Genomic DNA, 230,686 nt, shown 5'->3' with positions numbered 1-230,686 from the left:
ATTATGGCACCTTAGAGTATAATATCGACTTATCTAGAAGAAGAGTGGAAACTGTCAAAAAAGCACTTGCTACCTTGGGCATTAAAGAAGACAGACTTCAGTTTGTATGGCACGGAGAAAGTGAACCAATCACTACCAATAGAACCGTAATGGGTAGAGCCATAAACCGAAGGGTTGAGTTCACCATTATAAGTATGTAGAGAGGAAACCTATTTGGTTTGACTAATCTTATTCTCACGAACGTGAGAAATGTAATTCTTCAAGGCGTTTTCTTTTACCTCTTTGGTTAAGCCTTCACTATAAAGGATTTCGTTTACTAATAACTGCATAAGTTGTTTTATTCTAACTGAAGGGTAAAGCTCATGAGACGCTTCAGCATGTTCTAACGAAAGAATCAATTCAGTGTTTTTAAAATTTTCGATAGCCTTATTATACAACTGCAAACCTGCTAGTTCTCTTAAACCTATACGATTATTAATCGAAGAAGCTTGCTCACTACTTCTATACGAAGCCACGGCTGCCATTGATTGATTGATCATGGATCGCTCACTATAGCCACTAAGCGCATTTTCTATATCTTGCTTGTTCGCAATAAAGCCTCTTGAACCTAGGGTAGATTCAAAAATAAATTTCGATTCACCATTCTCAACCAACAAATAAACATGGTCTGAAAGCTCAATGGCAGTAAAATCAAAATTGAAATGAGAAAGTACAAGTGAGTACAGAATCGTGCCAGATAAGCAACCGTAATTTCCAGTAGAAAGAGTTTCAGAAAAATCAGAGAAAAGGCTATATCTGCGAAGTACTTTTCTATTTGTTTTCAGGAATACTTTGCGCAAAAAAACATCGTCATCTGACTCCTTTTCTCTTATAACCTCTAGGCTTTCAATAAGCTGACTAAGGTTTTTATACGCATCTTCTCTTTGTTCTGGCTCAATATCGGCAAGAAATAGATCTGCTTTACTTAGCGTCTGTGCTAAAACATTTTGCTGAATAGGAGCTTGAGCATACAGGTTGACATGGAGAAACCCCAATACTATTATCAACCATATATACCTTCTTTTTCTCATTATCTAGGCGCAAAGTTATCAATCTATAAAACAATTGTTAACATTAAGGTAACATTAGCATAACATAAAAGCAAATTACGTAACATATAATTTATGTCTGGTTAATTTTCAATGATTAGCTTGGCTATAAGATCAATGCTCTGTTCCTGTAAATAGGGTTGCGGATTCCACTTAAATTCCACTTATTCGGGCTTTCAGCAAAACTCATTCACTTATGGCGAAGGCTCCTGTTAAACTTGTAAAAAGCATAAGATCATATCGTCAAATCCACAAAACACTCGGTTTGTTCATCGTGGTCTTTTTAATTATAAGTTCAATTACGGGCCTTATTTTAGGCTGGAAAAAGAATATTGATATTCTACAACCCCCTACTCAAACAGGAGAAACTCTAGACATTTCAGGATGGCAGCCTGTTCACCGTTTAGCTGAAGTCTCCATTCAGGCGGTAGACAGTTTAGGATTGAACGCCTCAAATTTTGACAGAATTGAATACAGACCTACCAAAGGAATTGCGAAAGTAATTTTTGACACTGGAAGCTGGGAAGTTCAAGTAGACGCCAAAACACTAGAAGTTTATTCTGTAGCCAAAAGAAACTCTGATTGGATCGAGCAAATTCATGACGGCAGCATAATTTCTGAATTATTTAAGCTCATTTCTATGAATGTTCTGGGAATTGGTTTATTAATCCTATCCGTTTCAGGCATATGGTTATGGTATGGCCCTAGAAAGATTCGACAGTTAAAATCATAAGCTTCAAGATTATTTAACCTTCATTTTCATAACATCAAAGCTACTTCTTAGTTAATTATTTACTTTTGTAGTATAAAAAACTAAGGTTGTATGAAACGCTTTTTTAAAATTCTTCTAGGAATATTTCTAGTCATCTTTTTGTTGTTGCTACTCATTCCTGTATTTTTCAAAGATAAAATCCGGGATAAAATTGTTTCTGAATTCGACAAAAACACCGAAGCCACTTTATTCTTTGATGTTGATAAATTTGGGCTCTCGCTGATTAAAAATTTTCCTGATTTCACAGTAAGCTTAGGCGATTTTGGCATTATTGGCAAAGGCGTTTTTGAAGGCGATACTTTGGCAAGCGTAGAAAATCTAGAGGCACAAATCAACTTAAAAGAAGTGCTTTTTGGCGATGCCATTACCATCAAAGGAGTAAACCTAGAAACTCCAGACATTACCATCATCGTTTTAGAAGATGGAACAGCCAACTACGATATAATGAAAGCTTCTGCTGAAGTAAGCGAAACTGCAGAAACAGAGTCTGAGAATTCAATGAGCTTCGGAATCAATAGCTTTTCAATTTCAAATGGTGCGTTTATTTACTTCGACCAGTCGACACAAGTTTTTACGCAACTCAACGGAATTAACATTTCTGGTAAAGGCGATTTTGCTGAAGATATTTTTGATTTGATTTCTGAAGGAAAAGTAGATGAGGCCACATTTACTTATGATGGAACAGAATATGTAACCAACAAGTCTATCACAATGGACTTAGTTATGAGCATGGATTTACCAAACATGAAGTTCACGTTTAAAGAGAATGAGTTTTTAATTAACGAATTTCCTTTGGCCGCCAATGGCTCATTTACCATGTTCGATGATGCTTACGGAATGGATCTTTCATTCAGTTCTCCTTCATCAGAATTCAAAAAAATATTCTCCCTAATTCCGGGAGCATACACTGAAAGTTTTGACGATGTAAAAGCCGCAGGAAATGTGTCGTTCAGTGGAATGGTAAAGGGAAGGTATTCAGAAACAGAAATGCCAGCTTTCAATCTTACTCTTAACATTGATGACGCCTCTGTTCAGTACCCCGATTTACCCGAGGCAATTAACAACATCCAACTTACTTTAAATGTAGATAACCCCGATGGAGTAATAGAAAATACGGTTATCGACTTAAAGAAAATGCATGTTGATTTTGGGAAAAATCCTTTTGACGCAAGACTGAAAGTGGCCAATCTTAAAGATTACCCTATCGATGCGGACATGAAAGGAACTTTAAATCTTAAAGACCTCAATAGTATGCTACCGATTGAAGGGCTCATCTTAGATGGAATTTTGACCTTAAATGCAAAAGCCAACGGTAAATATGATAGCATACAATCTATTATTCCTACGCTAGATATTACTATGAACTTGAAAGACGGTTTAATCCAGTCTACCGAGTTCCCTATTCCACTAGAGAAAATCAATGTGATGGCAGAAGTTCTTAACCCAACAGGTAAAATGAATGACACCAAAATCAATGTTTCCAATATGGACTTTATGATGGATGGGCAGCCATTTCAGGCCAAATTGATGCTACAAAACCCAGACAATTTTGAATGGGATGCTACCGCGAAAGGAACAATCGACCTTGAGAAAATCTTCAAAATTTACCCAATGGAAGGTGTTCAAGCCTCTGGAATTATTACTGCCGATTTAAGCTCAAAAGGCCGCATGAGCGATATTGAGAACGAGCGTTATCAGAACTTAGATACCAAAGGAGCTTTGAACGTTAAGAACCTAGTGTATACCGATGAAGCCATGGGCAAAACATTCAAAGTAGCTTCTGCCAATACCACTTTCGATAAAAGCAGCATTAACCTAAACGAGCTAAGCGGCTCGGCTGGAGAAACCAATTTTAACGCCACAGGTAAAATTGAAAATTACTTGGGCTTTGCCTTAAATGAAGGAAAGCTTAAAGGTAATCTGAATGCTACAGCCGATGTACTTAATGTTAACGAATGGATGACCGAATCAGAAGATGAGGCGGTTGACGAAAATGGCGAGCCAATGGAAGTAGTTAGAATTCCAGAAAACGTGGAGTTCAACATGAACGCTTCAGTAAATAAAGTGATGTACAATAAGCTTGAGCTTAAAGAGGTAAAAAGTGGTTTGGTAGTAAAGGATGGAAAAGTAGCCCTTGACAACGCCAATATGAAAACCCTCAACGGTACCGTAGGTTTACAAGGTTCTTATGACAGTAAGCCCGAAAAACCACTCTTTGCATTTGGGTTCAAAGTAAAGGAGATTTCAATCCCACAATCGTTTCAGAGCATTGAGATGATCCAGAAATTAGCCCCTATAGCAGAAAGAACGCAAGGACTTTTATCTACTGATTTTTCAATGGCAGGAGCTTTGGGCGCAGACATGATGCCTGATTATAGCACCCTGACTGGTAGCGGTGTATTGCAATTATTACAGGCAAGTTTAGATCAAGACTCAAAAATCGTTACGGGCTTAACTTCACTTACCAAACTTCAAAAGCTTTCTACCACCACTCTAGATAAAGTGAAAATGTCGGCCGAAATTAAAGAAGGAAGGCTATTTGTAAAGCCCTTTGATGTAAAGCTTGGCGATTATAAAACCACAATTGCAGGTAGCACAGGAATTGATGGGTCGATCGACTACACCCTTGCCATGGACGTTCAAGCTGGACAAATAGGCACGCAACTCAATAGTTTGGTTTCGCAAATCACAGGTAGCTCAGCCGCTACAAGTAGTACCGTAAGATTAAACATTGGCATGAGTGGAACCTATGCTAAACCAGAATTTGGGGTTAGAAGTGTTGGAAGTGGTGATGGCACAGACGTAAAGAGTGCGGTCACAGCTTCGGTAAAAGCCAAAGTGGACGAAAAGAAAGAAGAAGCAAAACAAGAAGTAGAAGCTATGGTAGAGCAGGCTAAAGATTCTGCTAGCCTAGTATTAGATGCCAAGAAAACGGAATTGAAATCTAAGGCTGATTCCTTATTGAAAGCACAAAAAGATAGTGTTGCTTTAAAACTAGCTGGCAAACTCGGAGTTAAACCAGACACGACAGATCAGAAGCTTGAAGAAGCAAAGAAAAAAGCAGAAAGTGTTTTAAAAGGTTTATTGAAAAAGAAAAAAGGGAATGGAGGCAATGAAGAATAATTTCTGAACCAGACCTGTAACATTTTAGTGCATTCTATCATCTTAACAATAAGTCGCTTGAGTTACGAGCGACTTGTTGTTTTAGATACACAAAATTAACAATCTGATAAACAGAAGATTAAGTTAAACGTGTTAGAATTGTTTAGACTTGCACTCAAATGAAAGCGTATCCCCACATCGACTTAGGCACTGGATATATTCAGGTTTCGAGATTGCCTTTTGATCAGGCTTTGAGACTTAGGGAATGGTTGCCACAAACAAGTTTTGTTAGGCTTAATTTGCCCGATCAAGTTTTAGAGGACTGCATTCAGTATTCAGAATATGAATATTGGTTCGATTTTCAATATTCAGGCATGAACGAGTTAGAATTTGAAATATAAAATCTGAGTGAGACGAGAAAGAAGTTACACCTAAGCCTAGGCATTGGCTCTATTTTTTCCAGCCTTTAGTCGCTAACTCTTCTACGCTGTCTTCTACTTTTTTACGCATTTCTGTTTTGTACGACTTCAGGTTTTCAGCCACCTTTTCGTTAAAAGTACCCACGATTTGAGCTGCCAGAATTCCTGCATTTTTTGCACCATCAAGCGCAACAGTTGCAACAGGTACTCCCCCTGGCATCTGTAAAATAGAAAGCACTGAATCCCAACCATCAATAGAGTTACTTGATTTTACAGGCACACCAATTACAGGCAATGTAGTTAATGAAGCCACCATACCCGGCAAATGCGCTGCCCCACCAGCACCAGCAATAATTACCTTAAGACCGTTTTCAATGGCTTTTTCAGCATATTCAACCATTCTATGTGGTGTGCGATGTGCAGAAACTATGGTTACCTCAAAAGGTACACCTAACTCTTCTAAAACAGAAGCCGCATCAGACATTACACGTAAATCCGACTGACTACCCATGATGATTCCCACTAATGCCTTGCTCATGCTTTTATCTTTAATTCTGCTTTTACGAAATTAACTTTTTCATTCAAATCTTCTATGCTACTTGCGGTAACTGTAGCATGCCCCATTTTGCGGTGAGGTTTGGTAATTCTTTTTCCATAAAGGTGTACATGGATGCCTTCTTGGCTTAGTACGTTTTCCATTCCCTCATACTTTGCAGGCCCTTCATAGCCATCTTCACCTAAAAGGTTTACCATTGCTGCGGGCTGTACAATTTTGGTGCTACCCAAAGGCAAATTTAAAATGGCTCTTAGGTGTTGTTCAAATTGAGAAGTCACGTTGCCTTCAATAGTTTGATGACCGCTATTATGAGTTCGTGGGGCTATTTCATTCACCAATATATCTCCCTCTTTTGTCAAAAACATTTCAATGGCCAGCAGACCTACCATGTTCAGTTTACTGATTAATGTTTTGGCAATTTCTTGTGCTTTGGTTTCAATACTTTGGCTCACAATGGCCGGAGAAAATAGGTATTCAACAAGGTTCAATTCTGGGTGAAAAACCATTTCAACCGTTGGAAAACAGGTTATTTCACCCTTTTCATTCCTAGCAGCGATCACCGCTATTTCCTTTTCGAAAGGAATAAGCTTTTCAACAAAACCAGGGGCATCAAAAGCTTTCTCTAATGCCTCTTCGGTACGAATAACTTGCACTCCTCGGCCATCGTAACCACCAGTGGCCAGTTTGTTTACAAAAGGAAGGAAGTCTGTGTGTTTTGCTACATCGGCTTTAGATTGAGTTTCAATAAAGTCGGCTGTAGGTATTCCGTTTTCTTTGTAAAATCTTTTCTGAAGTGTCTTGTTTTGAATCAACTCAATTGCCTCAGGCTGCGGAAACACCTTTTTACCCTCTTTGGCCAATTGCTTCAAAGCTTCGGTATTTACATTTTCAATCTCGATGGTAATTACATCTTTGTCTTTCCCAAAACTGTAAACTGTATCAAAATCAGTGAGTTTTCCGTGTGTAAACGAAGTGGCAATTTCTTTACAAGGCGCGTTTGCGTCTGGGTCTAATACGTGCACATTAAAGTTGAAATCTATGGCTGACTGAATCATCATTCGACCCAACTGACCTCCTCCTAAAACTCCTATTTTGAAATTAGAATCAAATACCGACATGCTTGCTTTTAATGGAATGCGGGCAAATTTAATCAATAATTTCTATTCCCATTTTTTGCATGAGCTTAGTTGCGTTAAAGCTTTTGCAAAGGCCTGGAGTAAGTGTATAATCAAATATGATATCGTCATTTTCAATCACACTATTAAAGCTGTAATTCTTAATGCCTTGAAGCTCTGTAGTTATTTTACCAAGCGTTAAATCATGTGTGGAAACAAAACCAAAAGCGTATGATTTATTTAGTTGCCTTATCAGCGCAATGGCTCCAGTATGTCGGTCTTCTGAATTGGTTCCTTTTAAAACCTCATCAATCATAAAAAGTGTAGGAATTTCTGTGTTGATAGAACCCAGAAGCTGCTTCAATCTTTTCAATTCAGCATAAAAAGAAGAAACGCTTTCTTCCAAATCATCTTGAGTACGCATGCTGGTAAACACCTGAAGTTTAGAAATATTCATGGATTCGGCACAAACTGGCGCGCCCATTAGTGCCATAACTGAATTTACACCCACAGTTCTTAAAAATGTACTTTTCCCACTCATGTTCGAACCCGTAATTAAACAGATTCCACCCTTTCCAGAGAAATCAAAATCATTGCTCACCCTCTTTTTAGCGTTTAGCATAGGATGACCCATTTGAGTGGCTCTAATCACAAATGGTTCTGTTTCAATGGTAGGAAAAACAGCAGTAGGGTTTGAAAAATAGTATGCGCCAAGGCTATTCACGGCTTCAATTTCACCAATGGCCTCAAACCAAGATTGTACATCTTCTTTGGTTTTTTCCCTCCATTTTTCTGCCTGGATCAACCAATAGATATCTAACGTAAAGAGCGCATTGAATATCTGATACATCATATTAGCACGATTGTGCAGGTTATCTAAAATAAACTGAAGCTGATTTATCACTACCGAAGCATCTTTACCATCGGTTTGAAGCTTCGCCTTCAATTGCTTCATTAATGGCGAGGTCAGTTCTTGTTTTTCAATCCAAGCAATTTGGGCTTCGTAGGCCTTCAATATTTTATTACTGAAAATGGTTTTCTGAAATACATCTCCCGCATATTTAAATACCGTGGCTAAAACACCAATATTGATGAAAACCGCCAAAATAGGAAGTCCGATTGGGGCAACGCCAATCGAAGAAAGTACAATACAAGTGACAGACAGTAGTGGAAAAATAAAAATTGCAAGTCGGTAAAACGCTTTTGTTAACAGAATATTAGGCTCTTTTATCCAAGAAAGTAACGGCTCAATGTTTGCCTTTTCTTCATTAAATGCTCTTCCGCTTGCCTGAATATTTTGTCTCCAGTCTACTAATGGTGCTACTTCTTTAGCGGCCTCTTGTCTCAGAAGTATTTCACCTTTATTGGCAGGTGTGCTAAGCCAATTTGCCATAGTTACTCTACCGAAAGCAGTTGATGCACGATTGATTAATTGAAAAAGTGAATGCCTGCCAAAAACGTCTAGGTCAATATGGTATTCATGAAGTGGATTAATAAACTCAGCTCCATCATCTAAGGTCCCAAGTTTCATTTCTAACCTTTGAAGTTCTTCCTCATTCACTTTAAACAGAGCTTCGGTAAAATCTAGTTGTTTCTTTACTGCAAGATGCTTTTTCAGCAAATAGAAAAACAGCAGAATAAAAACCACAATGGTTGCTGTTATACCTTGCGTAATTTTAGCATTTGCAAACAAGGTGATTAGAATGATTGCTCCAAAGAAAGAAGATACCCTAAGCCATGCCAGTGAAAGTGATCGTTTCTTTAGTTTATCCAGACTAAGCCTAAACTGCTCTGCCCTCTCGTTAAAAATTTTTTCCATTTTGTTAATTAGCGGTTTAAATGCGGCTTTGGATAAAATAATGGGAATAAAAAACCAATCTTACCATTCAGGCGTATTTATGTTCAAACATAGACACCACAGTTTACACTTCTACAAAAAACATCAATTAATTAGTATGCAAACACGTGAATTCATTGGAATTTGTTTTTTCTTTTTATCTTCAACGCTGCTGAAATCTTAAAGAGTGTCGTTAAACGAAAATCAACTTCTTGCTGCATTTGCCAATGGCGATAGACGAGCTTTTGAGCATCTATTTAAAGAGCATTACAATGGTGCTTGTAGGTATGTATTTAGAATTCTTCGTGATGAAGACACCTGCGAAGAAATTGTACAGAGTACTTTCGTAAACCTATGGGAAAAACGAGAGATGCTTAAAGAAGACATCAACTTCAAATCATACTTGTTTAGAGCCGCTTATAACACTGCCCTTAATTATATTAAGCATGAAAAGGTGGTCAATAAATATGTAAATAATAAGCAAGATTCTATAGAAATCAGCATCCAAAGTTATGTAAGTCATCAGCCCGATTTTGAACTACAAAAAAGAATCGATGACGCAATTGAGGGTTTACCACCTCAATGTCAAAAAGTATTTAGAATGAGTAGAGAGGAAGGCTTAAAATACCATGAAATTGCAGAAGAACTACATATATCAAAAAAGACTGTTGAGGTACATATGGGGAAAGCACTTAAGTTATTAAGAACCCAACTTCAAGATTATCTGGTTTTTTTTCTGCCTATTGTAGTTTTGTTATAGGGGAATAAATTGTCAGGGTTGTTACATTAACTGACAGAAAGAAGGAAATGATGGAAGAGTTAGTGGCCAAATACTTGGCCAATGAACTAAACACTAGCGAACGAGCCGATTTTGAATCGCAATTGATTCAAGATGAAAAGCTTAGACTCGATTTAGAGGCCTATGCTAAAGTGCTTGATTTAACAAGCAATGAGGATAACACAATCTTCAATGCGGATACCGCATGGAATAAAGTAAACGAACGCACAAAAGAGACTAAGGTTGTAAAAATTCAAAAGACTAACTTTAGTTTCTTAAAAGTTGCCGCCACTTTGTTGGTACTCGCTGTTGCTGGTTATTTCATTTATAACTCTACCCTGAACCAAGAAGCTGAAGGTACAGAATTAGCCTCAGTACCCCATGGAATCAAAGAATTTACATTACCTGATGGGTCATTAGTAAAATTAAACGCTAATGCTAAACTTACCCTTTCAAAGAATTTTGGAGACAGCAATCGCAATGTGATTTTAAGCGGAGAGGCAAATTTTGACATTGTTCGAGATGAAAAAAAACCCTTTATAATAGAAGCAGGAAACAGTACAGTAAAAGTTTTAGGCACTAGTTTCAATTTAACAACCGATGCTGAAGATGGTGTAGAGTTGGATGTTACTGAAGGCTTGGTGGAATTTTCTTCAACAATTACAGGAGCCAAAGAACAAGTAGCCAAAGGACAAAGTGCCAAACTTGATAAAACAGGAAAAGTACTACAGAAGAAGGAAATGAAAGACACTAACTTTAGCGGTTGGTGGACAAGAAAACTTGAATACGATGACACTCCTTTAAGTGAAGTATTCAAAGATTTAGAAGACACTTACTGGGTAGAAGTTGACTATAATGAAGCCATTGGCGCTTGCCCTCTAACTTCAACTTTTCAAGGAGCTACTATTGAAGACGTAATTAAGACTATTGTAGCCACCTTCCCAGAAGTAAAGCTCGTTTCCTTTAAAGAAAATCAAATAAAATTAGACGGAAAGGCCTGCTATCATTAAATTGTTGCATGCTCAGGGGATTTCTGGTTTCCATCTACGCATTTTGGTGTATTAATGCACAAGCTCAAGACAAGTCTAATTCTATTTTAGACTTTCAATACGTTGTTGAATTTGACAACGTAACGCTTAGTGCGGCTTTACGTCAATTGAATCGTCAGACGCAAATCAATTTTTCGTACAATACTATGATCATTCCGAAAATGGATAAATTTTCGGTGACGTATGATAGTGTATCCTTACGGTCGATTTTAGATGACATTCTATCAAAAGCCAATCTATATTACAGAGAGGTCAACGGAACGGTAGTAATCCTTAAACAGCCCTCCACAGACCGAACAATAAAGGGGCAGGTACTTGATGCCGAAACACAAGCTCCCCTTCCCTATGCCAACGTATTTATCGATAATAGCACCTTTGGAGTTCCCACAAATAGAGAAGGCTATTTTGAAATTCGTAATATCCCCTATATAGCCTTTAACCTAGTAGTTTCCTACGTGGGTTATCAAGCCAAGACAATTCCTTTCAACTATTCGCAGCCCTTAGAAAACAATCGGTTTATTATTGAAATGAATGTTGACGAAGTGGCTTTAGAACCTGTTGAAGTCTCGGCCAACAAGACCAGAAAGCAGCGAAAAAGTGATCGGAGACTCTTGAAAAGGTTTGAAGAAGACTTTTTAGGAAGAGATAACAATGCTAAAGATTGTAGAATTGTGAATCCTGAAGTGCTTGATTTCTTTATACTGGATTCATTAAATAATTATGAGGTAACAGCTAACGACAAACTATATATAGAGAATTACGCCTTAGGCTATTCTATTAGCTATATGCTGGAAGAATTTACTTTTATAAATGGCACTAAAACTTATATTGGAAAGGCTCAATTTACAGAGCTTGAACCAAAATCTAGAAAACAAAATAGTAAATGGGAAGCAGCTAGAGAAAAGGCCTATTTGGGGTCTGTAAATCATTTTTTGAATTCATTAATAGAAGGCAGAGTTGCAGAAGAAGGGTTTTTAGTAAATACGGTTCAGTTCGACTCGGTAACTTCAGAATACAGCACACCTTTAAACCCTGCCAAAATTTCAGAAATCATAAAACTTGAGCCGGCTGAAAAAGAGCTAGAGTATAAGTTGATAACCTCTTCTGACATAGAAATTACCTACACAAAAGATTATGAAGATGAAGAATATAAAAAGCTTTTCAGAAGTAAATCTAAAAGTGGAAACTATAAATACACTGACCAGAAGTCAAGGTCTACCATTTCATTAAGTAATGATCAAAGCCTAACAAGTTACCAAGTAGTAGGCATGGATATCAGTGATGTACCGCTGTTTCAAAAGTCAGTAATTCTGTTTCAAGAAAAACAACCATTAATTGCCTACCCCGGCTATTTTAGTAGTAAGCGAGCTGCCCTGTACCTCGGCTGGTGGACATGGGGTGGTTTTTCGGTAAAGCTACCGTTAAACTTTAGGCCAAAAGAATCAGACCAATAAGCTTGGCAGTTACCCGTTTAAGAGAAAATATTATAGGTAATAAATGCCGATATATAAGCCACTGCCGTCATATATACCGTTTGAATTATTGGCCATTTCCACCCTTTAGTTTCTCTATACACTATAGCCAAAGTACTCATACATTGCATAGCAAAGGCATAGAAAACCATTAAAGAAAATGCAACGGCAGGGGTATACATGGGGCCGCCAGTTTCAGGGTTTTTCTCTTCTCTCAACCTTTCCCTAATCGTTACTTCATCGTCATCGCTGGCACCAATACTATATATCGTAGACATGGTACCTACAAAAACTTCTCGCGCTGCAAATGACGTGATCAGGGCAATTCCTATTTTCCAATCATAGCCAAGCGGACGAATTGCAGGCTCTATAATTTTACCAAACGAGCCAGCTACAGAATGTTCGAGTTTATAAGAACTTAGTGCTACTTCATACTCTTCTTGAGAAGCGTTTTCTCCTACCTGCTGCCTAACGTTTTCTTCCGCATTTCGGAAATTATCGTTGAAACCATAAGATGCCAACACCCATAATACAATAGAAATAGCGATGATTATTTTTCCAGCCTCAAGCACAAAAGTTTTACTCTTGTCATAAATCGTGAGCCCAATATTTTTCCAGCTTGGAATTTTATAGCCCGGCAGTTCCATAATGAAATATGATTTCTGGCCAGCTTTTAAAATAAGCTTCATTACATATGCCGAACCAATTGCTGCTAAAAACCCAAGTAAATAGAGCGCTTGAAGCACCAAACCTTGAAGATTGAATATGCCCAAAACTTGTTGTTCAGGAACTACCAAACCAATTAAAATGGCATAAACTGGTAACCTAGCCGAACAGCTCATAAATGGGGTTACAAAAATTGTGATGAGCCTATCTTTCCAACTTTCAATGTTTCTTGTTGCCATGATTGCCGGAATTGCACAGGCCATTCCGCTTATTAATGGCACCACAGATTTACCATTTAGCCCTACTTTTCTCATCAGTTTATCCATAAGAAAAACTGCTCTCGACATATAGCCGCTTTCTTCTAGCAGCGCTATAAATGCAAAAAGAATAGCAATTTGAGGTATAAATACGAGTACGCCAGCAAGCCCTGCTAAAACGCCATCTGTGAGCAAGTCAGATAAAATTCCTTCTGGAAGAATACCCTTTACCCAACCGCTAAATTCAGCAATAGACCCTTCAATAAGGTTCATAGGCCCTTCTGCCCAAGCAAAAATGGCTTGAAAAATAAGCATAAGCACCGTAAAGAAAATGAGGTAACCAAAAACAGGATGGGTTACTACCCTATCTATTTTCTGGCTTACCGATTTCTTAAGTGGATCGCGAGAGTTCTTTACATTACGATCTACGATATCGGAAATGAATTGGTACCGACCTAAAGTTTCTTGTGATTGAGTTGGAACATCATAAAAGCCATTCTCATCCTTAATTTTAGCAATTCTTTCCTTCTCTTTGTCATTCAAGAAATTCAACCTTACCGACTGCTGCGCATATTGATAAGCACGGTAATTTTCGGTGAGGTCAAATTCGGTTTTTATTGCGTCTATGGTTTTAGGCGCTAAATCATAAATATCGTAGAACGGCCTTTTACTTTTTACTAAAGGCTGAGTGAGAGCTTCTTTTAAAGCTGCAATTCCATCTCCAGAATGAGAGTTTGTAGGGATTATCTTAACTCCTAAATCAATGGAAAGGCCTCTTAAATCGATATTCAGTTTTTTCAACTGAGCCACATCTATCATATTCAACACTAAAACCAAAGGAATACCCAAATCTCTGATTTGAGTAAAAAGGAGTAGGTTTCTTTTTAGATTTGAGGCATCGGTAACTACAATAACCTTGTCTGGGTATTGTGAATGCTCTGGGTCGAGCAGAATGTCTTGAACGATCTGTTCGTCTAATGTTTTCGGATAGATACTGTAAGTACCAGGAAGGTCAATGATTTCGGCCGTAGTGCCATCAGGAAGTTTAGAGAACCCAGATTTTTTATCTACCGTAACTCCAGGAAAGTTGCCTGTTTTTTGATTTAGCCCAGTAAGTAAGTTGAAAAGTGTGGTTTTTCCAGAATTAGGATTTCCAACCAGTGCAATTTTAATTCGGTCTGTGCTTGCCATGTGCTAATCTTCAATCATGATACAGGCCGCTTCATCTTTTCTGAGCGATAAGCAGTAACCAGAAACACCAATAGCAATCGGGTCGCCAAACGGAGCTATCAGATCTACAGAAACCTCTGTACCAGGCAGACAGCCCATTTCGATTAGTTTTACGGAAAGAGAGTCATCTTTAAACCCATTTATAATTCCTCTCTCGTTTTTCTTTAACTCTGCTAGACTTCTCACGGCTCTATGCTTATTTAGATTAAATATAAACAGCCGCAATTTACTAGAGTCAACGATGATAACAAAATACTGATGCCTTTTAGGTTAATCTATTTTAGCAGAGGTAAAGAAAAACTTATTCTGGGCTCAGAATCCACTCAGAATGTTTAAACGGTTGCCATTTTACTTTGGCTAGATCCACTTCAGGGTCAATAATTACTTGCCGGCTACTTCCATTCAAAGAAACACTAGTGTTAGCATAAACTTCAATTCCAGTAATTCCTTCTTTAGCATAATGCTTTTTCATCCATCGGGTCATTTGCAAAATCATGTCTGGCTTTGATGCCGCAGCTGCTACTTGCTTAGATGTAAAAAACTCTTTAGGATTTACCTGCCATGTTCTATTGCTTTCAGGATGCTTGATGTCAAAAGACAAGCTTCCGTATTTCACTCTCAGCATCATTCTCCAAGCAAGCCTATGCCCTTCTTCGGTCCAAAAGACATCACCTTTATATAGGTGATGACGTAAAGGAAGATAAATTTGAAAACCAAAATAAATGGCAAAAGCCACTGCCAAGGCTAACCTACCCGCCTTAAGTTTTGTTTGTTCATTATTTGAAAGTGCAATTAATGTTTTCCTTGGGAAAAAGGTCTTTCTGATGGTTTCTGGGTTGAAAAAAAACACTGTGAGCCCAATCATCATAAAAGGGAAAATACCAATTTGAAATACTACTGCATTGAATAAATGAAAACCAATTGAAACAATAAATGCCACTACTCTTGTTTTCTTCCAGAGCAAAAAATAAACAATTAGAAGATCGAAGACTACACCTCCTATAATTACCGTTTTTTGAAGCCATTGTTCTTGCAAAAGATCACCTATTAACCAATAGCCTCTTTTAGAGCTCATAGCCACTTGAATAAAATGTCCTTCGAGCCAACCGGGGTACAGCTTGTTTAAGGCGGCATACGTGAATACAATCCAGAGCTGTATTATAAAAATGCTGATACACCACCTAGGACAGGTCGTGCTTACCACAGAGTTCCATCTTTTCGCATCGAAAGAAGCATAGGCATGGGCTGGAACACATAACATAAATAAACACAAGAGGATCAGCAGGTAGTAATGATTATTGTAGAAAGATTTCTGCATCCAATACACCAGCGTCCATAGAACAGTAAAGATGCTGAGCGTAAGCCTATAACGATAGCCCACCATGACACAAAGGCCACAAATGGCCATTAAGCCAAAATACACGTACATTCCGCTACCTGGAAGAGGTTGGAGCCATTCTAAACCAATAAGTGTAAACGTAAACTCAGGTTCAATCAGTGCCTGCCTTACCCAACCTGTAAGTATTGCTCCAAAAGTTTCTGCGAAGATTAGAAAACCAAAAATCATCCGAAATAAAACGAGCGGAGAATTATCTACTGGATCGAATTGCTTTTGAATAATTTTAGAAAAGAAATTCAACATACATCTAAGCTATACAATTTTGGAATTTTAAACCGGAGACTTTGGTTATAAAATTATGAAAGAAAAAAAAGTTAAGGTCAAGAAAAAGTCAAAAAAGATAACGAAAAAGGAGGATAAGCCCCTTGAAAAAAATGAAGAAAGTATTGAAAATGATGCTTTCGATTTTGGCGGAATTCCTAAAGATGTTTCCTTTAAAAGGAATATTGGGTGCGGAGGCTAATATAAAAATTAGCTCTTTCCTTCTACCAAAACCACAAATTCGCCTTTTACTCCCTTAGCTGTAAAATGAGCCACTAGTTCTGATAACGTGCCTCGAACCGTTTCCTCAAACATCTTCGAGATTTCTCTAGATACAGAGGCTTTTCTATCACCCAAATGTTCTTTCAGCTGTTCTAAACATTTAATCAATCGGTGAGGCGATTCATAAAGTATAATGGTTCGCTCTTCTTCGGCCAATTTCATTAACCGTGTCTGCCTTCCCTTTTTATGAGGCAAAAAGCCTTCGAAAACAAAACGCTCAGATGGCAATCCTGAATTAACCAAGGCGGGTACAAAAGCCGTTGCTCCCGGCAAACAATTAACTTCTAAACCAGCCTTTAACAACTCTCTTACAAGTAAAAAACCAGGGTCTGAAATAGAAGGAGTTCCTGCATCAGAAACCAGTGCAAACTTTTCACCTGATTCCATTCTGCTAATCAGTTTTTCTACCGTTTTGTGTTCATTGAAGATATGGTAGCTCTGAAGCGGCTTAGTAATATTATGGTGCTTTAATAGTTTGCCAGAAGTACGCGTATCTTCTGCTAAGATAACATCCACCTCATTCAATATTCTTAAAGCCCTTAAAGTAATGTCTTCAAGGTTTCCAATTGGGGTTGGTACAAGATACAAAGCAACCTCAGACATCCAATTCAAATTAACTGGTCAATTTTGCTTGCCAATTCACGGTCCTTTTCAGTAACGGTATTGCCAGCATCGTGTGTGGTTAGCTCAATAGTAACCGTATTATAAACGTTCGACCAATTTGGGTGGTGATTCATTTTTTCAGCGCAAATAGCCACCTTGGTCATAAAGCCGAAAGCCTCTATAAAGTCATCAAACTCAAATTTTCGAACGAGTTTATTGTTCTTCTCTTCCCACATATCTTAATTTTTAGCTGTAATGATGTACTGATATTCTAGACTTTTAATGTCCGTTTTAATACCTGAGAAACCAGCTTTTTGTAAGGATTGTTCTAATCTTCTACTCGGAACCTTGGCCTCATCTGAAGGGCCTACGGGTATATCGCCATTCTTAAAATCAATAATCACCAAAGAACCGTCTTTCTTTATTCCCTTTTTTAACCGGCTCAAATATTGGTCTTTATTCGGAATATAGGCGTAAGTATTTACTATCAATACGATATCAGCCTCATTATCTAACAAATTAGGCACATCTGCAGGAGTTAAACGGGTATCTATATTATCGGCCCACTTGCCTACAATGGACTTCTGGTTTTGAATATATTCTAACGAATTTGGGTCGATATCTAAAGCTATTACCTTCTTGGCTTTTCTAGCAATCTTAAAAGTGAAGTAACCAGATCCAGCCCCAACATCGGCTACAGTTTTATCGGTTAAATCGCCCAATAAATTAACTACGAACTCAGGGTTTTGCCACTCTGTCCTTTCTTTGTCTTCTTGTAAATCCTGACTTTCATCTAAAGCTTCTGGCACCAATTCCTCTTTCTCAGTAGTAGAATCTACACTTTGTTCTTTTGGCCGACTGGAGCAGGACCAAACTAGAAGAATGAGCAATATGTAAGACAATGATCTCACAATTACAGAGCTATAATTCCCTCAATTTTTGCAGCTTCAAGATAAACTTCAATAATAGCATCGCTAGAGGGCATCATGACTTGAGCCGTGATGCTCACGTATTTTCCCTTACTAGAGGCTTTTGCTTTAAGGTCGTGGCCCGGGAAAAGCTTTTTTACTTCATTTTGCTTTTCTTCTTCCACAATAAACTTAAACATATATAACGCTGGAAAATTAAGGGTACTTTCTAGTTTTTCTTTAAAATTCTCTGAAGTAAACTTTTGCATCATGCTAAGTTAAGGCAGGAAGAGTCAAAAAAAAATCGGCCCGAAGGCCGATTTAATATTTTTAGTAAAATTTATAACGTTTGTCTAAAATTTCAGCCTTTTCTCTGATCGATTGATTCATCTTCAATTGGGCGTTATTTAATGCTCTTTGTTGAATTTGATTAACATAAGTTGTGTAATCAGTAATGGCCGCTGGGGCATTTTTCGATTTCAGCTCCATAATAACAACTCCAACATCGGTTGTAATAGCTTTAGATCTATCTCCAACATTTTTAAGAGCGAAAGCTGTACCTACCGCAGCAGGGGCAACTCCTACGTTTGGTAAAGAATTAGAACTTAATTTCACTTCAGTATCAGTATAAACTTGCGCTATGGCGTCAAATGAAGCGGCCATATCTGACAATGAACCTGATGCTGATGCAATTTTATCAGTGATGTATTTCGCTTTCTTAGCGTTTTCAACCTTAAGCTTAATTTGACTTCTCACACCACTATCGGTAAGTTTTGCAGTACCAGCTTCTACTTTGGCTCTGTAAACTGCTACAACATATTCTTCTCCTAGGTCGAAGTCTTTAACATCTCCAACTGAAGCCTCTCCGTACAACCAAGTCACAATTTGACGAGCATTTTGTAGTCTACCAATGCTAGAGCTATTAGAGTTAATGTTATTTCCACTGAAAACAGAATAACCGTTTGCAGATGCATTGTTTACAAACTCATCGTAAGAATCAGTTTCCAAAACAAACTGCCCTGCTTTCTGATATGCAACATCAATCGTTTCGTCTGATGGCGTTAATTCCTTAAGAATCATAGCAACCTTATAACGGTTGTTACTTGGTGCACCAGTTACATTCATAATATGGTAACCGAAATCACTTTCAACCACACGATTAATTACACCTTCGCGATTTACAGAGAAAGCAGCATTTTCAAATGGTTCAGCCCACTGACCTTGTGCGTCTCCTCCTTTTCTGTACCATCCTAAGTCTCCTCCAGAAGGGCCTGAAGAATCTTCAGAGTTTTCGATTGCTAACTGAGCGAAATCTGCACCATTTCTAGCCTGACGTAAAATACCTTCTGCTTTGGCTTTTACTTGAGCTTTTTCTGTTGCCGACATTCCCTCTGTTCTTAATAAGATGTGGCTTACTCTTACAAACTCGGCATCACTTTTAACTATATCAGATAATTTGAAAAGTGTATAAATTCCGTTTGATAATTTAGGGCCAATTACATCACCCTTTTTAAGGTTGGAAAGGTTATTAACAACATCATCTGGAAGAGCTGATGGGTCAAAAGTACCGAATCCAATACCTTGCTCTGTATTAATTACGGCTAAAGTAGAATCATTATCTCCTGTTTCGAGTTGAGCTCTAAGGAGATTCAGTTCTTCAGTATAATAGGCACTATCCGCAGCTGATGGAATCACCGGGAAAGAAATATAGTCGATTGAACGGCTTTCTTCTACTGTGTATTCATCTTTATGCTCGTTCAAATAAGCTTGTAAATCGGCATCCGTAACTTCAGTAATTTGGTTGTCATCTACCGCTAAGAAAGGAATGTAAAGGTAATCCAAAGTGATTCCACCTTCTTGTTCCATATACTCCTGCTGTGCTTCAGCCAAAGTCACATAGTTGGTTTTCAGAATTAAGTTCTGATACTTCGTCATTCGTCTGTTTTCAGCCAAACTGTTCTCAAACAATTGCCATCTAAGTCTAGATTGTGGGTCTAAATCGCTATTCACCAAAACTTGGTTCAAAAATTGACGATCTAACTCTCCTGTTTGAGGGTCTGCAAATTGCTGTAATACTTGAGGCGAAATATTCTTGCCTTGCACCATGTCGATTCTTTCATCGCCAGAAACCGCAATGCCAGCCTTATCGAAACGTTTTGTATAAGCAATTTGAGCAATTAACTGCTCCCAAGCTTGATCTCTAATGGTTTGCATTAAGAACTCATTCGGGTTAATACCGTATTGAGCCATGTAATTTTGTTTGATGCTTTCTACTAGGTTAGCATATTCTTGCTGACTGATTGATTCTCCAGAAATCTCTCCAACTTCTTGCTTATCACTACCCAGAATGGACGACCTACTACTTAAAACATCGGTTAAAACGAAAGCTAAAATCGATGCTCCAACTACGACTACCAAAAGTCGTCCCATCTTTTCACGAAGCGTGTTAATTATTGCCATTTGTACTTATTAATTGAAATAGCCGCAAACATAATTGATTTATGACCTATTAGCAAAAGAAAATACAGACAAAAAGCCCTGTTAATCAGTCTTCTCTGTCTGGCAGGATGCTGAGCATTACACTATCAATCCTAGCATCTTCCATTGCCACTATTTTTATTTTAAACGGAGGAACAGAAATGGTCTCATTTACTTGAGGAATATTCTCAGTAATCGACAGGATAAAGCCTCCTAGCGTATCGTAATCGCCTTCTGGTATGTTGAAATCATACTTTTCGTTCAAGTAATCAACCTCATGACGAGCACTAAAAAGATAATTATTCTCGTCAAGTTGTTGCTCTACCCAGTCTTCATCATCGTGTTCATCTTGGATCTCACCAAAAATTTCTTCGATTACATCTTCTAAGCTTACCAAGCCAGAAGTTCCACCAAATTCATCGACAACGAGGGCCAAGCTCTTTCTTTCTTGAATAAACTGAATCATAAGTTCATTCACGAGCATTGTTTCGGGTACAATTATTATTGGAGTAAGAATACTCTCTATATCCTGAGGCTTTTTAAATAAGGCTAGAGCGTGGCAATAGCCAATCACTTCATCTATATTATTTCGGTACACTAAAACTTTAGAGTGCCCGCTTTCTATGAATTCGTTTTTTAAATCTTCAATAGAATCCTCTAATTCCACCGCAGCAATATCTGTTCGAGGAATCATACATTCTCTCACTTTAACGGTTTTGAATTCAAGGGCATTGTTGAAGATTTTAGTATCCAATTCTACTTTGGATTCTTTAATGTCTTTATGAGTATTGCGCTGGATGTATGAGCGCAAATCGGTAAGTCCAAAAACTGGGCGATCTTCAGAGAATTTCTGTCTTAGAACATAAACTATGATAAAACGAGACATTTGCTCAATTACCCAAACCAACGGAAACATGATTATGAAAATGAGCATAATTGGTACCGAAAGTATGCTCAATAATCGGTTGGGATTAATTAGAAATATGCTTTTTGGAGTGAATTCTGCAGTAAACAAAACCAACAGGGTTGATAATACGGTTTGAATAAGAAGAACAGCGCCAGGATTATTTAAATACTCTGGCAAAACCCGCATGATGAGAGGTTCTAAAATTAAAGCCATGAAGTAGCCGTAAATAACTAAGGCAATTGTATTTCCCACCAATGCGGTATTGATAAGTCTCGAGGGCTTCTGAGTAAAAAACACCAATATTTTACCACTAAGCGAGCCTTTTTTACTCTGAAGCTCTATTTGGAGCTTGCTGGAGGTTACAAACGCGATTTCAGTTCCAGAAAAAAATGCTGAAAAAATCAGGGTAATGATGATAACCGTAATTTGGTAGTAGTCCATTAATTTTTCTTTTTCCGCTTAGGTGCTGGTTTGGCTTGTTCTTCCTGTTCTTTGTGTTTAGACTTCCTATATCTGTATAAAAATAATAGACCTACTGATATCATAAAAATAAAATAGGAATAGGCAATGCCATAGGTCATTGTTTGATGAACTCCAATCACAAATGTGACTACACAAAGTGAAAAGATTATGGTGCCACTAGTTGTTTTCATTTGTCTCTTTAATTTCGAATTCCGAATCCTTTGGGTTTGTTACTGAAAACTCGGAAAAATCTTGAGGGGCGTCCATGCCTGTCCCTTGAATCAGTTCCGTTTCTGTTGTTACAATAAAAAACTGATCCGTATAAATTCTTTCTGTGTTTGGATTCCAAAATAACTCTTCGGTTTTCAGTGTTTGATTTTCCTTTAGGTTTCTAACTACTACATCGCCATTGGCTCTATAAAGTTTTGTTTTTGCATCATAAAAACCTTCCAAAGCCGTAAGCACTGAAGTTGTGTCGCCCTCGCTATCAAAAAAATCAATCCTTATGGTTTCTGGAAACTCTAAATCTCCATTGGAGAAAGTTAGTTGTTTATTCCCTTTGATTCCCAATTTTCGAATGGAACCTTCAGTCATAATGATTTCAACAAATTCAGACTCTAGAATAGGGCCGTCATACTCTTCCATTTCGGCCAATTTTTTTGGCTCAGAAAAACAGGCCGTAAAAGCCATAATGAACAAAAGTGGTATAAACTTTTTCAATCTCATGATATGAAAAACGGTCTTCCCGAATAGAGAAGACCGCCTTTATTATTATTTAGAAATCAACTACTGCTGATCGGGTCTTTTCTGTAATTTAACGGTTTGCTGTATCCAGCAGCCAACAGTAACGGAGTCTCCTACTTCTTTACCTTCGGTGAAAATTTCTCCACCACTTGGGAATTGTGCCTTTGCTTGACTTGCTTTCAGTTGATTACCTCCTTTAATATAATAATCGTAGGCAACAATATATCTAGCTCTATCATTTACTTGGCTCTTCTCTTGATTACACTCATTACTTTGCCACACCATATCACCAATCAAGGTGTACATTTCTTCTTTCAAAGTTGGGTCAATTTCAACAGCAGCAATGGCAATTTTTCTAGCTTCAGCTTTATTTCCTTCAAGGCGCTCCATTAAAACAATCTGCTTCATAGCTTTACCCTTGTCAGTGTTATCTTCAGCAATTTCTATGGCCTTTTCGTAGTATACTTTAGCGTTCACATAATCTTTTTCTTTAAGATAAGTTGAGCCAAGCATGTTAGCAATACCATATTGAGGTTTAGTTTCTAATACCGTTTTAGCGGCATCAATAAACCAATCGGCATCTGTACATCCGCCATTGAATGCATAAACAAATATTTTGTTTGCAAGCTCTTCATCGTTAGGATTTGCCTTAAATTCTGGAACAAGTTTTTCTACAATGAAATTACAGTCGATTAGGTTAAGGTCTGCTAATTTTTTATCAACAAACTCTTTTACCGCATCCATACTTTTGGTGCTCTTATTCTGGCTTTTTGCCTTTTGAATTTGATAATCAATGTGCTCAGTACATGTATTGTAGATTTCAATAAGCTGATCATCAGTAAGACCAATGTCACGTGCATAACCTAAAACGGCAGTTTGCATGTAGTAACGCCCAGTTGAATAGAAGCCTTCATTACCTTCAAGCTCATAAGTGAGTTTAAATAAGTCTAGAAGATATTTCGTTTTATCGGCATCCTTAATATAATACTTGTAAGCAGAAATAGCCTGACGACCTATGTTGTCTTTCTTTGACTCAGGGTAGGTTTCAAAGCGCATATCATATAATGACATTACTTTAGCTGCCGCTGCTTCTTTTTCAGCCTCAGTTTTACCATTTTCCCATGATTCGTCCCAAATCGCGATTCCTTTAATATAAGTTGACTCACTTAATTCAGGGTAATTCTCTAAAATATATTCCAGATGACCTTTAGCGGCATCATAATTACCCGCCTTTTCGGTATCGCTAAACAAAGTCCATTTTGTTTGTGCATCACTTCTTTTTTCTGGGTCTTCTGGCCATTTGAATTGAGCCATAGCAGAGTACCCAGAGGTAATAATGATCAAGGTCAATAAAAATTTAATTCTCATAATACTGTAGTTTAATTATACTTTTGTCTTGCAAACCATGTCTGGTCTTGCAAGCTAAATCCAATGCTCAACTTAAGGTAGTTTTCTCTTATTAACCCATCGGTTACGTTACCTCTATTTCCAAAGGTAGCTCCTAAGTTTACGTTTGAAACACCCCATATTCCGCTCAGCGGTAATGACGTTCCAAAATTTATACCAAAGTCGTTTACCTCTTGTGAATTGACTAAGTAAGGAGTCCTCTCGTAATGAACCCCGAATCTATAGGTTATTCTGGGGCCAGCCTTTGAAACTTCGTAGTTTGGTAATAATTCTCCACCAACGGCAATTCTAAAGGCATCTCCGAATTCAGAACCTGTTTGGCCAGATTCATTCAAGTACTGACTCCATGCTTGAGTTTGTATATCAATCCCGACTGCAAACCTCTGTGATTTTTCATATGAGATACCAAAACCAATGCGTTGAGGAATAGAGATTTTTGAATCAATGTTATTCTTAAGGGTATCACTCGAGAGAACATTTCCGTTAATATCTTGGCTCTCTAATCTAGTTAGATTTCTACTTCTAATATTGGCCTCTAAATTATAGAACGCTCCAAAATTCAGTGACTGCCTTTCGTTAAACTTCAGTTTATAAGCCAAACCAACATTGGCTGTAACATCCGAGAAACTTCTTCTTTCATTATAAATCGTACTACTAAAGGTAATTGCTGGAATACCCGTTAGAAGGTATTCGGTGTCTCTTTCGATAGAACCAAATAAGTATGAGGTTTTAAGGCCTATCATAAAATCCCCAAGTCTCAGCGCATGAGTCATGAAAGCCTCGTCTATGCCACCGTTACCATCCAATTGAGATAACAAGGTTGTATTATCTGGCCCAGTAGTGGTTTGAAGAATACCATAACTAACAGATGTATAAGGGCTTATTCCTAAGGCCATATTCCATTTACCATATTTAATGGGTAATGAAAATCCAAAATCTTTGAATCCACCCGTAAACGAGCTATAGCTCTTGTCGCCATTGTTATAGGTTCTTGAATCAAAAGAAGCCTCTATCTGAAAGACTGCGTCATAGTTAGAGGCAATCAGAGCAGGGTTGAGGTTGTTTACATAAAACCTGTTGTTGTAACTAATGCCGAAACCTCCCATTCCCGCATTTTGGGAGTAACCGCCCCAGTTTATGTCACCTATTCCAAAAGCAGAATAAGAACTTTGAGTAAACTGCGCCTTAAGAGGAGCACAGAATAAAAATGCCCCTAAAAGGGCCGAATATTTAATGATATTTTTGAGCATTGCTTAACCTAAACACATTCAGTCCAACGAGCACTAATTTGAGGGTTACAAATATGTCAGCTTTTCTTTTAGATTCAAACCTTTATAAAAAGGGATATCAATAATCACCTTAAAATCAGGCATTTTTAACCAAAATTGTGAAAATAGCCTCAGTTCATCACTCAGGCAGACTTACAAACACCTTTTAATAGTCTTTCAAATCGCTAAAACTAACCGCAAAACACCGAGCGTACTAAGCAACTTTTAGAACTTATCGCAGAGGATCGACTATAAAGTTAGTTGAATAAATTGGTCGTGACAATTTTTTGTTACACTTAATTTTAACCAAATACAGTATAGCTTATCCGATCACCCCATAGAATTTTCTTCGGTAATAATTTTTCATAACCTATAGAACAGCTATTGCGTAAGGCTACACCATTGGCATTCATAAAGAATAGTCACGGGATTGATTGATTAACCTACTGATTTTTATTTTTGCCTTTCGAATAAATATCCTTTGGTCAATCACACAATCATCTAAAATTGAGCCTAGAAATAAGTAAAGGCTTGTTTAAACTTTAGAGCCAGCTTAGAGCACATTGCCTCATAAGTTTAAGAATTTTAAATATCGAGTTGAACATTTCCTTTGTCCACTAGAATTTGATTTTTGATTAACATTGGTTTTACCACTAATGCTTATCTTAGCCCAAAATCTACAAAGTGAATTTGTATTCTCGAATCAGAAGTATACTTTAGCGACACACAGCGACTTTAATGAAAAACAGACTACTACTAACATTGTGCATGTTGTTTATGGTTTTTATAGCCAAAACTGAAACTATGAATGGGCTTGAGCCTGAAATTTCAGTTACTGCTATAACCACAGAAGAACTGCCAGCGGTTTCAATTGACGATTCTGCTGATGCATCTTCTGACGAAGAGCATGTATCTCCAGCGGGTTGGTCAGTAATTCCATTTGCCTTGTTACTGATAATGATTGCCACAGGCCCATTATTTTACGAGCATTTTTGGCATAAGAACTACCCCATTATTGCGGTTTCATTGGCCGCAATTGTCGTTTTGTATTATTTGTTTGGGGTTGGTGATGTAAATCATCCTGTACATGCACTTGCCGAATACGTGCAGTTTATAGCTTTGCTGTCTTCGTTATACATTGCTTCTGGTGGAATAATGATTGATGTGGATAAAAAAGCCACTCCTATCACCAATGTAGGCCTATTACTCATTGGTGCTGTTATTTCTAACCTTATTGGTACCACAGGAGCATCAATGCTTTTGATTAGACCCTTTGTTCGTTTGAATAAAGGCAGAATTCAGCCATACCATATCATATTCTTTATTTTTATGGTAAGTAATGTGGGTGGAGCTTTAACCCCTATTGGTGACCCTCCCTTATTCCTTGGCTTTTTGAAAGGTGTACCTTTTGGTTGGACACTTGAACATAATATTATCCCTTGGGCAACTGCTTTAGGTCTGTTATCAATAGTGTTCTACATTTTTGATAAACGTAATACTGATGAAGACTTAGAAGAGATTTCAACCTTCACTAATAAAACTACTATTCTTGGTTCCAGAAACTTTATTTGGCTAGCCATTATTATTGCTTCTGTTTTTATTGATCCAAACGTAATTGAAGGCGTTCCTGCCATTCACTATCACGGCCAGAAGTTCTCGTTTATTCGCGAATTGATAATGTTCACTGTGGGCTTTCTATCTTACCGATTTGCCGACAAACGAGCCATTAAAGGAAATGAATTCAATTTTGAACCAATTCGTGAAGTCGCCTTTATCTTTATTGGAATTTTCGGTACAATGATGCCAGCATTAGCTCTGGTAAGTGAGTTTGCTCAGTCAGAAACAGGTACTGCTCTTATTACGCACAACACCTTGTACTGGGGAACAGGAATTCTTTCTGGATTTCTAGATAACGCGCCTACTTACTTAAACTTCTTGGCAGCAGCTATGGCTTCGCAAGGGGGCGATATTGCAGTAATCAGTAATGTACATGATTATGCAGTAGGAGGTGTTTATGATGACTCTGTATCTAAATTAATCGCCATCTCACTTGGTGCGGTGTTCTTCGGAGCTATGACCTACATAGGTAATGGCCCTAACTTTATGGTAAAGTCTATTGCTGAACAAATGGGGATTCATATGCCTTCATTCTTTGGCTATATATTAAGGTATTCTATACCTATTCTCTTACCAATACTATTTGTTATTTGGCTTATTTTCTTTACCCATTAGGTTAAATGTAAAGCAGGAAAGGCTGCAGCATTATTGATTTTGTGTAGAAACATTTTGTAACTTCATTTCTCTGATGTTTAGAAATGAATAGTATTTACTTCGATCTAATTTTAAGCGGCCTCACTTACGTGATTCTTACGTATTTGATATTTCAGCTTATGAAAAGGAGAAAGGTGAATAATGGCACAGATGATGATGAAGGAGGCGTAAGTGAGTTTATACCTCCACATATTGATTTACCTCCTGGTGTAGTTTGGCCCGACTCTCCGCTGGTGAAAAAACGAAAGCCCGAAAAAACATACTAATTACTGCTGCTTACATTTATCACAAATACCCGTAATTAAAAAATTACTTTCTTCGCCCGTAAAGCCTCGAGGTAATTTCACTACCGGAATTTCAACATGCTCCAAACAAGTGGTTTGTTCGCATTTATTACATTTAAAATGAATGTGATTATGCTGATGACTTCCTTCAGAGCAAGTATCGGCACAGAGTGCATAGCGAATTCCACCTTTGTCATCGAGTATTTTATGAATTAACCCTTTGTCTAAAAAAGATTTCAGAGTTCTATAAATTGTAACCCTATCGTACTTTCCATCTACAGCCAGCTCAATATCAGAATGAGAAACGGCCACTTGATGATTTAGAAAAACATCAATAACATCTGCCCTACCTTGTGTAAGCCTTAAGGCGTGATCTCTTAAAAGTTCTTTAATATGATTGTCCACGTAATAAAGATAGTTATTAGAAAGTAGAATGCTACATCCAAATTTTAAGTTCCTTATTTATTGGGCAGATAGGCCTCAAAGTGTTAAACTTTCTTTTTTCTCTTTCTAAAAAGTTTTCCTATTGAATTGAATGTCTTCTTCTCCCACTTCCAAAAAAAACTAAACTGGCCTAGCAGGGTTCCATAAAATAAGAGCAGAATTTGATACAAGGGTGGAATTAAGAGCAGATATAAAAAAACGCCTTTAATGCCTGTAAGGCTTTCAATACCAAAAAGCTGAAAAACATATGGCTTTAAAAACACAACAGATGTACCTGTAAGTGAAAATACAACCAACACTAAAACCACCTGAATGAGCGAATTGAGATTCCATCGCTCTTTCATCTTCTCTAAAAACTGTGTATTTGCCAAACCTTTTACCTTTTTAAAAGCGCACGAAGTTAGGCATGTTGATACCAATCACCAACCATAAATAAAACCTTATCAAAAAAACCTCAAATACGTGGGTATGGGCTAATTATTTCAATAAATTACATCAACAAATTTCCTGATTAAAGATGTACGATTTAAGCAAGTTTCAGAGAATGATGGTCTGTTTAGACCTAACCGAAATGGATAAAGGCCTTATCCAATATGCGTCAATGATAGCACGCGTTTTTGAAATTAATTCTGTTTACTTTTTGCATGTAGCTGAATCATTAGAGCTACCTGCAGAGATTCAAGAGAAATACCCTGACCTAGTTGCACCACTAGACGAAACGCTTGAGCATGAAATAAATGCTAAAGTGCAGGAGAGTTTTGTTTGTCCAGAAGGTTGCGATGTCCAAATAAAAGTAGCTACAGGAAAAGTGACTGAAGAAGTGCTAAAAATGGCCAAAGTCAAAGTAATTGACCTTATGATTTTGGGCCGAAAGCATCACCGCTCTAATGCAGGCTTGAATTCAAGCAAAATCGCGAAGAGCTCACCTTCTTCAGTAATTTATGTGCCAGAAAACCCAAAACTTGAACTTAATAAAATATTAATCCCAATTGATTATTCAGAGCATTCTCAAATGGCTTTTGAAATAGGCATGGGAATTCAACAGCAAACGGGTGCCATGCTAATGAGTAACCACATTTATAGAGTTCCAACTGGTTACCACAAATCAGGCAAGAATTATGAAGAATTCGCTGAAATAATGCTTGAGAACACTAAAAAGGATTCCGAGAAATTCTTCAAGAAAATGGAGCTTGGCGATGTAAAGTTTGAACATACCTTTGCCCTAGATGATGATCCGCACCCAGCAGATAAAATTTATAAAACCGCTTCGGAAAAAGGTGTAGACTTAATCATTCTTGGATCAAAAGGACGTACCAGTGCAGCTGCCTTTTTAATTGGTAGTGTTGCCGAAAAATTAGTTTATGAAAGTGGTGATATTCCTTTGTTCTTGGTAAAGAAAGGGAAAGAGAACCTAAGCCTACTTGAGGCACTGTTCCGCTTGTAACCTATTTACCAATTGTAGCTTTTAGGCTATAACTTAGTTCATCTTTTAAGATCATGTTCTGATCTCCAGAAATAGTAAAAGAGCTCAAAATTGATTTTCCTTGTTCATTTTGGAAATAGAGATTGAGCTCTTTTTCAAATTTATAGATTGGGTTTTTGTCTCTAATTATAATGCGAATGCTTACCAACTGGTTGTCAGTATAATTATATTCAATTGACCGAACAGCTGGCCTTTCATTTTTGGCCGAATCAATCACTTTTTTTGTATTTACCCCGGTTGAAAGCTCTTCTGTGGTGTAAGAAGTTTCCAAGCCTAATTTATTGATGTCGGCCTGATAAAAGAGCCCTAACTCCTCTTTCCATTGTTTTGCAGAATCTAACTGAATTGTTACCCTATCCGTTTCTCCGCTCACATTAAGCTCCTTGGTCAAAACAGGTTTCTCTACTTCAAATTGAGCAATTTGTTCGTCTAATAACTCGACAAGGTCAAAGTAAGTGCCTGTTCGTATGGGTTCAGACTTCTGGCCTACTGTACAACCAAACAGCATTAGAGAAAGTAAAAACACTAGATTTTTCAATTTCATAAGAGTATATCTCCGCTCATTTCTTCTGGAATTTCAAGCCCCATTAAGGTTAAAATGGTTGGGGCTAAATCGCCCAATTTACCATCTTTCATTTGAGGCTTCAATTCCTTGTCAACGAGAATACAAGGAACCAAGTTCGTTGTATGTGCAGTATTTGGACTACCATCTGAGTTTACCATAATATCTGAATTACCATGGTCGGCAATTACTATTGTGGTATATCCGTTTTTCAAGGCTGAATCAATCACTTCTCCAGCACATTTATCTACCGTTTCGCAAGCTTTTACAGCTGCATCAAAATCACCAGTATGCCCTACCATATCAGGGTTAGCAAAATTGAGACAGACAAAATCCACTTCCCTTTTATCTAACTCTTTTACAATTTCGTCCTTAATATCATTCGCACTCATTTCTGGTTGCAAATCGTAAGTGGCCACTTTTGGCGAAGGACATAAAATTCTTTTTTCACCTTTAAACGGAACCTCACGCCCACCGCTAAAGAAGAAGGTAACATGTGGGTATTTCTCTGTTTCAGCAATTCTGATTTGCTTTTTACCTGCTTCGGAAATTACCTCGCCTAAGGTGTTTTTCAAGTTATCTTTATCAAACATCACCTTTACACCACTGAATGAGTCATCGTAATTTGTGAGGGTAACGAAGTAAAGTTTCATGGCTTTCATTTCCTGTTCAGGAAAATCACGCTGAGTGAGTGCTTGGGTAATTTCCCTTCCTCTATCTGTTCTGAAATTGAAGTAGATGACTACATCATCTTCCTCAATTGTAGCCAATGGAGCACCATTTTCTGTATGAATAATTGGAATAATAAACTCATCGGTAACGCCTTCAATATATGATTTAGCTATGCTTTCAGATATATTTTCTGAATTTACACCAGCTCCTTTAACCATGGCATCATAAGCCAGTTTTATTCTTTCCCAGCGGTTATCACGGTCCATGGCATAATACCGACCAATCACAGAAGCTACTTTTCCGGTAGTTTTTTCCATGTGCGCCTCTAGGTCTGCCATATACTTTATACCTCCTTTTGGGTCAGTATCTCGGCCATCAGTAAAAGCATGTACAAAAACATCTTTCAAACCTTGATTGCCTGCAATGCTGAGTAGGGCTTTTAAATGGTTGATGTGAGAATGAACCCCACCATCTGAAAGTAAACCTAAGAAATGAACCTTCTTGGAATTCGTTTTTGCGTAGTCTAAAGCAGATTTCAATGTTGGGTTATCCGCCAAAGTGTTTTCTTCCACAGCCTTATTCACCTTCACCAAATCCTGGTAAACAACTCTACCAGCCCCAATATTCATATGACCCACTTCTGAATTCCCCATTTGGCCAGCCGGCAAACCAACCGCTAAACCAGAAGCTTCTAATTTAGAATGAGCATACTTACTATAAAGTGCATCGATTACGGGAGTTTTGGCATGATCAATGGCAGAAACGGTAGAATCGGTACCTAAACCCCAACCGTCTAAGATCATTAAGAGAACGCGTTTTTCCATGGGGGCAAATATATATTATTATGATCTGGTTTGTAAGTCCAAAGTGATTGTATTAATTTGATTCTGAACTAACCTAAGGAGAGTAATAATTGGCATTATTTTCGTTAAACTAATGGCTAAGTCACTAAAAATGAGGAATAAAAACATCGTTATTACTTTCATGTCTCTTTTGCTAGTGTTCAGCACCTTTACGGGTTTTGCGCAAACACCAGAAGAAAAATTGATAAAAAACGTACAAGAGGCATTGAAGTCTTCGAGCTCGCGAGAGCTTGTAAAATACCTACACGAAAGAGTTGAAATTAAACTCGACAACGAAAAAAAGGATTATAGCACCAACCAAGCAGAGATTGTTCTGAAGCAATTTTTTCAGAAAAACCCTGCTGATTCCACAGAGTTTATTCACGAAGGAAATTCAGATGGAGGAATTATTTATGCCATTGGTTCTTATGTTTCGAGAAACAAAAAATATAGAGTTGTTCTAAGGGCAAAGAAATATAAAGCAGACTATAAAATCTATCGCCTTGAATTTACCGAAGACCGATAAGCCCTTGCAATCTATTTAGTATTTTTGGCCTATGTGGCCGAAATACATTACAGAAAAATCTCTCGATCAGTTTATTGAAAACGCTTTAGCCGAAGATATTGGCGATGGCGATCATTCATCATTAGCATCAATTCCAGAAAACGCAGAAAGCTCAGCGTATCTGCTTATGAAAGACAGCGGCATTATTGCTGGTGTGGAATTGGCCGAAATCATTTTCAAAAAATTAAGTCCTTCTATTAAAGTAGAGGCCTTGGTAAAAGATGGCGATGTAGTCAAAAAAGGCGACATCATCATGCGGATCCACGGCAGCTCAAGGGCCATTTTGTCTGGTGAACGCTTAATGCTCAACTGTATGCAGCGCATGAGCGGCATTGCGACTTACACCAATAAGTTGAATTCTCTGATTTCTCACACCTCAACAAAACTTTTAGACACCCGAAAAACCACCCCTAATTTTAGGCTGATGGAAAAATGGGGTGTTTTTATTGGCGGAGGCGTAAACCACAGGTTTGGCTTGTATGATATGATCATGCTGAAAGACAACCATAACGATTTTGCTGGCGGAATAACTCAGGCAGTATCTGCAACAAAAGACTATTTAGAACGCACGGGGCGCGACCTTAAAATTGAAGTAGAAACCCGTAACTTAGAGGAAGTTAAAGAGGTTTTGAGCTTGGAAGGCGTACATAGAATTATGCTCGATAACATGAGCCCAGCATTAATGAGCGAAGCTTTGGCTTTGATTAATGGCCGTTTAGAAACCGAAGCTTCCGGTGGCATTACCGAATCGACCATTGGGGCAGTAGCAGAAACTGGAGTAGACTATATTTCCGTTGGTGCACTTACCCATTCGGCAAAAAGCCTGGACATAAGCCTGAAAGCAGAATAATTTGAAAGTTAAGAAACGCAATTTTTTAGTGTTAATGATTGAAGCCTTGGTTTTGATCATTATGTTTGTGTTCCTTTTTCGACACTGTGCGAGTTAGCAGGTAAATTATCATGATTGTAAAAACAAAAAAATACGCTTTAGATAAAAAAGCTTACATCCGTGCGGGGATGAGAAACATCCTTAAAGAGCAATGGTGGGTAGTTTTAATTGCTATTGGCATTTCAGCCATGGCCTTCGTTATACCTTCAAACTGGTGGTGGATTGGCGCTTTGATTGCCTATGTATTGTATCTACTTTTTTGGCTTATTCAGTTTACGGGAGTCACTCAGTTAGAACAAAGTAAAATGCTTTTCGATAAGCTTTCTTACGAAATTGACAGCCGTCAGATTTTAATCAAAATGAATTCTAAGCAAGGTATGCCCATGAAGTGGGAACAGATCAAATATGCTTGGATGGACAAAAAGCAATTTGTGCTTGTGGTAAACAAAGCCCAAATGATGATGTTCCCTTACACTGTTTTCAAAACTCAAAACGAAGTAAAATTCGTAGAGACGATTATGAGACGTAAGGGCTTGATTAAAGGTCAAAAAGAGCAAACAGAGAAATAAGAAAGGTTAATACCTTACTAAAAGCACGGTTATCAAATAGCCGTGCTTTTTTCGTTATTTGCTACCTAATTCAGAAAATTGAAATCACGTTACTACATCGAGGGATTGATTGCCGTTTTTCTCTTTGGCATTACCCCAATTTTTATCAAGGAAGTTTCTGCCAATGCGGTAACTATTGGCTTAGTGCGCTTAGTGATTGGCGCAAGTTTTTTGTTTTTCTTGGCAGGAAATAAGAACCTTAAAAAGCTCACTAAAAAAGACTGGAAGGCACTTGTTATCATCGGTATTGTTTTCGGGGCGCATTGGATCACCTACTTTATGAGTGTAAAACTTGCCACTCCGTCCATGGCCATTCTCTCGGTCTCGTCATTTGGGCTGCATATGATTTATTTAGACTGGGCGATTAACAAAAGAAAACCATCGCCTTATGAAATTACCGCAGTCTTAATAGCCTTATTCGGTATCTATTTAATCGTACCGGCTTTCGATTTAAAAAATAACCTTACAACGGGAATTCTAATTGGTTTGGTTAGTGCGGCCTTTTTTGCCATTCTGCCTTTTATTCAACGTAAAAACCAGCATATAGACTCCTTGACAAGGGCATTTGGTCAATACACTTTCGCACTTGTTGTTTTTCTGCCCATGTCATTCGAATCCAATTGGGATTTAACCCAACAAGACTGGATTTACCTTGCAATTCTCGGTACCGTATGTACGGTAGGCGCACATACTTTATGGCTACGTGCCTCCACCATTTTGCCGCCAACCAACACAAGCCTTATTTTCTATTTGGGTACGCCAATCGCCATGGTTACCAGCTTTATTTTCTTAGATGAAGCAATGCCTGCTCAGAAAATCGTAGGAGCGGCATTGATTATTTCTGCTAATGTTTTGGGTGTATTCATCAGTAGAAGAAAGAGTAAGAGAGCTCAAAGGGCTTAAATCAATTCTTCTTCCTAATTTTTATTACATCCAATTTTCATATTTGTAGATTTTGATTATGTTTGTTCTACAAATACGAAATTTGGAAAATGAAAGGAACGCAATTAGGTGAATTTGAAGAGCTGGTATTGTTGGTGGTAGGCGTATTATTTCCAGAAGCTTACGGCCTAAATATCCGCGAAGAAATAATTAACCAAACCAAAAGAAAAGTAGCGATTGGCGCAGTACACTCTGCCCTTAGCAGGCTCGATGAAAAAGGCTTCCTAGAATCTGAATTGGCCGAAGGCACCCACGAACGTGGAGGTAGACGAAAGCGCCTTTTTAAGATTACCGCTAGCGGCAAACAAGCCCTTGAAAAAAACCACGAATTGAGAAACTCTCTTTTCAGCCAAATTCCAGAAATGGCCTTAAAAATAGTGTAATCCATTGGGCCTACAACCAACATATGAGCCGCCTAAAATGGCTGTCAAACTGCTCTCGCTTGTTTGCAAAAATGACTTGTTCGAAGAAATAGAGGGCGATTTATACGAATACTATCAAGGCAAAAGGAAAGAGAAATCCAAACCGGTAGCGAACCTTTATTACTGGTTTCACATGCTTAATTTTTTACGCCCCTTTGCCATCAAAAAACTCGGTCAAAACTCAAATACAATCATCATGTGCAGAAGCTATTTCAAATTTACTTGGCGCGGAATGCTCCGCCAAAAACTGCAAACCAGTTTTCATTTACTTGGGCTTATTGTGGCCTTTTGCGTTTGCGGATTTATTTACTCGCACATCAAATACGAGTCGTCTTACGATTCATTTCTAGATAATGCTGATGACATTTATCGTGTGGCATGGATGAACGAAAACCCACAAACCAGAACGCCTCATCCAATGGCCCAGGCCTTGGTCAACGATTTTCCTGAAGTGATTGATGCGGTCAGTATTTCGCCAATTTATGGCCCTGGACTTACCAAAACCACCATTCCGCTTCGGAACGAAAAACGCGAGGTGGGCTTTAACGAACCCAACGGTTATTTTGCCGACAGTACCTTTTTCGATGTTTTCAGCTTTAAGGCTGTGGAAGGAAACCCAGATAAAGCATTGCGAAAGCCTTTCGGAATAATTCTTTCCGAATCTATGGCCAAACGCTATTTTGGAGATGAAGAAGCTGTGGGTCAAATGCTTTCGTTTATGGGAAATCCAGATATGCTGGAAGTGGCTGCGGTGATTGAAGACGCTCCGAAAAACTCACATTTCCATTATAATTTCCTGATTTCTTATGTAACGTTGAAGTCATTGCAGTTCAACGATCCGTGGATGTCGTGGGATGATTTTGGTCATTTCAATTATTTGAAGCTAGCGCCCGGAACGGATGCAAAAGCCTTTGAAGCAAAAATTCCTGATTGGGCACCAAAGTATTTAGACTGGGGTGAAGAAAGTTTGGCTTCTCTGAAAGCTGGTGATTTGAAATTTGAGTTACAGCCTGTCCAAAGTATTCACTTACATTCGAATATTCGCTGGGAATTGGAAGCCAATGGTAGCTACAGTTATTTGCTTATTTATGGTATCAGCGCTTTGTTCATTCTGCTGATTTCAATCATTAATTTTGTGAATTTGAACACAGCAAAAGCTGCGCAAAGACTCAAGGAAGTTGGGGTGAAGAAAACTTTAGGTGCCTACAAGTCTCAGGTGTTTTCGCAATTTATTTTCGAAGCGCTTTTCACTACTTTCTTGGCGCTTGTGCTTTCTTTTGTGGCCATGTATATGCTGGAAGCTCCCTTCAATCAATTGGTCAATGGAAACATTTCCTTTGCGGATTTATACCAAACAGACGTTATTTTGCTTTTGCTTTCAATCACCATTGTGACCGCACTTTTATCGGCCATTTATCCTTCATTCTACCTCAATTCTTTTGAGGCTGGGCAAATCTTGAAAGGCTTAAAACTGAGCAAACTGGGTGGTAATAATGTTAGAAATGGCCTTTTGGCAGTGCAGTTGATTGCGGCCATTGTGATGATTAGCGGTAGTTTGGTAATCAAACATCAAATCACTTTTCTAAAGGAAAAAGACCTTGGCTTTAAGCAAGACAACCTGATGGTTTTGGAAGTGGATGGTTATGACCCAAGAACGAAACTGGTTAAAACTGAATTGCTGAAAAATTCAGCAGTTACAGGAGCCACCGCAGTGTCCAATATACCTGGTGGGCAATTTAACCAACATCCGATTTATGCTGAAAACAACCCTTCTGAAAGAGTAGATGCTTCTGAAATGTTTGTGGATGATGATGTGGCCGAAGTACTTGGACTGAAGGTTTTGGAAGGTAGAATGCTGAGTAAAGCATACGCTGCAGATTCCGCAGGGCGTTCTTTTGTGCTGAATCAATCGGCCATCAACCAATTGAATCTTACAGACCCAATTGGCAAACAATTGGTTTGGGAAGACAATGAAAACTTGGTGAAAGGCACTATTGTAGGCACAGTAGAAGACTTCCATTTCAGGTCATTGCATGAACCTATCAGGCCGATGATTATGCTGATGCAGCCGTTGAACTCTAACTTTATGTTAGTAAAAGTAAACCCGACTGACCTCAGTCAAACAATTTCTAAAATTGAAGCCGATTACAAAGAAGTTATTGCGGATGGTCAGTTCAGTTATCAGTTTTTAGATACCGAAATTCAGGACTTGTACAAGGAAGAATCGCGCACGCTTACGCTGATTACTTTGCTTTCGGCCATTTCCATTCTATTGGCTTGCGGTGGACTCTTGGGTATTATCTCCATTGTGATTAAGCAGCGCGTAAAAGAAATCAGTATCCGTAAAATTATGGGCGCTTCGGCTTCTCAAATTCTATGGCTGATGAACTTTAAATACTTGTTAATTGCTGGTATTTCGCTGCTGATTGCCGTGCCTGTTTCCGTCTATTTTATGAAAGACTGGCTCAGCAATTTCACTTACCAAATTGGAATAGATCCTTTGGCCTATGTGCTTACTGCAATAGCGGTGCTGTTCTTGATTGGCTTTACCATTACACTCATTTCCATGAAAACCGTAAAAAGCAATCCTGTAAATGCGTTGAGGAGTGAGTAGTTTTTTTGAAGTCACCAAATCCCCCGCTGGCGGGGTGGGGCATGGGGTGAAAATAGGCTAGAAAGTATGAGTGGTGTTGAAAGAATTGTTGGTGTAAAGTTTTGGCTATGAAGCGTGGTACGGAGCGACATGATTTATAGCCTTTGTTGTGCACAGTTATATAATTTCTTAGTAATAGAAATAAAGTCCGAATTCATTACTGATTTGTGAGTAGATGTCTTTAAACTTCTCTTTACGTTCTTCCTTCGAGAATGAATGGTCGATAATTGCCTTAGAAATAAAGAGTACTTGTCTTATATACTTTCTATCTGGCGAATGATATTTGATAACATTCCCAAACATCCCATATCGATCTTCTTTCCTCAGTTCATCATACTCTTTTTTCAATGATAGAGCCCCAATTTCTATGCTCTCCTCATCTGAGATTACATGATTGGTCTTTACTTGCATAATTCCCATAGAGGTTTCATTTCCTGAAATTCTTGTCCAAATTCTTTCAATCAATCGAATAAATGGTGGGCGATTAAAGTTCTCAAAGATTAAAATTGAATACACAACAATTTCAAATTGTATATCACCTTGTGAAATTGGGTTTATCAGAGCACCATACTTGTCCTGAAGCTTCTTGTACATTCTTTGGATATACTTTCTTTTCCTAGGAATCAATTCAGGTAAGTATGCAAGTCCCCTCTCTCTATCAGAGCTTGGTTCTGGGAGCCCCATTTGGCTATTACCTACCTGATAAAGGAAAAGAATTATTAGCAACCAAATCTCATTCTTGATTTCACTAAAATCTGGTAGCAGGACATCTATGCTTGAAATGAACTTCTTCTGAATGATAGTTGCAAATACCAAAATTGCTAAGTAGTGAATTAGAATTCTCGGCCAATTGACAATTCTAGATCGGCCATACAAATAAATAACAGAAACTCTAAGAAGAAGGTAGAAGTAAACTATCCAAATGACCTTGTCAAGATTCAAAGGAATGTTCGAGTATTGGATCAAGGCTGATGTGATTATCAGGTAAACGGTTGGTCCAACCGCTTTAATCATGAAGTTAAGCGATAGAGCTTCGTCTTTCTCATCGAGAAGTGAGAACTTTATATAGCCCCTTGAATAGGACTTACTACCAATCCAATTCTGGATATAGAAAAGAATTATTGCTAGAATAAAGTATATGGCAATTGACCAATTCATTTTTTTTCTAATTGTGCACAACATTATGTATCAGTCACATTTATAACTGATCTCCATAAATATATTAAATTTTATCACTTTACATCTCTTTCCTTATTCACAACATCAACCTACCCTAAACAGAACCGTTACATAGAAGCAGTCTTTTTCTATCTTTATCCTATCATTCTAAAACCTCAAGATGTCAGTACTTTATTTGCTCTCCAGTTTGGGGGTAATCAACGGATTATTGATTGGTGTTTTTCTGGTTTTTCGCAACCAGAATAAAGTAGCGAATGCCTATTTGGGCGGTCTGTTATTGGCATTGAGCTTACGGATTGGTAAATCTGTTTTCTATTATTTTGAAGATAATGTAGACTTACTGATTCTTCAAATTGGGCTTTCGGCTTGTACTTTTATTGGGCCATTCTTTTACCTCTACACCAAAGCCATTTACAAGCAACATCGAAAAATTCATATCAAGGATGTTGTGCTGCTCTTGCTCCTTTTGGTGTCTATTGTAAGTATAGGTTTAATCTACCCTTACCAAACGCTGCCCGATGTATGGAGAGGTTATGTAGTTTATGGAATCTATATCAATTGGGCTGTATTCACATTATTGGGTTTGTACTACGCTGTCAAAATGCTGAAACCTGTAATACTCAAGCCCTCCGCAATGACTAAGTCACAGCAGCATTTGGCCATACTCACCATTGCGCTGCTCATCATCAATTTGACTTATCAGATGGCGCTATATGGTTTGTTTACCTACATATGGGGGGCGCTTATTTTTTCCTTCACCTTATATTTTCTCTTGGGCAGGATGTTGATTTCCAGCAAGTTTTTCTCCCCTAAATCTACCGACCAACCTCTTGCAGATGCTTCAAAAAAATTGGAGGAACTGAATGTCCTCATGGATACACAAAAACCATATATCAATCAGAAACTAAAACTGGACGATTTGGCTGTGCAGGCTGGGCTTACAAAACACAGTCTGTCCAAACTATTGAATGAAGAGTACCGACATGGCTTTGCGCAATATGTAAAAGAGTTTAGAGTAAAAGAAGCACAGCAATTAATTCATACTAGGCATGAACTTTCGCTGGAGGGCATCGGCTTTGAAGCAGGCTTTAGCTCCAAATCATCTTTTTTTGATGCATTCAAAAAGATCACGAATTCCACCCCTTCGGAGTATAGAAAAGCCCGGCAGTTGGTGGCATAAGCTACAAATTACTCCAGAATGATCATTCTGGACTTCTTATCTCCGATTAATTCGATTTCTTGACGGTACTGCTCGTAATCTTGGCTGAACAAATCAATTCATCCAATGAAAATTAAAGCATTCTTCTTTTTCGCTGTCATAAGTATAAGCCCGTGTTTTGCCCAAACAGACCATGCGCAAATCGCCAAAATACTCAACCAATTTATTGTGGGTACCCAGTATAACTATCCAGACTCGATAGCCATGGCTTTCCACCCGGGCACCCGAATGTTTCTTTATAATGGAACCGACTCGGCCTATTTTATGACCTCTGAGGAATATGCCGCATTGTATGGACGCAGGGCGCCAGGTACGTTGAATAATCGACCATCAAAAATCATCGGCATTGAGATTGTGAGAGATGTGGCTTATGCCAAATTGGAGATCGATATTCCATCTTTTGGGAATCGATATCATGATTTACTCTTACTTAAAAAAATCCTTGGCCAGTGGAAAATTGTGGGCAAGGCCACTTCAGCAGGGCCGATTCCTAAAGCGCCAGAAGCGTTCACGCCAAACCCAGCAAAGGAAGTGGTACTGGCAGGACTCAACAAACCTTGGAGTATGGCCTTTATTTCAGAAAACGATGTGCTTATTGCTGAAAAAGATGGAAGTCTTCTTCGTGTTAATTTGGAAACCAAAGAACGGAAAGCCATTTCAGGATTACCCAAGGATGTGGCAAGGGCTGTGGAAATTGACACTGCAAAATTCGAGAAAGGCATTTTCCCTAATAGTCTTCATGGCAAAACTCTAAGCGCCAACGCTGGCTGGTTTCAGGTGCTCCTTGACCCAAGTTTTGACCAAAATAACTATGTATATATTTCCTATGCTGCTGAGAATAAAGCGCGCGCCAGCACCACCAAAGTTATTCGTGGAAAGCTGATTGGCAATGAGCTGAAGGAGGTGGAGACACTTTTTGTAGCAGAACCTTATGTGCATGGGCTTTATCACTATGGAGGAGGTATGATCTTCGGCAAAGATGGCAAGCTATACATTACCATAGGAGAGCGTAACTTTTTTGAGTATATGAACCCAGAAGTTCCAGTTGCGCAAGACGTAAAAGACAAGCGTGGAAAGGTCATCAGAATTAACTCTGATGGGAGTATTCCAAAAGACAATCCCGATTTTGGATCAGATGCAGTTCAAGGGTTGTATACCATTGGCATTCGTGCCTCGCAGGGCCTGACCATACACCCAGAAACGGGAGATATTTGGTTTAGTGAACATGGCACCAATCAAGGAGATGAACTGAACATTCTGAAGCCAAGCGCGAACTATGGGTGGCCGAATGTTACTACGGGCAGTTACCGAACGGATTACCAACCAAAGGCTATTCCAGAAGCTACTTTTACCGATCCATTATATTCATGGGACCACACTGTTGCGCCAACAGGGTTGACTTTTTATTTAGGCAGTGAATTTCCATTATGGAAGGGAAATCTGATTGTGCCCGGATTGAGTAAAGGCAGCTTGTGGAGAATGGTGGTTGATGGTGATAAAATCATAAGTGCCGAAGAACTATTCATCAATAGCAGGGTGAGGTTAAGAAAAGCAGTAGTTTCACCCGCAGGGCAACTCTATTTACTTTCAGATGAAGAAGATGGTAAACTGATTCGGGTGTTTAACGGGAAGCGTTAAGAAGAGGAGTAGAGAGGCGTGATTCTCTAAGAAATTGGCGGACTTTGTAAATACACACAAACATCTCGGAAAAGCCTGAAATAGCTATGTTATATATACGCTGTTGCTTCAAATTGGCTTTTCTACTGGTTCAAGTTTGCAATCTGATCTGTTTATTCTAAAATTTAAAGTCTTTTATCGGTGAAGAAATGTCCACTAAAGTTCCGTTCGGGTCTTTCAATAGTAGTCGTCTTTGTCCGTAAAACATGTCTCTCGGTTCGCTAATAATTTCAAATTTTTCCGATTCGGCAATTCTAAATATTTCGTCCACATTGTCAACTACAAATGTCACATAGAATCCTTGTGGATTGTTTTGAAAATCTTTCGGAACAATTTCATTCGTTCGGTCAATTATTCCCAATTCCAGATTTTTGTTTTTTGAGATTAAGTGTACAAACCAATCACTATCAAAGTCCACCTTAAAGTCGAATAGTTTTGTGTAAAAATCTCGACTGGCCGCTAAATTGTCCGAGCAGATATTCGTCATTATTCGATTAATTGCCTTCATATTTTCCTTTTGTAGTTCAAGTTTAGACTTGAGTCAATTTAGTGTTTTTAGATAGTTCAATATTTCTTCCGAGATAGTAATCATTTTAGCTTCTATCTGTTCGGTTAGTTTGGCCAAATTGTTGAAATCAGGATTTTCAACTAAAACCGCTTCAAGAATTGAGTATGCTGGCATTTCGTCTTTGTCATTGTTCCACTTTGTGCTTTTTGATAATTCCCAGTATTTCTGTTGAATCGGCTTTGTATTTCCAAGTAGCCAAACCTCAAACCTCATTTCTAAGTGATTTAATACTAGTCCGAGTTTTAGTTTTTTAGTTTTTAAAAAATCGTTCGAATAGTAAAAATATGTGTAGTCCATATATCCATGAAGAATTCCCGTAAACGAATATTTATCAGAAAGCCCTTTACTAAACTCCGCTCTCAACTTCATAACAAATTTGACTAATTCGTTGTAAGCAACTAAGATGTATCCCTTGTCTAATTGCTCTTTATAAATTGCGACATATTTATTCAAGTCCTCCATTTAAATATCTCTAAAACTCTTCCGTTTCGTTGTTTTTTAAGTTTAAGCACAGCAGTATACATCAGTCACATTTATGACTGAGAACCATAAATATATTCATTTTTATGCTGTCTAAATGCTATATCGGAATAGCAGTCACTGGCCAACTTATAATTTGACATGCAATCCAGAAAATGCCTTAAGGTGAGAAGTTTTACTTACCCATATCCTCAGCCAAATACTGCGCGGTGTAATTGTCTTTGAGTTTGACCATTTCTTCGGGGGTGCCTGTAAAAGTGATGTTTCCCCCTTCTTGTCCACCCTCTGGGCCAAGGTCAATAATCCAGTCGGCCAGTTTGATGACTTCGGTATTGTGCTCAATAATGATGACGGAATTGCCTTGCTCAATCAGTGCGTTTATGGCTTTCATCAATTTACTAATATCATGGAAATGAAGACCTGTGGTCGGTTCATCAAAAATGAAAAGAATGTGTTCTTTGTCATTCGATTTTCCTTTTCCTAAATAGAAAGCCAGTTTCACCCTTTGCGCTTCGCCTCCACTAAGCGAGTTGGAAGACTGCCCTAAACGGATATAGCCCAAGCCCACTTCTTGCAGCGGCTTCAGTTTACTATGCACTGCTTTTTCATTGGCGAAGAAGTCCATAGCATCATCAATGGTCATGTCCAATACATCGGCAATGCTTTTGTCGTTATAGGTGGCTTCTAGAATTTCTTGTTTGAAACGCTTGCCTTTGCAGCTTTCGCAAGTCAGCTGAATGTCGGCCATAAACTGCATTTCAATTTTCACTACACCTTCACCTTGGCAAGTTTCGCAACGACCACCATCTACGTTAAAGGAGAAAAATGCAGGCTTATAACCACGTTGCTTCGACAGAGGTAAATTGGAATACAAGGCCCTGATGGCGTCATAAGCTTTTACATAGGTAACTGGGTTTGAGCGGGATGATTTACCAATGGGGTTTTGATCGATGAACTCGATTTGGGTTACCTTTTTGGTGTCACCTTCCAGCGCATCCATTTTGCCTGTTTGCTCACCTACGGTACCTAACATTTTACCCAACGAAGGGTAAAGAATTTTCTTTACTAAGGTAGATTTTCCCGAACCACTTACCCCCGTAATTACGGTCAGCACGTCCAAAGGAATATCAACACTCACGTTTTTGAGGTTGTTTTCTCTGGCGCCTTTTATTTTGAGCACATCACGCCATTTTCTTCTGTGTTCAGGAATAGGCAATTTTTCTCTTCCGCTCAAATAATTGGCGGTATGACCTGTGCCATTCTGAACCAGCTCATCAATCGTGCCTTGAAAAATCAACTCTCCTCCATGCGAACCTGCATCGGGGCCAATGTCAATAATTTGATCAGCTGCCTGCATCACTTTTTCTTCGTGCTCTACCACCACAACGGTATTTCCCAAATCGCGCAGGGTAAGCAGTACAGAAATCAGTCGGTCGGTGTCGCGAGGGTGTAAACCTATACTCGGTTCATCCAAAATATACATGGAACCAACCAAAGCGCTTCCCAAGGAAGTAGACAGTTTAATACGCTGAAACTCCCCGCCTGACAAAGTGCTGGTCAATCGGTTGAGGGTAAGGTAACCTAAGCCTACTCGACCCAAATATTCGAGTCGGTTCTGAATTTCTTGGAGTAGCCTTTTGGCTATTTTTTCTTCATGCGCAGTAAGCGGAAGCTTATCGAAGAAAACTGCGGCCTCTTTTACAGGCATTAGTACGATGTCGGTAATGCTCTTTCCGTCCAGTTTTACGTAAGCAGCATCTTTTCTTAATCTGGTGCCTTTACATTCTGGGCAGTCGGTACGGCCACGGTAACGCGAAAGCATTACGCGGTACTGAATTTTGTGTGTTTTCGACTCTAAATGTTCAAAAAACTTATTGAGCCCTTTAAAGTATTTGTTCCCTGTCCAAAGCAGCTCTTTCTCTTTTTCCGTCAGTTCCGCGTAAGTTCTGTGGATGGGGAAATCAAACTCAATGCCGTGTTTTAATAGCGGCTGCAACCATTTGTTCATGGTTTCGCTGCGCCATGGAGCAATAGCACCTTCATATATCGAAAGCGATTTATCGGGAATGACCAAGTCAATATCAATTCCTAAAACTTTCCCAAAGCCCTCGCAGCGTTTACAAGCGCCAAAGGGATTATTAAAGGTGAATAGGTTAACACTTGGTTCTTCAAACAAAATTCCATCTGCCTCAAATCTGTCTGAAAAAGCCGTTCGGCCTTCACCAATCACTTCAACAATACAATCCCCTTGCCCCTCAAAAAGGGCGGTTTGTACCGAATCTGAAAAACGGAATTGGGTGTCTTCATTATGGGCTACAACCCCTCTATCAATCAGGATTTCTAAGTCTTTGGAAACAATGTCCTTTTCGTCCTTGAGTAAATCTTCTATAAAATAGGGCTCGCCTTTGGCTACAACACGGGTATAACCTTTTTGTAGCAAGAGGTTCAGTTCTTCTGCTACGCTACGCTCTTCTTTCTGAATCAGCGGACAAAGTATCATCACCTTGGTGCCTTCTTCTTTGGCCATCAAAAACTCTACTATACTGGTTACGCTATCGCGGCTTACCTCTTTACCACTTACAGGGCTAAAAGTTCTACCAATACGCGCGAAGAGTAATTTTAGATAATCGTAAATTTCGGTAGTAGTGCCTACCGTAGACCGAGGGTTTCGCGTATTCACCTTTTGCTCAATGGCAATGGCTGGCGAAACCCCTTTGATATAATCCACCTCAGGCTTTTCCATTCGGCCTAAAAACTGGCGGGCATATGAACTCAAGCTTTCCACATACATGCGCTGCCCTTCAGCAAAAAGCGTATCGAAAGCCAGCGATGATTTTCCAGAACCAGAAAGGCCAGTAACCACTACCAGTTTATTCCTTGGAATGGCCACATCTACACTTTTGAGGTTATTTACTCTAGCTCCTTTAATAATAATGAACTCTCTGGGGTTCAGGTCATCAATAGGGGTAGGGCGGCTAAGTGTTGTTGAATTCATAAGATTGCAAAGATAACAGAGCTAGCAACTAATTGTTAACTGAAAAATAATTACCTTTTTCAGAATTAAATTCTAAACTCTGGCATTATACTTGATTAAAGTTTTGCGATAGTCTTGAAAGCATTAGCCTAAAACTTGAAAATCAAAAATTACGATCAAATATTTGTAATCTGTATTTGAATCAATACATTTGAGATTGTTACTTTCATTAATCCATTTCCAAAAACTAAACATTACCGTATGATATAAACCTCTACTTAGACCTAACAATAACTAACATGAGGAAGTACGAAGTAAGCGATAGCCAATTAATATCGCTATACAAAAACGGTAATGAAGACGCATTCGCGGAATTAGTCTCACGTCACAAAAACAAAATCTTTACTACAATCTATATGATTGTAAAAGACCATGATCTTGCAGAAGATTTATTGCAGGAAACTTATGTAAAAGTGGTGAATACAGTAAAGTCTGGACGCTACAATGAGGAAGGTAAATTTCTGCCTTGGGTGAGCCGAATCGCACATAATTTAGCGATTGACCACTTTAGAAAGGCCAAGAGGTACCCTACAATTGTGATGGAAGATGGCAGCAATGTGTTCAACAGTTTAGAGTTTTCTGAAGAATCTATCGAGGATCGTCAAATAAAAGAAGATACACACGCGTTACTTAGGGAGTTAATAAAAGAGCTACCCGATTCACAGCGAGAAGTTCTTATGATGAGGCACTACATGCAAATGAGCTTTCAGGAAATTGCTGAAGTAACAGATGTTAGTATCAACACCGCCCTTGGTCGTATGCGTTATGCGCTCATCAATCTTAGAAAAAAGATGGACAAAATGAACGTTGCGTATGATAAGAACATCTACCCAGAATGACCTGATCAGATACATATATCAGGAGACCGACACAGAAGAAAATATCGAGATTCAAACTGCTGCTATTTTAAATGGCTCGCTGGCGCATGAGTTGCATGAACTTGAGCAAACAGTGAAGTCTATTACGGCAGCTGAACGAGTACCTTCTGAGTCGGCTATCGACAAAATACTAAGTTACTCTAAATCCTATGACCTTCATTCCTTGAAATAGCCTAATTTAGGGGCATGACGAGGAAGCAGAGATACGAGGCTTTTATAGCATACTTTAGTGAAAACCAACCACAGGCCGAAACGGAACTGCAATATGGCAATCCGTTCGAGCTGCTCGTGGCTGTGGTTTTGAGTGCGCAATGCACCGATAAGCGAATCAATATGGTTACGCCCAAATTGTTTCAAGATTTCCCTACCCCGGCCCATTTAGCGGCTTCTCATTTTGACGAACTTTTTCCCTATATAAAAACCGTTTCGTACCCTAACAACAAAACCAAGCACCTTTTGGGCTTAGGCAAAATGTTGGTGGAAGATTTTAATTCTGAAATTCCAGAAACCATTGAGGATTTACAGAAACTGCCCGGTGTAGGCAGAAAAACAGCCAATGTGATTACTTCTGTAATTTGGAATCAGCCCAGTATGGCGGTAGACACGCATGTATATAGAGTCTCCAAAAGATTGGGTTTGGTGAATCAGAATGCCAATACCCCCTTGGCAGTAGAAAAACAATTAGTTAAACACTTACCAAAAGAGGTGATTCCCTTGGCGCATCATTGGCTCATATTACATGGTCGCTATACTTGCTTAGCCCGTACTCCCAAATGCGAGTCATGCGCTTTAACTTCTTTTTGCCGTTATTTCGAAAAAAAGGAAGGAATAGCACGATAGCGCCAGTTGATTGTTCACCATGAAAATTCTGTACATCCACCAATATTTTAAAACGCCTCAAGAAGGTGGAGCCATTCGCTCTTACTACTTGGCCAAAGGCTTGGTGGACGAGGGTTTTGAGGTTGAAATGATTACTAGCCACAATGAAGGAATCTATCAGAAAACCGTGATTGATGGAATCACAGTCCATTATTTGCCAGTTTATTATAGCAATGATTTAGGGTTTCTTAAGCGTATTTTTTCTTTCTATTCATTTCAAAAAAAGGCCAAGCAACTGATTTCAAAAGAGAAATTGAGTTTTGACTTGGCATATTTAACATCCACACCATTAACCGTAGGCTTGGTAGGCCTTTGGTTAAAGAAGAAATTGCATAAACCCTATATTTTTGAAGTGCGCGATTTGTGGCCCACTGCCCCGATTCAGATTGGTGCTATTAAGGCCGGTTGGTTAAAAAAGCAGCTTTATGCGCTTGAAGCTAAAATATACAAACATGCAGATAAGGTTATTGCACTTTCGCCTGGCATGGAAGATTGGATTAAAGAAGTAGTTCCTGAAAAAGAAGTGCACATGATTCCGAATATGGCCGATTGCGAGTTTTTTAGTAAGGAATTAAAAGACCCAAAACTGACTTCGTTTTACCATGTAAACGATGCCTTTGTTGTTACCTATTTGGGAAGTATTGGAATTACCAATCACCTCGAGTTTTTGCTAAATATTGCTGAAAAATGTTTGAAAGCAGGGCTAAATATAAAATTCAAGGTTGTGGGTGAAGGCTCGAAACTTCATCAGATTAAACTTGAGGCCTATTTAAAAAACCTAAGTAATGTAGAGTTTTATGGCCATCAGAATAAGGAGGGTGTGCGAAGATTACTGAACGTAACCGATGCCACATATGTCTCTTTTGCCAACATTCCTGTTTTGGGCACCAATAGTCCCAACAAGATGTTCGACAGTCTGGCTTCGGGTAAGCTTACTATTGTAAACTCAACCGGCTGGACAAAAAACTTGGTAGAAGAGAATAAGTGCGGCTTCTATGCTAACCCAGAAGATCCTACTGATTTTATCCAGAAGATTACACCATTTATTAATCAACCCCAAAGGCTAGAAGAGTACAAAAACAACGCACGTAATGTGGCAGAAAAACTTTACTCTAGAAGACTCCAAGTACAGAAGTTGATTTCCGTACTTAAGTCGAGCAATAAAAGCTAGTTGTTTTTAGGCCTGTATCTGGATTGCAATAGAATGTCATTTGCATCCGTCAACTTCATCAATTCAGTAAAGTCCAAATCCTTTTCTTCTTGATATTTCTGAATAATTCTCCACCCCATCCACTGGCCAATTCTACCAGGGCAAATGGGGTCAATTTCAGGAACTCCCGGGCGTTCATCAATATACTTCGTCAAATTGAGCGGATCTTTATTGTACAACAATGCATTATCAACAAAATACGACCAAAGAAAACCTTCGCTTCGAATTGAAGAGGCTAAGGTTTCGCTATCATAGCCCATAATCAAACTATCGGGCAAGCATGGCAACATAGTTTTAGTAAACTCAAGTGCCTTTCCATAATAAACCATTTCCTCTAAAATAGTGCGCTCGCCATTATCAAAAGTATCGTTGAATTTCAATGAGGTGAACTGAACAATGTGCGGAACCAGATGCTCTGGAGTTAATCGCACTAACAGATAATCATATACATTTGGTCGGTATGACGCTTCTGGCCCTAAATAATAATCAATTCCAATAACCACTAGGGAATCCGAAAAAAACACATCGTTACCAAAGGCAGAGTAAACAGTTTGAACTTTGGGCACTTTGTATTCTGGATAGTAAGACTTGATACGCTTAAAAGCTATTTCTAAATCTTGCTCTAATTGGGCTTCATTTATAATCTGTTTGGTTTGCTGATAGAGTGTATCCACAAATGGGTTTTTTATGAGGTTAAAAACCTCTGTAAGCATCTCGGCTTTAGAAGGATAATCGGCCGCTAAAAAGAAGTAATCGCGTACCACAGGATTTTCTTCAAAAAAAACACTCAATGCCGCAGTATCTTCTACCGAATGAATTTGGTCTACCAAACTCTTATAGTCCAAATCAAGGTCTATATTTGGAATGTCTTTGCAAGGGTCGTCTTTGCCACAAGCCATTACCAACAAGAAAACGAAACTAATAATCCAGCTTTTGTTCATACTTAATTTTAAATGACAAAAGTATTCATTTATTTTATTCCCCATGAGGAAATTCACTTTTGCAGCAGTTCTGTTAACCTTATTTAGTATATCAGCACTGGCACAAGATTATAACATAGGCATTAAATTAGGCCCTACACTTACTTATTCGAAACCAAGTACGGATGGTGCAAGCACGAATTACGATGATAACGGTTCTTCCGTTCAGTTTTTAATTGGTGCTTTTGTAGATTACCAATTTAAAGAAAATTACTTTTTCAGCGCAGGAATTAATTATGCTTCCAAAGATTTTGGAGTAACTGCTCGATCAACCAATAGCATAGCCAACGTAATTGGAGCTGCCGATTTTAGCCAAGAGTTTTTGCAGGTTCCGGCTTTATTGAAACTTTACACAAATGAAGTAATCCTCGACACAAAAATCTACTTCAATTTTGGAGTAGTGCCTGAAATACGTCTGAGCAATTCTCCCAAATCCGACAATTCAGATATCATTCGTGAATTCAGAAGCTTTGATGTAGCGGGTAATTTTGGCGGGGGGTTAGAACGAACTATTGGCGTTAATACTCGCCTTTACGCTGGCCTTTTCTATAATTTAGGTTTCATTAATCAGGTAAAAACGCAAAACGAAACCTACGATGAGCTAAGCCTTAAAAACAGGCTGTTTGCATTAGAAGTTGGAATTAAGTTTTAAATGGGCATAATACGCTTGATCAAGTGAAGCTTTCAAGGGATTTATAAATCTGAAGAGCAACTATATAAAGCCCCGCCTCGTCTCCCCAAGCCACCTTTTCTATCTTGGACATTCCTTCCACATATACATCTGCCCAAGTGTCTAAGGTTTTTACATTAGAGTGCCCCATTAAAGCTCGAATAACACGAACTAAGTCGGGGTAGAACTCTATATGAATACCCACATTGTTTAGGCCAATAACCATCTGACGATACTTAAGGTCTTGTTTTATTAGATGCAAGGCGAGGGCTTTTTTATCCATAACAATTAGTTTAAACGTTTGTAATCTTCACTCAAAATTAATATTTTTATCGTTAAACACAATTATTAGTTCATTATACGATATAATAATTAAGCAAAACGACATCTTGACTTATCACTGGTAGTTTTAATTTTCCTATTTTGGCCAATAATTTGCGTTAAACGATGATTTTATGGCTGATAAAAAAATTTACAACCGTATTAAGGCGGTACTAGCAGAGAAGGGAAAAACTAATAATTGGCTTTCCGAACAAACAGGGAAAAATATAACCACTGTCTCTCGCTGGTGTACTAACGATATGCAACCTACTATGGAAACACTGTTTACTATTGCCAAAACACTAGACGTAGACGTTAGAGAGTTATTAGTAAGAACAAAAGAATAACTTATCGGTACACTGATGAGTTTAGCCCTTCTCTTTTCAGAGTTATTTTATCTGCGCTTTTTGTTAAGTTTGAGTTAATGTCTTGGTTCAACCATTAACCAATGAACAAATATGTAATCATTTGATTACTTAAGCAAACATATGATAACATTATTTTAATTATGTCAGTAAACGATCGCTTGGAGCTATTGATGAGGCACTTTGGGTTATCTGTAAATTCAATGGCTAAAAAACTGAATTTCAGTCGTACTACAATTCATAATATAGTTTCTGAAAATGGCAGGCGCACATCTCCGAGTCATGACTTCTATTCAAAACTAAAAGAATCATATGAGAACATAAATTTAAACTGGCTTGTTACTGGAGAAGGTGAAATGTTACTTGATAATGAACCACTTTTAGCAGCCGACTCCGCAGCGGAATACAAGGTTCTAGAACCGAAAAAGACTAATTTACAAGAGGCTTTAGCAGAAATAAAAAAAGAGTTACAATCTGTAAATCAACGAATTGACAAATTAGAGAGAGACCGATAGGCCTGAGCACTCAAAACTGCGGTTAATAAGAGAATTTTAACCTCGCACCTATAAAGTAGTTTCTACTTGGCGCAGGCTGAAAATAACGATTGCCAAAAGCGTTAAGGTCGTTGCCCAAACTATAATCCACATCAAAAATATTGTTCACACCTCCAAACACCTCCCATTGTGCCTTTTTCTTTTTAGGGATGAGGTAACTGTAATTCATATTCCATAGGTTGTAAGGCCTTGAATATACCGTGTTCGCATCGTTGAGGGGAATAGCGTCTGAATAATGATAACTGAGATTCACGTCTAGGTCGTAAATGAAGCTCGCATTTACTTGTAGGTTCACTACATTTTTGGCCGTTCCAGGTAAAGCGTTTCCTGAGAAATCATCACCATCGTTCACATAATTTTTGTACTCAAAGGCATGAAAAGTGTATGAAAGCGATGTACTTAAATTTTTCAAAGGCTGTTTTTCATCTTTTATCCATTCGCCCAAAAGCTGAAATTCCAAGCCCTGTTGAGTGTTTTTTCCTGCATTTCTGAATAACACAACACCATCACTATTAGTATAAGATGAAATCGATTCCTTTAGGTCGAACCTAAAAATGGCCATGTCGAATGAAAGTCGAGAATTCAGCAAATTGCCCCGTACATTCCATTCATAATTGGTGCCTTTTTCAGGTTGAATGTCGCGGTTAATGCTGCCCTCATTGGTACGTACTTCAGTGGTGGTTGGGGGTGAAAAGCCCTGCGAAATACTGAAGTGAACCGATAGGTCTTCATTCAATTTTTTCGAAACCCCTAGCCTTGGCGACCATACTGTCTCGAATTCTTTATTGAACTGAGTAGGATTGTTATTCACTTTATCTACTATGCGATTAATGTCGTAATTAAGCGCATTCCTACTAAGGCCAGCGGTGACAAAAAGGTCTTTCATGGGCTCTATTTTAAAAGAACCAAACAAAATGGACTGCCTAGAATTGATGTCATCTTCAAAGTTAATGGTGTCTGCTTGCCCCATCACGTTGCCAAAGTTCTTCCCTGAAAAAAAGGACTTCTGAAACTCTGCCCCAACTACAAACGAGGCGGGTTTTTCAGCCAAAATAACATCCCTACTCACCTCCATTCTTCCTCCTAAAATATCTTGTTCGTCTTGTTTATAGTCCAGAATAAATGGGTTTTCGAAATCCATCTTCGAACCAAAAACGGACATTTTTCCTTTCCAGGCTCTGCCCCATTCTAATTCATGCCCCAACTTCATAAGCCAATACTGATTATCAACAGAAGCATTTCTGTCTATACTTCCCGGCCTCGATTGCCTTCTGTTTTCACTTCGTTGTAAAGGATTTAGCGCCCCGGGTATTTCATAGAACAGATTAGAGTATAGCCATGAAACTGAAAAGGTCTGTTTGCTATTCGGAAAAAACAAGGCGTCCATTTCCAAAATACGCCTGTCCATTGCGTTGTGCTCCCTATAACCATCGGCTTTTTGAATGGCTGCTTTTACGGTAAGGCTGTTTTTCTCACTTAACTGATTGAAAATCACATCCGCTTTTTGCATTCCATAAGAACCGACCATGGCCGATGCCTGTATACTATTGTTCAGATCGCCCGGCACTGTACTTTTCAGTTTGATTACTCCTCCTGTTCCTGCGCCATAAATGCTACTTGCAGGGCCTTTTATAATTTCAATTCCAGAAATATTGTTGAGGTCGAGCAAATTGATAAAGGTATTTCCTCCAGGTTCGGTAAAAGGAATGCCGTTCCAATACACTTTCACATTTCGCACACCAAAAGGAGAGCGAACCGAACTTCCACGAATAGAAATGCGATAGCTTGCTCCGGCCCTTTCTTCGAAACGGATGCCTGGAACAGAATTAACCGCTTGCACTAAAGAGCTTCGATCGAAGCGTTGTAAATCCCTCAGCCCAATGGTTGAAATGGCACCTGCTTGCTCGCTAAGGTCAGTATTTTCTAAAAAGCCTTCTACCTCTACACTTAGTAAATTGGTTGTATTTGGGCTAAGCGTAATGGTTTGCCAAGAGTCTACTTCAATCTCAATTTCCGTAGTTTTAAAACCGACATGAGAAATATTGATTTTGCTGTTCTCTGTAATTTCCAGCACTACAATCCCCCGTTGGTCGCTTACCTTCACTTGGCTTGTGCCTAGTACATTCACTAAGGCACCTTCTACGGGTTCGGCATTCTTGCCTAAGAGTATTATTCCCGTTTGGGCTTTGGCGAAAAAACAAATACATAAAAGGAAGAGAGACGTAACTAACTGAATGTGCTTCATTTTATGTTTTGATTTCAGATCTCTCTTTGCAATGTAATTTTCCACACTCGAAGATCGGATTTTTTGTGGATTGAGAACACTTTTGCCGTCTTGTTTCAAAGGGTTTCAGGCTTAGTTATTTCGAAATAGTGTAAGTGGGTTTTTCTTTGTCGATTTCTACTTCTGATAATATGAGTTGGGTGAGCGTATCACCGTATTCCATAATTTTATCGATAAGCTTCTGTAACTGCAGCCTGTCTTTTGCAATGATTTCCAGCTGAACATTCTGACCACCCGTAATTCTATAAGCTCTTTTTACTTCAGGGTAAGTTCCTACAACACTTAAAAAAGACTTGAGTTTGCCGTGAAATACCTTCACCGAGATAAAAGCCTCAATATCATATCCAAGTAAACGACTGTTGATTTCTACTGTATAATTAGAAATCACCTGTTTTTCTTCGAGCTTTTGCACACGCTCTCTTGTGGCAGAAGGAGAAAGACCAACAAGCCTCCCTATTTCGGCAAAGGAAAGTCTTGAGTTTTTCTCCAAAACCTTCAGTATTTTCAAATCTAAAACATCAATCATTGAATCAACTGCTAATGGTTAACAAAACCATTCATAAAACTGAAATATCAAATCTACGCAATTCAATCAATTTTATAATGAAGCAATCCCAAAAGATCTTTGTGTGAAAATAACTTAAACACAAAATGAAAAACCTTAATCCATTTCACTTGGCTATTCCTGTTCAACACTTAGAAGTATGTCGAGAATTTTATGGTCGAACCTTAGGTTGTACCGAAGGAAGAAGCGCTGAAAAGTGGGTCGACTTCAATTTTTTTGGTCATCAACTCGTCATTCACAAAACCTCTAAGGATCAAGGAATTGACAAAACTCAATCTAACCCTGTAGACGGCCATGATGTTCCTGTTCCTCACTTTGGGGTAGTATTAGACTGGAACGAATGGGTGGATTTGTCGGAACGATTAAAAGCCGAAAAAATCCATTTCGTTATAGAACCATACATCCGTTTTAAAGGTGACGTTGGAGAACAAGCCACCATGTTTTTTCTAGACCCTGACGGCAATGCTTTAGAGTTTAAAGCTTTCAAAAATATCGATCAATTATTTACCAAAGGTTAAGCCCCTTAAAAATCGATAGTTTTTGCGGTTGCGATCTGAAACGATTCTTCGCAGACGTTTGAAAGTAAAGTACAAATCTGATACATTTAATCACTAGTTACATGGCAGAACAGCCGTTTTGCCATGTAATTGGCTTCCATCATGAATCAATTTTGTATGAAAAAGACTTATTCGATACTCACTTTAATAATTTTAGCCACGTCACTTCATGCGCAAAGTGATGTATACTTCGCCTCCACGCCTAGCCTCAACCCAGATGGTTCGGAGGTTATTTTTGCTTATGAAGGCGATTTATGGAAAGTTGCTACTGCTGGAGGTACGGCCAGCCGAATTACAGCCATGGACGGCAATGAGAGTTATCCGCGCGTGAGCCCCGATGGTAAATGGATTGCTTTTTCTTCGGAACAATACGGAAATAACGATATCTATTTAATGCCTTATAACGGTGGCGAAATCAAGCAACTGACTTTCAATTCATCGAATGACCAAATGGAAACTTGGGCTTTGGACAGCAAAACCATTTACTTTCAATCTAACCGATACAATAGCCGATCGGCTTATTCGGTATCGGTTGACGGAGGTACGCCTAAGCGCCTTTTCGAGCATTACTTCAACTGGCCACACAACTTGGCCATTCACCCCGATGGTTCAATTTATTTTAACGAAAGCTGGGAAAGCAGCAATCAGGTAGCTCGAAAGCGATACAAAGGCGCCTTCAATCCAGAAATCAAATCATACAATCAAAAAACAGGCGATTTTAAGGTGCACACCAATTACGATGGAAAAGATATGTGGGCAACAATCGACCGAAAAGGGAATTTATACTTTGTGTCGGACGAAGCCAATGAGCAATACAATTTGTATGCGCTTGCAAATGGTAATAAAACTCAGCTGACCAGTTTCAATACTTCTATTAAAACACCACAGGTAAATGCAAATGGCGGAAAAATCGTTTTTGAAAAAGACTATCAGCTATATGTTTACGATGTGGCGGGCAAGAAAAGTGAAAAAATCAAAATCTCCATTTTTGAAAATTCAACCCTAGCCAAAACGACAGACTTTAACACTAATGGAAATATTTCGGCTTTCGATGTTTCTGGAGATGAAAAGAAAATGGCCTTTGTATCGAGGGGAGAACTTTTCGTTTCAGACATCAGCGGTAAGTTTATACGGCAGGTAAACACCAACCCAAAGGAAAGGGTAACCGAAGTTAAATGGCTGAAAGACAATAAAACTTTGATTTATACGCAAACAGTGAAGGGTTACACCAACCTTTTCAGTATTGATGCGGCTGACTTACAAGCCAAAGAAAAGCAACTGACACAAGATGACCAATCTGCCAGAAACTTAGAGTTGAATAAGGAGAAAACGCAGGGAGTTTACCTGAGCGGAATCAATGAAGTACGTTTACTGGATTTAAACACAATGAAAAGCGAAACCATTGCTACGGAAGAACTTTGGGGACTTTACAACCCCATTCCAAGATTTTCGCCTGATGGTCAATACATTGCCTTTACGGTAAGAAACGATTTTGAAGATGATATTTATCTCTATCATATTCCTTCCAAAAAATTAACCAATTACACTAAAACAGGAGTACCAGAAACCAGTCCATTTTGGGGACCTGATGGTAAATACCTCTATTTTGTGTCTGACAGAACCAAGCCCAGCTACCCTTTTGGTATGCAGAATGGAAGAGTGTACCGAGTGCCACTTTCTCGTCAAGAAGAAGCCTTTAAATCAGATAAACTGAATGAGATTTTCGAAAAAGAGAAGAAAAACGACAGCAGCAAAGTGGCGGTTTCAATCGACTTTGAACAGGACTGGCTGAGAAGTTTAGAGCGAATGAGCCCTAATTTTGGGGCACAGAGCAACCCAGTAGTAATCAAGCCTGGTGATAAAACCCATGTGATTTATTCTTCTAACCACGATGAAAATCAGCGTTCGCTTTGGGTAACTACCATTGAACCTTTTGAAAGGAATAAAACAGAAAAAATTGCTGGAACAGGCCGTGCTGGAAGCGATATAATTACCGTAAACAAAACGCATTACCTGCTTAACGCAGGCGCCATTAGTAAACTGAACTTGGCTCAGAATAAAGTCAGCAGTATTGAAACAGACTTTACTTTCAGAAAATCGCTCCGCAACGAGTTCGATCAGATGTATGATGAAACTTGGGCGGGCATTGAAGAGAACTTCTACAACGAAACCTTTCATGGAGCAGACTGGCCAAAGCTTAGAACACAGTACGCCCAATTTCTTCCGCATGTAAAAAGTAGAGATGAATTACGGGTGCTTCTGAATGATTTATTGGGCGAATTAAACTCTTCGCACATGGGCTTCAATTCTGGAGGAAGAGAAGAACGTACCTATTATAACACCCAAAGCTTGAATTTAGGTGTCCTTTTCTCAAATGAAAACCCCTATGAAATCGCAAAAGTGGTTAGTGAAGGGCCAGCCGATTATTCGAGTAAGAACATCCGAAAAGGTGACATTATCACTTCGATTAACGGTATGGAAGTGGATTCGAAAATGAACCGCGAGTATTACTTGGCGCAACCTTCGGTAGACGAGGAAATTACGCTGGGCATAAAACGAGGAAAAGAGAACTTAACCGTGAAAGTGCATCCTTCTAGCATGGGCGCCTTGCGTGGCAACTTGTATGACGAATGGATTGCCAATAACCAAAGTAAAGTAGATAAAGCCACCAATGAGCAAGTGGCCTATGTTCACATGAAAAACATGAGTACAGGTTCGCTAGAGGACTTCTTAATTGAAATGACTTCTGAAGGCCATAACCGCAACGGACTTATTTTAGATTTGAGATACAATACGGGTGGAAATGTTCATGACGAAGTGCTTAAGTTCCTTTCTCAAAAGCCTTATTTGCAATGGAAATTTAGAGAAGGAAAACTTACTACTCAGGCCAATTTTGGAGCAGGTGCCAAACCAATGGTGCTATTAATTAACGAGCAATCGTTGAGCGATGCAGAAATGACAGCCGCTGGCTTTAAAGAACTTGGTTTGGGTAAAATAATAGGTACCGAAACTTACCGCTGGATTATTTTCACCAGCTCGGCAGGTTTGGTCGATGGTTCTTCTTACCGCTTGCCTTCTTGGGGTTGTTACACTATGGACGGCAAAAATTTGGAAAGCGAAGGAGTAAGCCCAGACATTTTGGTTAACATGGATTTTAAAGACCGTATAAGCGGACGAGACCCACAACTCGAACGAGCTATTGAAGAAGTGATGAAGCAACTGAAAAATTAGCACCATGACATCATATAAACTCTTTGATTCCAAAGAGGAGCTGCTGCAAAGGCTAGGAGATGAAGGGCGAAAGATTATTAGAATTGGAGACAAAAAGATTTGCTTAGTTTTAAATCAAGGAGAATTCCACGTGTTTGACCATCTTTGCCCTCATAATCAGCATTCTTTGCTTGAAGGAGCCATAAACTATAAGCATGAAGTGGTTTGTCCGCTTCATGCATATCGTTTTAGTTTGAAAGATGGGATGGAATGTGAACAACGAACAAAGCCACTAAAAATTCATTCTTTAAAAATTGAAAATGATGGTGTTTTTCTGCAAGTCAATGATTGATTTCACGATTAAAAACTAATTCACTAATATTAGTCCAGTTTTGGCAGGTTCATCATACATTCTTCAGCCCATCGACACCCAAAAGCGGGTAATATCTCTAGATATTTTGAGGGGACTAGCCGTGCTCGGTATTCTATTAATGAGTATTCAGAGTTTTGCAATGCCACCTTCCGCCTACTTGAACCCAACCTCTTTCGAAAACCTAGAAGGCATAAATTTCTACGTTTGGTTATTGAGCCATGTATTTGCCAATGAAAAGTTTCTGGCCATTTTGGCTATGCTTTTTGGCGCCAGCATTATTCTAATCTCTCAAAAAGCAAAAAAAGAGCATTTGCGATCGGGCAACTTACAATACCGCAGACTTTTTTGGCTACTTATTATTGGTGTTTTTCATGCATATCTGCTTTGGTACGGAGATTTGCTTGTCGCTTTTTCCATTTGTGGCTTCTTTATGTTTGCTTTCCGAAGCAAGAGTAAAGCCTATCTTTTTAGGGCCGGAATAATATTTCTTGTACTTGGTTCGGTACTTAAACTTTTATTGGCGTACAGCATTCCGTTTTGGGAATCAGGTCAGTTTATGAAGCTTGAAGAAGAAGTTTGGAGGCCAAGTGCGGCTACAATTTCTTACCAGATTGACCATTACACTAGCAGTTGGGAAAGGCAAATGCTGATTAGAGTTCCTGAGGCATTAAACATGCAAACCAAAGTGTTTCTATCGGAAATATTTTGGAAGGTAAGCGGACTTATTCTCTTAGGAATGGCCTTTTACAAAAAAGGGGCACTTACCGCAAAACAATCAAAAAAGTATCTTTCTAAAATGGCCATTTATGGAATTGGAATTGGCTTACCAATGGTAATTGGAGGTGTTATTCTTGACTTCCATTATCGTTGGGATTTCGAATTGAGTTACTTCTATTTTTCTCAATTTAACTATTGGGGCAGTGTTTTATTAGCTATTGGCTATTGTGGTATAATCGCATTAATCTGTAAGATTTCCACCCGAAGCATTATTGCCAAAAGCCTTTCTTATGTAGGTAGAATGAGTCTTTCCAACTACCTGTTTCAGTCCATCATTTGCAGTTTTATATTTTACGGACATGGCTTAAGCCTCTATGGCGATTTAGACCGCTCGGCCCAAGCGGTAGCTGTATTGGTTATCTGGGTTTTCCAGATTGCCTTTTCCACCATTTGGCTTAGCTATTTTCAATATGGCCCGTTTGAATGGATTTGGCGATCGCTCAGTTATGGACGCCTGCAAGCCATTCGAAAAATAGATTAAACCGCAGATTTAGAATCTATCAATTCATCCTGAGTATTTGATTTTACCGCAAAGTTGAACCCTTTGTGAATTCCATAAGCTCCATACTCTCCTGTTTTGCTTAAAGCCAAAAAGCCCACCTGCAAATCCATATAGTTGTTTTTGTACTTTCTTATAATTCGATCTACGGCTTCTTTACAGGCTTCTTGCGGAGGATAACCTTGGCGCATCAGTTCAACAATCATGTGTGACCCACAAATCTTAATCACAAATTCGCCTAAACCAGTGGCAGTGGCAGCTCCAATTTCATTATCCACATATAGGCCTGCTCCGATAATTGGAGAATCACCTACTCTACCGTGCATTTTCCAAGCTGCCCCGCTAGTGGTACATGCGCCAGAAAGATCACCGTCTGCATCTAAAGCCAACATACCGATGGTGTCGTGGTTTTCGACATTAATTTTCGGTTTGTAATCCTGATTTTTAAGCCAATTTTTCCAAGCCTTTTCAGCATTTGGTGTAAGCAGGTTTTCTTCTTTAAAGCCCTGTTCCAAAGCAAATTTTTTGGCGCCCTCACCTACCAACATCACATGAGGCGTATCGTCCATCACCTTTCTTGCCACAGAAATAGGGTGCATAATGTTTTGAAGAAAAGCGACTGATCCACAGTTTTCGTTATGGTCCATAATACAAGCATCAAGCGTTACGATGCCATCGCGATCTGGAAAACCACCAATTCCTACCGTAGCATTATCAGGGTCCGCTTCGGTAATTCTTACCCCTTGTTCCACAGCATCAACGGATTTCCCTCCTTTAGACAAAATCTCCCAAGCACCTACATTGGCTTGCATTCCGTGGTTCCAGGTAGAAATAACAATGGGTTTTTGGCCTGCTTTGGCTGGGGTGGCACAAGCCAAAGTGGATAGACTTCCGGTGGTTACTGCAAGGCCTCCTAATATGCCCGACTTGATGAATTTTCTGCGATTGCTCATGGTAAAAATTTTAGGAAGTTAAAAAAATGTACCGACCTGTGACATACCTTTTCACATTGATTTTATATTTGTTTGAATCTCAATATCTTCCCGAATGAAAAAAATAGTAGCGATTCTTGGTGTATTCGCCATCTTGGCCTCTTCATGCCAATCTAATTCTTATGAAGATCTGGCGGCTAGTTCGGTTCAAATTGTTCCTGAGCCTCAAAGTATTGAAACCACAAATAACGAAACGATGGTGATTTCTTCGGGCTTAACCATTGTAGCCGTAAATGAAGAAGAACAAAAAATCGCCAATTATTTGAAAGACTATCTCACTGAAATTAATTGGACGGTGAAAATTAAAGAAGATACACCAAGCAGTAATTTCATTGCTATTCAACAAAAATCAATTGGTTCAGATAACCCCGAAGCCTATGTACTGAGTACTACTAAAGAGGGTGTTAAAATAGAAGCCGCTAATGGCAAAGGCTTGTTCTATGCCGTTCAATCATTAATTCAAATGCTGCCCCTCAATGGAGAAGCTGTAAAACTCCCTGTAATGAAAATTAATGACGAACCTCGGTTCGTATATCGTGGAATGCACCTTGATGTAGCTCGCCATTTTTTCCCCGTAGAGTTCATAAAAAAGTACTTGGACATGATGGCCTTTTATAAAATGAACAACTTTCATTGGCACCTTACCGAAGATCAAGGTTGGAGAATTGAAATCAAGCAATACCCTAAACTTACCGAAGTGGGCAGCATGCGTAAAGAAACCATGGTAGAAAAAAACTTTAGTCCGTATGTAGGTGATGGCACTCCTCACGGTGGTTTTTATACTCAAGAAGAGGTGAAAGAAATTGTGGCTTACGCCATGGAAAGGCAAATCAATGTAATTCCTGAAATTGAAATGCCGGGACATAGCATGGCAGCTTTAGCAGCTTACCCTGAACTGGGCTGTACGCCTGGCCCTTTTGAAGTAGGTACCATTTGGGGTGTATACAAAGACATCTACTGCCCAAGCGAAGAAACGTTCACTTTCTTAGAAAATGTGCTTTCAGAGGTAATAGAGCTTTTCCCTGGTCAGTATATCCACATTGGCGGTGATGAAGCCCCAAAAGACCGATGGAAAGAAAGCGCTGTGGCACAAGCGGTGATCAAACGCGAAGGTTTGAAAGATGAATTCGAGTTACAAAGTTATTTCATCAGAAGAATCGAAAAATTCTTAATCAGCAAGGGGAAAAAACTCATCGGGTGGGACGAAATTTTAGAAGGAGGTTTAGCTCCTGAAGCCACGGTAATGTCGTGGAGAGGTGAAGCCGGAGGCATTGAAGCGGCAGAGCAAGGCCATGACGTAATTATGACACCAAACAGTGTTGCTTACTTTGACCACTACCAAGCAGGCCCAGAAGGTGAGCCATTGGCCATTGGTGGTTTTACTACGCTTCAAGATGTGTATGATTACGAACCAATTCCTGAAGAGCTTTCTAAAGAGAACCAAAAACATGTGCTGGGTGCTCAGGCCAATGTTTGGACAGAGTATATGAAAACCTCTGATCATGTGGAATACATGGTTTTTCCGCGTATGCTGGCCCTTTCAGAAACGGTTTGGACGAAGCCTAAAAATAAGAACTGGGAAAGATTTCAGAAGAAGCTAAAATACCAATACCAGCTGCTCGATTCAAAGAACATAAATTATCATGTGGCTGCTCCGGCAGGTTTGAAGCAAGGCTTAACACTTTCTGAAGAAATTGAGATTGAACTTTCTGTGCCGTATTCAGACGCAAAAATTTTCTATACAACAGATGGAAGTCAGCCTTCGGAAAATTCAATAGAATATACCGCTCCATTCATTCTGAACATAGCTGAAAAAGAATTGCAAGTAAAAGCGGTAACCGTTACTTCTACAGGAAAATCCAGTCCTATCGTCCAGGGAGTTTACAAGAAAGCTGAGTTGGTTGAATCCATAAACCCTCTAAAAGTAGATAATGGATTACAAACCATGCTTTACAAGCGAAACTATTCAAGTGTAAGCCAAATTGAGGGAAAAGCTTCTTCTACTTTTGTTTCCGAAAATGTTGTCTTGCCTACTAATCAACCAAATCAATTTGGGCTGGTGTTCCAGGGTCTCATCAATGTTCCTACTGATGGCATTTACATTTTTTACACCACTTCTGATGATGGTAGTGTACTTAATATCGATGGGCAAAAGGTGGTTGATAATGATGGTCCACATGGCGCTCAGGAACGAATGGGAGAAATTGCCTTAAAGGCTGGCTATCATAATTTTCTACTCAAGTATTTTGAGGCTGGTGGGGGTGAAACTTTGTCGGTTGCCTTTCAAGGCCCGGGTATAGAAAAACAAACAATTCCGGCTAACATGTTTAAACATTAGACAAGGTGAATTTTCAAACCCTGAAAATTGCCGAATTCACACCTACGAATACACTACGTTATGAATAAAACATTTAAGAAAAACATCTTGCTAGCCCTTGTCCTGACTGCATTTTCTCTGTTCAGTTGCGACCGGAGAAATGATGAGGATCGATTTCAGGCCGAAATCCGCTATTTCATTTTGGAGCATTTGGATAATGATATTGCCTATAACCCCGTTCGTTTTCAGCGTATAGACAATGATTTTCTATCGTCTGATATGACATTAATGACTTCCGTTTTAGCCATTCAAGATACGGTGAGAACAAAGGTAAACATGGCATTAAACTTTTCTGTAGAATTTGAAAGCCCTGTTATTCAAGCCTTTCTTAGCATGGAAAACAATTTTGAAATCGATTTGATTGATGAGTTAATTCTGGAAAACGTCAAATTAGACAACGCGCTTAAGGCCAAACTTAAATCAAGCCAATCAACTTTCCCCGAAAACTATCGTGCACAGCAGCAGCTTTTCACCGATCAGCTTTTTGCTATTAATAATGCTTTGAGCCACTTTAACCTATCGGCCTATCATATTGACCTCAGCGGAAAAGCATCTACTTTTTATTTACACGAGTACCAACTCAATCAAGCGCAAAACATCACAACGGTTTTTGAATTGAATACCGAGAGTTTAGAAGTGCTTTCGTTTAAAGATATTTAGGCTCATTGAATGGTCTGCTTATTGAATAAAATGTCGGAATAGTTTATTCTTTTTTCAATAATTTATTAGCTTTCATATTGATATGAAAGCAAACCACCTTAAGTCCCTCGCAGCAGCAATTTTTTCAATATTCGCGCTAGCCTCCTGTTCTTAAAACAGTTCCACTGACAGTGAAAACTCAAACCTTGAAGGGAATTACGAACTGATTAAAGTAGATTCTTTAATGGTACCTGTTTTAGAACCACTTCAGATCACCGATTATAACCCAAAAACGAATCGTTTCTTAGCCTATGGTACTCAAAGTAAGGCATGCATGGAGATTGATGCAGAAGGAAATGTGCTCAGCTCAGTCGATCTGACAGGTGAGGGGCCAGGGCACTTTGGTCCTGGAATGAGTGGCTTGGGCTATTTAGGCACAAATATAGTTGTAGAGGGAGCTGGCGCTTACTATTTCTTCGATGCCGACTGGAATTATCTTGAAAAATTCACTCCTGGCTCTGGCTATATACCATTATCATATATTAGCGGGAAGCCCGATGCGGTAGAAATAAATGGCGTAAACACTGTAATCAAGGCGAAAAGTCAGAACTATAATGGAGGTATTAAGTTAAAAGAAGATCATTTTAATACTGCTATGATGTTGGAGGCATTTAATTCTAAAAGCCAAGAACCAACAGAATTGTTACCTTATCCAGAAAATTCAATTTACAGGACTAGTGAGCTTTATTTTGACGGACATGAGCCTAAAATTAGCTATAATAAGCAGAAGGAAGAACTGATTTTAGTGTTGCCTTTGGAGCCAAAAATGTACAAATATGAACTCAAGAATAACCGGTTCGAATTTGTGAGTACATCGAATCTGGATTTGAAAAATTTCAGAACACCACAAGGTATACCTTATGAAGATCAGCATAAGAACCCACTCAAAAATTTCGGCAGGTCTAACGAGTTAAATTATGTTTATAGAGAACTGAATAGTAGTATTTTAGATGTAAGTAGTTATGGTGAAATTACCATGATTAGGTATAAAACAGGGGCTAAAGAACCAACCAGTCTAAGTAATTACATGGAAGCATCTAAATATGCTGATTCTGAAAGCGAAGCTCTTTATTCCTTTTTCGTTCAGGATAAAAAAGTGTTGGAAATCAATGATGATCTTGGCAGATATGTAAGATTAAGTGAAACTCAATTTTTAGTACCTTATGTAAACGAGGAAGAGGAACTCGATTATAATAAGTTCTATATTTATGAGCTTAAGAAAATAGAATGAGTTTAATCGGAAACATAATCTGGATCGTATTTGGGGGCTGGATGATCGCCTTGGAATACATTATTGGCGGTATTGTCTTATGTCTTACCATTGTAGGAATTCCGTTTGGAATTCAGTGCTTTAAACTGGCCATTGTAGGCTTTGCACCTTTTGGGCAGCAAGTTCAACCAGGCAGAACGCTTACGGGCTGCCTTTCGCTTCCGCTAAATATTATCTGGTTTATTTTTGGTGGCTTCTGGGTCTTTCTTACCCATCTTTTTTGGGGTGTTATCTTCTGCATTACTGTCATCGGTATTCCTTTCGGAATGCAACACTTCAAACTCGCAGGTTTGGCCTTTGCTCCGTTTGGGAGGGGCATTTGAAACAGTTGTAAAATTTTTCCGTATATTTATATATTCAGTAAAATTTTACAGCAATGGAAGACTATAAAAGCTCTGATCCAACCCAAATTTTAGAAGAACCACAAGTGGTTTACCAAACCTTTGAAAAGTATTTCGGTTTACTTGGGCTCAAACCATTTGCCGAAGTATTCACTCCCATTAATGTACTTCCCCAAGAAGCCCAAGAAATTCACGCTTTGTTCGATGAGCCAATTTATATGCACAGGCTTTCAAGGTTGGCCTATCCACAATCGGTCTATCGGGTGTTGAAAGAAAACCTAAATCTCACCAATGAAGATTACCAATCACTTATGGGGCATACTTGGGCATCCGTAAGAAATCGCAGCTCAAATGATTTGGTTTCCAACGAGCATTCTGAAAAGCTGCTTCACAATACACAGGTTTTGCTAAAAGGGGTAGAGGTTTTTGGTGATGTTCCCCCCTTGAATAACTGGCTAAGAAAGTTCAACCCATTTTTAGATGCTCGTCCCATAGATTTACTCGGTACCGTTACTGGTTCCGAAATGGTTTTAGATGAACTGATCAGGCTACAAGAAGGCAGTGTTGCATGAATGTTTGGCGCGTTTCTTACATAAGTAGTTTAGGGGGTTCCGATGTACCCGGCAGATGGAATGAGAAAGGCATCAAGGTGCTATACACATCGGCCAACCCTTCCCTTTGTTCATGGGAATATTTTGCGCACAAAGTGGGTGAAAAAGACTGGCCCGTTAACTTGAAACTTTTGGAGTTAAGCATTCCCGATGAGCATCCAGATATTGTAAAACTACCAATCAACAAATTGGCCGAGGGCTGGAACGGATTGGCCTACAAACGCAATGTTCAGAAAACGGCACGACAAGAACTGCTGCATAAAAACAGGTTGGGTATTTGGGTGCCAAGTGTGGTGATTCCCGAAGACTATAACCTTATTCTAAACCCGAACTATGCTGGCTTTGAAAGCCTAATTAAGCGTAAATCCATTTTCCCATTTGAATACGACCAGCGCTTTAAAGTTATTTTTGAATAAAATAGGCTCACTTCAAAATTTTTCTTTAAGCACCCAACATTTCAATTTTGCATCCGCTTTCCATGCTTCCGGAAACTACACAAGTGCAATTGGGTTTAATCCTAAGCATTGAAGTTCCAACCTGTGTAGCTTCAAAGCGGGCACTTACCGCATATTCAAAATTAACGCCCGGAACCTCAAAGGAGAAGCCTGAAGACCCAGGGTTCACTGTTATCTCTCTCCATGGGTTTTTAGGAAAATCAGTTGTTTCTGTCGGCTTTTGAAAAATAGTGATATGACTCGGGTGGTTCGACTGATTTTCTACGGTCATCGTAATGGTAAACACGCTCATGTTTTTAAATTTTCCATGAATATAGAACTATTACATAAACAAATTGGCAGGCTTGGCTTTTGCCCTGTTTGGGAGGAGGATAGAAACCCCACCCCAACCTTTCCCAAAAAACGATCATGTATTTTCCTACCTTTGTGTTTCTTTGGTTCAGGCTTAAGAAAACAACATTGGGTTAAAGCTTTATGCTGAAAAACGACAATTTATCGGACGAGGAGGTAATTGCATTCTTGAGAGCAGGAGGCCACGAACGCTATTTCGAGATCATTACCAGAAGGTATGAGACTTATATTATTAAGAAGTGTCGTAGCTACGTAAAGAATGAAGACGTTTCAGAAGATCTTTGTCAGGAAATTCTGATCAAGGTATTTATGCAGCTCAAGAATTTCCGCAGCGATGCAAAATTCAAAACCTGGCTCTATTCCATTATTCACCACACCTGCATAGATTATTTACGGAAAGAGAAAAAGAAAACGCACACCGTAATCTCTGAAAAATTGATGGATGAAATGATCGACTTGGTGGAAGAAGATGTGCTGGACAAAGACGCCATGGAAACGGCTTTGTTCAAGTTATTGGAAGACATTACTCCTGAAGAAAAGTTGATTCTACTGCTCAAATACAAAGAAAAACACTCGATTAAAGAGATTGAGCAAACCATGGGCATTTCGGAAAGTGCCGTGAAAATGCGTCTTTCCAGGGCCAAGGAAAAAATCAATAAGCTATATTCTAAATACAGCAATCACGATTAACCTATTCTGCAAAGTAAACCCGTTTTACTCGGTCGCTCACATTCGTGAGAATTTCGTAAGGAATTGTTTTGGCCTTTTTAGCCAAATCTGAAATGGTTGGCTTCTCTCCAAAAATTATGACGGTATCGCCTTCTTCGGCTTCAATATTAGAAATGTCAATCATCGTCATGTCCATACACACATTACCAATCACTTTGGCCATTTGTCCGTTCAGCATTACCTCTCCATTTCCATTACTGAAAATTCTTGAGAAGCCATCGGCATAACCAATCGCAATGGTGGCAATGCGCATGTTTTTGGTCACTTTCCCTTTTCTTCCATAACCAATCGTTTCTCCCTTTTTCACATTTCTAATTTGTGAAATAACCGTTTTCAAAGTGCTTATCGACTTCAGTTCATGTTGCAGCTTTCCGCTGGGTTCAATGCCATAAAGGCCAATGCCTAACCGTACCATATCGAATTGGTATTCGGAGTAAGCTACAATGCCTGCGGAATTCAATGCATGTTTTATGGTTTTTATACCCAATTGCTGTTCTACTTTTTCAGCATAAGCTTTAAAGGTTTGTAATTGCTGAAGAGAGAAGTTATTGTGCTCTGCCTCGTCAGATGCCGCCAAATGCGTGTACAAACTTTGTACTTTAACATGGGGCAGATGCTTAATTTCATTGACTAAAGCTTCCAAATCTTCTGGGTCAAAACCTAAACGATTCATACCAGTATTGATGGTGAAATGGCCTTTCAACTCAATACCCTTTTTCATATAAAACTCTGAAAAAACTTTTAGCTGCGCGAAACTGTAGATTTCAGGCTCGATATTATAAGTCACCAAATTAGGTAAATCTTCTTCCGAAGGGTTGATTACCATAATTGGAAGGTTGATTCCTGCTTTTCGTAATTGTACGGCCTCATCTACATAAGCCACGCCCAAATAATCTACCTTATGAAACTGTAAAAGGTGTGCAATTTCAGAGCCTCCACTGCCATAGGCCAAGGCCTTCACCATAATCAATAGTTTGGTTTCTGCTTTTAACTGTTGGCGATATACATTAAGGTTGTGCGTCACCGCATCTAAATCAATTTCTAGTACCGTGCGGTGAATACGCTCTGTTAGTTGCTTTGCGATTTGCTCAAAGCCAAAACTTCTGGCTCCTTTAATCAGAACAACCTCTTTTTCAAAACTATCTGTCGAATGTTGAAGAAAGTCTTCAGTAGTTGGATAAAACTTGGTTGAAGGCGGAAACAAACTTTTAAAGTCGGCCAATTCGCTCCCAATGGCATAGAGCTGTGTTATGTCTTTTTCTTGTACCAATTCTGCCACGCGCGCATATGTACTTTCTTTCGGGGCTGACTGCGGAATGTCAGAAAGAATCAGTGATTTTTGGGGGTAATGCTTCTGTTGAGACAAAAAGTCGAGCGCAATTTCAAGCCCAGCCAAATCATTATTGTAGGTATCATCTATAATGTAAGTCTGGTTAATTCCTTTTTTTAGCTCCAGCCGCATTTTTATTGGCCGTAGAGCATCAATTCCTTTTTGAATTTCAGAAGGCGACCAACCATTAAAATATGCAAAGCAGATACAGTGCATTATGTTTTCTACATAAGTCTCATTAACTGAATGTAGTTTTAAGGTAAAGGTCTCGGTTTTACTTTTCAGTATAAAAAACGAACCTTCCCTTTTTTCTACTTGAAGATCGGCTTCAGAATTAAATCCCCAAGAAGTTTTATGCTTGGGTGGCTTTTTCATTTGGCCAATACCTTCATTAATCAGGGGGTTATCATTACGATAGTAGAGCTGGTGTATACCTTCAAATAGAATAAGTTTTTCGTCTAATTTTTGTTCAATCGAGGTAAAGTATTGCTCATGGGCAGAACCAATATTGGTAAGAATTCCGTGCGTAGGTTGAATTACCCCTTTCAAAGAAGTCATTTCGCCTGGTTCCGAAATTCCTGTTTCAAAAATTCCCAAGTCGTGTGCATCACTTAAAGGCCAAACCGAAAGTGGCACCCCAATTTGCGAATTGAAGCTTTTCGGGCTCTTGCATATGTTCTGTTTTTCTGAAAGCATTTGCGCCAACCATTCTTTTATAATGGTTTTTCCGTTGCTACCCGTAATGGCCACCACATGCTTATTAAACTTGGCTCGTTTGGCAGCAGCTATTGCTTGCAGCGCCCTAACCGAAGAGGCTACTTTAATAATATTGATTTTTTCAGGAAAGGCTTCAATTTCCCTTTCCACCACAAAATTTTGAAATCCTGCTTTAATTAATTCAGGAATAAAAGAGTGGCCGTCATGGTGTAGCCCATCAATAGCAAAGAAAAGCCCCGACTCTAAATCAAAAGCCTTTCTACTATCGGTCATTAAATGTGCTATATCATGATCTATTCCTATAGATAGATATTCGCCATCTATTAATTCAAAAATCTGTGAGAGTTTCAAGGCTTAAAATTAGAAAAGTTTAGCACCATTCGGCACGGCCTTGTCAGGTCTAGCCAAAATTATATTTCCGTCCTTATCAGGAAAACCCGTCACTAAAATTTCTGATTTAATATTAGCGATTTGTTTTGGAGGGAAATTCACAACACACATTACTTGAGTGTTAAGTAAATCTTCCTTCTTATAGTGGTGTTTTATTTGTGCACTAGATTTCTTAACACCTATTTCGGCACCTAAGTCCACGTGAAGAATCCAAGCCAGCTTTTTTGCCTTTTCAAAATCCTCTACTCGTATAATAGTGCCTATCCGAATGTCAACTTTTTCAAAATCTGACCAACTGATAAGATTATTCATATAAGATTATTGTTTACAGAGTTTTAACACTAAGTTAGTGGTTAGGTAAGAAAACTAAACAAAATAAAATATTGACCGTTTAGATAATTGCGATTTTTTATTAATTTTATCGCCCCATGAGATAAATACTATGAATAGACAACTACTTCGTATCTTCACTTTCGGAATTTTAGGGATGTCAATGCATTCTATGAGTGCCTTGGGTCAAGAGGGTGAAGAAGTGCTTTTACCTATTCCTAGGCAAGAAAATGTGGCTACTCAAGATAGTATTCTTCCTGTAGATTTTCATACGGAAGGAAAACGTGATCTACCTCGAAGCACTTCTGAGTCGACCATTTTAGGCACCGAGCTAAATTCTATTTCTCTAGAAAAATCAACTGAGAAAAAGAACAACCAACCAAAAGTTGCCAATAAAGAAGATAGCCAATCTGCGCTGTCATTCAATTTTCTTTACTACATATTCTATAAATTTAAGCCCTCAGAGGTTTTTGAGAAGAAATAAATACCTTCTTTAACCTCTTTTGACCTTTTGAAAATTCATAGTTGCAATAGAGTTGCATTTACGCATACTTTTGCGCTTATGATTCTCAAGCGTCTATCTTTATTAATTCTACTTCTCGGCTTTTTTAACCTTTCTGGCATAGGCCAAACCAATTGTGACTTAAAACTCTCTGGAGTTATTGTTGAAAAAAATAGTGGCGAAACAATTCCTTTAGCCACAATCGAAATTACACATACTCAGAATGGAGCAATTGCAAACGAAAATGGTGAGTTTGAGATAACGAATCTTTGTTCAGGAAGCTATGAAATTTTAATACGATTTGTTGGCTATACTCCTTATAAAGAAACCATTAGTATCACTAAAAACACTAAGATTCAGGTAGAGTTGGTTCCTGAAATCAAAGATTTAAGCGAAGTAACCGTTGAAGCTGAAAAAGCGGAAGAAATTGCAACGCTAAAGCAACTCGAGTTTAAAAAAGAAGAGCTTTTTAGAAAGAGTGGCGAATCTTTAGGAAAGACTCTTTCAGGTATGTCTGGAGTAAATATGCTTCAGACTGGCCCAAATATAGCCAAGCCCGTAATTCACGGCTTACACAGCAGCCGTATTCTAATTTTGAATAACGGTATAAGACAAGAAGGTCAGCAATGGGGACAAGAGCATGCACCAGAAATTGACCCATTTGTAGCGACTAACCTTCAATTAATTAAAGGTGCTGCGGCAGTAAAATATGGTTCCGATGCAATTGGGGGTGTTATTTTAGTAAATCCACCAGATTTACCAGAAACAGCAGGTATTTCTGGCTCATTCAATGCCGTTGGCAATTCCAATAATGGAATGTATACCGGAAGTGCTATGGTTGAAGGGGGCGTTGAAGGGCTTAATGGTTTTGGCTGGAGACTTCAAGGCAGTTATAAAAAAGCCGGAGATTCTAAGGCACCAAATTACAGACTTACCAACACTGGTACACTAGAACAAAATTTTTCAATTGGCCTGGGCTATCATAAAGAAAAAGGTGGGCTGGAATTATACTTCAGTAGTTTTGATGCCGAAATGGGTGTACTCAGAAGTGCTCATACAGGAAACCTCACCGATTTAGAACGCGCTATTGGAAGTGACAGACCGTTATACATAAGCGATTTCAGTTACGACATCAATAATCCTAGGCAACATGTTCAGCACCAACTACTCAAATTAAATGGACATACGGATTGGAGTAACCTTGGTACTTTTAACATGCAATATGGGCTTCAGAGAAACCAAAGAAAAGAATTTGACATTAGAAGGGGAGGCCGATCTACCATTCCTGCGCTTTCACTAGAGCTCATCACTCATACCGTGGAACTCGACTTAGACATGAAGCCGATTGGTGATTTTAAGGGAGATATTGGTGCAAGTTTTCTTTTTCAAGGAAATTCTAACGACTCAGAAACTGGCATTAAACCGTTGATCCCCAATTTTGACAATTGGACTGTAGGGGTACATGGAATATGGCGATATATTCAAAATTCATATGAATTGGAAGCGGGAGTTCGATATGACTATAAACATTACCTAGTCAAACGCTTTGACTCACAAAACAACCTTCTAAAGCCAGAATTTGATTTTAATAATATTACTGGTTCGCTTGGAGCCGTATTTTTTCTTCCCTCAGGCTGGAATTTCAGAACCAATTTAGGAACGGCTTGGCGTGCGCCTCATATTAACGAGTTGTACAGTGGAGGGCTTCACCATGGCTCTGCAGCTATCGAATTAGGGAATGAAGGCCTTGAAAGCGAAAAGGCCATTAAGTGGATCAGTAGCTTTGAAAAGACCTCTGAGAACTTCGATGTAAACATATCTGCTTATTACAATTACATATATGATTACATTTATTTAAGACCAGAAAATGTTGAACTGACCATTCAAGGTGCTTTTCCTTTGCTGAGTTACACTCAAACAGATGCTTCGTTTATCGGGCTAGACACAGACCTTAAATATCATGTCAATGAGCATTTTGATGTTACAGGTAAACTGTCATTGATAAAGGCAAAAGATCAGTTGAATAACGGGCCGCTAATCAATATTCCGGCCAATAGACTATCAGCCGGAGTTACCTACAATTTTAATGACGGTTGGTTAAAAGAACCATACATTTCATTATCAGCCGATATGGTAGACAAGCAAAGAAATGCACCAAGAGTGGTGAGTATTTCTGAAGTAATAGAAGCGAATGCTACAAATTCTGATCTTTTCACGAACGATAAAACCGTATTTGACTTTTTGGCAGCACCAGCTGGTTATACCAATTTTGGTTTTAGTGTTGGCTTTAAAGTGCCAGTATCTGAAAACTTCATTGCGGTTTACGCTTCTGTTGAGAACATGTTCAACAATAGCTATCGTGACTACATGAATAGATTACGCTACTACTCGGATGAGGTAGGCCGAAACTTTAGTATAAAACTGAATTATAGCTTTTAAAAGGCTTACTTAGATTGGCTTACTATAAACTTCTCTATGTCTTTGAGGGTCAAGTTACCTTCGTAATATGCTCTTCCAAAAATCACAGATTTAACACCAATTTCTTCTAGCTTTTTGATGTCGTCTATATTTCTTACTCCACCACTAGCCAACACGTGAATTCCTTTAAAGCGAGACACAATCTCTTTGTACATCTCGAAGTTAGGGCCTTCTTGAATACCGTCTTTAGCTACATCTGTGCTCTTTACATACTTTAGCCCTCGCATGTAGTAATAATCAATATGATCGAACAAATCAATATTGGTATCTTTTTGCCAGCCTCTAATGGCTATTTTCCCATTCCTGGCATCTGCTCCTAAAATAATTTTTTCTCTTCCGTAAGAAACAAGCCAAGAACCAAACTGTTCTTTATCTGAAGTTGCAATAGAGGCCGCTGTAATTGAAGTCGCCCCATATTCGTAAGCCTTGCTGATATCACCATCAGTTGCGATACCTCCACTATAGTCTACTTTTAGTTTTGTGTAGCCCACTATAGATTCCAAAATATCATAGTTTACGGGAGTGCCACTTCTTGCTCCATCTAAATCAACGATATGGATTTTCTTTACCCCACAATCTTCAAACCTTCTAGCAATGTCTACCGGACTGTCTTTGTAAACAGTACCATGTTCGTAATCACCTTGTTTTAAGCGGGTTAGTTTTCCGTTGATAATCGATATAGAAGGAACAATTTTTATCATATAGTTGAGAATATAAAGCTTACAGAGCCAAAATTAGCAGTTTCTAACACCAAAAAGAAAAAAACGATATTAATATTATGTTAGAATTCAAGCCAAGTAAAATAGGCTTTTTGAGTCAAAATTCAAAGCGTAACAATCCAAAATATTAACAAATCAAAAGACAACCCTTTTAATTTCTTATTCCTTTTCTGCTTGCCCTTCCGTTATTAACTTGAAACCAGACCCATGAATGGTAATGATTTGAACCGATTCATCTGCTTTCAACATTTTCCTGAGCTTAGCAATGTACACATCCATGCTTCGAGCATTAAAGTAGCTATCGTCTCTCCAAATAATTTTCAACGCAGTGGATCTGTCTAAGGGCTGGTTTTCATGCAAACACAATAACCTTAAAAGCTCAGATTCTTTGGATGTAAGCCTATTCTCACCCCCATCCCAAGAAAGTATCTGTTTATCAAAATCAAATCGAAATGAGCCAAACTCAAAAATCTTTTGATCTGAAATTTGAGGATTTTTTTCAGCCGTTCTTCGAAGTATGGCCTGTATACGCAGTAGTAATTCCTCCATGCTAAAAGGCTTGGTGATGTAATCGTCACCTCCAATTTTAAAGCCTTCAATAGTATCTTCTTTCATAGATTTGGCCGTGAGAAAAATAATTGGAGTTACTTTATCGTCTCTCCTAATCTCTTTAGCCATAGAAAAACCATCCTTTTTTGGAAGCATCACATCAAAAAGACAAAGATCGAAAGCTTCGCGTTTGAATGCCTTAACGCCCTCCTCACCATCGCGGCAAAGCTTCGTTTCATACCCTTTTAGCGAAAGGTATTCGTTTAAGATTTGACCCAAGTTAGGGTCGTCTTCTACAAGTAATATTTTAAAACTAGCCATGATTGAAAGGTAAATATACTTTAAATGTGCTTCCTTTTCCTAGGTCGCTTTTCACTGAAATGGTTCCTTTGTGCATTTCAACAATGTTTTTTACGTAAGATAGCCCAAGGCCAAACCCTTTAACATCGTGAATATTGCCTGTAGAAACACGGTAAAATTTTTCGAAAATTTTGTCAATATCTTCTCGGCTCATACCAATGCCCTTATCGGATATTTTAATGATAACGCCTGTTGAAATGTTTTCTGTTCTAATATGTATTTCTGGCGGTTCTGGAGAATACTTATTGGCGTTATCTAACAGGTTATAAATAATATTAGTGAGATGCACCTTATCTGCTTCAATAATTGGGCTTGAAGCCAACAACTGACTGGTAATTGAACCTTGACGTTTTTGAACCAAGATGTCGATGTTAACCAAAGCCTTCTCAATAATATCATGCACATCGGCAGTTTCAAATTTCAACCTAAAGTCTTTTTTATCCAGACTAGCAATTTGAAGTACCTTTTCTACTTGCATCCCTAGCCTTTTATTCTCGTCCCGAATAACTTGAATGTATCGGTCTACTATGCCTTCATTCTTGCGAAGATCGGCATCTTGAAGGGCTTCAGTAGCCAAAGAAACCGTAGCAATAGGCGTTTTGAACTCGTGCGTCATGTTATTAATAAAATCGTTCTTGATTTCAGAAATCCTTTTCTGACGAAGAATGACTACAACAGCATAAGTAAAACAACCAATCAAAATTAGCATTAACAGCCCTGAAGCTGATAGCGGCAACAAACCCTGCTTTAATAGAAATTGCTTTTGGCTTGGGAAGTAAACGCTTAGAAAATAATCTTTAGGCTGTAAATCTGTTGGAAATAGGTTGGCCTGTAATTTTGAGTTTTTGATATTCTCTAAATCATCTACACTTGAAGTATTTATTAAATTGGTCTTTCCTGTTCTACGTTCAATAATTCCGTAATTGTATTCTAAGTCAATCCCGCGATTTCTCATTTCTCTTTTTAGAAGCGTATCTAACTCTGCTGGGTTTACCCTAGAAAAGAGGTTGTTACTTCCCACCAAATGCTCTGCCCAGTCTTTCTGAATAGACCTCCACCTGCTCTTCATTTGTTGCTCTAGCTGAAATCTCTCCTGATCAAAATTTGGGTTGGCCTGATCATAAAAATCCTGAATCAAAGCATCAAAATTTACTTGAAAGTTAATTCTCTGATTCACCTCGTCTATTTCTACACCAAATTGTATCAAACTTTGATCAACATAAGGCACAGGGCGCCTGTTTTGAGGCCGATAGAAACTTGATAAACTATCCCCTTGCTGCATTCGCTCTGGCGGACTCGGCATCATTTGGCTAATATCTGTCTGTAAAAAGTTTGTGTCGTTTAAACGGGCCAGCTTATTAGTGACTTCATTCAGTGCTGTCTGAACATTTTGAGTAAACCGCTCTTCGTTTACCTTAGTTACTTCCTTGATCCAATAAAACTGGAAGACGATCAAACCAAGCATGGCTATGCTCAGCAATCCTATCAACCATCTTATCTTCATTCTACTCATGGTTCAAAAGTACTTTAATAAAACGGTCATGGTTATGGGCTTAACAAAAATTAACATGATTTAACCGCCTTTTAACAATGCCATTTTCGTTTATTAAATACTTTCGTATCAACAACTTAAAGGTTAAAAAGATGAATAGGTCAGGGAATAAAAAAACACTAAAAATGGTGGCATTCATTGCCATAATTACTTTACTCGCTACCAGTTTTGTTGGTCATGCACAAACCCAAGAACGTAGCCAATCGCAGTCGGTTTCTATAAATACCACTGAAGATGGTAAAATAAAGCTCAAGGTGGTAATGAAAGAGGGGAATGACACCAAGACTTTTGAAAAAACATATGATAGCTACGATGAAATTAACGGTGATCCAGATTTAGAGAAAAATGGCATCGATTTAAGTGGCTGGAACTTTGGCGGAGGAAACTCAGGTTTTGGCTCTTCATTAAGGCCCTTCCGCAGCGGCCCATCCATGTTTGATTTCGATATGGATAATATGCGCAAATACATGGAATCAATGATGCGCGGAGGCTTTGGAACCAACAACTTCTTTTTCAATTTTGATACTGACGATCCTTTTTTTATGAACATGGATTCACTCCAAAATAAACTAAATTTTCATTTCAAAAATGGGAAAATGTTTCAGAATGGAGACGAGATTATGGATATGGACTCGATTAGAGACGCCTTGAAAAACAGGTTTGGCAGTATGAATTTTGACTTCGACTTTGATAATGACAGTGGAAATTCTAGCGGATGGGGTTTTGGCAACGATAATGATGATGAAGGTTTCCATATAATCTCACGAGCTCGAGTTTTTGTTCGCGCAGCAAAAGACAAGGATAAAGAAGTAGTTGGAGCAGATAAAATGGAGCCGCTTGAAATTAAAGACATAAGCTTTTACCCGAACCCAAGCGATGGGCGGTTTGATCTAGAAATAGAAACTACTAGCCGCGGGCCATTACAAGTCAAAATTGTAAGCCCAACTGGAAAGGTAATATATAGTAAAACCGATTCATCAGGCGAATCGGGCTTTAGCTTCGACATTGATATTTCAGATGAAAAGGAAGGTTTATATATTTTACAAGTAATTCAGAACAATAAAACGCTTACAAAAAGGGTGATTATTGAGTAAAAAATATTCATTCTCATTTTCAAAGAGGAAGGTTTGGTCGATCTTCCTCTTTTTTATTTTTCTACACAGTATATTTGCCCCTTAATTTATTTGAAATGGATTTAGTGAATGACCGATACACCATTCAGGGTGTAGATTTAGTGGAGCTTACCGAAACGTATGGCTCTCCACTTTACGTATATGATGCCGATAAAATTGAAGCTCAGTTTAAAAAGCTTACTTCTGCTTTTAGCGGAGTTAAAATGAAGGTAAAATATGCCACTAAAGCCCTTACAAATATTTCAATTCTTAAGCTCTTGCGTAGCATTGGTTCCGAACTCGACTGCGTTTCTATTCAAGAAGTACAATTGGGGCTAAAAGCTGGCTTTGAGCCCAATCAAATTTTATATACGCCCAACTGTGTTTCTATTTCTGAAATAAAAGAAGCGGTGGAATTAGGGGTGATGATTAACCTCGATAATATTTCTATTCTAGAACAATTCGGAAACGAATTCCATGATACCGTACCGGTTTGTATCCGCTTAAACCCACATATTATGGCGGGTGGAAACAAGAAAATTTCAACCGGTCATGCCGATTCTAAATTCGGAATTTCGATCTATCAACTTCAGCATATTGTTAGAGTTGTAAATACATACGGACTGAATGTTACGGGTTTACACATGCACACGGGTTCTGACATTTTAGATGCCGAGGTTTTTTTAAGGGCTGCCGCTATTTTATTTGATGCCGCAAAAAGCTTTAAAGATTTAGAATTTATCGATTTCGGTAGTGGCTTTAAAGTAGGCTATAAAGAGGCCGATATTGTAACCGATATTGAAGAACTTGGCGAGAAATTAAGTGCGGCTTTTAAGGATTTCTGTAAAGAATATGGCCGCGAGCTAGAAATGTGGTTTGAACCGGGTAAGTTTTTAGTGAGTGAAGCAGGTGTTTTTCTTACCAAAACCAACGTAGTTAAAACCACGCCAGCCACCGCCTTTGTAGGAGTTGATTCTGGAATGAATCATCTGATTCGTCCTATGATGTACGATTCGTATCATGAAATAATGAACTTGTCGAACCCAAATGGCACAAAGCGAATTTACACCGTAGTGGGCTATATCTGTGAAACCGATACTTTTGGATTAGACAGAAAAATGAATGAGGTAAAAGAAGGCGACATTATTGCCTTCAAAAATGCTGGAGCATATGCCTTCAGTATGGCCTCTAACTATAATTCAAGGTTAAAGCCTGCCGAAGTTCTGATTTACAAAGGCGAAGCAAAGCTAATCAGACAAAGAGAGGTGTTCGAGGATTTAGTTCGCAATCAGGTTGAGATAGATATTTAGAATAATTAGTTTTTGGTTCGGTTTCTGTATAAGAACGAACTGAAACGAGCGACTTCTGGCTTTTTTGTTTTCAGAGTTACTGGTTTCAAAATATTCTCATACTTTTACTAACAATACAATCTAAGAGAGATGAAAAAAACATACATTCTATTTGCGGTTTTGGCCATTGCCACAATTTCATTCAGCTTCACTACTGTTCAAGATGCCGAGTTAAAAAAGAGCATGGCTGACGGCAAAAGTGTTTACGAAGGGCTTTGCATGGCTTGTCATATGAACGAAGGACAAGGTATTGCCAATGTTTTTCCTCCATTAGCTAAGTCTGATTATTTAATGAAAGACCTCGACAGATCAATTAACGTGTTGATTAAAGGCCAGCAAGGTGAAATTACCGTAAATGGCAAAAAGTATAAAGGAGTGATGCCAGCAACCGGTTTAGACGACAAAGACATTGCCGATGTACTTAATTACGTTCGAAACTCTTGGGGCAACAAAGGCGATAAAGTTACCGCAGAACACGTAGCCAAAGTTCGGGCAAAAAAATAAAACAACATCTAATAGCCTCAAACGAGGCTATTTTTGTTTACACCAAGTCTTTTCTAAAACAAACAGAAATACTTTTAAGAAAATGAGCGTTAAGGCTGTAATGAAAACCCTAAAAACTGGACTAATACTTTTTGTGCTAACAACATTTGTAGCCGCAGGTTGTAAAGAAGTTTCTGGCGATGATACTCCAGCAGACAATGCTGAAATCAGTAATTTATTTTCCGCTGCGCAAGAAGTAGGTACAATTGCTTCTGAAGATATTGACGAAGCCTCAGGCCTTGTAGCCAGCCGTTCTAACAGCAACTATTTATGGACACACAATGATAGCGGTGGCGAACCCATCGTATATCTAATGTCGAAAACTGGGGCCGATGCCAGCAAAGCCAGATTAGAAGGAGCTCAAAATATAGACTGGGAAGATATTGCGATGGGTCCTGGACCTGATGATGCCATTCAGTACTTATACGTGGGCGACATTGGAGACAATAGTGCGAGAAGATCTAATTTAACCATATACAGAGTAGCCGAACCTGATTTGAACATCGCAAATATTCCAAGCTCGCAAACACTACCGAATGTAGAAGCCATTAATTACGTGTATTCAAATGGGGCACGGGATGCCGAAAGCCTAATGGTTGACCCATTGACCAAAGACATTTATATCGTTTCTAAACGTGAGTCGCAAGTAGCGCTTTACAAATTACCTTACCCTCAGTCATTAATAGAAATGGACACCGCAGAGTTTTTAATGAACATGCCCTACTCTGGTTTTGTGGGGGGTGATATTTCTATAGATGGTTCTGAAATTTTGATCAAAACCTATTTTGAAATTTACTACTGGCCTAGAGCCAATGGAACTACGGTTAAGGATGCGCTAACTGAAAAACCTAGCAGATTAGCCTATACAGCCGAGCCACAAGGAGAAGCCATCTGCTTTTCAACAGATGGCTCCGGATTTTTTACTGTAAGCGAAAAGAATTCTGCCGATCCTGTTCCCTTACTTTTTTACAGAAGAAATTAACTTGCGCTAATCGTATTTAAAGTAGCTGTAAAGGCATTGTAATACGATCTGCCAATCGGAATTTTCTTGTCTTCCAAATGCACGTGATTCGTATCAATGGCGGTAACTGCGTCTACTTGTACTACAAACGATTTATGTACCCTAAGAAATTTATCTTTCGGAAGCTTATCTGTAATTTCCTTCAGTGATTTTCTAACCGTGTAGCTTCTGTCTTTAATGGCATGTAGAGTGATATGATTCCCGTCTGCCTCAATCCACATTAGGTCAGAATACTTTACTTTTTCTAACAATGTTTTCTTTTTAATGAAGATGGAGTCATTGCTATAAGTAGTTGGGTTTAGGGTAGATATATTACTAATGCCTGAGCTGGCCGCAATTCTTTGTTTATTAAATAATGCTACCTCAATGGCCGCATAAACGTCATCTTTGGTAAAAGGCTTTACAATAAAACCTAATGGCCGAGTGTGTTTTGCGCGGTTAACGGTTTCTTTATCAGAATAAGAGGTAATGTAAACGAAAGGTACTTTATACTGCTCATGAATTATACCTCCTAACTCTATCCCATCTTGGTCGCCTTTTATCTTTACATCCAGCAGTATAAGGTCGGGTAATGAGGCTTTAATTGCCTTGATTGCCTGATTTGCCGAATTAGCAATTTCGGTTTGTTCATAACCGAAAATGCCCAGCATTTCCTGCAGGTTTTCCGCAATAAAAGGTTCATCTTCAACTATGAGAATTCTTGGAGATTGGTCATAGTCATTGTTGATTACAGCCATTTTTAATTTCTATTTAGGTGTGTTGGGTGAATTGTTTTTTTGTCAGTAATTACTGAATATGCTATCTTAAATTTAGACAAATTAATTCACAGAGGCCATAGTTGTTATGCAAAACGTTTTCGATGATTCTACAAGCGAAATACCAGATACAAACGCAAAAAGTATCAATTATGAGTCTGTAGTCAAAAACCTCTTAGAAGTAGTTTGGAGTATCGACATGTCGGTAGAGCCCTATGAAATTATTTATTTAAACGATCCGTTAACCAGAACTCCAGGTGAAATTTATGACAAAGCAGCCTCCACCATAGAGGAATGGCAAAGCACAATTCACCCTGATGACCAAGAGCGAATTCTTGATGAAGTTGTAAATGTTCTTAATGTAGGTAGTGGCAACTATGCGTATAGGGCTTTAAGGGGAAAAGACAACTACCGTTATGTACGCGATAGGGTTAAAGTATTTTATAAAGATGGTAAACCCGTTCGGTTAGATGGCATCACCACTGATATTGATGATATCAGAAGATCTAGAAGAGATTTAGAGTTAAGCCAGCAGCGGCTTAAAAGCATTGTAGAGGCTTTACCCGACCCTGTTTTCATTTCAACTCAAAATACTGGAAAAGCAATTTTTGCCAACGAGATGCTCTTTGAGGTATATGGAATGAACCCTGACGAGTTTTTGGGAAAGAAAGTAATTCAGTTTTACCAAAACTTTGAAGGGCGTAAGTCATACCTCGAAACCTTAGTGAAAAACGGATCGGTACAAAATCACGAGCTCATGCTCCAGAACAATAAGGGAGGATCATATTGGGTAAGCGCCTCGACAATGCCGCTGGAATTTCAAAACGAACCTTGTTACATCACCATTCTTCAGGATATCACGGTTAGAAAATCATTAGAAAGAGAACTGAAGCAAAGTAATGACCGCTACCAACTCGCAGTGGAAGGAACCAATGATGTGATTTGGGAATACGATTTTAAAAAGTCTAAATCTTATCTCTCGCCTCAATTCTGGGAGGCAATGGGTTTAAAACCTCAAAAAAACCCACTAGATAAAAACCTGCTAGCAAAATTTATTCATGAAGAAGACAGGCTAGAATTTCTTCAGCTCATTCACCATAAGTTCGAAACCAAGAATGAAGAGCTTGAAATGGAGACTAGAATGGTAGGGAAAGATGGCCTAATGCTATGGATTTATATTAAGGCAAAAATACTCTATAGTGAAGGCAAAGGCCTTCCAAAAAGAATTGTAGGCTCGCTTTCAAACATTACTTCGCTTAAACAAGCGCAGTCGAAACTGAGAGAAAGTGAGGCCAAGTATAAGCTCATTTCTGAAAACTCTAGTGATTGTATTTGCTTACAAACTCCCGATGGAACTTTCATTTTTGTAAGCCCGGCCTCTAAAGATATCATTGGTTATGACGCCACCGAGTTAGAAGCGCTTAGACTACGTGAGTTCATCGAAAAAGATGGCCTTATTCAGGTATCGCAAGCCATGCTAAACGTAATTAATCAAGAAACGAAAATGGCCAGTGTCACCTTTAAAGCCAAGCATAAAAACGGCCATTATGTATGGCTAGAAAGTAGAGGAGGTTTAATTACCGACAGCGAGGGTGACCCTTTATATCTGCTTACTTCAACCAGAGATGTAACAGAGCGATTTATTGCCGCTCAAAAATTAAAAGAAAGCCAAGAACGCTACAAGCTCATTACAGAAAACTCGCACGACATTGTTACACTCATGAATCCAGATGGTGTTTATGACTTTGTATCGCCTTCGGTGAAAGATATTTTAGGCTACGAAACCTACGAAATGATTGGCCAGAACTCAATGTCATTCATTCACCCCGAAGACTTACCTGAGGTGGCTAACAGAATGAAAGCTACGATAGATGAAAAATTAAAAGATGAAAAAATTACTTTCAGATTTAGAGACAAAGAGAATAACTGGCGTTGGTTAGAAGCACAAGGGGGAGTAATTCTAAATGATTCAGGTGAAATCATCTTTATTAGAAGTAACAAGCGTGATATAACAGAAAAAGTACTAACAGAACAGAAACTGCATGAAAAAGAAGAGCAATACAAACTGGTTTCTGAAAACTCAGGAGATGTTATTGCTTTACAAGACTTTGAAGGCAGAATTTCATTTATTTCGCCATCTTTAAAATTCTTGCTTGGCTATGAACAAGACGCTCTTTTAGACACTTTCTATTCTGATTTAATTCATCTTGAAGAGCAGCCCTTTGTTCAGTCGGTTATTAACCAGGTAATCGAAAATAAAAGCAAAAACGTTAAAGTCACGTATAGAATTCAGGCCCAAGATGAAGAATGGGTATGGGTAGAATCATCATACAGTTCAATAGAAGATTCTAATGGAAACTTTCTATACTTACAGTCATCTACTCGAGATATTTCTGAAAGAATTAAAGCGCTTGAGAAAGAAAGGCAACTGGGAAAATTGAAGTCGAGTTTCATTTCAATGGCCTCGCATGAATTTAGAACTCCCCTCACAACAATTCAGTCGAGCAACGAGCTCATCAACATGTATTTAGACGCTGACCCTAACCCCAATACCAAACTCAAAAAACATGTTGGCCGAATAAGAACAGAGCTAGAAAGGATGAATTCCTTGCTCAAAGATGTATTTACACTTGGTAGATTGGATGTTGGTAAAACAGTAATTAAAAAGGACATTACCTCTTTAACAGGTATTATTAAGCAAGTCGTTTTAGAAAACAGCGTTCAGCATAAATCTCGGAATGTAAAGATTATAATTGAAGGTGAAGAACGGCAAGTTGAACTCGACAGTCAGCTTATTGGTCATTCGCTTTCAAACCTCATTAATAATGCCTTAAAATATTCTGAAAACAGGCCCGACCCAGAAGTTATCGTAACTTATAAAAAGGTGGGCGTTCGTGTAGAAATCAAAGATTTCGGTATCGGAATTCCAGAGAAAGACCAAAAGGGGCTTTTCGAATCGTTTTCGCGTGCTACAAATGTTGGCGACATTGAGGGCACAGGGCTAGGCCTTATCATTGTTAAACAGTTTGTAGAAATACACGGAGGTACGGTTTCATTTGAAAGCGAACTCGGAAAAGGAACTTCCTTCTTTATAGATTTACCTGATGTTTAATTGTAGACTTAAAAATAGAACCCAAACTTAACTAGTGGTAAAACGCTTTCTTCTGAAACAGCTAGTAAGATGTTGATGGCAGCAAAGTTGAATGGGGTAACGTAAAGGCCACCACCATATCCATGATGGATTTTATTAGATGACTCTCCATCTACCCAAACTCTACCTAAGTCGTTAAACAAGATCATTCCCACTTGTGAAGGAAAATAAAAAGATCTCCAATCGAATAGTTTCACTCGCATTTCCAATTGATGATACAAGCTACTTTCGCCTGAAAAACGAAAACGCCTGTAGCCTCTTAAAGTACTAAAACCATCGAGCTGTGCCGACTGAAAAAACTCATAGTCTCCGAATACTTTTTGGTAACCCATTCTGGTGGCAAATACCGTTCTAGACGGCTCCCGAAAACTCCACCTGAAAGAAGCATCGGTTTTGAGTTGGGCACTATTGCCAGAAAAGGAGTTAAAACCAGCGTTATAGTCTAAAACAGCATTAAAATTTAATCCAGTCTTAGGAATGAGCTGGCCTAAGGTTTCATTAAAATGAAAACCAAAAGTTCCACCCGCATACACTTTCTGTTCAAAAACACTTGCTCCCAAAGGGTCGGTATTTGCAAAATCATTGATAAAACGATCTGCACTTTCCTCAACCTCAACTGTTCTGAAAGTAGGCCCGAAATTTATAGAAGCACCTTTGCCAAGACTCAAGGTTAAGGTTGGTCTTATCGAATACTCTTCAAATCTGGTTCGGTAATACCTCTCTTCAATGTCTTTATCGTAAGGCGTTTCGTTACCCATTCCAAAGAAGTTATTTACAAAATTGGGAGCCTTAGCATCAGCCGATAACGCAAAATCCAACTTTCCGAAAGCATCAATTACGTCTAAGTCGTAAGAGAATTGATACGAAGAAGTTCCTACGGCATAGTTACCAGAAATCTTATGTTTAGTAGCATAAGGAGATTTTCTGAAACCATCAGTTTTAATTAAAACCCCTCCTCCTAAAAACAATCCGTCATCTGAATTGTAGTTTACAGATACCAAAGGAGCCAACAGGTTAAAATCAAATTCCTGACGATTATGAGCATTAATATTGGGGTCTTTATCTGTTGTTAAATCTCTGGTTTCTGAACTGGTTTCTAAATCCGTTCCGCTCTTGGTGTCATAAACAATTGTCTTTTTTCCGAGGCCTCTCACCTTACTATTGTCAACAATAACATCATCATCGTCTCCAGCAATAATTCTTACTTTAATGCCGTTATTTACTTCCCCAGTAATTTCATACCTATCGTTTCCATCAAAACCAAAAAGGCGTATTTCATCTGTTTCCGAGGTTTTAAATATGCGTTCATAAATGATTTTATCTAGGTTTCCTTTTTTAGAAATTTTATGAACCACAACTTTAGTATGCTCATCATCCAACCTTTCTACTTTAAAGAGTTCTTGTTTGTCACTAGCCAAAATATCTACCTCTTTTGAAATCAATAGGTAATATTCTTTAGCATATTTCTCTAGGTTGTCCCTCCTGTTTTTCAGTTTTCTAATTATCTCTTCTCCGTGTAGGTCATAAATTTCATTGGGCCATTGTCTAATCGAAGATTCAATGATTTCATCAGTTAGGGCAGCTTTTAATTCACGTGCCTGTTCTAGCCATTCCTCCATTGAAACTTCAGTCATAAAAATGCGATCGAAGTAACGGATTCGGTAAGAACCCATACTTGGCATATAATCAATGTCATCGTGAAAACCCCTAAGCGCAGGTTGAGCCCATTTTGAAGACGCTATTTTTTTAAAAATTCCTTCACCTGCAAAAAAGGCCACATCTCTATCTCTTGGAATGGGCTTGTATAGTTTTTCGTCATCCTTTTTATCGTACTCTACCCATCTCCATTGGTCATCATGACGGTCCCAATCACCTAACCAAAAATCAAAAAGGCGATTTCGAGCCACAAAAACTTGGTCTACATGGTTGTCGTTATCCTTTCTAAGTTTTTCATACAAATCTGGACTAGAGAGCACATCGTCTCCTTCTCCAAAAAAGGGCTCTTCAATATTCTTTTTGTTGGCTCGCTCTTCAAACAATGCCAACGTATTCGCAAAATCTTGTCTGTGAATTCCAAACCTTGGATCGTCAGGAATATATACCACTTTTGGATTGGCGTGGAAAATCCCTGCGGCATCGGCAAGTGTGGGAATAATAAAAGGTGCATACGGGTGCGAAGCCGAAATTCCATCTTGAACAATGTCCTTAATAAAGGTTTGACGAAATTCTTGAGGCAAGGTAAGCGCAGGGTTCTTATCCATCGACCTCAGCACATACTGTTTTCCATCTGCAGCTTCTAACCTAAGCGAAATTGTTTGGTGCCCTCCTCCTCTTTTAATAATTTTCAAACCGCCTTTCTCGCTTCCAATATCAAAAAACGGAACATTGATTTTAGTTGCCCACTCATTTCGATAGTTCTCTCCAAACATTTTTAAATGGAAGTTACTTCGCTCATGATAAAGCTCACTTGCCGCAAAAAGAGTGTCTTTTCCAGCAAAAGATACATTAGCAAAGGATTTTAACAAATTAGCCGGAGCTGGTTTAAAAGGTTTTTCAGAAAGAACTTTACTATATATTTCAGAAGGTTTTTCATCTGCTGGAGTAATAAATTTTAATTCCGTTTTTCCATCTGAATAGTAATCTAAACGACCATAGCCTACGGTGTTGGTGGCAAACAAGGCATCTCCTTTTTGCTTTACATGTGCATTATTTTTCGAGCCCGATCCGCTTACTACAAAGTCTATCCCTTCTTTTTTAATATGCTGAAGCGCATGTTCATGGCCAGCTACATCAACAATATCTGGATGGTTTTTCATAAGCAAAACCATCGCGTCTCGAAACTGACGATAGACCGGATGGGCTGTATCTTGAATATTACCAAACCATTTTCTGTATAACGGATATATAGAGCCTAAAACAGGCAAAGGGATATATAAATTCTTAGTTCTACTAGAGGCCGTCAATGGAAAAATATGATCCTTTAGACTAAAAATACCTCCATGAATTCCATAAGTGTATTTAGGGTGATGCGAAGCTACTATTACCTTTTTATGAGCATTCCTTTTTAGGGCATCTTGAAAATTGGCCATTACATCAACAATAGTAATCGCCTCACAGTCTGAGCCTTCGGCAGGTTTGTCACCACGGTGTAAAAACCATTGGGTATCTACCACAATCAGTGTGATATTTTCATTTAAATCAACCTCAACGGGGCCAGAGCAACCTCTGGTCGGAACCCAAACATCTTGGCTATCGAGTTTATCTTCCACATATTTCTCTTGAATCTTTAGCCAATCAAAACCATCAGGCCGGCCTTGTGCCCAATCGTGATTGCCAGGTACAAAGAATTTTTTACCCTGAAAATCCTTAACCGCGTTGATTTGTCCATCAATAGCAATTTCTGCATCTGGCCTTAGCTTATGCCCTCTAGGTGGCATACCTTGAGGATAGATATTATCACCTAGAAACAGCACTGCGCCACGATCGCCCACTTTATCTAGTTCTATTTTCAGTAGGTCCAAAACAGGGTTTTCACCTGGTTCACCCGCATCGCCAACCAGAAAAACCGAGTAAATGGGCTGTTCCTTTTCTTGAAAACCATATACAGACGTTGCGAATAAAAACAGACTTAAGGTAATTATAACAATGCTTTTCATAGAGCAGTAATACTGTGTAAAAATTAACCGGTTCACTTTTGTTTCATTTTGAAACGATGGATAATCCCTCCATCTTCCCCTTCATTAGATATAAACAAGTCGCCATTAGGCATAAAGGCAATGCCCTCTGGTTGAGGAAAAAGACTTCTCTTTAAAATACTCAGATTTTTAGGACTACCGTCATTATTAAAAACAACCAATGCAGAACCCACGGAAGCAATCATATAAATTTCATTGCTTATAGGATGAACCGCTACTCCAGATGGTCGAAATTTTGTGCTGTTCGACCCAAGTACCCGTTCAAGGTCTTTGTCTTGTAAAACGAAAAGAGGTGTTTTCGAAAACTTTTCAGTGGTTAGATTATAGCCATACACTGCCTTTCCCTTAACCTTCGCATGGTCAATATCTCCTTTTCCTTTTAGGGCAATCAATAATGTATTACTATTCTTGTCGTACCCCAAGCCTTCAACATTATTCTCGGAAGTAAAGGGAGTATCAATCGACTCAACAACCCCTTCAATATCAATATTGAACTTATACAGCTTACCATTGCTTTTAATAGCGTACATGTTTTTACCAACCAATTCTAAGCCCTCAAAATCTCCATTGCCTTCGAATCGAATGCGTTGAACTATCTCCCTTTTGTTGAAGTCATAGATATAAACTCTACCCTGTTCGTCATTCAGTGTAGCTAATTGATTTGGTGCGTAATAACTAAGGGCTGACACCTCCTCTAAAATTGCAGGAAGCCGGTAAGTTTCAGAAGGTGATTCGAGGTTATAAGGGAAATCACCCTTATTTTGAGCCCAAACCGAAGAGGGAAAAGTAAGCAGGTATATAATAATGAATAGAATAGACGTTCGTTTCATGTTCATCCGAACAAAAATAGTAGATATATAATTCACCAGAGCAGGTAGTTTTATGTAATCCAAAATGAGCAGATTATATTTAAGCAATGATTGATCAGAATTTGATTTTAGAAAAGGTAGCATTGTATGCGAAAGATGTCTTAGAAAACGACATTCCTTCTGACTTTGTTTATCACGACCTATACCACACCAGTAGGGTAGTGAAGGCCGCAGAAACCATAGGTAAAGAAAGTGGCCTTTCTGATGAAGATCTTGAAATTGTAACCATTGCTGCTTGGTTTCACGATTTAGGCTATAAATCTGGTTGCATAAAACATGAAAAAACGAGTGCCGAAATGGCCCGTCAGTTTCTGATTAAAGAGGGTTACCCCGAAAAAAACATCCAAAAAGTTGAAGGCTGTATTTTGGCTACTCAAATGCCTCAAGCCCCAAAAAACTTGTTAGAAGAGGTGCTGTGCGATGCCGACTTACATCACTTGGCATGCAACGACTACAGTATGATTGCTGAAAAAATGCATACTGAAGTAGAAAAAATTAAAGGGCATGAAATAAAAATGGAGGACTGGAATACCATGAACTTCAACTTCTTTAAAGATCATGAGTATTTTACTGAATATGGCAAACAACATTTAGAGCCTATTAAAAAGAAAAACCTCAAGTCAATAAAAAAGAAAAATAAGGGGCAAAACGATAACTACATTAAGAAGCTCGAAGAGAAAGTAGAAAAGCTAGAACGAAAAGCAGCCCAAAAACCCGACAGAGGAATTGAAACAATGTTTAGAACTACCTCTAAAAATCATTTAGAGTTAAGTGCTATGGCAGATAACAAGGCCAACATTATGATTTCGGTAAACACCATTATTCTTTCTGTAGTGGTTTCGGTTTTGGTTAGAAAATTATATGAATACCCAAACTTGGTAATTCCAACCATCATGTTAGTGGTGGTATGTTTATTTACAATTGTATTCGCAATTCTAGCCACAAGACCCAATGTTTCATCTGGTGTATTCACCGATGAAGACGTTTTGAACAAAAAAACCAACCTGCTCTTCTTTGGTAATTTTCATAAAATGAAATTAGACCGCTACCAATGGGGAATGCGAGAGATGATGAAAGACAGCGATTACCTATACGGAAGCCTTACCAAAGACATTTATTTTTTAGGGGTAGTTCTAGGTAAAAAATATAGACTCTTACGAATAGCATACACCACTTTTATGATTGGTTTTGTGCTTTCAATTATTGCGTTTTTATGTGCAATGATGTTTTTTCCGCCCCAAGACACCCCAAGTTTCTATACATTTTAGAAGCTGGTACAAATTAAAAGAAGTCTCAAAATCGAACGAAGGTGACCGAATTTGTACATTATTGAACAAGGAAATTTTGCTTAACTACTTAGTATGAATAAATTAGGCCTTGGCATGTTAATTGGTAAATGCAGAAAGGTCAGAATCTAAATCAACCACAATGATTAAACTAAAAGATGTCGATAAGTTTGTCGATTCAAAATACCAAAGAACCTTCATACTTAAGGGTATTGATCTAGAAATTAAGCAAGGCGAGTTTGTTACTATTATGGGACCGAGTGGCGCTGGAAAATCCACGGTAATGAACATTATCGGAATGCTCGATGAGCCATCTCAGGGTGAGTATTACTTTTTGGATGAGCCTATCCATAAAATGAAAGAAAGAAAACGTTCCGAACTTCATAAACACCATATCGGGTTCGTTTTTCAGGCTTATCATTTAATTGATGAACTGACAGTTTACGAAAACATCGAAACCCCACTTTTATATAAAGGCGTTAAATCTTCTGAAAGAAAAAGTTTGGTGGCCGAAATGCTAGACCGATTCCAGATGGTAGCGAAGAAAGATCTTTTCCCAGAGCAGCTTTCAGGCGGGCAGCAGCAATTGGTAGGCGTAGCACGTGCGCTAATTGGTCAGCCAAAATTGCTTTTGGCAGATGAGCCAACGGGTAATCTTCATTCGGATCAGGCCGAAGAAATTATGAAGCTTTTCCAAAAACTGAACAGCGAAGGAATGACGATTGTACAGGTAACGCACTCCAAAGAAAACGCGGCCTATGGCAAACGAACCATTAATATTGTAGATGGCGCCATTGACACAGATAGCACGCATTAAGATAAAATAATCCAAATTTTGAATTGAGGCTACACTGAAGTGTGGCCTTTATTTTTTCTAAAAATCCAGATTAAAATTCCCCCTTCACCTTATATAACTGCCACCAAGGCGTACCTGGAGAATCATGATGCTCATAGTGGTAGCCAAAGAAATAACAGCTTAAAAACGCCCAAAGGTGGTTCTTCTTTTGGCTTCGCGAAAAGTGCTTATTGTCGGGAGAGTGATGGCCTTTGTGTGGTAAGTAAGTGCCAAAATAGAAAAGCTGGAAAGTAGAGAGTATAGCTGGCAGCATCCAAAACAGTATTAGGTTTTCCACCGGAAAAAAGAGCTTTAAAATATTGAAGCTAATGGCCATTAGCACAATTTGCTGCCAAGTAATGTACTGTTTTAAAAAGCTGAAATACCAAGAAAAAAAGCCCCCGTTGTGATAATCAGGATCTTTATCCGTAGCTACAAACCTATGATGTTCGTGGTGCTTGGGAAAAAGTTTATGATAGAAATTGAAACTGAATAATAAGGCGCTAATCGTGCCTATTAGTTTATTGGTTTGCCTGTTTTTAGATATGGTACCATGCATTCCGTCATGGGCGGTAATGAAAAGACCCGTATACAAATGCATTTGAACCAGAATAAGCAGATAAGTGAAAGGAGATGAAAAGTTGATATTCAAATTCAAGCCAAAGGCAAGGCAAACTCCCCAAGTCATAATAATGATTAGCGCGATAATCACCCCAAAATGATTTTTGATGCTATTCATATTACAAAGAAAGGAATAATCAATTAGAGATTCTGCAAGTGTTGCTGAACCTCTTGCATTAGCCACATTGGCGTAGAGGTAGCTCCACAAATGCCAACACGTTCGTTTTTACCAAACCATTCAGCTTTCAAATCGGCAACTGAGGAAACAAAGTAAGTATTTGGATTTTGATCTAAACACACATTATAAAGCACCTTTCCGTTTGATGATTTTGTGCCACTCACAAACACAATTCGATCGTAATTCTTGGCAAAATTTCTCAATTCTTTGTCGCGGTTTGAAACCTGACGGCAAATCGTGTCATTCGTGTTTACTGTAATTCCATTATCTGCCAGCACCTTATTGATCTCGTAAAAGCTGTCGGTACTTTTAGTGGTTTGGCTGTAAAGTGTTATTTCTTTAGGTAATGTAGCTAAATCAAGTTCTTCTAGATTTTGAAAAACTACAGCTTCTTCATTGGTCTGACCTAAAAGCCCAACTACTTCAGCGTGGCCATGTTTGCCATAGATGTAGATGTTTTCTTCCTTATCGAATGAGTTTTTGATTCTATTCTGAAGTTTTAAAACTACAGGGCAAGAAGCATCGATCAATTCAATATTATTTTCTAAAGCTAGTTGATATGTAGAAGGCGGTTCGCCATGAGCTCGGATCAAGACCGGAGCATTCTTTATTTCCTTGAGCTCGTCATGATTAATAATTTTCAATCCTTTAGACTCAAGCCGCCTCACCTCTTCATCATTATGCACAATATCTCCCAAGCAATAAAGCATACCTGTTTCGTCCAGAATATCTTCGGCCATTTCAATGGCGTACACTACTCCGAAACAGAAGCCTGAACTGGGATCGATTTCTACAGTGAGGTCAAACATGCGGTAACAAACAAGTGTTTAACTATTTTGTTTAAAATTTCTACGATTATCTAAACTCTACTTTTAAACGAAAACTAGAGTACTTTGATTCTATGTTGAAAGTAAGTCAACAGCAGAATACGCATTTTCATGCTGTCTTTTATCCTTATTCTTTCTTGTTTAATACGCGAAGCTGGCAGCCTTTTTATTTTTCTGAAAAGCTTTAAATAGTACCTATAAGCCAGGTAGACCCCCAGTTTAGCCCCTTTGGGCAAACGAAGAATTCCTTCCAGTGCTTCGTCAAAATCCTTTTGAATATCCTGCTCAATCAAATCTTTTGCGGGTTTGGTAAACTGGTTAAAATCTACGCCCGGAAAATAAACCCGTCCTCTTTCTTCGTAATCACTTTTAATGTCTCTTATAAAATTTACTTTCTGAAAAGCAGCGCCAAGCTTTTTAGCAGGCGCCACAAGCGAGTCATAAAGCGCTTGATTGTTTTCGCAGAACACCTTTAAACACATTAACCCCACCACTTCGGCCGAACCATATATATATTGTTCATAGCCCGTTTTGTCATATGTGGTTTCTTCCAAGTCAAGTTCCATACTGTATAGAAATGCTTCGATCAAGTCATGGTCAATTTTGTATTGGTTCACCACTAACTGAAATGAATGCAGAACAGGGTTAAAGCTTACGCCATCTTCAATCGCCTTGTAGGTTTCTGCTTTAAAATCTTGAAGAAGTGTTCTTTTGTCATAATCGTGGAAAGTATCCACAATCTCATCGGCATACCTCACAAAGCCGTAGATGGCATATACAGGCAGATGGAATTTCTTGTCTAAGGTTTTTATGCCTAAGGTAAATGATGTGCTGTAGCGCTGGGTAATTAGCCTACTGCACTCCAATGAGGTTTGGTTGAATAAATCCATCATTATAATTTACAAAATCTATTCGCCATTTAGGCAAAATCCTTGATAATTTCTTTTGCCACCACTTGCCCAGAGATTAAACTTGGAGGAACTCCAGGGCCTGGCACGGTTAGTTGACCGGTGTAAAACAGATTGTTTAACTTTTTGTTTGCCAATTGAGGTTTTAAAATTGCAGTTTGGTTTAGTGTATTCGCCAAACCATACGCATTCCCCTTAAAAGCATTATAGTCACTTACGAAATCTTTATGAGCAAAAGATCGCTTGTATACTATGTTTTCTTTAAAGTCGAGCCCCATTCTATCCTTCATTCGTTCCAAAATCAGGTCGAAATAGTGTTCTCTAATTTCTTCGGTATCATCTAAACCAGGAGCCACAGGAATGAGCATGAAAATATTTTCGCAGCCTTCTGGCGCAACGGTGTCATCTGTTTTGGAAGGTGCCGAAATATAAAAAAGTGGTTTCTCTGGCCATTTTGCTTCAGTATAAATATCATGCGCATGCGGCCCAAAATCTGTATCGAAAAATAAATTGTGATGAAGAAGTCCGTCTAATTTTTTGTTTACCCCAATATAATATAGGAGCGAACTCGGAGCCATTACTCGTTTGTCCCAATAAGCCTCATCGTAATTTCTAGTCTCACTATCGAGCAACATGCTATCCACATGATGATAGTCAGCGCCAGCCACTACAACATCAGCCGTAAAATCACCGTGGTTTGTACTAACGCTAGTGGCTTTCTTTCCTATATAATTGATGGAAGTTACTTCGTGATTGGTAAGAATTTCAACTCCTTTTTCTTTGGCCAAGCTTTCCAGCGCTTCAATGATTTTATACATTCCACCTTTAGGATACCAAGTTCCTAATGCCATATCCGCATAGTTCATTAAGCTGTACATGGCCGGAGTATTTTCTGGAAGGGCTCCCAAGAACAGCACTGGAAACTCCATAAGCTGGATAAGCCGCTCGTTCTTAAAAAACTTTCGGACGTGCTTAGCCATTGATTGAAAGATTTGAAGCCTCACAGCGTCAATGGCTAGTTTTGGGTTTGCAAACTCGAGTACGGAACGGCTAGGTTTATAAACGAATTTATTAATTCCTACTTCGTACTTATACTCGGCTATTTTCAGAAATTCCCGTAATTGATTTCCTGCCCCCGGCTCAATTGAGTCAAATAATTTTTCTATTTCCTGCATATTGGCAGGAATAGGCATAAAATCATTCTTACCGTGGATTACCTGATAGGAAGGATCTAGCCTGATTAGCTCGTAATAATCGGCTGTGGTTTTCCCAAAATGATTGAAGAAGGATTCGAACACATCGGGCATCCAATACCAACTCGGCCCCATATCAAAAGTAAAGCCCGACTCTGTAAACTGTCGGGCTCGGCCTCCAATGGAGGTGTTTTTTTCTAATATCTTAACTTTAAATCCTTTATCGGCTAGGCATATGGCTGCTGAAAAACCAGCAAAACCAGAACCTATAACTACCACCTTGCCTTTACTCATCGAGGATATTTATTAACGTGACTTATATACGCTTAATTTATCCTTTAAAAGTTTCCTAGCAATGTGAATTCTATTTTTTACTGTGCCAATCGGAATTTGTTCTCTATCAGCAATCTCTTGATATTTAAACCCTCTGAAGTACATCATGAAAGGTATTTTGTATACATCATCAAGTTGATCGATTGACTTATTGATGTCATTAAGAGTAAAATCTCCGTAAGCATTATTTTCAATTTTAGTGCTCGAAGAATTTATGAAATGAAGATTATCTGTGGTGTCAATGAAAGTACCTCTTCTCATCATTTTCTGATAATTAGTGATGAAGGTATTTTTCATTATGGTATACAACCATGCCTTGAGGTTTGTTCCTTCAGAAAACTTATCTCTGTTCTTGTACGCTTTCATCAGAGTTTCCTGAAGCAAATCATTTGCGTCTTCAGAATCTCTAGTCAGCTTTAGAGCAAAAGGTTTTAGTGACTTACTCATTAGTCCGATCTCGTGGTTGTATTCTAGAACTGTCATGGCTGTCTTTTTAATTTTGTTTAACAAATATCTATAAAGGTTAAACAAAATACAAACAAAAACCATGATGTTTTTTAAAATACGATTTGGTTTTAGACCCCGCATCGATCTAAAAATCAATATAAAAGGCCCGATTAATTGCCTAAAAGGAAATAGAAAGGTGTTTTGAAAAAATTTGTGTTCCTAAAAAATAATTCTTTCAGAATGTCATCATTTTTTAAGGCATCACTTCTAGTGTAGAAAATATTACCCTTATGGGGTATCGACTGTGGAATTCTCTTCCGCAAAAGTGATCAGGTCATTAAGGCTTGCCAGGGTAGTAACGTTATTGGGTAGTTCTAGGTCTTGACCAACCACCTGCCGTCCACTGACTAAAATTTCTGAACTAGGAAAAAGATTTGATAGCTCTTCAATGTATTCTTTCGGTGTAGAGTTTTGAGGTTTACCAGTAAGCACAGTTAATAAATACTCAGGCTCATAAATTTCATGCGCCATCTTTAAGTCAGTAATGGGTAATGTTTGGCCAAGGTATATCACTCTTCCGCCTCTTGATTTTATGAGATAATTTGCGAAAAGCAATATGAGCTCATGAAGCTCTCCCTCTGGTAAAAACAGCATATATTTTTTTGCTGAACTATCAATGTTGGTCTGTTGACCATCAATAGCAACCATAATTTTCTGTCGCACTAAATGACTAATAAAGTGCTCTTGAGCAGGGTTAATGGCATCTGTAAGCCACATTACTCCGATTTTAGATAAAAACGGAATTACCAAGTTTGTCATGGTTCGTTCAAAACCATGCTTAAGGGTATTTGAATTTATTATTTTTTCGAAGCGCTGTTCGTCTAAATCAATCATGCACAAGGTAAGGGCATAAATCTGATCAGCGAAGTTGGTGCTGCTATCTGAAATATTGATAATGGCTTCGTTCAATTGTTCCCGAGTCATTTCGGCAATCTTCGATATCTTAATGCCATTATCCTTTAACAGTGACACATTCAGAATAAGCTTTAGGTCGTCTTGATCATAAAACCTAATATTGGTTTCTGTTCTCTTAGGATTAATAAGGTTATAGCGCTGTTCCCAAATACGTAAAGTATGGGCCTTAATTCCTGATAAATGTTCTAAATCTTTGATTGAATAATTCGCCACGGCTAACTTTCTCCTTCCTCGTTAAAATACTTTTTCGGCACTACAAACAAACCAAACGATACTGAATCGTCTTTTTCTTTTGATTTGTGATGCGCTCTATGTGCCCTTGTAATTGCTCTTAAATATTTAGACTTTGGTCGACCAAGAAGCTTTAATCTTTTGTGAATGAGTACATCGTGTAAAACAAAGTAAAGCATTCCGTACAAACTAATTCCGCAACCTAACCAAAACCTGTAATCTAAATTTTCAACTCCTAAGAAGATCAGCACTACGGCCGCTCCTCCAAAAAGGAGTGTAAAAAGGTCATTCAATTCAAAATAACCCTTTGTATGTTGATGGTGTGTTTTGTGAATTTTCCATAAAACCCCATGCATGATATACTTGTGAATCCACCATGAAAAGGTTTCCATAAGCACGAAACCCACCACTAACCACAATACAGCTTTAATCATCAGCGGCATAACTCAATGTTTGATGCTTTGTTTAACAAAAATTCAAATTAGGTTAAGACTTACGAAAAACGCCATTTCTATAATAAGAAGCTTTATTGCAAGCGGATTGTTTTTAGAAAAGTCCAATTTTTGAAAAATTACATGAAGAAAGAAAGAAATTAGGTACCAACTTAAATAGTTGCGGAGTGGGATATCGGAGCCCGCCCACTGCCAAAAATCATAACGGATGGCCACTGGCTCAATCAGTAAATCAAGTGTCACCATCATTCCAGCTCCAACAGCGCTCCGAACCCAAAAGTTACTGGAGAGTCTGTTGCTGGCGATTCCGGTAATATAGATAAGTATGGCCCAGTTCAGGCCAATAGTAAGAGGCACAGCAAATACTTTAAAACCTAAAGTTGGACCATAAGCATACTCACCAAAGATGGCTCCTGTTTTAACGCCCGCCACTTCAATAAAAAACCCGAATAGAAAGGTGAAAATAATGAAGATGAAGTATTTGATATTCTTGCCTTCTTCAAAATGAAAAATAATAGCGGCTGTAAGCAATAGGTTAAAAGGTGTAAGCGACTGAAAAAGCGCTCTACTTTCTTCAAAATATAAACCCAATACCCCAGCCGTATGCATGGCTATAAGTAAAATAAAAGCAATACGTTGATTTTGACGACCAGTTGAGAGAAGTTGTTTTAACATGATTTTGAAAAACTTGATGAACCGCTTATTGTTTTAGGGTTCAAGCAGATTGTTTTAGATTTGCAGTAAATCTAATATTTATGATCTTATACAACGTTACCGTAGCAATTGAAAAAACTGTAGAGGAAGATTGGAAGGTGTGGATGCGCGATATTCATATTCCGGAAGTAATGGCTACAGGTGCTTTTGTTGAGTATAAATTTTTTAAAGTGATGAGAGAAGAAGAAGACTCTTCGTCTTATAGCATTCAATATTTTGCCGAAGATCATAGCAAATTACAAGCTTATCTTGGCCAACACGCGCCCGGCCTTCAGCAAAAAGCAGGAGAAGCCTTTCCTGGTAAATTCGCTGCCTTTAGAACTTTGCTGCAGGCGGTTGAGTGATATTTCTCTTGCGCTTAAAAAGATCGATGGACTCGAGCAGGAGGCTCTGCATAACTATAGATATGTTCAATCGTATATTTACAAACGCATTGTAGAATTGGTAAATTCACTAACTTTAGAATATGGATATTAAGGCTAAGAAACTTCATTTCATTCAAGAGGTATTGGCTTTGACTAATGAAAAGGTCATTGATAAGCTCGAATCTCTCCTTAAAAGGGAGAAGCTGAAAAAAGCTAAGAATACTTCAGCGCATGATTTATTGGGAGTAATGACCAAGGATGAGGCACATGATATGAAGAAAGAGATTGAGGCAGCTTGCGAAAATATAAATGAAGAAGACTGGAAGTAATTCATTCCTTTTGGATACTAATATCATAATCGATCTTTTTCAGGGTGAAAAGGGAATTGCGGATAGAATTGAGAACTCCGATATCACATACATTCCAATTCCTGTTTTAGGAGAGCTGTATTTTGGAGCAGAGACTTCCAAGCGAAAAGCATATCATACTGATCAAATTCAGAAGTTATTGAAAGTCGTAGAGTTGCTAAATACAAGCGATATTACTGCTGAAATTTATGCAATAATAAAGTCCAAACTTAAACTAGGTGGCACTCCAATTCCAGAAAACGATGTTTGGATTGCTGCTATGGCAATTGAGTATAACCTACCTTTAGTGACAAGGGATAATCATTTCACTAAGATTAAAGAGCTAAGTTTAGAAAGATGGTGACTTCATCTACCCCATCTTATATTCCTGAATCTGCTTCAACTCTAGCTTACAATTGATCCATTCTTCATCTAAGTTAGCCCCTAATTTTTTGTAGAAGTTAATGGCGGGTTCGTTCCAGTCGAGCACTTGCCACATTACTTGACGAGCATCTACATCCTTGGCTTCTTGAACAATGGCATCTAAAAGTTTTTTACCAATGCCTGTACCTCGCTTGGCTTTTCTAACCACCAAGTCTTCAAGAAAAATAGCTTTGCCCTTCCAAGTAGAGTAACGATAATAAAATATAGCCGTGCCCTCGATCTTGCCATCTGCTTCGGCCACAAAGAATTCAAAAATCGGCTTCTCCCCAAAGGCATCCTCTGTCATTCTTTCTACAGAATTTTCTACTTCGTGAAGTGCCTTTTCGTATTCTGCCAATTCTTTAACCAATTCAAAAACTTGGGTTAAATCCTTTGCTGTTCCTTTTCTGATGGTAATGCTCATGCTGGGTATATAAAAGAAATGGGGCCTAAGCCCCATTGTATTCCAATTAAATTTTATCGAAGCCAGTATATGGTACCAAAACTTCTGGAATATTGATTCCGTTTGGTGTTTGGTTGTTCTCTAAAATGGCCGCTATGATTCGAGGTAGAGCCAAGGCACTTCCATTTAAGGTATGCAACAACTGAGTTTTCTTATTCTCGTCTTTGTATCTCAATTTTAACCTGTTGGCCTGAAAAGTCTCAAAATTACTTACAGAGCTTACTTCTAACCACTTTTCTTGGGCAGCAGAATATACTTCAAAATCGAAGGTAAGGGCAGAAGTAAAACCAATGTCGCCACCACAAAGTCTTAAAATTCGGTATTGAAGCCCAAGCTTTTCAAGCAAATTAGCCACGTGATTACACATATCGTCTAGCGCTTTGTAAGAATCTTCGGGTTTACAAACCTGAACAATTTCTACTTTATCGAACTGATGTAACCTGTTCAAACCACGAACGTGCGCTCCCCAGCTTCCTGCTTCTCTTCTAAAACAAGGCGTAAAACCAGTGTGCTTAATTGGTAGTTGGTCTTCGTTTACAATTACATCTCTATACAAGTTGGTAATTGGCACTTCGGCAGTAGGAATAAGATACAAATTCTCATTCCCCACATGGTACATTTGCCCTTCTTTATCTGGCAACTGCCCCGTAGCATAACCAGAAGCTTCATTTACCATAATTGGAGGTTGTACTTCAGAAAAGCCTGCGGCCACTGCTTCATCTAAAAAGAAATTGACCAAAGAACGCTGCAAACGAGCACCCTTTCCTTTATAAACAGGAAAACCAGCGCCAGTGATTTTAATACCTAGGTCAAAGTCAATAATGTCGTACTGTTTGATCAAATCCCAATGGGGAACCGCACCTGCATAAAGCTTAGGGGCTTCACCAACTGTTTTCACAACTTCATTGTCCTCGTCTGTATTTCCTGATGGAACAGAAGGATGAGGCACATTTGGAATTGTATACAACAAAGCCAAAAGCTCCTTTTCTACTTGATCCTTCGCTTCTGCCAATTCTTTGCTGGCAGATTTGAGTTCGGCAGTTTTACTTTTAATGGCTTCGGCCTCTTCGCGTTTTCCGGCCTTCATTAAGCCGCCTATTTCTTTGGCTAATGCATTTGCTTCTGCCAAATTGGAGTCGAGGCTTTGTTGCGATGATTTACGTTTTTCATCAAGCGCAATGGCCTGATCCAAAACTTGTTCAACATTCGGGAAATTGCGTTTCTTCAATCCCTCAATTACCCTTTCTTTCTCCGTTACAATTTGGCTGATTTGCAGCATAACTAAATATTCGTTTATAGCGGCAAAGTAAATCAATTCCTACAAAAAAGAGGGGGAAAAACTAGCCAAGTATATCCTTTTTATTAAAATTACCGTTGAATGTTTGATAAGTAGACGGAGATGCTCTATACTTGCGTGTTCCTAGGATGAGAGTGATCTTTTTCTGCACATCATCTCTTGAATTACTCAAATAATTATTTCATTAATTTTAATTAACTCCCACCCATTCGGATAAGGGATTCCCCCAAAGTATAAATCTATGTACACCATTGAAGAATTGAAGCTAATGCTGCTTTCAGAACTGAAAGAAATTGCAGAAGCGATGAGCTTGAAGAACTACAAAAAGCTCGGAAAACAAGAACTTATTTACGCCATTCTTGATCAACAAGCTCGAACTCCAGACGAAGCTTTACCAAAAAAAGCAGCCGTTAAAAAGGAAGAAACTACTAAAGAAGAAGCTCCTAAAGAAAAAGCTGAAAGAACCGAGCGCCCAAAAAGAAGGGTTCAACGTGAGAACGTAACTGAAGTAAAAGCAGAAGATTCAGCCAAAAAGGATGACTCTACTGAAGAAAAACAAACTGAAGTAAAAGAGAATAAACCACGTGAGGTAAGAGCCCCAAGACCACGTCCGGAAAGAAAGGATGCTCAACCAAAATCTTCTGAAAACGAAGACAGCGAACAACAAGAAAAAGGCGAACAGCAAGAAGGCGAAGCAAGAGATGCTAAGCCAGAAAGAAGAAATAACGACCGTAGAGAAAACGGTGATCGTAGGGACAACAGAAAAAACAACAAACAGCAATACAATCAGAGCATCAAAGATTTTGACGGCTTAATTGAAAGCGAAGGCGTTTTGGAGATTATGCAAGATGGCTACGGCTTCTTAAGATCTTCGGATTACAACTACTTAGCTAGTCCTGATGATATTTATGTATCGCCTTCTCAAATCAAATTATTTGGTTTAAAAACAGGAGATACTGTAAAAGGCCAAATCAGACCTCCGAAAGAAGGTGAAAAATATTTTGCTCTATTAAGAGTAGAGTCTGTAAATGGAAAAACTACTGAGGAAATTCGTGATAGAGTTCCTTTCGAATACTTAACCCCACTTTTCCCTGAAGAGAAAATCAATTTAAGTACTAAGCCAAGCCTTACTTCAACCCGAATTTTGGACATGTTTGCTCCAATTGGTAAAGGGCAAAGAGGTATGATTGTGGCGCAGCCTAAAACGGGTAAAACTGTTTTATTAAAAGAAATTGCTAACGCGATTGCTGAAAACCACCCTGAAATTTATCTGATCATTTTATTGATTGATGAAAGACCTGAAGAGGTTACTGATATGGCTAGAAGCGTAAAAGCAGAGGTAGTATCTTCTACTTTCGATGAGCAAGCAGATAGGCATGTAAAGGTTTCTAACATTGTGTTAGAGAAAGCGAAAAGAATGGTAGAGTGTGGTCATGACGTAGTTATTCTTTTGGATTCAATTACACGTTTGGCCAGAGCTTACAACACGGTTGTGCCTTCTTCTGGTAAAATTCTTTCGGGTGGTGTAGATGCAAACGCACTCCACAGACCGAAAAGATTCTTTGGTGCTGCAAGAAACGTAGAAAACGGTGGTTCGCTTTCAATTATCGCTACTGCCTTAATTGAAACTGGTTCTAAAATGGACGAAGTAATCTTTGAAGAATTCAAAGGTACGGGTAACATGGAGCTTCAGTTAGATAGAAAATTGGCCAACAAGCGTGTTTATCCTGCTATCGATGTTCCTGCTTCTGGTACAAGAAGAGAAGATCTATTGATGAGCAAAGAGGAATTACAACGTGTTTGGATTCTGAGAAAATTCATGTCAGACATGAACTCAATCGAAGCCATGGAATTCTTATTAGACAGAATGAAAGGAACGAAAGACAACGAAGAGTTCTTGATTTCTATGAACGGATAATTCTTCCAAGTCGAAAAATTAAAAGCGATTATCGAAAGATGGTCGCTTTTTTTGTTTCACTGCTTTCTACATAAAGACTAAATTGAAGTAAATGAGAGGAAGAACTAAATTATTATAGCAAATTGGTCAGAGATTGAATACATCAATCTACCTACCTCAACATATCTCTAATCTTCTTTTCGCAAACCGATAATAGCAATAATGCTACAACTAGAAATTCTGAAAAAGCACACTGGTTTTGTTTGGGGTATAATTCTGCTTGTACTCCTACATTCGAGTTCCGTTTTACATGCCCAAGAGGTAATCACAATCGATTCACCCTTATTTGATTTTTCGGTCAGTAAGGGGAAATCACTACTTGTTTTTGAAGATACCACTGACGCACTAACTTTAAATGATATTATTGAAAACCCACCATTCAATAATCAAGTAACTGGTCCAAATAATATCACTGGGTTTTACTGGATCAAACTAAGCCTACAAAACACAACAAGTAACGATTTAGAGGTTATTGCCGAAGGTTTTAGGTCGATCAACAGTCAGCTCTTTCAGGTATTAGAAAATGGAGAAATTTTTACGGCTCGGTATGGATCGTTTCAAAAGAAATCAGGGCTTAACCCCGGAGATAGTCGGGCGCATGTTTCGTTTATTCTGAAAAAAGGAGTTACTCATGACATTTACTTTAGAGTTCATGGCAGAGCTTTCAAGGGTAACTTTATGGATAGCAAAACCTTCCGCACCAAAAAAACACAAGCTCAAGTACAGGATTTATTATTCTTTGGCGCTTGCCTGATTTTCGTGATTTACTCACTCATACAATTTGGAGTTTATCGATACATGCCATATTTGTGGCTGGCCATGTTCGCGCTAGGAATGGGCATGTATGCCTTCTCTGTGCAAAACTACTTTGTAGACTGGATTCTGCCCAACGCTCCAAAAACTGGGCTTAACTTCACTATGCCTTGGTCTCAATTTGGCCATTTAGGAATGTTACTTTTAGCCATTAGCTTTCTTGAGTTAAAAAGAAAATTTCCCTTTTGGCATAAAGTATTTATTGGTCTGATTATTCTAACCGTTTTACGCACAGCAATCGGTGTGGTGCTTACGGCAGTCTACCAAAATTATGGACTCATGACTGACATGAGTATTAAGCTGCTTATGATTGACATTGCCTTGTTTCATGTTATGCTTTTTGCCCTTTGGAAAAAGGTAGAAAAAAGCAGGAAGGTGTTTTTAGTGGGTTTAATCATTTTCGGGTTAACTCTTATAATTGCTTCATTAACATGGAAGTACATTTTTGTATCTAAGTCCGTTGTGCTTTTGTATACCAGCTCACTAGGGTCGTTGGTGCAGGTGCTTATTTTTTCCATTGCCATTGGCATTAGAATGAGGCAACACGAGAAAGAAAAGAATTTAGCACTGAAAAGGCTGAACATTGTATTGCATGAACAGAATAAAAAAATTGAGAACGAAGTAGCCGAAAGAACAAGAGAGATAGAAGATCAGAAAATAGTTTTGCAAGAACGAAATGAACGAATAGAAACCCTTTTCAAAGAAATTCACCACAGAGTAAAAAACAACTTACAACTGATTTCAAGTTTGCTCAACATGCAACAAGAATGGAGCGGAACAGAAGACTCTGCCAAAGCCATTGAAGAAAGCAGAAGTAGAGTTGTGGCCATGTCGATGATTCATCAGTTCTTGTATCGAACAGATGATATTGCAACCATTGATTTTAGAGATTACGTAATTGAGTTGGCAGAAAAAATCAATTCCATTCAGACTGAAAAAATCGAGTATCACCTTTCGGTAGACTTTGACTGCCATCCGAACTTTGATTTAGACACATCAATCTCTCTCGGTTTAATTTTAAATGAGTTGTTGACTAATTCTTATAAACATGCCATCAGCAAAAATCATTACCTAGAAATTCTGCTTAAACTTCACCTTAGAAAGGATGGAATGTTTAACTTAACATGCCAAGATAATGGATATCCAATGCCCCATACATTTGAGCAAATGACAAAAAAAGGATTTGGTCTTAAGTTAGCTTCACGACTAACAAAGCAATTACACGGAAGCCTTAGCTATAGCTATAATTCTGGAAATACTTTTACGATTGTATTTGCTGATGAGAAAAAGAGAATGACACTTGTTGATTAATATATCATGAAGAAGCGGATATTAGTGGTAGATGATGAAGTAATTATTGCAGATGATCTTTGTAGCACCTTGATTAAACTTGGTTATGACGCCTTGGAACCAGCCCTTTCTTATAAACAAGCCATAGAAGTGTTGTCAAACGAGTCAATAGACATGGCTATTCTAGATATTAATTTGGGCGGAAGAAAAACCGGAATGGACGTAGCCGAATACATTCAAGAGCATTTAAATATTCCTTTCATTTACCTATCGTCACATACTGATTCTAAAACTTTAGAGTTAGCCAAAAACACAATGCCCTACGCCTACCTTGTTAAGCCATACGGAGCTACTGATGTAATGACAGCCATTGAAATTGCTTTTAATAACCAAAAACGCTACTCTGAAACCAAAGTAACTGCAGACTCAGAACAGATTAGTAACTTAACGGCTATGGAAAAAGTGGTAATTAGAAAAATAGCCGAGAACCTTTCCACCAAAGAAATAGCCGAACAACTCTGCGTTAGTGAAAGTACAATTAAGAATCACCGACACAATATCTGTGTAAAATTAGATTTGGCATCGGGGACCCATTCACTTCTTAAATGGGTAATGGAGAATAATCAGTATATTCAATAATTATGATCTCCCAGTTCAAAAAGCATCTCATCCGCCAGATAACAATCTTTGGCATTTTTATTCTGATACCAATGAGTATTCTTGCTCAAAATACTCTAAAAGTAAAAATGGACAGTTTGGAGCAAATTATTACTCAAACGAAATCGGAAGACAGCCTAAGTAAATTATTTTCTGCCCAAATCGAGCTAGTTAGGGAAATGGAAGACTTTGCTAAGCTGGCTGAAATAGAGCTTAAACTAGCCAAAATTTCGAGTTATGATGGAATTGAAATGCAAAGGCATGCTCAAAATGCACTCAATTATTATAGCGCTCAACAAGATACCGCAAACATAATTGACGCTACCTATCAAATAGCCTACTCAAAGCAACTTCAAAACGATTATGACAGCACCCTTTTTTTTGCTAAAGAAGTGGTTTATTTAGCCGAAAAATCACAAAACACAGTATCTGTTATTAGCGGACGATTAATGTTATCGTCTGTGCATAATCACTTGGGTCAATACCCAGAATCATTACAAGAATTGAATAGAAGTAAGATTTTGGCAGAGAATACACCAAACAATAAATCGGTAATTACAGATATACTCAACAGAGAGTCATTTATATATTATTCATTGGGTGAATATGATGAGAGTGCTGATAGGATCAGTCAGATTATTGAAATATTAAAACCTGAAGGAGACGCCAGAAAATTGAACATTTGGTCGAATAATTTAGCAAGCGTTTATTCCCTTTGTAACTGCGTTTCGTTTGAAAAAAGAAAGGCTGTACTTAAGGAATCAATCAACTACGCAAAACAAGCAAATTTCACCTATGGTAAAGCATTCGCTTATAAACATTTGGCCGATACTTATAGAGATGCAAATCAATTTGATAGCACCAAGTATTATTTAGAACAGATTGAGGTTTTGCTTCCCGAAATCAACAAACCCGATTTTACCGGATTAGTGAGTGTGGCCCAAGGCTCATATTGGGCTAATGTAGGTAACAACAAAAGAGCAATTTCCTATTTTTTAAAAGGCTACAATATTTGGAAAACACTAGGTAAAAAGAAAGACCAGATGGACATTGCTTTGTATTTGAATGATTTATATCAAAAGCAAAAAGACTATGCTAACGCTCATAAATTCCTCAATACATATGTGGCATTAAAAGACTCCTTATTTAGCGAAGAGAAAATAAGAGAAGTTAAAGAGCTTGAGTTGGCTTACGATTTCAGACAAAAACAGATGACCGATAGCCTCAAAAATGCCGAACGACTCCTAAAATCTGAATATGAAACCACCCTTCAGAAAAGATCAAAATTGATGATTCTATTCGTGGGAGTTGCTATCCTAATTGTGGCCATAATCATTTATTGCGGCTTTATTAAACAGAAGAAGCTCAGCCAGTTGCTTCAAGTAAAAACCGACCAAGTAGAAAGTGAACTTCATCAAAAAGAGCTGCTTCTAACAGAAATTCATCATAGAGTAAAAAATAACTTTCAAATTCTTTCTAGCTTATTAGAGTTACAAGCAAAAGGAGTGGATGACCAAGCTACAAAAGATCTCATATCAGAAGGAAAAAGCAGGGTAAGGTCAATGGCGCTCATCCACAATCAACTTTATAATAATGATAGCCTAACTATCCATTTGGCTGGCTATCTTCAAAATCTAATCAGTGAAATTCAAAAGTCCTTTGAAGGGCAAACCTCCGAGGTTAAAATGGATGTAGACCCTAATTTTACGCTCGACATCGATAATATGGTTCCACTTGGGCTTATTGCAAACGAGCTTGTTACCAATGCCTTTAAATATGCCACAAAAAATAACAACCAGTTAAAGCTAGAAGTAAGCCTTTATGAAAAGAATGGACAAAACCTGTTTGTTTTTAAAGACAACGGCCCAGGCTTACCTCCAAGTTTCGATATCAAAACCACAAAAAGTACGGGAATTTGGCTCATCAGTCGTTTGGCGCTCCAACTACACGGCCACTACGAATACGAGTATGATAATGGTGCGGTATTCAAAATTTACTTTACACAAAGCGAGTTTGTAAACGCCTAAAAAAGCTTTTTCAATTATTTAATCACAATATAAACCTTGTGGTCTATTTACCCCTCTACCGCTAGTCAATAGCTTTGTAACTATGCTAGGAGCCAGCACCTTGTCGGTAAATAGAAAAGTTCTTGTGGTGGAAAATGAAATCATTATTGCCGATGATATCGCCATGACAATTGCCAATATGGGCTTCTATCCTTTAGACCCTGTCTTTGATTACAATAGCGCAGTAGATTCTTACAACACCTACAGCCCCGACTTGGTAATTATTGATATTCGCCTTCAAGGAAAAAAAACTGGAATTGATTTTGCCGAATGGATTCGCACTCATTTCAATACACCAATTATCTATATTACTGTTTTGGGAAGTAAAATAATCAGACACCAAGCCGAGCAAACCCAACCTACAGCCTACTTGGTAAAACCTTTTCTAAATCAAGACATTATTGATGCGGTAAATTTAGTATTGAGCTAAAAAATTTAGACCTAAAGGTCTATTTACTGCTTTATATTCTCAATGTAGTTTTAACATGTCATTAGCCCCTTTTAATAAGGACTAATAATTTGAAGAGACTTACTGTGAATCAGAAAAGAATACTAATCGTTGAAGACAATCTAGAATTGGCCGACTGTCTTTCAGAAGCACTCAAGGCATGTGGTTATCAAACTTGCCCTGTCGCTAGGTCTTATAACGAGGCCATTTCGTATTTTGAAACCTATAACCCCGACCTTGTTACTTTAGATATTCATATTGAAGGTGAACGAACAGGAATTGATGTTGCAAATTTTATTAAGAAAAACTCAAATACTCCTTTCATCTATCTTTCTGGCTCAATCGACCGATCATCTATTTCATTGGTTAAAGCTACCAACCCCTTTGCATTTTTGGTAAAACCATATGAGTTTCTTTCACTCGAAACCACTTTAAAATCCGTTTTCAATGACTCTAGGCCAGCAATTAAAAATGCCCAGGCTGAGAAAAAAAGGCTTCCCAAATTTACACCCATGGAAGAAGTGATTTTAAAGGATGTTGCAAGCGGCCTTACTTCGCAGAAAATTGCTTCTAAACTCGACTTAAGCCCTAGCACTATTAAAAATCACAGACATAACATCTGTGTAAAACTAAAATTACCTAGAACTACTCATTCGCTCTTAAACTGGGCACTTGAAAATAAAAGACAATTGAAACTCTAATCAAGCTTTGAAAAAATTAGTAATATCTTCTTTTTAATTGTTTGAAAAGAATGAATTTAGACCATGAGGTCTATTTACCAATGTTGATAAAGGTTTTAGCTTTGAAAAGAGAAGCCTTAAAGGCTAATTCAATTCAAATTGAGGATGTGGGTGTTCTTGTTTGAGCTGCTTACTACAGGGAAACTCAACAGATTTTCCCTGTTAGGCAGTTTCACCTTTTTTACGAATAAACAAATAGTACCCTTCTTAAGGGCTTAACTCTATTGAGCAAGGAGTAAATATGTATTAAAAAACATTTGTTAGTCTTAATTCCAGATCGAAAGACTAATAAAGAAATCGATAATTTCGGTAGACGACTATTTGGTTGAGGTATAGTCAATCTACGAAGCCACCATACGGGTGGCTTCTTTTGTTTATGGCTATACGGTTTTTTTATCATGGCAAAACTCTTGCAATACTCAATTCATTAATAACATAAATGAATCAAATGCCACTGTTAGGAAAGCTAATAAAGAAATCTATTGATGTTGCCAACGATCTGTTTGAAGAAGATAAGAACCCCGTTGAAGCACAAACAGAAGTATTAAAAAACTTGCTAGAATCGGCTAAAAACACCGATTTTGGAAAGAGGTACCAGTTTAATGAAATACTTAAATCAGAAGACCTCGCCAAGTCGTTCCGAGTATCCGTTCCATGCTTTGATTATCACCGAATGTTTGGGGAATGGTGGAATAAAACTGTGGAAGGAATTCCCGATGTAACCTGGCCAGGTAGCCCAGAATATTTTGCACTTAGTTCAGGAACCACAGGTTCTAAAAGCAAGCGAATACCGGTTACAAAAGAAATGATTGAAGCTATTCGAAGCACTGGAATCAAACAAGTAATGAGCCTTTCTGATTACGACTTACCCGATGAATTTTTCCAGAAGGGAATTCTTATGCTTGGTAGCAGTACCGAACTTGAAGAAAGAGATGGACATTTAGAGGGAGAAATTAGTGGCATAAGCGCAAGTAATATTCCGTTTTGGTTTAAAGGATACTACAAACCGGGTGAAGAAATTGCTAAAATTCAAGATTGGGACGAACGCGTTCAGCGAATTGCTGAGCAAGCACCCAATTGGGATATTGGGGCTCTTTCGGGAATACCCTCTTGGATTGAGCTCATGCTTAAAAAGGTTATAGAACATAATAACTTAAAAAATATACATGAAATTTGGCCATCGCTGTCGGTATTCACAACAGGCGGGGTTCCTTTTGAGCCTCACCAAGAAAGCTTTGAAAAGCTATTAGACCATCCCTTACTATATTTAGATACCTACTTGGCTTCAGAAGGGTTTATCGCTCTTCAAGTAAGGCCTAACGAAGACATGTCGATGCAGTTGGCCTACGATGGCGGTATTTATTTCGAGTTTATCCCATTTCAGCCCGAGTATTTTGACGAAAACGGAGCGCCATATGAGGACGCCCCAGCCCTAAGTTTGGCTCAAGTAGAAGAGGGTAATGAATATGCAATGCTGATTTCAACCGTTAGTGGCGCTTGGCGTTACAGTATTGGCGACACTATAAAATTCACCAATAAAGAAAGGGCCGAAATTAAGATTACGGGCAGAACAAAATTCTTCTTGAACGTAGTAGGCTCACAACTCTCTGTAAACAAAATGACAGACGCCATTCAAAAACTTGAGGAAGAATACAAAATATCTATTTCAGAATTCACGGTAGCAGCTGTAAAGCATGAAGGAGAGTTTTACCACCAATGGATAATTGGTAGTGAAAATGAAAATAATATAGATGAAGAATCGCTGGCGAACTCTTTAGATAAAGCACTTAAAAGTGCGAATAAAAACTACGGTGTGGCTAGAAGTAAGGCATTAAAAGGAGTTAAACTCAAATTAGTAAATCCAGAAATCTTCTACGATTGGGCCGAACAGACTAAGAAAAAAGGCGGGCAAATAAAAATTCCTCAAATGATGAGTGAGTCAGAAATGAAGGCTTTTTTAGAGTTTATTTCATGAAACATCAGCTATTTTCTTAGGAATCTCCTCCTCATCAGTATTTACAATTTCCATAACCTCTTCAGGCGACAGATAAAGTCGCTTGATTTTTTTCTTGTATCGCTCAGGAAGATGTGTGTTGTTAAGAATAAAGTTCTTGGTTTCCAATATTTCAGACCTTAAACCATGGCGAACCGCAAATTCATCTGCTCTTCTTTCCGCTGCTCGTATGTACCTTCCCAAAATAAGATAACCTAAACCAAAACCTATAAGTGATAGCACAGACCGGTCTTTATAATCCATAACATGACCAAGTTCATGACCAATCCAACCAACTAAAATAGTTTGTGGCAGTTCTTCAATTCTCATCAATTTTCCTTCAATCACAAACCTACGCCTTACATAAATTACATAAGCCCGATCTTCTAACAAGCTAAAAACAGACTTCAATGAAGGCCTAGCGCTCATTACCGATTTGTTCTTCTTTTCCGCAAAGCGAAACTCTATTTTTATGCCTTTGAGCTCTGGGTAGTGCGAGAGCGCAATTAGGGCGGGTGTTCTAATTTCTTCTGGAATTTTCTTTCTCCAGCCAAATGTATTCAACAGTAAGGGTTCCATAAATTTTGTGTTAGGAAGCGTTTATTCAAAAATTGTTTTGCTTCTGTTTTTTGAACTTTGATTGGTCGGCCTCTAATTTTCACAACTAAAAAACTCCCTCCAAAGCCCATTTTCACCATTTATAGAGAAAACTTCGTGCCGTGCTGAACAAAGTGAGCCTAAGTAGACTTTAATAATTATTCTGTGTAGATTATTCCCCAATGAGGGGGCATATTCAGACACTTTAATAGAATCATGAAAGAAACGAAGAGTGTGGCAATTGTGGATGATGAAGAGTTTATCGGACACATGGTGTCAAAATTTTTGCAAAACGAAGGATTAACAACTGTTTACTTTGATAGAATGCTTGCTGCGAAGGAAGACTTTTTAAAAAAAACCTATGATTACTACTTTTTGGATTTGAACCTTCCGGATGGAACAGGTTTCGACTTAGTGCCAATCATCCAAGAAAAGGCCAAAAATGCTAAAATAATCATCATTAGCGCGCATGATGGGCACGAAGAGTTGAGTAGAGCTAAATCATTTGGTGTTCATGGTTTTATTCATAAGCCTTTCAATAAGCAGGCAATACTTAATACAATAACAAAATAGGATGGAGAAGATTTTAATTATTGACGATGATCAGGACATATGCCTGCTCCTTCAAAAATACCTTACAAAAAAGGGCTATGAGGTTTTTATTACTTACAGTGGAAAGGAAGCTGAAGAATGGTTAAAGAAAAACCAAGTGGATTTGGTGCTTTGCGACTTTAAACTACCCGATTACTCTGGGCTCGAAATTCTTCAAAAGATAAAAATCATTGACCCCAACATTCAAGTCATAATTATTACAGGCTACTCTGATGTGCGTGTTGCCGTTGAGGCCCTTAAGAAGGGAGCATTTGAATATGTAACTAAACCCTTATATCCAGATGAAATACTCCTGACGATTCAGAATGCGCTAAACCAGAAGTTAGAAGAAAACCACCCAAGAACCCGAATCAAGAAAAAGCAAGTCAGAAACGAATTTGTGGAAGGCGTGAGCCATGCTGCCCAAACCGTCATCAAACATATTGAATTGATTGCCCCCACTGATATGTCGGTAATTATTATGGGTGAAACGGGAATTGGAAAAGAGTTTGTTGCTACTGCTATTCATGAAAAAAGCAAAAGAGCCGATCAGCCATTCCAAGCCGTTGACTGTGGAGCATTGCCAAAAGACTTAGCCGGATCAGAACTCTTTGGTCATCAGAAGGGCGCATTTACAGGAGCAATTGCCGATAAAAAGGGTTGTTTTGAATTGGCCAATGGGGGAACCCTATTCTTAGACGAAGTAGGAAATCTTACTTACGAAAACCAAGTAAAACTTCTAAGAGTACTCCAAGAAAGAAAAGTAAAACCCATTGGAGCCAATAAAGAGGTAGAAATAGATGTTCGTTTAATAGTTGCTACAAACGAAAACCTGAAAGAAATGGTGAAAAAGGGCACTTTCCGTGAAGATATTTACCATAGATTGAATGAGTTTAAAATTGAAGTTCCCCCTTTAAGAGAAAGACCCGATGATATTATCGTTTATGCAGAGCACTTCTTGCTTAAGGCCGATCGCCAGTTAGAAAAAGATGTGAAAGGTTTTACAGAAGAAACAAAAGAAAAGTTGAGAGAATACCCTTGGCACGGAAACCTACGAGAATTGGGAAATGTGATCAAAAGAGCGGTATTGCTTTGTCAAGGCGACCTTATTGAAACTATCCATCTACCACAAGAAATTGTGACCCCAGATTTATCAGAAGCAGATTCCTCACTACAAGTATCTTTCAATGGAGAAATGCCTACAGACCTAAAGTCGGTAGCAGAGGCAGCAGAAAAGCGGGCAATTCTTGAGGTGCTAAAACGCACTAAAAACAACAAAAGCAAAACAGCAGACTTGTTGAAAGTAGATAGAAAAACGCTTTACAATAAGCTAAAAGCTTACGGAATAAGTACCTAATACAAAAAAATGACCGGCCATATGGCTGGTCATTTTAATTTCATTCAGTCTAGACGGCTCAATTACAAACCTAGAGCAATGTAAAACTGAATTACTGAGTTTTTTGCGTCACCCAATATGGTTCTAGCATTATCTGAATCAGCTATTTCTGATAGCCCCAAATTATACCGTGCACCTAACTCTGTATTTCCAAAATTCAAACCTAGCCCACCAGATAGGCCAAAGTCGAAAGCGTTTAATTGATCTCTGTCTATTTCGCTAAATGAGTTTCCAAAGTCTCCTTCAGTAGTTACATTAGCACTAATCAAATACGACACGTAGGGGCCAAAAGAAATATCGAGGGCATCGCCAGCTTTTAAATCGAGCATAACTGGTAGCTCTAAGTAGTTTAAATTGAACTTCGCTTCTCCATCGAATGGGCCTGTTCTGTACTCCGACCTATTTCCTTTTGTAGAAAATAACAATTCGGTTTGTATGGCCGAAGAAGCCCCAATTTGATTTTCTTTAAAAATACCAATGCTAAAACCAGGTCTTAAATTATTGTCATCAATATCGTCAGTGTAGAGGTTACTTAAATTAAAGCTCCCTTTAATTCCCGACCTAAACTCCTGCGCCTGACTCTGATTTGTGAAGGAAACCAAGCTCAATAGAGAAAAAACACCTGTTATAATAATCTTTTTCATGTCTTTCTAGTTTAAATGTTATATGCTTTTTTCTAATAGCTTAGAAAAGGTTATGCCATTTGCTTAAAAGCTCATTTAAATGCATTACTACCCTTCAATTGGGGAAATGAAGCCCCCTTGTGAGTAAAATCAACCCTACAATAAACTGAGTGTATGAGTTTAAAACCTGAGTTTGAAGACCTAATAATATCCATTTTCGAAAATGCACCTTATGGTATTATTTCATTTAAATCTATTCGCGATGAAAATGACAAAATCATTGATTTTGAATGCCTTTTTATTAATCCTAAGGCAGAAAAAATTGTAGGTATTCCCGCTCATCAGATGGTAGGAAACTCACTTCTCAATACCATGCCTGGTAATAAAGAAGCCGGTTTGTTTGATTTATATGTTAAGGTTGTTGAAAAACGAAAAAGCACAAGTATAAAAAAACATTACGAAGGAGAGCATTTTGATAATTGGTTCGAAATTCATGCAAGCCCATTGGCTGATGGATTAACTGTAAGCTTTTTAGACATCAGCGAACATGAAAGAACTGTAAGGAAAGCCAAAGCATCAGAGGTTCGTTACGAGCAACTCTTTCATGAATCCATCGACTCAATTTTTATTACCAATAATGAATTACTGTTGTTAGAAACCAACGATGCCATGCTCAAAACTTTTGGCTACGAGCGAGAGGCAATGAGAATACTCACATTTAAGAGTCTGTTTTTAAATGAGGATGACTTTATACGCTTTAATAAAGAATTCTATAAGAATGATCGTGTAGAAGAGTTTGAAGCTGAACTTTTGCTGAGTGATGGTAAAACGGGTATATGCTTAATTAATATTGTTGAACTTAGCCAGACTGAAGACGGACTCAGGTTATACCAAGGAATAATCAAAGACATCACGCGAAAAAAGATGTCCGAACGTGAATTGATTTGGGCAGAAAAACTATCGATGACAGGAAAAATTGCCAGAAACATAGCCCATGAAGTAAGAAATCCACTCACTAATCTATCTCTAGCACTTGACCAACTCAAAGATGAGATTCCAGCAGAAGTAACTGAAGCTGATTTATATATTGACATCATTGCGCGTAACGCAAAACGCATAGGCAACTTGATTACTGAATTATTAGAATCATCAAAACCTAAATCTTTAAACCTTACCAATACCTCTTTAAATGAAGTAGTGCAAGTTACTCTTGAGCTTATAAAGGATAGATTGAAACTTCAAGGCATGAAGCTAATAGAGGATTATGATCCTTCTATTCCTTCAATCCCTTTAGATTCCGATCAAATGAAAACAGCTTTAGTAAATTTATTTATAAACGCTATTGAAGCAATGGAGCCAGAAAAAGGTATTTTATCTGTGAAAACTTATTCAAAAGAAGATATGATTTTCTTAGAAATAGCGGATAACGGTATTGGCATTTCAGAAGATAACATCGACAGCCTTTTTGAACCCTTTTTCACGGCAAAAATCGGAGGAATGGGATTAGGGCTTACCACAGTTCAAAATATAATCAAGAGTCATACAGGACACATATCGGCCAGTAGTATGGTTGGAGAAGGAACAACTTTTCAAATTTCATTTATTAAAGATTGAGGGCTGATCTCCCCAAGGTTGTAGATCAAATTGCTCATTTTTCTTAGTTCAAATCCCTTTTAACACTTAAAAGGCTGTTGGAACGAATTTCGCCTACAGCATAACAAGAGTTTAATTTTTAAAGAAAAGGATATGACAACTGATACACAAATAGAAAGTAAACCAAAGCCAAAATTACAGAAAAGAGCATTCGCCAGATTAGGCTACACCAAGATGGAAACTGCAGAGTTGGTAGATGCTATGAATAAGCTATTGGCCAATTACAGTGTGCATTATCAAAAGCTAAGAAACTTCCATTGGAATGTAAAGGGGCCCGATTTCTTCGATATTCATGAACAATTTGAACAACAATACAATGCGGCTAAAGTATCCATTGATGATGTTGCCGAACGAATTAGGGTTTTCGGCCAAACACCAATGAGCACAATGCGCGATTACCTCGAAACATCAGATATTAAAGAATCAAGCACTGACCTAAGTGCGATGGAAATGGTTTCTGAAATTGTTAAAGATTACGAAATTCTATTAGAGCACATGTTCAATGTAATCGAAGTTGCTCTTAATAATGGAGATAGCGGAACAGTAGACATGGTGAATTCTATGGTGAAATACACCGAGAAAAACCATTGGATGCTTACAGCCTTCTCTAAGAAATAAGTTAAAGTCGGTGTATGTGTTAATTAAGGGTGGGGTTTTTTTACCACCCTTTTTTGTGAAAAATATTCCACGATTAACAATTTACATTTTATCTGAAACGGCTCAAAACCATCCTAAGCAGTGATTTTACCAATATGAATAGCTTGGTATAATTATTTCTCGATGATAAACGCAAAGCCAACTAAGAACTACAAAAACCAATATGAAAAGATTTCTTCAAGGTAATTGGGATCAGATTAGAAGAAAGCTAATAACAAAATATAAACAGCTAAATGACCAAGATCTGAAATATATAGAAGGGCATGAAGAAGAACTGATTGGTAGACTTCAAGTAAAACTAGATAAAACGAAGCGAGAAATAACTACAGAACTTAAAACGATAATAACTGACTAACCCTATGGATTTCGGAATAAACGATGCGGCCAATATTGTATCTACCAAGCTAAAAAGCTGGCTCGAGGCACTTACCTCTATGCTACCTAATATTGTAGTGGCCGTTTTGGTACTCATTGCGTTTTATTTTCTTTCTCGATTAATGAAAGCAGGATCCAGAAAATTGGTTTCTAGATTCTCAGATCAGGCCGCAATAAGAGACTTATTTTCAACCATTATTGCTTTGGTAACAATTGCCATCGGTTTGGTGGTAGCCTTAAATGTGCTCCAACTTACAAAAGCAGTTACGTCACTCTTGGCAGGAGCCGGAATAATCGGATTAGCGTTGGGTTTTGCATTTCAAGACATCTCCGCAAACTTTATTTCAGGAGTAATTATGGCCTTCAGAAAACCAATTGTTGTTGGCGATATAATAGAAACCAACGGATATAACGGTTTTGTAGAAAAAATTGAACTAAGATCAACCGTTATCAGAACCTTTCAAGGCCTCCATGTTATAATTCCGAATAAAGATATTTTCCAAAATCCATTTACCAATTATACCCGCACACACACTAGACGAATCGATCTAGAAGTTGGTGTGTCTTATGGTGATGATTTGGATAAAGTAACCGAGATAGTAGAAAAGGCTGTGGCCAGTAATAGTCACATAGTCGATGGTCAACCCGTAAAAATGGTTTATGAAGAATTCGGCAGCTCCTCTATCAATTTTAAAGTAATGTTTTGGATTGAATACGACCCTAAAAATCCAATGTACTTAGAAGCCAAAAGCGAGGCAATTAAAGCCATTAAGAAGGCCTTTGACGCCAATGATATTATGATTCCGTTCCCAATCAGGACACTAGATTTTGGAATCAAAGGGGGCGAAAAACTCTCTGATCAAATAGAAACTAAACAAATGAAACTTTTACCAAAAAATTAATAATTCAACTATAACACTTTAAATAACACAATTATGAAAACAATTTATAAAACCATAAGCCTAATGATCGTTTTTTCCGTATTTGGAATAATGAGTTGTCAAAATGAGTCATCTTTTGCTGATGAAAAAGCTGAAATGGAAGAACGACTTGAAAAAGCCGAAGCCAATGTAGATGAAGCCATAAATGACATTGACAGAAGATTAGAAAATGCAGGAGATGAAACAAGAGACAGGTTAGAAGAAATCAGAGAAGATTTAGTAGACGATAAATCTGCACTGGAAGAAGCTGCAGATGATGTTGCAGATGCTACAGAAGAAGCATGGGAGGATACGAAGTCTGCGGTAAGCAGAACTTACGATGATGTATCAGAAGGTTTAGAGAATTTTAAGAAGAATATCGAAGACCTTTTCGACAATAAATAATCAAATCACATTTAAACGAAAACGATGAAAAAATTTATAATAAGTACATTCGTGATTGCCATTACTTTTTTGGCCTCGAATCAAGCGAAAGCACAAGATTACAATACTGCAGTAGGTCTGCGTTTTGGCGGAACTAGTGGCATAACCTATAATACAGGAAATTTTGAAGGAATCTTGGGTTTTTGGGGAAATGGATTTAGTGTAACAGGTCTGTTAGAAAAGCGTACTACCGCCTTCGAAACTCCCGAATTGAACTGGTTTTATGGTTATGGGGGGCATGTGGCTTTCTTTAATAACGGAAACCCAGGTACCAACTTCGGTAGAGGAGACAGAAGATACGATGATTCTACTGTTGGCTTTGGTATCGATGGAATTATAGGCTTAGAATTCGTACCTAGAGAAATACCCTTTGCTTTCAGTCTCGGTTTAAAACCATTCTTGGAAGTGGATACTAACGGAAATTTTTATGGCGCACCAGATCCTGCCATAGGCATAAAATACATTATCAATTAATAAGTAGAGTTGATTTTGACGAAAGAAGGATTCATTTGAAAAAGTGAATCCTTTTTTTTGTGCCATATCTCTGTTGAAATTAGCCACAATTGAAAGGATAACATTGTAGATAATATTCTACAAAACAGCGCCTATTTAAAAACAAAACAGCCATTCAAGCATCTGACAAGCACTTTTTAGTTTTGGATACCTAATTGTCTTACAGTCATTGAGATTAAAAAATAAGTATTCACTAAAAATCTAAAATTATGTTATACTGGTCAATCGTATTTTTTGTGGTAGCTATTATCGCTGCCTTATTCGGGTTTAGAGGAATTGCTTCGGCAACATCTAGCATTGCCAAGTTTCTATTCTTCATATTCATTGTTCTTTTTGTATTGTCACTTCTCTACCAAGGATTCGCATAAAGGCTATGAATGAAGCAAATGAATAAAAAGCCCCGAGTAGTCAATTACTCAGGGCTTTTGCATGTTAAGGGAATCAGTTACTATTCTTTCTTTATTCTAAACCAAGGCGCTACGTAATCTGCTGGCAGGTTTTCTTGAGGAATAGTAGATTGGTTTCCATCGCGCTGAGCTCTGTAATGTGGCGACATAATTTCTACACCCGCGGCATTAAATCCATCTTGAATATTTTGGTGCAAATCAGAATATATTTTAGACATCTTTTGCACCTCACGGGTTCTCACATTCAACTGATAACTCACATAAAAGTCATCTAAGCTGGTTTGGTATACATAAGGGTGTGGCTTCTTCTTAACAAACTCTGTTTTAAGGCCGGCTTCAATTAGCAGCTCGTGAACTTGCCTCCAAGGCACATCGTAACCTATAGTTATCGTGGTATGAAGAATAAGTCCGTCTTCATCGTTTGCGGTAGTATAGTTTATAGTATGGCTGGTAAGCAAGTTTGAATTAGGAATGGTTATGATTTCGTTTTTGATTGTTTTAATTCTGGTGTTTAAAAGCGATTTCTCTTTCACATCGCCTACCACATCTCCAATTTTTACACGGTCTCCAATCTTAAAAGACCTCATATAAGTAACCACAATTCCGGCTATCACATTGGCAATGGCAGAAGCCCCACCTAGCGCTACCAATAGACCAAAAAAGGCAGAAACACCTTTAAAACTATCAGAATCACCCATTGGTAAAAGAGGGAAAATACCAATCAGTACTAGGGCTAGAATAATACCTTTAACAATGTTATAAGTAGGTCTTGCCCAATCAGGATAAAAGCCAGGCACCAAAAGTCTACCTTCTTCGATTTCTACCTTAAAGAATTTTATCATTCTTAAGAAATAACGGGTTACAAACACTGTAACTATAATGGTAAGTAAATTTGGAAGGTAATCTAACAGCCCAATCCCCAACTTCTTAAGGGGGGTAAGGATAAGATGAAACAAAGTATCTGCAATGCCTTGTGTCCAAGGAAAAAGACTAAAGAGAATAGGAAGCAGCAAATAAACTACTATTACAAGAATTAAGACTCTTAAGCCCTTGGCCACATATACAATAACTCGAGTGAGTACTTCGGATTTAAGAAGCTGGTAATTCTTAATAGAAATGCTCTTTATCATTTTACCCTCTTGGGCATGAATTTTAAGATACACTGCCCTAAAAAACCTGTTATAATATTTTAGGCCATAAAGGAAAAGACCTAAAATTAACAGCGCAATTAAGATGTTGATGATTAAGCCTTGCCAATTAAAGAAGGTCTCTTTTGTAAGTCCCTCCTTTAAAAGTTCGTAGTAATAGTTGGTGGTTCGGTTAAGGTTGAGGCCTAATTGTACCGCATCTTTTTCCGTAACAGACATTATTATGGTTCCTTCAACCGTAATGTCTTGAGTTGTATTGTTTTTTAAAATTTTTAGAGAGTCTACAACCTGAGTTTCGCTGGCAAGAAAATCTTCAATTTTCCGATTAATCTGCCTTACTCTTTCTTCTGGAGAAAATGGGCCAATGCCTTGTTGAAGATAGAAGAGGGTGTCTTTTGCTATTACAGGAAAACCCGCAGGTTTAACTTGGGTAATACTATCCGTTTCGGTCTGAGCCCTAAGCCCCTGAAACGAAAGAATTAAAAAAAGAAAGCTGAAAACTATTTTCATATGGCACAATGCTACGCATTATCATGATAATAGTTTTCAGCCAAAGAAACAATTTTTTAGAGGCTCATCATCTCTTTAAAGCGAGCCGCTTGTCTTCTACTCACTTCAACTTTGTCGCCACCACGCAAAACCACCATTAACCCACCGTTAAACCACGACTCAATGCTTTCAACCCAAGTAAGATTGATGATATGTTTTCTGCTAGCGCGGAAGAATGACCTATCGTCTAACCTTTCGTCTAAGGCGTTCAATGACTTGTGAATCATTGGTTTAAAATTATCGAAATAGATTTTGATATAGTTTCCGTCAGATTCGAACAAACGAATGTTTTCTAGCTTTACAAACCAGCATTTATCACCATCTTTTACGAAAACACGGTCGTTCGGGCCTAGCTTTTTGTCTTCTGATTCACCTCTAACCTCTTCTGGCTGAACTCGCTTTAATAACTTATTCAGAGCATCTTTTAAACGGTCTGGCTCAATTGGCTTCAACAAATAATCAAGTGCATTAAAGTCGAACGCTTTAAGTGCGTACTCATCATAGGCAGTTGTAAAAATAACTTCTGGAACATTATCTAAAGATTCAAGTAGCTCAAAGCCTGTTTTTTCTGGCATCTGTATATCCAAAAACAGTAAATCTGGCTTTAGCGAGTTAATCTTTTCCTGAGCGTCTTCAGCATTTACCGCTTCTCCTACAATGTCGATTTCAGGGTATTCCTGAAGCAAATTGGTTAACTCCTTTCGGGCTAATCTTTCGTCATCTATTATAAGTGCTTTCATAATTTATGGGCTAACTGTTAAATTCCCTGAGGAATTCTAACTTCTGTTATTACAAACTTATCATTTTCATTGTAAATATTGAATGTCGCTTCCGATCCATAGATCAGTTTTAGTCTTTCTTTGGTGTTACTTAGGCCGTAACCACCCTTTTTTCCGGGTTTTTTAACACCATGAACGTATTGACCACTATTTTTTATTCGTAGTTTTAATACGGAGTCTTCTGCAATACTCTTGATTTCAATAATTCCTCCTTCTACTAAATTCGAAACCCCATGTTTTATTGCATTTTCAACCAAAGTTTGCAGCATCATTGGTGGAATCTGAAAATGGTTAGAACGTGGATCAATATTGTATTTTATTTTAAGTCGCTCTTCAAAACGAATTGACTCAAGCGCTAAGTATGCCCTTACAGTATTCAGCTCATCATTAAAGTTAATCACTCTTTTCTTGTCCATGATAAGCGAAGTTCTCAGAATATTGGAGAGCTGTGTGATTGCAATTTTGGCCTTAGCAGGTTCTTCATCAACCAAAGCCCTTACGCTGTTTAATGCATTGAAAATAAAATGTGGGTTAAGCTGTGACTTAAGCTGATTCAGCTGCATTTCATTAATGGCCGCCTCATACTTTAATGAACGGTTATTACTTTCTAAGTAATGATAAAGGAAATAAATGGTTGTCCAAATAACATAGAGAAAAGCAGTTACGAGAAAATCGAAGGTAAGCTGAAGAAAAAGGTCTCCATTATTAAATTCTGCACTTCTAAACACCAAGTATGAAAGTTGGTTAAGCAGGCCCGAAAGTACAGCTACAGCTAATATAAGCGCTAATATTCGAGAAATTATTTTACCAAGGTCTACCTTAAGCCAGTTGTATTTAATTATTACGTTTCTAATAATAAAGTGAGAAACCAGAAATGGGATGAGGCTCTGAGTAATGGCTTCAAACTGCTGCCTACGCATTTGTTCTGGGCTTTCGCCAAGGGCCGAAATAAAAATCAAATTGATAATAGCGGGCAATGCCCACCCAACGATTTGTAATGTCCAATATAGCCTCTTCTTCCGCACCCCAAAAAGTAAGAATATTTAATCATTCCATTAACCGCGATTTTATAAAAGGCAGAAAGAATACCTAATCACAAAGATTCTCCCTGTTTATAGTTTTTGTTCCGAACAAAAGTTCGAATGATTAATCGCGTTCCCCGGTCGTAAGTAAAGTAGTTCCACACCCAGTTACTAAAAACAACAAGACGATTTCTAAAACCAATAATCGAGAGCAAGTGAACGAACATCCAAACCAACCAAGCTGGAAAACCACCAAAGGTGAATTTTGGCATATCTACTACCGCTTTGTTTCGGCCTACCGTAGCCATAGAGCCTTTATCTACATAATCAAAAGGCTTCATTGCCTCATTTTTTGATTGCCGTATAAGGTTGCGAGCCAAAAGCTTACCTTGCTGAATGGCTACCGGAGCCAGCATTGGCTGACCATTAGGGTAGCGGTCGGTTTTCATAAAAGCAATATCGCCCAGCGCAAACATGTTTTTTATACCCTTCACAGCACTAAAATCATCTACCAAAATACGCCCACGTTCTAGTGAACTTTCTGGTATGCCATCAATAATATTCCCTTTTACACCCGCGGCCCAAACCACAGTTTTGGCAGGAATTACTGTGCCATCTGAAAGTGTCACCTCCTCACCATCATAATTTTTTACAAAAGTGTTTAGCTTCACTTTTACATCAAAGGCATCCAAGTATTTCAATGCTTTTGCACTAGCCTTTTCCGACATTCCAGCCAAAAGTCTTGGGCCTGCATCTACCAAATGCAGGTTCATAATATTAAAGTCTATGTCTGGGTAATCCTTCGGCAACACATGTTTTTTCAACTCTCCAAGCGCTCCAGAAACTTCCACACCGGTAGGTCCGCCACCTACTACCACGAAATTTGTCAGTTTATCCTTTTCAAGTGGATCTCTAGTGAGTACGGTTTGCTCAAAATTCTGAAGCATTTGACTTCTTAAATTAAGCGCTTGCGGAATCTGCTTGAGCGGAAAAGTAAGATTGAACATCTCCTGATTACCAAAGTAATTGGTTTTAGAACCGTTGGCAATTACTAAATAGTCATAGTATAAATCGCCTATTAGGGTGTTTATTTTTTGTTCTTCAGGTTGAATTTCAGTCACCTTGGCCATTCTAAAATAGAAGTCAGGATAATTATTGAATAATTGGCGAAGTGCCCCAGCAATAGAGTCTGGTTCTAGGCCTGCGGTGGCTACTTGGTATAGTAGTGGCTGAAAAGTATGATAGTTATTTCGATCTAACAGAACTACCTGAAAACCATGACCTTTTAACCCTTTTGCTATTTGAATACCGGCAAAACCACCGCCAATAATTACTACTCTTTTCTTTTGGGTTTGAGGAATGTCGAGGTGAAGATTTTTGAAGGGATCCATATGTTAATAATAGTTAATTAATGAACGATTATAGGCACTTATGGTTTAAATAAATGAACATCGGTTTAAAAGAAAGTCAGAGAAATTTGAAATACAACACAACGACTTTCCGTTATAAAACCGAAGAAAGAAATTACTAGCCATTGGCTAGAAAAGGCAACGTTAAAATCGTGTTGGTAACTTTGAGTGTTAGGTAAATGCTTAGGTTAAAAGTAGAGACAGAGTAGATTTAGATTTTAATGTTTTTGGTTGAAGATGGTGCTGTTGCGAAAGTGACAGCATCTTTTTTTTGTAGCTGATGTTTTGTCAAATTCACCTTATAATTCGGTAAGTTTTTAAAAGCCGTCTATCTTCATTCATGCAATCGCCCAAAACCCCTATTCAAGAAATCAAAGACCCACTTTTTGATGAAAAAGGAATCAAGTTTTTTGTGAAACGCGATGATCTTAACCATCCAGTAGTTTCGGGCAATAAGTTTAGAAAACTGAAATATAACTTAGAGCAAGCGAAACTGGAGGGGCATAATACGCTCTTGACATTTGGCGGTGCTTTTTCTAATCATATTTATGCGGTAGCTGGTGCGGGTGCTTCGTTTGGTTTTAAAACCATAGGTATTATTCGTGGCGAAGCACACGAAACGCTAAACCCAACCTTGGCTTTTGCACAATCGCAAGGAATGCATTTGCATTATATGGACAGGGAAACTTACCGAAAGAAAAGTGAGCCTGAGGTATTAGAGCAGCTCGAAAGTCAATTTGGTAAATGCTATATTTTACCCGAAGGAGGAACAAATCAGCTGGCCATAAAAGGCTGCACAGAGATTATTAGCGAGATTGATCAGGATTTTGATGTGATTACTTGTTCAGTAGGCACTGGAGGCACCATTTCGGGTTTGATTGCAGGCTTAAATGGAGCGAAAAAATTGATAGGCTTTTCGGCACTTAAAGGCGATTTTCTGAAAACTGAAGTGAATGTACTTTTGCAAGAGATTGGGGTTGACAAGCTCAATAACTGGTCTATTCAAACGGACTATCATTTTGGCGGCTATGCCAAGATAAAACCTGATTTAATCCGTTTTATTCGGGAATTTGAGCGGGCACACAGTATTCCTTTAGAACCCATTTATACAGGTAAAATGTTCTATGGCCTTTTCGATATGATTAAGAATGACTTTTTTGAAAGAGGAGCCAAAATTATGGCTGTACATACGGGTGGTCTTCAAGGAAATGCTGGCTTTGATTTCAGAGATTAACCCAACAACTCTTCAAAAACATCGGTCAACCTACTAAAAGGCCTGATTTTGATATTGTATTTCTTTTGATCCAAGCCCTTCATATTGTATTTAGAAATAAATATTTGGGTAAAGCCCAGTTTTTCGGCTTCAGAAATTCGGTTGTCGATTCTATTAACCGCCCGCACTTCACCACCCAAACCTACTTCAGCAGCAAAAGCTGTTTTATCAGAAATTGGCGCATCATGCAAGCCACTTACCAATGAGGCACAAACCGCAAGATCAATGGCGGGTTCTTCAATTTTAATTCCGCCAGCCACGTTTAAAAATACATCTTGGCTACTCAGTCTAAAACCTCCACGTTTTTCCAACACTGCTAACAACATGTTAAGTCGTTTGGCATCAAAGCCCGTGGAGCTTCTCTGAGGCGTTCCGTAAGACGAAGTGCTCACTAGCGACTGAATCTCTATTAAGAGTGGTCGATTGCCTTCTATAGACGCGCCAATGGCTACACCAGGCGAGTCAGCTTCACGCTGACTGATTAAAATTTCAGATGGATTTGAAACTTCACGAAGCCCTGTAGACTGCATTTCGTAAATACCCAATTCAGAGGTTGAACCAAAACGGTTTTTCACGGTTCGCAAAATTCGATACGCCAAGTGTCTGTCCCCTTCAAACTGAAGCACAGTATCCACCATATGCTCTAATACTTTGGGGCCTGCCAAACTTCCTTCCTTGGTTATATGGCCTACAAGAAAAACAGGCGTATTGCTTTCTTTGGCAAACTTGAGCAGTTCAGCAGTGCATTCGCGCACTTGAGACACAGACCCCGCTGCAGATTCTATTCTTGGGGTATGAAGTGTTTGAATGGAATCGATAACGAGAATATCGGGTTGAATTTCTCTAATTTGAGTGAAAATGTGTTGGGTTGAAGTTTCAGAAAGAATGAAACAATTTTCTGAGGATTGGCCAATGCGCTGTGCTCGCATTTTAATTTGTTGTTGGCTTTCTTCCCCCGAAACATACAACACTTTTAATCGCTTAGATGAAAGCGCCAACTGAAGCATCAGTGTAGATTTTCCAATACCTGGTTCGCCACCAATAAGCACCAATGAACCATGTACAATTCCACCGCCTAATACGCGGTTCAACTCATTGTCATAAGTAACTATACGCTTTTCGGTATTGCTTTCTATTTCGTTTAGCCGAATTGGTTTTGAAAGTGTGGTTCTTGAATCATTTTCTCTCCAATTGGTGAGTTCTTTTTCTGAACCTCCTACTTGTTCTTCAACATAAGTATTCCATTCGTTACACGAATTGCATTTACCAACCCACTTGGCAGATTGGACTCCACAATTTTGACAAACGTAAACAGATTTGATCTTCGCCATACCTTGGGCAAGTTAAATGGAAAGGGAGTATAAAAAAATAGCGGACACCTTATGCGCCCGCTTTTCAATCGAATTATCAACATCTTTTTTTTACTAACTATGAAGAAAGTATTCTAAAATGAATGTCAATTCTTAAAGTAACTGAGTTTGCGGAAAAAAAGATGCGTCTTGAATTAACTTTTTAGTTAAAAAAACTAAAATTCAATTTATAGTAATATTTAATATAGCTTAGTCCAATCGAATAGCCTTATCTCCGCACTATGGTTTCAATTTTTGACTTTTAAATCAGATTAACTGAGTAGGCTCTCTATATCGCTCGCCTCTAGTTTTTTGATAAAGCTTTCTTCTGTAGTAATTAAGTCTGAAGCCAGTTTGATTTTATTTTGTTGGAGCGCTAAGATTTTTTCCTCCACCGTATTTCGGGTAATAAATTTATAAGTGAAGACGGTGTTCTTCTGTCCTATTCTGTGGGCCCTATCTACGGCCTGCGCTTCAATGGCCGGATTCCACCAAGGGTCGAGTAAGAACACGTAATCGGCACGCGTTAAATTTAAACCCAAACCACCCGCTTTTAATGAAATAAGAAAAAGCCTGATGCTTTCGTCTTTCTGAAAAAGATCTACTTGTTCTTGCCTATTTTTGGTGCTTCCGTCTAGATAGGCATACTTCAAGTCGTTCTGTTCAAAGTACTCTCTAACTATAGATAGATGTTTCACAAACTGACTAAAAATAAGAATTTTATGGCCTTCGCTTAAAGCCGATTCTATCATGTAAGTCACGTCCTCCAATTTGCCAGAATCACCTGTATATTCTGGGTCGGTCATTTTTGGATGGTTGGCAATTTGCCTGAGCTGCGTAAGGCCTTGCAATAGCAGAAGTTGCGATTTTTTAACTCCCGTTTTTTCTATGTTGTCCAGAATTTTGTTTCGGTAATATGATTTTACCTCTTCATATTTTTCCTCTTGCTGAGCGGTCATTGTGCTGTATTTCACATTTTCCACCTTTTCTGGTAAATCTTTAGCTACCTGCGATTTTTGCCTCCTCAAAATGAATGGTTTAATAATCACATTCAGCCTTTTGGCCTTTTCTTGGTCTTGCTTCTTTTCAATCGGCAGCTGAAACTCATCTCTAAAATAACTTTCGGTACCCAATAGCCCTGGGTTTACAAAACTCATTTGAGACCATAAGTCTAAAGTGCTGTTTTCAAGCGGTGTACCGGTGAGAATGAGTCGGTATTTAGATTTCAGCTTTCGTACGGCCTTGGCAATATTCGCAGTAGGATTTTTGATGGCCTGAGATTCATCAAGAATCACATAATTGAAATAATAACCCTTGAGAATATCGATGTCTATTCTGGTAATTCCGTAAGAGGTAAGAACTAAATCATAGCCTTCAAAGCTCGCTACATCTTTATTTCTTCCAGAACCCGTATATACCAGTACCTTCAAATCTGGAGTAAATTTTGAAGCTTCAATTTCCCAATTATAAATTAGGGAAGTAGGCATAATTAACAACGAGGCATTCTTCTTTCCTTTGTCTTTTTCTGATTGAAGCATGGCCAAGGTTTGTACGGTTTTACCCAAACCCATGTCGTCTGCCAAACAGCCACCAAAGTTGTAGCTAGAAAGAAAACGCATCCAATTATACCCTGCTTTTTGGTAGGGCCTTAGCTGCCCTTTAAATGAAGAAGGAATTTCATAATCCTCAATTTCTTCAAAATTTTCAAGCTGCCTTAATTTCCTGTCCATACTGACTTGCGCCAGTTGTCCATTTTGTAAATCTTGAATAAGCGATAGGTGATGCTTTTTAAGTTTGGGCGAACCTTCATGGTCCATAAAAGCGAAAAGCTCAGCGTAGTTAACAAACCAAGCATCAGGAATTACAGCGATTTCTCCGTTTGGAAGGATGATTTCTCTCTTTTTACCCGAAATAAGCTTTCGTAATTGTTCAAATGGAATTTCGTAGTCGCCAAATTTTATAATGGCATGAATATCGAACCAATCAATATTCTCATTTACTTTAATATCGATATGGGCTTCACCAACGAAATAGCGCTTGCTATCCTTTTCGCTCTGGCGAACAACTATTCCCTCCTTCTCAATGAACTCCTTTTTCTCTGTGAGCCAAGCAAAGCCAGCGCCACGGGTTAAAGTTTGGCGTCCATTTTTTAACACCAGCCCCTTCTCTCCCAGTTTTTTAATAATGTCTAATTCGGCCTCTACATTTCGCTTTATTTTATGGAAAATGTATTCTTCTCCTTTACGCTCTAACTTTACAGATGAAGTGGCATTTACATCGTAAGGAAACGTATACGGCCCGTATTTAAACCCAATTTTGAATAGCAATTTGGCTGGTTCAGGGTCGGATTTTCCATTACTTCCAGCCAACCCAAATAAGTCTGGCGTGCCAGTTTGTACAGTCGATAATTCAGAGAAGGTAATTTCTGGAATCAGTTCATGCCTCTCTGTATTGATTTCAAAACCCTTGGCATATACATCAAATGAAGCCACCAAATTGCTTACAAACTTTTCGTAATAGGTGGCCTCTACCTTTCTCGGGATCACAACAAATTTCTTGTTCAGAAAGGGCTTTAACTTTGGCCCATCAACTCCCTTTTCAAAACGAAAAAGTTGATCGTTTACCACCAACCAAGCTGGTTGGTTACAAATAAGGAATGAGCCATTGTATTGCCATTCTAACTTTTCTCCATTGTGTTTGATGGTAGGGAAATAATGGGTGTTTTCTTCATTTCTTCTAAAATGAAAAAGTACACTGGCCTTTTGTTCCATCCAGTGAATTTGCCTCCAGGCAGGTTCACCATCACGGCCCATTTCAAAAATCATTTTACCTTCCATAAGGTCTAGAACTCTAGAACGCCTTACTTCTAAGTAATGGTCAATGTTTTTTTGTAATTCTACATCGCCCTTTTCTTTATCATATACTTTAAAGAAGAATTCAGCGGGTTTGATTTTTTTCTTATAAAACTTAAGCGTAATGGCTTCTTGCTGCATTTGATCCATAAGCTTAATTAGCTCATAGTCCCTTTCGTCCATTCCCTTCCCAAATTCTTTTGCGTTTTTAGAAGAAATGTTTTGATGCTGTAGAGTCAAGCGCCCTTTATCGTCCAACTGAACCACAAAGGACTCGAATAGATAGCCTAAGTATTCGTGCTGAAAGAGCGAATAGATTAACTGGAATGGTTTGCCTGTAGATACCTTCATTTCAAAAAAATGCGACCCGCAAATTAATTATTAATTTGAGAAGGAATGGCCGAAAACGAACAAAAAACCAATCAAAGAATTTAATTAACTGAAAATCAATTCAAATTTTTAACGGTTTCAACTCGAGAGGCAATAATTGCAGGACGATAGGATATTAAAATGGTAATAAGAAAAATACTAACACCCACCATTATAAAATCGGTTACCTCTAATTTAACGGGATAGGCATTCATAACAGCACTTTGCATTCCCATACTGACTAGGCCGAACTTCTGCTGTAAAAGGCAAAGCGCTAAGCCTGCAAGTAAGCCTATTACTGATCCTACAAGTGAAATGATACTGCCTTGTTTCAGGAAAATTTGTCGAATAAACTGAGATGTAGCCCCAAAAGAGTAAAGCACAGAAATGTCTCTCTTTTTTTCTATGGCCAACATTGAAAGGGTAAAAAAGATATTGAACGAAGCAATGGCCATTATAAATGATAGTGTGATGTAGGCAAAAAGCTTTTCAATTTTTATGGCTTTTAGCAAACTAGAGTGAAGTTCATCACTATCTAATACTTCAAATTCATTACCGAGTCTATTTGAAACTTCTTCTTTAATTTTATTTATGCTTACTCCTTCATCGAGGTATAGTTCTATGGAAGTCCGTTTGTTCTCATAATCCATTAAGTCTTGAGCAAAACTCAACGGAACAAACACATAGCTTTCGTTATAAACAGGTTCAATGTTAAAGATAGCAGCAGGCACTATGCTTTTTCGGGTAATTGAATTATTGGTAACAGGCATTCCTGGTCTGAGTTTTTTAGGATAGACAATTTGCATTCCATAGGAATTCACATCAATTCGCAGGCTCAAATTGTAGGCTACGCCTGTTCCTAAAATTGCATAGTTGATATCACCTTCCTTCAGTTTCATTTTCCCTCTAACCAAGAAAGTATCTAACCGATTTACAGAGGCATAGTTGCTATCTACACCTTTGATTTTAGCCACAACTTGTTGGTCTTGAAAAAGAATTAGCGCGTTATCTTCAATTACTTCGGTAACTATGTTTACTCCTTCTATGGATTCTACTTTAGCGCGTAACTCAGGAGTCATCTCAAAGGATTTACCTACCGAGGCCTGAATGGTTAAAGGTGCATCAAAGGAATTATAAACGGACCGAACAAAATCCTGAAGACCATTAAAAACGGAGAGCACAACAATAAGTGCGGCTGTACCAATCGCAACTCCAATTACAGAAATCCACGAAAGTACCTGTATAAAGTTCTTTTTTTTCTTTGAAGCGAAATAACGCTTTGCTATGAAACTGGAGAGATTCAAAATTTATTCTTCAGTATCGTTATTGTTAGCAGGAGGAATATTCAGTTTGTTGATAATTTGATCCATTTTCTCAGCCTCTTCCGCAGTACTGTCGACATGGAAAGCAATATGAGGAATGATTCTTACTTCTTTTCCGATACGTTTTCCTAAGCTGCCTCTAATTTTGCTTTTAGCAGCTTCTATTTCTTCCATAATTTTTTCAGCAGATTTAACAGGAAAAATACTGAGGTAAATTCTTGCCAAACCAAGGTCTGGGCTCATGCTTACATCTGAAACCGTAACCAATGAGCCAATAAATTTAGCTGAATATTCTTTCTGAAATATTTCGCTTATTTCTTTTTGAATGAGTTTAGAAAACTTAAGCTGTCTTTTACTTTGGGTCATGCTGCAAATATCTTATTAATTTATCTATTTTCCTTCCTGTGCTTTTTTTGGCTTATTTTACCAACTCATAGTAACTACGACCAAATTGCTTCAATTCTTCAGAAAAAACGATCCGTACCTGCTATTGTTTATAGCTGCCTTCTTGATCATAACAAGAGTTATTTTACTTATTATAGGCTTAGAAGAGTCGACTATTTTGAATAGTTCTTACTTACTAGGCACTGCCTTTAACGAAAATCCCGGCACAGTAATATCCAATTCCATTTCGGCTGGGCCTTTATACACTTTTTTCTCTGGATTGCTGGTCCTTTTATTCAATAGTTCAGTAGTTGCATCGGTAGTAGTATCCGCCATACTCGTATTCATACAAGCAGTTATATTTAATACTACACTACAACGGAATGCAGCTTTTGAAGATAATACTTATTTACCTGGTATACTTTACGCTATAATTTTAAGCTCATCTAAAGAGTTTCTCTACTTGAGCCCAGCCTTAATGGCCAATACGTTTTTACTATTGGCTACTGATAAAATTCTTATTCACTTAAAGTTTAGAGGCTCTGAAGAGAATATTTTAACCACAGGTTTTTTACTGGGCTTAGGCGCATTGTGCTATGCTCCTTATTCTATCTTCCTGATTTTTACGATCCTTATTTATGTAGTTTATTCGGGCACCTTGGTTAGAAGATATTTCTTAATGACTTATGGCTTCATTTTCAGTTTTCTAATCTTCTGGATTTATTATTTGTGCTTTCAACAAGGCGCTGCCTTTATTGGAAATTACTTTTCGGGCTTGTTCAGAATAAACGTAGTAGATGGAACAGTACTGAATAATATCTTATTAATTTTTGGCTTGCCCTTATTTTTAACTGTTTTATCTGGTGCCCAAAGCTTTCAAGGCGCTGGCCTTACTAATCATCAAATCTTAATTCAAAGAATGATGTTGTGGATGCTAATTTTTGCATTGGTCATTCTCAGGTTAGACAATCAAATGACCCTTTTAACGGTTCAAACACTAGCAATTCCATTAACTTTCTTTTCAAGTCAATTTTTGTTAACCAGAGCAAAACGATGGGTAGCAGACCTCGTGTTTCTATTTTTGGCTACTTCATCAATAACCTTTTTGTTTACTCTTTGACCTTGAGAAGTTAGCTAGCAATTGATTTTGTCAACCCTTTTTTGGTGACGACCACCTTCGAAATCGGTTTCGAGAAACAACTTTACCATTTCTTTAGCTAAATCTAAATCTACAAATCGAGCAGGAATACAAATCACATTTGCATTATTGTGTTGGCGAGCTAACGCGGCCAGTTCCGAATTCCACGTTAAAGCAGCTCTGATCCCTTGGTGCTTGTTGGCTGTCATGCATACTCCATTTCCACTTCCGCAAATGGCAATACCTAAGTCTAGTTCACCAGCTTCAACTTTAGAAGCCATTGGATGAATGTAGTCGGGGTAGTCTACCGAATCTGTTGAGTTAGGTCCAAAATCAGTAACCTTAAAGCCTAAACCTTCCAAGTAAGGTATAATTTCATTTTTGTATTCAAAACCTGCGTGGTCTCCACCTATTCCTATGTTTTTCATGCGTTCTTCTTTTCGGTTGATTTTTCCACCCTTCTGGAAACCACTATACTTACCTCATATAGCCCTATAATTGGTATAGCAATAAGTATCTGACTCATTACATCAGGCGGAGTAATTATTGCTGAAATTACTAAAATTGCCACAAATGCGTGTTTTCTATATCGCTTCATTACTGCTGGGCTTGCTAAACCAGCCTTTGTAAGGAAATATGAAACAACTGGTAATTGAAACATAAAACCACATGCCAAAGACAATGTCACTAGCATATTTAAAATAGATTTTATATCTATTAAATCTTGAATTTTATCTGATAGCGTAAAATTAGCTAAGAAATTAATTGATAGGGGTGCAATAATGAAGTACCCAAATGCCACCCCAGTAAGAAATAAAAAGGATACAACAAGGACAGCTCCTCTTGAAGCGCTTCTCTCTGCACTTCTAAGGCCAGGTTTTACAAAGCGCCAGATTTCCCAGAAAACATAAGGGAAGGCCACAACAAGACCAATAACCGCAGATGAAGTGATACTCATTACAAACTGACCTGTAATCTCTCGGTTCTGAAGTGACATAGGAATTTCCTCAAGACACAATGCAGGGGATCTGAGAATTTCGGACAACTCACATAACTTTCTGTAAGTCCAAAAGTCCGATTCGGTTGGCCCCAGAATCACTACATCCCAAATGTACTCTCTAAAGAGATAGGCTGTGATCATTAAGACGGCTATAGCAATCACCGATCGCACCAAGTGCCACCTTAACTCTTCGAGATGGTCTAAAAAGCCCATCTCTGTTTTATCATCTAACTGATCTAGTGCCAATTAATTAAGCCTGAAAAAGTGGGAAATCTCGCATCCATGAATTTACCTCAGAGCGAATTGCACTCAATTTCGAATCATTATCATGGTTCAAAAGCGCATGATCAATCATCTTAACAATTCGTTCCATATCCGACTCAATTAAACCTCGAGAGGTAATTGCAGCCGTACCAATTCTCATTCCCGATGTCACAAATGGCGATTTGTCATCGAATGGAACCATGTTTTTGTTTATCGTGATGTCTGCTTTGCCAAGAGTAGCCTCGGCTATTTTTCCAGTAAGCCCTTTGCTTCTTAGGTCAATCAACATCATGTGGTTATCAGTACCACCAGAAATAATCTTATACCCAGAATCAACAAAGGCTTTTGCCATTACATGAGCATTTTTCTTCACTTGAAGAATATAATCCATGTATTGGTCGCTCAATGCTTCACCGAAAGAAACGGCTTTGGCTGCAATTACATGCTCTAATGGGCCACCTTGAGTACCTGGGAAAACTCCTGAATCCAGTAATTGAGACATCATTCTAGGCTCTCCTTTAGGAGTTGTCAAACCCCAAGGGTTTTCAAAATCCTTACCCATCATAATCAAGCCGCCTCTTGGCCCTCTAAGAGTTTTGTGTGTGGTGGTGGTTACGATATGACAATGCTCTAATGGATCGTTTAAAATTCCTCTAGCAATTAAGCCTGATGGATGTGAAATATCTGCCAAAAGAAGAGCTCCAACTTTATCAGCAATTTCACGAAGACGTTTGTAATCCCAGTCTCTACTGTATGCAGAAGCACCACAAATAATCATTTGCGGTTTTTGTTCAATTGCAGTGGTTTCAACTTTATCCCAATCAATTAAACCAGTTTCCTGTTCAACTCCATAAAAAGATGGCTGATATAATTTTCCTGAAAAATTTACAGGTGAACCATGAGTGAGGTGACCACCATGAGACAAATCAAAACCAAGGATTCTATCTCCTGCTTTTAAACATGCTAACATTACAGCCGCATTGGCTTGGGCTCCTGAGTGTGGTTGCACATTCGCCCATTCTGCTCCAAATAATTCCTTGATTCTAGAAATCGCTAGCGACTCAACTTCATCTACAACTTCACAGCCACCATAATATCTCTTACCAGGTAGTCCCTCGGCATATTTATTAGTAAGCACTGACCCCATGGCTTCCATAACTTGATCAGATACATAGTTTTCTGAGGCAATTAATTCAAGCCCTTCGGTTTGTCTGTGACGTTCTTTTTTAATAAGATCGAAAATGAGTTGGTCTCTTTGCATGGCTATGGTGTAGTTTTCGCCAAAAATAGGGTAACAAGTTCTAATTACCAACCAAGGTACCCTTGTGAGTCAATATAAAAAAAGAAAGAGGAAAGAATGTTATTTCTGAACACCAACAGCCTCTAGTATGGTGTCAATTACCTGAATATGCGTAAATGGCTTTCCGATATACCCACTCATTCCGCAAGCTTCAATTTCAGCTTTAACATCATTGTAGCTATAGGTGGTGTATGCAAGTATCGGAATTGGATTGCTTTTAAACTCTTCTGTTTCTCTAATTAGTTTGGTGGCCTCAAATCCATTAATGCCAGGCATATGTAAATCCATTAAAATTAAATGGATAGGCTTTGATTTGAAAGCCAGAACAGAATCCTCAGCACTAAGACACTTGAAAGAAGTACCTCCAAACTTGGCAAGAGTTTTATCTGCCACGGTTAGATTTATAGGATTGTCATCAACAACTAAGATATTGATTCCATCAAGTAATTTTTGATCCGATTGATTAACAATAAATGAAGGCTCATTGGAAAAACTGTCCTCCATGAGATGAATCTTATCATCAATCAAATAGTATGATGTCCCTTTCAATTGCAATGTGTCTCTTTTAACTTTAATGATTTAACAAGGCAAATGTCACCCTTCAAAAACTACTAATTTCAAATTTTCAAAAAAAATCACTTTAAAATCGAAAAAAGTTATAGTTCTTAGGGTCAGAATACAGAACCTCTAAGATCGGTTATTTACCTAAATTCAGTCAAAAAATTGGGGTTTTAAAAAAAATTAAAAAAAAATCACTTTACAAGGGTGACATTTGGAGTTCTAAATCATTAATAAGAGAAGGCATGAGCGAAAGCAGTCTTATTGTGAGGCTAAAGCGTGGTGACCAGCAAGCACTAGAACAGATTTACTCTGAATATAGGCAAAGCTTTATCACGTACATCACAAACACTCATAACTGTTCAGAGGAACAAGCTGTTGATATCTATCAGTATGCTATATTATCTTTCTACGAGAACGTTGTAGATGGTAGTTTTGAGGAAATGAATGCTGCTGGGATCAAAACATACCTTTATTCCATTGGAAAAAATAAATTACTTGGTGATTTAAGGAAAAAGACCAAAATCACTTTTCAAGGGAAATTTAATGATGATGATCTAATACTTGATGAAGACGAATTTGAAATTGAAAAAATTGAAAAATACGACAAGATTAGTGAAGTCATACGCTCAATGGGAGATCCTTGTAAGCGAATTTTAGAACTGTTCTATTTTAACAAACTTTCAGCTGATGAGATTGCTGAAATTATGGGATATAGTAGTGGAAATACAGTTAGAAATTTGAAATACAAGTGTATTCAAAGAATAAAGAAACTAATAGAGTAAATTCCAATGAAGGAGAATTTAGATTTAATTGACGCTTATTTGAATGGCAACCTCGACACCAACGAGATGCTGGATTTTGATGATAGGTTAAAAAGTGATCCTGAATTCCAATTGGAATTTCAAGAAGTAAAACTCATAAAGAATATTACAAGAGAAGAAGTAAAATCAAAAGTACTTCAATCTTTAAAAAACCAAGAAGCCTCAATTCAATCACTACAAATAACTAAAACCCACACTACTATGAAGAAGTACATTTCAATTGCAGCAACTTTGCTTTTGATAGTATCACTAAGTTACTTCGGTCTCTTTAGCGGTACATCAGAAGTTGATGGCTCTAAAATCTTCGGTGAATACTATGAAGCATATACTAACGTAGCTTCAGGTATTGAAAGAGGTTCAGCTGTCGACCTTACAGACTTAAAAAATAGGGCTTACTATGCTTATGATTTAGGTAGTTATGAAGAAGCCGAAAGAGGTCTTACTCAATTAGTTGAAACTGAGAAAAATGCTGACAATTATTTTTATTTAGGCATCTCTCATATTGAAACAGGAAATTTAGATGCTGCTATTAATGATCTAAATGTTGTATTGAATAATTATTCAAAATATACAGATCAAGCACAATGGTATTTGGCTTTAACACTTTTGAAAAATGGATCAACAGATGAAGCTCTATCTAACCTTGTTGACTTAAGCGTTAAAGGTGAATCTTATAAAGAACAAAGCCTTGAAATACTGAAAGAAAAATTCGGATTTAAAAGTTTTGGTGAAATTGATCCAGAGACGGTTGTAGTAGTAGAAGCTACGAAGAGACCAGACCCAGAGCTTGGAACAGACTGGGATGCTCCAGATGGCTCATTCGTTGATAAACGCCAAGTTCAGTTTGGTGTTGTGATGAACTCAAACGGAGAGGCATTTGACTTCTTTAACGATAAACCAATAGATAACCTTAAAGAAGGTGATGTTATCCAGTGTATCGTTCTTACTAAAGGTAAAAAAGGTAAAAAAGGGTACGCTTTCTTACTAGGATAATTTTAGAATTCCATATACACACATATACACACACTTTAAAGCGTCTCAATAATTTTGAGACGCTTTTTGTTTTTAAAAGCCTTGCTCCAACTAAAACTAAATTGAGCTTAATCAAGCAAAGTGTTCTAGAGCTCCATAGAAAAACATTGCCTCTCAACTCCTTTTTATATTATTGAACCAACTAAAAACCTCTATCCGCTTCTGTTGAATCAAATAAGGAAGAAACCTGAATTGAGTATTGCTATTATAAATTTGGCTCATCAATTTGAACAGTTAGTTATAAAGTAAGGTTTCTTTTTCTCTCAGCATATAAAACACGGTCAGAGAAAAAACTGTATTATTTAATAAGTATGGAAAATTGGAGCATCCGAAGGATAAGTGAGCTTGCCAAAAAGGGCGAAGGCGTTCACCTTGAATTTAAGAAAAAGGCCAACTTTCCTGATAAAATAGCCAAAGAGTTAGTCGCATTTGCTAACACCCAAGGAGGAGTTCTTCTATTAGGTATAGATGATGACGGCACTGTATCAGGAACTCGCGATATTGAAGGAGAAGTATATGTATTAGAACAAGCAATTCGAAACCTCATTTGGCCCAAACTAGAATATGCTTTACAAATTATTAAACTAAATGAGAAAAAAGGAATAGCGGTTTTTGAAATTGAACGAGGCAAGAAATTACCTTTACACCTTAAAGAAAATTTAAATACCAAAACAGGGAAGGCTTACGTTAGGGCTGGTGAACAAAGTTTACAGGCAAGCAAAGAAATGCGTGAAATTTTAAGAAGACGCATAAAAGAAAAGGATACTCAATTTACATTTGGAGAGAAGGAAAGAAAATTAATGGAGCTTTTAGAGTCTAACCAAAACATTACGCTCAAAAATTACGCTCAAGCAGCCAATCTATCCAAATTTATTGCTTCACGGACATTGATAAAATTAGTACTCGCAAATGTACTGGAAATTCAACCTGAAGAAGGTCAAGACTTGTACTTCAGAAAATAACAATTTATAAAACTTTAGAAGAACGGTTGATTAGTAGGGATCGATAAAACAAATAGTATTATGAGAATCAAAAGTTTAATAGTGACATTTATAACAATAGGCCTATGTTTTTCGATGCAAGTGAATGCCCAAAACAAAGAAAAATACGACATAAAAAAGGCTAACAAGACCATAGCTGAATTCAAAAAAGTAGACAACAGCCTAGAAACCTTCTTTGAAAATTCATTTGGTTATGCAGTTTTTCCGTCTATTGGAAAAGGCGGTATCGGTATTGGTGGCGCAGCAGGAAAGGGTGTGGTTTTTAAACAAGGTGAAATGATTGGCGGATCCAACATGACCCAAATCACTGTTGGCTTCCAGTTTGGAGGACAAGAATACAGTGAAATCATTTTTTTCGAAGATTCGGACAGCTTCAACCGTTTTATCAATAATAAATACCAGTTCGCAGCTCAAGTCTCAGCGGTAGCATTAAAATCGGGCATATCGGCAGACGCAAGTTATACTGATGGTGTAGCCGTTTTTACACAAGCTAAAGGCGGCTTAATGTATGAGGCCTCCGTTGGGGGACAAAAGTTTAAGTTCGTTTCAGAAAATGAAATGAAGTAGTAACAGTTTAGAAGCATTAAGAAATTGAATGGCTTGCCATTAATGACAAGCCATTTTTTTATTCTTCGAAACCACTCATCATGAGATTTGTACCTGACTGAAACAACAACGATGAACTTCGGTTTTCTCTTCTATTTTTACCTTTTGATTAAACTCATTCTACAAATGAAAAAGCTATCAAAGTTATTTTTTATCGCTTCTCTATTTTTAACTTCTGGCCACTTAACTATTGCTCAACAGCCCGACAATCAATCAGGAGTTACCGAATTATACGATTTTTCGGTAAACCTAAGAGCAGATTACGGAAGCCTATCTCGTTTCTACTCTATTGAAAACTCCCCAGAAAGAAGGTTACGTTTCGAAAACTTTTTTAAAGATCAGCTCTCGAAGCTTGAGAAATTCAATTTCAATAAACTGTCAACTGGTGGTCAAGTGGACTATCTACTTCAAAAGCGATATATAGAAGAAAACTTATTTGATTTATCAGAAGAAGAAAAAGAAGTAACCCTGCTAAAAAAATGGATTAACCCTGCTGAATATCTCTATGAACTAGAAAAGAAACGGAGAAGAGGATTGCACCTGGATAGCGAAAAAGTAGCCGCTGACTTGAACGACATCGCTAAAAAACTAAAAGTGGCTACTGACGAATTAAAAAAAGAGAATCCAACTTTTTCTAGAGAACTAACCCGTAGAGCAGAACGAACAATACGAGGCCAAAAACGCGCACTCAATAGTGTTTATGATTTTTACAAAGGTTACGATCCTCAATTTACTTGGTGGGTTACAAAACCATATGAAGTATTAGATAAGGCCCTAGATGACTACTCAAAAGTACTCAGTGCACAAGTTGATAAATCTACTTTGCCTAAAGATGACGGCAGTGGAATTATAGGTAACCCTATTGGAAGAGAGGAATTAATTCGGCAGTTAAAGTATGAGATGATACCCTATTCACCTGAACAATTGGTAGAAATCGCCAATAAAGAGTTTGCTTGGGCAGATGCCGAATTACTAAAGGCTTCAAGAGAAATGGGCTTTGGCAATGACTGGAGAGCCGCTCAAGAAAAGGTGAAGATGTCATTCGTACCTGAGGGGCACCAACCAGAAGCCATGCTGAAACTGTACAATGAGTCAGTAGATTTTCTGAAGAAGAACAACCTACTCACCATTCCACCAATTGCAGAAGAAACCTGGAGAATGAGCATGATATCGCCAGCAAGACAGTTAATCAGCCCTTTCTTTTTGGGTGGAGAAACACTTCAGATTTCTTATCCAACGGATGAAATGAATCACGAAGATAAACTGATGAGCATGCGAGGCAACAACCCTCATTTCTCTCGAGCCACCGTTCACCATGAACTAATCGCTGGCCATCATCTTCAAGGATTTATGAATAACCGAAACAAGGAATACCGTTCATATGGCACTCCTTTTTGGACGGAAGGTTGGGCACTTTATTGGGAGCTTTTACTTTGGGATATGGACTTCCCTCAGTCGCCAGAAGACCGTATAGGCATGCTTTTCTGGAGAATGCACCGTTCCGCCCGTATTATCTTTTCACTTAACTATCACTTAGGTGAATGGACACCCCAGCAGTGTATCGACTTTTTAGTAGATAGGGTGGGACATGAACGCGCCAATGCAGAAGGAGAAGTGAGGCGTTCTTTTGAAGGTAATTACGGTCCACTTTATCAATTGGCGTATATGACAGGTGGCCTCCAGTTTTATGAGCTTAAAAAAGAGTTAGTAGATAGCGGTAAAATGACCATTAAAGAGTTTCACGATGCCGTTTTAAAAGAAAACAGTATGCCTGTTGAAATGGTACGAGCTATATTAACCAATCAGCGGTTAAAGAAAGATTTTAAAAGTAGCTGGATGTTCTATAATAAATAACCTTTTCAAATTATCCTTAAGCCAATTTCTAAAGGAGTTTATCGCTTGATTATTAAAGGTGTATTTAATTTTTACCTTTGCGCCTGACTTTAAAAACTAAACGATTATGAAAAACATACTTTCTATTGGTGTGGTAATTCTTTTGGCCACTGCCATTGGATGTAGCAGTGACAATGGTACTATGCCGATTGCCCAAATGAAAACCCAGCAAGATAGTCTTAGCTATGCTTACGGTGTTCAAATTGCAGAAATGCTAAAGCAGCAAAACAAAACCCTAGATGCTGACATGGTTGCAGCAGCAGTTAAAGAAGCCTTGGCAGATACTGCGCAACTTTCTTTAGAGCAATGCCAAGAAATTCTTATTGCAGACCAACAGAGAGCAATGGAAGGAATGAAAAATGAAAGTGAAGCTTTTTTAGCCGAAAATGCAACAAAACCTGGTGTTCAAACCACGGCTAGTGGCCTACAATACAAAATTATTCAAGAAGGAACGGGTGCGTCTCCAAAAGCAGAAGATACGGTAACTATTCACTATACAGGTAAACTTTTGGATGGTAATGTATTCGATAGCTCAGTGGGTGGCGAACCACTTACCTACCCTGTAGGCCAGTTCATCCAAGGGTGGATCGAAGGTCTTCAATTGATGAAACTAGGTGGTAAAATGGAACTGTATATCCCATCCAACTTAGCATATGGCGAAAGAGGTATTAGCGGTGCAATCCCTCCAAATGCTGCTTTAATATTCGAAATAGAATTGCTTGATATTAAGTAGTTCTTTGAAAATTAAGACTTTGAAAGCCTTCTCAATAATTGAGAGGGCTTTTTTTGTATTAAGTTGTCTCGTTCTGAAATAAACAAAGAGTTTTTTGTAGCGCATTTTTGTTCAAAACCAATGTTCTTGAATTAACTGTTGCATGGCGGGCTGCACTTCGTTTCCAGCAATAATTTGTCTTCCAAAAATGTAATCACTTCCGCCATTGAAATCGGTCACCATTCCGCCCGCTTCTTTTACAATTAAAGCACCAGCCGCTACATCCCAAGGCTGTAGGTTGTACTCAAAAAAGCCTTCGAAACGACCACAGGCAGTATAGGCTAAATCTACTGCCGCACTACCCATTCTGCGCAAACCATGGGTAGACTTCATGAATTCATCTAGAATCACCAAATACTGCGACATCTGCTCAAAGTTGTAATAAGGAAAACCCGTAGCCAATAATGATTTGTCTAAAGTCTTTATGGGAGAAACGGTAATGGGAAAATGATTTAAAAATGCACCTTGCCCTTTTACAGCATGAAAACATTCATCGCGGTTGATTTCATACACAACGCCCAAAGTCAATTCGTTCCGCTTCATCAAAGCAATTGAAACCGCGAAAACAGGAATTCCATGTGCAAAATTGGTGGTTCCATCCAGCGGATCAACAATCCAATTATAGGTATCAGATTTTTTAGTGGAAGTGCCTTCTTCGGCTATAAAGCCAGAACCAGGTAGTATTTTACTTAAGCCAGCAACAATTCGCTTTTCAGCCTCTTTGTCTACATAGGAAACGAGGTCGTTTTTGCCTTTGTATTCTATTTTAGAGTGATCAAATTTTCTTGATTCCTGCCGAATGAATTCTCCCGTTTCTTTGGCAAGCACGATAACGTCTTGAAGTAATTGCTGCATGGTCTGTTTTCTTAACCTTACAAATATAGGGGTTTCAAAACGCAGACATTATTAAAAAAACGAAGACTATTAAAACAACAGTTTCTTAAGTAATGCCCATCAAAAGCAGATCTACCTTCATTCATCTATTTGTAAATATTAAACCTTAATTTATAATGTTTTTGATTTTTATTAGTTACTTTAAAACATGAATAGATTTGAAAATAGAGTTAGACTTGTAATGGTTTTCTCAATAATGAGTTTAATTTTTTCTGAAGAAATCTCCGCTCAGAATTTAGTAAACGGAGAGCAATACTACGCTTGGAATGTAAAAAATACAGTCGTTTATTCTGACACAAATACCTCCTCAGAAATTTTGGATAGTCTTGCTTTTGGAACCAAGGTTCAAGTGAAAGACACTTCTTATCCTAAAGTCATTAGACACTTTCAGGTCGAATCAGATAAAGATCAAATTGATTATTCCCTGAAAGGTCATTGGGTAAAAATATCTACGGAAGATGTTGAAGGCTATGTATTTGACGGTGAACTTTCCAAAAGATTACCATTGAAACTGCCTGAAAACAAGCGACCAGAAAGAGAAGATGATTATTTGGAGCGTACTTTAGGAGAGGGAGTGGTTACGGAAAAAAAGGAGCCTTTAGGGACTGAACCTAACATTTACTACCGTTGGATTAAAGACATTAAATTCGCTGATGGTAGTTATATTCATTGGGTAAATATAGAAGGCTGCGATATGGGAGAGTTTTTCATTAGTGGCGCCAATATCAACCAAGTCTATTTTATGTTCACGGCATTTCTTTATGACAACGGATCAGGCATTTACTTCCCAAATGCTGATATCGTGAAGCTTACTAAAGTGAAGGGTACAAGGCTCGAGTTTACCGATGCCGATGAGTCTTATTCAAATCACATCACCACAAAAGAAAATGGAAAAGTTGTCTTTGGTGGGGGCTTGTGTGGTTAAACTATTTTTAGATTTCTAAACTTTTGATTGCTGGTGAAAGGACACTTTTCAGAAAGTCCAACTCCTTATTAAAGAAGAATTTTTGATTGACTTCGATTTCGATACCTGAGTAACTTTTTACCCCGAACTTCTTGCGTAACCAGGTGGTAAAACCATCATCAGTGCCTTTATAAGGCTCGTTCAGGTCGATGGTGAGCAGTGGTGCCAACTCTCTAAGTTTTTCGGTTAATTCTAATGCAATTTTGCTTTCCAACCTCCTTTTTGGGTCGAAGAGAATACCGATGTCGGTTAGGCGTTTTTCACCTTCCCAAACTGGTGTAAAGGAATGTATAGAAAAATGAGCTACTTCGTTTTTGGCTTCTGTTTCCCTTTTAATCCAATCGGTTACGACATTTCGGTAAGGGCGATAGTATTTATTGAGCAAAAACTGCTTTACCGAAGGCTCTAAGTCAATGGTGAATTCACTGAAGAGCTGAGGGTGATTTAACGATCGGTTTACCTCCACTAAAAGTCGCGAAGTGGGATGCATAAAAACCGGAACGGCTAATTCTACCCCAAGGTAACTGGCAAGAATAGCAGCACCTGGGTCCCAACCCCGGTGCGATTCCAACGCCTCTTTCCCTCTTTTAAATAAATATTTATAACTCTCAGGCAATTCGTTGCCTGCATGCTCGCAGGTAATTAGAATGCGCCTTCCAAGCATGGATCAAACATTTGGTTGTTTTCCAAACAGTCAGTCAATTCACGATACACCATTTTTAAATTGCTGTGGTCGTAGTTTTGGTTGGTACTCGCTAAAATTCTGCTGGCCAAAGTACCTTGGTCTAAAATTTTATGAATTTGGTCGTACCAAGGCTCAAGCCTTTCAGGATACATGATGTGCAGATTGATCAGCATTTTTCTCCAGAAGTCACCAGCGGTTACTTCTTCATAAGGATTAAAACCAAAGGCTTTTAAATACTCCTTGTCGTTGATTACCGTGTGTTCGCCATGTCGAATTACACTCTTGAAAATGGCTTGTAAGTCGGTGGTTTTAAATTCATGCTGAACTTCGGTAGTCATTATTTTCTCTTCTGTAAGCATTTGCAAAAAGGCAATAACCAAGTTGGCAATGGCCAAATCTGCAGAAGGGCATTCCTGAATATCAATGATCCTGATTTCTATCGCGCCACGATCGAAACGAGCAATTGCACCACGAGAATTCAGCCAAATCGGGTCTAAAATTCCATCCGGATCGTGCGGAGCAATGTCTTCTTCTATCTGGCTATAAATGTATTTTCTATATGTTCTTTTAGAGAAAATAGCTTCTGGAATCACCTTCCCCGTAAGGGAAGGAATAATCTTTTGGTTGTTCTGATAATAATCTAAGCGCTTGTCTAGAAAGTTAGTAAACTTGCCTCCAATAATAGGCGAGCTGGCCGATAAAGCGGGCAGCAGTGGCAAGATTAAACGAATGGCGCCATGAAGTTTTGAGAACTCCTCATCGTCATAAAACGGCAAGTTAATGTGCGTGCTTTGCAAGTTGCTCCAGCCATGGCCTTTGCAATTGAAAATCCTATCATAAGCCGCATAGATTTCCCCACTGTCGTGCGTCCAACGGAAAGACTCCGTTTCAGGGTTCATCCAAGGGTGCGCAGCCGTTGGCATTAATCGGGCATTGAAAGTAGCTAATAGCTCGTTCATTTGCTCTATTGCTTCTTGAAAATCCACACCCAGTTGCACCAAATCTTTGGTTGGATGCGAGCATTTAAGTTCAAGTACGTGCAAAGCCAGCTCGTTGGACCAAGTTACAGGCCCCATATTTATTTCTCCGGTGTATTCTCCGGTCAAAGATTTAAACACCTCGTCTGCGATTGGCTTCACATTGAGGGTTTCTATATCCACAATCATGTATTCCAGCTCTATTCCAAATGCTTCGAACAGATGCAGGCGGTTGGTATTACTCATTCCTTTTTATTTCATTTTAATCCGCTCCAGCATAATTTCCATTATGCGTTCATAGAGCTTATTCTTGATAATCTTATCTTCCACACCCGAGTCTATATTCGGGTTGTCGTTTACTTCTATCACATAGAATTTGCCATTCACTTCTTTGATATCTACTCCGTAAAGCCCGTTACCAATCAGTTTTGTGGCCTTTAAAGCGGTTTGTAATAAACCCACCGGAGCTTGTTCTACCGCCAAAGTATCGGCATTGCCCTCTACATGTTTGTCGCCTTCTTTCCAGTTTACAATTTGCCAATGGTCGCGGGCCATGTAATAGCGACACACATAAAGCGGTTCGTTATTAATAATTCCTACTCGCCAATCGAAAGGAGTTGGCATAAACTCTTGCGCAATCAGCAATTCCGACCCTTTGAAAAAGCCTTTCAAAAGGGCTTTCAATTCTTCTTCGTTTTTTACCTTTTTCACGCCTCTTGAAAAAGCGCCATCGGGCTCTTTCAGAATAAAAGGGAACTCTAGCTTTTCAGTATCAGGTGTAGCCTTGTCTTTTGAAATGATGGTTGATTTAGGAACAGGGATTTTGTTGCTGGTCATCAATTCATTCAAATACACTTTGTTCGTGCATCTCAAAATCGACATTGGGTCATCAAAAACTACCAAGCCTTCGGCTTCTGCTTTTTTAGCGAAGCGGAAAGTATGGTTGTTTACGTTTGTGGTTTCCCTTATGAAAAGTGCATCGAACTGGGTAAGTCTGGCGTAATCGTTTTTGGTAATTATTTCCGTGTTGAAGCCCGTTTTTTCCGCAGCTTTCACAAACTTTTGTAGCGCTTTAGCGTCTGATGGCGGGTTGTCATCTTCTGGGTTTACCAAAATTGCCAAGTCGAATTTTCTTCTCGGGTTACTGGTTCTCACCACCATTTTTTTAGTGAGGAAAAGCCCCAATTGATTACTCAAAGTAGTGCGTTCTTCTTCACTTAAATCATGAATGTTAAGTGGTTTCAATTGTTCCAGCGCCCACTTTTCCTTCTTTACAAAAACCACTTTTAAAATAGGGGTTTGAAAAAGGTTGAAGAGCAATAGGCCCAATTTAGTGGTGTGTGCACTGCCCGTAAAACCAAAATATATTCTCAGTTCAACTTTAGTTTCTTTACTTCCTTTAAAGGTTTTCTGAATCACTTCATCAAAATCTTGCGCATCGTCCTTGATCATGGCCGGGTAACGGAAATCTTGAATGGTGGAAGCTTCTGGCAATACTTTATGACCTCTGGCTTCCGCCAAAAGCGACACATAGTATCCCGTGCTTTGGTATTGGTATGATTTGCAGAGGTTAATCACTTTAACCTTGTTCAGGTGTCTTAGACCTTCGTTTGCAAAGTATTCTCTGGCGGAAATAACCTCTACGCCAGGGATATTAAAATTCCATTTCTTTGGGTTCTCTGTAACTATTAGTTTCGACATTACTGGTTTTTATCTCTTGGTTCAATAATTAATAAATTGGCATCGTAGGTTACAATGCCCAACATAATCGCATTAATCAGGCGGTTAATATCCACTTTATAGTGTTGCTCACCATTGTTCATGGGGTTATTCTTCAATGGGTCGGCAATAGATACCATTCCCGTTGCCTCAGAATAACCATTGAGTACCACAAAGTGACCTACAGGCAGACCTCTCAAATCATCATATTCGGTTACTGTATCTCCAATTTCACGTTTGCTACCATACAAATAAGTAGCGCTTAAGCCTGTTAAAATTGGTTGCTTCGCGAAGAGGAATTTCTTGATTAATTCTGGACTCAAGTCTTCAAATTTGATTTCTCCTCCTTGTTTTAAAAACTTCATATAAGCCACAGATGCGAACTGAATTCTACGCTGTGGTTTGTATCTTTTTTGCAAACCTAGTTTATGAAGTAAATCTGGCTCTTCTGCATCAAACCATGACGGATCGAACAAGTTGAGATTATAGGTGTAGAGCGTTGCTTTGTAACCGCGCTTTAAAGCATGGTTGCCTAAATTCACCGCCAAGGTTCCTCCGCTTTTCAACTGCTTTACTTCGCCAATTATATCAGGCAAAGAGATGTAGTCTCCGTAATATTGATAAACCGCTTGCAAACAAGTGGGTCCACAAGTGGAGTCCGTTGGCTGCGGAAGCATATCAATACCAAACCATGCTTTATCTAAAACGATCATGTATTTTTCTACCTTTAATACTCCTTTGACGAAGGCTTAATAAAAAGTCACTTTGCACAGGGAATTTATGAAGTAGAGCCACTGTTATGGACAGAAGCAAACGCAACCTGAACAACTATTTTAGTCGCTTTTTTTAAGTTAGAACGATATGAAATTTTCGATAGAAGAAACTAATAAACTGCTCCGAAACCGCAGATCAATATATCCAGCCATGTATTCCGATGTGTCCGTGGATGACGCCATCATTAAAGAGATGCTGGAGAATGCCAATTGGGCACCTACCCATAAACTCACCGAGCCTTGGCGCTTTGTGGTTTTCAAAAATGAAGGCTTGAAAAAACTCGCTACTTTTCAATCTGAGCTTTATAAAGAACTTTCCACCAAGGCTGGCAATTTTGATGCATCGAAATTTGAGAAGTTGGCTACCAAGCCATTACTTGCTTCGCATATTATTGCCATTGGCATGAAGCGCGACCCAAAAGCACTCGTTCCGGAAATCGAAGAAATCTCATCTGTAGCTTGCGCAGTGCAAAACATGTATTTAACAGCTACCGCGAATGGCGTGGGCTGTTATTGGGGCTCAGGCGGAATTACTTATAAAGAAGAAGCCAAAAGCTTTTTTGGCTTGGGAGCCGAAGATAAATTACTTGGGTTTCTCTATGTAGGAAACTTAAAAACAGACAAATGGCCAGCAGGAAAGCGCAGCCCAATTGAAGAAAAAGTGAGTTGGGTAGAAAGTTAAATATGTCAACCCTCCAAGGGTTTGAAACCCTTGGAGGGTTCGTTCACTTCAAAAACTAAAAAATCAACTGCCACCTAAACGCCCACATCCACCTCAGCTTGAAAAACGGAATTTCGGCTTGTTTCATGATTTTCTCTAGCTCTGCTTTTTTGAAGGCTCGCCTTACCGAAAGCGGAGCATCGTTCTTTACCATTTCAGATTTGGAGAAAAAATAGGTCAGCCATTTGATTAAAAACTCAGCCAAGCCATGGCGATGTAAATCATTAATTACCGTCCCTTTTTTTGCTTGGGTTTTAAACTGATTGAAAATATTGATGAGTTGTTCATCGGTAAAGTGATGTGTAAAAAGGGTACAAAGAATGACATCGAATTGTCTTTCTTTAAATTCTTCTGAAAAAATATCACACACTTCAAAACGGATGTTGGGGTAGGCCTTACAGTTCTCTATGGCGTATTCCACAATAGCAGGATTGGCATCAAAGCCAATCAGTTCAACTTCAAGCTTCCTCTGTTTTGCCCACTGAGCAACAAGCTTCAGCATATCACCTCCGCCACAACCCAAATCAGCAATTACAAGTTTCTCCTTGGTTTTTGATCGAATGAGTTGATCCAAACCATTAATGGTTACAAAATTTCCTCCCAGCCATTTGTTGATGGTTTCGAGCTCCTTTAGCGTCTGCGGAATTACTTCACCAGAGGCCTCAAGGTCATCCATTAATTCTTCTTCGTATGATCGGCTGCTCATTGCTGGTTTTTATTCAAAGTAGGTAATCCGTTTCACATGCCCTAGGGAGTCGAAATGAATATAAATACCATCAGATGAAAAAGTTGGTGGCTGATAATAGAACGAAGGAATATTGCTCTGTGAACCAGAATCACTTCTTGTATCAGGCTCACCCATTATTTTCTTCACCTGTAATGAGTCCATTCCTATTTCAATTTTTTCGGAGTTGACCACATTTTGTTTGCTTTTTCTGGCAGCGGCACTCCACTCTGTAAAGTAGAAAAACGCAAAAACCAGCAGGGAAACTAAAACGCCAATAAATATGAAAACCTTTTTCATTACCCTAAACATTAAACGATTTCTAACACCATCGACTCCAAAGTAAGCCCAGGGCCAAAAGCCACAGAAAGGCAATTTTCTCCTTTTATGGACCCTTCTTCTATGAGTTTTTCCAATACAAAGATTAGAGTAGCGGACGACATATTTCCATAATTTTGGAGTACCTCATAGGCATGACGGTTATCGATCTTGCCAAGATTCAGTTCTTGTTCAATCACTTCTAAAATGCGTTTTCCCCCGGGGTGTATGGCGTATTGTTGAATAGAACTTCCGCCCATTTTCTTTTTCAGTTGGTCAATCATTCCTGCAATACCCGACTCAATAAGATTGGGCACATAAGATGAAAGCTTCATTTCGAAACCGAAATCACCAATGTCCCAAGCCATGTTCTCGCCTCCATCATTCAGAATTTGATTATGAAAAGCGACAGGCGATAAGCCCTTGCTCCCTTGTTCCGAAGAAGTCATTAAAAGGGCTGCTGCGCCATCGCTGAAAAGTGCGTTGGCCAGTAAATTATCTTCGTCTGTTTTGTTCTGAAAATGAATGGTACATAGCTCCGTTGAAACCACTAAAACTTTAGCCTTTGAGTCGGCTTTGCAAAAAGCATCGGCAGTGCGAATGCCCGTTATGGCGGCATAGCAGCCCATAAAATTGATGCAGGTCCGCTGAACGTCAGAGTTTAAATTGAGGCCATTAATCAAATCAACATCCAATCCAGGCGCATACATGCCCGTGCAACTGATGGTGATCAAATGAGTTACTTCTTCGAGTTTGATATTCGATTTCTGAATGCAGTTTTGTACTGCCTTCATGGCCAAGTCTGGCGCTGCTTCTTTATATAAAATCGATCGTTGTTGGGTCGTTGGAAAAGGACTCAAGTCTTTACTTTTGGGATAAAAAGTCCAACCTTCCATATTCAGACTCCCATAATCTGGAATTACAGAATGGCGGGTTTGAATTCCACTAGCGCGGTAAAGTGCTTTCAGTCGGGTTTTATCCTTACCTTCAAACCCATGGGCATTTGCCATAAACTCAAGAATTTCCTTCTGAGGAATTTTATTTTCTGGAACTGCGGTGCCTATGGCTGATATGACTGATCTCACGTTCTATATTATCCTTTTTTCCGCTAAATTGTTCAGTATAACTTTCAATTATGTTCAAAAAGTCGACTTGGTTACATTTAAGAATTCCGTTTAGCTACTTTCTTCTCCCTATCTATTTCTTTGGGATTTCTATTAGTCCCAACCTAAGTGAGCCCAATCTGCTCTGGCTTTTTATCATTCTTCACCTTTTTATTTACCCTGCCAGTAATGCATTTAACAGCTATTTCGACAAGGATGAAAAAAGCATTGGCGGCTTGAAGAACCCACCACCAGTAGATAGAAACCTGCTCTATATGGCTTGGCTTTTCGATATCATCGGGGTTTCGCTTTCCATTTGGCAATTCAAAAACAACTGGACGTTGACGCTTATGCTACTTGTCTATATTTTGGTATCAAGGGCATACAGCCATCCTTCAATACGACTAAAAAAGTACGCTTTCCTGAGTTGGTTTATCGCTGGCCTTTTTCAAGGGGCTTGGGTAGTTTGGATCATTTACATTGGCTTAAATAATTTCGAATTCAGCCATGTTTTAAAACCTCACGTGCTTATTCCCGGACTTCTGGCCTCTGTAATTCTTTGGGGAGCCTATCCTATGACCCAGATTTATCAACATGAAGAAGATGTCAAAAGAGGCGATAAAACGCTTAGTATAAAGCTGGGAATCAAAGGCACTTTCCTATTTACGGCTGTCTTTTTTGTGATGGCATCGGTGCTCTATTTCTTTTATTTTGACGCATACCACCAAACCAAATATGGGTGGACGTTTATTCTGGCAATGGCCCCAATTGTTGTGTTTTTTGCAGGCTGGTTTTTAGCGGTAATGAAGAATGAAAACAAAGCAAACTTTAAAAACACCATGTGGCTCAACTTCATTTCTGCCACCTGTTTGGGCGGATTCTTTCTCTACTTTTTTCTAGACTCTACCAATATTTTAAATGCGGTAGGTCAATACTAAAACGGCTTTCCGTGTGTGTTCTTCATGATTTTTTTCGCCAACCAAGGTGAATTTTTCATTACCGAAAGGGCAGCGTTACTGCTCCATTTTGAACCAAAAAAGGATTGAGTTTTTCTGCCCACCCAAAGCCGTTTTTTAAAAGTTGCATTCCACTTCTCACTGTAAACACTTTCCAGTTTTTGCCTATCCCATTGTTCTGAACCAGCATGTTCAGCAATCGTATCAGAGAGGATTTTAGCGGAGTGAACTGCCATGGCCATTCCATTGCCGCATAATGGAGTAATCAGGCCGGCCGTATCTCCCGACATCAGAATATGGTTTTCGATCAGTTTTTTAGGGCGAAAGGAAAAGGAATTAATTACCACTGGTTTTTCGTGCACAAACTCAGCATTATCAAAAATGGATTTTAGAAATGGATTGACTTTAAGCACTTTTTTTTCCATTGCCTCTACAGAGCCTGTTTTTTTCAAATCTTCTCTTCTGCCTAAATAGCAAAGATTAAACTGGTCATTTTCAATGGCTACTATACCGCAATATCCTCCTTCAAAATTATGCAAGGCTACTAAGTCTCTAGGAAAGTCCGTTTTGATGTGATGCTTTACGCCAATAAAAGGAGCTTCATATTTCAAATAACCTCGCTCCAGCTTTTTGTCTAGCACTCCATTTTTCCCATAGGCGCCAATCACCAAATCGGCATGGTAAACTTCATTGGTGCTACTTTCTAATCTAAATTGATTGTTGCCAAATTCAACATTAATGATGGACGTATTCTCTAGAATTTCAGCTCCAGATGTTCTGGCTAGATTCGCTAAAAAATCATCGAGTAAAAAACGGCTAATGCCAAAGCCGCCCATATCAAGAGGCATATTTAAAGACTGACCATTTAAAGCGCTAATTTGAAACTTAGTGATTTGAGGAAAACATTGATTATCAGGCAGGAGTTTCTCTCTTTTCATGAAGTCCAATACTTCATTTGAAAGGTATTCACCACAGACTTTATGGAAGGGATATTGTTTCTTTTCAAAGAGAACAACCTCGAAATTCAAGCGAGAAAGTCGTACGGCACTCACTAAACCTGCTAAACCCCCACCAATTATTGCTATTTTTTTCAATTTTACATTCCCCTTTTATAATTCTAAAGCACCTTTCAAGTAAAATAGGCTTCACGGTACCACATAAGCAATTAGCTTAAGCAACAATTATTAAACCACTAAAGGAATGAAAAAGATTAAAACGATTGCACAAAAACCATTATTGGTTGCTGTGGCCGTCTTATTTTTGCTCACTGGGTTCGCAGATAACTCATTTGGGCAATCTAGGAAGGAAAAAAGAGAAGCTGCCGAAAAAGCGGCGGCAGCTGCTGCTGCTCCAAAACAAGACCCTAAGCCTAAAGTAAAAAAAGGCGAACCAAAACCTTATGACGAGGTAATTACAAAAGATGCCATTTCAGACGATGGGCTTTTCCAAGTACATAAAATTGATGATAAATACTTCTTCGAGATTCCTAATGATCTTTTAGGAAGAGATATGCTTATGGTTTCCCGAATTGCAAAAACTGCTTCGGGCATTGGCTTTGGTGGTGGAAAAACAAGCACCTTAATGCTAAGATGGGAACGTAACGAGAATAAGATCCTTCTTAAAATTATCTCAACGCAAGTTACAGCGGCTGATTCTCTTCCAATCAGTGAAGCAGTTAAAAACTCAAACTTAGACCCAATCTTGGCGTCTTTCCAAGTTGAAGCCTTATCGAAAGATGGTAACGGAGTAGTAATTGATGCTTCATCATTGTTAACCAGCGATATCAAGCCTCTTGGTTTTCCTCAGTTTTACCGAACTCAATATAAGGTTTCAAGAATGGATAACGACCGTTCTTATGTAACTAGAGTAAGCAGCTACCCTGAAAACATTGAGCTTAGACACGTTAAAACTTATTTAGCTAGTGCTAGCCCTTCTTCGAGAGAAGACGGTGCCATCACTATTGAGATGAGCAACTCAATGATTCTTCTGCCAGAAGTACCAATGCAAAGAAGACTTTATGATGAAAGAGTGGGCTGGTTTGCAAGAGGAACAACTGATTATGGTTTAGACGTTCAGCAGTCTAAAACTATTAGATATTTAGACAGATGGAGACTTGAAGTAAGAGATGAGGATATGGCTAAATTCCGTAGAGGAGAATTAGTTGTTCCGAAGAAACAAATCGTTTATTACATCGATAGAGCAACTCCTGAAAAGTGGGTAAAAGCGATTAAAGACGGTATCGAAGATTGGCAAGTTGCTTTTGAAGCCGCAGGTTTCAAAGATGCAATTATTGCTAAAACAGCCCCTACTCCTGAAGAAGATCCAGATTGGAGCCCAGAAGATGTTAGATATTCTGTAGTTAGATATTTAGCTTCTCCAATTCCAAACGCAAACGGACCACACGTAAGTGATCCGCGTTCTGGTGAAATCTTAGAAAGTGATATCAACTGGTACCATAACGTAATGACATTATTAAGAAGATGGTTCTTTGTTCAAACTTCTGCCATTAACCCTGGCGCTCAAAGCCCAGAGTTTGACGATGAAGTAATGTCACGTTTGATCCGCTTTGTATCTTCTCATGAAGTAGGCCATACTTTAGGTTTACCACATAACTTCGGTTCAAGTAATGCTTATCCTGTAGATTCTTTGAGATCTGCTGAGTTCACTAAAAAAATGGGTACAGCGCCATCGCTTATGGACTACGCTCGTTTTAACTACATAGCACAACCAGAAGACGAAGGTGTTGCTTTAATGCCAGAAGTAGGAGTTTATGATAAATACTCAATTGCTTGGGGTTACAGACCAATATTAGATGCCAAAACTCCTGAAGAGGAACTTCCTACTTTAAGAAGATGGATCGAAGAAAAAAATGGCGATCCACTTTACAGATTCGGGCGTCAAGGCAATAGCAATGACTACACTGCCCAAAGTGAAGACTTAGGTGATGATGCCATGAAAGCAAGTGATTATGGAATCAGAAACCTAAAAATAATCATGAACAACTTGAAGAAATGGACTTATGTGCCAGGTTCTGATTACACAGAATTGGAAGAAATGTACGGTGAAGTTCAGTCTCAGTTCAACCGTTACATGGGTCATGTAGGCCGTTATGTAGGTGGTGTTAAAGAAGATTACAAAACAGTTGACCAAGAAGGAGCTGTTTATACACATGCTCCAAAAGCCAAGCAAAAAGAAGCTGTTCAGTTCTTAAACAATCAATTGTTCAATACTCCAAAATGGATTCTTGACAATGAAATTTTGAACAGACTTCAGGATGACGGTGCAGTTACTGCCATGAAATCTATGCAGGTAAGAACTTTAAACTCTGTTTTAGAGCCAAGAAAACTAGGTAGAGTTATTGAAAATGAAGCGCTAAACGGAAACGCTGCTTACGGAATGCTTGAATTATTCAGCGATGTAAGAAACGGTATTTGGTCTGAACTATCTGCTGGTAAAGCAATTGACACCTACAGAAGAAACCTTCAAAGTGGTTATATTGATAGAATGGAAACTTTAATGAAGGATAATAGTCAGTCTGATATTTCTTCAGTAGCCAGAGCAGAATTAAAAACTTTGCAGGCTAGAATTAAAGCTGCTATTCCAAGAACTTCTGATAGAATGTCGAAAATACATTTAGAAGATGCTTTAGAGAAAGTAAACAATATTCTTGACCCGAAGTAATCTGGGCAAATTAATGAAAATGAGGCCGTCTGGAGTTTCCAGACGGCCTTCTTTTTTTATAGTAATCGCTTATGCTTTAGGTTAATCTGCATGAGCTCGCCATTTCTGCGAATAATCAGCTTAAGCCTTTCTCCTGGTGTACGTTTCAATACAGACACTACTTCATCCAACTTATAAAAAAATGCGGGGTTGTTATTCATAGCAATTACTTCATCGCCTATTTCTAGGCCTGCTTTTTCTGCCGGTGAACCGGGAATAATATCATTTATATAATACTCATTCAGTCGATCTCCAAAAGCCATTACGTTCATACCAACTGTATTAAATTGAAATCTTTCACGAAAGTTGCTGTTTGGTTTTAGGTACATATACCCTTCGTGATAATTGAAGATTACATGAAACTTAGATAGAATATCAGCGCCAATTGTTCCGTAGCGAACATCCTCTCTACTAGTTTCCACATTAGGTTTAGATAACCCCCAAGCCTCTGGATATGAAGTCAATACCTTTTTAAATTTGTATTTACCTAACTTTACTTTCTTTACTCTTCCTATTTTCCCTTTAATAACGCCCGCTAGCCCCCTGCCAATAGTATGATCTAAAGTTCTTTCGGGTAGAATTATATCTTCATTCGACTCAGCATCAAGAAACAACGCACTACTAGCGCCTGTATCAATAAGCAGCTTTACCGTAATAGGCTTTTCCCCTTTTTGCTTTACATTCACGTTTACATAGGGTCGAAAATTCTCTAATGTAATTGGTATTCTTTTATACTTCTTTGGTCGTTTAAAGTCCTCAGGGTGCGATAGATTAATTCTTCTTTCTGAATAATCGATGTTCACTACAAAGCGATTGAAGATTTCTGAACCCAAAATTCCGTGTGCCTCAACACCAAGTACATTCTCTATATCTACAAAATTACTCTGAAGCACTAGCATAGATTGATCTTTGCCATGCACCCCTGCAAAATTTATCCTAATGTCATTGGCCACCCAAAGATCCGTCACTTTGTTACCATCTGCCGCGTAAATAGGAATGGTTCTCGCGTTTACCAAGTTATTTTCACCTATAATTAATTTATCGAAGATCATCCCCGATTCAGAGCCTGTATCTAAAATAAAATTGAATGGCCCCTGTTCATTTATTTTAATAGGAACAATCATAAGATTGCTTTCATTCTTAAAAGACAACGAGACCCTATTGGCTCCGTTTTCTAAACCGAAACCAATTGAGTTTTGAGCCTGTACATTGACGGTATAGTAAAGGAGGGTAGATAAGATTATAGTTGGCAGATATTTCATATGAGCGGGTGTTTTGTGTTCCGAACGAACCAGTTAAATAACACTCTTAAAAACGTAAACCCTTACCAATGCAAACTTGAGTTTACTTATATCTTTTTTTAAACCACTTTCTATATATTGGTTTTCGATACATAAACTGGAAATAAATCAATGGATATAGAATATAGTTGAGCAGCAGAAAAGGTGTTGAATATTCAATATCATCAATAATCATGGTACCCGCTTCTTGTTGCCCCATGATATGCTTATGCTTCCAACTATTAAAAAACACAGGGAGTTTTATGCCAATATCAATAAAATCAAAGCGTTGTTCGGTTTCGGTTTGATCAATTATTTTACTTATCCATTCTTGTTTGAAAAGAAAAAAGTTTAGCGTAAGCCCCACAATATCACCCGATTTGCATCCATCATAACGATTTAACTCAACTTTTGGAAAAGGAGGACTTAAGCGAATAAATAGGCTTTCGTTAAAGCCATCCTTTACATTTGTCAAGTCCTGTTCTACCTTTGTAGAAATTTTGATTTTCATACCCCAATAACTAACATTTAAAACAAAAGTTTACCCCTTTTGGTTATTTGGAACTACAGTCTAAACTTCCTATTTTTCATAATATTCACTCGACTCTAAACACTGGAATGTCTCTACTACCGAGATGCTATTCTAACTTTACCCTACTAAGCTGGCTTTTACTAATATTTCTATGTGCCCAGCTAAATGCCCAGCAAAGCGATTTTAGCAAAGTAAAAACACCCTTTGAATTTAAAAATACATGGGTTAATCAACTCAACGAAAAGCTCAAAGAAGATCGGCAAAATCCGTATCTAATGAACGCCAACAGTTTAGAGTATATTCAATCAATATTACCTCAAGTTGAAACTTCAAAAGACTATGAGACTCTGACTTTTCTATTCGAGCGAAACGCCATGATTCTATATAGCATGAGGCGCGATTCTCTGGCTTTAGCTTCAGCAAATAAATCAGTCGAAACGGCTAAAAAACACCTTCCAAAAAATCACTTTTTACTGTCGAGAGCGTACTTTAGAAGAGGATATATAGAACACAGCACAAACAATTTCTACAATGCTGGCTCAGATTTAGACTCTGCCCAAACAGTTTATCAGGCTTCAAAAAACTACGATTCGGCCTATTACGAGACCTTGATTGAGTATAAATATTATGCCTACAGTTACGGAGAAATGAACCTAGACACTCTTGCAAAGTATTTAGAAAAACGGATGGAAACTAGGTTGAGTAAGGAAAATCCTAACCCAGATGAAATTCTCTATGTGATGAACGACTTCGCCAAGGTGTATATGCAAAAAGGAGATTACGCCCAAGCATTGGCCTACGCTATTGAGGAAGTAGCTTACTCAAAAGAAAAACATGACTCTGTCAGCAAATCGAGATATATAGATTCTCGATTTAATCTGGGCAATGTACTCTATAAAATGAAAGACTTTGAGAGGGGACTAAAAGTATGTAATGAGTTAATCAGTGAGACCAAAAATATAACACAGTTTTTCGGGCCACTTTCTCCTAAAGAAAGAGAAAGGGTAGAAAACGGAATTATTGGAATAAAAGCCTTAAAAGCGGCCATTCTACTGGGTTTAAAACGGTATGAAGAGTCCATTAAAAGTCTTCAAGAAATCGTGAAAGTAAACGATACGGAGTCTCGATTTACTATTCAACAAAAAATAAACATTGCTAACGGATTACTTGGTTTGAAAAATTACGAAGATGCCAAATCCTATATAGAAGATGTTTTAAACGAGTTGAGGCCCACCTTTCCAAACAAACAGGCCGAATCGCTATTTAATGTAGCCGGCTCGCTTTATCAAGAGCTTGGCAAAGCAGAGCTTTCGTTTAATTACTATGATTCTGCTGTCAGAAACAGTATTCCGGAATACTACACGGCAGATATTTTAGGGTTTCCCGAAATTAAAAACCAAAAACTTACAATTACTGCGCTTAGCTCTTTGCGCGACAAAGCCATATCACTAATCAGTTATTACAACCAAAGCCTAAAAGACAGTTTAAACGTATTGTTATCCGCTAGCAATTATGCCAGTAACACACACAATATTTTGATGAGCAGTAGACAAGAATTAATGAGAACCGAAGGTAAACTGTTCTTGTCAGAAAACTTTAAGTCGTTGTATGAAGCAGGTATAGAAGCATCATATTTAATGTTTAACCTTGGCAACAAAAAGCTTGGGTTCGAAAATGCTTCTGAATTTTTCAGGCTGAGTAAAGCGGTGTTATTTTTAGAGCAATCGGGTGAGTTTGGCAAAATTCAAAACTCCAATGTTCCTCAATATTTAAGAAATGAGTTTTACCAGTTAAAAACCGAAATAGAAGGTTTAAACTCTACTTTCTATTCAATCTTAGATAAATCATCACCCACCAGCGATTCTGTAGGCCGAATCAACAATAGGTTATTGAATGCCAGTGAAAAACTGAAAGATTTAAAAGACAGTGTTTCCCTATTTTTAGAAGACCAAATCAATGACAACCACCTGATTTTCAAAAGCGGTAACACAGATAGAATAGCCGAAAACAAAGCTATAATCGAGTTTTTTGTAGGCGAAAATCAAATATTCTTATTAGGAAAATCGGCCAATAAGCAGGTTTTTGAAAGGGTAGATATTGACGAGCGATTCAAAAATTCGTTTAATGACTTAATTTCAGAGGTAGGCAACAGACCACAGCTTTCGGATTATGAGAACAAGCTCAGAGCATTTTGTGAAAACGCTGAATATATCTATAGCCTACTTCTTAAGCCTGTTATCGACCAATTGGATAGTAAGATAAACGAACTCACAATTATACCAGATGAGTATTTATCACGACTGCCATTTGAAACCCTGATTACTTCTAAGGTTGAAAACCCTAGGTCGTTTAAGAACTTACCCTACCTTATTAATAGCCATGTCATTAATTATCAGCTTTCCTCAGATCGAGATTTAAACAAAACAACAGCTAAAAAAAGCTCAAAGAATTTAATGGGTATTGGTTATAGTCAGGGAGATAACAACTTGGGCTTTGCCACTCTACCTGGTACAGACAGAGAAATTAAGTACCTACAATCAAAAATAGAGGGTGACTACTACCTAGGAAATGAAGGAACTAAAAGCGTTTTTCTGAAAACAGCAAAAGATTACGATGTGCTTCATTTGGCCATACATGGCCTAGCTGATAGTACAGGAAAATACGAATCCAAACTGATTTTCAACGGTAAAGATAACGTTCTTAAAACCAGCGACCTCTACCTAGCTGGTTTACAAGCTAGGCTAGCCATACTTAGCGCCTGCGAAAGTGGCGTAGGAGAAATAAATAAAGGTGAGGGTGCTTTCAGCATTGCAAGGGGTTTTGCCATAGTGGGTGTACCCTCTATTGTAATGAGCCTTTGGAGTGTAAATGACAAAGTTACTTCAGAATTAATGGTAAATACACACAAGCTTCTGAATGAAAAAGTACCGATAAATAGAGCCATTGGCCAAACCAAAAGAGACTATTTACAAAACTCTGACAATTATACGGCACACCCTTATTATTGGGCAGCGTTCATATCATTAGGTTCGCCAATAACAATTGAAACAACAAACCAGAGCTGGGTCAACATAGTACTTATAGCTTCGGTTACCGCCCTATTGCTAATTTTTCTTCCACTCTGGCGGAAAAAGAAATCAGATCAATCTTCAGGAGTTTAATCCGAGACACTAAAAAAAAGCCCAGAGCACAATTATACTCTGGGCTTAATCTTAATTGAGGAATTGATTAATTTCCTCCGTTAGCTCTTTGCATTGGGTTAGAACCTGTTGCTTGACCTCTGGCGCCAGCGCCTCCACCTCTAAACATTTCGAAACGAGAAGGCTTATTTACTCTTGGGAAGTAATTATTGTCTTCATTGGTATCTGCTGTTTCGCGCTTAGGGTCAATTCGAATCTGAACCACTTCCTTGTCTTTCATAAAAGCCTTGGTCACTTTATCTTCGTTCTTTCTCCAGATATAAGCAGGAATTCTTTCAATTTCAGTAGTTCCATCGGCATAAGTCCATTCAATAATGATTGGCATTACCAAGCCGCCTTGATTAGAAAAATCTATTTGGTAGAAGTTTTTGTTACTACCTAACATGGCTCTTTCCTCATCACTTAATGAAGCACTGAATCTTCGGTAAGCAGTTTTAGCCTCTTCGGTCACTTTGAATTCATCATAAGAATAATAGAAATCCTGAAGGCCTTTGTCCTTCTCTGCATAATATGTCATGCCTTCTTCTTTATTCTTGTCCTTTCTGATGTCATAATCAGCTTCTGCTGCTTCTGCCTTCATTCTTGGGTATTCCACCTCTGGATTTTTAGTATCTAGTTTGTACCATTTCACATCGTCAATCGAAATATCAGTATGGTCAATTGTAAAGTACCAGCCTCTAATAAACCAGTCAATATCTACAGCAGAAGCATCTTCTAAAGTTCTGAAAAGATCGTCTGGAGTAGGGTGTTTGAAAGCCCAACGTTTTGCATATTCTTTAAAGGCAAAATCAAAAAGCTCACGGCCCATAATGGTTTCTCTCAAAATATTTAAACCAGTAGCCGCTTTAGCATAAGCGTTATTTCCAAAACCAATAATATTTTCAGAGTTCGTCATAATTGGCTCTAGCTGGTCTTTTGGCAAAGCCATGTAAGGAGCAATTTTATGTGCTGGGCCTCTTCTTGACGGATAGTTTTCATCAAACTCTTGCTCGGTTAAGTATTGCATGAAAGTGTTCAAACCTTCATCCATCCATGTCCATTGGCGCTCATCAGAGTTTACAATCATAGGAAAGAAGTTATGGCCAACTTCGTGAATGATTACACCAATTGCACCCCATTTGGTCGATTCTGGGTAAGTGCCGTCAGGCAATGTTCTTCCATAGTTAAAGCAAATCATTGGGTACTCCATTCCGTTAGAAGCCTCTACAGAAATCGCTACTGGGTACGGATATGGAATAGTATATTTTGAATACGTTTTAAGCGTATGTGCTACGGCTTTGGTTGAATAACGCGCATAAATTCCATAGGCTTCTTTCGCATAGTACGACATGGCCATTGGGTTTTCACTACGGCCTTCAATATCTACGGCCATCGCATCCCAAACAAATTTTCTAGAAGATGTCCATGCAAAATCGCGAACATTTTCCGCTTTAAAATTCCAAGTTTTCTTACCTGTTGGTTTTCCTTTTTCAGCCGCTTTGGCTTCTTCTAAAGTCACAATTTCAACTGGCTCATCATGCGATTTTTTCGCTTGCTCCCATCTTTTTCTTTGTTCCGCAGTCAATACAGCGTTAGGATTTTGAAGTACCCCTGTTGAACCAACAATATGATCGTTTGGCACTGTCATTTTTACGTCAAAATCTCCAAAAGTCAAAGCAAACTCTCCACGGCCTGTAAACTGCTTGTTGTTCCAGCCTTGGAAATCAGAATATACGGCCATTCTTGGGTACCAGCCAGTAATGGTATACAAGTAGTTTCCATCTTCAGGAAAATACTCATGACCACCTCTAGCACCAGATTCATCTCTTGGCGTTGTGTTGTACCACCATTTAATTCCGAATGTCATTTTATCTCCTGGCTTCAAAGGCGAAGGAAGGTCGATTCGCATCATTGTTTGGTTAATGGTATAGGTCATGTCGGCTCCTTTGGCATCTTTCACTTCGGTAATGTGAAAGCCCCAATCGTTATCGTGACCATTTAGTGCTTTAATCTGATCATAACTCATTCTGCTTCGAATAGCACTTTCTTCCCATTTATACACTGGGTTATCTGGTTGTCTTACGTTCTCATCTAAAGAAATCCACAAATACTGAAGTGCATCAGGGGAGTTGTTGTAATATGTGATTTTTTCAGAACCCGTCAGTCGCTGATTGGTATCGTCCAACTCGGCTTCAATCACATAGTCGGCCTTTTGTTGCCAATATTCATGGCCTGGAGCTCCAGACGCGGTACGGTACACACTTGGGTCACGGAGCATGCGCTCCAATTGCTCAAAACGTTTACCGTGGTTGCTATTAATCACTTGGGCCAATGATTGGCCAGAAATGAAAACAACCGCTGCTACTACGAAAAGTAATCGTTTCATATTCATTCGTTTGTTAGATTTTTAAAACTTATTGGGTAACCTTTCTCTCAAAAGGCAAATATCTTTCCTCTAAAATCTCGAGAAATAAGGGCTCAATTTATAAAAGCTATTCTAGAATTGATAGATATAGTTTAATCTCTTTACTCTGAAAGCCGAAAGGGGATTACCAAAACTTCATCTCTATCATCATGGTAATTGCTATACCAGCAATAGCAGAAGAAACCACCAAATTCCAGTCTCTTCTTGAAACGCTAAATAGGCCAGTAAAAACTGCTGAAATAATCATGAAAACCGCGACAATAATTATTTGTCCGAGTTCAAGACCAATATTGAAGGCCAATAATTGGGTAATGATACTCTCGTTTTTTCCTAAAAGGCTTTTTAAATAATTCGAAAAGCCTAAGCCATGAATTAGGCCAAAAAACAGGGCAAAAAAGTAATTGAGGTTGAGTACCGAAGGTTTTAACGAGTTTTGTTTCCGAATAATATTGCTAAAAGCAGTAATGAAAATGGTAACAGGAATTAAAAATTCGATGATATCGGTACGAAAATTGACTAGCTCGAAAGTACTTAAAGCAAGTGTAATGGAATGTCCAATGGTAAAAGCGGTAACCAGAATCAGTACTTTTTTCCAATCTTGTGCTACGTAAATGGCACAGAGCGCGATTACAAAAAGTATGTGGTCGAAACCATAGATGTCGAGGATGTGTTCGTGTCCTAGTTGGAAATAAAGCTTAAACTGATCCATTCTTGTATTTTGGTGACTTGCTCACAGATTTTCACTTAGCTTTGCAATAATAAAACTTAATTTTTGAAGCACATACAAATAGCTTAAACCATGCCCACTAAGCTTTTATATACGGTGATAATTGGCCTTTTTTGGAATTTACACCCTTTTCATGTGAGTGTTTGCGATATGGAATACAATCAAGAGGCAAAGGCACTTCAAATCAGCCAACGCATATTTATGGACGATCTCGCCACTGGCCTTCAGAGCTTCCATAAAATGGACTACATAGACACCTACAAACCTAAAGACCCAAAAAAACTCGACAGTTTGATTAATGAATACATTCAAGCCAAAATTTTCATTACCATTGATGGTAAAAATGCCAAACTCGATTATATCGGTAGCGAGTTAGAAGGCGATGCGCGCTGGTGCTATATTGAAGTAAAAAACATAAGCTCAATTTCTGAGTTAGACATTTCGAACGTTGTATTATTCGAGTCGTTTCCAGAACAAGAAAACATTGTTCACCTTAAAGTGAACAATCAGCTAAAAAGCTATAAACTCAATAAAAAGGAAATTTCACACCTCTTTAAATTTACCCAATGAAACCTTTAGGTTTTTTATCTATACTGCTTTTACTTACCGCTTGTGAGTTTGGAAAAAAGGAAAGTGTAACTACTCCAGAAGTGGTTCAGCCTATTCCCAAAGCCACTTTTGTGAGTTACGAACTCAATAAAATTTCAGAGAAAAAAGGGCCATGCGTGGCCGATGGAAAAGGTGAAAAATGTTTGAGTATAGAAATTCAGTATCCAACTCTCGAAAGCGGAGCCTCTGACGCAGTGTTGGATTCAATCAACCGACAAATACAGCATGATATTTTGAATTATGCCTTTATCAGCGAGCCTAAAGATGACTTCAAATTGCTGATTGAGGAAATGAGCCAAGAGTATGAAAAAATACTTGATGAAAACAAAGATTATAAAACTGGCTGGCTTTTAGAAATTAGCTCAGATATCATTCATCAAGATTCAAGCTATATCAGTACTGCAACCACCATTTTTACCTTTACTGGGGGTGCACATCCAAACTCTATGCAAGTGTACCGAAGTTATGACCTCACCACTGGAAAAGCATTAGAACTAAGCGATATTCTGGTAGAAGGTTATGAAGAAGAACTGAATAAGTTAGCCGAAATTGAATTCAGAATGGATAAGAAAATTCCACCTAGCGAACCTTTAGATGAACAAGGTTACTTCTTTGAAAATGGCCAATTTCAGCTCAACAGCAATTTTGCCATTATGAATAAGACCTTGTTGTTTTATTACAATGCATACGAAATTGGGCCCTATTCTATGGGACCCACCGAGCTGGAGCTTAAGCTAACCGACTATATAGACTTGATTAAACCTTCGGGAGTAATTGGCGACCTGAAGAATTAATTGTGCTGCACATAGTGCTCCCACTTTTCAATTACTGCTTTAAAGTCTTCGGGCAATTCTGAATTGAATTGCTCAAACTGACCCGTTACTGGATGTACAAAACCTAATGATTTGGCGTGAAGGGCTTGCCTAGGCATAATTTTAAAGCAGTTGTCTACAAAAGATTTGTATTTAGAAAATTGAGTTCCCTTCAAAACTTTATCACCACCGTAAGTAGCATCATTAAAAAGCGGATGCCCAAGGTGCTTCATATGCGCTCTGATTTGATGCGTGCGGCCTGTTTCCAGGTTACACTGGATTAGGGTTACGTAACGGAGTTTCTTCAAAATTTTATAGTGCGTTATCGCATGGCGGCCACGACTTCCATCTTCAATGGCCACAGTAACCCTGCGGTCTTTCTCGCTTCTACCAAGGTTCACATCAATAGTGCCCATTTCTTCACTGGGTTCGCCCCAAACTAAAGCATAGTAGGTACGCTCAATAGAATGATCGAAAAACTGCTTGGCCAAACCAGCCATAGCCTTTTCGCTTTTGGCAATCACTAAAAGCCCTGAAGTATCTTTGTCTATTCGGTGTACAAGACCCGGTCTGCCCTCATTGTTTTGCATGGTAGGCAGGTTCTGAAAATGGTACGTAAGGGCATTTACCAAAGTACCCGACCAATTGTTATAAGCAGGATGCACCACCATTCCTGCCTCTTTATTTACGATCATCAAGTGATCGTCTTCAAATACAATGTTAAGAGGAATATTTTCCGCAACTACTTCGGTATCGCGCGGAGGTTCAGGCAAAGCCACCACAATTTCATCACCTGGATGTACCTTATAATTAGGCTTTATTGCTTCACCATTAACTAACACAAAACCATCTTTAATGCCTTGCTGCACCTTATTTCGGGTCACGTTGGGCAATCTGTCCATCAAGAATTTATCGATACGATAAGGCACTTGGCCTTTGTCGGCCACAATTCTATGATGTTCAAAAAGTTCGTCTTGTTCGTCTATGTCTTCCGCGTAGTTCTTCATGTATTCCTATCTGGCTACAAACTTCCGCTATTAAGGCTTATAAAGCAAGGGCATGGCCTTTGGCTAAGAAGTTGATCAGAGATCAGAAAATCAGTTGTTTGGCACTTCCATTAAACAAAAGCGCTAATTCCAGTAATGTCTCTGCCCACAATCAATGAATTGACCTCTTTGGTGCCTTCATAAGTGTAAAGCGCTTCGGCATCGGCCACAAATCTGGCGATGTTGTGCTCCAATAAAATTCCGTTTCCACCAAAAATCTCGCGCGCGTGACCGACAATTTCTCTTGTGTGTTTTGTACAGGCTACCTTGGCCAATGAAGCTTGCTGGTCGGTCATTGTTCCTTCATCTTGTAATTTTGAAAGGTGAAAAGCCATACTCTGAATGGCGGTTAAATCGGTAAGCATTTGCACCAATAAATCCTGCACCAACTGGAAACTCGCAATGGGTTTTCCGAATTGGTAGCGTTGGGTAGAATATTCTAAAGCACATTCATAAGCGCCTCTGGCACAACCTACCGCTTGCCAAGCCACGCCAGCTCTCGTAGCCTTTAATACTTTAGACGTGTCTTTAAACGAGTTGCATTCTTGCAATCTATTTTCTTCCGAAATCTCACAATTGGTTAAGGTGACCAGCGCATTCTGAACGGTTCGTAAGGCCATTTTATCCTCTTGCTTTTCGGCCTTAAAACCCTTGGTTCCTTTTTCTACAATAAAACCTTTCACCTGATTATCGTCTACATCTCTCGCCCAAATAATGGTCAAGTCCGCAAATGTTGCATTACCAATCCATTTCTTTTGGCCATTCAAAAGCCAGCTATCTCCGTCTCTTTTGCAGGTAGTTTCCAGACCACCTGCTACAGCCGAACCAACATTGGGTTCCGTCAAACCGAATGCGCCAATTTTCTCCATTCGCTGCATAGCTGGCAACCATTTCCACTTTTGTTCTTCGCTTCCGCAGAAATAAATACTGCCCATGGCCAAACCACTTTGCACCCCAAAAAAGGTGGAAATAGACGTATCGACCCTGGCCATTTCCATCGTGATAAAGCCTTCAAGCAAATAGCTTCCCATAGGGCTGTCGTAACCTTCATAAGTTAAGCCAGCAATGTTGAGTTCTGCCATTTTTGGAATCAACTCCATCGGGAATTTGGCTTTATTCCAGCAGTCGTTGGCAATGGGCTTTACATGCTCGTTCATGAACTCACGCACTTTCAGCTGAATTTCTCTTTCTTCTGGTGTAAGAAAACGGCTGAGGTGGTAATAATCTCCGTCTATCTCTGGCGGATGGTACACTTTGCCCTTCGACTTAATGATTTTCATGATTTGGTAAAGCTCGGTTTGATTGAGTTTACCTAGGGCATCGATGGTTTCGGATACATCGATTTGAGAGAATACTTTACCGAATTTGCGCAGGCTGGAGAAAACAGACATAGTTTATAGTTTAGCTTATAAACTTGGTTTCTGATTTAAGGTTTAAGCTCAATTTATCATCCTGTTTTTAGTTAGCTTTTCCATAAGATTAGCAAACCTATTTCAGGACGATACAACAATTTAAGGCAGAGCAGTTGAACATCAATATTTTCATCTTCATTCGTCCATTCAAAATTTAATTCTCTACATTTGCGCTACCGCAAGGGTTTCCTGAAAGCTTCGGTTTTCGGAATTAAAAGGGAATCGGGTGTAAATCCCGGACAGTCCCAGCTGCTGTAATCCTACAAAAAAGTGTGTTGCACTTTGCCACTGTTTCAGAATTTGAAATGGGAAGGCGCAATACACTAGGAAAGTCAGAAGACCTGCCATTGCAAAGTTCAACTAAACCACCCTCTGAGGAAGGGCAATAGCATGAAGAAAATTGAAAAACGCAATGCGCACCGCTGGGCGGCATATACCCTGCTGTGTTTATTAATGGTTGGCTTTTCAGCCTGCCAATCCAACTCCAAAAATCAATCTGATTTTCCAGATTTCGATCCGAAAAAAGACTATTTCCCAGAAAAGGTCTCGATTGATCATGCCATTGGTTTTGATGTTGAATACCATAACAACTACAAAATACTCCACCTTTTTAGGCACTACAATGAAGTAGCAGATACCGTGAGTTTTTTGTTGGTTCAAAAAGGAACCCCGGCCCCAAAAGGCGTTGATTTACCTGTTATTTCTATTCCTGTCGAAAAAGCAATTTCATTATCTACCACGCATTTGGGAATGTTCGATTTGCTGGACGCACTTGATGAACTTAAAGGAATTGAAAGAAAGCAATATGTGAGCAGCCCTAAGGTAGTCAGCATGGTAGATTCAGGAGAAATCATTGAGGTTGAACCTTCAGGAACACTAGATGTAGAAACCATTATTGAACTTCATCCAGATGTAGTTTTAGGCGTAGGCTATCCTAACTCCCAGAACGAGTCTTTCCAGCAACTCGGGCGCTTAAATATTCCCGTAGTGTTGAATGCCGACTGGCAAGAGGTTGACCTATTAGGACGTGCCGAATGGGTAAAGCTACTGGCCGTTCTATTAAATAAGGAAAAGCTAGTTAACGAAAAATTCGATGCCATTGAAGCCGAGTTTCGGAGCGTTTTAGACTTGATTGCCGAAAAAGTAACAGACGCACCACTGACCATTACTGGCATTGCCCAAGGTGATGCGTGGCATGTATCGGGCGGAAAAAGCTTTGCTTACAACGTACTGAAAGTAGCCAAAGCAGACTACCCATGGAAAAACGATAATTCTACTGGTAGTATTAAGTTAAGCTTTGAAACCGTATATGAAATAGGCCTGAATGCCGATTTCTGGATTGCTCCAGGTGGTGCTAGTACTTTACAGAACATTAGAGACAGAGACCCGCGATATATGGATTTCAAATCCTATAAAAATGGCGGTATTTACAATGTCTTTGGTCGAAATACCGAAGGCGGTGGCAACGACTATTACGAAACTGGTGTAATAGAACCTCACATTGTTCTGAAGGACGTGGTGAAAATTTTCCACCCCGAACTTCTCCCCGATCACCAATTGGTGTACTACAATCAGCTAAAGTAAGCTATTAATTCACTTTACTATGAATGCAATCACTCAAGGAAAACGCCTTAGAGCGAAGTCATTGATCCTATTAGGATTAATGCTTATCGTGCTTTTCTTACTCGACATCGGTTTGGGTTCGGTACGAATTCCTGTGAGCGAGGTAGTGAAAACCCTTTTAGGACAACAAATTGACAATAGCGGCTGGCAGGGTATTATTCTGAAAATCAGACTGCCGAGAGCGGTAACAGCAATCTTAGCAGGAGCTGCACTTTCGCTGGGGGGGCTTCAAATGCAAACATTATTCAGAAATCCGTTAGCGGGGCCTTCAGTATTGGGAATTACTGCGGGGGCTAGCTTGGGCGTTGCTGCCGTAATGTTAGCCGCAGGTACAGTAACTACTACTTTTTCTATTCGCGAATTGGGAGTAGACGGAAGCTGGTTGATTATCATAGCCTCAACTTTAGGTGCTGCACTGGTGCTTATGCTTATTCTGGGCATTTCTTTCAAAATCAGGGACAACGTAGTCATGCTCATTGTAGGATTGATGGTGGCAAATATTACCATTGCCGTGGTGAGCATTTGGCAGTTCTTCAGTAATCCAGAACAAATTCAAGAATATATTTTATGGACTTTTGGCAGCTTGGGAGGCGTAACTAACGAACAACTTGGTGCTTTGGCCATCATTGTGGTCACAGGTGTTATCCTTACTTTCTTCCTTTCTAAAACACTAAATGCACTGCTTTTGGGTGAAGATTACGCCCAAAGCATGGGCCTCAATGTAAAATGGGCAAGAGTAGCCATTATCGCCACTACCAGTATTTTGGCAGGCGCCATCACGGGCTTCTGTGGCCCAATTGGCTTTGTGGGTATTGCAGTGCCACACCTTTCGCGCAGCTTTTTAAATACTTCCGACCACCGCACTTTAGTGCCTACTTGCGCACTGGTAGGTGGAATTCTGATGCTGGTTTGCGACATTATTTCGCAAGTACCGGGCAGCCAAACAGTATTGCCTGTCAATGCCATTACGGCACTCATCGGTTCGCCTATTGTCATCTGGATCATTGTTAAACGCAAGAACCTAAAGGCTTCTTTTTAAAAGTAGAATGATGAAAGAGACAAGAACAATACTCAGCACTACAAACCTTACAGTAGGTTACAAGGATAAAAAGGGGGAAAAACCTGTTTTGACCAACCTTAACCTCAGTCTGGAAAAGGGAAAACTTACCTGCTTGCTTGGCACTAATGGCGCTGGTAAATCTACTTTGATGCGAACCATTGGAGGAATTCAGAAACCATTGAAGGGTGAAGTCTTCATGCAAGCAAAACCCATCCGATCCATTGATGCGAAATCCCTTTCAAAGCAACTGAGCTTGGTACTTACCGATAGAATTTCACCCGGAAACCTAACGGTTTATGCTTTGGTTTCTCTAGGTCGTTTTCCTTATACCAGTTGGCTTGGAACATTGAGTCAAGAAGATAAAGACATCATTTTTATGGCCATGGAGGCCACTGGAATACTCGAATTTGCCAATAAGCATATTGGGGAACTGAGCGATGGTGAAAGACAGAAGGTAATGATTGCCCGAACGCTTGCACAAAACACGGAGGTCATTTTTTTAGATGAACCCACCGCGCATTTAGACCTTCCAAACAGGATGGAAATTTTCCATTTGCTACGTGAACTGGCTGTTAAAGGAGATAAAGCTATTCTACTTACTACTCATGAATTAGATATGGCTTTGGCCAATGCCGATCATTTATGGCTTATCAACCAGAATCAATCTATTGACTCAGGCCTACCTGAAGATTTGGTATTGAACGGACTGCTTGAGGAAGCTTTCCAAAGAGATCAACTTCAATTCGATTATGAGTTGGGAACATTTAAAAGGACTTCGACCCAAAGCAAAACAAAGGTTAGGCTTGAAGGTGATGTGATCTTGAAGCGCTGGACGAAAAGTGCTTTGGAAAGGGCGGGTTACGAAGTAACTCCTGACGCTTCTGATCTAGAAATTAAAATTTCAGGTACTTTAAAAACTCCGCTTTGGCATCTGAATTACAACGATACTACCTATAAAACTATTCAAGAATTATTAATTCAATTAAACAATCAATGAGAACCATTTTTAGAAAATTAAGCATTGCTTCATTGGCAATTTTGACGGCTTCATTTAATCTATTTGCTCAAGAGGAAGGGCAGGTAAGAGACTTGGGAAAAGTTGTAGTTACAGGCAACAAGTTTGAAACCCCCATTGAAAAATCGGGGAAAGTAATTTATAAAATTACTGCCGATGAAATTAGAAACTCACCTGGAAGAACGGTTGCCGATCTTTTGAATCAACTTCCTGGAATTAATATTGACGGAGCTTTTGGCACACCAGGCACCAACCTAGATTATAATATTAGGGGGGGAAGGAATGCCCATACTTTGATTTTGATTGATGGATTGCCAATCAACGACCCGTCTGGTATTGCAATGGATTATGATTTGAGGTTACTCAATGCACAGGCAGTTGAATACATCGAAGTACTAAAAGGTGCCGCCAGTACTTTGTACGGAACAGGAGCGGTAGCTGGTGTAATCAATATTAAACTAAAAGCTTCAACCTCTGAAACACCAAAAGTAACTTTATCACAGTCAATAGGCTCGTTTAGTACTTCCAATACCAATGCCGATGTACAAGGCAAAGCAGGAAAACTCAGCTATTTAGTAGCTGGAGCTTTCGCCATAAGCGAAGGAATTTCAGCAGCGCAAGACAACGACCCCGCTACCGATTTTGGTGACGATGGTTTTTATCGTTATTCAGGAAGAACAAAATTTGCATACGACTTTTCAGAGGCTTTTAATTTAGGCGCAAACTTCTCATTCGAGAAACTGAGATCAGATTATGATGATGGCGCTTTTGTAGATGCGGATAACGAATTCACTTTGAAACAGACGAGCTTTGGCCTAAACCCAAAATTTAAATACAACAAAGGAAACTTACAGTTGAAGTTCAACCATAACCAAATCAAAAGAGATTTCGTTTCGGCTTACCCTTCAACAAGCGAAGGCGAAAATACACAAGCCGATTTGACTAATGAGTACAGATTTAGCAATCGAGTAAAAACCATAGTTGGGGTTCATTATCAGGGATATAAGTTTGTAGCTGGCGATAACGAACCAGATGCAACCAATATTGATCCCTACTTCAATTTGGCTGTAGATGCCACCGAAGCGCTCACCTTAAACGCAGGGGCTAGGCTCAATATCAACAGCGAATACGGTTCAAACTTCGTTTATAGCCTAAACCCTTCTTACTTATTCAACCTTGGCGGTGAAAGTAAGTTAAAGGCTTTTGGTTCATACTCTACAGCATTCATTTCACCTAGTTTATACCAATTGTTTGCTCCACTCTACGGAAATACTGCGTTGGAACCACAAGAAACTCAGTCGACTGAATTTGGTCTGTCGCTTTACCTTGGCAGAAATTTTACTGTAAATGCAGAATACTTTACGCGTAAAGAAGAAAACGCAATCGATTTTGTATCTCGATTCGACAATGCAGGAAATTATGTTGGCGGAGGTTACGATAACGTAACAGGAACTAGAGAAATCGAAGGTTTCGAAATTGATTTCCAGTGGCAAATTATTGAGCCGCTTTCTTTGAGCGGAAATGTAGCTTCTTACCAATTTGGAAACCCTGCGCAGTTCTATAGAATTCCCGATTTAAAGTTGGGCTTTAATACACACTATGCCATTACATCAAATACAAGTGTTGGAGTAAACTATACTCGTTTTGGCGAACGCGAAGCTGCTATTTTCTCTGATCCTTATTTGGTAAAGCTTGAAGCTTACAACATGGTAGACTTATCTATTTCACATAAACTGTTTGATGGCACACTGACCCTTTCTGGAACAGTAAATAACTTATTGGATGAAGATTTTGTAGGCGTTTATGGTTTTACCACGCGCCCGGCAAACTTTACAATTGGTGTAACAGGTACTTTCTAAGGATTTGAAAAACACCAAACCAACTCATAGCTGTTCTTTTCTTTGCTCTTGGAGCGGGGGAAAGGACAGCTATTTGGCTTTTTATAGGGCGCTCCAAAGGAATGCAAAACCGATGGTACTTTTCAATGTAATGAATGAGTTGGGTGATAGGTCGCGGTCACACGGAATTCCAAGAGAAGTTCTTTTAGCCCAAGCTGAATGCATTGGTTTGCCCATTGCTTTTATTGAAAGCACATGGCAAGATTATGAGGCAAACTATATAAAAAACCTCAAACAGCTCAAAGGCCAATACCATTTCGACCATGCAGTTTTTGGCGATATCGATATTCAGTCGCACAGAGACTGGGAAGAGAAGGTTTCGGAAGCAGCAACGCTAAAAGCCCTTTTACCACTTTGGCAAGAAGACAGAGAAGCCTTGGTTTTTGAAATGTTGAAGCTGGGGGTTAAAGCGCTTGTGGTTTCATGCAGAACAGAGTTTGCTTCATATATTTTAGGGAAAGTGATTAATGAAGAGCTTGTCCAAGTTTTTCAGGATTTAGACATTGATGTTTGTGGTGAAAATGGTGAATACCACACATTAGTAATTGATGGACCAGCGCACAAAAAACCATTATTGATTGATAGCTTTGAAATTCAATCGAATAAAGGCTATTCATTTTTAGAAATTAAGAAGGCAAAACGGAGATGAATAAAAGGGAAAAAGCAATTTTTAATTGGAGCGGTGGCAAAGACAGTGCTTTGGCTTTGCATTACATTCTTCAACAAAAAGAGTTTGAAATCCTGACCTTAATGACCAGCGTTAATGCTGAACTGGAAAGAATTTCCATGCACGGAGTGCATAAAAACTTGCTACAAAGGCAAGTAGATGCCATTGGCCTTCCTTTGTCAATTATGTCGATTCCTGGCGAAGTTACAATGCCCGAATACGATCGGTTAATGTCTGAAAAAATGGAAGACTTTAAAGCCCAAGGCATAACGCACTCCATCTTCGGTGATATTTTTCTGGAAGACTTAAAAGAATATAGAGAAAAGAGATTGGCTGAAGTTGGGCTGAAGGGACATTTTCCGCTGTGGAAAAGAAATACGGCTGACTTAGTAAGAGAGTTCATCGACTTAGGTTTTAAAACCATGCTCGTTTCGGTAGACGGAAGTAAGCTCGATAAATCGTTTGCAGGCCAAATCATAAACCATGACTTGCTCAAAGAACTTCCGAGCAATGTTGACCCCTGCGGGGAAAATGGCGAATTCCACAGTTTTGTTTTTGATGGGCCAATCTTTAGCCATCCAGTGGTGTTCGAAAAGGGCGAGGTTGTACCAAAAGAATACACTTTGTCGGCTCAAACCAATGAAAAGGTAACATACTGGTTTCAAGATCTACTTTAACCGTCTACTTTCTCTATTACAAAAGGCATCTAGCCGACAATCTTCATGTTTTAAATTGAACAGGAAATTGCCTTGTACTGTTGGGTTAGAAATTTGATGATGAAAAGCTTAATTAATATTTCAGTACTCTTTTTCTTGCTGGCGCTCATTTCGTGGCCCAATAATAGCTTAATTGCTGTTGAGAATGGCCCTGCCCCAAGTCATAAAATTTGGGATGAACTCCTTAAAAAATATGTAAACGAAGAGGGCTTTATCGATTACAAAGGGATTATTTCTGAGCAAGATAAGTTTGAGAAGTATCTTGATTTGTTAACCAACAATGCTCCATCAAACAATTGGAGCAAGAATGAGAAACTAGCCTATTGGATCAATACTTACAATGCCTTTACTGTAAAGCTCATTATCGATAATTACCCTTTAAAAAGCATTAAAGACTTAAATCCAACTTTAAGTATTCCAACCATCCACACCGTATGGACGAAAGATTTTTTTAAAATTGGGGAGGAAGACTTCAACTTAGATCGGGTTGAACATAAAATTCTTAGGGTAGAATTCGAAGAACCCAGAATTCATTTTGCGATTAACTGCGCTTCATTTTCTTGCCCAGTATTAAGACCCGAAGCTTTTAAAGCCGAAAAAATCGAGATGCAATTGGAGGAACAAACCAGGGCTTTTATTAACGATTCACAACGAAACAAAATCACCAAAAACAAATTAGAACTGTCAAAGATTTTTAGCTGGTTTGGTGGAGATTTTAAGAAAGACCAAACCTTAATTCAGTTCCTTAATAAGTATTCAGTAGTGAAAATCAACGACAATGCTGATATTGATTTTATGGATTACCAATGGAGCCTCAATGATGCGTCTAAAAAGTAGTTCGGCATTTTTTTAAACCTCTTACCTCTTATTTCGTCTGAAGAATGTGATTATCAGAGCAAAAAAGGGGTTCATTTAGGACTAACCGCAAGAGACTGTCCATTGGCCTTTACGTTTAACTCTAGTTTTCTTATAATTGCTTTTCGAAAAGGGTCGTTTCTTAATATATGCAGCATAAAGGCAAAGTAATTCTGGTTATTCTTACCATGGGTATTTTCGTATCCCTGCTGTCATTATCCCCCGCAAAGCCAGAAACACCTACCGAAAATAAACCCGCAAAACGTACTCTCACCAATAAAGACTCTAACAATCCAGCTTTGGAACCCATCGATAAAATGGCGCAGCGGCTTGTTACAAGTTTAAAGCTTGAAGGTGCAACAGTTGCGGTAGTAAAAAACGAAAAACTGGTATACGCCAAAGGCTTTGGCTATGCAGATAAAGAGAATAAAGTCACTGTTGAACCTTATCACCTTTTCAGAATAGGAAGTATTTCTAAACTAGTTACTGCCATTGCAATTCTAAAAATGGTAGACGATAAAAAAATTGGCTTAGACGATTATGTTTTTGGAGATAACGGAATTCTGAAAGGTTCTAAATACAAAGGCATTACCAACCGAAACTTCTATAAAATAAAGGTAAAACACCTGCTTAATCATACCGCTGGCTGGAGCCTAATTACCTATGGCGACCCTATGTTTATTCCTGCTAAAATCCATAAAATGGACAAGGCTGCCTATCCTATAGACTTTGATGAAGTAATTCATTTCGTTATTACGCGCCATCTACCATATACACCAGGAACACATTACAACTATTCTAATTTTGGTTACTGCTTGCTAGGTAGGATTATCGAAGAAAAAACAGGCGAGAAATACGAAGACTGGGTTCAGAAAAACATCCTAAGGCCGAATGGCATTACTCACATGCAAATTGCTGGCAATTTTGAAAGCGACCGACTCAAAAACGAGGTAAAATATTACGACTACAGCCCCGACAACAAGCAGCTGGCTTACACCGGTTCTGGTAAAATGGTAGACAAACCCTATGGTGCCGATGATGTTGAAATGCTCGGTCCTGCTGGCGGTTGGGTAGCCAATTCTGTGGACATGATGCGATTGTTGGTCATGGTAGACGGTTACTCTAAACGTTACAAAGATATTTTGAGCAAAGACTCCATGGACAAAATGATCAAGGGAGTAGGGGGCGTAGATCAGCCTTTGGGCTGGCGTAGTGTAAGTGGTGAGCATTGGTGGCGAACCGGCACGCTTTCGGGCACCTCAGCCTTACTTACCCGCGACCTGAATGGAGTTTCATGGGTAGTGATTTCTAACACCACACCCCGCAGAGGTAGCTTTTGGAGCACCAGCCGTTGGGCTATGCGCGAATCCTTCAAGCAAATCAAAAACTGGCCTAGCACAGATCTGTTTGAGGTAAGCGAGTAAGAATATTCAATTCCTTACATTTTTATTTACTTCATCGTTTCAATGTTTATATTGAAGCTGATGAAAAGGTTATTCACTCTATCTCTTTTATTGTGCACATCCATTGGAGTTATAGCCCAAGATATTCCCAAGGAACTATTGAAAACTTGGATGCCAGTATTATCAACCAATTATGAGGGAGACACAACTTCTCAGGAGGATCTCTATTTCATAACTTTTGAAAATAAGAAAGGCGTTATTGGTTTTGAAGATAGGGCGTTTAGTTATGAAATGTTAAATGACAGTATCAATATTGAATTTGATACTGATGAGGTTGTTAAAGTTGCCCTATTAGAACTTGAGAGAGAGCGGTTGGTCTTGTCTTTTGACCCTAGCTTGATTATCACTTATATTCCACTACCAGCTTTCGATCTTCGAAAAAACATCAATGAAGTTATAGAGAGTTTTATTGGTGAAGTATGGTCGTTTGATATTCAAACAAGATATGGGACTTATAATCTTGATATCGATTTTTCAAATATTTTAGAAGACTCTGCACTGGTAAGGCCAGAGTATCTTCATATTGCAAAAACGGCACATGCCTTGTCAATTAAGGATGATCCAATTCTATGGTACATTACCAAAAAAGAAGAGGCAGTAATACTAAAGATGGAATTTATCTACTCTTCAGTTAATGAATTAGGTAACTTTTTAATAACTGACTTCAAGAACGATCATATTCAATTTAGTTATTGGGAAAAGGGGAAAGAATTCCATGTTCAGGCTAAAAAGTGGAAAAAGAAATCAGCCCACAAACAAAGTAAGGATATTGAAAACCTCACAAGACAGGCTTGGAGAATTGAAAAAGAGATAATTCCCAAATCGAAAGATTCTGGCTTCGAGGCAATGCTTAATCAATATTTTATAGAATTTGAAGAGTTGCATAATGAAATAGACAGCACACTATTCATCTCTCAAGAAGATATTGACAACCATTCTCTAACTCTGAAATTTGAAGAAACTGGAGCATACAAAATATACCGTGAGTCAAGAGTATTAGATGAGGGTAAATGGAGTATACAGTTCAATAACACCATTATTCAACTAAACAGTGACAAAGAAGAAAGGTTAAGTGATGGTGTGTTTGGTGGGTTTATAGAAATTAAGGAGCTCAAAAGGAATAAACTGATTATTTATCGATCTTTTGAAACGAGGCTCAATCATCAAGAGGAACGGAATGAGAGCCTTTGGGAGATTTACAAACCCGTTCGATAAGGCCATCAAACCTTGAACTTTAAACCCTAAACTATTTTAACCTACTAGCCCCTCAAAAGCCTTTTCCCATTTAGTAAAATTGAAATTGGCGGTGGCTTTGTTCATCATGGCTTTAATTTCTGCATGATTCAATTGGCCAATGCTGCCTTCGTGGCTATGGTTTACGCTTCGTTCGGGCTTAAATTCGCCTCGTTCAATGGCCATGCCTACTTGCTTATACGCATCTCTGAATGGAACGCCAGAAAGCACTAAGCGATTTACTTCTTCTACCGTAAACAGGTAATTGTATTTGTCTTGCTGAATGAGTTGATCGTTAATCGTGATTTTCTCCAACATAAAATCAGCCATGAAAAGGCAATCTTTTAAATCTTGAATGGCAGGGAAAATCACTTCCTTGATCAGCTGCATTTCGCGGTGATAGCCCACAGGCAAATTGGTGCACATCATGGCGATATCATTAGGTGCCGCCTGTAGTTTATTGCATTTGCCACGCATCAGTTCGAAAACGTCAGGGTTCTTTTTATGTGGCATAATGCTAGAACCCGTGGTCAGTTCATCGGGGAAACCAATAAAGCCGAAATCGGAGCCCATGTAAAGGCATACATCCATGGCGAATTTGCCCAAAGTAGCCGCCACAGCTGCCATTCCAGTCGCCAATGAACGTTCGGCTTTGCCTCGGCCCATCATGGCATACACCACGTTATAATTCAGGTCTTCGAAGCCCAAAAGCTCCGTAGTCATTTTTCTATTTAAAGGGAAAGAAGAGCCAAAGCCAGCACCAGAACCCAGCGGGTTTTTGTTCACCACTTTATAAGCCGCTTCTAAGGCGTATAGATCATCCACAAGGCTTTCGGCATAAGCACCAAACCAAAGTCCAAAAGAGGACGGCATGGCCACTTGCATGTGCGTATAGCCCGGCTTTAAAATGTTTTTGTGCTGGTCGCTCAAGTGCATCAAGCGATCGAAAAGCGTATTTGTGCCCTCTACCAAAGCCTTGATTTCGGAACGCATAAAAAGCTTCATGTCTACCAAAACTTGGTCGTTGCGCGAACGGCCACTATGGATTTTCTTTCCTACATCGCCTAGTCGTTCGGTAAGGATAAATTCCACTTGAGAATGAATGTCTTCCACACCTGCTTCAATCGAAAACTCACCTGTTTGAATGGACTTGAAAATATTTTTAAGCTCCACATGAATGGCTTCTTTTTCTTCCATTGTTAGCAAGCCAATGCTGGCCAACATTTCGGTATGGGCCAAAGAACCCAGCACATCATAAGGCGCTAAATAGATATCAAACTCCAGGTCGCGACCAACGGTAAATCGTTCTACAATTTCAGATACGCGGGTTTCCTTTTGCCAGAGTTTCATGTGCTTCTATTTTGGGGCGAAATTAGTTATTCAAAATTAGTGATCTCTGAACTTTCCAAAAGTTTTACTCATTCAGTATGAGTAAAATATTCGTTAGCAGACTGTTTAATCAATAACTTTTGGAAAGTTTATCTTCAAGCATTATAGCATAAACTCGCTCAAGTCTTTGCTTTGTACCAAGCCAGCGAGTCTTTCTTGCACCAATTCTTTGGTTACGACCACCTTAGCATTGTTCGGGATTTTCTCTGGAATATCGAAAAGGATATCGTTGAGCAGTTTGCTCATCACTGTGTACAAACGTCTGGCACCAATGTTTTCTACCTCTTCGTTTACCTTGAAAGCAATGTCGGCCAATTCCATTAAGGCCTCATCGGTATATTCTAAAGATACATCTTCAGAATTCATCAATGCCTCGTACTGCTTTGTAAGGGCATTTTTTGGCTCTTTCAAAATTCGATAGAAATCGTCTCGCGTAAGGCTGTTCAATTCCACACGGATAGGGAAACGACCTTGCAACTCAGGAATCAAATCCGAAGGTTTGGCCACATGAAAAGCCCCCGCAGCAATAAACAGAATATGGTCGGTATTGATAATGCCGTGCTTCGTGTTCACAGAGCTTCCTTCCACAATAGGTAAAAGGTCGCGCTGCACGCCCTCGCGACTTACATCGGGGCCGCCTCCTCCTTTTTTAGAGCTGCCTGCTACTTTATCAATTTCATCAATAAAGATGATGCCCGTATTCTCTGCTTTGCGAATAGCCTCTTCTTTTACTTCATCCATATCGATAAGCTTGGCGCTTTCTTCATCTAAAAGCAGCTTTTTTGCTTCGCCAATGGTCACCTTGCGCTTTTTCGATTTCTTGGGCATCACATTACTCAACATGTCCTGAAGGTTCATCATGGAAACTTCGTCCATGCCGCCACCTACCATGCCCATGCCACCGCCAGAAGTGGTAATACTGATTTCTATTTTTCGGTCGTCAATTTCGCCAGAGCGAATTTTTTCACGGAAACGTTCACGGGTTCTTTCATTCAGTTCTGCATCCGACATTTTTTCGGGCTCTTCTCCGTTTTCAACCACAGTAGCCGAAGGGCGTGTATTTTTGATTGGGGGAATCAATGCGTCAAGAATTACATCTTCAACCGCCTGTTCAGCCCTGCCTTTTACTTCTTCTTTCTTGGACTGGCGCACCAAGTTCACAGATTGCTCTACCAAGTCGCGCACCATGCTTTCTACATCACGCCCAACGTAACCTACTTCGGTGAATTTAGAAGCTTCCACTTTAGTGAAAGGAGCGTCCGCAATTTTAGCCAGTCTTCGGGCAATTTCTGTTTTACCCACACCAGTAGCCCCAATCATAAGAATATTGTTTGGAGCAATTTCGCGCTGCATCTCTGGCTTCACGTGCATTCTTCTCCAACGATTTCGAAGAGCAATGGCCACGTTTTTCTTGGCGTCCGCTTGGCCAATAATGTACTTATCTAATTCGGCAACAATTTGCCTTGGGGTTAAATATTTCGCGTCTAACATCTTAGTTTTTTTTCTTTACTATTCCACTCAAATTGGTGGTCAATTGTATGGTGTTGCTTCCTCCTGCCGAGTGATAAAGTGCTCTGGCATAAGAAAATTCAAATCTTTTTACTTTAAACATCAGCCCAAATGAAAAGCCAGCGCCTCCCGATGCGGCTTCTTGTTTAAGCTCTTTTCTTAACAAATGGTTATATCCAAAGCGCAATTGAAAATTGTCACTCAAGAGTAATTCAGTGCCGAAGACCAATCTTCTAAACACCTCTTCACTAAAGCCCGGTTCCTTTTCTGTAGCACCAACGAGTGTATTAGCTTTTGGGTCGAAAAAAACGACATCGGAACGATTTAAATTTCTGGCTGTAAGCGAAAACCGAAAGGGCATAAACTCAGGTTTGTAGGTCACCCCTAACTGAACATCTAAAGGCAATTCGCTTTGATTGTCTTCCGTATAGTCGCTTAATAACACGCCTAAATTTTTAACCGCTAAACCTACGGTTAAGTCTTTTTCTGGATGTTTAAAGGTGCCTCCAAAATCGAAGAGTAATGCAGAAGCTTTATACGAACCTAAATCCGAAGCGGCAATTTTTAAGGTAGAACCTGCTTGAAAAGGGCCAAAGGCCATGGAATGACTTAAGCCAAAAACGAATTCGGATGCTTTGAAATCGCCATTGAGAAAACCGTTTTCATCATAGCCTTCAATGGTGCCGTAGTTCAGATAAGTTAGGTTGGCTGCCCAAAGCCCAGCTTTTTCAATGTTTCGGGCATAAGAAACGGAAGTTTGAGCGATATCGGCAAAATAGCCCAGCCTGTCGATCACCAGTTGGTTATGCCAATCGCCATTCAGTAATGCGGGGTTGGAAGCCAACATGCCAGGGTCACTCCAGCCAGAGGTAAGATTTACACCACCTAAAGCCGCTTGGCGAGCACTATTCGGGAGGTTTAGAAATTCAAATGCCCTTTGCCCACCCAATTGGGCAGTCAATAGTTGGGGAATGAAAAGCCCAGCAACCAAAACACTACGGACAATTTGCTTCAATACCTCGGGATTAATTGGGGAGAACCGAAGTTCTTCCCCTTAAAATAGTTTGAATTTTAGTCTTCTACTACTAGATCAATAGCATTGGCTACTTTTTGCTTCATTAATGCCAATTCTAACACCTCCTCGGCTGTTTCAACATAATGAATGCTGAGGCCTTTGGTATATCGTTCGTCAATTTCTAGAATGTCTTTTTCATTCTTTTTGCTCAAAATCAATTCTTTGATACCAGCTCTTCGCGCAGCAAGAATTTTTTCCTTGATTCCGCCCACCGGCAACACTCTACCACGCAATGTGATTTCGCCTGTCATCGCCAGTTTGTTCTTCACCTTACGCTGCGTAAATACCGAAGTAATGGCAGTGAGCATGGTAATACCTGCAGAAGGGCCATCTTTAGGTACAGCACCCGCAGGCACATGTATATGCAAATCGTATTTATCGAAAACGCGGTAGTCGATATCGTATTTATGTGCTTCAGACTTCAAGTAAGAAAGTGCAGCTACGGCTGATTCTTTCATTACATCACCCAACTGACCCGAAAGTGTCAATTTTCCTTTACCTCGACTCAAATTAGTTTCGATGAAAAGAATTTCACCGCCAACGGAGGTCCAAGCCAAGCCCGTAACTACACCAGCTAAATCGTTGTTATCGTAAGTTTCCTTGTCGAAAACAGGGCCGCCAAGTACTTTTTCAATGTATTCAGAGGTCACTTTCTTAGGATATTCTTCTTCTAAAGCAATTGATTTAGCGGCACTTCTAACCACAGAACCAATCTTTCTTTCCAAATTTCGAACGCCCGATTCGCGGGTATATTCATCGATTATTTTCTGAAGCGACTTTTTATCGAAAACTAAATCCGTAGACTTCAAGCCATGTTCCTCTTTTTGCTTCGGAACAAGGTGTCTTTTAGCGATCTCCATTTTTTCTTCAACCGTATAACCCGACACCTCAATGATCTCCATTCTGTCGCGCAAGGCAGGCTGTATAGTGTCTAAAGAATTGGCCGTGGCTACAAACAATACCTTAGAAAGGTCGTACTCCACCTCTAAGTAGTTGTCGGTAAACTCTGCATTTTGCTCAGGGTCGAGCACCTCTAGCAAAGCTGAAGATGGATCGCCACGGAAATTTGAGTTTACCTTATCTATTTCGTCCAGTACAAATACTGGGTTCGAAGTTTTCGATTTTTTAATGTTTTGGATCACCTTGCCCGGCATGGCGCCCACATAAGTTTTACGGTGCCCACGAATTTCAGCTTCATCATGAATTCCGCCTAAAGACATTCTGACATACTGACGGTTCAAGGCCTTGGCTATACTTCTTCCCAAAGAGGTTTTACCTACACCTGGAGGGCCGTAAAGGCAAAGAATTGGCCCCTTCAAATCGTTTTTCAACTTAAGTACGGCCAAGTATTCGAGAATTCTATCCTTTACTTTCTCTAAACCAAAGTGATCTTTGTCCAAAATTTTCTTAGCTCGCTTTAGGTCTAAGTTATCCTCAGAGTATTCTCCCCAAGGCAAATCGGTCATCAATTCGGCATAATTCATGGAAATTGGGTATTCCGCTGCCATTGGGTTCATCCGAAGAATTTTGTCCAACTCTTTATTGAAGTGCGTACCGACTTTTTCTGGCCAGTTTTTACTTTCCCCTTTCTTTCTGAGGGCTTCCACTTCACGCTCTGGGCCGTCTTCTCCCAGTTCATCTTGCAACACTTTCATTTGCTGACGCAAGAAATAATCGCGTTGTTGCTGATCTATGTCTGAATGAACTCTGCTATGAATTTCATGCTTAAGTTCAAGCAATTGCACCTCTTTCAGCATGTACTGAAGCAAAGCCGTTGCACGCTCAATACCATCATTGATTTCTAAAAGCTTTTGCTTTTCCTTGGCCTCCGTATTGATGTTACTGCAAAGGAAATGAATCAAGAAACTGGTCTTATCTATATTGTCCAAGGCCACCTGTGCTTCCTTCGGAATTTCAGGATTAAGCGACATGATTTTATTTGCCGCATCTCTAACCGACTGTAAAATAGCCTTTACTTCTTTACTCAGTCTTTTCGGGAAGTTTTCCGGTAAATACTTCACCTTGGCCTTCATATAAGGTGCTTCAGAAGTATATTCTTCTACCTCAAACCTGCTTTTACCTTGAATAATGATGGTGGTATTTCCATCAGGCAACACCAACATTTTTACAATCTTGGCGGCTGTTCCTATTCTGAAAAGATCCTTTTGGGTAGGGTCGTCTATTTTTGGGTTTTCTTGGGTAAGAACCCCCACAAGACGGTTTCCTTTGTATGCATTCTTCACCACCTTAATCGACTTTTGGCGACCAACAGTAATAGGAATGAGTACTCCTGGAAATAATACTGTATTGCGTACCGCCAAAATCGGCAATTCATCTGGTTGGTTGGCTTCGTTTAACTCTTCGTCATCTTCGCCCCCAATTACCTGAATAAGATCGCCTGCTTCATCGTCATCGATATCGCTGGCTATCATGGATCCGAACATTTGGTTATTAATTTTCATATATAAAGTGCCAGATTGACACGTTTGTGCTTAAATAAATTTGGACGACCTAAATTGCAAGCCGTGTGCCAAACGGCAATGTGTCATGAACGGTTTTTTAATTGCACTGAAAAACACGTAATTTGATGTATCTTTTACTAAAAAGAGACTAAAACACTTGAAAAGAATGAGACCGATACTACTCATTGCGGTCGTACTGTTATACTGTAACTCTACAGTACATGGACAGTTTTTCAAAAAAAAGAAAGACAATAAGAAAGCCGAGCTCGTAGAATTGAATTCCGATTCGGTATCTGTTGAAATTACGGACATCATCTTTAGAAATATAAACAAGGTTGGGCTTTACACCAACGATAAACAGCTTAAAAGAATAGATAAACTCGATAAGGAAAAGAACTGGAAGGAGCTATATCCTGAATTAAAAGAGTATGTCTCCAATTTCGGAATTCAAAACTTTGCTTATCAAACCTATTATTTGTGGAGACTAGCCAAACTGACGGAGGTATTTGGTACGGTAGACCAAGCGAGACCACTGTACAGCCTTGTACTAAAACATCATCGAAGGGGGCTTCCGATTGAAGACGTACTAGCGCGGTATGATTCCATCAACCTCAATAAGATGGAATACTACGTTCCGTTGGAGTATTATTATGAGTTGGTGGAGTACCGCAGGCAGGTAGATACACTTATTCCACCACGTGGCGTACTGACCTCCATGGGAAATAAAATCAACTCTTTAATGGAAGATTATGCACCTAGCGTAGCCAAAGGCGATGAAATTTTACTGTTCACTTCCAAAAGAAATGCCCATAATGAAGGCATTAAAGTAATTAGTAATGAAGATATTTTTATAGCCCAAAGTACCGAAAATGGCTGGGGCGAAGCCAAACCTTTTGAAGCAATCAATAGCAAATACAACGAAGGTTCGGCTGCAATGACCAAGGATGGAAATACCATTTTCTTCTCACGCTGCGATGCCCCCGATAGTTTTGGGAATTGTGATTTGTACACCTCCGTTTTTCAGGGCGATACTATTTGGACAGAACCTAAAAACATGGGAGAATTGATCAACTCCAAAGGCTGGGACTCGCACCCTACGCTTTCACCTACTGAAGACACGCTCTATTTTTCATCTGACCGTCAGGGTGGATTCGGCTTGGCCGATTTATATTACACTTATAAAGACTCACAAAACAAGTGGGCGCAACCCCAGAATTTAGGCCCCATTGTAAACACGCGTCAGAATGAAGTAAGCCCTTTTTATCACCCCGAACACAATGTGCTGTACTTTAGTAGTAATGGTCATTTATTGAATTTTGGGGATTACGACATCTATAAAGCTTACAAAGTAGGAATCAATTTTTCGGAACCGATCAATATTGGACCTTTGGTAAATGGCCCTGGAACGGAGTTTTACTTTACCATCGATAAAGCTTCTAAAGATATTTTTTACTCTCGCTCAGAGGAAAAAAGCATGAAAAATCTGGATCTCTTTTCTTTTCCATTACCCATGGGCGGGCAACCTTTGGCCACTACCCGATTTATGGGAAAAATTCAGAGCGTAACAGGAAAGATTCCTCAAAATATGGTGGTTTCCATCATCGATTTGGATGAAGGGGTAGAAGTGGCCCCTAAATTTGCCCGTGAAGACGGCACTTTTGAATTCGACCTTATCAACCAAAGAAATTATTTGGTGGTGATTCAAGGAGATGATTTTTTCCGCCTAGAAAAAATGTTTTTCCTAGATGGCGATACCGAATATGAAGGCATTGTAGAACGTGTGGCCAGTAAAATTGAATTTGCCTCTCTAGAGTTTGAAAATGGGAAGTCAAACATACTTCCAGAAATGGAGAGTGACCTGAAGAAAGTGGTGGACTTTCTAATTGATCATCCATCATTCAAACTGAATGTATCTGGCCATACCGATTCTAGTGGCGATGCCGTTTTAAATCTTGCCCTTTCCCAACAAAGAGCCCAATCGATTAAAAACTGGATTGTGGATGGCGGTGTAAATAGTGAACGCATTAATGCCATTGGCTACGGAAGCCAACGCCCCATTGTTAAAGAAGAAAAAACGGACGAAGACCGCGCAGTCAACCGCAGGGTAGAGTTTGAAATTTATAGAGAGGCGCAGGAGGAAGGAAATTAACAAGGCCTAAAAGTATTCGGATTCGCTCAGTGAGTTATCGGTTTGAAACCGACTTCAACGGCATCCTCGATACAATCGAGGATGGGAGGGTTTTGAATAATTTGTATTTGGCTAGAAGATCTGAACTGCTTTTAAATCGATTGTTTTGAAAAATCAGATTCTGATTGGTCAATTCGTTTGTTCAATTCAACTTGAGCCATTGGTTCAAGTTCTCGTTTGCTGGAAAAATCCCTTTCCTTTTTCAATGTTTTTTCATGACGAGAAAGCTTCTCCTCGCTTAAAGAACTCTTCATATTACCTGTTTTCTGAGCTTCTAAATTCATTTACTAAGGCTTTATTTTTCTGCTCTTCAAATATTCATCTGGAGTCAAAACGGAAATTTCTGACGCTTTAAAATCTTTCCCATTTCGGGTAATGAGTATATTACACTCGGTTTTTACTGCACAATAGTATTGTAGAGCATCTTCAAAATCAGCAAACTTTGAAGAAAGTCCTTGGTCAATAATTTTGTCTGTTAAATCTGAAGTTTCAGCAATGACTTTAAGTTTTCTCATTTTCTCTTTTACGACCTCATTGTCCTCATATCTGGAGAGAAGGTAATACACTGTTGAGTAAGTTAAAGCGGAGACGATAATATGTACTTTCCCTTTGTCTGCAAGCGTTGCAATTTTTGCCGCAGATTCGTAGAAAGATGCACGCTCGCCCAGTAAATCGATTACGATATTAGTGTCTAGAAATAGTCTGTCTTTCATTTGTACTTCTCTGCGAGGTGGTCACCGTAGGCTTTTTTATAATCTAAATCGGCAGGTATTTTAACTCCAGTTTGAATGCTTTTCACAAAGGGAGATATCTTAATATTGTCTTGTGAGAAGGCGTCTTCCGTATCAATTAGTGTTTTTAAGTAAGATTCAATCAAGCGAGAGAGACTTCTCTTTTGAGATGAAGCATATGCCTTTGCTTTGTCGATTACTTGTTTGTCAAGCTTTAAAGTCAATTTTGTATCCATAGCAATCTTTTTAATATACGTACAAATATAAATAATTTAGACGTATTATAAAAACACTTTGATTGATGGTTTGGTTGTTGGTAGAAGACTAATTATGCCTGAGTGCAGGATGAAAGCCCTAAAAGCCAAACCCTTAACCGCAGGGTAGATTTTGAAATTTATAGAGAAGCGCAGGAAGAGGGTGGGAATTAGCAAGGCCCAAAAGCATTATAATTCACGGATTGAGTTATCGGTTTGAAAGTGAGTTGGTGTGGCATCCTCTATACAATCGAGGGTGAGGTTCGGGAGAGATTAACTACTATTGACTCAAGATCGTCTACTCGATTGGCAACTAATTCTATTTGATTCTTTTTAGTTTCGGTGGGTTTTGTCGAGTATCAAAAACGTCTGCAATTTTTATAAAACCGTTTTCTGTGTCCACTGAATAAATCAGCTTATAGTTTTTGAAAACTAAATATCTATATCCAATTTTTCGCTGCTTAAGCAACTCTTCTTCTTGTCCTATGAATGGTGCTTTTATCAACTTTTCAGGTTCGCTGATAATCTCCTTCACAAGTTTTTTTGCAATACTTGGACTTGCCTTCTTTTCGTAGTAATTATAAATCTCATCCAGTTGATTTTCAGCAAATTAAGACCAAATAATTTTCAAAATCATTATTCATATTTAGCTAAAAGTTCTGAACTGCTTTTAAATCGATTGTTTTCAAAATCAGCCTCTGATTGGTCAACTCGTTTGTTCAACTCACCTTCAGTCATTGACTCAAGTCCTAGATTGTCTAAAGTACTCTTCTCCTTTTTCAATATATTTTCAAGACGAGAAACCGCCTCCTCACTTTGAAGTTTTAAGAACTCCTGAACAAATTCTATTTTTCGGGCTTCAAAATTCATTCTTCAAGGTTTTACCAAAGATACAAAAATCGATTCAGCTATTATTTTTCTTGAATTGACGAGGTGCAAAAATTGTTACTGAGGTTTTATAACGCTCAATTAAAGTAAATCGTTTAGCAAAACTTGGCTTATTCTAAAAGTTTTCGTCTAGGTGTAAAAACAAAAAAAGGTGCCTTTTCAAGCACCTTCTTTATTAAAATTTTTGGTTCAGTCTAAATTCCGAAAAGCTTTAGAATATCATTTCCGAATACAAATACCATTAGTAAAAGGAGAATAACCATTCCTACTTTTTGGGCGTTTTCAAGAAATTGATCTGAAGGCGCTTTGCCCGATACCATTTCGAAAAGCAGGAACATTACGTGTCCACCGTCCAAAGCCGGAATTGGCAATAAGTTCATAAAGGCCAATACCATTGAAATAAAGCCTGTAATTCCCCAGAATGCATTCCAGTCCCAAGTTTTAGGGAACATGTTTACAATACCGATTGGGCCACTCATATTTCTGGCAGACATTTCGCCATTGAACTTGAACATTTTTCCCATGGCCTTGGCATTAAGAATTACCGCACCAAATGCTTTTGAGGTACCTCTAGGAATGGCTTCGGCTAAAGTATATTCGCTTATTTCGTAGGCTGGCGCCAAAGCAATACCTATTTGAGTATCCTGGTTTACATCAAGATTCACCGTCACTTCCTGACCATTTCTCTCAATTAAGAAAGCCACATTTTGACCTGCATAGTTTGCCATCTCAGACCTCAACTGGTCAAAATATTGAACTTCAACACCGTTGGCTTTCAGTATTTTATCTCCCTCTTGTAATGGAATATCAAACCCTTCTTGTAAATCAGCCACTACTACAGGTCTTCGTGGTTCTAAGAATTTAGATTGAAATTCTTCATCGCTCAAATTGTTCAAAAAGCCTTTCGGAATTGGAATATCAAGCTGCTGTCCGTTACGCTCTACTGTCCAGTAGCCATCGGTAGTAAGTAGCGTTTCACCACTGGTGATGTCGCCAAAACGGTCGTAATCAGCACCGTTTACCATGATTACCTTGTCGCCAGTTTGGAAACCTACTTCTTGAGCAATTTCACCAGCAACTACACCATATTCTTTTGAAAATTTGGCTGGAATATAAGCTTCTCCTTGATTGTAAGTAAGAATTACAAAGGCAATAATACCTGCGATTACGTTTACGATAATTCCACCTAACATTACGATTAAACGCTGCCAAGCTGGTTTAGAACGGAATTCCCATGGTTGTGGCTCTTGTTTCATTTGCTCCTTATCCATAGATTCATCGATCATCCCAGATATTTTAACAAAGCCACCCAATGGAATAGCACCTAAACCGTATTCTGTATCTCCCTTTTTAAAACTGAACACTTTTGGAGGAAAGCCAATGAAGAATTTCTCCACTTTCATTCCAAAAAAACGAGCGGCAAGCATATGGCCTGCTTCGTGAATTCCTACCAGAATTGATAGGGCCAGCAATAGCTGAGCAATCTGTACTATAGTTTCCATTAATTAAATTATGTGTTCAAATGCTATTTTTCTCGTCTCCTCGTCTGTAAAGACATAGTCCTCATACGTTGGCTTTTTAACAAAGGATACTTTTTGCATACAAGCTTCAACTACATCGGACATTCCTAAGAAGCTGATTTCATCTTTAAGGAATTTCTCTACCGCCACCTCATTGGCAGCATTCAATATACAAGCCATGTTTCCGCCTTGTTTAAGGGCCTCATATGCCAGTGCCAAGTTACGGAAAGTCTTTGTATCGGCCTGCTCAAAAGTAAGTGCAGGATAATTCAAGAAATCGAACCTTGGAAAGTCGGTTTTGATTCTTTCAGGATAAGTCATGGCAAATTGAATCGGCAGCTTCATGTCGGGCAAACCCATTTGTGCTTTCATGCTACCGTCTTCAAACTGCACAATCGAATGAATAATTGATTGCGGATGCACAATGACTTCAATCTGCTCTTGCTTTAGGTTGAAGAGCCATTTGGCTTCAATCACTTCCAATCCTTTGTTCATCAAAGAAGCCGAATCGATTGTGATTTTTGCGCCCATGTCCCAGTTGGGGTGTTTCAGGGCTTGTTCTTTGGTTACTGTTTTAAGAAAGTTGGTATCCTTTCCACGGAACGGACCACCAGAAGCAGTAAGTATAATTTTTTCGATTGGGTTATGGAATTCCCCCACCAAGCATTGGAAAATAGCCGAATGCTCAGAGTCTACGGGATAAATGTTCACGCCATACTCTTCGGCCAAAGCAGTAATCAGTTCACCAGCCACCACCAGGGTTTCTTTATTGGCCAAAGCAATTGGCTTTCCGCTTTCAATGGCTTTAATAGTTGGTCTTAAACCCGCATAACCCACCAAAGCGGTAAGCACCAAATCAATGCTGTCCATTTGCACTACCGAAGAAAGAGCATTTTCGCCAGCATAAACCTTAATATCGAGTCGGTCTAAAGCGTCAAAAACTTTGTCGTAATGATTATCATTACCAATGACCACCGCATTCGGTTTGAAGGTAATGGCCTGTTCAATCAGTAAATCGCAGTTGTTTTGTGCGGTAAGCACTTCCACCTGAAAACGATCTGGATTGGCTTGAATTACCTCTAAGGCCTGCGTGCCGATAGAGCCAGTGGAGCCCAAAATGGCAATGTGCTTCTTCTTAATTTCTTCCACGTATTGCTTAACTATTTCAGATAATGTAAAAGTGCATCTGCAAGTTTACGGTAGTTTGAAAGGCGAAATCAATTATTTTATTCGCCTTACTTGCCCTGCGATTTAATCTACTTTCTGAAAGCATCGCGCGACAATCATTTTACTTTCAGCGTTTTTCGAATACTACACAAAATCCGATGACCTGAGTAAGAATTCATTTTTTGAAGCTGCAAATTTAGGTCTTTTTCAAAGGCCTCCAAATGAGAAAGTTCTTTGCAAAATATGACGTTTCTATACAAACAAAATTGCTACCCACTTAATGTGCCTTTGCCTTTAGCAAAAATATGTTTTTGAGGTGTCGGAATCATTAAAAGTTGACAATCTCCATGCGTCCATTTAACTTTTAACCTTAATTAACAATGCACAGATTACCAACAATATCTCTGTTACGTATGTTTGAATATTGCGAGGTAAAGTCTCTGAACGACTTCCTCCTATTTCTTTCGAATTTAGATAAAACAATTATTAGCATACAGATATGAAAAGCGCAGCTAAGATTATTCTTCTGGCTTTTGTAGCCGGACTGGCCGGAGCCTTTGTTTTCCAACAGTTTTTGAGCCCTGCTCAAGTGAATGAGATTATACGAGAAGTACCGGCCAATATTAGGCAAGCCAGCTATACGACTGACCGAGCGGATAATGAATCAACCGTTCGGCCGTTTGAAACTCCAGCAGATTTTAGGACCGCTGCCGATAAATCCATCCGCAGTGTGGTATACATTAAGAACTTACAGCGTAACAGAAGGAGCATGTCTTTCTTCGACTACATTTATGGACGCGAAGGCGCTAGTTCCGAAGTGGCCATTGGCTCAGGCTCAGGCGTGATCTACTCTAAAGATGGATACATTATCACTAACAATCATGTGATTGAAGGCGCAGATGAAATAGAGGTAATGCACGAAAAAAGAACCTATCGTGCAACACTAGTGGGCACCGACCCTAGTCTTGATTTAGCTGTACTAAAAATTGATGCGAAAAACTTACCAGCAATTGAACTGGGAAAAAGTTCGGATGTGAGAATTGGAGACTGGGTTTTAGCAGTGGGTAATCCATTCAACCTAACCTCTACAGTAACAGCCGGAATTGTAAGTGCTATTGGCAGCGAAACAGCCGCATTAAGAGAAAACTTCCCGCTTGAACTTTATATTCAAACCGATGCCGCCATTAACCCCGGAAACAGCGGTGGAGCTCTGGTAAATACCGATGGCGAACTGGTAGGAATTAACTCTTCAATCATTTCCAGAACAGGCTCTTACGCAGGCTATGGTTTTGCCGTGCCTTCCGACATTGTAGTGAAAGCGGTAGAAGATTTGAAAAAGTACAAGTATGTACAAAAAGCATATACTGGTGCCGATGTAGCGGAAATTAATGAAGAATTAGCCAAGAGAGAAAATCTGAAAGACCTAAAAGGAGTATTCATTCAGTCGATTAGAAGAGAAAGTGCAGCAGATAAAGCTGGGCTCGAGGCGGGTGATGTGATACTTACTTTAAACGGAAAGCACATCAATAGCAAATCTACCTTTGATGAACTACTCACTTACATGTCGCCAGGCGATAAGGTGTTGGTAGAGTACAGAAGAAACCAGCGTGTAGGCCAAACTTATGTTACTTTAGAAAACATATTAGGGAACACCGATATTCTAAATAGCCAATCTGCCCTTAGTGAAGACGACATTCACTTCTCGGATTTTCTGGGTGCCGAAATGAGAAAATTAACTCAAGCGGAATTAGAAAAGAACGGCCTGAAATACGGAGTGAAGATCACCAAAATTAATAAGGATACCGGCTTTATGAGAAAGTTGAGCGACCTTAAGGAGGGAGATATTATTGTGGCCATTAACCAAAGGTGGGCAGGAGACCCAGCGGCTGTAGCAAACTACCTTGAACGTTATTCTGGAAGAATACAGATTGATATTCTTGACTCAAAAGGAAAACAAAACACACTAAGATATAGGTTTCAGTAAAAGATATTAGTGAATTGAAAAAGGGGCTAAATGCCCCTTTTTTGTTTTCTATAACGAACAGTTTCGGCCGTAAATCGGCTTTTCACCTAAGTTTAGAATGTCAATTTCTTCCAAGTTCGTAATAAGAGTAAAACACTCACTAATGTAACAGAGAGCAGAATCACCGCGGTTGAAATATTACCATAGAGCAGCATGCCTACACCAAATAGCGCACTGTAAACAATGATTATTCCGAGGAACATTGCAATCAGGTCAATGCTAAAGCGACCAACATGGCTTTCTAATTGAATACCTTCTTTTTGAGCTATTTTTTTGAAGCCATTCCAGCCAATACCGTAAGGTTTTACAGAATTAAAGAAGGTAGCCAATCTCTGGTAGTCAGTTGGCTTGGTAAGCAAGGTAACCCCTACCCAAGCTATGGTGGTTATGCCTACACTCCACAATAATTGGTAATCACCAGGTATGGCAAGCATAAAATCTGGGCCTGTTTTTTCATAAAAAAGTAATGCCATAATGAATGAAACAACCATGGCCGTAATTTCAGAATAAGCATTTACCCTCCACCAGAACCAACGAAGCAAGAATACGGCACCTGTTCCTGCACCTACTTTAAGTAGAATTTGGAAGGCATCATAGGCACTGGTAAGTACCAAAGCAAACAAAGCGGCAAAAACCATTAAAAGCACGGTAGATATTCTTCCAATATTCACCAATTCTTTTTCACTTGCTTCTGGCTTCACAAATCTTTGATAGAAATCATAGGCCACATAAGAAGAACCCCAGTTGAGGTGCGTTGAAATGGTGGACATAAAGGCCGCAATTAATGAAGCAATAACAATTCCCAAAAGCCCTTTAGGTAAAGTGAGTAACATCGCTGAATAACCTAAATCGTGGCCCATTTTTCCTTCAGAAATATTCGGGAAAGCGGATCTGATAGACTCCAAATCAGGGTAGACTACCAACGAAGCCAACGCGATCAAAATCCATGGCCAAGGGCGCAAAGCGTAATGGGTAATGTTGAAAAGCAAAGTAGCCGAAACTGCATTTTTTTCATCTTTGGCCGAAAGCATACGTTGGGCAATGTAGCCACCTCCACCAGGTTCGGCACCTGGATACCAAACGCTCCACCACTGCACAGCCAGCGGAATGACTAGAAGCGTAATAAACAATTCTCTATTATTGAAGTCAGGAATCAGATCCAGTTTTGGCGTAACATTTGGATTGGCCAAAAGCTCTGTTAAACCACCTACTTCAGGCAAGTTAATGATGTAAACTGCTGCGGCTATGGAACCTACCATGGCGACTAAAAACTGTAAGAAATCGGTGAGAATAACGCCCCTTAATCCGCCCATCGAGCTATAGGCCACAGTAATTACCGAAGCGTAAAGCATGGTTTTCCAAGGTTCTAAACCAAACATGATTTCCCCAATCTTAATAGCAGCCAAGGAAACCGAAGCCATAATCATCACATTGAAGAAAACGCCTAAATAAATAGCACGGAAGCCCCTTAAGAAGGCTGCCTCTTTTCCGCTATAGCGTGTTTCGTAAAACTCTAAATCGGTAAGTACGCCTGATTTCCTCCAAAGCTTGGCATACACAAAAACGGTGAGCATACCCGTGACCAGAAAAGCCCACCATACCCAGTTACCCGCCACACCGTTCTGACGAACAATATCTGTTACCAAATTTGGTGTATCGGCAGAAAAAGTGGTGGCCACCATTGAAATTCCCAATAACCACCAAGGCATATTTCTTCCCGATAGAAAAAATTCTTTTGAGCTCGTACCTGCCTTTTTTGATACTTTAAGGCCGATTAACAAAAAAATGACAAAAAAACCGAGGATGATAATCCAATCGAGTGTCGCTAGCTGCATAATATAATGATTTGTTAAATTGACTCGTCTTGTCTTTTTCGACAACTTCGAGCCAACAATTATAATTAAAATAGAGGACATTATGGATTTGACTTTGGTAGTATTGGCTGCGGGCATGGGAAGCCGATATGGTGGAAATAAACAATTGGACGGAATTGGCCCACATGGCGAAATCATTATGGATTATTCAATTCATGATGCCATCAATGCTGGATTCACTAAAGTGGTATTTATTATCCGTACGGATTTGAAAGACGCTTTTGACGAACACTACAAAAATCGATTCAACGGAAAGATTAAAATGGAGTATGCTTTTCAGAATGAATACACAGAGCATACTGCGCCATACGAAGCCGATAGAAAAAAACCTTGGGGAACAACGCATGCTATTTTGGCTGCCAAACACCTCATTAATGAGCCTTTTGTAGTAATTAATGCCGATGATTATTATGGTCAGGAATCTTTTGGTGAAGTGGTGACTGCCATGAAAAACTTAAAGGAAAATGAGTACTTAATCATGGGCTACAGCTTAGTCAACACGCTTTCTGATCACGGAACGGTTAATCGTGGCGTTTGCCAAGTGAAAGAAGACATGACCCTAACGGGCATTAAAGAAACGCTGGCCATCAGCAAAAATGGTGATGCTATTACTTATGAAGAAGATGGAGTGAAGCATTCACTCGCGCCAGATACTTACGTGTCGATGAATTTCTTGGGTTTCCCAGCTTCTGCGCTTCCTCATTTCGAAGAAAAATTTATCGATTTTGTGAAGGAAAACCACACCAACCCTAAGTCGGAGTGTTTTATTCCTGCCGAAATGGACAACCTCATGAACGAAGGCAAAGCTACAGTTAAGGTAGTACCGACTTCTGCTTCATGGTTAGGAGTAACCTATCAGGAGGATAAACCATTTGTTGTAAGCGGAATTAGTAAAATGATTGCGGACGGGAAATACCCTGAAGAAATAAAATAATGAACATTGCCTTAGCAGCATTAAAGGCATTCAAATTAAAAGGGGCAATCGAGAAGGTTGCCCCTTTCGGTTCTGGCCATATCAATGATACCTTCAAAGTTGAAACCGACTGCGGAAACTACCTGCTTCAGAAAGTAAACACCAAAGTTTTTCAGAATACAGAAGCTTTGGAAAACAATCTCAACCTGCTGCAAGGCTTGCAATCAGAAATATTCGCAAGGCACATTACAACCGAAAAGGGGAAATGCTTTTATGTAGATCAAAGTGGCTGTTGGAAATTACAAGAGTTCGTAGTGAATGCCTATGGACCTACAACTGCTAATAATCTCACTTTGGTTAAAGAAGTTGGAAAGGGCTTTGGCATGTTTACCAAAGTCACGTCTGTTTTAGACCCTACCGTTTTCAATGAAGCCATCCCGAATTTCCATAACTTAAAATGGCGTTTGCAACAATTGGACGAAGCCATTAAACAAAATAGGGCAAATCGAAGAGAGTCAAGCCAACACTTTATTGAACAGGCAAACACTTTCCGTTGGATTGCCGAACACTTTAATCAACTTATAAGGGGCGGTTTGCCGTTAAGGGTGTGTCATAACGATACAAAAATTGACAACATTCTTTTGACCGAAGGCACCGATGAATTTCGTCATGTGATTGATTTAGACACCTCCGGCCCAGGTTATGTGCTCTCTGATTTTGGCGATATGATGCGCACTTTACTCAGCCCAACAAAAGAAGCTGAACTGGATGAAAGTAAAATCGAAATCAGAGAAGGTTATATAGAGGCACTAAAATCAGGTTATCTTTCTTCTTGCGCTGAGTCTCTTTTACCTCTTGAAGTAGAGAGTTTAGAGTTTGGGGGTTTATACATGACTTATATGCAGGCCATTCGTTTTTTGGCCGATTACCTGAATGGCGACACTTATTACAAAATAAGCTTCGCGGAAGAAAACTATATCAGGACCAGAAATCAATTCAGACTATTGGAACTACTGAACAAACAAATTGAGCTATGAAAGCGGAATACTACATTGAAAAACTAAACCTACTGGCACATCCAGAAGGAGGTTATTACGCTGAAAGCTATAGATCAGAAGAAAGTATTGAAAAAAGCGCATTGCCCAATTACTATCCATCGGCACGAACATTCGGTACTTCAATTTACTTTCTGCTTACCCCCAATAGCGTTTCAAACTTCCATAGGCTAAACTCAGACGAAATTTGGCACTTTCATGATGGAGGCGCGGCCCGTATTCATATGCTTTCACCTGAAGGAAAATTGGTTTCTAAAACCATTGGGAAAGACTTAGAAAAGGGTGAAAGTTTCCAAGTTGTAATTCCAAAACACCATTGGTTTGCCGCGGAAATTATTCAAGGAGACTTCATTTTAGTAGGCTGCACAGTCTCACCCGGTTTCGAATTTGAAGACTTTGAATTGGCCGATCGCTCGACATTAGCTTCCGCTTATCCAGATCATAAAACACTGATAGAGCGTTTCACGAAAGCATAGTTATTCGCTGCATGAATTTGTGGCAAAAACTTAAAACCAAAAACAACAATATGCTTTTAACAACAACCCCAACCATCGAAGGTCACACAATTACAAAGTACCATGGCGTAATTACAGGCGAAGCCATTATTGGCGCCAATTTATTTAAAGACATTTTCGCCAGTATTACCGATTTAGTCGGTGGGCGTTCTGGCTCGTATGAGCGAGTGCTTCGCGAAGCAAAAAATAATGCAATGCAAGAATTACAATACGCGGCTCAAGCCATGGGCGCAAACGCAGTAGTGGGCATTGATTTGGATTATGAAACGATAGGTCAAAGTTCCAGCATGCTAATGGTTACAGCCAGCGGAACAGCAGTAACCTATCAATAATACTCACCGATTGGTGTTTTTTATCCCATAAAGCCTCGATTTATAGCAGATCGGGGCTTTACTTTTAATGCTCACCAATAAACTTTTACCCACTTGAAATGTTAGTTAAGCATAATTAGCGTAGCTCTAAAAGCAAGCGCTTGTACTAACAGAAACTAATTATGCTTTATACATTTATAGAAAATCCTTCAAGCCATTTCCATGCAGTGGAATACACTCCTATAGTTCATCAAAAATCCATTTACAAGGCCAATGACCCCGATGAGACAGACTTTCTTTCTGAAAATCCCAATTTGATTTGGGGTATATTGATTGGCGTAATGGTATTAGCTTTTGCCTTTTACGCCTTTTTAAAAAAGAAGAAGGATTAGTTATATGGCGATATTTGAAAAACGGTTGATTAAATAGAACGCAGATATAATTGTTCTACTTTCTCTCTGGCCCATGGCGTTTTCCGCAAAAAAGTAAGGCTCGATTTAATGGATGGGTTATGTGTAAAACAACGAATATTGATTCTATCGCCCAATTCTTCCCAACCATATTTTTTTACCAATACCTCTAGTATATCAGCCAGTTTTACTCCGTGGAGAGGGTTGTTGGGTTGAGATTCTTTTGGGGTGGTCATATGTTTTTATTTAGAAGGTTACCTCAATTACTACTGGTCACCCTGAGCTTGACTCAGGGTCTGTCAAAATAGACAGACAATAAGCAGGTTCTGAAACAAGTTCAGAATGACCAATAGCTTTAAGATAGGCCTTTATCTATATTTCAGAATCTCGGTAAAAATTACTGATACTTCCAATTATTTGATCATAAATGCGGTCTACAAAACCGATGAATAGGGTTTGAGGCGGTGGTGGAGGTAACTCCTTCAACTTACTCATTTCTATTTCATCGCGGGTAAGCGCTCTAGCATCTCCGTTAAACGAAGCCCATTCGTGTACCCATACATCTTTGCTTGGCAACTTACGATTGGTCAAAATTCGGTTAGTATATGCATCTCTTATTTCGAAATTCATTACGCCCTGCGAGGAAAGCGTTTTGCGGTTAATCGTCAACTCGGCTTTCACAGTATTATATACATCGTGCTTCACGCCTTTGTCGTCAGTAAACTGACCTACCACTACGCTGTCACGCTTCACCTCTTTGGTTTTCGATTCAATCAAAGTTTGGCCTAAAACGAAATCATCAAATTGCATTGATACGATTTGGTCGGGTTGCAAATCAATCTGCTCTGCTTGATCCACAGTGAAAAACTGAACAAATCGGCCTTGGCTAAATCTATCTAAGTATTCGATTACTCGGTTTTCAAAATACTCATTGGTCAACTCCAAGCTGCGAGAGTGAATGGGAATTGGTTCGATCAAAACCCGAACAGTGCCCATGTTTCTGGCGTCAGTCAATAAACTGTCAATGTTTGGTACGTTTCTGTCAAAATTAAGCGCAAAATTGAAATGCTTAAAAGCTCTTCTTCCCCCTTCAATTGTATTGGTAGCTAAAGCGTTATTTCCCAATTCTATCTGGTATTCAGCAGCTTTTCTGGCAGCATCACTTTCTTCGCTAATATATGATTTTGGCATTACCAGCGACAAACATGCTGGGCATCGCTGAATTTGACGATAATAACTGTTCAACTGCTTATACTGATAGTAAGTAGCCTCCCATTTATTTGGATCGTTATTTACTGCCAACATACGGATGTAATCCATATGATAATTGCTCGCCAAGCGATAACCCTCAATCAATACATCTTGCGATTTCTTATTGTCCGGGTTCGATTGTAAACGATTGATGGCACGGTCTAAAGCCGTTTCATAATTGCCTTTTTCGAGTGCGTTTTTTCCTGTAGCACAGCTTACGATAGTCAGCACCATAAGGGCTAAAAGTGAGTGTAAAAAAGTTTTCATAAGCTTTATTGTTTGGTTGAGTAAGCCACTATTCCAAAATGAATGCCAAATTAGCGTTTATTCTTCTCATCTAATTCAATGATCTTAGATTTCATCATTTCGTAAACTTGAGCTTTTAGGGCTGGAAGGTCTTCTTGGGTCATATTTTGGGTAGAAATTGGCGGAAGAAAATAATTATGAATTACACCAGGCTTTAAGCCCAATTGACCTTTTGGCATCAGTCTTTTGGCATCGTGAATGATTAAAGGCATAATAGGAGTACCCGTTTCAATGGCCAACCTGAAAGGGCCGTTATAAAAAGGAAGCAGTGGTTCATCGCTATTGTTTCGTGTGCCTTCTGGGGCCACCATAATCGAAAGGCCTCGGTTTAAGTTTTTCACCAATTTCTGAACACTTTTCTTTCTACTTTCTTCGCTGGTACGATCTACCCAAACGGCAAAGCTACTTGCAATAAACCCAAACAGCGGAATTTTAGCCAGTTCCTTTTTGCCCAAACCTTTTAACGGAACAGGAATGGCCCTTGGAATAGCGGGAGCATCTAAAAACGAAGTGTGATTAATAGTGAAAATATATGGCTGACCGCGTTGAATTAACTTTCGGTTGTGGGTTTTAAAATGAATGAAAGAAATCATCGAAAAAAGGAAGACCCAGACACGTGCAAAAAAGTAGCTGAATTTATCCAGCTTGGGGCTGATCAATCTTGGAATTACTGTAAAAGGAGACAGCGCAATCATGATGCCTACAAACCAAATGGCGCACCAAGCTGTATACAGTATTTGAATCACTTTTTTCAGCATAAAAACTTTTCTGAAGAATTAGCTAAAATAGTTTTTTTATGTGGAATGCGTCATTAGATTTGAGCGGAAATTAATGACAATTGATCATGATTATTCATCCAAATCATGACTCAATTTAAAGAAAAGGATGACTTCACTCTTTACTTGCAGCCCACACCCTTACCGGTTTGGGCTTTTTTTGTGGATTAGTTTAACTTGATACAAATCGTATTAACTCTTGCTTTGCTTTATCAAGAGCCAAGATCATGGACTTGAATTTGAAGCGGTGATTCTTTTTTACCGCTAAGAACACTGCGTTTCGCTAAGCTTAAATCGAAGCGCAATCGCTCGGTTGCACCGAGTGATGACTAGAAGTTTGGCTTCAAGCCAATAAGCTAAAAGTCACTCGGCAAAGCCAAGCGACTGAGGGAGAAGCTTCAGAATGTTCAATAAAACAATTAAGGTTTTGTCTTGTAAAACGTGAAAAGACCTCTAAGAGGTGAATGTTATAGTGAGCTGTTTTTTACTACTAAGAACACTGCGTTTCGCTAAGTCTAAATCGAAGTGCAATCGCTCGGTTGTACCGAGTGATGACTAGAAGTTTGGCTTCAAGCCAATAAGCTAAAGGTCACTCGGCAAAGCCAAGCGACTGAGAGAGAAGCTTTGGAATGTTCAGTAAAACAAGTAAGGTTTTGTCTTGTGAAACGTGAAAAGACCTCTACGAGGCGAATGTTATAGTGAGCTGTTTTTTACCACTAAGAACACTGCGTTTCGCTAAGCTTAAATCGAAGTGCAATCGCTCGGTTGTACCGAGTGATGACTAGAAGTTTGGTTTCAAGCCAATAAGCTAAAAGTCACTCGGCAAAGCCAAGCGACTGAGAAAAAATTAAGGCCGCTCTTAATATGAACGGCCTTTGCTATTAATAACTATCGTCTAATGCGAAAATCGGTTTTCTGTTAATCCATCTGCCACGGGTAAAGTCTGGGAATTGAACTGGTTCGCCACCTTGTAGAATAGATTGTTCTGAAAGCGCAGTAACTGCCATCCAAGCGGCACCATCATACACATCAATTGGCATTGGCGCATCTCTTTTCAGGGCTTCCACAAAAGCATGAAATACGAAGAAGTCCATACCGCCATGCCCGGCACCCGAAGCTTTTTCGCCATATTTTTTCCAAAGCGGATGATCGTATTTCTCCATCATCTCTTTGTCAGACTGCCACTGATGTGGTCGGCCTTGTCCTTCTACATAAAGCGATTTATTAATGTCCATCCAAAGCCCTTTAGTACCCTGAAAACGGAAGCCTAAAGAATAAGGTCTTGGAAGGTTGGTATCGTGAGTAAGGTTTATGGTTTCACCGTTTACTGTTCTAATCATGGTGGTGACCACATCGCCCAATTTGAAATCTACCTTAGCGTTCGGGTGGTCTTTTCCTCCTTTCGGGTGATTCACAATATAGTCGTGTAAACCTCTGCTTTTCGAACTCATGGAAGTAAGATAAGCCATTCGGTTACCTCTGTTCAGGTTAATGGCTGTTGCTACTGGCCCCAAACCGTGTGTTGGGTAAAGCTCTGCATTTCTATGTACCGAGTGCGTTGTTCTCCATTTCGATTCGCTATATCCGTTTTCGCCAAACTCAACGCCTTGTCCATAAGCCGATTTACCATCGTTCAGTTTTACCGCCCTTAGGTCATGCTGATAGCCGCCTTCTAGGTGAATCATTTCACCAAACAGGTCATCGCGTACCATATTTAAAACCGCCATTACATCTCTTCTGTAACACACGTTTTCCATAAACATCAAAGGCACGCCAGTTTCTTCTTGTGCGTTCACTAAATCCCAGCATTCTTCAATATCGGTAGCGCCAGAAACCTCAAGGGCAACCGCCTTTCCTGCCTTCATGGCTGCAACGGCCATTGGCACGTGCCAAACCCATGGGGTAGCAATATATACGGCATCCAAGTTGTCCATTTCGAGCATCTTGTGGTAAGCTTCGCCATCACCATCAAAACGCACAGGCTTTTTACCTCCGCTTTTTGTAATCATGTCTTCGGCCTTTTGCAAAACCGCATTGTCCACATCACAAATAGCAACTACTTCAACATCGTCTCTTAATAAGGCTACATTCAATTGGCTTCGGCCTCTTTCACCTGTACCAATAAAGCCCATTCTGATAACAGACTTCTTTTGATCTGAAAAAAGCATGGTAGGCGATACAAAAGGCAATGCTGCTCCAACAGTTGCCGTATTTCTAATAAAGTTTCTTCTGGAAAGTGGAGGTGTCATAGTTGTGTAAATTTGGTTTTCAAATTAAGGTATTTTTTCGAATGATGTAGTCAATAAATTTAACTCCTTCACTTTCAATAGATTAATTCAAATCGTGTGTTAAGGCTATATTAATAAAGCTTCTTGGTCTTGTTTGAACCATTATTTTACTAACTTAAAACAACCTTTCTACTTAATTATTGACCAACCTGATATGGCAAGAGCTAAGACGCTGAGTGAGAAGAAAATTTTCGTACTTGATACTTCCGTAATACTTTTTGAACACATCTCCATCATGAATTTCGAGGAACACGATATTGGGATTCCAATTACCGTGTTGGAAGAATTGGACCAGTTCAAAAAAGGAAATGACACCAAAAACTTTGAGGCCCGTGAGTTTACCCGTTTACTCGATAAGCTGGCGCAGGATAAATCTTTACAAGACTGGATTCCTCTTAACGGAAAAACCCGCGGTAGCCTGAAGGTGATTATGGAAGCTGGCACGGGAAAAGGAGAACTGGATGCCAATGAGGTTTTTGGAGAAACGAAAAATGATCATCGGATTCTGAATGCGGCTCTTCGCATGCGCGATGAAAACAAAGGCAGAAAAGTAATTCTCGTCAGTAAGGACATTAACCTTCGGTTGAAAGCAAAGTCCATGGGCTTGGCAGCTGAAGATTACGAAACTGGAAAAATTAAGAATGTTCAGTCGCTGAGAAAAGGGATGATTGAAATTGAAAAGGTAGATTCTGATTTGGTGAATCACCTTTATGAAGACGGAACGATTGAGCCTAAAGAAGTACTCAAAAGAAAGAAAGCTCACCCGAATCAATATTTTATTTTAAAGAGCGATAAGAACTCGGTATTGGCCCATTACAATGTCAATGAAGACTGTATTCAGAAGGTAGATAAACGCCCAGTGTCGGGCATAAAGCCGCGCAATGCCGAACAGACTTTTGCGATTCATGCCATTATGAATCCAGATGTTAAGCTGGTGACCATTCAGGGCGTAGCCGGAACAGGAAAAACCTTACTGACTTTGGCGGGTGCTTTGGAGCAACGCAGAGAATACAAGCAGATTTACTTGGCCCGACCTATTGTGCCTTTGAGTAATAAAGACATTGGTTATTTACCGGGCGATATCAAATCGAAGCTAAATCCATATATGGAACCGCTTTGGGATAACCTCAAGTTTATTCAAAACCAATACAAGGAATCTGATAAAGAGTTCAAAGCCATTACCGATATGGTGGCCAAAGAAAAGCTGATGATTACGCCTCTGGCTTACATCCGTGGACGTAGTTTATCAAACATTTTCTTTATTGTAGACGAAGCCCAAAACCTAACGCCACACGAAATCAAAACAATCATTACCCGAGCTGGCGAAAACACCAAAATTGTATTTACGGGCGATATCTACCAAATTGATACGCCTTACCTAGACTCGCAATCGAATGGACTTTCTTACTTGATCGATAGAGTAAAAGATCATCCACTTTATGCGCATATTACCCTTGAAAAAGGCGAGAGATCTGAGTTGGCTAATTTGGCAAATGAGATGTTGTAATTAACTCTGGTTTTATGTTGTTGAGAACAGTCAAGTTTATTGTTTTGAGTTTATTGTTCTTTTCATGCAATAGAAACAATTCAATCGAAAATATAAATGGACTTTGGGACTACACTGAAAACTCAGTTCACATCAGCGACACCATCATAATTGGAAATACTTTTGAGAGTTTCAATAGTGAATACTATATACTTAGTACGGATAGTGGGCGATTCAAACACGTCTATATGGATAATTCTTTAGCAAGAATAGAGACATATAGCCCTATTGAGGTCTTACATTTTGAATTTGATGATCAATCACATGGTATTATGTCTCGATATGAACTGGACACCACACTTGAGTTGAAAGAAGAGCCAAGATATACCGCTGATTTCAATACAAATTTTCGTATCTACCAAACAGGGGTTGAGTCGTATTTAATATTTGATTATGGTTTCTCGCAGTATAGACGAGCCTTTGATACTGTGTCAGTAAAATCAATTTCAAAAGATATCTTAGTTTTTGATGGAGATACTTTGAAGAGAGTTCACTACAATGGTTTTAAAGAATGAGTAGGCTTCACCTATAAGCAAAGAGAAAGATGAAAACTAAATCATGGAAAGCCATAAAGGATGAAGTTTATGGCAAAAAGGGAACGGCCAGAAGAGATAAACTGGAGCGTGATTTCAAAATGCTGAAAACTAAATTCGTTTTCAATAAAAAGTCTATTTGACCCTTATCGTCTTCGCTACTTCAGCAGCACGCACTCTTAGTTCGTCTGTAGATTCTTCCCTTCCATAAGCCAAGGCTACTCCCATTCTGCGGAATGGACGGGTAACGGGTTTCCCGAAAATTCTAAAGTCAGTATCAGGAAAATTTGCAGCTTCTTCTAAACCAGAATATACAGGTTCGGTACCAGCAGACTCGGTCAAAATTACCGCACTGGCTCCGTTGCGCTCTAATTTTATTTCAGGAATAGGCAAGCCCAAAACAGCCCTGGCATGCAACTCAAACTGATTAAAGTTTTGAGTTCCCGCTAAGGTTACCATGCCGGTATCGTGCGGTCTTGGAGAAAGCTCAGAGAAATAAACATCATCTTTGGTAAGAAAGAATTCTACACCCCAAATTCCCGCTCCGCCTAAAGCAGTAGTCACTTTTTGAGCAATTTTTTGTGCGCGCTGAAGCTGCCCAGAAGATATGGCGGCTGGTTGCCAACTTTCCATATAATCGCCCCTTTCTTGGCGGTGGCCAATGGGTGCGCAAAAAAGTGTTTCACCATTTTTTTGGGTTACGGTCAGTATGGTTATTTCAGATTCAAACTCAATAAATTCCTCCACAATCACCTTGCGAGTAGCCTCGCCACGGGCTTTGCCTGCGGCAGACCAAGCCATTTCTATATCCGTAATGTCTTTGATTACCGATTGCCCTTTTCCAGAAGAAGACATCAACGGTTTTACCACGCAAGGGAAACCTATTTTGTTCACAGAGATAATCAGTTCGTCTAGGCTGGAAGCGTATAAAAATTTTGGGGTGCGTACTCTCAATTCTGTAGCTGCCAAATCCCGAATCGATTTTCGGTTCATCGTGAAGTTGGCTGCTTTGGCGCTAGGCACCACCTGCATACCTTGTTTTTCGTAATCGTATAGCCTCTCGGTGCGAATGGCTTCAATTTCTGGAACAATCAAATCGGGTTTATGCTTTGCAACAATGCGGTCAAGTTCTTCCCCATCTAGCATATTGATTACCTCGCACTGATGTGCCACTTGCATGGCCGGAGCTTGATCGTAACTATCGACAGCGATAACATGCTGACCCAGCCTTTGGCAGGCGATAACAAACTCTTTACCCAGCTCTCCGGAGCCTAAAAGAAGAATCCTTTTTTGCATAGTTTTGGTTGGATTGACCTACAAATATAAAATATATCCTATGAAATTAGTCGTTGTTTATAATTTGTTAACACTGCCTTATGCCAAAGGAATATTATAGTGAGGAATAAGTGTTAGACGGGAAGAATTGCGTATACAATCAGCGCATAAACGGCATACAGCAATCCAAGAGCTTGGCTGATGTTTTTTTCGCGCTTTGGAATTCCCATTTTCTTCACAATGCTCACATTCATGCCAATGGCAAAAAGTATAAGTCCCAATGAAATGCCCATGGTTAAAGAATGATCTTCCGAAGTGATTTTATCCGTTCTTATTCCAACTTCCAAAACAATGGAGGCAAGAAAAAAGGCCAATGAAGTACGTTGAATATGGTGATGTTTCATGGAATCCAAAAGTCAAAAATGATGTCGTTCATGCACTTAAAATGTCCTTTCGGGCATTTATCGAAACCGATTTTAGAACAAGGTCGGCAATCCAGTTTCTTGTTTTCTAAAATGGTAAATTTTGTTTGGTAAGGATACATTCCAAACTCAGGAATGGTATTTCCCCAAATTGAAAAGATGTTCTTTTTAAAGGCAGCAGCAATGTGCATTAAACCTGTATCGTGGGTGAAAACATGGCTCGCGCCTTTCAATATGGAAGCCGATTGATTGAGGTTGAATTTTCCGCAAGCATTATAAATAATGGCCTTCTTGCCCATTTCCTCCAAAGGCGAAATCATATCCGCCTTGTCGTGTTTTCGGTTGAAGAAGTCTTCGAGCCTTTCTCCATTTTCTACGTCTTCTTTTCCACCTAAAACCACAATCGGTTTGTTTATTTTATCACAAAGCTCGATCATGCGATCGATGGGTAGTTTTTTGGTGTTGAGCTGACCGCCAATGGCAAAAGCAATGTATCCGTTGCGGTGGGTTTCTGGCAGCCAATCCTTTTCTATTTCATCCTTTTCAGGAATAAAATAATCAAGCCCAAGCATGTCTTTCTTCACCCCCAAAGGCTTTACCGTTTCAAAGTAACGGTCTACAATATGTACGTTCGGTAGTTTGTTTATTTTGAAATTGACGATCAGCCACTTTTCCCAATTCAGCTTATCGAATGCGTTACTCGGTTTGCCCAAACGGGTTTTTATAATGCGGGTGCGAAGATTATTGTGGAGGTCTACAATGTGGTCGAAGTTCTCTTTCTTCAGTTCGGCAATCAAAGGGTTTAAGTCCTTTTCTAGCAAATGCACTTTATCAATGTAAGGGTTGGCTTCTAAAATTGAAGCGAAACCCGCTTTTGTGCAGAAGTGAATTTCAGCATCATTCAGCTGCGTTTTCAGTGCGCGCACAATAGGAGTAGTGAGCACAATATCGCCAATGGATGAAAACCGAAGTACAAGGATTTTTTGCTTAGCCATTCACTGTGATTTTTTGTTTGCGCTCCGCAAAGTATTTCCCGATTTCTTCAACGTTTAAAACATTAAATGTCATGTTGGCTGTAAGCCCACCCTTGCGGCCAGCTAGCAAACCATAGTACATATGTTGATAGCCATCCATTTCGTGCGCATCGGGGTTAATTGCCAGTTTTACGCCTTGTTCTAAAGCATAATGCACCCAGCGCCAGTCCAAATCCAGTCGCCAAGGATTGGCGTTGATTTCAATCACCACATTGTGTTTTGCACAGTGGTCAATTACCATTTTATGGTCAATCGGGTAGCCTTCTCTTCTGAGCAATAAGCGCCCAGTTGGGTGACCTAAAATCGTAGTATATGGATTTTCGATGGCTGTTAAAAGTCGTTGCGTGGCCTTTTCAATATTCATGTTCAAAATTGAATGCACGGAAGCCACAATGAAATCGAAGCTTGCTAAAACGTCATCATTATAATCAAGCTGGCCATCATAAAGAATATCAGACTCAATGCCTTTGAAAATTTTAAAAGGTGCTAGTTTTTCGTTCAGTCTGTCAATTTCTTCGTGCTGTTGAATCACACGGTCTTCCTTAAGCCCATTGGCATAAAAAGCAGATTTACTGTGGTCGCAAATACCGAGGTATTCGTAGCCCAAATCTTTGCAATGTTGCGCCATTTGTTCAAGGCTATGCTTTCCATCGCTGTAAGTAGAATGGTTGTGCAGAATGCCTTTTAGGTCTTTCATTTCTACCAGCTCTGGCAGGTTTCCGTTTTTAGCCGCCTCAATTTCGAAAGTACCCTCGCGCATTTCAGGAACAATTTCTCCCAAACCAGCCGCGGCATAAATTTCTTTTTCCGAAGTGAAGTTCTGCTGTCTTACAATGTCCTTTAAAGTCAGTTTGTCTTTTACTTCTAAGCTCAGGTGCAGATTGCTGCCCGTTCTTAAAAACTGCTCTTTTACAAAATCTTCCTTTTCGCAGAAAGAAAGCTGAATCGGAATTCTCAGTGCTTTATAATTTCCTCGCCAGGTAATTGGCCCCGATTCTTCAATCACTTGCTCAAAGTTTTCTGCATCATCCAAGGCATCTTCAATGATTTCAATGTCATCGGTGCCCACAATCAGGTCGATGACTTCGATGATCTCCATTTTTCTTCGCAGCGCGCCAGTAACTTCAATTTTAATGTCTGGAGCAATTTCTAGAATTTCGGCAATTACAATTTCCGCCAGTTTTTCGGCTTCGGCATAATGGAGTTTATTGGCGTTGGCCTCTTTAAATTCTAAGGCATTTATAATGGTCTGTTGCGTTTTTTCGCCAAAACCTTTCAGCTTGGCTACCAAACCAGAGTTGGCGGCTTCTTTCAGTTCATGACCACTTTCAATGCCCAATTCCTTCCAAAGTACTTTTATTTTTTTAGGGCCAATGCCCTTCATATCGAGCAATTCCACAATGCCTTCTGGCGTGTTTTTTAGGTATTCTTCTAAAGCAGTAGAAACGCCCCTTTGGTTGATTTCATTAATGTTGGCGGCAATGCTTTTTCCTATACCGTCAATTTTTTCGAGTTCGGCCAAGGATAAATTGCCCAACTCAATGTCGGTTTTATCCAGATTGAACACCGCATTCTGGTAGCCTCTGATCTTGAAACTGTTTTCATCGTGCAGCTCCATAAGGGCAGCCTGAAGCTTTAATTGTTTAAGGATCGTCTTGTTGTCCAAAGCGGCAATTTTTAGTTCGAAATAAATGGAAGAAAATGTTCTCCTTTTTTAATCATTGAACATTTCCTAAATTCCATCGAAAGCTAATTCAAAAATAAGTCTTTATGAACTATTGGTTGATCAAATCGGAACCTGAAGCCTACTCGTGGGACGATCTGGTGGCAAAAGGCACCGATCATTGGGATGGTGTAAGAAATTATGCCGCCCGAAATAACATGAAAGCAATGAAAGTAGGCGATTTGGCTTTTTTCTATCACAGTGTAAAGGAAAAAGCGATTGTTGGAATTGCAGAATGTGTAAAAGAGCATTACCCCGACCCAACCACAGATGACGACCGCTGGGTAGTGGTGGATTTTTCGCCCAAACAAAAGCTAAAGAAACCAGTAACTTTAGAAGATATAAAGGCAGATGATCGACTTCAAGGAATGGATTTGCTTCGCCTGTCTCGCCTTTCAGTTCAATCCGTTAAAAAAGAAGAATTTGACATCATTTTAGAAAAATCTCAATCCTAATGCGCCAATTCCTCCTCATATCGAGCCTATTTCTACTTTCTCAATTTGCCCAAGCTCAAATCGAAAATCATAAAAGGTTTGAGTTGGAATATGAATGGCGGGATGAGGACTACCTCCTAATCTCTAATGAAGAACTGGGCCTAACTTTAGTGCAAGCTGATTACAAAGGATTAAAAGAATACACACTATCAATCAAGCAGTTAGATACTGATTTTAATCAGAAATGGGAAAAAGTAGCAATGATAAAAAGGGGTTTTGAACTCTTAGGCTACCATTATGTTCAAGGCAAAACCTACTTAATGCTTCAGGAGTTTCCAAACAGGTTTAAAATCAAGATACTGAGTATTGATAACCGAACCGGAGAAATTCAAGAGTATAACCCTAAAGAAATTCTAGAATTAGACATTCAAGAATTTGAGGTGATCCAAAACACAGCCGTTATAGGTGGTTACTTTGAATCTAGGCCAGTAGTTTTTGCTTTTGACTTGAAAAATGATAAAATCAAAACCTTAACCAATGTGTATCAGAACGAATCCAAACTTCTTGAAATAAGGGTAAACAGCGATAGCCTAACTTTTAACGTATTAGCTACAGAATATAATAGAAACCGAGACCAGACAATCAAAGTAAATACTTATGATTATTTGGGGAATGCAGTTCGGGACTATGAGCTACAAACGCAGAAAGACTACCACCTTACATCAGCAATTTCTTCATCCATAAACGATATTTCACAAGTTGTTGTAGGAGTTTATTCCTATAAAGCCACCAATAGCCCCGCAGGTATGTTTATCAACCATGTAGATAGAACAGGACTGCAAACCATGAAGTATTATGGTTTTGGTGAGCTAGAAGACTTCTTCTCTTATTTAGGAGAAAAAAAAGCCACTCGGTATAAAGAAAAAGCTGAAGCCGTAAGAAAAAAAGGTAAGGAGGTTAGGTATAGGGTACAGCCCCTATTTGCTGAAATGATTGAAGATGATGATCAACTTATTGTCTTTGGAGAATTTCTTCGAAGCTACAATCATGACACAGACCACTATGTATGGGCAGGAACCAATTATCCAACCGGCTTTAGAAGCCAAGGTGCAAACACCGATAACAACTCCCAAGAAAGAGCCTCATTTCAATTCACTCATGCTTACACCCTTGTGTTAGATAAAAAGGGAAATATTCAATGGGATGACTGGCTTGAAGTACCTGAAGATGGAAAGGGAATTCCTGAGCCTTTCGGAGGATTTATTTGGGACAAAAACCAAGGAACCTATGTCTATTATTTCGAAAAAGAAGTTCACGCTAAAGCAATGGACGGTGAAGAAGACAATGATGTGATTGTGGACAATGTTCAGTTGAGCGACCCAGAAGACAAACTAAGGTATGAGAATGAAAACAGTTCAGGAACATTACGATGGTACGATAAGTACTTTATCGTTTATGGCGTACAAAGTATTCGCTCTGGAGAAAATAATGGCGACTTGAGAAAGGTTTTCTTCATCAATAAAATTTCTTTAAACCCAAACCAAAAAGGAAATGGCATCGATTAATTGACATGAATCGTTCCAGTAGCCAATCCTTTTAGTATCTTTGACACTTGAAATGCAACGCAGACTCCTTTTAGGACATCCACAACTGGCCATCACTATCGGCCGACTCTGTCAGGAACTGATAGAAAACCACCAGAATTTTGATAATACGGTAATCTTAGGCCTTCAGCCTAGAGGCATTTTCTTTGCCGAGCGTATTAAAGAAAGACTTCTAGAAATTACAGGCACAGAAATCGAGCTCGGTTACTTAGATTCTACCTTTTACCGCGATGACTTCAGAAGAAGAAATTCTCCAAAGCGAGCTAACGAAACCAAAATTGACTTTTTGATTGAAGGCAAAAAGGTAATTCTGATTGACGATGTGTTTTACACAGGCCGTTCTATCAGAGCTGCAATGGATGCTATGATTGCTTATGGCCGCCCAGCCAAAGTAGAGTTACTTGTTTTGGTAGAAAGAAAATACTCAAGGCATGTACCTATTAAGCCCGATTATGTAGGCAGACAGGTAAATACGCTTGATTCGCACAAGGTTTTGGTGGAATGGAAAGGTCAGGGCGTTGAAGACGACAACATTTGGTTAATGACTAACGAAGAAGAATAATGCAGGAACAGTTAAGTGTCAAACATCTTTTGGGAATCAAGGATTTAACGCCTGGAGATATTGAACTTATTTTTGAAACTGCCGATGAGTTTAAAGACGTCATCAACAGACCCATCAAAAAAGTGCCTTCATTGCGCGATGTAACTGTCGCCAATGTATTCTTCGAAAACTCAACCCGCACAAAGCTGTCATTTGAATTGGCAGAAAAAAGGCTTTCTGCCGATATAGTAAACTTTTCTTCGAGCAATAGCTCAGTAAAAAAAGGAGAAACCCTGCTTGATACGGTAAACAATATTTTGTCTATGAAAGTAGACATGATTGTAATGCGACATGCCAGTCCTGGCGCACCGCATTTTCTTTCAAAACACATTAAAGCCAACATTGTAAACGCTGGCGATGGCACCCACGAACACCCAACACAAGCTTTACTCGACACCTTTTCAATTAGGCAGAGACTTGGCGGTGTGGCAGGAAAAAAAGTAGCTATCATTGGAGATATTCTGCATTCAAGAGTTGCCCTTTCAAACATCTTTGCACTACAGAAATTAGGGGCCGAAGTGATGGTCTGTGGGCCAATAACTTTGTTGCCAAAACACATTGCATCACTTGGGGTAAAGGTAGAACTGAACGTAAGAAAAGCACTAGAATGGTGCGATGTAGCCAACGTATTAAGAATTCAGCTGGAGCGCCAACAGATCAAGTATTTTCCTTCGCTTCGCGAATATTCACTTTACTACGGCATCAATAAAAAGCTGTTAGATTCACTCAACAAAGAGATTGTAATCATGCACCCTGGGCCAATTAATCGAGGGGTAGAACTGAACAGTGATGTGGCAGATTCAGATCATGCCATAATTCTAAATCAGGTTGAAAACGGTGTGGCTGTACGTATGGCCGTGTTGTACTTACTCGCTTCACTCTCAAAAAATTAAAATCATGAAGAAGTTTTTCAAAATCATGATCATTGGCCTTTTGCTAGTGATTGCAGCTTTCTATTTCTTGGTATTGCCATACACTGTAAAACTGATTACAGATTATGACCGCTACACTTTTGATTATGTGTTGAGCGACACCGCCATGATTACCAAGTTTGGTATTGGTGAAAATCGTGACCCTGCGGATTACGGCTACCCAAATTTTGAAGAAGTTGACTTTGAAACCTTGACCGATGGCATCAACCTCAACGGTTGGTATGTTGCCGCGTCAAAAGAAGGCATTACAAAAACTTTGATGATCAATCATGGGCGTACGTCTAACCGACTAAAAACCATGAAGTACTTGGCTTTAGTGAAAGAAACTGGGCTTGATTCATTATACAACGTTTTCATTCCTGATTTACGAAACTCCGGAAAGTCGGATGATGCGGAAACAGCATTGGGTTATGAGTTTGCCGAAGACATTACTGGCGCCATGAAAATGCTGAAAGACAATTATGGCCAAAACGAATTTGTGCTTTGGGGTTTTTCAATGGGCGCAATGGCCAGTGCCATTACAGTCAATCGACCAGACTTAGTTGAATTCGCCCAAAATGAAGGCTTAAAAGTAGACAAACTTATTCTCGATAGCCCTTTGAGTAATATTTATGCTACCACCAAAGTAGAAAGCGAAAACATGGGAATTCCGGGCTTCATATTCGACATGTCCTTCAATAAGTTCGATCACGTAATTGACGATTGGGGAGACAATATGAAATTTTCTTACCTATTAAATCACAATCCGCTACCTACACTGATTCTTTATGGCAACGGAGACTCTACTACGCCCGCTTCAATTTTGGAAGACGAAATAATGGGTCTCAACAACGTTCAGACTGAACTCTTCGAAGGTGCAGACCACGTGCAACTCTATACTCGCCCAGAATACCGAGACCGATATACACAAGCAGTGAATGATTTCTTGAGGAAGTGATTCAAATTGTAAGCTGAAATAGTGAGTTTAACCTTTATTGGTTTAGTTAAATGTTGTTACTTGTATATTTCTCACTTCTCTACTTCTTTTTATTTTTTCGATTTGGTTTTTTCATCCAAAAAAGGAGAAGGGAGTTCTTAAGACTCCTTACTTTTCTTAGGCAAAAAGGTGAATTATCAGATCAAGAGTACCTCGCTTTTAAGAAAGATCATAATGGACCTTTAAGGATGTTGAGCATCTTCTTTTTGCCTACAATTGAAATAAATGACTCTGCCGATTCAAATTATTATAGCTCCTTTTTAGAAAGGTCTAATAGAGTTTTAAGGCTCTATTTGGTGACTCTAATCTTTGGTATTGTTCTACTGTTTTTGATATCCTATTTATTCCCTGAATAGGTAATACATCCTTTAAACCCTGGATGTAAACGTTGAATCCGGACATATTTCGATTGTGATTACAGGTGTTTTTTTTATTAATTTAGTTAAATTACCAATAATAAAAATACTAAAAAATGATCCTAACACTCATAGCTATTACAATACTAGTAACTGCAACTGCAATTATAACAATTCTCAAAAAAGGACTTAATGAAATCATTATGGGCCTAAAAGCAATTGAGGAGCAGTTAAAAAGAGCTAACGAAAACAAATAACCTCACTGAAAGTTAGACAGAGATCTTATTTAATATGTCACCCCTAGTTTTGAAGAGCCTGCCGCAGTAAGAGCCACTCTCATTCTTAACAAAGGTTTAAAAACTGGGCTTAGGATTGAGCGATAGAAATCGTAATTTTGTCCAAACTTTTAAAAAATGAAGTATTACAACTCAATCATTGAAACCATTGGCGATACGCCTCTTGTAAAGTTAAACTCCGTAACCAAGGGTATTCCGGGCACTATTTTAGCCAAAGTGGAATATTTCAACCCAGGTAATTCTATGAAAGATAGAATGGCGGTAAAAATGATTGAAGATGCCGAAAAAGCTGGTTTAATTAAGCCAGGAGGCACAATTATAGAAGGTACTTCTGGTAACACAGGAATGGGTTTGGCCTTAGCTGCCATTGCCAAAGGTTACAAATGTATTTTCACTTTGGCCGATAAGCAGTCGCAAGAGAAGATGGACATTTTGAAGGCAGTAGGTGCCGAAGTAGTTGTTTGCCCTACTAACGTTTCACCAGATGACCCTCGCTCATACTATTCAGTAGCAAAGAAATTGAATGCTGATATTCCAAACTCTTATTATCCAAACCAGTACGACAACATGTCGAATTCTGCGGCCCATTACGAAACTACTGGCCCAGAAATTTGGAGAGATACTGAAGGTAAAATTACTCACTATGCGGCTGGTGTTGGCACTGGAGGTTCAATGTGTGGCACTTCAAAATACTTGAAAGAACAAAATTCAAATATAGTAACAGTAGGAATTGACACTTACGGTTCGGTATTCAAAAAATATAAAGAGACAGGTGTTTTCGATGAAAAAGAGATCTACTCTTACTTAACGGAAGGTATTGGTGAAGATATTCTACCGAAAAACGTAAACTTCGATCTGATCGATCACTTTGTGAAAGTAACAGATAAAGACGGTGCAATCATGACCCGTAGACTATCGCGCGAAGAAGGACTGTTCTGCGGTTGGTCTTGTGGTTCGGCTGTAGCTGGAGCATTGGAATGGGCCAAAGAAAACATGAAAGAGGATGATGTGATGGTAATTATTTTGCCAGACCATGGTACTCGCTACTTGGGCAAAGTATACAATGACGACTGGATGAAGGCCCGTGGTTTTATTGAAAACCGTGCTTTCGAAACCGCTGCCGATATAATGAGCCACCAAAATGGAAATGGTAAATTAACTACAATTGCCCAAACTGCTACCGTTGCCGAGGCCATTAAATTGATGACCTCCAAAGGAATTTCTCAGTTGCCAGTGGTTAATGGCGATGAGTTTGTTGGAAGCTTGGTTGACTCTAAGCTTTTAGCACACATGATTGATGACGCTGACGTAAAAGGCAAATCAGTTTCTGAAATAATGGACAAGCCTTTCCAGTTCGTTTCGCCTGATAATACCTTAGATGTGTTGTCTTCAGTAATTACCAAAGATAACCCAGCGGTAATGATTAGAGATAAAGCCAACGAAGTACACATCATCACAAGACACGATTTGCTACAAGCCATGGCTAGCAATTAAGTATCTAATAGAATTTAAAAATGAGAGACCGACTTAGAAATGTTCTGAGTCGGTCTTTTTGTTTCATCTTAGTATGATTAAAAAATAAATTTAATAAGCCACAATAAAAATAATACTAAAGGGTTTCTCTATTATATGGTATGGCAGATACTGTATGTTTTGGTTGAAGAAAGGGATTGTCCGAAAGGCGATCCCTTTTAATTTTTACTACCCCATTTTTATAATTTACCACCGCACAAACCCCTCTAATTGAATACTTAACAATAGCTTTATGAGTTCAAATTTGGTAGAATGTATTCTATCATCAATCTTTAACCAACCATAATTCGAATCACCATGCCCAAAGGATTTCTAATAGACCAAGACGGAGTTATATATGTTGAAAACAGATTGATTCCCGGTGCCGACAAGTTCGTAGAGATGCTTCAGAAGGAGAACATTCCCTTCACCTTTATGACCAATAACAGTCAGCGCAGTCCTTTGGATGCCGTACGAAAATTAGAAAAGCTGGGGATTTATGTAGAAGAAAAAAATGTATATACCAGCGCCATGGCTACCGCTCATTTTATGGGGCAGCAATTCCCGAACGGAACCGCCTATGTGTTAGGAGAAGGTGGTTTGATTTCGAGTTTACATGAGCACGGTTTTACCTTGGTTCAAAATGACCCTGACTTTGTGGTAGTAGGTGAAGGCATCAACTTCACTTTAGAAATGGTGAGAAAGGCGATTGATTTTATCCTTGGCGGTTCCAAATTCATTGCTACAAATCTGGATCCTTCACCTAGAAAAACGGGTTGGAACAATTTAGGCATCGCTAGTATTGTAGCCATGATTGAAGCGGCAACAGGAAAAGTAGCCTTTACCGTAGGCAAACCTAGTCCGGTAATGATGCGGCAAGCCAGAAAGCACATTGGCTTGGCTACAGACGAAGTCACCGTAATTGGCGACACCCTAGCTACCGATATTCAAGGCGGAGTACAAGTGGGTTATAACACTATTCTTACCTTGTCGGGAATGTCAAAAAAAGAGGACTTAAACGATTTCCCGTTTAAGCCCGATATGGTTGTTAATTCGATTGCAGATATAAAACTGCCACTTCCTTGGTGGAAATAGATCTTAAAAAATCTATTCTGGCATTATCATCAAAGGCATCGGAATGTCCATCACCAATCGTTTAGTTTCACTTCCACGTGCAATTCTATCTATAAAACTATGATGGCGTGAAATCATAACGAGTAAGTCGATATTTTCTTCCTTGGAGAATGCCAATAAACCATCTTCCACATCGTAGTCTCTTTTGAAGTGAAAAGAGTGATTTACCTTTTTCAAATATTTCTCTAAGCTTTTAGCGATTTCAATTTCATCATGCTCCAAGTCTTTATCTTGATCGATATGAATAACAGATAAATGAGCGAAAAATGCCTTTGTTAATGCAATTACAGGTTCAATGGAATGGGCGGCAGGGCTATGCTTATAGTCACCAGACATCGCGATTTTCTTCATTTTAGTAATGTCCGCATCTTCAGGTAGTGCTATAACAGGACATTCCACATTTTTAATGACCGTATAAGCATTGCTTCCCATAAATACTTTCTTAAGCCCCGAAGCACCATGCGTTCCCATAATCACATAAGCTACATCGTGTTTTTCAAGAACATCGGTTAAAGCGCTTAAAAGTAGACCTGCGGTTATTTCAGTGCTATACTTTACACGGTCGAGCTCAGGTGTTTTCTTAATAAAATCAGTCATGCTCGACTCAGACGCCTTTTGTAAATCATCTATCATTGAGCCTACTATTAACGGAGTGCCATCTGTAGTAGCCACAGGCAGCATAAAGGAATGAAGTAAAATCAATTCCATATTCATGCGTTCGGCTACCATTATGGCATTTTTTAACGCATTTCGTGAGCAATCAGAGAAATCTATTGGAACAATAATCTTTTTCATAATAATGTTTTTTATAGTTAACACGCTAAGTATTAAATCGTTTTATAAATCTAGAACTGAGGGCTAATATGAAAATTACAGACCTTCTAGATTCTATATCCAAGGTATGTTGGTATCTTTAACTTTGGCCTGACAGGCATCAGTAAGAAATATGATTCTCGTCATTATTTTAGAAACGCATGGAGATTCCCTTCTTAGACCTTAAACGACAATATCTTTCCATAAAAACAGAAATGGATACTGCTGTTCAATCGGTGATTGACGAACATCGTTTTATTGGAGGGGAAGTAGTTTCAAGTTTTGAAAAAGCCTTTGCCAAAGCCCACAAAACCAAGCATTGTATTGGAGTAGGGAATGCCACGGATGCACTTTTTGTAATTCTGAAATCTTTGGGAATTGGAAATGGAGACGAAGTCATTGTCCCGGCCCATGGTTGGCTCTCCGCTGCCGAAATGGTTTCACTTTGCGGGGCTAACCCTGTATTTGCCGATGTTGAACTAGAGCGTTTTGGCTTAGACCCTAAAAGTGTAGAAGAGAAGATTACTGCGCGAACAAAAGCCATTATTCCCATCCATTTGTATGGACAAATCTGTGAAATTGAAGCTTTGGCCGAACTCTCAGAAAAGCATCACCTGTACTTGATAGAAGATTCCGCCCAAGCGCACTTTGCAGAGAAAAATGGAAAAACAGCAGGCAGTTGGGGCATTGCTTCGGCTTTCAGTTTTTACCCTAGTAAAATCCTCGGGGCCTTTGGCGATGGCGGTGCAATACTCACCAATGATGACATTTTCGCAAAGCAGTGCCGAATGTTTGCCAATCATGGTGGCTTGTCAAAAAACGACCATCAAGTGAAGGGCATCAATAGCAGACTTGATACGCTTCAGGCCGCTGTACTCAATGTAAAGCTCAATCATGTAAGTAGCTGGATTGAAGCCCGAAATCGAATTGCCAAAAACTATTCAGAAGTATTCAAGGATATTCAGGGAATCATCACTCCAGAAGTAAATGAAAGAGAAACGCACAACTTTCATATTTACTGCCTTCGAGTTAAAAATAGAGATGCGCTAAAAGCACATTTGCAGAATGCCGGAATTTCAACTGAAATTCATTATCCGTTGGCCAGTCCATTGACTTCGGCCTTTAAGGCTAATGACAAGCCTGAAGATTTTCCCAATAGTTTTCAACTTCAAAAAGAAGTGCTTTCATTGCCCATTTACCCAGAATTAACAGAAGCAGAAGTTGGGTATATTATTGAAAAGATCAGGGAGTTCAATCAGTAAAAATACCCGTTATTTAGGTCGTCAACTGATTAATTATCTAATAATAACTGTTTTATAGTTTTCTATCCTGATCCCGAAGTTTCGGGAGAAGGAACTATATTTAAACTCTAGACCCTTCGTAAACTCAGGGAAAGAAGTCCGAGGTTTCAGGATCATAGGTACATTAGTTTTATAAAAAAGGATGCCCTTTCGGACATCCTCGTTAATTTCTAAAACTCCATCGGTACTTCAATCACCAACACTTCGGCATAAGATTTTGCCTTAATTTCGAAGCTATTGGTTTCGGTAACCGCCACGGCATCTCGCGTATCTAAGCTTTCATTGGCGGCAACAAGCTCTCCGTTCAAAACAAAAACATAAACGCCATTTCCAGGGTGCTTTACTTCATAAGTCAATTTTGTGCCTGCATCTAAATTGGCCAAACTGAACTCCGCATCTTGGTTAATCCAAAGGGCATCTCCTCCATTTGGAGAAACCACCGTTTGAAACTTATTCATGCGGTCTTCCGCTAAATACGTTTTCTGTTCATACCTCGGCTCAATGTTTCTTTCCTTCGGGAAAACCCAAATCTGAAGAAAATGAACAGCCTCATCTTTATTATGATTGAATTCTGAATGTTGAATTCCTGTTCCAGCCGACATGATTTGAACATCGCCTTGACGAATTACCTCATTGCGGCCAGTGCTGTCTTTGTGTTCCAAATCACCTTGAAGTGGAATCGAAACAATTTCCATATTATCGTGAGGATGGGCACCAAAACCCTGACCTCCATCTACTTCGTCATCATTCAACACCCTAAGTGCACCAAAGTGAACGCGCTCAGGATTGTGATAACCCGCAAAACTAAAAGTATGACGGCTTTTTAACCAGCCATGGTTTGCTGAACCTCTTGATTCTGATGTATGTACAACGGTTTTCATAATGAATTTCCTCTCTTGTTTAAAATGTATGTATGTACATGTATTAAACTTGCTTTGCTCTAAATCAGTTCCCAATTTCGTTTTTTAAAACATAATATCAAGCCCTGCTCGGGCTAGGTGTCTTTTCGGGTCGCTCCTAAGGAGCTTTCTAATGGTGGTTTCGGTACTTCATCTTTCTACAACCTGTTCGCCCCGATGGGGCTGGGGCTAAGGATTACCATAGTGAACTCGTTGGCGGAAATAGATTTCATGATAGTCGTAGTGCTGAAAAAAATTGACCTTCAAGCTTAAAGAAAACATAGACTATCATTTTCAACCCCAGAGGGGTGAAGGGTTTGTAACTATAGCAACAAGCTCTTATTAGATAAATTCTCCTTCCAATAATCTTCACTCCCATTGAGCCTATTGCCGTAGTCATTAAAAAAGGGCTGCAAAATTCAGGAAAAACATAAGCTCTTTAGATAACCCCAGCGGGGTGAACTGGTTGTAGCGGCATTAACGACAAACTCAAACACCAAGCCCCAGAGGGGCGGCCTGACCCTAACCTCATTTCTATCAAAAACATAAAATGAACAATTGTATTGGTCAGATAAAACACATTTGGCCAAACGAATTTCAGAATTAAGGAACTAATGTGTCGAATGAAGCTTTCCTCTTATTAATATTTTTAATTTTGTCCGTGAACGAACAGGTGAGGCCGAACATCAAAGTGGTAATACCCGCATACAACGAAGAGCGATCTATCGCGCATGTAATTGCTGATATTCCAAAAGACTGGGTAAAGGAAATTATTGTGGTGAACAACGGTTCTACCGACAACACTGCCGAAGTTGCTGAAAACGCTGGGGCTACGGTACTTCATCAACCCAAAGCAGGTTATGGAAATGCTTGCTTAATGGGCATTGAATACCTAAAAAACCCAAGCAAAAGCCCCGATATTCTAGTGTTTATGGATGGCGACTATTCTGACTATCCACAACAATTGCCAGAAGTAGCAGGGCCTATTGTAAATGGTAAGGTAGATTTCGTCATTGGCTCTAGGGCTTTGGGAAATCGCGAAGGAGGTTCGATGACCTTTCCACAAGTATTTGGTAATTGGCTGGCCACTTCGATGATGAAATGGTTTTATAAAGTTAATTATACCGACCTTGGCCCTTTCCGTGCTATCGCTTTTCCTCAGTTAGTGGCGCTCGACATGAAGGACAAAACCTACGGTTGGACGGTGGAGATGCAGCTGAAGGCCGCAAAGCAGAAATTACGAATAACAGAAGTGCCTGTAAACTATAAAAAGCGAATTGGGGTTAGCAAGGTGTCCGGAACGGTGAAAGGCACCGTAATGGCCGGCTACAAGATTATCTTTACCATATTTAAATACCTATAAATGTATTGGCTAGAGCTGATCATATTAACATTATATACTGGAGCGCTGTCGTTTATTTTCGTCTATAGCATTTCACAACTGAACCTTGTTTATAAGTACCGCAAAGCGAAAAGAAAGAACTTACTTCCGCAAATCCCCGAAATTCCTGCCGATTATAAACACCCTGTAGTAACTGTTCAATTACCCGTTTACAACGAATTGTATGTAGTGGAAAGGCTGATTGATGCGGTGGCTTCACTCGATTGGCCAAAAGACAAGCTGGAAATTCAAGTGCTGGACGATTCGAATGACGAGACCGTTGATTTAATCGCAGCAAAAGTAGCCGAATGGCAGGCCAAAGGAATCGATATTACCCAAGTAAGAAGGCCTGAGCGAAAAGGCTTTAAAGCGGGGGCGCTGCAATACGGAATGAAGATTGCCAAAGGCGAATTCATCGCCATTTTTGATGCGGATTTTGTTCCAGAAAAGGACTTCTTGAAAAACACGGTTCCTCATTTTGCGCAAGACGAAAAAATTGGAGTGGTCCAAAGTCGTTGGGGGCACATCAATGAGAATTACTCCATGCTGACCAAACTCCAGGCCTTTGGCTTGAACACGCATTTCTTCGTAGAACAAAATGGGCGCTCCAGCGGAGGTCACTTCCTTAATTTTAATGGAACTGCTGGCGTTTGGCGAAAAAGCTGCATCAATGATGCTGGTGGTTGGAAAGCCGATACGCTGACTGAAGATTTGGATTTGAGTTACCGCGCTCAGCTTAAAGGCTGGCAAATTTTTTATGTGTCGAACACCGTGGCTCCTGCGGAACTTCCTGCGGCAATGGGCGCCATTAAATCGCAGCAATACCGCTGGACGAAAGGCGCGGCTGAAACCAGTAAAAAGCTACTTCCTCAAGTACTGAAGTCGAACCTTTCTTTCGGAACGAAATTTCATGCGGCTTTTCATTTATTGAATTCCGCCATTTTCATTTGCATAGTGGTTACGGCCATGCTAAGTATACCTGTTTTGTTCATCCGTAATCTATCTACAGGTTGGGTAACGCTGTTAAACATTTCCAGCATTTTCTTACTGGGCTATATCTTCCTAATCATTTTCTATTGGAATGGTTTTAAAGAAAAGCGCGAAGGTTTCTGGAAAACACTGAAGGAATTTGTGCCACAGATGTTTATGCTGCTTTCCGTATTTCTAGGCTTGAGCATTCACAATGCCGTGGCCGTTTTTGAAGGTTGGATTGGGAAGAAAACCCCTTTCGTTCGCACACCAAAATTCAATATTAAAAGCAAAAAAGAAGGCTGGAAAGGCAACAAATACTTTGTAAAGAAAATCAATCCGCTAACCGTGGTAGAAGGGCTGCTTTCGCTCTATTTTATGGCAGGTTTGGGCTTTGCCTTTTACTTTCAAGACTTTGCTTTACTCCCTTTTCATATTTTGCTTAGCTTAGGCTTTCTGTTGGTATTCTATTATACCGTGCAGCATACGCGAAATGCCTGAAAATAATAACCGACTTTCGTTTGCCTACATTCTATATGCCGTGCTCATTCTTGTGGCAGGCTATTACCTAGATCGTGCGCTGACTATTCCACTGCTATCGTCTTTTGTGTTGATGGCCGTAGCCATGATTTACATTATGCGCTGCACGCAAGAACGAGAAGCAGATTTGCCCTTTTACTGGGCCATGTTGCTCAGGCTGCTTTTGCTCTTTTCCATTCCCAGTTTATCCGATGATGTATACCGCTTTATTTGGGATGGCCGATTGCTGACTCAAATGGTCGATCCGTACAAAGAATTGCCTACAACCTATTTAGTGCAAGGCATCGAAGGCATTAATATTGGTTTATTTGCCAAGCTTAATTCCCCCGAGTATTTCTCGGTGTATCCGCCTTTTAATCAGGTGTTTTTCTTCCTATCGGCTTTGCTAAGTCCGGGTTCCGAATTCTGGTCCATTGTGATTTTACGCGTGATTATTCTGGCCTTCGAGTTTGGCAATATTCGTTTGATCAGAAAGCTATTACGCCATTATGGTTTGCCTGAAAGGTATGGCCTTTTCTATGCGCTTAACCCTATGGTAGTCCTAGAGCTAACCGGCAATCTGCATTTCGAAGCCATTATGATTTTCTTCCTGCTTTTGGCCTTGTGGAATTACGAACAGAAGAAGCTTCATCAGTCAGCCATTTGGTTTGGGCTCTCGGTAGCAACAAAATTTCTACCCCTGATTTTCCTTCCGCTGCTGATCAGAAAAATTGGCTTTAAGAAGACCCTGATCTACGGCCTCATTGTGGCTGGAGTGCTTATTATTTCTTTTCTTCCATTAATCAATACGGCCCATATTTGGGCGATAAAAGACAGTCTAGAACTGTATTTCCAGAAATTTGAATTCAATGGCAGCATCTATTATTTAGCGCGTTGGTATGGTTTTGAAACCGAGGGGCACAACATTATAGCGCAATCGGGAAAATGGATGATGGCGGCTACTTTTATTGGCATTGTGTTGTATTCGCTTTTGCCGTCAAAAAAAGAACTGCCTGTGCGAATGCTCTGGGTTTGGACGATTTATTTGCTCTTTGCTACCACGGTTCATCCTTGGTACGCCATTCCTTTGCTGGCCATTAGTGTATTTACCGAAAAGCGATTTGCCTTTTTATGGACACTGCTCATTTTCTTTACCTACGCCAACTACCTTGGCGGTGAATATTTTGAATGGATTGAAATCGTAATAATCGAATATAGCATGGTGGCTATTTTTGCGATTTACGAATCCACAGGCCGCTCATTGCAAAGGTGGTTTTTTTGACGCCAAGGATTACTAAATTGGCATCAATGTTCAGGCATCTTTCCCTCATTTTCGTTTTTCTTATGTTTGGTTTCTTGGCCAACAGTCAAGAGGGTTTTAGGGTGATTCTATCTTCTGGGAAAAACTACAAAAAGACGGAAAAGGGATATTTTGAACTGAAAAACGGAACGCCTCTGAGCAAAAAAGATCAAATCGAAGTGCTACCAAACGGCTTGGTCATTTTAATGGACAGCGAAGGGCGGTTATTAGAAATTGAACTCGAAGGCCAGTATAATATGGCCACGCTCGACCTTAAAGAACTCTATCCCCCTTCAGAATTAATTTATACCGAATGGGAAAAATTCTATAACCCAAAACGAAATTTAGAAGCTTGGCCACCCAATGAATACGCCAAAGAACCTTCCAATTTTGTAGACCTCCACCTAAATTTCCCTTCTTCTACAGAAGTTTATGGAAGGTATATTCAACTGGACTGGGCTGATATTCAGGATCAATATCAAGTAAGGTTTTGGAACGAATATGATCAGGTTTTCGAAACGCATGATGTCAATTCCACTCATTTCAGCATTGACCTTTTGAGCAATAGCTTGGCATTTAAAGGCCTATTTGGGGTGGAAGTATTCGCCAAGAATAGTAAACGATCTACGGGAGTTTATTTTCTAGATAAGCTTTCTCCTCCGGACAAGGAATTGCTCGATCAAGCATTACATACTTTCCCAGAAGAAGGAACGATGCTCACTGATTTGACCAAAGCCATTATGTTTGAAAATAGAGGCTTATTTGCCGATGCGGCCACGGCCTATCAAAACCTCATTAAGCAATACGGTGACTTGATGATTCCTTTCTATCAGTCTTATTTAGATCGGTTTGGGTATTAAGCTATTTTAGAGCTAAACAGGTGCTTTCGTTAATTTATACAGGTCTGACCTTCGATACCGAACCTCTTTTAAAGTCGGACGGCACGTCAGACTTGTGTGCTGGTAATGAACTACGACTACTTCTGCGAAAAACTAGAGGCTTTTAGTATTATCAAATCAGGTCTGACCTTCGGTGCCGACCTTGGAGTGGCCCTTCTGTAATCGGTCGGTACCGAAGGTCAGACCGTACCCTAAAAGAAGATTGAGATTGCTTAACGTATTCTATAATTCATAGATGAAATTCTCGATAAGCTACCACCACACTTAAAACCTTCAGGTGCAAAAAAATGGGGAAACTTTCGGCTTTGTCATTGCGAGAAATAAACTTCGCGATAGCGGAAGTTTGTGACGAAGCAATCTCTAAGTTAAAAACCGTTACTGTCCTGAACAGACAGACCGAAACATCGGAGCCTTCGGTTGCCTGAAAAGGCATTCCTTCGCTATAGGCTACGGCCAACGTTTAGTATAAGAATTGTAGCCGAATGCGTGGCTCTTTCCTGTCAAGTTACAAGAAAGCTGAAGCGGGCTACAAACCTTGATTTTACTACTATCTCGGCTATTATTTTTATACATTGTTGGCGTGTCGTTGTTTATTTTACTACTTATCAATCCACAGTTTATCATAAAAACCATCTTTAGTCGATTCATATGACCAAAGCTCATTTTCGGTCAAAAAATGGTTTAATGATTTAATCTTTCTAATTGAATCATTACCGTATATTGTCAACAAGTAATCATAGTTTTTTCCTAGTCTTTCGAATCCATTTGATTTTGATTTATTCCATCTATTTACAAAATCTTTTATCTCTTTTGTTTTCAATCTTTTTGTTACTGTTGAGTCAAAATTTGCTATAAAAACAGTGTCATATAATGGTTCAGGATATTTTTTGTCAGTACGAACCAATCGCACAGAATCAAATGGTCTAATCAATATAGAATCAATTGTTTCGATATCTATTAATCGTTTGTCTGGCTTACGAATTAAGAGTGTTTCTTTACATATGTTAAAATCCAGATAATAATCGTTTCTAACTCTTGCTCTTAATCTGCATGAATCGTTGCTAACTTTAAATGCTTTTGAAATGTGGTCTTTATTCTTATAAATATCAAAACTGGAATAATGAGGTCCAAATGGCCCAATACATCTTGAGTGCTGAATTGTATAGTTTTCGATATGCCATACATCTTTAGTCTCACATGTCGGTTTAAAACTGCTAAAAAAGTATCTTAACCCACCAATTACGGAAAGTGACAAAATCAGAATCACTGAAAAAATCCAGATTAAAATCTTTTTAGTTCTCTTTTTCATTTATTACAAATCATTAAGTCAGCTCGTAATATGCAGTCTGCCCAATGCACGCCAACGTTAGCTATCGATCACAAACGTGGCGTATAGCGATATAAATTGTCACAAAGTGAGCGTTAGCACCCCAATATGGTGTGCTATACGCACCTTTTAACAAGCAATAAGTTTAGTGAAATTAACTGATAGAACAGCAATATTTATTGTCTATTTAGCATTTAACATGCTGTGTAACTGAAGTTAGGCGGCTTTCGCTCCAATAATCGTAAGTACGTTTGTAACTCTTGCGCCAGAGCTTTCACCGGTAGGAGTTACAGTACGAACAAAAAGTAGCAGCTACTAAACAGCAAGTTCGTAAGTGATGTGCTTTTTTCCTGGCACAGCGCCTAATGCTTTATGAATAGCAATCATTTTATCATTGAAATCGCCTACCCAAGAGAGTTCCCCTTCTACATACTGGCTTTTCATGGCGCCTTCAAAGCATTTGTAAACCAAAACGGATTCTAGTCCGGTATTTTGGAATTTTGGATGCGTTCCCATGGCCCACACCCTAAGCCTAGTAATGGTTTTCTTCCGCTTCAACATCACAAAACGCAGCTTATTCCAAAGGTTGAGTTTACCATTCAGGTGTTTTAAGATTTGATTTACATCGGGCAACACCAAAACGAAACTGGCAGGTTGCCCATCTACATAAGCAAACCAGATGTAGTTAGGATCGTAAAAAGGTTTTACTTTTTCGAAAGTCTCTTTTACATACTCCTTTTTAATGGGGGTGAAATTTTCGTGATGTGCCCATGCCGAATTATAGATTTCCATGAAATCAGCGGCACATTCATCAAACCGGTTGGCATCTAGGGGTTTTAGCGTAAGGTTTGGTTTTTTCGAAATGGCATACTTAGCAATTTTGACAAAGCGCTCTGGCAAACCATCTTTTATGTTCAAATGGTTGGTCAGTTGTTCCATCTTCTTTTTAAAACCATAGGCTTCAAAAAAATCACGGTAATGAGGCGGGTTATAAGCCATTCCGTTTGATGGATGTGTAAAACCCTCTACCAAAAGCCCCCAATACGAATCGTTTTCGCCAAAATTAATCGGTCCTTGAATCGTGTTTACCTTTCTTTCTAACAGCCATTTTTTGGCGGTATCAAAAATTTTAAAGGCTATGGATTTATCATTAATGGACTCATAAAAGCCAATACCGCCAATGCGTTGAGTACCAAAATTAGCTTTGTTCTCATTAATAAAAGCAGCAATTCTGCCAATCAGGTTTCCCTTATCATCTTTAAAAACCCAACGCGCGGCCTCTCCATTTTGAAAGAACACGTTTTCTTTCGGGTCAAAAATATTATTGATTTCCTGATCCAAAGGGCATACCCATACCGGATCATTTTTGTAGATAACTCTGGCCACGTCCAGAAAATCCTTCTTATCTTTTTTACTCTTAACCTCGATGATTTGCATTGACCTAAGCTTATCCCTGATTGTTACAAAGAAATCTGTTATTTAGTTCTGGTTAAAATCTTTAAGCGTTTTTTTCAACCGCTCACTCTTCCATTAACTTCAGAAGAATTTCCTGAGCCGCTTTTGCAATTACTGTACCCGGACCAAAAATGGCCGCAGCTCCAGCTTCTCTCAGAAAATCGTAATCGGCTGGAGGAATTACACCACCTGCAATAACCATTATGTCTTCACGCCCTAGACGCTTTAATTCGGCAATAAGTTGTGGAATTAAGGTTTTATGTCCTGCGGCCAAACTCGAGGCGCCAATCATGTGCACATCGTTTTCGGCTGCTTGAAGTGCCGTTTCTTCTGGGGTTTGAAAAAGTGGCCCAATGTCTACATCAAAACCTAAATCGGCAAAACTGGTAGCAATTACTTTAGCACCACGGTCGTGGCCATCTTGCCCCATTTTCGCCACCATAATTCGCGGTCTTCGACCATCCATTTCGGCAAACTTATCGGCCAATTCTCGGGCTTTTTTAAAGTCTTCGTTGTCTTTCACTTCATTTGAATATACACCAGAAATTGATCTGATCACAGCTTTGTGTCTTCCGAAAACATTTTCCAATGCTGTAGAAATTTCCCCTAAAGAAGCCCTCAGCCTAGCGGCATCCACTGCCAGTTCGAGCAAATTGCCTTCGCCAGAACGGGCAGCATCTTCTAATGCTTTTAAGCTCGCTTCTACTTTTGCTGTATCTCTATTCGCTTTCAAAACCGCCAGCCTTTCCAATTGCGACTTTCGTACCGAAGCATTGTCAACTTCCAGTAAATCGAAATCTAAAGCTTCATCTACCTGATACTGGTTTACCCCTACAATAATATCTTTTCCTGAATCAATTCGGGCTTGCTTGCGGGCTGCGGCTTCTTCGATTTTCATTTTCGGAAGGCCTTGTTCAATGGCTTTGGCCATTCCGCCAAGCTCCTCCACTTCTTCAATTAGTTCCCAAGCCTTTTTTACCAGTTCTTCGGTAAGGTATTCCACATAATAAGAGCCGCCCCAAGGGTCTACCACTTTAGTAATGTCGGTTTCTTGCTGAAGGTAGATTTGTGTGTTTCTGGCGATTTTTGCCGAGAAGTCCGTAGGCAAGGCAATGGCCTCATCTAAAGCGTTTGTATGCAGCGATTGCGTATGACCAAGCGCAGCGGCCATGGCTTCCACACAAGTTCTAGTAACGTTATTGAAAGGGTCTTGCTCTGTTAAGCTCCAGCCCGAAGTTTGGCTGTGCGTTCTCAGTGCCATCGACTTTTCGTTCTTTGGATTGAACTGCTTTACGATTTTCGCCCAAAGCAAGCGCCCTGCTCGCATTTTAGCAATTTCCATAAAGTGGTTCATGCCAATTCCCCAGAAAAAAGAAAGGCGCGGGGCAAAGGTGTCAATGTCCATTCCTGCGTTAATGCCAGTGCGGATGTATTCTAAACCGTCTGCTAAAGTATAAGCCAGCTCGATATGCGCTGGCGCACCCGCCTCGTGCATGTGATAGCCCGAAATACTGATCGAGTTAAATCGAGGCATATTTTTGGACGTATATTCGAAAATATCGCCAATGATTTTCATAGAAGGCAAGGGTGGATAGATATAGGTATTCCGCACCATAAACTCCTTCAGAATGTCATTCTGAATGGTTCCGCTCAACTCTTCTTTTGCCACACCTTGTTCTTCTGCGGCAGCAATGTAGAATGCCATAATGGGCAAAACCGCTCCGTTCATGGTCATGGAAACCGACATTTTATCGAGCGGAATTTGATCGAAAAGCAGCTTCATGTCTAGGATGGAATCAATGGCTACACCGGCTTTGCCTACATCTCCCACCACGCGTGGATGATCGGAATCATACCCCCTGTGGGTGGCCAAATCGAAAGCCACAGACAATCCTTTTTGGCCTGCCGCTAAATTTCTTCGGTAAAAGGCATTTGATTCTTCTGCCGTGGAAAATCCAGCATATTGACGGATGGTCCAAGGGCGTTGGGTGTACATTGAAGCATAAGGGCCTCGCAAGTAGGGAGGAATTCCCGCCACAAACTTTAAATGCTCGGCATCTTTAATTTCGGAAAAAGAAATAGTTGAAGGCACTTCAATTCCTTCTGCAGTTGTCCAGTTTTCGACAGCTTTAGTTTGAGTACTTTCAGCCGAGATGTTGAGTGGTTTTAATGTCGGTCTCATAATTTCGGATTAAAGGGCTAAAGCGTTAATGTCGTTTTCAGAAAGGTTTTTTAAACCTCCTTTTTCTTCAATTTGTTGAAGAATGCCCCAACTTTTTTCTACCAATTGGGCGGTCAGTGATTCTATATAATAAGAGCCAGCAGAGGGGTC

Annotated in this window: 216 protein-coding genes and 1 riboswitch (2 of these 217 only partly in view); of the genes, 112 read left to right on the top strand and 104 right to left on the bottom strand. The window is 39.0% G+C overall.

The genetic code is table 11. The features are described from left to right. Positions 1–200: the 3' end of an OmpA family protein gene (locus tag AWW67_RS09685; protein WP_176700026.1), read on the top strand. The gene continues 2,023 nt to the left of window position 1, outside the view; only the last 200 of its 2,223 coding nucleotides appear in the window; its start codon lies off the left edge, out of view; it ends in the stop codon at positions 198–200. A gap of 9 nt (positions 201–209) precedes the next feature. On the opposite strand, the gene AWW67_RS09680 is transcribed toward AWW67_RS09685, so the two are convergent. Then, positions 210–1,070: a hypothetical protein gene (locus AWW67_RS09680; RefSeq protein WP_062301432.1), complete on the bottom strand. Its 861-nt coding sequence runs from the start codon at positions 1,068–1,070 to the stop codon at positions 210–212. Positions 1,071–1,284: 214 nt separating this feature from the next. Here AWW67_RS09680 and AWW67_RS09675 point away from each other — a divergent pair, with 214 nt between their 5' ends. From AWW67_RS09675 to AWW67_RS09665, 3 genes are all read left to right on the top strand, one after another. Beyond that, positions 1,285–1,821 (top strand): PepSY-associated TM helix domain-containing protein, encoded by a 537-nt coding sequence (locus AWW67_RS09675; protein ID WP_062301430.1) that lies wholly within the window; start codon positions 1,285–1,287, stop codon positions 1,819–1,821. A gap of 90 nt (positions 1,822–1,911) precedes the next feature. After that, complete coding sequence (locus tag AWW67_RS09670; protein ID WP_062301428.1) at positions 1,912–4,983, top strand: AsmA family protein; 3,072 nt, start codon at positions 1,912–1,914, stop codon at positions 4,981–4,983. A 158-nt stretch (positions 4,984–5,141) separates the two neighbouring features. After that, a complete protein-coding gene (locus AWW67_RS09665; protein WP_053223946.1) occupies positions 5,142–5,363 on the top strand; it encodes a hypothetical protein in 222 nt (73 codons plus the stop codon). Between the two features lie 49 nt (positions 5,364–5,412). Here AWW67_RS09665 and purE read toward each other — a convergent pair whose 3' ends face one another. From purE to AWW67_RS09650, 3 genes are read right to left on the bottom strand one after another with little or no spacing between them, the layout of a single operon-like run. Beyond that, on the bottom strand, positions 5,413–5,919 hold the full coding sequence (gene purE, locus AWW67_RS09660; protein WP_062301427.1) for a 5-(carboxyamino)imidazole ribonucleotide mutase: 507 nt from the start codon (positions 5,917–5,919) through the stop codon (positions 5,413–5,415). After that, positions 5,916–7,055 carry a 5-(carboxyamino)imidazole ribonucleotide synthase gene (locus AWW67_RS09655; protein WP_062301425.1) on the bottom strand — a complete coding sequence of 380 codons (1,140 nt, stop codon included), beginning with the start codon at positions 7,053–7,055 and terminating at the stop codon, positions 5,916–5,918. The genes purE and AWW67_RS09655 overlap by 4 nt, the downstream gene beginning before the upstream one ends. Before the next feature lie 28 nt (positions 7,056–7,083). Continuing rightward, the gene (locus AWW67_RS09650) at positions 7,084–8,871 is read right to left on the bottom strand and encodes a MutS-related protein (protein WP_062301423.1); all 1,788 of its coding nucleotides are present in this window, start codon (positions 8,869–8,871) and stop codon (positions 7,084–7,086) included. 205 nt (positions 8,872–9,076) lie between these two features. Between AWW67_RS09650 and AWW67_RS09645 the strand changes: the two genes are divergently transcribed. The 3 genes from AWW67_RS09645 to AWW67_RS09635 are packed head-to-tail and all read left to right on the top strand — an operon-like array spanning position 9,077 to position 12,170. After that, the gene (locus AWW67_RS09645) at positions 9,077–9,649 is read left to right on the top strand and encodes an RNA polymerase sigma-70 factor (RefSeq protein ID WP_062301421.1); all 573 of its coding nucleotides are present in this window, start codon (positions 9,077–9,079) and stop codon (positions 9,647–9,649) included. 47 nt (positions 9,650–9,696) lie between these two features. Next, positions 9,697–10,677, top strand: coding sequence for a FecR family protein (locus AWW67_RS09640; protein WP_082794006.1), 981 nt, complete (start codon positions 9,697–9,699; stop codon positions 10,675–10,677). Between the two features lie 8 nt (positions 10,678–10,685). Further along, positions 10,686–12,170: a carboxypeptidase-like regulatory domain-containing protein gene (locus AWW67_RS09635; RefSeq protein WP_053223940.1), complete on the top strand. Its 1,485-nt coding sequence runs from the start codon at positions 10,686–10,688 to the stop codon at positions 12,168–12,170. 17 nt (positions 12,171–12,187) lie between these two features. On the opposite strand, the gene feoB is transcribed toward AWW67_RS09635, so the two are convergent. The 3 genes from feoB to AWW67_RS09620 all read right to left on the bottom strand — a co-directional run bounded on the left by feoB (position 12,188) and on the right by AWW67_RS09620 (position 15,983). Then, positions 12,188–14,302, bottom strand: a complete 2,115-nt coding sequence (gene feoB, locus AWW67_RS09630; RefSeq protein WP_062301417.1) for a ferrous iron transport protein B — start codon at positions 14,300–14,302, stop codon at positions 12,188–12,190. A 3-nt stretch (positions 14,303–14,305) separates the two neighbouring features. Next, a complete protein-coding gene (locus AWW67_RS09625) occupies positions 14,306–14,527 on the bottom strand; it encodes a FeoA family protein (protein ID WP_245620809.1) in 222 nt (73 codons plus the stop codon). Positions 14,528–14,642: 115 nt separating this feature from the next. After that, positions 14,643–15,983: an HTTM domain-containing protein gene (locus AWW67_RS09620; RefSeq protein ID WP_053223938.1), complete on the bottom strand. Its 1,341-nt coding sequence runs from the start codon at positions 15,981–15,983 to the stop codon at positions 14,643–14,645. A gap of 55 nt (positions 15,984–16,038) precedes the next feature. Here AWW67_RS09620 and AWW67_RS19020 point away from each other — a divergent pair, with 55 nt between their 5' ends. Next, positions 16,039–16,203 carry a hypothetical protein gene (locus AWW67_RS19020; RefSeq protein WP_176700025.1) on the top strand — a complete coding sequence of 55 codons (165 nt, stop codon included), beginning with the start codon at positions 16,039–16,041 and terminating at the stop codon, positions 16,201–16,203. Between the two features lie 8 nt (positions 16,204–16,211). Here the strand turns inward: AWW67_RS19020 and rsmI are convergent, their stop codons facing one another. The 10 genes from rsmI to bamG form a co-directional block, all read right to left on the bottom strand. Then, positions 16,212–16,886 (bottom strand): 16S rRNA (cytidine(1402)-2'-O)-methyltransferase, encoded by a 675-nt coding sequence (gene rsmI, locus AWW67_RS09615; protein ID WP_062301415.1) that lies wholly within the window; start codon positions 16,884–16,886, stop codon positions 16,212–16,214. A 5-nt stretch (positions 16,887–16,891) separates the two neighbouring features. Further along, positions 16,892–17,122 carry a 4a-hydroxytetrahydrobiopterin dehydratase gene (locus tag AWW67_RS09610; protein WP_062301413.1) on the bottom strand — a complete coding sequence of 77 codons (231 nt, stop codon included), beginning with the start codon at positions 17,120–17,122 and terminating at the stop codon, positions 16,892–16,894. 3 nt (positions 17,123–17,125) lie between these two features. After that, positions 17,126–17,788: a class I SAM-dependent methyltransferase gene (locus tag AWW67_RS09605; RefSeq protein ID WP_176700024.1), complete on the bottom strand. Its 663-nt coding sequence runs from the start codon at positions 17,786–17,788 to the stop codon at positions 17,126–17,128. Positions 17,789–17,799: 11 nt separating this feature from the next. Then, positions 17,800–18,066, bottom strand: a complete 267-nt coding sequence (locus AWW67_RS09600) for a DUF493 family protein (protein ID WP_053223934.1) — start codon at positions 18,064–18,066, stop codon at positions 17,800–17,802. Positions 18,067–18,124: 58 nt separating this feature from the next. After that, a complete protein-coding gene (locus AWW67_RS09595; protein WP_062301410.1) occupies positions 18,125–20,254 on the bottom strand; it encodes a peptidylprolyl isomerase in 2,130 nt (709 codons plus the stop codon). An 85-nt stretch (positions 20,255–20,339) separates the two neighbouring features. Next, positions 20,340–21,620, bottom strand: a complete 1,281-nt coding sequence (locus AWW67_RS09590) for a hemolysin family protein (RefSeq protein ID WP_053223932.1) — start codon at positions 21,618–21,620, stop codon at positions 20,340–20,342. After that, positions 21,620–21,832, bottom strand: a complete 213-nt coding sequence (locus AWW67_RS09585) for a hypothetical protein (RefSeq protein ID WP_062301408.1) — start codon at positions 21,830–21,832, stop codon at positions 21,620–21,622. The genes AWW67_RS09590 and AWW67_RS09585 overlap by 1 nt, the downstream gene beginning before the upstream one ends. Continuing rightward, a complete protein-coding gene (lptC, locus tag AWW67_RS09580) occupies positions 21,819–22,361 on the bottom strand; it encodes an LPS export ABC transporter periplasmic protein LptC (protein ID WP_176700023.1) in 543 nt (180 codons plus the stop codon). Before lptC ends, AWW67_RS09585 begins: the two co-directional genes overlap by 14 nt. A 66-nt stretch (positions 22,362–22,427) precedes the next feature. Next, positions 22,428–23,753 (bottom strand): tetratricopeptide repeat protein, encoded by a 1,326-nt coding sequence (locus AWW67_RS09575; protein WP_053223929.1) that lies wholly within the window; start codon positions 23,751–23,753, stop codon positions 22,428–22,430. Between the two features lie 11 nt (positions 23,754–23,764). Further along, complete coding sequence (bamG, locus tag AWW67_RS09570; protein WP_053223928.1) at positions 23,765–25,042, bottom strand: BamG family beta-barrel-assembly machinery protein; 1,278 nt, start codon at positions 25,040–25,042, stop codon at positions 23,765–23,767. A 756-nt stretch (positions 25,043–25,798) separates the two neighbouring features. On the opposite strand from bamG, the gene AWW67_RS09565 reads away from it, so the two are divergent. Continuing rightward, the gene (locus AWW67_RS09565; protein WP_062301404.1) at positions 25,799–27,292 is read left to right on the top strand and encodes a sodium:proton antiporter; all 1,494 of its coding nucleotides are present in this window, start codon (positions 25,799–25,801) and stop codon (positions 27,290–27,292) included. Between the two features lie 158 nt (positions 27,293–27,450). Beyond that, the gene (locus tag AWW67_RS09560; protein ID WP_260311397.1) at positions 27,451–27,597 is read left to right on the top strand and encodes a hypothetical protein; all 147 of its coding nucleotides are present in this window, start codon (positions 27,451–27,453) and stop codon (positions 27,595–27,597) included. On the opposite strand, the gene AWW67_RS09555 is transcribed toward AWW67_RS09560, so the two are convergent. Both AWW67_RS09555 and AWW67_RS09550 read right to left on the bottom strand, forming a co-directional pair. Beyond that, a complete protein-coding gene (locus AWW67_RS09555; protein ID WP_062301401.1) occupies positions 27,598–28,020 on the bottom strand; it encodes a Fur family transcriptional regulator in 423 nt (140 codons plus the stop codon). Positions 28,021–28,103: 83 nt separating this feature from the next. Then, the gene (locus AWW67_RS09550; RefSeq protein WP_245620807.1) at positions 28,104–28,430 is read right to left on the bottom strand and encodes a DUF6787 family protein; all 327 of its coding nucleotides are present in this window, start codon (positions 28,428–28,430) and stop codon (positions 28,104–28,106) included. A 146-nt stretch (positions 28,431–28,576) separates the two neighbouring features. Between AWW67_RS09550 and AWW67_RS09545 the strand changes: the two genes are divergently transcribed. Next, positions 28,577–29,503 (top strand): universal stress protein, encoded by a 927-nt coding sequence (locus tag AWW67_RS09545; RefSeq protein WP_062301399.1) that lies wholly within the window; start codon positions 28,577–28,579, stop codon positions 29,501–29,503. A gap of 1 nt (position 29,504) precedes the next feature. On the opposite strand, the gene AWW67_RS09540 is transcribed toward AWW67_RS09545, so the two are convergent. Together AWW67_RS09540 and gpmI are read right to left on the bottom strand one after the other, a co-directional pair. Next, the gene (locus AWW67_RS09540; protein ID WP_062301397.1) at positions 29,505–30,086 is read right to left on the bottom strand and encodes a hypothetical protein; all 582 of its coding nucleotides are present in this window, start codon (positions 30,084–30,086) and stop codon (positions 29,505–29,507) included. Beyond that, the gene (gpmI, locus tag AWW67_RS09535) at positions 30,083–31,600 is read right to left on the bottom strand and encodes a 2,3-bisphosphoglycerate-independent phosphoglycerate mutase (RefSeq protein WP_062301395.1); all 1,518 of its coding nucleotides are present in this window, start codon (positions 31,598–31,600) and stop codon (positions 30,083–30,085) included. Before gpmI ends, AWW67_RS09540 begins: the two co-directional genes overlap by 4 nt. A gap of 112 nt (positions 31,601–31,712) precedes the next feature. Between gpmI and AWW67_RS09530 the strand changes: the two genes are divergently transcribed. From AWW67_RS09530 to AWW67_RS09505, 6 genes are all read left to right on the top strand, one after another. Continuing rightward, positions 31,713–32,144: a DUF4783 domain-containing protein gene (locus tag AWW67_RS09530; protein ID WP_053223920.1), complete on the top strand. Its 432-nt coding sequence runs from the start codon at positions 31,713–31,715 to the stop codon at positions 32,142–32,144. Between the two features lie 31 nt (positions 32,145–32,175). After that, positions 32,176–33,033, top strand: coding sequence for a carboxylating nicotinate-nucleotide diphosphorylase (nadC, locus tag AWW67_RS09525; RefSeq protein WP_062301394.1), 858 nt, complete (start codon positions 32,176–32,178; stop codon positions 33,031–33,033). A 110-nt stretch (positions 33,034–33,143) separates the two neighbouring features. Next, positions 33,144–33,641 (top strand): PH domain-containing protein, encoded by a 498-nt coding sequence (locus tag AWW67_RS09520; RefSeq protein WP_053223918.1) that lies wholly within the window; start codon positions 33,144–33,146, stop codon positions 33,639–33,641. A 78-nt stretch (positions 33,642–33,719) separates the two neighbouring features. After that, positions 33,720–34,583 carry a DMT family transporter gene (locus tag AWW67_RS09515; protein WP_062301392.1) on the top strand — a complete coding sequence of 288 codons (864 nt, stop codon included), beginning with the start codon at positions 33,720–33,722 and terminating at the stop codon, positions 34,581–34,583. A gap of 89 nt (positions 34,584–34,672) precedes the next feature. Further along, a complete protein-coding gene (locus AWW67_RS09510) occupies positions 34,673–35,005 on the top strand; it encodes a PadR family transcriptional regulator (RefSeq protein ID WP_062301391.1) in 333 nt (110 codons plus the stop codon). A gap of 37 nt (positions 35,006–35,042) precedes the next feature. Then, entirely contained in the window at positions 35,043–37,658 is a 2,616-nt protein-coding gene (locus tag AWW67_RS09505) for an FtsX-like permease family protein (protein ID WP_062301389.1), read from the top strand. Positions 37,659–37,826: 168 nt separating this feature from the next. Here the strand turns inward: AWW67_RS09505 and AWW67_RS09500 are convergent, their stop codons facing one another. After that, positions 37,827–38,855 (bottom strand): hypothetical protein, encoded by a 1,029-nt coding sequence (locus AWW67_RS09500; RefSeq protein ID WP_141655425.1) that lies wholly within the window; start codon positions 38,853–38,855, stop codon positions 37,827–37,829. A gap of 181 nt (positions 38,856–39,036) precedes the next feature. On the opposite strand from AWW67_RS09500, the gene AWW67_RS09495 reads away from it, so the two are divergent. Together AWW67_RS09495 and AWW67_RS09490 are read left to right on the top strand one after the other, a co-directional pair. Continuing rightward, positions 39,037–40,056: a helix-turn-helix domain-containing protein gene (locus AWW67_RS09495; RefSeq protein ID WP_062301385.1), complete on the top strand. Its 1,020-nt coding sequence runs from the start codon at positions 39,037–39,039 to the stop codon at positions 40,054–40,056. Positions 40,057–40,161: 105 nt separating this feature from the next. Next, positions 40,162–41,733 carry a PQQ-dependent sugar dehydrogenase gene (locus AWW67_RS09490; protein WP_062301384.1) on the top strand — a complete coding sequence of 524 codons (1,572 nt, stop codon included), beginning with the start codon at positions 40,162–40,164 and terminating at the stop codon, positions 41,731–41,733. Positions 41,734–41,890: 157 nt separating this feature from the next. On the opposite strand, the gene AWW67_RS09485 is transcribed toward AWW67_RS09490, so the two are convergent. The 3 genes from AWW67_RS09485 to uvrA all read right to left on the bottom strand — a co-directional run bounded on the left by AWW67_RS09485 (position 41,891) and on the right by uvrA (position 45,815). Further along, positions 41,891–42,259, bottom strand: coding sequence for a VOC family protein (locus AWW67_RS09485; protein ID WP_260311395.1), 369 nt, complete (start codon positions 42,257–42,259; stop codon positions 41,891–41,893). Positions 42,260–42,313: 54 nt separating this feature from the next. Then, positions 42,314–42,793, bottom strand: coding sequence for a DUF7000 family protein (locus AWW67_RS09480; protein ID WP_221405255.1), 480 nt, complete (start codon positions 42,791–42,793; stop codon positions 42,314–42,316). Between the two features lie 202 nt (positions 42,794–42,995). Then, the gene (gene uvrA, locus AWW67_RS09475; RefSeq protein WP_062301380.1) at positions 42,996–45,815 is read right to left on the bottom strand and encodes an excinuclease ABC subunit UvrA; all 2,820 of its coding nucleotides are present in this window, start codon (positions 45,813–45,815) and stop codon (positions 42,996–42,998) included. Positions 45,816–46,093: 278 nt separating this feature from the next. Between uvrA and AWW67_RS09470 the strand changes: the two genes are divergently transcribed. From AWW67_RS09470 to AWW67_RS09455, 4 genes are read left to right on the top strand one after another with little or no spacing between them, the layout of a single operon-like run. Next, entirely contained in the window at positions 46,094–46,693 is a 600-nt protein-coding gene (locus AWW67_RS09470; RefSeq protein WP_053223323.1) for an RNA polymerase sigma factor, read from the top strand. Then, complete coding sequence (locus AWW67_RS09465; protein WP_053223324.1) at positions 46,668–46,904, top strand: hypothetical protein; 237 nt, start codon at positions 46,668–46,670, stop codon at positions 46,902–46,904. The genes AWW67_RS09470 and AWW67_RS09465 overlap by 26 nt, the downstream gene beginning before the upstream one ends. Positions 46,905–46,918: 14 nt before the next feature. Beyond that, positions 46,919–47,572 carry an endonuclease III gene (nth, locus tag AWW67_RS09460; protein WP_053223325.1) on the top strand — a complete coding sequence of 218 codons (654 nt, stop codon included), beginning with the start codon at positions 46,919–46,921 and terminating at the stop codon, positions 47,570–47,572. A gap of 19 nt (positions 47,573–47,591) precedes the next feature. After that, positions 47,592–48,782 (top strand): glycosyltransferase family 4 protein, encoded by a 1,191-nt coding sequence (locus tag AWW67_RS09455; RefSeq protein ID WP_062301378.1) that lies wholly within the window; start codon positions 47,592–47,594, stop codon positions 48,780–48,782. Here AWW67_RS09455 and gldB read toward each other — a convergent pair. Beyond that, positions 48,779–49,762: a gliding motility lipoprotein GldB gene (gene gldB / locus AWW67_RS09450; protein ID WP_062301376.1), complete on the bottom strand. Its 984-nt coding sequence runs from the start codon at positions 49,760–49,762 to the stop codon at positions 48,779–48,781. The genes AWW67_RS09455 and gldB overlap by 4 nt on opposite strands. A gap of 43 nt (positions 49,763–49,805) precedes the next feature. Between gldB and AWW67_RS09445 the strand changes: the two genes are divergently transcribed. Then, the gene (locus AWW67_RS09445) at positions 49,806–50,453 is read left to right on the top strand and encodes a porin family protein (protein WP_053223328.1); all 648 of its coding nucleotides are present in this window, start codon (positions 49,806–49,808) and stop codon (positions 50,451–50,453) included. A gap of 19 nt (positions 50,454–50,472) precedes the next feature. Here AWW67_RS09445 and AWW67_RS09440 read toward each other — a convergent pair whose 3' ends face one another. Continuing rightward, a complete protein-coding gene (locus AWW67_RS09440) occupies positions 50,473–50,754 on the bottom strand; it encodes a hypothetical protein (RefSeq protein ID WP_053223329.1) in 282 nt (93 codons plus the stop codon). A gap of 172 nt (positions 50,755–50,926) precedes the next feature. Here AWW67_RS09440 and AWW67_RS09435 point away from each other — a divergent pair, with 172 nt between their 5' ends. Both AWW67_RS09435 and AWW67_RS09430 read left to right on the top strand, forming a co-directional pair. Then, positions 50,927–51,139: a helix-turn-helix domain-containing protein gene (locus AWW67_RS09435; protein WP_053223330.1), complete on the top strand. Its 213-nt coding sequence runs from the start codon at positions 50,927–50,929 to the stop codon at positions 51,137–51,139. Positions 51,140–51,300: 161 nt separating this feature from the next. Then, complete coding sequence (locus AWW67_RS09430; protein WP_062301374.1) at positions 51,301–51,672, top strand: helix-turn-helix domain-containing protein; 372 nt, start codon at positions 51,301–51,303, stop codon at positions 51,670–51,672. Between the two features lie 22 nt (positions 51,673–51,694). On the opposite strand, the gene AWW67_RS09425 is transcribed toward AWW67_RS09430, so the two are convergent. Further along, positions 51,695–53,956 (bottom strand): TonB-dependent receptor, encoded by a 2,262-nt coding sequence (locus AWW67_RS09425; protein ID WP_071387108.1) that lies wholly within the window; start codon positions 53,954–53,956, stop codon positions 51,695–51,697. 115 nt (positions 53,957–54,071) lie between these two features. Beyond that, entirely contained in the window at positions 54,072–54,521 is a 450-nt protein-coding gene (locus tag AWW67_RS09420; protein WP_062301371.1) for an Lrp/AsnC family transcriptional regulator, read from the bottom strand. A 125-nt stretch (positions 54,522–54,646) separates the two neighbouring features. On the opposite strand from AWW67_RS09420, the gene AWW67_RS09415 reads away from it, so the two are divergent. The 4 genes from AWW67_RS09415 (at position 54,647) to AWW67_RS09400 (ending at position 59,958) form a co-directional block, all read left to right on the top strand. Continuing rightward, positions 54,647–55,078: a VOC family protein gene (locus AWW67_RS09415; RefSeq protein ID WP_062301369.1), complete on the top strand. Its 432-nt coding sequence runs from the start codon at positions 54,647–54,649 to the stop codon at positions 55,076–55,078. Between the two features lie 156 nt (positions 55,079–55,234). Continuing rightward, on the top strand, positions 55,235–58,348 hold the full coding sequence (locus AWW67_RS09410; RefSeq protein WP_062301367.1) for a S41 family peptidase: 3,114 nt from the start codon (positions 55,235–55,237) through the stop codon (positions 58,346–58,348). A 4-nt stretch (positions 58,349–58,352) separates the two neighbouring features. Continuing rightward, positions 58,353–58,679, top strand: coding sequence for a Rieske (2Fe-2S) protein (locus AWW67_RS09405; RefSeq protein WP_062301365.1), 327 nt, complete (start codon positions 58,353–58,355; stop codon positions 58,677–58,679). Between the two features lie 40 nt (positions 58,680–58,719). Beyond that, a complete protein-coding gene (locus AWW67_RS09400; RefSeq protein WP_141655424.1) occupies positions 58,720–59,958 on the top strand; it encodes a DUF418 domain-containing protein in 1,239 nt (412 codons plus the stop codon). On the opposite strand, the gene AWW67_RS09395 is transcribed toward AWW67_RS09400, so the two are convergent. Beyond that, entirely contained in the window at positions 59,955–60,929 is a 975-nt protein-coding gene (locus AWW67_RS09395) for an isoaspartyl peptidase/L-asparaginase family protein (protein ID WP_053223338.1), read from the bottom strand. The two genes, AWW67_RS09400 and AWW67_RS09395, sit on opposite strands and share 4 nt — an antisense overlap. A 94-nt stretch (positions 60,930–61,023) precedes the next feature. Between AWW67_RS09395 and AWW67_RS09390 the strand changes: the two genes are divergently transcribed. The 6 genes from AWW67_RS09390 (at position 61,024) to AWW67_RS09365 (ending at position 66,682) form a co-directional block, all read left to right on the top strand. Then, positions 61,024–63,306, top strand: coding sequence for a family 20 glycosylhydrolase (locus tag AWW67_RS09390; protein WP_062301362.1), 2,283 nt, complete (start codon positions 61,024–61,026; stop codon positions 63,304–63,306). Between the two features lie 60 nt (positions 63,307–63,366). Beyond that, on the top strand, positions 63,367–64,005 hold the full coding sequence (locus AWW67_RS09385) for a hypothetical protein (RefSeq protein ID WP_062301360.1): 639 nt from the start codon (positions 63,367–63,369) through the stop codon (positions 64,003–64,005). A gap of 223 nt (positions 64,006–64,228) precedes the next feature. Then, positions 64,229–65,275, top strand: a complete 1,047-nt coding sequence (locus AWW67_RS09380; RefSeq protein ID WP_062301358.1) for a hypothetical protein — start codon at positions 64,229–64,231, stop codon at positions 65,273–65,275. Continuing rightward, positions 65,272–65,637, top strand: a complete 366-nt coding sequence (locus AWW67_RS09375; protein WP_062301357.1) for a YccF domain-containing protein — start codon at positions 65,272–65,274, stop codon at positions 65,635–65,637. The genes AWW67_RS09380 and AWW67_RS09375 overlap by 4 nt, the downstream gene beginning before the upstream one ends. Before the next feature lie 53 nt (positions 65,638–65,690). Next, the gene (locus tag AWW67_RS09370) at positions 65,691–66,227 is read left to right on the top strand and encodes an antitoxin Xre/MbcA/ParS toxin-binding domain-containing protein (protein ID WP_062301355.1); all 537 of its coding nucleotides are present in this window, start codon (positions 65,691–65,693) and stop codon (positions 66,225–66,227) included. Continuing rightward, positions 66,224–66,682: an RES family NAD+ phosphorylase gene (locus tag AWW67_RS09365; protein WP_062301353.1), complete on the top strand. Its 459-nt coding sequence runs from the start codon at positions 66,224–66,226 to the stop codon at positions 66,680–66,682. Before AWW67_RS09370 ends, AWW67_RS09365 begins: the two co-directional genes overlap by 4 nt. A gap of 25 nt (positions 66,683–66,707) precedes the next feature. Here AWW67_RS09365 and AWW67_RS09360 read toward each other — a convergent pair whose 3' ends face one another. Then, the gene (locus AWW67_RS09360) at positions 66,708–67,013 is read right to left on the bottom strand and encodes a hypothetical protein (protein ID WP_141655423.1); all 306 of its coding nucleotides are present in this window, start codon (positions 67,011–67,013) and stop codon (positions 66,708–66,710) included. Between the two features lie 182 nt (positions 67,014–67,195). Between AWW67_RS09360 and AWW67_RS09355 the strand changes: the two genes are divergently transcribed. Next, positions 67,196–67,762 (top strand): RNA polymerase sigma factor, encoded by a 567-nt coding sequence (locus AWW67_RS09355; protein ID WP_053223352.1) that lies wholly within the window; start codon positions 67,196–67,198, stop codon positions 67,760–67,762. Between the two features lies 1 nt (position 67,763). Here AWW67_RS09355 and AWW67_RS09350 read toward each other — a convergent pair whose 3' ends face one another. After that, the gene (locus tag AWW67_RS09350) at positions 67,764–70,199 is read right to left on the bottom strand and encodes a bifunctional UDP-N-acetylmuramoyl-tripeptide:D-alanyl-D-alanine ligase/alanine racemase (RefSeq protein WP_062301350.1); all 2,436 of its coding nucleotides are present in this window, start codon (positions 70,197–70,199) and stop codon (positions 67,764–67,766) included. 9 nt (positions 70,200–70,208) lie between these two features. Next, complete coding sequence (locus AWW67_RS09345) at positions 70,209–70,550, bottom strand: tRNA-binding protein (protein ID WP_062301348.1); 342 nt, start codon at positions 70,548–70,550, stop codon at positions 70,209–70,211. Positions 70,551–70,680: 130 nt separating this feature from the next. Between AWW67_RS09345 and AWW67_RS09340 the strand changes: the two genes are divergently transcribed. Both AWW67_RS09340 and AWW67_RS09335 read left to right on the top strand, forming a co-directional pair. Next, the gene (locus AWW67_RS09340) at positions 70,681–71,052 is read left to right on the top strand and encodes a hypothetical protein (RefSeq protein ID WP_141655422.1); all 372 of its coding nucleotides are present in this window, start codon (positions 70,681–70,683) and stop codon (positions 71,050–71,052) included. A gap of 78 nt (positions 71,053–71,130) precedes the next feature. After that, complete coding sequence (locus AWW67_RS09335) at positions 71,131–73,509, top strand: TonB-dependent receptor (protein WP_062301345.1); 2,379 nt, start codon at positions 71,131–71,133, stop codon at positions 73,507–73,509. 5 nt (positions 73,510–73,514) lie between these two features. Here the strand turns inward: AWW67_RS09335 and AWW67_RS09330 are convergent, their stop codons facing one another. The 3 genes from AWW67_RS09330 to AWW67_RS09320 form a co-directional block, all read right to left on the bottom strand. Beyond that, entirely contained in the window at positions 73,515–74,249 is a 735-nt protein-coding gene (locus AWW67_RS09330; RefSeq protein WP_053223357.1) for a 1-(5-phosphoribosyl)-5-[(5-phosphoribosylamino)methylideneamino]imidazole-4-carboxamide isomerase, read from the bottom strand. 177 nt (positions 74,250–74,426) lie between these two features. Next, positions 74,427–75,137, bottom strand: coding sequence for a response regulator transcription factor (locus AWW67_RS09325; RefSeq protein ID WP_062301343.1), 711 nt, complete (start codon positions 75,135–75,137; stop codon positions 74,427–74,429). Next, positions 75,130–76,680: a sensor histidine kinase gene (locus tag AWW67_RS09320; RefSeq protein ID WP_176700022.1), complete on the bottom strand. Its 1,551-nt coding sequence runs from the start codon at positions 76,678–76,680 to the stop codon at positions 75,130–75,132. Before AWW67_RS09320 ends, AWW67_RS09325 begins: the two co-directional genes overlap by 8 nt. A 140-nt stretch (positions 76,681–76,820) precedes the next feature. Between AWW67_RS09320 and AWW67_RS09315 the strand changes: the two genes are divergently transcribed. The 4 genes from AWW67_RS09315 to AWW67_RS09300 all read left to right on the top strand — a co-directional run bounded on the left by AWW67_RS09315 (position 76,821) and on the right by AWW67_RS09300 (position 80,714). Beyond that, positions 76,821–77,822 carry a T9SS type A sorting domain-containing protein gene (locus AWW67_RS09315; RefSeq protein WP_176700021.1) on the top strand — a complete coding sequence of 334 codons (1,002 nt, stop codon included), beginning with the start codon at positions 76,821–76,823 and terminating at the stop codon, positions 77,820–77,822. A gap of 95 nt (positions 77,823–77,917) precedes the next feature. Then, positions 77,918–79,150 (top strand): diaminopimelate decarboxylase, encoded by a 1,233-nt coding sequence (gene lysA, locus AWW67_RS09310; protein ID WP_053223361.1) that lies wholly within the window; start codon positions 77,918–77,920, stop codon positions 79,148–79,150. 129 nt (positions 79,151–79,279) lie between these two features. Next, positions 79,280–79,693, top strand: coding sequence for a c-type cytochrome (locus AWW67_RS09305; RefSeq protein ID WP_053223362.1), 414 nt, complete (start codon positions 79,280–79,282; stop codon positions 79,691–79,693). An 82-nt stretch (positions 79,694–79,775) separates the two neighbouring features. Continuing rightward, positions 79,776–80,714, top strand: a complete 939-nt coding sequence (locus AWW67_RS09300; protein WP_062301336.1) for a hypothetical protein — start codon at positions 79,776–79,778, stop codon at positions 80,712–80,714. Here AWW67_RS09300 and AWW67_RS09295 read toward each other — a convergent pair. Further along, positions 80,711–81,490 (bottom strand): LytR/AlgR family response regulator transcription factor, encoded by a 780-nt coding sequence (locus tag AWW67_RS09295; protein WP_062301334.1) that lies wholly within the window; start codon positions 81,488–81,490, stop codon positions 80,711–80,713. The genes AWW67_RS09300 and AWW67_RS09295 overlap by 4 nt on opposite strands. Positions 81,491–81,596: 106 nt before the next feature. Here AWW67_RS09295 and AWW67_RS09290 point away from each other — a divergent pair, with 106 nt between their 5' ends. Next, on the top strand, positions 81,597–84,620 hold the full coding sequence (locus AWW67_RS09290) for a PAS domain-containing protein (RefSeq protein WP_062301332.1): 3,024 nt from the start codon (positions 81,597–81,599) through the stop codon (positions 84,618–84,620). Between the two features lie 8 nt (positions 84,621–84,628). On the opposite strand, the gene AWW67_RS09285 is transcribed toward AWW67_RS09290, so the two are convergent. Both AWW67_RS09285 and AWW67_RS09280 read right to left on the bottom strand, forming a co-directional pair. Beyond that, positions 84,629–88,315, bottom strand: a complete 3,687-nt coding sequence (locus tag AWW67_RS09285) for a metallophosphoesterase (RefSeq protein ID WP_062301330.1) — start codon at positions 88,313–88,315, stop codon at positions 84,629–84,631. Between the two features lie 32 nt (positions 88,316–88,347). Continuing rightward, positions 88,348–89,184, bottom strand: coding sequence for an SdiA-regulated domain-containing protein (locus AWW67_RS09280; RefSeq protein ID WP_176700020.1), 837 nt, complete (start codon positions 89,182–89,184; stop codon positions 88,348–88,350). Positions 89,185–89,270: 86 nt separating this feature from the next. Here AWW67_RS09280 and AWW67_RS09275 point away from each other — a divergent pair, with 86 nt between their 5' ends. Both AWW67_RS09275 and AWW67_RS09270 read left to right on the top strand, forming a co-directional pair. Further along, positions 89,271–90,491, top strand: coding sequence for a Pycsar system effector family protein (locus AWW67_RS09275; protein WP_053223368.1), 1,221 nt, complete (start codon positions 89,271–89,273; stop codon positions 90,489–90,491). Positions 90,492–90,651: 160 nt separating this feature from the next. Then, positions 90,652–91,326, top strand: a complete 675-nt coding sequence (locus AWW67_RS09270; protein WP_053223369.1) for an ABC transporter ATP-binding protein — start codon at positions 90,652–90,654, stop codon at positions 91,324–91,326. Positions 91,327–91,396: 70 nt separating this feature from the next. On the opposite strand, the gene AWW67_RS09265 is transcribed toward AWW67_RS09270, so the two are convergent. From AWW67_RS09265 to AWW67_RS09230, 8 genes are all read right to left on the bottom strand, one after another. Further along, positions 91,397–92,083 carry a fatty acid desaturase gene (locus tag AWW67_RS09265; protein WP_062301325.1) on the bottom strand — a complete coding sequence of 229 codons (687 nt, stop codon included), beginning with the start codon at positions 92,081–92,083 and terminating at the stop codon, positions 91,397–91,399. 23 nt (positions 92,084–92,106) lie between these two features. Then, complete coding sequence (locus AWW67_RS09260) at positions 92,107–92,952, bottom strand: 4-hydroxy-3-methylbut-2-enyl diphosphate reductase (RefSeq protein WP_053223371.1); 846 nt, start codon at positions 92,950–92,952, stop codon at positions 92,107–92,109. Positions 92,953–93,026: 74 nt separating this feature from the next. Next, entirely contained in the window at positions 93,027–93,863 is an 837-nt protein-coding gene (locus AWW67_RS09255) for a phytoene/squalene synthase family protein (protein WP_062301323.1), read from the bottom strand. Between the two features lie 26 nt (positions 93,864–93,889). Next, on the bottom strand, positions 93,890–95,365 hold the full coding sequence (crtID, locus tag AWW67_RS09250) for a bifunctional phytoene desaturase/3,4-desaturase (protein ID WP_062301322.1): 1,476 nt from the start codon (positions 95,363–95,365) through the stop codon (positions 93,890–93,892). Positions 95,366–95,377: 12 nt separating this feature from the next. Further along, on the bottom strand, positions 95,378–95,887 hold the full coding sequence (locus AWW67_RS09245; protein WP_053223490.1) for an RNA polymerase sigma factor: 510 nt from the start codon (positions 95,885–95,887) through the stop codon (positions 95,378–95,380). Between the two features lie 252 nt (positions 95,888–96,139). Then, positions 96,140–97,039, bottom strand: a complete 900-nt coding sequence (locus tag AWW67_RS09240) for a MerR family transcriptional regulator (protein WP_062301320.1) — start codon at positions 97,037–97,039, stop codon at positions 96,140–96,142. A gap of 2 nt (positions 97,040–97,041) precedes the next feature. Continuing rightward, positions 97,042–97,491, bottom strand: a complete 450-nt coding sequence (locus AWW67_RS09235) for a sterol desaturase family protein (protein WP_062301550.1) — start codon at positions 97,489–97,491, stop codon at positions 97,042–97,044. A gap of 42 nt (positions 97,492–97,533) precedes the next feature. Next, positions 97,534–98,184 (bottom strand): carotenoid biosynthesis protein, encoded by a 651-nt coding sequence (locus tag AWW67_RS09230; RefSeq protein WP_053223375.1) that lies wholly within the window; start codon positions 98,182–98,184, stop codon positions 97,534–97,536. Positions 98,185–98,264: 80 nt separating this feature from the next. Between AWW67_RS09230 and AWW67_RS09225 the strand changes: the two genes are divergently transcribed. The 3 genes from AWW67_RS09225 to AWW67_RS09215 all read left to right on the top strand — a co-directional run bounded on the left by AWW67_RS09225 (position 98,265) and on the right by AWW67_RS09215 (position 99,299). Further along, positions 98,265–98,567 carry a DUF4286 family protein gene (locus AWW67_RS09225; RefSeq protein WP_053223376.1) on the top strand — a complete coding sequence of 101 codons (303 nt, stop codon included), beginning with the start codon at positions 98,265–98,267 and terminating at the stop codon, positions 98,565–98,567. 122 nt (positions 98,568–98,689) lie between these two features. Continuing rightward, positions 98,690–98,917, top strand: a complete 228-nt coding sequence (locus tag AWW67_RS09220) for a hypothetical protein (protein WP_053223377.1) — start codon at positions 98,690–98,692, stop codon at positions 98,915–98,917. Continuing rightward, on the top strand, positions 98,898–99,299 hold the full coding sequence (locus AWW67_RS09215; protein ID WP_062301318.1) for a type II toxin-antitoxin system VapC family toxin: 402 nt from the start codon (positions 98,898–98,900) through the stop codon (positions 99,297–99,299). Before AWW67_RS09220 ends, AWW67_RS09215 begins: the two co-directional genes overlap by 20 nt. 6 nt (positions 99,300–99,305) lie before the next feature. On the opposite strand, the gene AWW67_RS09210 is transcribed toward AWW67_RS09215, so the two are convergent. Next, on the bottom strand, positions 99,306–99,782 hold the full coding sequence (locus AWW67_RS09210) for a GNAT family N-acetyltransferase (RefSeq protein WP_062301317.1): 477 nt from the start codon (positions 99,780–99,782) through the stop codon (positions 99,306–99,308). A 46-nt stretch (positions 99,783–99,828) separates the two neighbouring features. Then, entirely contained in the window at positions 99,829–101,100 is a 1,272-nt protein-coding gene (gene serS, locus AWW67_RS09205) for a serine--tRNA ligase (protein WP_062301315.1), read from the bottom strand. A gap of 259 nt (positions 101,101–101,359) precedes the next feature. Here serS and rho point away from each other — a divergent pair, with 259 nt between their 5' ends. The 7 genes from rho (at position 101,360) to AWW67_RS09170 (ending at position 111,064) form a co-directional block, all read left to right on the top strand. Then, complete coding sequence (gene rho / locus AWW67_RS09200) at positions 101,360–103,036, top strand: transcription termination factor Rho (RefSeq protein ID WP_062301313.1); 1,677 nt, start codon at positions 101,360–101,362, stop codon at positions 103,034–103,036. A gap of 201 nt (positions 103,037–103,237) precedes the next feature. Then, positions 103,238–105,199 carry a histidine kinase dimerization/phosphoacceptor domain -containing protein gene (locus AWW67_RS09195; RefSeq protein WP_062301311.1) on the top strand — a complete coding sequence of 654 codons (1,962 nt, stop codon included), beginning with the start codon at positions 103,238–103,240 and terminating at the stop codon, positions 105,197–105,199. Between the two features lie 6 nt (positions 105,200–105,205). Beyond that, positions 105,206–105,817 carry a response regulator transcription factor gene (locus AWW67_RS09190; protein ID WP_053223383.1) on the top strand — a complete coding sequence of 204 codons (612 nt, stop codon included), beginning with the start codon at positions 105,206–105,208 and terminating at the stop codon, positions 105,815–105,817. Positions 105,818–105,888: 71 nt separating this feature from the next. After that, positions 105,889–107,862: a histidine kinase dimerization/phosphoacceptor domain -containing protein gene (locus AWW67_RS09185; protein WP_062301309.1), complete on the top strand. Its 1,974-nt coding sequence runs from the start codon at positions 105,889–105,891 to the stop codon at positions 107,860–107,862. An 82-nt stretch (positions 107,863–107,944) separates the two neighbouring features. Continuing rightward, positions 107,945–108,331: a response regulator gene (locus AWW67_RS09180; RefSeq protein WP_053223385.1), complete on the top strand. Its 387-nt coding sequence runs from the start codon at positions 107,945–107,947 to the stop codon at positions 108,329–108,331. A gap of 104 nt (positions 108,332–108,435) precedes the next feature. After that, complete coding sequence (locus AWW67_RS09175) at positions 108,436–109,050, top strand: response regulator (protein WP_053223386.1); 615 nt, start codon at positions 108,436–108,438, stop codon at positions 109,048–109,050. Between the two features lie 487 nt (positions 109,051–109,537). Next, entirely contained in the window at positions 109,538–111,064 is a 1,527-nt protein-coding gene (locus tag AWW67_RS09170; protein WP_062301549.1) for a GH3 family acyl-acid amido synthetase, read from the top strand. On the opposite strand, the gene AWW67_RS09165 is transcribed toward AWW67_RS09170, so the two are convergent. Next, positions 111,059–111,661 carry a M48 family metalloprotease gene (locus tag AWW67_RS09165; protein WP_053223387.1) on the bottom strand — a complete coding sequence of 201 codons (603 nt, stop codon included), beginning with the start codon at positions 111,659–111,661 and terminating at the stop codon, positions 111,059–111,061. The two genes, AWW67_RS09170 and AWW67_RS09165, sit on opposite strands and share 6 nt — an antisense overlap. Positions 111,662–111,895: 234 nt before the next feature. On the opposite strand from AWW67_RS09165, the gene AWW67_RS09160 reads away from it, so the two are divergent. Continuing rightward, positions 111,896–112,252 carry a response regulator gene (locus AWW67_RS09160; RefSeq protein ID WP_062301306.1) on the top strand — a complete coding sequence of 119 codons (357 nt, stop codon included), beginning with the start codon at positions 111,896–111,898 and terminating at the stop codon, positions 112,250–112,252. A 1-nt stretch (position 112,253) separates the two neighbouring features. Further along, complete coding sequence (locus AWW67_RS09155; RefSeq protein WP_053223389.1) at positions 112,254–113,627, top strand: sigma-54-dependent transcriptional regulator; 1,374 nt, start codon at positions 112,254–112,256, stop codon at positions 113,625–113,627. Between the two features lie 62 nt (positions 113,628–113,689). Here the strand turns inward: AWW67_RS09155 and AWW67_RS09150 are convergent, their stop codons facing one another. Beyond that, the gene (locus AWW67_RS09150; protein WP_062301304.1) at positions 113,690–114,310 is read right to left on the bottom strand and encodes a porin family protein; all 621 of its coding nucleotides are present in this window, start codon (positions 114,308–114,310) and stop codon (positions 113,690–113,692) included. Positions 114,311–114,463: 153 nt separating this feature from the next. Between AWW67_RS09150 and AWW67_RS09145 the strand changes: the two genes are divergently transcribed. The 7 genes from AWW67_RS09145 to AWW67_RS18800 all read left to right on the top strand — a co-directional run bounded on the left by AWW67_RS09145 (position 114,464) and on the right by AWW67_RS18800 (position 119,219). Beyond that, entirely contained in the window at positions 114,464–115,903 is a 1,440-nt protein-coding gene (locus AWW67_RS09145; protein ID WP_062301302.1) for a PAS domain-containing sensor histidine kinase, read from the top strand. Positions 115,904–116,035: 132 nt separating this feature from the next. Beyond that, positions 116,036–116,560, top strand: coding sequence for a Dps family protein (locus tag AWW67_RS09140; protein WP_062301300.1), 525 nt, complete (start codon positions 116,036–116,038; stop codon positions 116,558–116,560). A 202-nt stretch (positions 116,561–116,762) separates the two neighbouring features. After that, positions 116,763–116,954 (top strand): CsbD family protein, encoded by a 192-nt coding sequence (locus tag AWW67_RS09135; RefSeq protein ID WP_062301298.1) that lies wholly within the window; start codon positions 116,763–116,765, stop codon positions 116,952–116,954. Positions 116,955–116,958: 4 nt separating this feature from the next. After that, positions 116,959–117,876 carry a mechanosensitive ion channel family protein gene (locus tag AWW67_RS09130; protein ID WP_053223394.1) on the top strand — a complete coding sequence of 306 codons (918 nt, stop codon included), beginning with the start codon at positions 116,959–116,961 and terminating at the stop codon, positions 117,874–117,876. Between the two features lie 33 nt (positions 117,877–117,909). Next, positions 117,910–118,299, top strand: coding sequence for a zinc ribbon-containing protein (locus tag AWW67_RS09125; protein WP_062301296.1), 390 nt, complete (start codon positions 117,910–117,912; stop codon positions 118,297–118,299). 24 nt (positions 118,300–118,323) lie between these two features. Continuing rightward, positions 118,324–118,812, top strand: a complete 489-nt coding sequence (locus tag AWW67_RS09120; RefSeq protein ID WP_062301294.1) for a hypothetical protein — start codon at positions 118,324–118,326, stop codon at positions 118,810–118,812. A gap of 248 nt (positions 118,813–119,060) precedes the next feature. After that, positions 119,061–119,219: a DUF1328 domain-containing protein gene (locus tag AWW67_RS18800; RefSeq protein WP_082338133.1), complete on the top strand. Its 159-nt coding sequence runs from the start codon at positions 119,061–119,063 to the stop codon at positions 119,217–119,219. 80 nt (positions 119,220–119,299) lie between these two features. On the opposite strand, the gene AWW67_RS09115 is transcribed toward AWW67_RS18800, so the two are convergent. The 4 genes from AWW67_RS09115 to AWW67_RS09100 form a co-directional block, all read right to left on the bottom strand. Further along, the gene (locus AWW67_RS09115) at positions 119,300–120,916 is read right to left on the bottom strand and encodes a mechanosensitive ion channel family protein (protein WP_062301292.1); all 1,617 of its coding nucleotides are present in this window, start codon (positions 120,914–120,916) and stop codon (positions 119,300–119,302) included. 56 nt (positions 120,917–120,972) lie between these two features. Then, positions 120,973–121,695, bottom strand: coding sequence for a LytR/AlgR family response regulator transcription factor (locus AWW67_RS09110; RefSeq protein ID WP_053223398.1), 723 nt, complete (start codon positions 121,693–121,695; stop codon positions 120,973–120,975). Between the two features lie 17 nt (positions 121,696–121,712). Next, the gene (locus AWW67_RS09105; RefSeq protein WP_053223399.1) at positions 121,713–122,759 is read right to left on the bottom strand and encodes a sensor histidine kinase; all 1,047 of its coding nucleotides are present in this window, start codon (positions 122,757–122,759) and stop codon (positions 121,713–121,715) included. Positions 122,760–122,827: 68 nt separating this feature from the next. After that, on the bottom strand, positions 122,828–124,147 hold the full coding sequence (locus AWW67_RS09100; RefSeq protein ID WP_062301290.1) for an NAD(P)/FAD-dependent oxidoreductase: 1,320 nt from the start codon (positions 124,145–124,147) through the stop codon (positions 122,828–122,830). Positions 124,148–124,505: 358 nt separating this feature from the next. Here AWW67_RS09100 and AWW67_RS09095 point away from each other — a divergent pair, with 358 nt between their 5' ends. Further along, positions 124,506–125,399, top strand: a complete 894-nt coding sequence (locus AWW67_RS09095) for a 1-aminocyclopropane-1-carboxylate deaminase/D-cysteine desulfhydrase (protein WP_062301288.1) — start codon at positions 124,506–124,508, stop codon at positions 125,397–125,399. Here the strand turns inward: AWW67_RS09095 and radA are convergent. The 4 genes from radA to rbfA all read right to left on the bottom strand — a co-directional run bounded on the left by radA (position 125,396) and on the right by rbfA (position 131,696). Next, positions 125,396–126,769, bottom strand: a complete 1,374-nt coding sequence (gene radA, locus AWW67_RS09090) for a DNA repair protein RadA (protein WP_062301287.1) — start codon at positions 126,767–126,769, stop codon at positions 125,396–125,398. The genes AWW67_RS09095 and radA overlap by 4 nt on opposite strands. Positions 126,770–127,059: 290 nt before the next feature. Beyond that, positions 127,060–129,990 (bottom strand): DEAD/DEAH box helicase, encoded by a 2,931-nt coding sequence (locus AWW67_RS09085; protein ID WP_062301285.1) that lies wholly within the window; start codon positions 129,988–129,990, stop codon positions 127,060–127,062. 95 nt (positions 129,991–130,085) lie between these two features. Further along, complete coding sequence (locus tag AWW67_RS09080) at positions 130,086–131,312, bottom strand: ABC transporter permease (protein WP_071387083.1); 1,227 nt, start codon at positions 131,310–131,312, stop codon at positions 130,086–130,088. Between the two features lie 3 nt (positions 131,313–131,315). Next, complete coding sequence (gene rbfA, locus AWW67_RS09075; RefSeq protein ID WP_062301282.1) at positions 131,316–131,696, bottom strand: 30S ribosome-binding factor RbfA; 381 nt, start codon at positions 131,694–131,696, stop codon at positions 131,316–131,318. A 142-nt stretch (positions 131,697–131,838) separates the two neighbouring features. On the opposite strand from rbfA, the gene AWW67_RS09070 reads away from it, so the two are divergent. After that, positions 131,839–132,834, top strand: coding sequence for a DUF6427 family protein (locus AWW67_RS09070; protein ID WP_141655421.1), 996 nt, complete (start codon positions 131,839–131,841; stop codon positions 132,832–132,834). A gap of 14 nt (positions 132,835–132,848) precedes the next feature. Here the strand turns inward: AWW67_RS09070 and rpiB are convergent, their stop codons facing one another. The 4 genes from rpiB to AWW67_RS09050 form a co-directional block, all read right to left on the bottom strand. After that, positions 132,849–133,280 carry a ribose 5-phosphate isomerase B gene (gene rpiB, locus AWW67_RS09065; protein WP_062301278.1) on the bottom strand — a complete coding sequence of 144 codons (432 nt, stop codon included), beginning with the start codon at positions 133,278–133,280 and terminating at the stop codon, positions 132,849–132,851. Further along, on the bottom strand, positions 133,277–134,098 hold the full coding sequence (gene tatC / locus AWW67_RS09060; protein WP_062301276.1) for a twin-arginine translocase subunit TatC: 822 nt from the start codon (positions 134,096–134,098) through the stop codon (positions 133,277–133,279). The genes rpiB and tatC overlap by 4 nt, the downstream gene beginning before the upstream one ends. Positions 134,099–134,102: 4 nt before the next feature. Next, on the bottom strand, positions 134,103–135,377 hold the full coding sequence (glyA, locus tag AWW67_RS09055) for a serine hydroxymethyltransferase (RefSeq protein WP_053223493.1): 1,275 nt from the start codon (positions 135,375–135,377) through the stop codon (positions 134,103–134,105). A 99-nt stretch (positions 135,378–135,476) separates the two neighbouring features. Beyond that, entirely contained in the window at positions 135,477–135,971 is a 495-nt protein-coding gene (locus AWW67_RS09050; protein ID WP_176700019.1) for a response regulator, read from the bottom strand. 248 nt (positions 135,972–136,219) lie between these two features. Between AWW67_RS09050 and AWW67_RS09045 the strand changes: the two genes are divergently transcribed. The 6 genes from AWW67_RS09045 to bamJ all read left to right on the top strand — a co-directional run bounded on the left by AWW67_RS09045 (position 136,220) and on the right by bamJ (position 142,063). Next, positions 136,220–136,759: an RNA polymerase sigma factor gene (locus tag AWW67_RS09045; RefSeq protein WP_053223411.1), complete on the top strand. Its 540-nt coding sequence runs from the start codon at positions 136,220–136,222 to the stop codon at positions 136,757–136,759. A 6-nt stretch (positions 136,760–136,765) separates the two neighbouring features. Further along, the gene (locus tag AWW67_RS09040; RefSeq protein WP_053223412.1) at positions 136,766–137,791 is read left to right on the top strand and encodes a tetratricopeptide repeat protein; all 1,026 of its coding nucleotides are present in this window, start codon (positions 136,766–136,768) and stop codon (positions 137,789–137,791) included. Positions 137,792–138,141: 350 nt separating this feature from the next. Continuing rightward, entirely contained in the window at positions 138,142–138,792 is a 651-nt protein-coding gene (locus AWW67_RS09035) for an AlbA family DNA-binding domain-containing protein (protein WP_062301272.1), read from the top strand. An 81-nt stretch (positions 138,793–138,873) separates the two neighbouring features. Next, entirely contained in the window at positions 138,874–139,398 is a 525-nt protein-coding gene (locus tag AWW67_RS09030; RefSeq protein WP_260311388.1) for a lipid-binding SYLF domain-containing protein, read from the top strand. A gap of 165 nt (positions 139,399–139,563) precedes the next feature. Then, positions 139,564–141,291, top strand: coding sequence for a DUF885 family protein (locus tag AWW67_RS09025; RefSeq protein ID WP_062301547.1), 1,728 nt, complete (start codon positions 139,564–139,566; stop codon positions 141,289–141,291). Between the two features lie 106 nt (positions 141,292–141,397). Beyond that, positions 141,398–142,063, top strand: coding sequence for a BamJ family beta-barrel-assembly machinery protein (gene bamJ / locus AWW67_RS09020; protein WP_062301268.1), 666 nt, complete (start codon positions 141,398–141,400; stop codon positions 142,061–142,063). A gap of 111 nt (positions 142,064–142,174) precedes the next feature. Here the strand turns inward: bamJ and AWW67_RS09015 are convergent, their stop codons facing one another. Next, positions 142,175–142,957 carry an inositol monophosphatase family protein gene (locus AWW67_RS09015; RefSeq protein ID WP_062301266.1) on the bottom strand — a complete coding sequence of 261 codons (783 nt, stop codon included), beginning with the start codon at positions 142,955–142,957 and terminating at the stop codon, positions 142,175–142,177. Between the two features lie 187 nt (positions 142,958–143,144). Here AWW67_RS09015 and AWW67_RS09010 point away from each other — a divergent pair, with 187 nt between their 5' ends. Then, positions 143,145–143,921 carry an SH3 domain-containing protein gene (locus AWW67_RS09010; protein WP_141655420.1) on the top strand — a complete coding sequence of 259 codons (777 nt, stop codon included), beginning with the start codon at positions 143,145–143,147 and terminating at the stop codon, positions 143,919–143,921. Positions 143,922–143,928: 7 nt separating this feature from the next. On the opposite strand, the gene AWW67_RS09005 is transcribed toward AWW67_RS09010, so the two are convergent. The 4 genes from AWW67_RS09005 to AWW67_RS08990 are packed head-to-tail and all read right to left on the bottom strand — an operon-like array spanning position 143,929 to position 148,054. Continuing rightward, on the bottom strand, positions 143,929–144,624 hold the full coding sequence (locus AWW67_RS09005) for an N-formylglutamate amidohydrolase (protein ID WP_062301263.1): 696 nt from the start codon (positions 144,622–144,624) through the stop codon (positions 143,929–143,931). Then, positions 144,603–145,868, bottom strand: coding sequence for a carboxylate-amine ligase (locus AWW67_RS09000; protein ID WP_062301261.1), 1,266 nt, complete (start codon positions 145,866–145,868; stop codon positions 144,603–144,605). Before AWW67_RS09000 ends, AWW67_RS09005 begins: the two co-directional genes overlap by 22 nt. Positions 145,869–145,874: 6 nt before the next feature. Beyond that, complete coding sequence (locus tag AWW67_RS08995) at positions 145,875–147,323, bottom strand: RimK family ATP-grasp domain-containing protein (RefSeq protein WP_062301260.1); 1,449 nt, start codon at positions 147,321–147,323, stop codon at positions 145,875–145,877. Continuing rightward, a complete protein-coding gene (locus AWW67_RS08990; RefSeq protein ID WP_053221807.1) occupies positions 147,323–148,054 on the bottom strand; it encodes a cysteine peptidase family C39 domain-containing protein in 732 nt (243 codons plus the stop codon). The genes AWW67_RS08995 and AWW67_RS08990 overlap by 1 nt, the downstream gene beginning before the upstream one ends. A gap of 148 nt (positions 148,055–148,202) precedes the next feature. Between AWW67_RS08990 and AWW67_RS08985 the strand changes: the two genes are divergently transcribed. Next, complete coding sequence (locus tag AWW67_RS08985; RefSeq protein ID WP_062301258.1) at positions 148,203–148,796, top strand: nitroreductase family protein; 594 nt, start codon at positions 148,203–148,205, stop codon at positions 148,794–148,796. Between the two features lie 55 nt (positions 148,797–148,851). On the opposite strand, the gene AWW67_RS08980 is transcribed toward AWW67_RS08985, so the two are convergent. From AWW67_RS08980 to AWW67_RS08970, 3 genes are read right to left on the bottom strand one after another with little or no spacing between them, the layout of a single operon-like run. Then, a complete protein-coding gene (locus AWW67_RS08980; RefSeq protein WP_062301256.1) occupies positions 148,852–149,541 on the bottom strand; it encodes a methyltransferase domain-containing protein in 690 nt (229 codons plus the stop codon). A gap of 9 nt (positions 149,542–149,550) precedes the next feature. Continuing rightward, positions 149,551–149,859: a hypothetical protein gene (locus AWW67_RS08975; protein WP_141655419.1), complete on the bottom strand. Its 309-nt coding sequence runs from the start codon at positions 149,857–149,859 to the stop codon at positions 149,551–149,553. A gap of 11 nt (positions 149,860–149,870) precedes the next feature. Then, complete coding sequence (locus AWW67_RS08970) at positions 149,871–150,962, bottom strand: type III polyketide synthase (RefSeq protein ID WP_062301253.1); 1,092 nt, start codon at positions 150,960–150,962, stop codon at positions 149,871–149,873. 50 nt (positions 150,963–151,012) lie between these two features. Here AWW67_RS08970 and AWW67_RS08965 point away from each other — a divergent pair, with 50 nt between their 5' ends. Continuing rightward, complete coding sequence (locus tag AWW67_RS08965; RefSeq protein ID WP_062301251.1) at positions 151,013–151,918, top strand: UbiA family prenyltransferase; 906 nt, start codon at positions 151,013–151,015, stop codon at positions 151,916–151,918. Here AWW67_RS08965 and AWW67_RS08960 read toward each other — a convergent pair. Next, a complete protein-coding gene (locus AWW67_RS08960) occupies positions 151,915–153,030 on the bottom strand; it encodes an NAD(P)/FAD-dependent oxidoreductase (protein WP_062301249.1) in 1,116 nt (371 codons plus the stop codon). The two genes, AWW67_RS08965 and AWW67_RS08960, sit on opposite strands and share 4 nt — an antisense overlap. Before the next feature lie 106 nt (positions 153,031–153,136). On the opposite strand from AWW67_RS08960, the gene AWW67_RS08955 reads away from it, so the two are divergent. Further along, positions 153,137–155,617 (top strand): zinc-dependent metalloprotease, encoded by a 2,481-nt coding sequence (locus tag AWW67_RS08955; protein WP_062301247.1) that lies wholly within the window; start codon positions 153,137–153,139, stop codon positions 155,615–155,617. 56 nt (positions 155,618–155,673) lie between these two features. Here the strand turns inward: AWW67_RS08955 and AWW67_RS08950 are convergent, their stop codons facing one another. Together AWW67_RS08950 and AWW67_RS08945 are read right to left on the bottom strand one after the other, a co-directional pair. Next, on the bottom strand, positions 155,674–156,918 hold the full coding sequence (locus AWW67_RS08950) for an aspartyl protease family protein (protein WP_062301245.1): 1,245 nt from the start codon (positions 156,916–156,918) through the stop codon (positions 155,674–155,676). Positions 156,919–157,000: 82 nt separating this feature from the next. Continuing rightward, positions 157,001–157,447 carry an SRPBCC family protein gene (locus AWW67_RS08945; protein WP_062301243.1) on the bottom strand — a complete coding sequence of 149 codons (447 nt, stop codon included), beginning with the start codon at positions 157,445–157,447 and terminating at the stop codon, positions 157,001–157,003. A 296-nt stretch (positions 157,448–157,743) separates the two neighbouring features. Between AWW67_RS08945 and AWW67_RS08940 the strand changes: the two genes are divergently transcribed. After that, complete coding sequence (locus tag AWW67_RS08940) at positions 157,744–160,629, top strand: CHAT domain-containing protein (RefSeq protein WP_176700018.1); 2,886 nt, start codon at positions 157,744–157,746, stop codon at positions 160,627–160,629. Positions 160,630–160,696: 67 nt separating this feature from the next. Here the strand turns inward: AWW67_RS08940 and AWW67_RS08935 are convergent, their stop codons facing one another. After that, positions 160,697–163,033, bottom strand: coding sequence for a M1 family metallopeptidase (locus AWW67_RS08935; RefSeq protein ID WP_053221784.1), 2,337 nt, complete (start codon positions 163,031–163,033; stop codon positions 160,697–160,699). A gap of 163 nt (positions 163,034–163,196) precedes the next feature. Further along, the gene (locus AWW67_RS08930) at positions 163,197–163,781 is read right to left on the bottom strand and encodes a HupE/UreJ family protein (RefSeq protein ID WP_053221783.1); all 585 of its coding nucleotides are present in this window, start codon (positions 163,779–163,781) and stop codon (positions 163,197–163,199) included. 90 nt (positions 163,782–163,871) lie between these two features. On the opposite strand from AWW67_RS08930, the gene AWW67_RS08925 reads away from it, so the two are divergent. Continuing rightward, the gene (locus tag AWW67_RS08925) at positions 163,872–164,369 is read left to right on the top strand and encodes a DUF6702 family protein (protein ID WP_062301239.1); all 498 of its coding nucleotides are present in this window, start codon (positions 163,872–163,874) and stop codon (positions 164,367–164,369) included. Beyond that, a complete protein-coding gene (locus AWW67_RS08920) occupies positions 164,366–165,202 on the top strand; it encodes a DUF3298 and DUF4163 domain-containing protein (RefSeq protein WP_062301237.1) in 837 nt (278 codons plus the stop codon). The genes AWW67_RS08925 and AWW67_RS08920 overlap by 4 nt, the downstream gene beginning before the upstream one ends. Here the strand turns inward: AWW67_RS08920 and AWW67_RS08915 are convergent. Both AWW67_RS08915 and AWW67_RS08910 read right to left on the bottom strand, forming a co-directional pair. Further along, a complete protein-coding gene (locus AWW67_RS08915; protein WP_062301235.1) occupies positions 165,199–166,227 on the bottom strand; it encodes an RluA family pseudouridine synthase in 1,029 nt (342 codons plus the stop codon). The genes AWW67_RS08920 and AWW67_RS08915 overlap by 4 nt on opposite strands. A 110-nt stretch (positions 166,228–166,337) precedes the next feature. After that, complete coding sequence (locus AWW67_RS08910) at positions 166,338–167,657, bottom strand: acyl-CoA dehydrogenase family protein (RefSeq protein ID WP_062301233.1); 1,320 nt, start codon at positions 167,655–167,657, stop codon at positions 166,338–166,340. Between the two features lie 186 nt (positions 167,658–167,843). Continuing rightward, positions 167,844–168,041: riboswitch (cobalamin riboswitch) on the top strand. 27 nt (positions 168,042–168,068) lie between these two features. Between AWW67_RS08910 and AWW67_RS18795 the strand changes: the two genes are divergently transcribed. The 9 genes from AWW67_RS18795 (at position 168,069) to AWW67_RS08870 (ending at position 178,190) form a co-directional block, all read left to right on the top strand. Further along, on the top strand, positions 168,069–169,262 hold the full coding sequence (locus AWW67_RS18795; RefSeq protein WP_082794017.1) for an ABC transporter substrate-binding protein: 1,194 nt from the start codon (positions 168,069–168,071) through the stop codon (positions 169,260–169,262). Between the two features lie 19 nt (positions 169,263–169,281). Next, on the top strand, positions 169,282–170,340 hold the full coding sequence (locus AWW67_RS08905; protein ID WP_062301231.1) for an iron chelate uptake ABC transporter family permease subunit: 1,059 nt from the start codon (positions 169,282–169,284) through the stop codon (positions 170,338–170,340). A gap of 7 nt (positions 170,341–170,347) precedes the next feature. Next, entirely contained in the window at positions 170,348–171,358 is a 1,011-nt protein-coding gene (locus AWW67_RS08900) for an ABC transporter ATP-binding protein (RefSeq protein ID WP_062301229.1), read from the top strand. Continuing rightward, positions 171,355–173,235, top strand: coding sequence for a TonB-dependent receptor plug domain-containing protein (locus AWW67_RS08895; protein WP_062301227.1), 1,881 nt, complete (start codon positions 171,355–171,357; stop codon positions 173,233–173,235). Before AWW67_RS08900 ends, AWW67_RS08895 begins: the two co-directional genes overlap by 4 nt. Positions 173,236–173,239: 4 nt before the next feature. Beyond that, positions 173,240–173,923 carry a Dph6-related ATP pyrophosphatase gene (locus AWW67_RS08890; protein ID WP_062301225.1) on the top strand — a complete coding sequence of 228 codons (684 nt, stop codon included), beginning with the start codon at positions 173,240–173,242 and terminating at the stop codon, positions 173,921–173,923. Next, on the top strand, positions 173,920–174,618 hold the full coding sequence (locus AWW67_RS08885) for a Dph6-related ATP pyrophosphatase (RefSeq protein ID WP_062301223.1): 699 nt from the start codon (positions 173,920–173,922) through the stop codon (positions 174,616–174,618). The genes AWW67_RS08890 and AWW67_RS08885 overlap by 4 nt, the downstream gene beginning before the upstream one ends. 96 nt (positions 174,619–174,714) lie before the next feature. Next, positions 174,715–175,494: a DUF547 domain-containing protein gene (locus AWW67_RS08880; protein ID WP_260311384.1), complete on the top strand. Its 780-nt coding sequence runs from the start codon at positions 174,715–174,717 to the stop codon at positions 175,492–175,494. Positions 175,495–175,661: 167 nt separating this feature from the next. Further along, a complete protein-coding gene (locus AWW67_RS08875; RefSeq protein WP_062301219.1) occupies positions 175,662–176,936 on the top strand; it encodes a serine hydrolase domain-containing protein in 1,275 nt (424 codons plus the stop codon). Positions 176,937–176,996: 60 nt separating this feature from the next. Continuing rightward, complete coding sequence (locus tag AWW67_RS08870) at positions 176,997–178,190, top strand: hypothetical protein (protein ID WP_141655418.1); 1,194 nt, start codon at positions 176,997–176,999, stop codon at positions 178,188–178,190. Between the two features lie 36 nt (positions 178,191–178,226). Here AWW67_RS08870 and argH read toward each other — a convergent pair whose 3' ends face one another. The 4 genes from argH to lon form a co-directional block, all read right to left on the bottom strand. Beyond that, a complete protein-coding gene (argH, locus tag AWW67_RS08865) occupies positions 178,227–179,558 on the bottom strand; it encodes an argininosuccinate lyase (protein WP_062301216.1) in 1,332 nt (443 codons plus the stop codon). A gap of 141 nt (positions 179,559–179,699) precedes the next feature. After that, positions 179,700–181,088, bottom strand: coding sequence for an ATP-dependent protease ATPase subunit HslU (gene hslU / locus AWW67_RS08860; RefSeq protein ID WP_053223427.1), 1,389 nt, complete (start codon positions 181,086–181,088; stop codon positions 179,700–179,702). A gap of 1 nt (position 181,089) precedes the next feature. Then, positions 181,090–182,121, bottom strand: a complete 1,032-nt coding sequence (gene porQ / locus AWW67_RS08855; protein ID WP_062301214.1) for a type IX secretion system protein PorQ — start codon at positions 182,119–182,121, stop codon at positions 181,090–181,092. 56 nt (positions 182,122–182,177) lie between these two features. Further along, entirely contained in the window at positions 182,178–184,643 is a 2,466-nt protein-coding gene (lon, locus tag AWW67_RS08850) for an endopeptidase La (RefSeq protein ID WP_062301212.1), read from the bottom strand. A 166-nt stretch (positions 184,644–184,809) separates the two neighbouring features. On the opposite strand from lon, the gene AWW67_RS08845 reads away from it, so the two are divergent. Then, positions 184,810–186,792: an OmpA family protein gene (locus AWW67_RS08845; protein WP_062301211.1), complete on the top strand. Its 1,983-nt coding sequence runs from the start codon at positions 184,810–184,812 to the stop codon at positions 186,790–186,792. A 131-nt stretch (positions 186,793–186,923) separates the two neighbouring features. Here the strand turns inward: AWW67_RS08845 and AWW67_RS08840 are convergent, their stop codons facing one another. The 7 genes from AWW67_RS08840 to AWW67_RS08810 all read right to left on the bottom strand — a co-directional run bounded on the left by AWW67_RS08840 (position 186,924) and on the right by AWW67_RS08810 (position 191,373). Beyond that, positions 186,924–187,115, bottom strand: coding sequence for a hypothetical protein (locus AWW67_RS08840; protein WP_062301209.1), 192 nt, complete (start codon positions 187,113–187,115; stop codon positions 186,924–186,926). A gap of 3 nt (positions 187,116–187,118) precedes the next feature. Further along, entirely contained in the window at positions 187,119–187,544 is a 426-nt protein-coding gene (locus tag AWW67_RS08835; protein WP_053223432.1) for a type II toxin-antitoxin system VapC family toxin, read from the bottom strand. Continuing rightward, on the bottom strand, positions 187,541–187,798 hold the full coding sequence (locus tag AWW67_RS08830; protein WP_062301207.1) for a DUF6364 family protein: 258 nt from the start codon (positions 187,796–187,798) through the stop codon (positions 187,541–187,543). The genes AWW67_RS08835 and AWW67_RS08830 overlap by 4 nt, the downstream gene beginning before the upstream one ends. Before the next feature lie 337 nt (positions 187,799–188,135). Beyond that, positions 188,136–188,411 carry a type II toxin-antitoxin system RelE/ParE family toxin gene (locus tag AWW67_RS08825; RefSeq protein ID WP_071387081.1) on the bottom strand — a complete coding sequence of 92 codons (276 nt, stop codon included), beginning with the start codon at positions 188,409–188,411 and terminating at the stop codon, positions 188,136–188,138. Between the two features lie 41 nt (positions 188,412–188,452). After that, a complete protein-coding gene (locus AWW67_RS08820; protein WP_062301205.1) occupies positions 188,453–188,686 on the bottom strand; it encodes a hypothetical protein in 234 nt (77 codons plus the stop codon). 212 nt (positions 188,687–188,898) lie between these two features. Beyond that, on the bottom strand, positions 188,899–190,206 hold the full coding sequence (gene rseP / locus AWW67_RS08815; protein ID WP_062301203.1) for an RIP metalloprotease RseP: 1,308 nt from the start codon (positions 190,204–190,206) through the stop codon (positions 188,899–188,901). A 3-nt stretch (positions 190,207–190,209) separates the two neighbouring features. Continuing rightward, positions 190,210–191,373 (bottom strand): 1-deoxy-D-xylulose-5-phosphate reductoisomerase, encoded by a 1,164-nt coding sequence (locus tag AWW67_RS08810; RefSeq protein ID WP_062301202.1) that lies wholly within the window; start codon positions 191,371–191,373, stop codon positions 190,210–190,212. 517 nt (positions 191,374–191,890) lie between these two features. Here AWW67_RS08810 and AWW67_RS08805 point away from each other — a divergent pair. Further along, positions 191,891–193,375, top strand: coding sequence for a trypsin-like peptidase domain-containing protein (locus AWW67_RS08805; protein ID WP_062301200.1), 1,485 nt, complete (start codon positions 191,891–191,893; stop codon positions 193,373–193,375). A gap of 92 nt (positions 193,376–193,467) precedes the next feature. Here the strand turns inward: AWW67_RS08805 and AWW67_RS08800 are convergent, their stop codons facing one another. Further along, on the bottom strand, positions 193,468–195,249 hold the full coding sequence (locus AWW67_RS08800; protein WP_062301198.1) for a sodium:solute symporter family protein: 1,782 nt from the start codon (positions 195,247–195,249) through the stop codon (positions 193,468–193,470). A gap of 82 nt (positions 195,250–195,331) precedes the next feature. On the opposite strand from AWW67_RS08800, the gene AWW67_RS08795 reads away from it, so the two are divergent. From AWW67_RS08795 to AWW67_RS08775, 5 genes are all read left to right on the top strand, one after another. Continuing rightward, positions 195,332–196,222 (top strand): nucleotidyltransferase family protein, encoded by an 891-nt coding sequence (locus AWW67_RS08795; protein WP_062301196.1) that lies wholly within the window; start codon positions 195,332–195,334, stop codon positions 196,220–196,222. Beyond that, the gene (locus AWW67_RS08790; RefSeq protein WP_062301195.1) at positions 196,222–197,238 is read left to right on the top strand and encodes a phosphotransferase enzyme family protein; all 1,017 of its coding nucleotides are present in this window, start codon (positions 196,222–196,224) and stop codon (positions 197,236–197,238) included. The genes AWW67_RS08795 and AWW67_RS08790 overlap by 1 nt, the downstream gene beginning before the upstream one ends. Further along, on the top strand, positions 197,235–197,732 hold the full coding sequence (locus AWW67_RS08785; RefSeq protein WP_062301193.1) for a cupin domain-containing protein: 498 nt from the start codon (positions 197,235–197,237) through the stop codon (positions 197,730–197,732). The genes AWW67_RS08790 and AWW67_RS08785 overlap by 4 nt, the downstream gene beginning before the upstream one ends. A 50-nt stretch (positions 197,733–197,782) precedes the next feature. After that, entirely contained in the window at positions 197,783–198,103 is a 321-nt protein-coding gene (locus AWW67_RS08780; protein WP_053223496.1) for a heavy metal-binding domain-containing protein, read from the top strand. Positions 198,104–198,264: 161 nt separating this feature from the next. Beyond that, positions 198,265–198,474 carry an LPXTG cell wall anchor domain-containing protein gene (locus AWW67_RS08775; RefSeq protein ID WP_062301191.1) on the top strand — a complete coding sequence of 70 codons (210 nt, stop codon included), beginning with the start codon at positions 198,265–198,267 and terminating at the stop codon, positions 198,472–198,474. 29 nt (positions 198,475–198,503) lie between these two features. Here AWW67_RS08775 and AWW67_RS08770 read toward each other — a convergent pair whose 3' ends face one another. The 4 genes from AWW67_RS08770 to AWW67_RS08755 all read right to left on the bottom strand — a co-directional run bounded on the left by AWW67_RS08770 (position 198,504) and on the right by AWW67_RS08755 (position 203,074). Continuing rightward, on the bottom strand, positions 198,504–198,728 hold the full coding sequence (locus tag AWW67_RS08770; protein WP_062301190.1) for a VF530 family protein: 225 nt from the start codon (positions 198,726–198,728) through the stop codon (positions 198,504–198,506). 136 nt (positions 198,729–198,864) lie between these two features. After that, positions 198,865–200,010 carry a hypothetical protein gene (locus AWW67_RS08765; protein WP_062301188.1) on the bottom strand — a complete coding sequence of 382 codons (1,146 nt, stop codon included), beginning with the start codon at positions 200,008–200,010 and terminating at the stop codon, positions 198,865–198,867. A gap of 50 nt (positions 200,011–200,060) precedes the next feature. Further along, on the bottom strand, positions 200,061–200,807 hold the full coding sequence (locus tag AWW67_RS08760) for a lysophospholipid acyltransferase family protein (RefSeq protein WP_062301187.1): 747 nt from the start codon (positions 200,805–200,807) through the stop codon (positions 200,061–200,063). Positions 200,808–201,706: 899 nt separating this feature from the next. Then, positions 201,707–203,074 carry a Gfo/Idh/MocA family protein gene (locus AWW67_RS08755; RefSeq protein ID WP_062301185.1) on the bottom strand — a complete coding sequence of 456 codons (1,368 nt, stop codon included), beginning with the start codon at positions 203,072–203,074 and terminating at the stop codon, positions 201,707–201,709. Between the two features lie 193 nt (positions 203,075–203,267). Here AWW67_RS08755 and AWW67_RS08750 point away from each other — a divergent pair, with 193 nt between their 5' ends. From AWW67_RS08750 to AWW67_RS08740, 3 genes are read left to right on the top strand one after another with little or no spacing between them, the layout of a single operon-like run. Further along, positions 203,268–204,620, top strand: coding sequence for a PhoH family protein (locus tag AWW67_RS08750; RefSeq protein WP_062301546.1), 1,353 nt, complete (start codon positions 203,268–203,270; stop codon positions 204,618–204,620). A 14-nt stretch (positions 204,621–204,634) separates the two neighbouring features. Next, entirely contained in the window at positions 204,635–205,174 is a 540-nt protein-coding gene (locus AWW67_RS08745; RefSeq protein WP_062301183.1) for a hypothetical protein, read from the top strand. Positions 205,175–205,203: 29 nt separating this feature from the next. Beyond that, the gene (locus AWW67_RS08740; RefSeq protein WP_260311380.1) at positions 205,204–205,335 is read left to right on the top strand and encodes a hypothetical protein; all 132 of its coding nucleotides are present in this window, start codon (positions 205,204–205,206) and stop codon (positions 205,333–205,335) included. Here AWW67_RS08740 and purT read toward each other — a convergent pair. The 4 genes from purT to polX all read right to left on the bottom strand — a co-directional run bounded on the left by purT (position 205,328) and on the right by polX (position 209,589). Next, complete coding sequence (purT, locus tag AWW67_RS08735) at positions 205,328–206,488, bottom strand: formate-dependent phosphoribosylglycinamide formyltransferase (RefSeq protein ID WP_062301182.1); 1,161 nt, start codon at positions 206,486–206,488, stop codon at positions 205,328–205,330. The two genes, AWW67_RS08740 and purT, sit on opposite strands and share 8 nt — an antisense overlap. Positions 206,489–206,601: 113 nt before the next feature. After that, positions 206,602–206,871: a hypothetical protein gene (locus tag AWW67_RS08730; protein WP_053223454.1), complete on the bottom strand. Its 270-nt coding sequence runs from the start codon at positions 206,869–206,871 to the stop codon at positions 206,602–206,604. Then, positions 206,868–207,884 (bottom strand): glycosyltransferase family 9 protein, encoded by a 1,017-nt coding sequence (locus AWW67_RS08725; protein WP_062301180.1) that lies wholly within the window; start codon positions 207,882–207,884, stop codon positions 206,868–206,870. Before AWW67_RS08725 ends, AWW67_RS08730 begins: the two co-directional genes overlap by 4 nt. After that, positions 207,877–209,589, bottom strand: a complete 1,713-nt coding sequence (gene polX, locus AWW67_RS08720) for a DNA polymerase/3'-5' exonuclease PolX (protein WP_062301178.1) — start codon at positions 209,587–209,589, stop codon at positions 207,877–207,879. Before polX ends, AWW67_RS08725 begins: the two co-directional genes overlap by 8 nt. Before the next feature lie 104 nt (positions 209,590–209,693). On the opposite strand from polX, the gene AWW67_RS08715 reads away from it, so the two are divergent. The 8 genes from AWW67_RS08715 to AWW67_RS08680 all read left to right on the top strand — a co-directional run bounded on the left by AWW67_RS08715 (position 209,694) and on the right by AWW67_RS08680 (position 217,452). Next, entirely contained in the window at positions 209,694–210,101 is a 408-nt protein-coding gene (locus AWW67_RS08715; protein ID WP_062301176.1) for an EVE domain-containing protein, read from the top strand. After that, positions 210,101–211,645 (top strand): hypothetical protein, encoded by a 1,545-nt coding sequence (locus AWW67_RS08710; RefSeq protein WP_062301174.1) that lies wholly within the window; start codon positions 210,101–210,103, stop codon positions 211,643–211,645. Before AWW67_RS08715 ends, AWW67_RS08710 begins: the two co-directional genes overlap by 1 nt. Positions 211,646–211,697: 52 nt before the next feature. Continuing rightward, the gene (gene pyrR, locus AWW67_RS08705) at positions 211,698–212,246 is read left to right on the top strand and encodes a bifunctional pyr operon transcriptional regulator/uracil phosphoribosyltransferase PyrR (protein WP_062301173.1); all 549 of its coding nucleotides are present in this window, start codon (positions 211,698–211,700) and stop codon (positions 212,244–212,246) included. Further along, the gene (locus tag AWW67_RS08700) at positions 212,246–213,178 is read left to right on the top strand and encodes an aspartate carbamoyltransferase catalytic subunit (protein WP_062301171.1); all 933 of its coding nucleotides are present in this window, start codon (positions 212,246–212,248) and stop codon (positions 213,176–213,178) included. Before pyrR ends, AWW67_RS08700 begins: the two co-directional genes overlap by 1 nt. A 4-nt stretch (positions 213,179–213,182) precedes the next feature. Beyond that, positions 213,183–214,154 (top strand): alpha/beta hydrolase, encoded by a 972-nt coding sequence (locus AWW67_RS08695; RefSeq protein ID WP_062301168.1) that lies wholly within the window; start codon positions 213,183–213,185, stop codon positions 214,152–214,154. A gap of 511 nt (positions 214,155–214,665) precedes the next feature. Next, positions 214,666–214,806, top strand: coding sequence for a hypothetical protein (locus AWW67_RS19015; RefSeq protein WP_176700017.1), 141 nt, complete (start codon positions 214,666–214,668; stop codon positions 214,804–214,806). 156 nt (positions 214,807–214,962) lie between these two features. After that, the gene (locus tag AWW67_RS08685; RefSeq protein WP_062301164.1) at positions 214,963–216,339 is read left to right on the top strand and encodes a cystathionine beta-synthase; all 1,377 of its coding nucleotides are present in this window, start codon (positions 214,963–214,965) and stop codon (positions 216,337–216,339) included. A 336-nt stretch (positions 216,340–216,675) separates the two neighbouring features. Then, positions 216,676–217,452: an HAD-IIA family hydrolase gene (locus tag AWW67_RS08680; protein ID WP_053223464.1), complete on the top strand. Its 777-nt coding sequence runs from the start codon at positions 216,676–216,678 to the stop codon at positions 217,450–217,452. A gap of 12 nt (positions 217,453–217,464) precedes the next feature. On the opposite strand, the gene AWW67_RS08675 is transcribed toward AWW67_RS08680, so the two are convergent. Next, the gene (locus AWW67_RS08675; protein ID WP_062301163.1) at positions 217,465–218,286 is read right to left on the bottom strand and encodes a universal stress protein; all 822 of its coding nucleotides are present in this window, start codon (positions 218,284–218,286) and stop codon (positions 217,465–217,467) included. 179 nt (positions 218,287–218,465) lie between these two features. Between AWW67_RS08675 and AWW67_RS08670 the strand changes: the two genes are divergently transcribed. After that, a complete protein-coding gene (locus tag AWW67_RS08670; RefSeq protein WP_062301161.1) occupies positions 218,466–219,566 on the top strand; it encodes a DegT/DnrJ/EryC1/StrS family aminotransferase in 1,101 nt (366 codons plus the stop codon). A gap of 209 nt (positions 219,567–219,775) precedes the next feature. Here the strand turns inward: AWW67_RS08670 and AWW67_RS08665 are convergent, their stop codons facing one another. After that, the gene (locus AWW67_RS08665; RefSeq protein ID WP_062301159.1) at positions 219,776–220,486 is read right to left on the bottom strand and encodes a pirin family protein; all 711 of its coding nucleotides are present in this window, start codon (positions 220,484–220,486) and stop codon (positions 219,776–219,778) included. Between the two features lie 679 nt (positions 220,487–221,165). On the opposite strand from AWW67_RS08665, the gene AWW67_RS08660 reads away from it, so the two are divergent. From AWW67_RS08660 to AWW67_RS08645, 4 genes are read left to right on the top strand one after another with little or no spacing between them, the layout of a single operon-like run. Beyond that, positions 221,166–221,867, top strand: a complete 702-nt coding sequence (locus AWW67_RS08660) for a glycosyltransferase family 2 protein (protein ID WP_260311379.1) — start codon at positions 221,166–221,168, stop codon at positions 221,865–221,867. Then, the gene (locus AWW67_RS08655; protein ID WP_062301157.1) at positions 221,868–223,355 is read left to right on the top strand and encodes a cellulose synthase family protein; all 1,488 of its coding nucleotides are present in this window, start codon (positions 221,868–221,870) and stop codon (positions 223,353–223,355) included. It abuts the gene before it with no gap. Continuing rightward, positions 223,348–224,655: an MptA/MptB family glycosyltransferase gene (locus AWW67_RS08650; protein ID WP_062301155.1), complete on the top strand. Its 1,308-nt coding sequence runs from the start codon at positions 223,348–223,350 to the stop codon at positions 224,653–224,655. The genes AWW67_RS08655 and AWW67_RS08650 overlap by 8 nt, the downstream gene beginning before the upstream one ends. Positions 224,656–224,681: 26 nt before the next feature. Next, the gene (locus AWW67_RS08645; RefSeq protein ID WP_141655416.1) at positions 224,682–225,533 is read left to right on the top strand and encodes a hypothetical protein; all 852 of its coding nucleotides are present in this window, start codon (positions 224,682–224,684) and stop codon (positions 225,531–225,533) included. Between the two features lie 637 nt (positions 225,534–226,170). On the opposite strand, the gene AWW67_RS08635 is transcribed toward AWW67_RS08645, so the two are convergent. The 4 genes from AWW67_RS08635 to AWW67_RS08620 form a co-directional block, all read right to left on the bottom strand. Further along, on the bottom strand, positions 226,171–226,881 hold the full coding sequence (locus AWW67_RS08635) for a hypothetical protein (RefSeq protein WP_062301148.1): 711 nt from the start codon (positions 226,879–226,881) through the stop codon (positions 226,171–226,173). Positions 226,882–227,214: 333 nt separating this feature from the next. Beyond that, positions 227,215–228,336 carry a hypothetical protein gene (locus AWW67_RS08630; protein ID WP_062301146.1) on the bottom strand — a complete coding sequence of 374 codons (1,122 nt, stop codon included), beginning with the start codon at positions 228,334–228,336 and terminating at the stop codon, positions 227,215–227,217. 82 nt (positions 228,337–228,418) lie between these two features. Continuing rightward, on the bottom strand, positions 228,419–230,536 hold the full coding sequence (gene scpA, locus AWW67_RS08625) for a methylmalonyl-CoA mutase (RefSeq protein ID WP_062301144.1): 2,118 nt from the start codon (positions 230,534–230,536) through the stop codon (positions 228,419–228,421). Positions 230,537–230,545: 9 nt separating this feature from the next. After that, positions 230,546–230,686: the final stretch of a methylmalonyl-CoA mutase family protein gene (locus AWW67_RS08620; protein ID WP_062301142.1), read on the bottom strand. 996 nt of this gene lie beyond the right edge of the window; only the last 141 of its 1,137 coding nucleotides appear in the window; its start codon lies off the right edge, out of view; the stop codon is at positions 230,546–230,548.

This window comes from Roseivirga seohaensis (assembly GCF_001592945.1).
Classification (GTDB): Bacteria; Bacteroidota; Bacteroidia; order Cytophagales; family Cyclobacteriaceae; genus Roseivirga; species Roseivirga seohaensis.
This window is presented reverse-complemented; position numbering and strand designations above follow the sequence as displayed.

Bases quoted from the DNA above. Each gene is read 5' to 3' on its own strand.
- AWW67_RS09680 (WP_062301432.1), bottom strand. From the start codon at position 1,070: ATGAGAAAAAGAAGGTATATATGGTTGATAATAGTATTGGGGTTTCTC.
- AWW67_RS09675 (WP_062301430.1), top strand. From the start codon at position 1,285: ATGGCGAAGGCTCCTGTTAAACTTGTAAAAAGCATAAGATCATATCGT.
- AWW67_RS09670 (WP_062301428.1), top strand. From the start codon at position 1,912: ATGAAACGCTTTTTTAAAATTCTTCTAGGAATATTTCTAGTCATCTTT.
- AWW67_RS09665 (WP_053223946.1), top strand. From the start codon at position 5,142: ATGAAAGCGTATCCCCACATCGACTTAGGCACTGGATATATTCAGGTT.
- purE (WP_062301427.1), bottom strand. From the start codon at position 5,919: ATGAGCAAGGCATTAGTGGGAATCATCATGGGTAGTCAGTCGGATTTA.
- AWW67_RS09655 (WP_062301425.1), bottom strand. From the start codon at position 7,055: ATGTCGGTATTTGATTCTAATTTCAAAATAGGAGTTTTAGGAGGAGGT.
- AWW67_RS09650 (WP_062301423.1), bottom strand. From the start codon at position 8,871: ATGGAAAAAATTTTTAACGAGAGGGCAGAGCAGTTTAGGCTTAGTCTG.
- AWW67_RS09640 (WP_082794006.1), top strand. From the start codon at position 9,697: ATGATGGAAGAGTTAGTGGCCAAATACTTGGCCAATGAACTAAACACT.
- AWW67_RS09635 (WP_053223940.1), top strand. From the start codon at position 10,686: ATGCTCAGGGGATTTCTGGTTTCCATCTACGCATTTTGGTGTATTAAT.
- feoB (WP_062301417.1), bottom strand. From the start codon at position 14,302: ATGGCAAGCACAGACCGAATTAAAATTGCACTGGTTGGAAATCCTAAT.
- AWW67_RS09620 (WP_053223938.1), bottom strand. From the start codon at position 15,983: ATGTTGAATTTCTTTTCTAAAATTATTCAAAAGCAATTCGATCCAGTA.
- AWW67_RS19020 (WP_176700025.1), top strand. From the start codon at position 16,039: ATGAAAGAAAAAAAAGTTAAGGTCAAGAAAAAGTCAAAAAAGATAACG.
- rsmI (WP_062301415.1), bottom strand. From the start codon at position 16,886: ATGTCTGAGGTTGCTTTGTATCTTGTACCAACCCCAATTGGAAACCTT.
- AWW67_RS09610 (WP_062301413.1), bottom strand. From the start codon at position 17,122: ATGTGGGAAGAGAAGAACAATAAACTCGTTCGAAAATTTGAGTTTGAT.
- AWW67_RS09600 (WP_053223934.1), bottom strand. From the start codon at position 18,066: ATGATGCAAAAGTTTACTTCAGAGAATTTTAAAGAAAAACTAGAAAGT.
- AWW67_RS09595 (WP_062301410.1), bottom strand. From the start codon at position 20,254: ATGGCAATAATTAACACGCTTCGTGAAAAGATGGGACGACTTTTGGTA.
- AWW67_RS09590 (WP_053223932.1), bottom strand. From the start codon at position 21,620: ATGGACTACTACCAAATTACGGTTATCATCATTACCCTGATTTTTTCA.
- AWW67_RS09585 (WP_062301408.1), bottom strand. From the start codon at position 21,832: ATGAAAACAACTAGTGGCACCATAATCTTTTCACTTTGTGTAGTCACA.
- AWW67_RS09575 (WP_053223929.1), bottom strand. From the start codon at position 23,753: ATGAGAATTAAATTTTTATTGACCTTGATCATTATTACCTCTGGGTAC.
- bamG (WP_053223928.1), bottom strand. From the start codon at position 25,042: ATGCTCAAAAATATCATTAAATATTCGGCCCTTTTAGGGGCATTTTTA.
- AWW67_RS09565 (WP_062301404.1), top strand. From the start codon at position 25,799: ATGAAAAACAGACTACTACTAACATTGTGCATGTTGTTTATGGTTTTT.
- AWW67_RS09560 (WP_260311397.1), top strand. From the start codon at position 27,451: ATGAAAAGGAGAAAGGTGAATAATGGCACAGATGATGATGAAGGAGGC.
- AWW67_RS09545 (WP_062301399.1), top strand. From the start codon at position 28,577: ATGTACGATTTAAGCAAGTTTCAGAGAATGATGGTCTGTTTAGACCTA.
- AWW67_RS09540 (WP_062301397.1), bottom strand. From the start codon at position 30,086: ATGAAATTGAAAAATCTAGTGTTTTTACTTTCTCTAATGCTGTTTGGT.
- gpmI (WP_062301395.1), bottom strand. From the start codon at position 31,600: ATGGAAAAACGCGTTCTCTTAATGATCTTAGACGGTTGGGGTTTAGGT.
- AWW67_RS09530 (WP_053223920.1), top strand. From the start codon at position 31,713: ATGGCTAAGTCACTAAAAATGAGGAATAAAAACATCGTTATTACTTTC.
- nadC (WP_062301394.1), top strand. From the start codon at position 32,176: ATGTGGCCGAAATACATTACAGAAAAATCTCTCGATCAGTTTATTGAA.
- AWW67_RS09520 (WP_053223918.1), top strand. From the start codon at position 33,144: ATGATTGTAAAAACAAAAAAATACGCTTTAGATAAAAAAGCTTACATC.
- AWW67_RS09510 (WP_062301391.1), top strand. From the start codon at position 34,673: ATGAAAGGAACGCAATTAGGTGAATTTGAAGAGCTGGTATTGTTGGTG.
- AWW67_RS09505 (WP_062301389.1), top strand. From the start codon at position 35,043: ATGGCTGTCAAACTGCTCTCGCTTGTTTGCAAAAATGACTTGTTCGAA.
- AWW67_RS09500 (WP_141655425.1), bottom strand. From the start codon at position 38,855: ATGAATTGGTCAATTGCCATATACTTTATTCTAGCAATAATTCTTTTC.
- AWW67_RS09495 (WP_062301385.1), top strand. From the start codon at position 39,037: ATGTCAGTACTTTATTTGCTCTCCAGTTTGGGGGTAATCAACGGATTA.
- AWW67_RS09490 (WP_062301384.1), top strand. From the start codon at position 40,162: ATGAAAATTAAAGCATTCTTCTTTTTCGCTGTCATAAGTATAAGCCCG.
- AWW67_RS09485 (WP_260311395.1), bottom strand. From the start codon at position 42,259: ATGACGAATATCTGCTCGGACAATTTAGCGGCCAGTCGAGATTTTTAC.
- uvrA (WP_062301380.1), bottom strand. From the start codon at position 45,815: ATGAATTCAACAACACTTAGCCGCCCTACCCCTATTGATGACCTGAAC.
- AWW67_RS09470 (WP_053223323.1), top strand. From the start codon at position 46,094: ATGAGGAAGTACGAAGTAAGCGATAGCCAATTAATATCGCTATACAAA.
- AWW67_RS09465 (WP_053223324.1), top strand. From the start codon at position 46,668: ATGATAAGAACATCTACCCAGAATGACCTGATCAGATACATATATCAG.
- nth (WP_053223325.1), top strand. From the start codon at position 46,919: ATGACGAGGAAGCAGAGATACGAGGCTTTTATAGCATACTTTAGTGAA.
- AWW67_RS09455 (WP_062301378.1), top strand. From the start codon at position 47,592: ATGAAAATTCTGTACATCCACCAATATTTTAAAACGCCTCAAGAAGGT.
- gldB (WP_062301376.1), bottom strand. From the start codon at position 49,762: ATGAACAAAAGCTGGATTATTAGTTTCGTTTTCTTGTTGGTAATGGCT.
- AWW67_RS09445 (WP_053223328.1), top strand. From the start codon at position 49,806: ATGAGGAAATTCACTTTTGCAGCAGTTCTGTTAACCTTATTTAGTATA.
- AWW67_RS09440 (WP_053223329.1), bottom strand. From the start codon at position 50,754: ATGGATAAAAAAGCCCTCGCCTTGCATCTAATAAAACAAGACCTTAAG.
- AWW67_RS09435 (WP_053223330.1), top strand. From the start codon at position 50,927: ATGGCTGATAAAAAAATTTACAACCGTATTAAGGCGGTACTAGCAGAG.
- AWW67_RS09430 (WP_062301374.1), top strand. From the start codon at position 51,301: ATGTCAGTAAACGATCGCTTGGAGCTATTGATGAGGCACTTTGGGTTA.
- AWW67_RS09425 (WP_071387108.1), bottom strand. From the start codon at position 53,956: ATGAAGCACATTCAGTTAGTTACGTCTCTCTTCCTTTTATGTATTTGT.
- AWW67_RS09420 (WP_062301371.1), bottom strand. From the start codon at position 54,521: ATGATTGATGTTTTAGATTTGAAAATACTGAAGGTTTTGGAGAAAAAC.
- AWW67_RS09415 (WP_062301369.1), top strand. From the start codon at position 54,647: ATGAAAAACCTTAATCCATTTCACTTGGCTATTCCTGTTCAACACTTA.
- AWW67_RS09410 (WP_062301367.1), top strand. From the start codon at position 55,235: ATGAAAAAGACTTATTCGATACTCACTTTAATAATTTTAGCCACGTCA.
- AWW67_RS09405 (WP_062301365.1), top strand. From the start codon at position 58,353: ATGACATCATATAAACTCTTTGATTCCAAAGAGGAGCTGCTGCAAAGG.
- AWW67_RS09395 (WP_053223338.1), bottom strand. From the start codon at position 60,929: ATGAGCAATCGCAGAAAATTCATCAAGTCGGGCATATTAGGAGGCCTT.
- AWW67_RS09390 (WP_062301362.1), top strand. From the start codon at position 61,024: ATGAAAAAAATAGTAGCGATTCTTGGTGTATTCGCCATCTTGGCCTCT.
- AWW67_RS09385 (WP_062301360.1), top strand. From the start codon at position 63,367: ATGAATAAAACATTTAAGAAAAACATCTTGCTAGCCCTTGTCCTGACT.
- AWW67_RS09380 (WP_062301358.1), top strand. From the start codon at position 64,229: ATGGTACCTGTTTTAGAACCACTTCAGATCACCGATTATAACCCAAAA.
- AWW67_RS09375 (WP_062301357.1), top strand. From the start codon at position 65,272: ATGAGTTTAATCGGAAACATAATCTGGATCGTATTTGGGGGCTGGATG.
- AWW67_RS09370 (WP_062301355.1), top strand. From the start codon at position 65,691: ATGGAAGACTATAAAAGCTCTGATCCAACCCAAATTTTAGAAGAACCA.
- AWW67_RS09365 (WP_062301353.1), top strand. From the start codon at position 66,224: ATGAATGTTTGGCGCGTTTCTTACATAAGTAGTTTAGGGGGTTCCGAT.
- AWW67_RS09360 (WP_141655423.1), bottom strand. From the start codon at position 67,013: ATGAGCGTGTTTACCATTACGATGACCGTAGAAAATCAGTCGAACCAC.
- AWW67_RS09355 (WP_053223352.1), top strand. From the start codon at position 67,196: ATGCTGAAAAACGACAATTTATCGGACGAGGAGGTAATTGCATTCTTG.
- AWW67_RS09345 (WP_062301348.1), bottom strand. From the start codon at position 70,550: ATGAATAATCTTATCAGTTGGTCAGATTTTGAAAAAGTTGACATTCGG.
- AWW67_RS09340 (WP_141655422.1), top strand. From the start codon at position 70,681: ATGAATAGACAACTACTTCGTATCTTCACTTTCGGAATTTTAGGGATG.
- AWW67_RS09335 (WP_062301345.1), top strand. From the start codon at position 71,131: ATGATTCTCAAGCGTCTATCTTTATTAATTCTACTTCTCGGCTTTTTT.
- AWW67_RS09330 (WP_053223357.1), bottom strand. From the start codon at position 74,249: ATGATAAAAATTGTTCCTTCTATATCGATTATCAACGGAAAACTAACC.
- AWW67_RS09325 (WP_062301343.1), bottom strand. From the start codon at position 75,137: ATGGCTAGTTTTAAAATATTACTTGTAGAAGACGACCCTAACTTGGGT.
- AWW67_RS09320 (WP_176700022.1), bottom strand. From the start codon at position 76,680: ATGAAGATAAGATGGTTGATAGGATTGCTGAGCATAGCCATGCTTGGT.
- AWW67_RS09315 (WP_176700021.1), top strand. From the start codon at position 76,821: ATGAATAGGTCAGGGAATAAAAAAACACTAAAAATGGTGGCATTCATT.
- lysA (WP_053223361.1), top strand. From the start codon at position 77,918: ATGGATTTAGTGAATGACCGATACACCATTCAGGGTGTAGATTTAGTG.
- AWW67_RS09305 (WP_053223362.1), top strand. From the start codon at position 79,280: ATGAAAAAAACATACATTCTATTTGCGGTTTTGGCCATTGCCACAATT.
- AWW67_RS09300 (WP_062301336.1), top strand. From the start codon at position 79,776: ATGAGCGTTAAGGCTGTAATGAAAACCCTAAAAACTGGACTAATACTT.
- AWW67_RS09295 (WP_062301334.1), bottom strand. From the start codon at position 81,490: ATGGCTGTAATCAACAATGACTATGACCAATCTCCAAGAATTCTCATA.
- AWW67_RS09290 (WP_062301332.1), top strand. From the start codon at position 81,597: ATGCAAAACGTTTTCGATGATTCTACAAGCGAAATACCAGATACAAAC.
- AWW67_RS09285 (WP_062301330.1), bottom strand. From the start codon at position 88,315: ATGAAAAGCATTGTTATAATTACCTTAAGTCTGTTTTTATTCGCAACG.
- AWW67_RS09280 (WP_176700020.1), bottom strand. From the start codon at position 89,184: ATGAAACGAACGTCTATTCTATTCATTATTATATACCTGCTTACTTTT.
- AWW67_RS09275 (WP_053223368.1), top strand. From the start codon at position 89,271: ATGATTGATCAGAATTTGATTTTAGAAAAGGTAGCATTGTATGCGAAA.
- AWW67_RS09270 (WP_053223369.1), top strand. From the start codon at position 90,652: ATGATTAAACTAAAAGATGTCGATAAGTTTGTCGATTCAAAATACCAA.
- AWW67_RS09265 (WP_062301325.1), bottom strand. From the start codon at position 92,083: ATGAATAGCATCAAAAATCATTTTGGGGTGATTATCGCGCTAATCATT.
- AWW67_RS09260 (WP_053223371.1), bottom strand. From the start codon at position 92,952: ATGTTTGACCTCACTGTAGAAATCGATCCCAGTTCAGGCTTCTGTTTC.
- AWW67_RS09255 (WP_062301323.1), bottom strand. From the start codon at position 93,863: ATGATGGATTTATTCAACCAAACCTCATTGGAGTGCAGTAGGCTAATT.
- crtID (WP_062301322.1), bottom strand. From the start codon at position 95,365: ATGAGTAAAGGCAAGGTGGTAGTTATAGGTTCTGGTTTTGCTGGTTTT.
- AWW67_RS09245 (WP_053223490.1), bottom strand. From the start codon at position 95,887: ATGACAGTTCTAGAATACAACCACGAGATCGGACTAATGAGTAAGTCA.
- AWW67_RS09235 (WP_062301550.1), bottom strand. From the start codon at position 97,491: ATGATTAAAGCTGTATTGTGGTTAGTGGTGGGTTTCGTGCTTATGGAA.
- AWW67_RS09230 (WP_053223375.1), bottom strand. From the start codon at position 98,184: ATGTTAAAACAACTTCTCTCAACTGGTCGTCAAAATCAACGTATTGCT.
- AWW67_RS09225 (WP_053223376.1), top strand. From the start codon at position 98,265: ATGATCTTATACAACGTTACCGTAGCAATTGAAAAAACTGTAGAGGAA.
- AWW67_RS09220 (WP_053223377.1), top strand. From the start codon at position 98,690: ATGGATATTAAGGCTAAGAAACTTCATTTCATTCAAGAGGTATTGGCT.
- AWW67_RS09215 (WP_062301318.1), top strand. From the start codon at position 98,898: ATGAAGAAGACTGGAAGTAATTCATTCCTTTTGGATACTAATATCATA.
- AWW67_RS09210 (WP_062301317.1), bottom strand. From the start codon at position 99,782: ATGAGCATTACCATCAGAAAAGGAACAGCAAAGGATTTAACCCAAGTT.
- serS (WP_062301315.1), bottom strand. From the start codon at position 101,100: ATGCTGCAAATCAGCCAAATTGTAACGGAGAAAGAAAGGGTAATTGAG.
- rho (WP_062301313.1), top strand. From the start codon at position 101,360: ATGTACACCATTGAAGAATTGAAGCTAATGCTGCTTTCAGAACTGAAA.
- AWW67_RS09195 (WP_062301311.1), top strand. From the start codon at position 103,238: ATGCTACAACTAGAAATTCTGAAAAAGCACACTGGTTTTGTTTGGGGT.
- AWW67_RS09190 (WP_053223383.1), top strand. From the start codon at position 105,206: ATGAAGAAGCGGATATTAGTGGTAGATGATGAAGTAATTATTGCAGAT.
- AWW67_RS09185 (WP_062301309.1), top strand. From the start codon at position 105,889: ATGAGTATTCTTGCTCAAAATACTCTAAAAGTAAAAATGGACAGTTTG.
- AWW67_RS09180 (WP_053223385.1), top strand. From the start codon at position 107,945: ATGCTAGGAGCCAGCACCTTGTCGGTAAATAGAAAAGTTCTTGTGGTG.
- AWW67_RS09170 (WP_062301549.1), top strand. From the start codon at position 109,538: ATGCCACTGTTAGGAAAGCTAATAAAGAAATCTATTGATGTTGCCAAC.
- AWW67_RS09165 (WP_053223387.1), bottom strand. From the start codon at position 111,661: ATGGAACCCTTACTGTTGAATACATTTGGCTGGAGAAAGAAAATTCCA.
- AWW67_RS09160 (WP_062301306.1), top strand. From the start codon at position 111,896: ATGAAAGAAACGAAGAGTGTGGCAATTGTGGATGATGAAGAGTTTATC.
- AWW67_RS09155 (WP_053223389.1), top strand. From the start codon at position 112,254: ATGGAGAAGATTTTAATTATTGACGATGATCAGGACATATGCCTGCTC.
- AWW67_RS09150 (WP_062301304.1), bottom strand. From the start codon at position 114,310: ATGAAAAAGATTATTATAACAGGTGTTTTTTCTCTATTGAGCTTGGTT.
- AWW67_RS09145 (WP_062301302.1), top strand. From the start codon at position 114,464: ATGAGTTTAAAACCTGAGTTTGAAGACCTAATAATATCCATTTTCGAA.
- AWW67_RS09140 (WP_062301300.1), top strand. From the start codon at position 116,036: ATGACAACTGATACACAAATAGAAAGTAAACCAAAGCCAAAATTACAG.
- AWW67_RS09135 (WP_062301298.1), top strand. From the start codon at position 116,763: ATGAAAAGATTTCTTCAAGGTAATTGGGATCAGATTAGAAGAAAGCTA.
- AWW67_RS09130 (WP_053223394.1), top strand. From the start codon at position 116,959: ATGGATTTCGGAATAAACGATGCGGCCAATATTGTATCTACCAAGCTA.
- AWW67_RS09125 (WP_062301296.1), top strand. From the start codon at position 117,910: ATGAAAACAATTTATAAAACCATAAGCCTAATGATCGTTTTTTCCGTA.
- AWW67_RS09120 (WP_062301294.1), top strand. From the start codon at position 118,324: ATGAAAAAATTTATAATAAGTACATTCGTGATTGCCATTACTTTTTTG.
- AWW67_RS18800 (WP_082338133.1), top strand. From the start codon at position 119,061: ATGTTATACTGGTCAATCGTATTTTTTGTGGTAGCTATTATCGCTGCC.
- AWW67_RS09115 (WP_062301292.1), bottom strand. From the start codon at position 120,916: ATGAAAATAGTTTTCAGCTTTCTTTTTTTAATTCTTTCGTTTCAGGGG.
- AWW67_RS09110 (WP_053223398.1), bottom strand. From the start codon at position 121,695: ATGAAAGCACTTATAATAGATGACGAAAGATTAGCCCGAAAGGAGTTA.
- AWW67_RS09100 (WP_062301290.1), bottom strand. From the start codon at position 124,147: ATGGATCCCTTCAAAAATCTTCACCTCGACATTCCTCAAACCCAAAAG.
- AWW67_RS09095 (WP_062301288.1), top strand. From the start codon at position 124,506: ATGCAATCGCCCAAAACCCCTATTCAAGAAATCAAAGACCCACTTTTT.
- radA (WP_062301287.1), bottom strand. From the start codon at position 126,769: ATGGCGAAGATCAAATCTGTTTACGTTTGTCAAAATTGTGGAGTCCAA.
- AWW67_RS09085 (WP_062301285.1), bottom strand. From the start codon at position 129,990: ATGAAGGTATCTACAGGCAAACCATTCCAGTTAATCTATTCGCTCTTT.
- rbfA (WP_062301282.1), bottom strand. From the start codon at position 131,696: ATGACCCAAAGTAAAAGACAGCTTAAGTTTTCTAAACTCATTCAAAAA.
- rpiB (WP_062301278.1), bottom strand. From the start codon at position 133,280: ATGAAAAACATAGGAATAGGTGGAGACCACGCAGGTTTTGAATACAAA.
- glyA (WP_053223493.1), bottom strand. From the start codon at position 135,377: ATGCAAAGAGACCAACTCATTTTCGATCTTATTAAAAAAGAACGTCAC.
- AWW67_RS09045 (WP_053223411.1), top strand. From the start codon at position 136,220: ATGAGCGAAAGCAGTCTTATTGTGAGGCTAAAGCGTGGTGACCAGCAA.
- AWW67_RS09040 (WP_053223412.1), top strand. From the start codon at position 136,766: ATGAAGGAGAATTTAGATTTAATTGACGCTTATTTGAATGGCAACCTC.
- AWW67_RS09035 (WP_062301272.1), top strand. From the start codon at position 138,142: ATGGAAAATTGGAGCATCCGAAGGATAAGTGAGCTTGCCAAAAAGGGC.
- AWW67_RS09025 (WP_062301547.1), top strand. From the start codon at position 139,564: ATGAAAAAGCTATCAAAGTTATTTTTTATCGCTTCTCTATTTTTAACT.
- bamJ (WP_062301268.1), top strand. From the start codon at position 141,398: ATGAAAAACATACTTTCTATTGGTGTGGTAATTCTTTTGGCCACTGCC.
- AWW67_RS09015 (WP_062301266.1), bottom strand. From the start codon at position 142,957: ATGCAGCAATTACTTCAAGACGTTATCGTGCTTGCCAAAGAAACGGGA.
- AWW67_RS09010 (WP_141655420.1), top strand. From the start codon at position 143,145: ATGAATAGATTTGAAAATAGAGTTAGACTTGTAATGGTTTTCTCAATA.
- AWW67_RS09005 (WP_062301263.1), bottom strand. From the start codon at position 144,624: ATGCTTGGAAGGCGCATTCTAATTACCTGCGAGCATGCAGGCAACGAA.
- AWW67_RS09000 (WP_062301261.1), bottom strand. From the start codon at position 145,868: ATGAGTAATACCAACCGCCTGCATCTGTTCGAAGCATTTGGAATAGAG.
- AWW67_RS08995 (WP_062301260.1), bottom strand. From the start codon at position 147,323: ATGTCGAAACTAATAGTTACAGAGAACCCAAAGAAATGGAATTTTAAT.
- AWW67_RS08990 (WP_053221807.1), bottom strand. From the start codon at position 148,054: ATGATCGTTTTAGATAAAGCATGGTTTGGTATTGATATGCTTCCGCAG.
- AWW67_RS08985 (WP_062301258.1), top strand. From the start codon at position 148,203: ATGAAATTTTCGATAGAAGAAACTAATAAACTGCTCCGAAACCGCAGA.
- AWW67_RS08980 (WP_062301256.1), bottom strand. From the start codon at position 149,541: ATGAGCAGCCGATCATACGAAGAAGAATTAATGGATGACCTTGAGGCC.
- AWW67_RS08975 (WP_141655419.1), bottom strand. From the start codon at position 149,859: ATGAAAAAGGTTTTCATATTTATTGGCGTTTTAGTTTCCCTGCTGGTT.
- AWW67_RS08965 (WP_062301251.1), top strand. From the start codon at position 151,013: ATGTTCAAAAAGTCGACTTGGTTACATTTAAGAATTCCGTTTAGCTAC.
- AWW67_RS08955 (WP_062301247.1), top strand. From the start codon at position 153,137: ATGAAAAAGATTAAAACGATTGCACAAAAACCATTATTGGTTGCTGTG.
- AWW67_RS08950 (WP_062301245.1), bottom strand. From the start codon at position 156,918: ATGAAATATCTGCCAACTATAATCTTATCTACCCTCCTTTACTATACC.
- AWW67_RS08945 (WP_062301243.1), bottom strand. From the start codon at position 157,447: ATGAAAATCAAAATTTCTACAAAGGTAGAACAGGACTTGACAAATGTA.
- AWW67_RS08940 (WP_176700018.1), top strand. From the start codon at position 157,744: ATGAACGCCAACAGTTTAGAGTATATTCAATCAATATTACCTCAAGTT.
- AWW67_RS08935 (WP_053221784.1), bottom strand. From the start codon at position 163,033: ATGAAACGATTACTTTTCGTAGTAGCAGCGGTTGTTTTCATTTCTGGC.
- AWW67_RS08930 (WP_053221783.1), bottom strand. From the start codon at position 163,781: ATGGATCAGTTTAAGCTTTATTTCCAACTAGGACACGAACACATCCTC.
- AWW67_RS08925 (WP_062301239.1), top strand. From the start codon at position 163,872: ATGCCCACTAAGCTTTTATATACGGTGATAATTGGCCTTTTTTGGAAT.
- AWW67_RS08920 (WP_062301237.1), top strand. From the start codon at position 164,366: ATGAAACCTTTAGGTTTTTTATCTATACTGCTTTTACTTACCGCTTGT.
- AWW67_RS08915 (WP_062301235.1), bottom strand. From the start codon at position 166,227: ATGAAGAACTACGCGGAAGACATAGACGAACAAGACGAACTTTTTGAA.
- AWW67_RS08910 (WP_062301233.1), bottom strand. From the start codon at position 167,657: ATGTCTGTTTTCTCCAGCCTGCGCAAATTCGGTAAAGTATTCTCTCAA.
- AWW67_RS18795 (WP_082794017.1), top strand. From the start codon at position 168,069: ATGAAGAAAATTGAAAAACGCAATGCGCACCGCTGGGCGGCATATACC.
- AWW67_RS08905 (WP_062301231.1), top strand. From the start codon at position 169,282: ATGAATGCAATCACTCAAGGAAAACGCCTTAGAGCGAAGTCATTGATC.
- AWW67_RS08900 (WP_062301229.1), top strand. From the start codon at position 170,348: ATGATGAAAGAGACAAGAACAATACTCAGCACTACAAACCTTACAGTA.
- AWW67_RS08895 (WP_062301227.1), top strand. From the start codon at position 171,355: ATGAGAACCATTTTTAGAAAATTAAGCATTGCTTCATTGGCAATTTTG.
- AWW67_RS08885 (WP_062301223.1), top strand. From the start codon at position 173,920: ATGAATAAAAGGGAAAAAGCAATTTTTAATTGGAGCGGTGGCAAAGAC.
- AWW67_RS08880 (WP_260311384.1), top strand. From the start codon at position 174,715: ATGATGAAAAGCTTAATTAATATTTCAGTACTCTTTTTCTTGCTGGCG.
- AWW67_RS08875 (WP_062301219.1), top strand. From the start codon at position 175,662: ATGCAGCATAAAGGCAAAGTAATTCTGGTTATTCTTACCATGGGTATT.
- AWW67_RS08870 (WP_141655418.1), top strand. From the start codon at position 176,997: ATGAAAAGGTTATTCACTCTATCTCTTTTATTGTGCACATCCATTGGA.
- argH (WP_062301216.1), bottom strand. From the start codon at position 179,558: ATGAAACTCTGGCAAAAGGAAACCCGCGTATCTGAAATTGTAGAACGA.
- hslU (WP_053223427.1), bottom strand. From the start codon at position 181,088: ATGTTAGACGCGAAATATTTAACCCCAAGGCAAATTGTTGCCGAATTA.
- lon (WP_062301212.1), bottom strand. From the start codon at position 184,643: ATGAAAATTAATAACCAAATGTTCGGATCCATGATAGCCAGCGATATC.
- AWW67_RS08845 (WP_062301211.1), top strand. From the start codon at position 184,810: ATGAGACCGATACTACTCATTGCGGTCGTACTGTTATACTGTAACTCT.
- AWW67_RS08840 (WP_062301209.1), bottom strand. From the start codon at position 187,115: ATGAATTTAGAAGCTCAGAAAACAGGTAATATGAAGAGTTCTTTAAGC.
- AWW67_RS08835 (WP_053223432.1), bottom strand. From the start codon at position 187,544: ATGAAAGACAGACTATTTCTAGACACTAATATCGTAATCGATTTACTG.
- AWW67_RS08830 (WP_062301207.1), bottom strand. From the start codon at position 187,798: ATGGATACAAAATTGACTTTAAAGCTTGACAAACAAGTAATCGACAAA.
- AWW67_RS08820 (WP_062301205.1), bottom strand. From the start codon at position 188,686: ATGAATTTTGAAGCCCGAAAAATAGAATTTGTTCAGGAGTTCTTAAAA.
- rseP (WP_062301203.1), bottom strand. From the start codon at position 190,206: ATGGAAACTATAGTACAGATTGCTCAGCTATTGCTGGCCCTATCAATT.
- AWW67_RS08805 (WP_062301200.1), top strand. From the start codon at position 191,891: ATGAAAAGCGCAGCTAAGATTATTCTTCTGGCTTTTGTAGCCGGACTG.
- AWW67_RS08800 (WP_062301198.1), bottom strand. From the start codon at position 195,249: ATGCAGCTAGCGACACTCGATTGGATTATCATCCTCGGTTTTTTTGTC.
- AWW67_RS08795 (WP_062301196.1), top strand. From the start codon at position 195,332: ATGGATTTGACTTTGGTAGTATTGGCTGCGGGCATGGGAAGCCGATAT.
- AWW67_RS08790 (WP_062301195.1), top strand. From the start codon at position 196,222: ATGAACATTGCCTTAGCAGCATTAAAGGCATTCAAATTAAAAGGGGCA.
- AWW67_RS08785 (WP_062301193.1), top strand. From the start codon at position 197,235: ATGAAAGCGGAATACTACATTGAAAAACTAAACCTACTGGCACATCCA.
- AWW67_RS08780 (WP_053223496.1), top strand. From the start codon at position 197,783: ATGCTTTTAACAACAACCCCAACCATCGAAGGTCACACAATTACAAAG.
- AWW67_RS08775 (WP_062301191.1), top strand. From the start codon at position 198,265: ATGCTTTATACATTTATAGAAAATCCTTCAAGCCATTTCCATGCAGTG.
- AWW67_RS08770 (WP_062301190.1), bottom strand. From the start codon at position 198,728: ATGACCACCCCAAAAGAATCTCAACCCAACAACCCTCTCCACGGAGTA.
- AWW67_RS08765 (WP_062301188.1), bottom strand. From the start codon at position 200,010: ATGAAAACTTTTTTACACTCACTTTTAGCCCTTATGGTGCTGACTATC.
- AWW67_RS08760 (WP_062301187.1), bottom strand. From the start codon at position 200,807: ATGCTGAAAAAAGTGATTCAAATACTGTATACAGCTTGGTGCGCCATT.
- AWW67_RS08755 (WP_062301185.1), bottom strand. From the start codon at position 203,074: ATGACACCTCCACTTTCCAGAAGAAACTTTATTAGAAATACGGCAACT.
- AWW67_RS08750 (WP_062301546.1), top strand. From the start codon at position 203,268: ATGGCAAGAGCTAAGACGCTGAGTGAGAAGAAAATTTTCGTACTTGAT.
- AWW67_RS08745 (WP_062301183.1), top strand. From the start codon at position 204,635: ATGTTGTTGAGAACAGTCAAGTTTATTGTTTTGAGTTTATTGTTCTTT.
- AWW67_RS08740 (WP_260311380.1), top strand. From the start codon at position 205,204: ATGAAAACTAAATCATGGAAAGCCATAAAGGATGAAGTTTATGGCAAA.
- purT (WP_062301182.1), bottom strand. From the start codon at position 206,488: ATGCAAAAAAGGATTCTTCTTTTAGGCTCCGGAGAGCTGGGTAAAGAG.
- AWW67_RS08730 (WP_053223454.1), bottom strand. From the start codon at position 206,871: ATGAAACATCACCATATTCAACGTACTTCATTGGCCTTTTTTCTTGCC.
- AWW67_RS08725 (WP_062301180.1), bottom strand. From the start codon at position 207,884: ATGGCTAAGCAAAAAATCCTTGTACTTCGGTTTTCATCCATTGGCGAT.
- AWW67_RS08715 (WP_062301176.1), top strand. From the start codon at position 209,694: ATGAACTATTGGTTGATCAAATCGGAACCTGAAGCCTACTCGTGGGAC.
- AWW67_RS08710 (WP_062301174.1), top strand. From the start codon at position 210,101: ATGCGCCAATTCCTCCTCATATCGAGCCTATTTCTACTTTCTCAATTT.
- pyrR (WP_062301173.1), top strand. From the start codon at position 211,698: ATGCAACGCAGACTCCTTTTAGGACATCCACAACTGGCCATCACTATC.
- AWW67_RS08700 (WP_062301171.1), top strand. From the start codon at position 212,246: ATGCAGGAACAGTTAAGTGTCAAACATCTTTTGGGAATCAAGGATTTA.
- AWW67_RS08695 (WP_062301168.1), top strand. From the start codon at position 213,183: ATGAAGAAGTTTTTCAAAATCATGATCATTGGCCTTTTGCTAGTGATT.
- AWW67_RS19015 (WP_176700017.1), top strand. From the start codon at position 214,666: ATGATCCTAACACTCATAGCTATTACAATACTAGTAACTGCAACTGCA.
- AWW67_RS08685 (WP_062301164.1), top strand. From the start codon at position 214,963: ATGAAGTATTACAACTCAATCATTGAAACCATTGGCGATACGCCTCTT.
- AWW67_RS08680 (WP_053223464.1), top strand. From the start codon at position 216,676: ATGCCCAAAGGATTTCTAATAGACCAAGACGGAGTTATATATGTTGAA.
- AWW67_RS08675 (WP_062301163.1), bottom strand. From the start codon at position 218,286: ATGAAAAAGATTATTGTTCCAATAGATTTCTCTGATTGCTCACGAAAT.
- AWW67_RS08670 (WP_062301161.1), top strand. From the start codon at position 218,466: ATGGAGATTCCCTTCTTAGACCTTAAACGACAATATCTTTCCATAAAA.
- AWW67_RS08665 (WP_062301159.1), bottom strand. From the start codon at position 220,486: ATGAAAACCGTTGTACATACATCAGAATCAAGAGGTTCAGCAAACCAT.
- AWW67_RS08655 (WP_062301157.1), top strand. From the start codon at position 221,868: ATGTATTGGCTAGAGCTGATCATATTAACATTATATACTGGAGCGCTG.
- AWW67_RS08650 (WP_062301155.1), top strand. From the start codon at position 223,348: ATGCCTGAAAATAATAACCGACTTTCGTTTGCCTACATTCTATATGCC.
- AWW67_RS08645 (WP_141655416.1), top strand. From the start codon at position 224,682: ATGTTCAGGCATCTTTCCCTCATTTTCGTTTTTCTTATGTTTGGTTTC.
- AWW67_RS08635 (WP_062301148.1), bottom strand. From the start codon at position 226,881: ATGAAAAAGAGAACTAAAAAGATTTTAATCTGGATTTTTTCAGTGATT.
- AWW67_RS08630 (WP_062301146.1), bottom strand. From the start codon at position 228,336: ATGCAAATCATCGAGGTTAAGAGTAAAAAAGATAAGAAGGATTTTCTG.
- scpA (WP_062301144.1), bottom strand. From the start codon at position 230,536: ATGAGACCGACATTAAAACCACTCAACATCTCGGCTGAAAGTACTCAA.